Below are 230,686 nucleotides of genomic sequence, written 5' to 3'. Positions count from 1 at the left end.
TATTTCTGAGTTTTATCAAAAGTGTTTCTAAAACAGAAGTTTGTTTAAAAAACAAACAAAATGTTCTGGCTTTCCTGTTACTACCTAATAAAAAATTCCTAAAAACGGTTTGGTGTAATCTTGTGTAATGGATAAATTTACTTTTTTGTTAATAAAGCGGTTTATTTATCAGTTTCTTGTGCTAGCCTTTTTCAGTACAGATCACGAGTCGTTGATGTGAAGCCATATAAATTGTGTGCGTTTTACCAGCTTCGGTATGGTCTTTTTTATAACTCTATTTGAGACTTTGATGTCGTCACCCTCGCGTACAAGGATGGTAAAAAAGTTGCCATATTCAAGCGTTAAAGTGACAGTGAGTAATTACAGCAATGTTGTATATATGCTGCAAGCAAATAGCAAAAGGTGCTGTTGATTAACTTGGCTCGTGGTTTTAGCGGTTAGTTAACCTTTATAGATATACCCTACAAACGTTCTCCTACTTCAGTGGGTCCTGTGTTTGTTGCGGTTAAGTAATTGATTGGTTTTTTACAACGTTACTGATGGTTAACTGTCGCAAGCCAAATTGATACTGCTCGCGCTGTTGCCAAAGGAATCCCAACCAAGTTATGGGGATGGCATGAATACAAATATTGTTACTATACTCGCGGGTTTAGCGCGTACTCGATCTCAAGAGATTGCCTATCAGTATTTTTACGATGAGGCATTACCAAGTAAAACCATTTCCTACCAAGAACTGCATGAGCGTGCAGCCTCTATTGCTGAGACATTGAGTGAATATTTTGAACCGGGTGACAGAGCATTATTACTGTACAACTCTGGATTTGAATTTATTGAAGCCTTTTTTGCGTGTTTATACGCCGGGATAATTGCGGTACCGGTTTATCCTCCTAAAAAGAATCAAAATGTTGATCGTCTGCGCGCCATCATCGAAGACGCAGGTGCCAAAGGTGCACTTACCAGTGAAAAGATCAATGAAATCGCCAAGCCATTGCTTGATTCTGAGCCAAGTCTAGCGCAGTTAGCACTATTTACTACCGATAACATTGCACTTAAATCGACGACTCAACAGTGGCCTCGTGCACAAATCCGTGGTGAGCAACTAGCATTTTTGCAATATACCTCAGGCTCGACGGGCACACCTAAAGGCGTAATGGTAACTCACGACAATATTCTTGATAATCAGGCGCTAATGAAAGAAGCGTTTGGTCACAATAGCAACTCTGCGATTGTAAGTTGGTTGCCTCATTTCCATGATATGGGACTGATTTTTGGCATAATGCACCCAATTTATATCGGTGCGACAGCTGCGCTGATGAATCCGGCTTATTTCCTGCAAAAACCACTACGTTGGCTAAAACTGCTTTCACAAACCAAAGCATTAACGTCAAGTGCGCCAAACTTTGCCTATGATCTGTGTGTGGACACCGTCAAAGATGAAGACCTTAAAGACTTAGATTTGTCCCATTGGCGCTCGGCATTAAATGGCGCAGAACCAGTGCGTGCCAGCACGTTAGAGCGCTTTTATCAAAAGTTTAAAGTGTGTGGCTTACAAAGAGAGAGTATCGCACCTTGTTACGGCATGGCAGAAACCACTTTATTTGCAACTGGTGGACATCTTCTAGAAAAGCCAAAGATATTACGTATTGATGCAGCCAAGCTACAGCAGGGCATAGCCGAACAAGTCGCAGATGAAGATACAGTAGATGCGTTTTATGCATTAGATGTGGCTGATGAACAGCAACCTTATTACGCTGTATCTTCTGGCGTGAGTTGGGGCGAGCATTGCATTGCGATTGTTAACCCAGAGTCTTTTGAAGCATGCAATGATGGTGAAACCGGAGAAATTTGGGTAACTGGTCCAAGTGTAGCAAAGGGATATTGGAATAACCCAGCGGCAACCGAGGCTACATTTCATGCCAGAATTAAAGGTGCTGACGAGCGGGCTTATCTCCGTACTGGTGATTTAGGCTTTATCCAGCGTGGGGAATTGTTCGTTACAGGACGCGCCAAAGATGTGCTTATCTTCCGCGGTAAAAACTACTACCCGCAAGATATAGAGCTTACAGTTACACAAGCAAGCGATAGCTTAGAACAAAATGGCGGCGCAGCGTTTTCGGTCGCCGCTAATGGTGATGAAGAGCGTTTAGTGATAGTACAACAAGTAAAGCGTACTGCACTAAGAAAGTTAAATGCTGAGCAGGTATTACAGCAGATCACCGCTGCGATCGTTGAGCACCACGGCATTACGCCTTATGACATCGTATTGATAAAGCCTGGTCGCATTCATAAAACATCGAGCGGTAAAATTCAGCGCCAAGAGAATAAACGCAGTTATTTAACCAATAATTTTGAAGTAATTGCGCGTGTCCGTGAAGAAGCTACGTCACAACAACTTGAAGCGCCATCATCCTCATCGTCACTACAGCAAATTCAGCGGTTATTACAAGAGTTAGTCGCACAAGAAATAGATAAGCCCGCGCGTAGTTTGGATATCGACGCGCCATTCTTGGCATTAGGTGTGGATTCGATGAAAGCGGTGCGGATCTCAGGGGAGTTAATGGAAGTACACGAGCTAGACCTTGAGCCTACGGTACTTTACGAATATCCCTCCATTCGCGAACTAGCCCAGTATTTAAGTCAGTTTAGTACGCTAACCCAAGCTCTAGGGCAGACAGAGCTTAACGAGTCGAAAGGTACCACTGAGCAAGCGAATAATACGCAAGCCTCTCGCCGAACTGAAGATATTGCGGATACAGATATTGCCGTGATTGGCATGGCCTGTCGTTATCCTTTAGCAAATGGATTAGATGCATTTTGGCAGCTGTTAAGCCAACAGGGCGATGGGATCACCACGCCAGATCCTAAGCGCCAGCAGCTTTGCCCGAATCTTGAAGCCGACCGACTCGGTGGCTATTTAGAGAATGTCGATGAGTTTGATGCTGCATTATTCGGCATCTCGCCACTCGAAGCTAAGCATATCGACCCACAACATAGATTACTGCTCCAAACGACTTATCACGCTATACAGCATGCCGGTTACCAACCCGCCACGCTCGCAGGTAGCAATATTGGCGTGTATGTCGGTATATCGCAAAATGATTACTTTTTATTGTCGCAACAACAGCAAAAAAGTACCGCGTATTTAGGCACGGGCACAGCACTGAGCATTGCAGCAAACCGTATTTCTTATAGCTTTAATTTTACTGGCCCGAGCGTGGCGATTGATACGGCGTGCTCGTCATCGCTGGTGGCACTTCATCATGCAATTCAAGCACTAAGAAATGGAGAAACGAACGCGGCGTTGGTGGCGGGCGTTAATCTTATTCTGAGCGATGATGTGACTAAGGCCTGTGAAAACGCACAAATGTTGGCAGCAGACGGCCATTGCAAAACCTTTTCACAGGCAGCGGATGGCTATGTGCGAAGTGAAGGAGTTGGGGTGGTGATGCTAAAGCCGCTACAACAAGCCATGGCAGACAACGACCCAATTGTTGGTGTACTCAAAGGCAGTGCAATTAATCAAGACGGCCGCAGCAATGGCATTACCGCGCCAAATAGTGCCGCGCAACAGGCTGTGATCAATGCCGCCCTTGATAATGCCAAGATGCAGGCGGGAGATATCCACTATGTGGAAACCCATGGCACGGGTACGGAGCTTGGCGATCCTATCGAGATCACAGCATTAAACCGCACGTATGGAGAACATCATAGTCGTCATGATCCGGTTATTCTCGGTGCGGTAAAAGCGAATATTGGTCACCTTGAATCCGGTGCGGGTATTGCTGGGCTTATCAAAACGCTACTGTGTTTACAGCATGGGCAAATTCCTGCGCAGCGTTACAGTGAGGTGTTAAATCCGCATATCCCATGGCAAAAGCTCCCATTTATGGTGCCGCAAAACATGCAGACATGGTCTGTACAACAAGGGGGGATAAGAGCCGCTGGATTAAGCTCTTTTGGTTTTGGTGGTACTAATGCACATGTGATCTGCGCACAAGCGCCTGTACTTGAACCCAGCACACAAGCTGAAGTAACACCACCTTCGTTTTATCTATTGCCTCTCGCTGCTAAATCGAAAGCTGCATTGCAGCAACTTGCTGGTCACTATAGTGAACGATTGTCGAGTCTGACTCCTCAAGCATTTGATGACTTCTGCGCACAAAATGCCGAGCAAGTGCCGCTTAAAGGTGTGCATAAAACGTTTAGTGGTGTGAGTAGAGAAGCACTTATTTCGCAACTGAATAGTTCCATTATTGCTGAACAGTCCTCGGCAAATACTGCACCAGAAGTTGCGCTTTTGTTCACCGGACAAGGTTCACAATACCCCTTGATGGCCCTCTCTTTATATCAACACCACGCAGTGTTTCGCAGTCACTTAGATGACATTGACAGCCTGATTGGCGAGCGCTTTGGAGCACGCCTGTTGGATGTGTTATTCGATGAAAAGCATAGTGAACTGCTGGCACAAACCCGTTGGACGCAAGTGAGCTTGTTTGCCGTTGAATACAGCTTGGCAAACTTATTGATGCATTATGGGGTGAAGCCATCCCTGCTACTCAGTCATAGCGTTGGTGAGTATGCAGCGGCTTGTATTGCTGGCGTGTTCTCGCTTCGAGATGGTGTTGAGTTGATTGCAGCGCGTGGTCAACTAATGCATGAATTACCGATAAAAGGCAGCATGATCGCCGCAAGATGTGATGAAATAACCGCACGTAATTGCTTGAGTGAGATTCAGGAGCAAGTGGTGATCTCAGCCTTCCATGGTGAGGCTGGGGTAGTATTCTCCGGTGCTGATGAAGCAATCACAGCCCTCAGTGACGTGCTTGCAGCACAGCAAATTAAAGTAAAAGCGCTGCATACGGCAAACGCTTTCCACTCTCCATTGATGGCCCCCATGCTAGAGGCCTTTAGGGAAGTCGCTGAACAGGTTAGATTCCAACAGCCTCGGCTGCCTTTTGTTTCATCCATGACGGGGCAAGTGGAGTCTACACTTATCGCTACGGCCGAGTATTGGGTTGAACAAATTAAGGCACCGGTTCGCTTTGTTGACTGTGTAACTGCGCTTGAGTCACTAGAGCATGGCTTAGCGATTGAGCTTGGTCCCAAACCTATTTTGAGTGGCTTACTACAAGAAAACAGCAATAACAAAGCGCTCAATTATGCTCATGTATTGCACCCCAAAGGCGATGACAGCAAGAGGTTCGCCGAGTGTTTGGGCACATACCTCGACTTAGGCGGGCCGCTCGAATGGCAACAGGTGTATGGCAATCGTCCGAGCGCTAGAGCGAGCTTGCCGCAATATCCATTTGATTGCAGCTCATACTGGATTTTTGGTACTGAACAATCACAGCCCGAAGCTCTGACTGTGGTGGATACAAGTGACCGTGATGCTCAGATCCGCAGCTTTGTGCTCAATACCCTAGCGGGACTCTTATCGATGCCCGCTAATGCTATCCAAACCAACCTCCCTTTGCTAGAAATGGGGGTTGATTCGTTGATGATCATGCAGGCCGTTAGAGTATATGAGCGGGAATTCGGTTTAGAGTTTAGTGTTCGTCAATTTTATCAAGAGCTTAGCGATGTCGATAAGTTAGTGGCCTATATTCAAAGCCATAGTGACTATCTCAAAGTGCCGCAAAGTCCTCAACAAGCTGGCAGTTTGCCATCACCTGTATCGGTAACGACTGATACGCCAAAAGGTAGTGCAGTAGAGGCTGACAACCACACACTCGTCGCTGTCTATCAGGCGCAATTGCAGGCGGCAAGCACAGTGACCAGCGCTGAAGCGAGAGCCGCGTTAGAAGCGGTGGTGGGGCAGCAGTTACGCCATATACAGGGCGTGAAAGTTGAAAGCAGTGCTGTCACCTCGACAACAACCTTGGTATCAAAAACCCAGCCAAGCAGAGCCCAATCTGTATTACCAGGCGCACAGCAAAAGCAAGTGCAGCGTGCCAATAGCAGCCCAGCCATGCGTCAACATCTTGCTGCATTGAGTGACTCTTACATTGCGAAAACGCACAGTTCAAAAGCGCTAGTGAGCAAATATCGCGCACGCCTTGCGGATTGCCGAGCATCGGCGGGTTTTAGACTGTCGAGCAAAGAGCTACTTTATCCGGTGTTTTCTAAGCGCTGTGAGGGCGCATATATCTGGGATATCGATGATAATCGCTATATTGATATCACCATGGACTTTGGTACTAACTTATTTGGTCATAATCCTGATTTTATCAAAGCAGCGCTGGCGCAACAGCTTGAAGCCGGGATGCAACTGGGGCTTGCAAGTCCTGATGCGCCTGAGGTTGCTGCACTTATCTGTGAGCTGACTGGGCTTGAGCGGGCATCGTTTTGTAACTCTGGTACAGAGGCGGTCATGACGGCGCTACGCTTGGCAAGAACGGTGACCAAACGCGATAAAATTGTTCAGTTCTCAGGTGCGTATCATGGTCACTATGATGGTACTTTAGCAACTGAGTCGCCAGAGCAAGGCGTAGAGGCAATGTGTGCTGGAGTGCGTTATGGCGCAATCGCCGATAATCTCGTTTTACCTTATGGTGATGATGAGGCGCTAGAGGTTATTACCCGAGAGGCGCAACATATTGCCGCGGTGATTGTTGAGCCGGTACAAAGCCGTCATCCTGAAAATCAGCCTTGGGCGTTTTTACGTAAACTACGTACGCTTACCGAAGCGTATGGTATTGCCCTCATTTTTGACGAAATGATCACTGGCTTTAGAGCACATCCCGGTGGTGTTCAAGGCTTGATAGGGGTTAAGGCCGATATGGCAACCTATGGCAAAATCGTCGGTGGTGGTATGCCTATCGGTGTAGTCGCGGGGGCCGCTACCTATCTCGATGCCATTGACGGAGGAAATTGGCAATACGGAGATGACTCCTACCCTTTGACCGATACCACCTTCTTTGCCGGGACTTTCTGCAAACATCCAATGACCATGGCGAGCGCCAAAGCGGTGTTGCAAGCTATTAAGTCGCAAGGTCCAACGTTACAACAAGGGATCAACGACAAAACCGCGGCATTTAAAGCACATCTCAATGCGTTTTTTGAAACCCATGACGTACCCATTCGAATAGAAGCGTTTGCCTCATTATTCCGTTTTCGCTTTTCGCAAAATCTTGATGTGTTCTTTTATGAAATGCTAGAGCGCGGTGTGTTTATCTGGGAAGGGCGAAACTGCTTTTTCAGTGCCGCCCATACAGATGAAGACATTGCAGCGGTGATAAACGCAGTTGAAGCCAGTGTACTTAGCTTAAAACGTGCGGGCTACTTTGGTGAAACGAGTCAAAGTGATGACGATGCTGCATTTCCACTTAGCCATAGCCAGCAGCAGCTATTAGCGATGGCGTTGACCTCAAGTGATGGAGCGAGTGCATATCAACTACAAGCGATATTAAAGCTCTCCGGCAAGCTCGATTTACCGCGGCTGCAACAAGCCGTTACCGCGGTCTGCCGCGACTTCCCAATCTTGCGTTTTGGTGTCGATAGTGACCGCTTAATGCAATATTGCCGAGTGGAAAAAGCCGAGTTGCATGTTGAGCCATGGAGTGAGGACGACCAAGTAACATTGCAAACGCGGTTATCCGCGCTGCGTTATCAACCATTTGACTTTGCAAAAGACCCACTTTGTAGAGTGACGCTGTTGAGTGATGGCAAAGCGCAGCACTATCTAAGTGTTGTAGCCCATCATGTGATCTGCGATGGGCTTTCACTACAAATGGTGCTGGCAGCAATCGCTGAGCGCTACAATCAAGATGCAAAACAAAATGAGGTGGCAAGCCGAGCTGTCTCCTTTAGTCACTATGTTGATAGCTTGCAGGCATATTCGCATTCACCAGAAGCTGCAAAAAACCAAGCTTTTTGGCATCAGTGCTTAGCGAGTTCAACACCACTTGCGCTACCAAAATCAACAGCGCTGAGCGTGGCTTCATACCAAGTTAATCAGCTCACATTACCCATTTCATCGAGTGCAATCCGAAACACTGAGACCCTAGCTCAATTTTTGCGTTGTGGGCAATTTGCAACCATGCTTGCACTGTATTGCTTGTGGCTACACAAGTTAAGCGGCCAGACTGTGATAAGTGTAGGAGTGCCGGTATCAGATAGGCAACGACTAGCATCGCAGTTTGAGCCTGAGTTACTCGACCAAGCCTTACTGGGTTATTGCACCAATATCTTACCCATTGTGGTGGATATAGCAGGCCTTAGCACTATCGGTGAGCTGGTACAGCGGGTGCAAAACACCTTACTTGATGCCTTTGATCACCAAACTCATCCGTATGCAAGCCTTGCCGATGAACAGCTAATTCTACCTAGTACTTTGTTTAATCTAGATAAAGTTACTACTTTGCCGAGCTTTAACAGGTTAGAAGTTGAGGTACAGCCAAGTGTCGCTAAATTTGGCCAATTTGAACTGACGACAAATATGACCTGTGTTGCGGGACAGTGGTCACTGTTAGTGGAATATCACACGGCGAAATTTGATACTGAATTAATGACCCAGTACGTGGCTAAGTTTGTCCATTTGCTGTCGCAGGTTCAAGGCAACACACCGATAGGGGCTCAAAATGAGCTGATACAAAGTAGTGATGATGTGTATCGATTGGTTGAGTTACCGCTACAGCAAGAGAAATCGGTTAAGGTCGCGACGAGTTTCGTTGAAACTTGGCAGCACAATGTGTCGCGTTGCAGCGCACGTACGGCACTGGTAACGGATGATGTGAGTCTCAGTTATGAGGCACTAGATTCGCGTGTTAACCAACTCGCTCACTACTTGATGAAGCAGCAGGTAACGCCCAATAGTATCGTGGCGGTGGCATTACCACGCCGGGCGGAGCTGTTGGTAGCACTCATGGCGGTGATGAAAGCTGGAGCGGCATTTTTACCGCTTGATTTAACGTTCCCCGATGAGCGCATCGCGCATATCTTAGAGGATGCCAAAGTGAGTGTTGTGCTGTGTGATGCCAGCAGTGCAGAGTCTGCGTTATTCAATCTCGGTCGTTTCAAACGAGTCTGTATGGATAGCGATGCAGAAGAAATTGCCAAAAGTTCGACTCGCAGCCCAAGCTTGCTAATTCAAGCTCAGCAGCGTGCTTACGTGATTTATACCTCTGGTTCCACGGGGTTACCCAAGGGCGTTGAAGTTAGTCACGGGGCATTTGCTAATTTGCTTGCATCTATGTGTCGTGAACCAGGGCTAGTGGTAGATGACCGCTTATTGGCCATCACCACGGTGGCATTTGATATTGCCTTGCTAGAGTTGTTTGGGCCATTACTGGTTGGTGCGTCGGTGGTGCTGGCAAGTGATGAAAGTATTAGCGATCCTGCTGTGCTTGGCGCGCTTATTGAACAGCAGCAGATCACGGTGATGCAGGCAACGCCAACGCTATGGCAATTAGTGTTAAATGCGGCGCCAGCATGCACTTCTGGCATAAAAGTATGGAGTGGCGGTGAGCCTTTACCTCAGGCACTGGCCGCGCAGTTACTTAGTCACAGTAAAGCGGTTTATAACTTATACGGGCCAACCGAAACCACGATTTGGTCGGCGGTGGCACATATCGACAATGCCGCAGAGATAACCATTGGTAAAGCGATACAAAATACTAGCTTATTTGTGCTCCCAACAGAGTGCCATGGTGAAGGGCTGCCTTTACCCGACGGCGTATGGGGCGAGTTATACATTGGTGGCAGTGGTGTTGCTATGGGTTATTTACATCAAGCGGAGCTGACCGAGCAGCGTTTTATCAATCATCAATTTACAACCTCCATTAGCCGCAGCTTATACAAGACGGGAGACAAAGCGAGGCGTTTAGCTGATGGCCATTTTGAAGTAAAAGGACGCTTAGATAATCAAATTAAACTCCATGGTCATCGTATAGAGCTTGGCGATATTAGCCATCACCTGGGACGGATACTCAATACTAGTGAAGTCGATGTTTGCGTACAAACGCTAGAAACTGGCCCATGTCTGTGTGGTTATATGATTGATGATGGTGAGTTATCAACCGAGTGGTCTTCGCCTCGGCTGCGTCAAGCGCTTGGTGAGTGGTTACCAAGTTACATGGTGCCTGAGCATTTTGTTTGGTTAAGTCAATGGCCGATGACACCAAATGGTAAGCGCGACCGAAAAGCACTACCAATGCCTGCTGTTGAGCAAGTATCAGAAATATGCACGTTGGCTCCTCGCACTGAAACAGAAAAACAGCTGCATCAACATTATATAGCGCTTCTCCCTGTTGAGCAGTTGGGCGTCACAGCACGTTTTGTGGATAGCGGCGGCAATTCGGTGATTGGTATGCAGTTGGTATCGAGACTCAACCGAGCTTTCAATATTAAATTGACCATTGGCGACATCTTTGAGCACGCCTGTATTGCAGAGCTTGCTGAGTGTATCGAAGCGCTAAAACAAGCTCATGATGCTATTTCGGTGGAGACGCAGACTCCAAACGTAGAGAAAGTCAGTGATATTGTAAGCGACCGAGATTTGAGTGCAGCGCTAAGTGATAAATCTATGACGGAGATGGACTTGTAATGATGGAAAACTTTGCAATAAAACAGTGGTTAGATGAGCTGGACCGTCAACAGATTTATGTTTATTTACAGCAAGATAAATTAAAACTTAGAACACCGCTTGGGCAGGTGCCTGAGGGTATTCTGGATAAGATAAAGGCGCACAAAACTGCGCTTATCACCTACCTTCAGGGGCAACAAAAGCAATCTGCTGCGCTCTCGGCAGCACAGCAAAGAATGTGGTTTATTGATAAATATGAAGGGGGCACTGCGGCATACAACATGGCTGGGCTAGTTAAATTATCGCAGTCATTTTCAGTCACGGACATTGAACAAGCGTTGAGCCGCTTGATAGCTAAGTACGATATTTTGAGAGCACGATTTATCACGGTTGAAGGGAAGGTGGTGCAGCAAATTGAACCTGCTGAGGCGATGAAAATTGCTGTGATGACCGTGGATGAAGAAGCGCTACCCAATCAGCTACCAGAGTCGATTAAAGAGGCTGTGGGGTATCAGTTTGATCTTGCCAACGAGTCGCTGCTGCAAGTGACGGCTTTAGTGAGTAACTCTCACACTGCTTGCCGCTGGTTACTCGTTAACATGCATCATATTATTAGTGATGGCTGGAGCGTGACTATATTTATCAACGCACTGCTGTATGAGCTATCGGAGGCGTGTGTTGAGCTTCCCGATTTACAGTATGTTGACTATGTGCACTGGGAGCAGCAATTAAGACAATCCCCAGACTATCAACAACAATTGGCTTATTGGACTGAGCAGTTAGAGGCATTTACACCGTTTGAATTGTCCACCAGCTATCCAAGAAAAAAAGAAAAGCAGTACCAAGGTGACACGGTTCGTTGTTCGTTTAACGCAGAACAAATACAACGATTAGATAAAGCTTGCCACAGCGATGGCGTAACACATTTTACCGCCTTGCTGGGCGTGTTTTACATCTTGCTTTATCGCTACAGTGAGCAAGCCGATATTACCTTAGGGGTGCCGGTTGCAAATCGTCAGCAAAGCGAGTTTGAAGCTATGCTTGGCTGCTTTATTAATACCTTGCCACTGCGTATGCAGATAAACGGACATCACTCCATGAGTGAGGCGATTAAGGCGCTGCAATACAAAGTATTGCAAGGGCTTAGTAATCAAAACGCTGCCGTGGAAGACATCATTGAAGCGCTAGAGCTACCCAAATCCGCCGCGCATTCCGCCTTGTTTCAAGTGTTATTTAACTACAATGGTGTAGCAAGTAGTAAGGTATCGGTAAATAACCAATTAGAAGCCGAGTTAATTGCCCTAGATAATGGCACTGCGAAATTTGACTTAACCCTATCTGTTGATGATACAGATGATACCCTTGTGTGTGACTTTGTTTATGCAACAGGGCTTTATGACCATGCGCTTATTCAGCAATTTGCCGATGATTATTTGGCACTCGTCCAGTGCTATTGTGCTAAAGAGGCGCTGCCGATTGACGACTTGGTGCTCAAATCAACGAACTTACCGACAAAGGCGGCAAATATCAATCACAACATCAGCCAGCCGATGCTTGTGCCGCAAGCAATCAGAAGTATAGCGCAAACTCAAGGTGAGGCGATTGCAGTGGTTGTGCCAAGCACCAATGGCGAAGCATCGCGGGCCCTAACGTATCAGCAGCTACAATCTCAAAGCCTACAAATTGCCAACAACTTAGATGTTCCAGCGTCAATCATTGCGCTGATAACAACGGGCGATATGAGTGACATTGTCACTATGCTTGGCGTAATGCAAAGTGGCCGTGCGTATTTACCTATTGATGGCAATATGCCCACTGCCAGAGCGCTACAAATGCTAGCGCAAGCTGAGTGTAATACGGTGGTGGTAAGTGTCGAAACGCCACTTTGCCAAGCGCTACGAGAAGCTGACATCAGAGTGCTTACATATAGTGAGCTGAGCCAAAACAAAGGAGCGCCGCAGCAAACTTATTCACCAAGTTTTGATGATAGCGCGTATGTGTTGTTTACTTCTGGTTCTACTGGTGTGCCCAAAGGGGTTGAGATCAGCCATGGCGCGCTGAGTCACTATTGCAGCAGCATCGCGGCGAGATTGAGTTACAACCAAGATACGCGAGCGGGTGTGGTCACAGGACTTGCCACGGACTTATGCTTAACGGCTGTCTATCCGGTGCTTACTCATGGCGGCACTGTGGTACTCACCCTTGCAAACCAAGCGCCAGAACCTGCCGAAATCGCAGCCAAGTTAGTGGCTGAGCAAGTTAACTTGATAAAATTAACCCCTTCTTTTGCCGCGGTGCTTTTGCCTCAGTTTGCTGAGCAAAAGCCCGCTATTTCGCAGTGGGTGTTAGGTGGAGAAGCATTAGGTGAGCAGCTTGTTGATAGCATTCGCGCGCTGACGCCAGCAGCGCGTATTTTCAACCATTATGGTCCGACGGAGGCTTGTGTTGGAGTAGTTTGTCATGAAGTGACAGACAGCAGGCTAACCGGCCACAGTTATCCGATCGGTGCGCCTTTGGCACATGTCACCACCTGCGTACTCAACAAACAGGGGAAGCCAACACCCGCAGGCATGCCTGGAGAGCTCTATATTGGCGGGCCGAGCCTCGCCAAAGGATATATAAATGCGCCTTCAGAGACCGCAGCTCAGTTTACAAGTAGCTTGCAACATAGTGCCCAATGCGCCCGTTTTTACCGCAGTGGTGATAGCGTTAGGCTGAATGCGAGCGGCGAGCTTGAATTTCTCGGTCGAATTGACAAACAAGCGAAAATTCGCGGTTACCGCGTTGATCTCAATGAAATAGAAGCTGCTCTGTTAGCGCTTGATGAGGTATCGCAGGCAGCAGTCGTGGTGCGCAAGCTCGGCAAGCAAGATGCTTTGGTTGCTTTTGTGGTAAGTGGTGGTGGCAGCCATTGCGCCGCAACCAATCTGCGCGAGGTGATCCGCCAAGGCTTGAAGCGTCGCTTGCCCGAGCCGATGATCCCAAGCTGGATAGAGCTTTGCCAGCACTTACCCACCCTGAGTAATGGCAAGATAGACCGCCAACAATTACAGTCTTTGGCATTAACTTCTCAAAGCCAAAGTAGTGAGGTGACAAGTGCGTTGCAGCGACAGTTAATCACACTCTATCAAACCTTAACTGGCGCACCAGAAGTGGGGCTGCACGATAGCTTTTTCAGCATCGGTGGTCACTCTTTATTGGCAATGCAATTACTCAATGAACTAAGAGCCCAGCTCTCGGTGGAGGTGAGCTTAAAGCAACTGTTTGCCAATCCTAGCGTATTTGAACTAAGCGAGATACTGGCTAACTCTCAGTCTCAATCTTCATTACCAAGTCTACAACCTGCGCCACCACAGCCCAATTATCCTTTGTCATTTGCACAGCGGCGCTTGTGGTTTGTAGACCAACTGCAAGGGCACAGCAACCAGTATAACCTACAGGGCATATTTCAATTGCAAGGCAAACTGAATACCAAGGCCTTAGAGCACGCCTTTATTGCTGTGATTAAGCAACATCCAGTCTTGGCGTTTAATTATCATCAAAATGAGCAAGGAGAACCGCACCAAAGCATTAACCTTGATGCTCGATTTACCTTGATTAAGCACGACTGGACAGATAAATCCGCTGAGCAACAAGCACATGCGTTAGAGCAAGCTATCGCAGAAGATTACGCAACCAGCTTCGATTTAAGCCGTGATTTAATGCTGCGCGCCAGTCTTTATCAACAAGAGGCGATGCAGACTACCCTTGTGATCACCTTACATCATATCGCTGCCGATGGTTGGTCTATTGCGTGTTTGAGCGAAGCGTTAGAGCAGGCTTACAAATCCGTGCTCAGCGGCGAAACCTTATCGCTACAAGAGGTGCATTACGTTGATTATGTAATGTGGCAACAGCAGCTGGAACAGGGGGAGTTATGGCAACAGGAGCTCGACTATTGGCGTATGCAATTACAAGGTCTGCCCAAGGTTCATGAATTACCGCTAGATTGTAGCAGAGAAGCAAAAACCTCTTTGCGTGGCGCCTTAGTGATTGAGCCTATACCTGCGGCGCTGGTCAGTGCACTTCGAGCGTATCAAACTCGTTCAGGGCAAACCTTATTTGTGTTACTGCAAACGCTATTTTCATTGTGGTTAAGCCGCTTTTCTCAACAGCGCGATGTGGTTGTTGGTACGCCGGTATCAGGACGTCACCTTAAAGCATTTGAAAATATGATTGGTAACTTTATCAATACTTTAGTGCTTAGGAGCGAATGGAGTGAAGACACCAGTTTTACCCAAGCGTTACAGCAAACCCAAGGCTTACTCAACGACGCATTGCAACATCAACATATTCCCTTCGATGTGTTAGTGGATGAGCTAGACGTTGAACGCTCAAGCGCCCAGCATCCGCTGCATCAAATCGTGTTTCGGGTAAATAACCAGGTAAATGAAAACCTTAGGCTAGCACAATTGGAAGTGACGCCCTGCCAAAGTAAAGTACGCGGTGCCAAATTAGATTTGGAAGTCGCAGTGATAGACGAGGGGGATGTACTCACCGTTGAATGGCTTTATGACAGCAATTTGTGGCACGAAGCGAGTGTAGTTAGTTTCCATCAGCAGTTTTGTTATGTGTTATCGCAGTGTCTTGCAGAGCCAAATACTCCGTTGTCAGCATTGTCATTGTGGCCCGCTGAGCAGCAGTTAGCGCTATTAAAACAGCTGCAAAGTGTTGCGGTAGAAGTGACAGAGCAACAGCCATGGGTGACTCAGTTTAGTCAGGCGGCTCTTCAGACTCCACTACAGACTGCGGTGCGCATGGGGGAGTTTACTTGTAGTTATCTCACCTTAGAAAAATGCGCGAATCAACTCGCTAATAGCTTATTAGAAATGGCATTTGCCGAGCAAAGTCGCATTGCTATTTTACTGCCGTCTTCGAGTTACATGGTGGCTGCGGTACTGGCAATATTAAAAGCGCGCCATACCTATGTGCCCATTCATCATGACACGCCAACCGATACCTTAGCCTATATCATGAATGATGCAGACATCGTATTGACGCTGGCGCTAAGTGAAGATGCCGAGCGCTTGATTGAAGCCGGTAGTGACTTTTTGTTGCTTGATGATCTGTTCGAAGCCGAGGGGAACTTTGCGTTTTACGATACCTGTTTGCTGGTAGATGAAGACGCATCTGCATTTAACCAAGCCGAGCTTGCCTATGTTATTTATACCTCAGGTTCAACCGGGCAGCCAAAAGGGGTGCCCATTAGTCATGGCAACCTCAATAATTATCTGCGCTTTGCGTGTCAGCGCTATCTGCCACAATCCGGTGATATAACCAAGGCAGTACTCAGTACACCGCTGGCGTTTGATGCGACGGTGACCGCCTTAGTGCCTATCTTAATGCGAGGTGGTGAGCTTGAGTTGCTTCCCATGGGCGTCGAATTGTTGCCCGCCTTACAAACGCAGATTTTTGCAGCTAACGAAGCCAAGTTATTCAAGTTAACACCGGCGCACCTACGCGCGGTATTCGCATTAAGTGACGCACAAACTCATAGTAATGTTGCCCATCGATTTGTGGTTGGGGGTGAAGGGCTGAGCGCAGCTTTGGTTAATAAGCTGATGGATAAGCTCCCTAATGCGCAGTGGATAAACGAATATGGCCCAACTGAGGCAACAGTCGGCTGTAGTATCTATGCTGTAAGCCATGAGTCGCGCCACTTGTTCGCGGGCCACGAAGAAGTGCCTATTGGCCATGCTATCGATAATATGACCCTTGCGGTAGTCGACGAGTTTGGCGAACTGGCTTTACCCAATATGCCCGGAGAGCTTTGGCTAGCGGGAGGTGGGGTGTGTGAAGGCTATATTAATCTCGCGAGTGTGACGCAAACACGCTTTGTTGAGCAAGCAGTGCCTGCGTCTGGTACTTCAAGCTTGCGTTGGTATCGCAGTGGCGACAAGGCAAAGTGGCAGGCGAATGCGCGCGGTGAGGCAGACTATCTTTGTTATTTAGGGCGGTTAGACGAGCAAGTAAAATTGCGAGGCTACCGTATTTCTCTTGTGGCAATCGCCCATCAAATCGACGCGTTGGTGCAAGTAAAAAGCTGCGCTGTGAGTGTTGATGAAGCACAAGAAAGCCTAGTGGCTCATGTGGTTTTAAATGGTGAGGCTAAGCTCACACTCGTGCAGTTGCGCCAAGCTTTATCGCAGTCGTTGCCCAGTTACATGTTACCTGCCGCGCTGGATATCGTTGCTGATCTTCCACTGACTGCAAACGGAAAAGTAGACAAGCAAGCATTACAGCTTGCCTATCAGGCACAGGCGAAAAGCCAAGAGGTCGCCGAGGTAATTGATGGATCTAAGCTCACAGACATACAGCGTTATTTACTTGAGTTATATCGTGAGCTATTACCGAGCCCTGTACAGAGTATTAACGATAGTTTTTTTGACTTAGGTGGGCATTCGCTGCTCGCCATAAAAGTGATCAGCCGAGTGCGCAGTGAGCAGCGGCGAGATATCACCTTGCCACAACTTTTTGATGCGCCAAGTATTGCAGCGTTTGCTGAAGTGATAACCGCAAGTTCGATGATTGCGCACAGCAATACCATTGAGCCGGTATCAAGAGCCCAAGCGTTACCTCTGTCTTTTGCTCAGCAGCGTTTGTGGTTAATCGATCAGTTACATGAGCAAAGTCTGCAATACCATATGCCAGCGAGCTATTGGTGTGAAGGAGCCTTAGATATTGACGCTTTAACACAAGCGTTAAGCGCGATTGTTGCGCGTCATGAAGTGCTCCGTACGGTCATCGTTCCTGCAAGTGGTGATCACGGTGCTGTGCAGCAAGTTCGTGCCCAAGTAGCTTGTCCTGTGGAATTAGTAGATTTGTCTGGGCTGAATACCGCCGAGCAACAGCAGCGTTGGCAAACATTACAGCAGCAATCGCTCAGCAAGCCTTTTGATTTATGCCAAGACACTATGCTGCGCGTTATCTGTGTACAGTTTAGTCACAACCGATTTGGACTCTTGTTTAACATGCATCACATAGCCAGCGATGGTTGGTCGATGGCGCTGCTTGCCAAAGAATTTGTGGCGTTTTATCGGCACTTTAGTGAAGCGCCAGCGTATTCGTTGCCAGAGCAATACGCTAAACCGCTAGCGGTGCAGTATGCAGACTTTGCCTACTGGCAGCAGCAACAGCAAGATAGCTATCAGGTAGATCTTGCCTATTGGCAAACTCAGTTGCAGCGGTGTCCTGTTGTTCATGAATTACCGCTGGACTTTGAGCGACCACAAGTTCAGTCCTTTGATGGTGAATGCATTCGTCATACTCTTACAACGTCGCAAGTTGAGGCGATAAAAGCGCATTGCCAAGCACAAGGGGTGACTTTGTATATGTGGTTGCAAAGTGCCTTTTCGCTGTTGATGCTTCGTCTTAGTCAAACGCAGGATATTGTCATTGGCTCGCCCATTGCAGGACGTGAGGTGAAAGAGTTAGAGGGGTTACTGGGGTGCTTTGTGAATACCTTGGCTATTCGCGCTCGCAAAGTGGGGTCGCCTTCATTTAACGACTGGCTAAGTGAACAAAAACAGGTGATCTTGTCGGCTTTTTCCCATCAGAATCTACCCTTTGAGCAGCTTGTTGATGCCATTAATCCACCGCGCAGCTTAGCGCATTCGCCCGTATTACAAATACTCTTTGCACTACAAAATAACGAACAAAGTAACTTCAAGCTACCTCACCTAAAAATCGAGCAACAGCTTGAGCTTAAGCCTGCAATGAAGTTCGACTTAGAAGTCAATGCACAAGAATCGGGCAGTGAGATCACGGTGCAGTGGAATTATGCCAAAGCCTTGTTTAAACACACTAGCGTACAGGCGATGGTTGATGCTTTTGTGACGTTAATTGACGCGGCGCTGACAAGCCCTGAGCAAAGTGTGAATACCTTACCATTAGTTGATAGCAAAGTACTCAGCGAGTTAGGGTTTGCCACGCAAGCGCAGCCGCAATCTCCTTGGTTTATCAGCGATAAAATACGGGACTTTGCTCAGCATAGTGCACAGCAAAATGCTGTACGAGATATGACTGGCAAGCGGTTAAGTTTTGGCGAATTGGAGTCACAAAGTAATCAACTTGCGCGTTACTTGATTGAACAAGGCGTAACGGCAAGGTCGCAGGTCGCAATAAGCTTAGCGCCAAGCTGTGAGCAAGTTGTGGCACTTTTGGCAACCTTAAAAGTCGGGGCCGTGTATGTGCCGCTTGACCCAAATGCACCGAGTCAGCGTCAGCACTATATATTGCGTGACAGCAAAGCGACTTGCCTTATCACTACCTCAGCGCTACTTCCGAACAGCGCAGAACTTAGCTGCCGTTTGGTGCTAATGGACACCGCACCGCATTGGCAGAACATGCCTGTAGAGGCGCTAGCGCCATTAAGTGATATTGATGCGCCTGCTTATATGATTTATACCTCTGGCACTACAGGGCGACCCAAAGGTGTGGTGATCAGCCATCGTAATCTACACCTTTACCTTGAGCATGTTAGCCACAGTTATCTCCAAGGCGATATACAAGAGAGCGTTGTCAGCACGCCTTTAGCGTTTGATGCGACAGTAACCAGCTTATGGGGAGCGCTGGTTAATGGCCTTGGAGTTGTATTATTGAATGATGGCGAGCAGTTAATCACAGAGCTTAGTGCGTGTTTAGCGCGCGAAGAGTCATTGCTGTTCAAGTTGACTCCAGCCCACTTGCAAGGCGTGCTGGCACGATTACAACCGAGCAATGCTGCGCACCACATTGTGGTGGGGGGAGAAGCCCTATCTAGCAGCGTGGTTGCTCAAGTCGGGGCACTGATGCCACAGGCTCATTTTTATAACGAATATGGCCCAACAGAAGCAACGGTCGGTTGTTGTGTGTATCGCTGTAATGGCCAAGATGCGGTTTCGCTTGCGCAGCAATCGCAGCGCTTTGTGCCAATCGGTAGCGCCATTCAAGGCACTCATTTGGTGGTGCTGGATCAGCATCAACAGCCGGTGCCGATGGGCATGCCTGGAGAGTTATACATCGCGGGCGATAATGTGGCTCAGGCGTATTTTGGGTTGCCTGAGCTCAGCGCCAGTAAATTTGTGTCATTGTCTTTGAACAATGACTCGCAGCGTTATTATCAGACGGGCGACCAAGTGCGTTGGCTGCTAGATGAACAGGGCAACCCTAGTGTGCTGCAGTTTATTGGTCGTCGAGACAACCAAGTTAAACTGCGTGGCTATCGCATCGAACTTGAAGAAATTGCGGCTCAGCTTGAGCACCTAGATGCAGTGCAACAAGCACATGTGTTACTTAACGAAAGTAAAGATAACTTACTGGGCTGTGTGGTACTAACTACACCATCGCACAGTGATGCCATTTATGAGCTTGAACAGACGCTACACACTCAGATATTAGCCTCGTTAGCAGAGGTCCTACCAAGTTACATGTTGCCTTACAAGCTGTATGCACTGGCTGCTATGCCACTTACCAATAATGGCAAAGTAGACGCGGGAGCACTTGCACAACTGGTGCAATCGCAACTGGCGCAAGTGCTTACAGCACCTTTAGCTCCTATGACTGAACTACAAACGCTGCTGGCAGAAATTTTTGCTCAAGTGCTCAATACTCAAGTTCGAGATATTAACAGTAACTTCTTTGAGTTAGGAGGGCACTCTTTATCAGCAAGCCAAGCGGTTGCCTTAATTGAGCAGGCGCTTGAGATGCCCATTACCTTAAAAATATTGTTCGAGCGGCCAAGCGTAAGCGCACTTGCAACTTGGTGTGAGATCCATCGTGCAGCCAAAGCGGCGGACGAAAACGGTCAGTCTGAGGAGATGTTTTTGTGATGAATGAACAGCAAAGACAGATAGAGGCATTGATCGCAGAAGCATTAGCAGCTGGCGTGACCTTGTATGAAAAAAACGGTGGCTTGGCATTTAAGCAAACCGCTGGGTTTCCTCCACAGTTAAAACAGCAGGTGGTTGAATATAAATCAGAGATCATTGCCTATTTTCAGCAACAAAGCCATGATGTGGCGAGCTCATCGCCGAAAATAGTCGCGCAGCCAAGCGCGGGGAAAATCTTACCGCTGAGCTTTGCGCAGGAAGGACTGTGGTTTATTGAGCAACTGCAAGGTAGCAAGCAGTATTATATGCCCGCTGAGTTTTTGTTACGCGGCAAGCTTAATATTCAAGCAATGCGCAGCGCTGTACAAGATGTGCTGCAGCGCCACGAAATACTGCGCGCTAGGTTTGTAAAAAATGAACAAGATGGCCAACCCCAGCTGCAAATAACGGATGACGTGATTGCGCCGTTCGAGTGGCTTGATATCAGTGTAGCAGCTGAGGAAACACGGCAAGCCTATATTACTTCACACCTTGAGGCCCATCAGAACAAGCCTTTTGACTTGGCTCATGATTGTTTGCTTCGCGTGCTGGTGGTAAGTAATGGCGATGAGCATCACCTTGCTTTTAATATGCACCATATTGTCTCTGACGGGGCGTCAATGGCGCTACTTGCACAAGAGATAGAGGCTGGCTATTGCAAACACATAGGCGCATCTTATACACCGCTTGCAACTATGCAGGTGCAATATAGTGATTTTAGTCAGTGGCAGCGAGCACAGCTAACGCCAGATCGCATCGAGGCACCACTGGCGCAACTAAAACAGCAATTTGGCGAATTAGCGCCGTTGCAGTCATTGCCTTGTGATTTTGTCCGTCCTGCGGTGCAGTCGTTAACGGGGAAGGTATATCGCCAAGCGCTTGATGCGTCGTTATTTGCGGCGATCTCGACACAGGCGAAGTCGCTCCAGCTCACACCCTTTATGTGGCTGCTCAATACCTTTATGTTGTTTATCGCAAGGCTTACGCAATCGCAGCAGGTGGTTGTAGGCACGCCAGAGCTTGGCCGTCATCATCCTGAATTAACGCCGTTAATTGGCTTGTTCGTTAATACCTTAGTGATGCAAGCAAAGCTTGAAAGTGATATGCCATTTAGCCAATGGTTGCAGCAACAAAAAGACCTCAACTTAGCGGCATTTGAATACCGCGATATTCCTTTTGATAAAGTGGTGGAAGCGGTTGGTGCTCCAAGAGATTTAAGTCACCATCCGCTAGTGCAAATATTATTTACACTGGAAACCCCTGATAAGCGTGCTTTTAAGCTTCCGGGATTATCGGTTCAAGAAGTGCAAAAACAACAGGCGGATAGCATAGCGGTAAAATGCGACTTAGAACTCAATGCCGTAGTTGATGAGCAGGCACTTTATTTACATTGGAAGTTTGATAGCCATCTTTACACAGAAGAAACCATCAAACATTGGGCGGATTGTTTCCATACGCTGCTTCAAGCTTGTGTTACAGCCCCTCATACCGCCGTTGGTGAACTTGCGTTACTGAACCAGAAGCAGCAACAAGCATTAATAACGGGCGCTCAATGCCAAGCGGCAACTTGGCCTAAGCAAGACACCATCACCAGTTTATTCACGCGCTACGCCGAGCACTTTGCCACACGTACTGCCGTGCAAGATAGCACGACTATGCTGAATTATCGTGAGCTTAACGATCGAGTCAATGCGCTGGCGGTAATGCTGTTACAACAAGGGGTCACGCCACGAACCATGCTGGTGGTGAGTGTATCACGCAGCATAGAGATGATAGTGACCTTGCTAGCAGTGCTTAGAGTGGGTGCTGCCTATGTGCCGGTAGATCCCGACTACCCGCAAGAGCGCATTGAGTATATTTTGGGAGACGTGCAAAGCCCATGGCTGCTTTGTGACAACGCTACGCAGGCACAGTTTAGTCAGCTTTCATACCAGCTAATTAATGTGTCACAGGCAGAGCATCAGGCCAGCCGCGAAGCCCTCAAGCAGCTTGATGCTATTCAGATTGAGCCGCAAGACTTGGCGTATATGATCTATACCTCTGGCACCACAGGGAGACCAAAAGGCGTACAAATTGAGCATCGTCATGTGGTGCGCTTACTTCATGTAGAGCCCAACTTATTCGATTTTAATGAGCAAGATATTTGGACCTTGTTTCATTCCTTCTGCTTTGATTTCTCTGTGTGGGAGATGTATGGCGCGTTACTCTTTGGTGGTCATCTTGTGGTTGTGGATAAAGCGACTGCGCAAGACACTCAAGCTTTTGCTCAGTTGTTGGTTGATGCTCGTGTTACGGTCTTAAATCAAACGCCAAGTGCGTTTTACGCGCTACAAGCCACGCTACTCAATGACAGTCAGCTGGCGAGCCAATGTGCAGTGCGGTACGTGATTTTCGGTGGTGAAGCGTTGCAGCCAAGTAAGCTACAACCTTGGGCACAGCACTTACCAAATTGTCAGTTAATCAATATGTATGGCATTACCGAAACCACGGTACATGTTACGTTTAAGGCGCTGGAGCCTGCGGATCTGACGCTCGGCACCAGTAATATAGGTCGTGCTATTCCGACCACCAGCTGCTATGTGCTTGATGACAAGCAAAGGCTCTTGCCGCAAGGTGCCGTGGGCGAGTTGTACGTAGGGGGCGAGGGGGTTTGTCGGGGTTATTGGCAACGTGACGAGTTAAACGCCACTCGCTTTATTCAAAACCCATTTAGTGAAGCGTCTGAGCAGCGATTATATCGCTCAGGTGATCTCGTGCGCTTAATGGCCAGCGGTGAGCTGAGCTATGTTGGTCGAATTGACGACCAAGTAAAGGTTCGGGGTTATCGCATTGAATTAGGCGAAATTGAAAACCAGTTGCGCCACCATCCCGAAGTGGCTGAGGTCACAGTGCTGTTAAATCGGCAAAACCCAGAAAATGTCTGGATCTGCGCCTTTGTGGTGTTACACAAACAGGTCGAGTTCGACGACATCACTTTAGTCATGCAGCAGTTTTTAAAACAAAATTTACCCGACCATATGTTGCCGGCCAAAGTGCAAGCGGTTTCAGCTATGCCACTGACCAGCAATGGCAAAGTAGATAAAAAAGCACTACTGCAGCAACTTGATACAAGCTTTAACGAAAACACTTATGAAGCACCGGTTGGCGAGCTTGAAACCCAACTAGCAAGCTATTTTGCTGAGACTTTGCAGCGCGAATCAGTTGGTCGTTATGACGACTTTTTTAGACTCGGCGGGCACTCGCTACTTGCTGCAAAACTGGCAAATCATATTCGCAAGACGCTGCAAATTGAGTTACCGCTGCAAGCGATTTTTACGCACTCTACAGTACAAGGTTTAGCGGCTGTACTTGAAAAGCAAGACGCGCAGCTAAGTGCTATTGCTGTGGTGGATAAAACCAATGGCGTAGTGTTGTCTTTTGCTCAGCAGCGTTTATGGACACTAGATCAAATGCAGCAGGGCAGCCAGCAATATCAAATTCAAGCGTTATTGGTGTTTTCAGGGGAGCTTGATCTGAGCGCGTTCGAGCAAAGTTGGCAAAAGGTGCTGTCACGGCATCAGGTGTTGCACTCGGCTATCACCAACACTAATGATGGGCCTAAACAGCACCTTGTGGCTTTGCCTGAGCATTTTGTTACGCTTATTGACGTCTCCACACAATCACCGCTTTGGCAAACTGTGGTTTGGCAGCGCGCGGTACGGGACGACCAAGCGCAGGGTTTTGATCTTAGTAAAGATCTAATGATCCGTGCAACTCTGGTTCGATTCTCATCAGGCTATCATCGTCTTATCGTCAATATGCACCATATTGCTAGTGATGCTCAGTCTATTGAAGTATTAATGCGAGAGCTCACACAGTTTTATGCCCATTACACCCAAGTCAGTGAACTTGCCCATGACTTGATTGCGCCACCTGAGGTGCAATACGCGGATTATGCCCATTGGCATCGAGCACAGTGCCAAGGCGCGCAGCAAAGTGCAGACATGGCATTTTGGTCTGCGTACCTTGACGATGCGCCGCCACTACATCAATTACCGCTCGATACGCCTCGTGGGCAGGCCGTGAACAATAGCGCGCAAGCATTTACTGAGCAGCTAAGCGCTGAAACATGGCAACGGCTACAACAGTTTTGTCAGCGTTTGGGAATAACCCCGTTTATTTGGTTGCATAGCGCGTATGCGGTGGTGCTTGCTAAGTTTAGCCAAGTGGATGATCTTGTGATTGGTGCGCCATTTTCAGGGCGGCATCACCCACAAGTGGAGCAGTTGATTGGCTTTTTCGTCAATGCCTTGCCAATTCGCGTGAAGGTCGATTGGCAGCAGAATTTCAGTCAGCTACTCGATATACAAAGAGAGCAGATTGAGCAAGTACATCAACATCAATCACTTCCCTTTGAGCAGCTCATTGACCATCTTGGTGTTAGCCGAGAGCTAAGTCACCAAAGTGTTTTCCAGTTGAGTTTTGCGTTTAATCCCGAGCCACAGCACACACCAGAGTTTGTGGGGCTCAGCACGGAAGTTTTAGCGTCGGAAAACGCGCGTGCCAAGTTTGACCTAGAGCTCAGCGCAACAGTAAATGGGCAAGGGTTGAGATTGCACTGGCTATACAACAGTGGATTATTTGAAAGAGAAACCGTAGCTAGCATTGCAGAGTGTTTTAATGTTGTGATCGCGCAGTTACTAACGCAGCCTGATTGCGCACTTGCGGATATAAAACTTTGCAAGGAGCAGAAGCTAGAGAGTCATGCGATTTCAGGCAAATCAGCGCCGGAACACTTTGAGCAGTCAGTGCTTGAGCAAATTGAGCGACATATGGCAGAGCCTGCACAAGCTGAGCGGCTCGCAGTAATTGACACAAACTCAAATCAAACCTTGAGTTATGGTGAGCTTAATGAAAGAGCCAAGGCATTGGCGGCGCTGTTATTAAGTGAAGGGCTGCAACCAGAGCAGCCTGTGCTTGTTGCGATGACGGGCAGCGCAGATCTCATTGTGGCGATGTTGGCTGTGTTAAAAGCGGGTGGATGTTATGTGCCTGTTGACCCTCATTACCCTCAAGCGCGAGTCAATTACATCGCTAAAGACAGCGGCGCAGCGCTGGTTTTAACCAAGTGTGAGTTTGCCGCTCGCTTTGAGGTAGCAGAGTTAGATGATAACGACATTGAGGCTGAATATCGCTCCTCACATGTCATTTGTGTTGATGACGCCAACGTGCAGGCGCGCCTTGCGACAATATCACTACCTCAGCAGTTTCCAAAAGTTAAAGCGGAGCAGCTGGCCTATGTTATTTATACCTCAGGCACAACAGGTAATCCTAAAGGCGTGATGATAGCCCATCAAGGGTTGGCGAATTTATGTGGTTGGCACCGACGAGCTTTTGCGGTGGATAATCATAGCGTTGCGAGTCAAACCGCCAACCCCGCCTTTGACGCGGCAACATGGGAAATTTGGCCTTATTTATGTGCTGGCGCGAGCCTCGTGTGTGTGACAAAAGCGGTGCTACAGTCACCGGCCGAATTAACAGCCTGTTTCAATACACACCAAGTCACGCATAGTTTTATTGCAACGCCAATCGCTCAAGCGCTGCTCACTGAGTCTTTGTTTAACCCGCAAAGCTTGCGCTATTTATTGGTTGGCGGCGATAAACTCGGTGCGCTTCAAGCAAAAGAATACGGATTTACCTTAGTCAATAACTATGGACCCACCGAAGCCTCGGTGGTCGCGACTTCAGGTGTGGTTGAGTTTGACGGAAAGGTGCCAGATATCGGCTTGCCCGTCGACAATAGCCAGCTATTTATTTTAGACCCACAACTGCGTGCTGTGCCTCAGGGGATGATTGGGGAGTTATACGTAACAGGGGCAGGACTTGCCAGAGGATATTTACATCAACCACAGCTTAGTGCTGAGCGTTTTGTTGAGCTACAAGTCTCTCCCTCGCACATGGTGCGAGCCTATAAAACGGGAGATTTGGTTCGCCTGCTTAGCAGCGGCCGTATCGCCTATATGGGTCGTAACGATGGACAAGTAAAACTGCGAGGGTATCGTATTGAACTGGCCGAAATTGAACAGCAAATTGGGCTGCTATCGAGCGTACAAGAATGTGCAGTTCAGATAACCACAAGCGCATCAGGGCAGCCACAGTTGCAGGCATTTGTGGTAACAACAACTGAGCCTCAAGTGCTTCAAGCCCAGCTAAAGGAAAGACTACCAAGTTATATGGTGCCAGAGCATTTTGTCATGCTCGCAAGGCTACCTTTGACACCGCATGGCAAGGTTGACCATCGTGCCTTGGCAACACTTGGTAAAACTCAACAGACTATCACAGTAACCGAGCCGAGCGTGGTCACACCACAGGCTAACAGCATGGTAGCCCAGTTACTGGCGATTTATCGGCAGGTATTAAATACACCATCGATGACCGCTGAAGATGACTATTTTGCGTTGGGCGGCGACTCTATTTTGAGTATTCAAATCGCAAGTAAAGCCAAAGCACTCAAGTTACCTGTTAGTGCTACCGACGTGTTTACCTACCCCAGTGTTTCGGCACTTGCAGCAAGACTTGCCCAGCAAGATATTCACCTGACTATGGGTAAAGAAAGGCAGCCATTGGTTGGTCAACTCGATAAATTACCAATTCAGCATTGGTTTTTCGCCCAACAATTTGCCAAACCCAGTCATTGGGATCAAAGCGTGTTGGTGAGTGTAGATAAATCCGTCACACCAGCGCAGCTCAAGCAAGTGATAGGGTACTTGATAGCTCAGCACGATGCGCTACGTTTGGTGGTTGCGGATGAAAATACCCTATTTGTACGTGATGGCATTGATATTAAAAAGGTATTTACGGCGCATACGCTTGAGCGTGACGCATGGCAAGCTGAGCTGAGCGAGTTCAGTGAGCAAGTGCTGCAAGGTTTTGCGTTTACTGGCACGCCACTGTTTAAAGCAGTGTTATTTGTTACACCTGACGGCGAAGCCAACAATCGCTTGCTGTTTAGCGCACATCACTTGCTAGTGGATGGCGTCTCTTGGCGTGTGTTACTTGAAGATGTAAGTCAGCTATTACAGCAGCAAACAAACAATGTGCCGCTGGAGCTTCCTGCCGCAAGCGCGAATTTGGCTGAACTTACCGATTTTTATCGTGAACTTGCAACCGATGAGCGTGGTTTGCGCAAATGGCAGAAGGTGGCTGCACTGGCTGAAACTTCGCACTTATTGAGTCTTAAAGATACAAGCGCGATCCCAACCATAGCCAAAGTTCGCCACACATTGTCAGCAGCGCACACCCGTGCGCTACTGGGATCCGCCAACACCAGTTACGGTACGACGGCGCAAGCATTGCTGCTTAGTGCGCTTGCCTGGTGTGCGCAAAAGTGTGGTGCAGGCAGTGAAGTGATCATGCTAGAAGGGCATGGTCGCGAGTTACTGACGGAGGCACTGGATAGCAGCCGAACCATTGGCTGGTTAACGGCGCTCTATCCAATGCAGTTATTTAGTAATGGTAGCCGCTTGCATGATGTGATTTGCAGTATCAAGGCAGAGCTTGAAAGGAGCGCTAAAGTCGCCAGTAGTTATGGTGCAGCGCGGTATTTACACCCAGAACCAAACGTTCGCTCGTCGCTTGAGATTGATACCCGAGGCTTACTGTTTTTCAACTATTTAGGCCAGCTAGATACAGTCATTGAGCAACAAGGTTTGCTGGGCGAGGCCCGTGAGTCGACTGGCACTTTGGTTGCAGAGTCAAACCTCAGTTACTTTGGAGCGCAGCTAACAGCGGCAGTTGTCGATGGTCAATTGGCGTTAACGTTAGAGTTTGACAGCCTGCGCTTAGCATCTGAAGCAGCAGAGCGATTAAGTAAAGAGATACTCGAAAGTCTAATTCAGGTCATCGAGCATTGCCAATCCCAGCCTCAACGTCATTACACAGTCAGTGACTTTGCACTTCTCAGCGGCATTTCTGAACGGCAGTTACAGCGCATACTTGGGCAGGTTGAAGGGGAAGTTGAGGATATTTACCCTCTAACTGGTTTGCAGCAAGGCATGTGGTTTCACAGTCAAACGGCACGAGAGGCGCACACTCAAAGCACGCTACCTTACGTCGAGCAAACCAGCTTATTGCTACAAGGTTGTGTGGATATTGAGGCGTTGAGTTATGCTTGGCAGCAATTGATTAAGCAGCACAGCATATTACGCTCGGCATTTATAGACGTTGCTGGCGAGCCGCTGCAAGTGGTCTGTAAACATGCCGATGTGCCACTCAAACTGCTGCACAGCAGTGTCATTGCAGAAGAGCAATCGCAAATAGTGAAATCACGGGCCGCGGTGGAGCTTGCCGAGCCGCTTAGGCTTTCACAAGCGCCTTGTATGCGATTGAAGTTAATTGCTTTTGAGGATGGCAATGTTGGGGTGGTTTGGACTTATCATCATCTCATCATGGATGGTTGGTCGCTGCCGGTATTATTTGCTGAATTATTGGCATTTTATCAAGCCCGTTGCCAAGGTGAGTTACGGCCCATTGTGGTAGATAATTTCCGCGATCATATCGAATATTTGCATACGCATGTTGACCGCGACGAAGCGTTTTGGCGGGAGTATCTGGGTGGAGTTAGCGCGCCCACATTACTCAGCGAAAAGGTACTTCACACTGAAAATCACACTGAAAATAAAGCGGCTGGTGTTAAAGAACTTAGTGTGACTTTACCGCAATCGCTGCAAGATGCCGTGACTCGCTTTACAGGCGAACAAGGACTTACCGTCAATCAGTTTATCCAAGGGCTCTGGGCGTATTGGGTGGCAAATTGCTGCAACGAACCGTATGCCTTATTTGGTCAAACCATTGCGGGCAGACCTACAGCGCTTAGTAGAATGGCGCAGCGCGTTGGCTTGTATATCAATACGCAAGCGGTCCATATCGCGATAGATCAAGCTGCGCGTGTGAAAGATTACCTGCAAGCGGTGAAGTCGCAGCTTACGGCATTGGCGCAGCACCCGCATACACCACTGACACAAGTTCATCAGTGGTCGGGTATTGAGAACGACAGTCCATTGTTTGATTGCTTGTATGTTTTTGAAAATTATCCGCAAGATCCGTTGCAAAATAGCGCTGCGCTGCCATTTATTGCAACAACCTTAAGCGAAGTTGACGAAACACACTACCCATTGACCTTTGTGGTCGGCGTAGGGGCGAGTTTATCGCTCACGCTGAGCTATCAGCAGCAATGCTTTGATGAAGTGTTTATCGAGCAAAGCCTTGCGGCGATGCAGCAGCTGATGTTAGCTGCGACACAACAGCCCGAACAAACACTTGGGAAATTGTCTTGGCAGTCTCAACACGCGCAGTACAGCAAGGCATTGCCTCTACCTACTTTTTCACTGACGCAAGCGGTGCAATATCAAACGCCAAATTTACCAATTCAGCAATTATTTGCTCAAGTTGCTGCTGAATTTCCTGAGCATATTGCTATTCGTGAATATAGTACCGCCTCTGGGGAGGCTCGCTGTTATCGCTATTCACAGCTGGATAAAGACGCCAATCAGCTCGCCCATTACCTTGCTTCACGACTAGAGCCGAGTACAGCCCCCGTTATTATTGGCCTGTGTCTAGAGGCGAATTACCAGCTTATTGTGGCTATGCTTGCGGTGCTCAAATTGGGCGCAGCTTATCTACCAATTGCACCAACACTACCCGAGTCTCGACGTCGTTTGCTGCTGCAAAATGCCAATGCAGCCATGCTGGTTTCTAAAACAGAATATTGGCAGGGTAGCTCGGAGCAGGTGGTGCCTCAAGTCGATTTAGATAGTATTCAGGGCGCTTTGGCTGAGCAGCCTAGTCGTTGCTTTACTGCGCCATGCCAGATTGACGACCTCTGTTATGTAATTTATACCTCGGGCACCACGGGCATGCCAAAAGGGGTGATGGTGGAGCATGCCAGTGTCGTTAATTATGTGCAGGCATTAGCCGCGCAATATGCGATTACGCCAAGCGACAATTACCTGCAATTTGCTAGCATGAGTTTTGATGTGTTTGCCGAAGAAGTCTTTTGTACTTTACTTCGTGGCGCAACCTTGGTGATGGCACCGACAGACGACATGTTGGACCCCAATAAGTTGGCGCAATTAAGCCAAGATGCCGAGTTAACGCTGATGAGTTTACCGACGGCGTATTGGCATCAACTTGCAGCGACTTCAGTCACCTTGCCAACCTCGCTGAGGATCATCACCATAGGTGGCGAGCAAATGCTGATTGCCGCGCTCACCGATTGGCAGCAGCGCTATGGCGACCATATTCGAATTATTAATGCCTATGGCCCGACCGAAGCAACCATTTCTGCAACCCTTAATGATGTCACACACTTCAGCGGTGCACGCGTGCCGATCGGTCAACCCGTCGAGGGTTTATCTTTATATTTACTTGATGAACAGCTTCGAGCGGTGGCTACCGGTGTGGAAGGGGATTTATACATTGCAGGTATTGGCCTTGCCAGAGGCTACCTCAATGACGAAGAAAAGACGCAGCAGGCCTTTATCATTGAGCCAAATAGCGGCCAGCGACTTTATAAAACCGGCGATCGTGCTTGCTGCTTAGCCTCAAATGAATTGCTGTATCTAGGCCGTGGTGATGACCAAGTTAAAGTGCGCGGTTACCGCATCGAACTGGGTGAGATTGAGCGGCAACTTCAGCTGCTAGACGAAGTTGCTGCGTGTGCTGTGGTGGTGCGTGAAGATAGCAGTAACAACGCGCAATTAGTGGCATTTGTGCAGCCAACGCAACATACGGAAGTGAATGATGCAGCTCTGCGAGCGCAATTACGCGCAGTACTACCCACTTACATGGTCCCTGAGTTGTTTCAATCAGTTAGCCAACTTCCGCTGACAACGAACGGCAAAGTAGATCGCAAACAGCTCATTGCGCTGGCCGGATCATACACTCCGCCTCAACCCTTGCGGCAAGAGGCTAAGCTGGAAAGGCTTACACCACTACAAACTCAATTAGTGCAGCAGTTTGCTAGTCGTTTGCTGGTGGATGGAGTGTACCTTGACGATAACTTCTTTAATTTAGGTGGTCATTCGCTATTAGCGATGCGTTTAGTGGGTGATATTAATCAGCACCTACAGCTCAATTTGCCACTGTCGGCACTTTTTGAGCATCCGACTGTGCGTGGGCTCAGCCAGTATATTCAAGCATTGAGGGATAGTTTCGGCGAATGTCATGGTAAACCTCAATCGCTTGAAACCTTAGTGTGTTTGCAAGAGGGCGAGCTTGGTTTTACACCAGTGGTGTTGATTGCGGGAGCGGGGGGTTGGTTAATGGCATTTCATGCGTTAGTGAATGGGCTTGATAGCCGTATACCCGTTTATGGCTTGCAGCCAGAGGCGCTAGCCGAGGAACCCGAGACGCTAACCTCGATTAGACACACCGCAGCGTATTACTTGAGTGTATTAGCAGGCGCTGAACTTGGTGAGCAAGTGCATTTGGTCGGACATTCTTTTGGCAGCTTTATCGCCTATCAACTTGCCACTTTACTTGAGCAGCAAGGTCGAATTGGCTGTTCGGTAACTGTGATTGATACGCCTGTACCGAGCAACCCAGCGCTTAACTTAGATGAAGCGCAAATCGCACAAATGATGCTGGATAATCTGATAGCGTTTTTTCGTCTCAGTGTCTCTGATGCGGAAATCAGTGCCTATAAGCAAGGTGAAGCTTCAACACGCATTGCCTATCTCAATCGCTGGATACATCAAGCTGGATTTAACTTTAGTGATGCGCATTTACGCCACTTTCAACAAGTTTTTAGTGCCCAACTGCGAGCAAATATTGAGATGCCGTCTATGCTTAGCGACACCCTAATCTGCGTTGTAAAAACGCAGCAAACGCAAGAATTTGAAGGCCATCCTGTGAATAAAGACATGGGATGGAAACCATTTAGTCACTCTCTCTCTTGTTATGAAGTCAAAGGAGATCATTTGTCCTGCCTGCAAGCCGAGCAAGTAGGGCAGTTGGTTAACATAATTGAGCGCAACTATGTGTTGCACTAGCAAAAGTACATACTTTTAAGGATGGGAAAACAATGGATCACGCACTTTCTTTGGAATTGGATCCGACAACGATTGCAGCAGACTCTCGGATACATGACTTATCTGAGGTTAAACAAAGCGGCTTGGCATGGGTGAAAAACAACGTTCAAGAGGTGAATAACTGGGTTGAGCGAGATGGTTTTGCATTGCTTCGTGGCTTAAATATTGTGAGCACGAATCAGTTTAGCGCCATACTTGAGACCTTGTTTGGTGAGCGTTTAAGCCAGTATGTTTATCGCTCTTCGCCACGAACGGCACTGAACAACAATATTTACACCACCACGGAATATCATGCCGATCAAGTGATCCTGCAGCATAACGAAAATGCTTACTCCAATGTATGGCCGATGCGAATGGGCTTTTTTTGTGTGATCCCAGCAACCACGGGTGGGTGCACACCACTTGCCGACAGCCGTGAAGTATATCGTTGTATTCCCAGTGAATTAAGAGACAAGTTTGAGCGTTTAGGTGTGCAGTACGTGCGTAACTACGGTGATATCGACCTACCTTGGCAAGAGGTTTTTCAGACTGAGAGTAAAGCCGAAGTTGAGCAATATTGCCGACAAAATGAAATCGAATTTACTTGGCTTGATGATAAAAGGCTACAAACCAAGCAATGGCGTCCGGCGGTCATGCGCCATCCAAAAAGTGGTGAAAAGGTATGGTTTAATCAAGCTCACTTGTTCCACTGCTCGAGCCTAGATAATCAACTCAGTGCACAAATGCGTGACAGTATCGGCAGCGAATTTTTACCTCGTAACGCCTTTTTTGGTGATGGTAGCGAAATAAGTGACCAAGACATCAAGCTCATCAATCAGGTTTATCAAGACCTCACTTTTGCTTACCCGTGGCAAAGAAACGATATTTTGCTGCTGGATAATATGCTGTTTACTCATGGCAGAGAGGCCTATACAGGCACTCGTAAAGTACTAGTTGGCATGGCAAATATCGCGTCAGCATAACTAGTTGGTACTCATTCCGATGAAAATCGGGCAACAACATTTGTTAGTGGTTACGTGGTTGGCAATGTAAGGAATGAAAAAATGAAATGGCTAATACAACTACGGCTAAGAATGATGATGCTATTTTGCATCACCTTAGCACTGGCTTCTTGTTTGCAGAAAAAGAGCATCGCAGATAATCACACGATTATGCCTAATCAATTAGAAATGATAGCGGCGGTGGTGAAGGAATATTGCGATGCCAACCTATTCTTTGGCACGGTTTATATCACCTCGGTTGATAAGGTGGTGTACCAGTCCAACTGCGGACCACAGAACATGCAATATGATGTTGATAACAGCGTTAAGTCCAAGTATCGCATCGGTTCCAATACCAAAGCGTTTTCGGCTGCTATTTTAATGAAGATGTTAGATGGTAAGGACTTACGGCAGGAAACCATTGGCGATCACTTGCCTTGGTACCCAGATAACCAATGTGCGGATGTTTCGCTACATCATTTGCTTACCATGTCGTCTGGGATCAATAACTACAGCGACAACGAAGCCGTATACGATAACTACGGTTGGCGGCCTTATTTATATAACTCGAGTCTAGATCTTAACGGTCCGGAAGATTTTAGTAATCGCTTTTGCACCTGTGGTGCCGAAGCGGGGCAAAGTGGCACACCGTCATTTACGCCCGGCAGCAAGTATGAATACAGCAACTGTAACTATTATCTCATCGGTAATATCATTGAGCAGCTAGCGGCTGGCAAACAAGGCAATATTAGTCGTGAGTATTGGTTTGCTAATATCGTTCAAGAGCAAATTCTAAACCCGCTTAGCATGACGGACAGCGGCTCTTACAGTGCGATTGGTGTCTATTCAAATATGACCACAGGCTATATCTATAATCAAAACCAATACTTACCCCTTGCCAATGGTCGTCCACCAGCTACAGGTGGACCTGCACCTTACGAAGACATTTTAGTGAATCCATATAGCAACCCTTTGGTACTGTATTCCGCTGGAGATTTGTATTCCACAGTGGAAGACATGCATAAGTGGGATCAAGGCTTGTATGGCACTCAAATCTTAAACGATACCCAGAAACTAGCGGCCTTTGCTCCCTACTCTAACACTGGTAGCAGCGACGAGTGTGAATACTATGGCTATGGTTGGTTTGTGACTTATGTCGACCCAAACCAGTACGGCAAAGTGGCAAATTGCCCCGAAAACCCAGCCGATGCAAATCTCAGAATGTATGAAAAATTTTTACAGTACTCTGGTAGTTACCCCTATTCATGGGTGACCAGTTTCACCCGTTTACTGGAACGAGATCAAAGCATCATGGTGTTTAGCAACTATGTGAAAGAGGGGATTGAGTCAGATTGTATCGCCAAGGAGATCCGCAACATTATCTTCTATAGTGATAAACACCGTACCGAGCAATGCCAGCAAGATTTGAATCAGGCATAACGCGGTAGGGAAAAATACCGAGCTTTCGTGCTCGGTTAAACAAATTAATAGAACGCCTGCAGTAGGTGGCAACGTTTCGCTCAGTTGTATTTGTGACACTGTGCAAATCCTTGGTTGTTCTTAGGTTTACTTCTTCATCATGGATGAAGGCGGTAAAGCTCAGAGTTGAATAAGTGCAACTTGTTTGATTTTGGGTACTAGGGCAAGTGCCAACATGGTGCTTGATGAGTTCGACAACTGTTTAAATAAATCATAGAGGATGAATTATGGCAGTGACAAAAACAGCGAAGGATGACAAGGCGAGCGACGCTCCAGAACAACAGGAATCACAACTTGTTGCTGATGAAGACAGAGCAGCCGTTGCTCAGCTGATTGTCGACAAATACACAAAATGGTCGTTTGGCTCTGGGTTTATTCCCGTTCCTGCGGTTGATTTAGTGGCGTTGACAGGGATCCAAATGAAGATGATAGGCGAAGTAGCAAAAGTCTATGGTCAATCATATGGTGACAACAAGCTGCGTGGCACAGTAAGCGCATTGATCGGCGGCTCTTTTCCACAAACCTTAGGGGGCGCGGGACTAAGCAGCTTTTTGAAGGCGGTTCCTGTCCTTGGCACGTTAAGCGCAATCGCATTTATGCCTGTTGTGTCTGCGGCATCAACACACGCAGTAGGCGCAACTTTTGTTCGACACTTTGAAAATGGCGGCACGCTGATAGACCTGAATCTAGCAAGTATGAAAGGGGATATCGCAGACATCGCAGCTAAGTATCGTGCAAATAAAGGGAATGCGGACGCAACAGCTACAGCGGAAAAAGCCACAGTATAACCGATATTGGCTGACATAAACCGGCAGGCAACTGCTGGTTTATTCTTCGCACCGAATTTATCAACAACTTGGAGAAAATTATGCTTATCGCTTTATATTTAGTGTTATGCATTTTAACTGGTTATTGGGGACGAAACACCTTTGCCGGACCTGTGGGCTTCTTTTTAATTTCGTTGATGTTTACGCCTATTGTTGGCTTGATCATTTTACTAGTTGGGCAAAAGCGCAAGCCCACAGAGGTGAATGACGAGGAATGAGATCTTACATTGCCGGTAAAACTGGGCGATTTATAAATATAACTTAATGTTTTAATGCAATATTTATTTAAATCCAACAGGCAGTTTTGATTTTTAGGGACTATGCTAAGTAGCATGCGCGGGCGGTAGCCCAATAACAATAAAAGATAATAACAATGGTATTGTACGAATTAATTCGCCGACATATTCAGATAAAGAAAAGGACCTTTATTGCACTGGGGTGTATTTCTGGTTTGGCCAACGCGTTGGTGCTTGCGCTTATCAACAACGTAGCTGCCAATATCTCTGATATTAATAAAGAAAATCATATTCTTTACTACTTGGTGCTATTTACACTGACGATTGCAATATATGGTTTCACTCAGCAAAGATTGATGACTAAAGCCGCGCAAATGGTGGAGCGTGCTATAGATAAATTGAGAGTCGATCTGTTTGAAAGCATTCGTCATACCGAGCTGTCAACGCTAGAGAAAATTGGTAAAGAGCGGATCTTTAATACCATCAGCAAAGAGTTACAGACCATATCTCAGTCGGCGCAGCTGTTTGTGATCATTGGTCAATCCATCAGTTTGGTGTTTTTCACATCTCTTTATATTGCCTGGCACTCTTTTGTGGCTTTTATGGTTATCTCGACACTGATTTTGGTCGGAGCCAGTATTCACCGTTTACGCGCCAATGAAATCCAGCGCAACATGCGCATTTCTTTTGAAAGCGAAAACCAGCTTATTCAACGCTTATCTGACTTGCTCGATGGCTTTAAAGAAGTAAAGCTCAGTGAGCCAAGAGCGGAAGATTTAGAACATGAGTACCGCCGTGATTCGAATCGTGCAAGGCGTGCAAAAACCAAAACCCAAACCTTGTTTGCGACCGACTTTATTCTGTCGCAAATCACCTTTTTCGCAGCCACAGGCGCTATGGTGTTTATCGTCCCTATGCTCTCTGACGTGTATACTGATGTTGTCATTAAAGTCACCACCGCATCGCTATTTTTAATCGGCCCTATTACCAGTATTGTTGGTGGGATCCCTGTGTTCACCACCGCAACAGAGGCGGCGCAAAACGTCTTAGCATTGGAACGCGATTTAAAAAATGTCCAAGATGAGCAAGAGGTTAAACGACCTGAACCGAGTGAAAGCCTAACCACATTCAATGCCATCACCTTAGCGGGGGCGTTTTATCAACATCAGAAAAAATCGAGCGATCGTCCGTTTGCTGTGGGGCCGGTGGATATCACCTTTGAACAAGGGAAAACCACTTTTATTACCGGTGGTAATGGTAGCGGTAAAACAACGTTTATACGGATGTTGACTGGCCTTTATGAATTACAGAGCGGACAAATCCTTTTGAATGGCAAAGCGGTTACGGAAGATAATCGCCTTGCTTATCGAAGCCTATTCACAGCCGTTTTTGCGGATTTTCATTTGTTCCAGCAGCTCTATGGTATTCGTGATTTGAGTACTGAAGAAATCGACGAATGGTTGGACTTTTTAGAGATGCGCGCCAAAGTGGGTATTCAAAATGGGGCGTTTAGCACCATAGATTTATCATCAGGTCAGCGCAAGCGCTTAGCGCTTTTGAGTACCATTTTAGAAAATCGTCCCATTTACATCTTTGATGAGTGGGCGGCAGATCAAGATCCTATCTTTAGACGAAAATTCTACGAACAAGTGTTACCTCGTTTAAAAGCGCGTGGTAACACCATTATTGCCATCACCCATGACGACGCCTATTTCCATTTGGCCGATGTGCACTTAAAAATGGAGGAAGGTCAGTTGTTAGCACACCTCGACAGTGAAAGTAATGGAGTACCATCATGAACATTAATATTTCAGGGGATTTTGCCTTACTCGTCGCCGGCGGCTTAATACTGGCACTGATCCTATCTAATTTGCTCATGCGGGTGTTAAAGCGTTACAAGCCCAAGTGGCATAAGCGTATTTTGTCTTGGCGTTTTCGCGCAGGTGTGACGTTACTTATTCTACTGTTTATTGCCGTTGCATTGGTCAAAGTTATTTTTATTAAAGTCGACTCAGGTCAAGTTGGGGTGCTGTGGAAGCGCCTTGGCGGTGGTACGTTTGTAGAACATCCATTTTATGAGGGTACGGTGCTGGTTTATCCCTGGGATACGTTGACGATTTATTCGAGTCGATTTCAAACTGCGACCACAGAGATCCACGCCATTACCTCCGAGGGGCTCAGGATCAAAATGGAAATAACAGTGCGATACCGTCCTGTTGTGGAACATATTCCTTACCTACACAAGTTAGTCGGGACAGACTATCTTGATGAAATTGTGATCCCTGAAGTTGCATCAGCGGTTCGTATGATTGTTTCTGATTATACCGCTGAAGAGGTCTATGCTAATCAGCGATTAAAGATCCAAGATCAACTGTTAAGCACTGTGTTGAGAGAAGTTCAGCTACAAGAGAAGTCGATACTCAAACAAGAAAAAAGCGAAATGCAAGGGCACAATTTGGTTAATTTAGACGATATGCTTATTCGTCAGGTTGATATTCCTGAAGGCGTGCATAGTGCGATTGTTGCGAAGGTAAATCAAATGCACTTATACCAAGAATATAAAATGCGTTTAGATGTTGCTGAAAAAGAGGCTGAGCGAAAGAAAGTGGAGGCTCAGGGGATAGCCGACTTCCAAGAAACAGTGAGTGGCGGGATATCTGAAACCTACCTAAGGTGGCGTGGCATAGAAGCAACCATAGAATTGGCGAAATCTAATAACGCAAAAGTGGTGGTAATAGGCAGTGGTAAAGATGGCCTACCATTGATCTTAAATACGGAGGGCAGCACATCCGCTTTGCCTGCCTCGGTTAACCCAAATGCTACGGATCCACAAAGCCAAGAGCCACAAACGCCTAATGCGACTAAATCAAAGTAAGGAATAGTTACATTTTCAGTGTCACGGACTACACTGTGGCGATAAAGGAAAAGAGAAGGACAACGAAAAATGCAAATTGATTTACATCATGGCATGACATGGGTGGTCGCACGCGCGGCGGGATTCACTGACCAAGAGGCTGAAATTATTGCTCACGCGGCACAATACGTAGATGATGCAACAAACTATGGTCACATCAAGTTTGATAACGGTGCTGCTTACGAGCGCATCGCAACCGCCCATAAGATGCTCGATTATAAAAACCTAGACAGCTTAAAGAACATGAAAGTGTGGGTACCTTTTCATTTCCTACCGGGTAATGGGGGGTTACCTGCTGGGCAAAATCCGTCGGGCACCTTTATTCAAAAGCTAGTGTGTAAGCCACATTCCCATGTAGCAAAAGATATGGTCGCTGAGTGTATTGCAGATAAGCATAGGCCTTATGGACTGCACCGCCTTGGTATCACCTCTCATGTCTTTATTGATACTTGGGGCCACCAGGGATTTGCTGGCATACAGCATGAAGTCAATGAAGTGACTGAAATAATGGACTTGAATGGTGAAGCAGAAGAGACTTGGCGCGAGCGAATAAGCGAATACTTTTCTGATGTTTTTCAAGATGATATTCCAAGTTTAGGACATGGGCAGGCGCTTTCCCACCCTGATCAGCCTCATCAGCAGTGGAGTTACATCAACGGGTTGGGCGAGAAAGTGGTGCGAGATAATCCAAGCGATTTTCTGGTCGCAGCCGATGAGCTCTGTAAAGTCTATCAAGACTATCTAGGCGAGGCTACAAGGGGCTTGAGTGAGTCATTAAAGCAAAAAATAGCGCAGTGCTTTGCTGAATTTGATATGGATGATGGTGAAGAACGTCATCAACTATGGCTTGATGCCATTGAAGCTAACCGATTTGGGCTTGGAAGTTATACCCTAACTTACATTGCAAAAGGTGAAGGGTCGTGGAAACACCAAGCGCTAGGTACAACCCGTGCTAAAGGTGACGACGATAGCTATTCATTTCGCAGTGAATTCTTAACTTCTAACTGGAAGTATTTTCACGATGCAGCTAAAAAGCATCGCCTCTGTGTTATTGATGATATTTTGCCCAAATACGGAATTTGTGTGAGCTAAGTCTCATTAAAGTAAGTGCAGCTAGGCTGCACTATTTTTGTGTTTAAAATAGCTCGGAAGAAAGCTCGCGGGATTGTGAATTTTGGTTAATATGCCAAGTTTCGACAAGGCGAGTCGTACCACCCGAGTTTTTACAAATTAATTCTGTCACCAGCACTTTATAAAAACCACTGTATTTAGCCTCACCCACAACATTCAAGACATCACTATAAAATCCACCTTGATGTCTTTCATTGAAAAATACTGGGTTACCACTGACATAATTGGCTTTGCGGCACTGGCCTTGGTGCGAGTTGTTATTAATATTAATCAAGCCGGTATATTGAACATCCGCAAAATACCCTGGGCCATTGCTCGGCGTTTGCCAATCAGCCACTGTAATTTCACTGTGCCATACAACGGCGGGAGCCTTGGGTATCTTGTGATAAACAATCGCCTCTTCACCTGAGGGTAACGTGCAGCTGAGTTTAAGCGACTTTTCTGTCAGCTTATGCTCCGCAGGCAGTGGGCCAGAAATAAAGGGCGCGTTGAATGTGAGAGGAGCAATCAAATCGCCGGTTTGTGTATTAACCACTTCAAATTGATGGCACTCATCCGCCGCTAAGCCGCCCGTGAGCGCATTAAAGTACTCAGTTGTGCCTGCACGAGCTGAGATAAAATCAACAGGTGCGCCCTGATACTGCGAATGATCTCCAGCACCATCCTGATCATAAAATACCTGAGTAGCCAAAACAGAAGTGGAACTACAAGCCAATGCCATCGCAAGCAGTCGAGTGTTGAATGTAACCATAGTCTTTCCTTTACAGTTGTGTTTGTTTTTTATTCAGTCTCAATATAAGGTAAATGTAACTTCATGCAACTTTTTGATTTTTATGGTTTTGGCAATTATCTAATTACTGCAACTGCTATTTGGAGTGGTGCGTGATGTGGATATAAATGCTAAGAGTTTAGCCAGCGTTAGATGAATGGAGTTCAAGTGGGTAGAGGTTCAACTCATCTGACGCTTTGGGACAATAAAGGTAGTCTAAATGCAATAAAGTCAATTTTGGCCGAGTTGTTGAAGGAGGAGAAGTTGTGGCGAATAGCTTTATTTTATAAAAGGATGGCAGCTGGAGGCGAATAGGCTAGCTTAAAGTTGTTTGAACCAAGAGTTGGCTTTCCTTGGTTCAAAATACCCTAAAATACAGTTTGGATTGATTATGCATAGCTGTATGTGATTTCTTTCTCGAAAACCTGCGCCATCATATAAGTGGGAGCCTTCAGGAAACATACCTCGAACAGAATCAATGAAATTAGGATGTTTTTGGATTTTTCTTTTATTTTCAGGAGCCGAATGATTCGTTAATTTAAGGTCTTCAGCGATAAGGTCATTATTTAATTGCTGTAAGCGTAGCATTACTTTGCAATCAAGTTCGCGGACGTAGGTGATATCTTCATAGATAACTCGATTTTTTGGTAGCGGCTTACCAACTTTGTCGAGTTCATTTTTTAGTATTTGATAGGTAGTTGCGACTTTATTGATATCTTGGCTATCCAGAAGATCGACACAATGTCCTAGCTTGATAAATGCTCCAATAACAGTAGGGTTGTCAATGCTGTCTTTATTTTTAGCCCAATCTAGAGCTCTCTCGTAATCATTTTCCCAAAAGTATATACCATGACCTAACCAGTCATAGTCATTTTCACTTTTGGCGATCGAGGCACCGTTCTTGATTACTTCATCAAAGATTTTTTGGTCACATCCGTGAAAACCAACAACTACACCAGGAGATATATACATCTAGGCCGAAATTTTATCTAGCAGTTCACCCTGTGCGTCTAAAATACCAGCTCTTTGTAAGGAGTCTGTAATAGCATCTACAGAAATGTTAGTAGCCACAGTTGAAGCCTGAGGGTGGCTGACAGTGCGACGTACTCTGTGTCCCCGACGAGTTCTTGGGTTTAATTCTTTAGCTCGTGACTCTAGTTCCGCCTGTAAATCAAACATTGCTTACCTTCAAAAAAATATTTACTACTTTTCATTCTACCCTAATTGACGATATCGTCAATTTACCACAATACATTGAAAGTTTATGGTACTTGTTATGTCACCTTTGCTTATAGCTTTTTCAATGAGCAAGCTTATGTATGCTCAGCATATTACATGCTTTAAGAGAGATAGTACCGAGTGGATTCGGTTAGTAGTTAATAACGTGGAAGAGTAGGAAAAATGGTGGCCCCACCTGGACTCGAACCAGGGACCTAACGATTATGAGTCGTGCGCTCTAACCAACTGAGCTATAGGGCCATTTTGTGTTTTTGCGCGTTATATTCGTCCATGAAGCTTGGTTCCGGTCTCGGATTCAACGCTCAGGGTCGCTGCGCTAATATCCCTTCGCTTCCTCGACGTAAACTTTCTTTGAAAGTTTACCCAACTGAGCTATAGGGCCATTTTGTGTTTTTGCGCGTTATATTCGTCCATGAAGCTTGGTTCCGGTCTCGGATTCAACACTCAGGGTCGCTGCGCTAATATCCCTTCGCTTCCTTGACGTAAACTTTCTTTGAAAGTTTACCCAACTGAGCTATAGGTCTATTTGCTGTAGTGATTTAAAGGTAAATCACTGAAAGCGCAGGCAGTATAAAAATTTTTAACAGGCTTGTCACTATTAAAACGTGAAAAAGTCGGGGCGAATGGATTGATTGCTCAATAATAAGCCAATGTTGTAGCGGTTAGGGTGTTGCGTTGTGCGGATCATTAAAATGGTGAGGTAAGTACTGGTCTGGTTTTGCAGTGTAAAAAAATAGAGTTACTTAGAATTCGGGTTGGATTTTTGCTGTAAACACAAGATGAGCAAGCAGTAACGTTCGCTGGAAGTAGGGCAGAGATAAAAGAAGCCGGCAATTGGCCGGCCTCTTTTAGGAGAACGAATTAGGTTATTGGTGCATGCCTAGTTTTTTCTCTAGGTAGTGGATATTCGTGCCACCGTTTTGGAAGTTCTCGTCTGACAAGATCTTCTTGTGAAGCGGGGTATTGGTTTTAATCCCGTCAATTACTAGCTCATTTAGTGCGTTTTTAGCACGAGCGATCGCAACATCACGGTTCTCACCATAAGTGATTAACTTACCGATCATCGAGTCGTAATGTGGCGGTACTGTGTAATCAGCGTAAATATGGCTGTCCCAACGGATCCCAAGGCCACCTGCTGGGTGGAAGCGTGTAATTTTACCCGGTGAAGGGATAAAGCTCTCTGGGTCTTCTGCGTTAATACGGCACTCGATTGCGTGACCACGGATCACCACGTCTTCTTGTGTGATAGAAAGCGGTTGACCAGCAGCAATCTTAAGTTGCTCTTTGATTAAGTCTACGCCAGTGACCATTTCTGTTACTGGGTGCTCAACCTGAATACGGGTGTTCATTTCAATGAAGTAGAACTCGCCGTTTTCGTATAAGAATTCAAACGTACCTGCGCCGCGATAACCAATCTCGATACATGCACGAGTACAGCGATCACCAATGTATTTACGCATTTCTGCTGTGATCCCTGGTGCAGGTGCTTCTTCCACTACTTTTTGGTGACGACGCTGCATTGAACAGTCGCGCTCACCTAGGTGGATTGCATTGCCTTGACCGTCAGCGAGTACTTGAACTTCGATATGGCGTGGGTTTTCTAGGAATTTTTCCATGTAAACCATACCGTTACCGAAGAACTGCTTCGCTTCTTGTTGTGTTAAGGCGATAGAGTTTGCAAGTTCTTTTTCGTTGCGAACGACACGCATACCACGACCACCGCCGCCGCCAGCCGCTTTGATGATAACTGGGTAGCCGATACGCTTAGCGATCTGCGTATTGCGGTCGTTGTCATCTGTCAATGGACCATCAGAACCTGGCACGCAAGGTACGCCTGCTTTTCTCATCGCTTCAATTGCTGATACTTTATCGCCCATTAGGCGAATAGTGTCGCCCTTTGGACCGATAAAGATAAAGCCACTTTGCTCAACTTGGTCTGCAAAGTCGGCATTTTCAGAAAGGAAACCGTAACCTGGGTGAATAGCAACCGCGTCAGTGACTTCTGCCGCTGCGATAATACGAGGAATATCAAGGTAGCTTTCGCTTGCCGCAGGTTTTCCGATACAAATGGTTTCATCTGCAAGAAGAACGTGTTTTAGGTCGCGGTCAGCTGTTGAGTGCACAGCAACCGTCTTAATACCTAGCTCCTTGCAGGCACGCAATACGCGAAGTGCAATTTCACCTCGGTTTGCAATGACTACTTTATCTAACATAACGTTGACCTTCTGCGTAATTATTCGATGATGAATAGCGGTTGGTCGAATTCTACTGGCTCACCGTTTTCAACTAGGATTGCTTTCACTACACCAGCTTTGTCTGATTCGATCTGGTTCATCATCTTCATGGCTTCAACGATGCAAAGTGTGTCGCCAACATTTACTTTTGAACCTACTTCAACGTATGCCGCTGCTGTTGGAGAAGAAGCGGTGTAGAAAGTACCAACCATAGGAGACTTAACTTGGTGACCTGCTGGTGCGCTGCTTTCTGCTGGTGCTGCTTCTACTGCTGCAGGAGCCGCCGCTGGTGCCGCTGGTGCAGGTGCCGCTGGAGCTGCCATGTATTGTTGAGGTTGTGCATAAACTGGTGCACTGCTGTGGCGATTGATACGTACTGACTCTTCACCTTCAGTGATTTCTAGCTCTGCAATACCTGATTCTTCTACTAGCTCGATAAGTTTTTTGATCTTGCGAATATCCATACAATGACCCGCCTGTTAGTTAATTTGAGTTATTTTGTTTTCGCAATTGCGCTAACGCTGCATCAAATGCAGCACGATAGCCCAACGCGCCTAATCCACATACCACGCCTTCCGCCACATCAGAAAAATAAGACTTATGACGAAATGGCTCTCTGGCGTACACATTGGTGATGTGTACTTCATAAAAAGGGATGTCCACACTGAGTAAAGCGTCTCGAAGGGCAATGCTCGTATGGGTAAATGCGGCAGGATTAATGATAATCGCATCGCATTGTTCATATTGAGCGTGAATAGCCTCAATTAGCTGCGCTTCACTATTACTTTGAATGTGTGACAAGCTGACTTGCTGTGCTTCTGCATATTCAGTTAATGCGTCAACAATTTCGTTGAGAGTCTGCGTGCCGTATTTGTGCGGCTCACGGCGACCTAGCATATTTAAATTAGGGCCGTTTACTAATAAAATCTTTAATTTTGCAGACATATTACGCGAACTTCCTTTAACTAAAGCATTAGCCAAAAATTTAGACTGTATGGCTTGTTAACTTAAGCCGAATTCCAGCAAATAGCAAATATTTCTCCATTTCGTGGAGTATTATAGAGAGTTCGAGGTAAATAGCAGCAAAATACTGGTCTAATCAGAAGGGAGAGGGGCAAACAAGCTTGCCCCTAAAATGGTTACTTTGCGTCCTGCTTGGCCTTTTCTAGGTGGGCAGCAAAGTCTTTTGCATCTAAGAAGCCTGTGATGCGGTGTGCTGGCATCTCATTACCTTGGCTATCAAAGATTAAAATAGTCGGTAAACCAAACACCGTGAATGCTTCCATGATCTCTTGGGTGTTGTCATTGGCTTTGGTCAAGTCGAGCTTTAATAGCTCATAATCTTTGAACTGTGCTTGTACTTCAGGTTTCGGGAAAGTGTATTTTTCAAACTCTTTACACGCAACACACCACTCTGCGTATAAATCAACGATAGGCACTTTGCCTTTAGCATTGGCCTCAGCAACGGCGACTTTAAGCGCGGCTAAGTCAGGTAGTAGCTTAAACTTCTGCTCTCCGGTAACGGCCTCTGCTTGAGTCGATGCAGTGCTTACAACAGCTGTAGGTGCAGGAAACAAGCTTGTTTTTAATGCGTATAAGCCAACAATGAACAGGGTGATCGCAAAGCCCCACAATGTGGTTTTACCTTTTCCTGCCTGTAATTGGCTTTGCCAATAATGCAAGTAGAGTGCTGTTGCTACGGCGAGGCCACCGGCAAGTGAGACAATCACTGTCGCATCGAGTATGCGCTCTAAAAGGATAAGCGGTACGAAGAGCATCACAAAACCAAATAGCGTTTTGACCTGATCCATCCAGCCACCTGCTTTTGGTAGTAATTTTCCACCTGAGGTACCTAGTAGTAATAGCGGTAGGCCCATGCCCAAGCTAAGTGCATATAGTGTTACCGCGCCCACCACATAATCACCACTTTGCGCGACAAATAATAGCGCGCCGGAAAGTGGAGCCGTGGTGCAGGGCGATGCAATAAGTCCAGATAGTACACCCATAATGAATACGCCCCAGTAATTGCCGCCTTTTTGCTTGTTACTGAGCTGAGTGAGTTTATCCATCATGCCGCTAGGTAAACGAATTTCGTAAACCCCAAACATAGATAGCGCGAGTGCGACGAACAATATACTAAAGCTGATAAGTACCGCGGGATGCTGCAAGTAGCCTTGAATTTGGCCACCAAAATACGCAACGACTAACCCAAGCGCCGCGTAAGTGACCGCCATACCTTGCACATAAACAAAAGACAAACTGAAGGCTTTTTTAGTCGAAAGGCCTTGTTGACCGGCGATGAGGCTCGACAAAATAGGGAACATCGGGAATACACAAGGGGTAAACGCAAGGCCAATACCAAGGCCAAAGAACGTCAAAATATTCGCAACTAAGCTGCGCTGCATTAACTGCTCAGTGAAAGACAAATTATCGTTATCCACAGGCGCGCTTTCGCTTTGAACTTCTGCTTTTGTTTCAGGAGCTTTGGTGGACGTGGCCTTTGGCTTTTCTCCCGCAATCGTGCTTAACGGCACTTCTACAATTTCTGGCGGATAGCAAAGTCCAGCTTCGGCGCAGCCTTGATAGCGTATTTTTACGATTGCACCTTGCTCGATATTACTGAGCTTAGAGATAACAGATAAGTTATTGAAGTAGACTTCAGTGCGACCAAAAAACTCATCTTCAATCATCTTTCCTGGTTCAAGCTCCGGCACTTGGATGTCGGCTTGTTTAGCGATAATTTGAAGATTCTTCTTATATAAGTAATAGCCGTCGGCGATGTCCCAACCTACAAACAAGGTGTTGCCTTGCTGGTCAAAATCGAACTTGAATGCTTCTGTTACTGGTAAAAAAGTCTGTTGTTTAGGAGCCAGTAAGCTGTCTAACACCGCATTGTTTGCTTGTGCGGGAAACCACATCAGCAATGAGAAAAGAACTACTAAGAGTCGCATTACAATAATACCTCGTCCATCCATTTGAAATAAGCTAAGTTGCCACTGGTGACGTCCACAACTTGAATTTCTGGGACATCATAACTGTGTAGTTCACGAATAGTGGTCATCACTTGCTCTAGTTTTTCGGATTTTGTCTTGATTAACAGCTTGGTCTCTTGTGCATGTTCAACCTGACCTTCCCAAACATAAATAGATTCCACTGCTGGGATTAGGTTCACACAAGCTGCAAGTTTTTGCGTTACAAGTTGCGTTGCAATTTTACGCGCTTCTGCAACCGAATCGCATGTAGATAAGACGAGTTTATATCTTACGCCCATTGCCATTTCCATTTTAGGGTTAGTAATGGCATCTTAGCGGATAGCTCCTCTTTTCTAAAGCGTCTTACTTGTATCGCTTGAATTAAGACCTTTGCACCCATATTTATCTTTCGTAGATTTGGAGAAAGTATGTTTAGATTCTTATTTATTTTGTTTATCGCTATTCCGATTATTGAAATTGCTTTGCTGATCCAAGTCAGCGAGGTGATAGGCGGTTTTGCTACCATTGCGCTTGTAATTGGTACCGCCATTTTAGGGGCAAGACTGGTTAAACAGCAGGGTCTTGGCGCTTATGTCAACGTACAGCAACAGATGTCTCGTGGGCAATTGCCTGCACAAGATTTATTTACCGGTTTGTGTGTGATCATTGCCGGTGTGCTATTGATGACGCCTGGGATCATGACCGATGTATTAGGTTTTTTACTGTTAACCCCAGCCGTTAGAAAAAAGCTGGCGCAGTCGCTTTTAGCCCATGCCACCGTAAGAGTGCAAACAGGCATGCACTCAGGTCAGTCACCGTTTGCTAATCAATCACGCGACGAGCGTGCGGATCAGCAGGAAGAAATTAGAGATCCATTTAAAAATCAATCGGGTAGAAATTCTTCAACAACGATTGAAGGTGAATACGAAAGAAAAGACTAAATTTTTTTGGTTTTTTCTCTTGGGTTTTAATTTGCCCATCCCCATAAATGAAAGCAATTAAAATTGCGTGTGTTAACCACAGCCTGTGGATGTAACAGCGCCTTAAAAAAGCATTATTTCTGTCATTGTTCAGAAACTGTTAGGAGAACTATATAAATGAACATTCGTCCTTTACATGATCGCGTCATTGTTAAGCGTCTTGAAGAAGAAACAAAGTCAGCTGGCGGCATTGTGTTAACTGGTTCTGCAGCTGAAAAGTCTTCACGTGGTGAAGTAGTTGCAGTAGGCAACGGCCGCGTGTTGGACAATGGTGAAACTAAAGCACTACAAGTAAAAGCAGGCGACACAGTGTTGTTCGGCTCTTACATCGAAAAAACTGAAAAGATCGAAGGTCAAGAGTACCTGATCATGCGTGAAGATAACATCTTAGGCATCGTAGAATAATTAATACTTTTTAGTTTAATCGACAACAGAATTTAAGAGGAATTTATAACATGGCAGCTAAAGAAGTTCGTTTTGCAGGTGACGCTCGTACAAAAATGCTAAAAGGCGTAAACGTACTAGCAGACGCAGTAAAAGTAACACTAGGTCCTAAAGGCCGTAACGTTGTTTTAGAAAAGTCATTCGGCGCACCAACTATCACTAAAGACGGTGTATCTGTTGCGAAAGAGATCGAGCTTGAAGATAAGTTCGAGAACATGGGCGCACAAATGGTTAAAGAAGTTGCGTCTAAAGCTAATGACGCAGCGGGTGACGGTACTACCACTGCAACTGTTCTTGCGCAAGCTATCGTGAATGAAGGCCTTAAGTCAGTTGCTGCGGGCATGAACCCAATGGACCTTAAGCGTGGTATCGACAAAGCAGTTATCGCTGCTGTTGAAGAGTTAAAAACGCTTTCAGTACCTTGTTCAGACGCAAAGGCGATTGCACAGGTTGGTACGATTTCAGCTAACTCTGACAAAGAGATTGGTGACATCATTGCAGAAGCAATGGAAAAAGTAGGTCGCGAGTCTGGTGTTATCACTGTAGAAGAAGGCCAATCACTACAGAACGAACTAGATGTAGTTGAAGGTATGCAGTTTGACCGTGGTTACCTATCACCTTACTTCATCAACAACGCTGAAAAAGGCCAAGTTGAGCTAGATAACCCACATATTCTTCTAGTAGACAAGAAGATCTCTAACATTCGTGAACTTCTTCCTACACTAGAAGCTGTTGCTAAAACAAGCAAGCCGCTACTAATCATTGCTGAAGACCTTGAAGGTGAAGCGCTGGCAACTCTAGTTGTAAACAACATGCGTGGTATCGTGAAAGTTGCAGCGGTTAAAGCACCTGGCTTTGGTGACCGTCGTAAAGCAATGCTACAAGATATCGCGACACTAACTGGTGGTACAGTTATCTCTGAAGAAATTGGCCTTGAGCTTGAGAAAGCTACGGTTGAAGACCTAGGTACAGCTAAGCGCGTGGTTATCACTAAAGATGACACAACTATCATCGACGGTGCTGGCGAGCAAGAAGCAATCGATGGTCGCGTATCTCAGATCAAAGCACAAATCGAAGAAGCAACTTCTGACTACGACAAAGAGAAACTACAAGAGCGCATGGCAAAACTTGCAGGCGGTGTTGCAGTAATCAAAGTTGGCGCAGCAACTGAAGTTGAAATGAAAGAGAAAAAAGACCGCGTAGAAGATGCACTACACGCAACTCGCGCAGCGGTTGAAGAAGGTGTAGTACCTGGTGGTGGTGTTGCGCTAGTTCGCGTAGCGAGCAAGCTTGAATCGTTAACTGGTGACAACGAAGACCAAAACCACGGTATTAAAGTGGCACTTCGTGCGATGGAAGCACCACTTCGTCAAATCGTTTCAAACGCAGGTGACGAAGCATCAGTTGTGGTTAACGCAGTTAAAGCTGGCGAAGGTAACTACGGTTACAACGCTGCAACTGGCGAATACAGCGACATGATCGAAATGGGTATCCTAGACCCAACTAAAGTAACGCGTTCTGCACTACAATTTGCAGCATCAGTTGCTGGTCTAATGATCACTACAGAAGCGATGGTTGCTGAGATTCCGAAAGAAGAAGCTGCTGCTCCAGATATGGGCGGCATGGGCGGAATGGGTGGTATGGGCGGCATGATGTAATGAGCCCACTATGATTTCATAGAAACTCATAATGTTTCAAAAACCCCGTAAAATATTGTTTTACGGGGTTTTTCTTTGTATGTAGCTGTTCAGCTTGTTTCACAATAGTTCACGAAGTTTCAATTTTTTTGGGGTATAAAGTGGGGGATCGCCATTTGCGTAATGTTATTTTTTAGTATTAAATGAGGTGAATACCCCACATTTGATACCCCTAAAAGGATTGCATTATGAGTTTAACAGCTCTCGAAGTGAAAACTATTTCGTGTCCTGCTGATAAAAAACAAATCAAGAAGTTTGATGGTAATGGTTTGTTTTTATTGGTAAAAAACAATGGTTCTAAATTATGGAGAATGCGCTTTAAGTTATCAGGAACATATAAAGAACTGGCTTTAGGTCAATACCCCACGATACCCCTCGTTGAAGCAAGAAAACTGGCAGAGGAAGCAAGGGTTTCTCTGATTCAAGGGATCAACCCAATCGAAGAAAGAAGAGAAAGAAAACGAAGCCACTCCGCAATTGACAGGCAGTTTCAAAACGTAGCATTGAAATGGTGGGAACAACAAAAAGACTCTTGGTCTGCCGACTATCAAGCTCGTGTAAAACGCTTTATAACCAAAGACTGTAAGTCATTAAGTAAGTTCCCCATCGAACAAATAGATGCTGGACACATTACCGAGGTTATGTTGTCTATAGAGGCGTCAGGAACTCCAAAAAAAGCCCCCTTGATACTGACAATCATTAATCGGATCTTTGGGTATGCTTTGGCTCATAGGTTGACCAGATATAATCCTGCTCAAGGTTTACCGCTCAAAGACATTATTAAACCACTGCCAAAGGTACGCTCACATTCAGCCATTATTAAAGCGAGTGAACTTGGAAAACTCATTTATGATATTGATACAACTCCCACTGGAAGCTTCTGCACAGTAGAAGCGTTGAAGCTTATCCCAAGAGTCTTTCTCAGGCCCAATGAAATACGTAACCTGAAATGGGAGTATGTTGATTTTGAGGAAAAACTGATACGTATTCCAGCCACAGAAATGAAAAAGGATCGTGATCATCTAGTACCACTTTCGAAGCAAGTTATTAAACAATTAAAATATATACAGGATTATACCAGTTACTCTATGTATGTTTTTCCAAGTCAAAGAGATAGCCATAGGCCAATGAGTAAGAATGTAATGACCAACCGCTTGAGATATTTAGGATATGCCGCTGATGTAATGTCTGCTCATGGGTTTAGAAGTACTGCTTCAACGATACTACACGAACAAGGCTGGAATCATGACGCGATAGAAGCACAACTCGCTCATTTGACTGGCACAAATACGTCAAGGGCATACAACAGGTCTATTTATTTGCCTGAGCGTAAAAAGATGATGCAACAATGGAGCAATTATTTAGAACAACTTTCCAGTAAAAAAATTTAGAAAACTTGTTCTCAAGTGTTTATTTTTCAATTATTTATTGTTTTTTAGATGAATTTATTTTGTTTGAAATCCCACTGTTTTGCTAACTCTTTACAAAATTAAAAAAAGTTGCATAAATTAATGTTGAGTTAATAGGTACTGAGTATAATTGATAGGCCTTAGACGTCGGGCATTTATATATTTACTAACTTTTTTTGATGAAAAAAGAAACATTTCTTACGTCTATTTCAATCGACGTGTATCAACCGAATAACAGTGAAGCAGCTTGAGAACGTTCGAAAGTATTTTATGACTTATTGAATTTAAATATGCAGCAGATCCAAAGAATCATTAAGATGGTTCGCCTGTGTGCCAAAGATGGCGGATCTTTACGTATGATATAGTAAAGTTGAAAACATATTTCCTCCCTAACACTCATTGCATTGATGAAACAAATGTACATAAGCGGCAGAGTTAAAGCGCATTTAGATTTTAATAACAACGATATGATTCGATTTGTTTGAATGCTGAATAATTGGTTTTTTCAACGTACATTGCGCAAGAAGATAAGCGCTTCTCACAGGCAAAGGCATATCTATATTTCTTGAAAAACATGAAGCGGGAAGAGTGAACTCATAAAGCAGCTCATCTACTCTGAAATATGTTCGGCCACGGCAAAAAATGCAATCGTTCTGCTTGATCCACATTGAGATATATCAAAAGAAATCGCGAGATTTAAGGAGTTTTCAAACGAGAAAACAGCGCGTAGGTTAGTGTATATTGACCCGTCACTCAGCACGAATGAGTACCCATCAATTAATCCATTTACGTTTGTCGATGCGCATGAAGATAGCATTAACCTAATGGCGCAAGAGATCATAAAAATACTCAATGTACTGCTCAAATGAACCACCACAACCAGCCAAATGAACGCAATTTTGTATCCGTGCGTGGCGACACTACTCAGGCGAAAAGATAGCTCGCTGATAGACTTAAAACGATTTATGAATGATGAGGAAAACTCAGATCTGATTGAAGAATGAATGAAGCTAGAAAATCAGTTACACCGCCGATTTTTTGCGAAAAAGTTTAAAAGTAAATCTCTGTGAATAAGCAAACATGCTATAGAAATGAGGCTCCAAGTTTTACTCAATGATCCAATACTACAACGACTCCTTACTTGAGCGTATTCTATAGACCTTGAAAGCTTAATACAGCAGAGGAAAATCATCATTTTTAGGCTCCCTCTAGGAGAGCTGGGAAGTGATAGTGTGGAAGCCTACTGACGCTTTATTGTCGCTCTACTGCGTGTGATCGCACTGAAAAGGGCAAACCGAATTCAATCAAAAAGAATCCCAACCTATTTGTTTATAGATGAATTTCACAACTTTGTTTCGCCTGATCTCGAAAAGGCTTTAACTCAATTGCGTAAATATAAGCTGTATTTGGTTTTGGCCAGTCAATATATCTGACAATGCTGAGACAAATATCTGCAAAAAGCATTGTTGTCGGTATGAGTTATTATTGCCTGACAAAACGAGCGTAAAAGCCGAAAGGCAATCGAGGATGAAACTGCGATTGCCTCAAGCGAACTAGAAAACTTGAAACATTGAGAATTTTGGGTACAGTCATCAATGGTACGACCATTTAAAATTAGGGTGCCACGCTTTCTTTTAAATAACGCTCACTCAATGCCTTATGCGCTATGGAAACAAATACGTAAGATCCAACTCTCTAAATATTACTTTAAAACTGCATTAACTTTTGAGCCGAACAGGCTTACAAAGCATATTGATCTTTCTGGTTTATCTCCTAAATATTAGCGCCTTGAAATTAACTATCCCGCAGAACTACGTTTTAGAAGCATTAGCCATATTTCAATACCTTACATCGCAGCAAATCAGTACTATTTTACCCAATGTAAGCATTTCAACGGTGAACCGTTATCTGCGAGCATTAAGGAAAGCTGATAAGCCGTTAGTGAGAGTGTTACAGTTTGGCTTTGTACCGTGAAAATGACCACTGGCTCCCGTGTACTGCCTGACAGAGAGGTGAGCTAAATGACTCGCAGCTCAATGAACATATTCACTAGAAAGTATTAAACGTCCACTCGGGCGAAGCTGTTTTTTCGCGGCAGATTACTATCATCGTTTAGCGACCATTGATTTCAAAATATCGTTGATAAAATGGATAAGTAGACAGTGATATACACTGAATTTCTTTCATTGTTACTTCGAGCGAGAATGAAGCAATAATACACTCAGTGGAGCCACTTCTCAGTCTAAAGCTTTGCTCAAGGTGTGAGATCTCCAAATAATCCCTGACGCAATAGTGGGTTACCAAACACCACAGTGAAGCAAACTTATCCTTTTTGAGCAGCATATGTGAAATGATGCCAAACGAGCGCTCAAGCAAATACAATGGCACTGTTTCTTCTTGTCCTTATGAGTCGTAAACAAGAAGTATGGCTCACAAAGAAATAGCTGTATCTACTATGTGTTTGAAAATAAGTCGTGTATGGATGCGGTCATTCGTAGGCTGGAACAGGTAAGCGGATTTGCAAAGTTTCGACCGCACTTTCGTTTTAAAACAATAGCGCAGAGTTTAAGTGTCTTGGTTGGCTCGTAGCTCCTGATCTACCAAATCGACTAACTCAGCAGGTGTGCATTCTAACACCTTTGCTAGTTCAAATACTGTGGCAAGCGTTGGCTGAAACACACCTTGTTCGAGTTTCGAAATATGGGCGCGGTCAATATCAGCTTCGAGGGCTAAATGCTCTTGAGACATCTTCTTTTTGCCATTCTTTCGAACATTTCTCAGCACTCGGCCAAAAGCAATTTTTATATCCAATGCACATTCCAAAGAGTCTTATCAAAGTATTGGAATGTTCAAATTTTGTGGTATAAATTACCACGGGGTATACCCCTCAAAATCAAAAAGGAAGGATTATGAAAAAACTTGCTTACGTACTATCTATTCTCTTTGTATGCTTCGTTTCAAGTATTGCACTCTCAGCTGAGCAAAAGTCAGCCTATGACATTGATTACTATGAAATCACCTATGAGCAGATCATCACTGATTTTATGTATGGTATAGAGCCGAAGTTGATTGAGTACTACGACACATTGAAACTCTCTGAGAAACAAAAGATACATTCACTCAAAGGTATTGCAGGAAGTTTAACTTTGAATCATATGTTTAAAACATTGATAGAAGATATTGCAGCAACGGATCCTGAGGCTACGTTCGTTTTTACGAAGTTGCCCAAGGATGACTATTCCAACTTACATTTGCTCGCAGAGTATTTTAGGCAGAAGAAAGAATACAAAGATAAAACAGGAGTTGAGCTGACGGAAGAAGAAGCGAAAAGTACTCGAAAGCTGTATAAAGCTTTGTTTGGTAAAGACTATAAACATTAACTATCAATCACATGGAAAAAATGGAGGAACAGCTTTCACTAGCTGACATGCAACAACAAGAACTTATGAAATCACTTTCGTGAAAGCTTGATGAGCAATTGTGAACAAGCGACGTAAGAGAACTCGGTGAAAAATATTTGCAGTCATTTGACGCGAATATTCAAGCCTGAAACGAGCTATCAAAAGAGCTAGCACAATATCAGCTCCGTATTGAATGACTGAAAAATCTTGCAATACACAGCGCGGGTGACTGATATGAGGCTTTTATTGAGCTGCTAAAAGATCAAGAAATATCGGCCGTTGACTCTTTGCTGCTAACAATGAGTAATAGTAGAGAATCAATACAGTACATAGAACAGAACTGATTCCCTGCTGATAAAGCTGCTATAAAACACTTCAATGATGAATTTTGAACTGAATTAGCAGTATTGATTGAAACAGATAAACAAGTGCTCAACTCGTATGAAGCATGTTCAGAAAGGCTTATAGGTCTTTATAATCAGCTTGATCATAGTGGGCTTGCTGGCACTAAAATATTAGCGTTGTTAGGTAAGCTAAAAGAGGGTGATACTCAGACGTACACCGAGATTAAAGAGCTATTACTTAATGAGCCTAACGAACTTCAAAAGCTCTTACTATCAGCCAAAAAAGCGGATTCAATCAATCCTCAATCACACTTATACAGAGAAATTACGCTCACGTTAATTGATATTGATCCCAGCTTTGGAGATAAAATCAGAGCATTTGAGGACAAGTACTCATCAAATAAATCATTAGAAACCAGTTACCTTTTATCGCTTTCGGGTAGCAATATCGAGAGAGTGTGAGATTCACTGATATCGCGTGGTGACGAAAACGAAATCATAGCGATTGATATGTGAGTGAATCCACCATTTAGAGAAATTTCACTTGATGGTGAGTACGCTATTGAGTCTAACTTTCCACTTGCTGATTTACTCAAGCCTGAGCAGGAATATCAAAAGGCCTATAAAGACACTATGCCGAAAATAAGAGCCGCAGGGTTTCTCAAAACTCAGGCAGTCCAAGAGCACATTGAGGATCTCATGTTGTATAGCTCAGACCTAGCACAGATAAAGTCGGCATTGAAAAGGTGCTATCAAATTGATGTTTCGTTTGTTGAGAGTATGGATGACCTTAAGCCAAATAATCTTGATAACTTCATGATGAAATTTCAAAGCACACTCGATGCAGCGATGGAGAAATACAAAACGTGACTCGATGTTGCTATCCAAGCAAATCGCGAGAAAGTAAAAGAGCAGGACAAGCGAAAAAGGGAAATACTCCAGTTTGTTCATTGAATTGGTTTTGATCTCATAGATCAGTATTTTACTGACTCACTTATCCAAGAAATCAAAAGCAACTCGTTTGACGTTCATGGCTTGCACCTAGATCCGAATCGTCTTGATATCGCCAATGGTATGTTTGGTGAAAGCCCGAGTGAAGCCGGTGGTACAAGATGGAAGAAAAACCTCATCGCGTTCTATAACAAAATGATAACTTGAAGCCCTGAAGAGCCTCTATCTGTTACCACGCACATTTCAATGTGATGAAAAGTAGAGGACAGAACTCAGATGCAGCATTTGCTCAAGAGCTACGGATTACTCACTGAAAGTGGGAGTTTTAATAAGGAAAAAGCGAGGGGGAATTTGGGTAAAAATATAGCTTAGCACCACATAATAAACGGTTTTAAGAAAGGAAGTTTTATTGTTATATAATCATAAAGTCTAGTAATTATATCGGTTGACCCTGCGAGTCAATAACCGATTTTCCTACGTGCCTTGTAAAATAACGGTTCTTTGACACCTGGCGTCATACCGATGTTTCATAATCACTTTATTAATTAATTTCTTGAATTATGAGAAATACGGTGAGTGAACTACAAGGTTACTTTTGTCCATTTGGATCTTTAGATATTCGTGCGATTTGTAAAATTGGTGACGATCTTGATATGCATGAGGGTGAGCTGTTCGAAATCATAGATGATTTTCGTGAAAGCATTGGCTCTGAAAGTTGGGATAATATTGATCCGGTGTACTGCGTGCTTGACTATGTGTTGCAAGAAGCCAGAAACAGAGTGTCAGAAATAACTGGCTATGACTTTATCAATGATTTTTCAGGAGCATGAACAGAAATATATGTGCATGGTAACTTCATGTGCAGTAGCTTTGATTACTCTGAGGCTGCAATTGAAGAGCTTGTTAGCAATACTTCATGACATACTTCTGAGTTAATGGACGATAAATTTTGCAAATATCTTTTCGATGAACTGGATATTTCAGGGGCGTAGCCCCTGATCTTTTATGATTTATTTTACACCCTTTTTAAGTAACCCATCATATGCAAATAACAGAGTTGTTCAATTGATTTAAAAAGTACTTCCTCGTTGCGAGATGAAATAAGGCTAAAAGCTATATGAGCGTGTTGAGCACCATCAATCTACTTGTTTCATACAAAGGGGCGGAATCTCTCTGATACTATACCAGAGATGTATTGGAAGACTTCCTGACAGAGACAAGTAAGTTGAGATGCTGGACTTCCAAAACATACAGAAATCATTGGCAAAATCTAAAGTCTTTTTTTGTTCGGTGTGAAATCGTGGGCTACGTTAAAACAAACCCCGTACTCAGTGTGCCAAAGCCTAAACTCGATAAACCTTTGCCTAGGTTTGTTTCAGAAGCAGACATCAAAACGATCATATATGAAACCGAGTATTACCCATGGAGATATTCACTCGAAAGGTCACGCAACAGCGCGATAATTTTCACTCTATTACTTTCGTGAATGAGACTCCAGGAAATGTTGAACCTTACCACATGAGACGTCGACTTTTGAGAAAAGGAAATCCTGATCAGGAAAGGGAAATGAAATAAGGACCGAATCGTTCCTATCAACCAAAAGTTGCTTCCTCGACTGAAACAGTACCATGAGCACAGGAGTAGAAAGCTAAAGCCCTCTCAATGGTTCTTTACAAGCGTGAGATCTGGCAAACAACTCACTCAGAAGAACATAGCGACCATTTGTCAAAAAATCAGGTGTGCGGCATGAGTGTATTTTTCTCCGCACATGCTGAGACACACATTCGCTCGTATGGCAATTGATGCAAAGGTGAATTTGTTTGCAATTAAAGAGGTCATGTGACACGCAGACATTAGCACCACTCAGAGGTATTTATCGATTTCAAAAGAGACATTGAAAAGACAAATTTCTGATGTGAACTTTTTTATTTGACATTAAAAGAATTATCAATAAGATGCTTTGGCCTTATGGTTGTTGGATGAAAATTCAATAATTACAAATTTTACCGAAATTTGCGTAAATTAAGTTGTGAGGTGAAGAGTAAGCCGTCGTTTATTATTCCCTTATTAAAGCCAAAGAACATCTAAGCTATAAGAGCTTAAATGCTCTTATAGTTCTGTCGCGGAGTGGAGAAGTGGTATCTCGTCGGGCTCATAATTAAAACCCTGCCGAAACCATTTTTATAAGCAGCGATAGAATTAGCTATTTCTAGCTTAAAATTACGTGAAAAATAATTGAAATTTGTATCCGATGACAAAGAGGTAACACCTGAAAGTCATCGTTTTTTTATGTTTTAATTTATTTTTTATGTTTCAAATAGAAGAATTACATAATAAGTTTTGCAGGTACTGAGAAATATTTAATTGATACTCACCGAGAACGGTTCAAGCGTTCAAACACAATTTTGTACTGGTTAGAAATTACAAATCAATTGAAAAAATTCATGAGCTGGACAAAGCATATATCGAATCATTTATCATTCACGCAAAGATTGATAGGGAGTGGTCTCCTAAAACCATTAAAAATAGCCTCTGTTATCTCAGCTTGTTTTTGAAACGGTGTGTGAATGAAGGCTATATTGATGAAAATCCAACTCAGAAGATCGCTCGCCCGAAAGCTCCCAGGAAAGAGCTAAGGGGCTTATCGGCAGAAGAGGCTACCAGCCTCATTGAATACGCTAAAAATTTGCCTACATCATATTCTTATTACAGAGACAGGTGAGTCGCAATTATCGCAGTCTTTCTCTATACCTGAATTCGTTTCAGTGAGCTGATAAACATCAAAGTCTCAGATATGGATATTGAACATAGAGTGCTGCACATCAAAAACTGAAAGTGAAGTAAAGATAGGCTCATTCCTATGCCATGAGCTCTAGTTGATATCCTGAAAGGCTACATAGCTCAGCGAAATAGACTGAAGAAAAAGTGCATCTACTTTTTTACTTCGAGCAAATATGATACTCCATTGAGCTATGACGTGCTCAGACGTTACATTTCCACACTCAGAGAATATAGCGGCATATATTTTTATGCCCACAAGCTTCGCCGTACCTTTGCTACATTGATGCTTGAAGGGGGCTGTGACTTGTACGCATTGGCTAAAATGATGTGACACAGTGATATAAGTACGACAGAAAGATATTTAAGCGCAACCGTCTATCACTTACAAAGACAGGTGAATAAGCATCCGCTGAATTTTTAGGGGATATCGTGCCATGCGACTTACATTGCTATTAAAAAACCTCTTTTAGAGAATCTGATTGAGGCTATAGGTTATAAAAGGTATTGATCAGATGGTTATAGTGCTTGTTGATCCAACAACAAGGAAAATACTAAACCATGCTTACTTTTGTTAAGATTAATTGCTCGGATAATATCCGGGCTTTTTTTGTTTCTTCTACTGTCCCATTGTGAAATATGTGGGAATGAAGAGTGGGGCTTTGTGACAACAAAAAACCAGAACAAAGTCTGGTTTTTTTGTTGGGATAGTACTCTATGGATGGAAGGAGTGCTTTAAGAAAGACGCGGCTCCTGGTCCTCTGAACCATTTGATTTTGCAGAGCAGATCATCATGGTTAACACTGCACCACAACATACGGCCCATGCTATATAAATAAGCCCTTCGAAATTGTCGTAAATCAATGTCCAAGACTTCCACTCAAAATATGACCAAGCAATATTTTCGATAAGTCCTAGTAGATTAACGACTGACATATACATGAAAATCCAATGAAAAATACCATCAAAATATGTCAACTCGATCTTTGGTGATTTCGATATTAACCGAGAGACTTGTACCCTAAATATTAGAAGGGTTGTGATTAATAAACAGAATAATATTTGCATTCCATAGATCAACGTGCCTTGAAGTAGTTTATTATCAGATGGATTGACATAGTTGACGATACCTGCTTCAAAAATAGCATATTCAATGCCTGTAAAAACGAGGATAATCCCTGCTATATGAGTGATGTTTATATCTTTTTTATATGTTCCGTAGACTACACATACACCTAGCACCGTTAAATAAAGAGGTGTAACGAGGCGATCATCCCAAAGCTGCATATAAAATACCGCCATAGAGAAAATAGTTAGCAAAATTAAGTTTGAAAGTTTCATTACTTATCCTTGTGAGCTCACTTCAGGAGCTGGCTCTATTGGGGATATTTTGGCCGCTTGTGATCTGCGTGGTTTTTTCGCTGTTGCTCCTCCTGACACTAAAGAGCATGAAGTGGGACTACACACTATGAGCGCATGTCGATAACGTCTTATTCCCCGCTGTTTTCTGTCAAGAAGGTCTTTTTTTAATAATGGCTTAGAGAATAAAAAGCGCTGAACTAAGTCAAATAACTTCATCTTTTTCATCATCCTGTAATCTTTTCTTAGTAGAGCTGTTCATAGTGCTACTAACTTGTTTAATCTGATTTAGTAAAGACTTAGTATCTATTTTACAGAGCATAAGCCACAGAAACAGTTGTTTAGACTTAATGTCATTCACACCCTGTTCGTAGTTACTAATTGTTTTTCGATCACATTCTAACTTTTTGGCCATAAGTTATTGAGAAATATTGGCTTTCTTTCTCATCGCTTTTAAATCATCACCATCAATCACGTCCTTTTTTCCTTATTTTTTGTGATGTGGAGACTTTTCCACATCAGAATGAACATAATCTTAACAAAGGTGTCGCAATGTTTAAACAAAAATGAACGTGTCAAACTTACTACAGTTAGAAGATATCGTCGTCACAGCCGTGCAGGGCTATGGATTACACGATATTTATAAATACTCGAAAGGTTAATAGAGTGTTTACATTAAGCATGTTTTTATGCCGAAGCTTCAGGAGATTGTAAAACCAGAGATAACAGTTGAAGAGATCGATTTCTTGCGGTCATTGGATTCTATGTATCAGTACTGTTATGTCCTGGTCTATGTCAAATGCAAGCAAACAGGCCGCTTTGATACTGCCTTTTTTATGGATGATGGTGAGGCTATCAAGGGTACGAGTAAAAGCGATGTTAGCCAGCGCCTTGCTAATTTTCAGGAGATCGCAAAGATCATACGTAATGTGTTGCTATAAGGAGGTTTTCTTTTCAGTAGCGTATAGTGCGAAAAACTCCAATTGATTGGAAGTTTTTGTATAATTTAGGAAACAACGCCTTCAAAAGGTCATAAGTGGTGAAATTATAAAAGGCCCTATTCTGGTGGATGGAAACGTTTGGTGTAGAGAAGACCTGGCAAGTGGTTCAGTGGTACTAGAGCAAGCTTTCCATTACCACGACGGTGAATTTCTTACTTTAGTTTGGTGGCAAGACGAAGATCCTATTTGGAAGCTGTGTGAAGCTATTGGATCGCTGTGAGATTGATAATGGATTAAATACACAGATTATGTTTTGTGGTCAAACATGCTACCAAGTTTGCCTAAAACGGCAAGCCAGCACCTTTTTTAGTTTCCATTAGTGTCATAATTTTAATTCCTACAAAGTCATTTTTGTAAATGGTGAGCGAGCTTGGTCTCATTGGTTTTTACCCGATGATAGGTAGTATACGCCAAGGTGGATCTAATTACAGGTCTTATTTGATAAAGATACTGAATCGCAATTATCTTTCATCTTCAAGAACAGGTTAATAAACACCCGTTAATTCGTGAAGTGAGAGTTGTATGAATGAATAACTCAATAAATTCCTCGGTTGTGACTTATAGTCCGTAGACTCATTGTCAACATTTTGTATCATCAAAGAAAAGTTAACATTTAAGTAGATGACTACAGACATACTAAAGAGCTTTGGAAAGTCTTTGAGGGCATACCGAGTGAATCGAGGCCTTTCTCAAGAAGAACTAGCTGAACTAGCTCATTTAGATAGGACTTACATAAGCGGCGTTGAAAGGGGAACTAGAAATATATCTTTAAAAGCTATTTACTCTCTGGCTACAGCGCTTGAAATGTCGGTGTCTCAACTACTTGCTGAAATCTAAATGGAATAATAATGACAAGGCGTTCTTCATACACCAAAGTTGAGAAGTATAATAGATTAGAAGGCTTAGGAAATCGTAAAGGTGATTTTCAATATAAAGCTATGAATTGTCCAAATACTAATTGTGATAATTTCCTATACTTCCCAGCAGGTCTAGAATATCAAAAGGGTTTTCAAATTGATTGCTGTAAGTGTGGCTATAGGCTTGAAGATGGAAAGTTCTACCACATTTATGACTATGATTTAAAGCATATTGAAAATAATGAAATTATTGAATCTGGTGAGTTTTTGATATCACACAGAGAGCTAGTACAAAGAGCAAGGTTTTATAAGTATTGTATAATTTGTCACTCCCTTAAACCGAATGAAGATTTTGATAATCATGGAAGTAGGAAAACAGGAAGGCAAGGTGAGTGTAATCATTGTAAGCAAATTTATAATGGTATAAAAAATCAAACTAGGATTACTGAGCAACACCGCGAGGCTTCAAGAAACCGTGAGTTTTTTAAGATTCTTTCAGAGGAAGGAACTCACAAGTTAGATCAAGAAGCGTTAATGAAACGATATAACTATTGCTGTTTGGGTTGCGATGAGCCTTTCTTTGATCGGGATAATAGACAGAGACTAGAAATACATTGGGATCATTTACTACCTTCTAAATACTTATGGCCATTAGTTGACTTTAATACGACACCTTTGTGTAAGGCTTGTAATTTAGAAAAGTCTGCTAAGTGGCCTGATCAGTTTTATACCCAACAAAAACTCCGAACTATATCAGCTATTTCTGGTATAAAGTTCGATATTTTAAATAGCAGCGTCCCAGTATATTACCCCGAAGCTTTAAATAGCTTACAGAACCCTAACACGGTATTTAAACTTTTAGAGAGTTACGGGCCTAGATATAGAAGGGAAATTATAAGATTAGATAAGCGCATCCAATCTGATACTGGGTTTAGTTTTTTGAGAATAGCCGTAGATGAAGGGATGATTTCTTCAAGTTGGTTAGAGTAGAGCTACATAGCTCTACTTCTTAATTAAAACTAGATACTGGTGTCCCTTAACAGAGCCTTTATCTTTAATTCCATGAGACTCGCAATGCTCTACCGACTCAGTAAACGTATCAATATGATTGAAGTATTTATTACTATACGGCAATAGTTCTTCAGCCATATTGCATTTTGCACTATGTCCTAAATGAAAAACAGCGATACCATTATCAACTAATCTATTACTGCATTGCTCAAAGATCCTGTCATATATTTCAAATGTAGATTTTTGAAGTGTTTCAACAAAAGATTTTGGGTTCTCTTGAAAGTCGGCTTTCCCCCAACCACAAAACCAATACCTCATCCAATTGGCCATATAGAATTTCGTACTATCAAAGAATGGAGGTGAAGTAATAATCGCATTTACATTTTTAATTTCTTGAGGCCACTCAGAGAGAATATCTGCTTGATAGCAGTGACCCTGACTGAACAGCTCCCCACGTTGTACATTTAACGATCTGTTAACTTTGTCTGTAAGCTTTTCAATGACTGATTTATATATAAATTCGCCAGTAGGGGCATAGGGTGTAATTGGGTGGCTTGTTCTGCTCAATGCATATGGTCGGTTACCATGTAGTATATGTAGCATGCATGAAAATACTAGAGACCAACTCCCGCTTTCTGGATGTTTAATACTAAAAAAATCTCTAGCAAGTTGAATTTCTTTTAAAGTTTGAGGGTGAAAATAATCAGGAATCGTTTTATTGAAGCCAATTTCTCTTGTATCTTCCTGTGATTTTGAGGATGGCTCATTATTTGAAATGAAGTTTTCTAATTGCGAAATTATCTTCCTAATCTCACCCTCGTTATGCTCCATCAATTTAGCGTTGCTTAGAGATGTAGCTAGCTCTCCAATATCTAGACCTAAACCGATACGTCCGTTTAGAGATGCTTCAAAAGGAATGGTGCCTGAGCCTGAAAAAGGATCTAGGACAATATCACCCTCTCTAGTGAAAGTCTTAATTAAATGATAAGCAAGCGCTGGCTTCATTTTGCCCTGATAAGAACAAACGGAATGTAACGGACTCCCCCAGTTGCGCTTTGAAAACGGCGCTAAGGTGTGAGGAAAGCTGCCTTTGAATGATTCCCAATTATTTAATATAATTTTAATGTTTTCTCTTGTCATTTATTTGTCGTTGTTAAAAATTAATAATGTTTGACTTAGCGATGCCCCATTTTTTGACTTTCTTTTTCTGAGAGTTATCTCTTCTAATAAACTCAGGGAATGTTCTTTCGCTATTTCTGCAAGAATTGTATGAGTTGGGACGTAAATTCCCGAGTAAAAACTATCCCCAATATCAATGCAGATTTTAGCATCTTTCTTAGTGTTCTTAGCTAGTCCAGCTAATACTAGGGACATTTCTTCAAAATATCCTGCAACCATTCTTGATATACGAGAATCATATGCTTCCTCTTTTAGTCTATCGAACAACTCTTTGATCGAAGGGTGTATTACATTCCCTTTGAGCTTAGTCACATCATTTATACCAGAAGTAATTACTTTATCTCTAAAATATCTTAAACATTCTGATGAGGTAATAAATCTTGTAAACCATAATTCTAATTTGGTGTTTCTAAAATAGTTTGTTCCATTCAGGTAAGGAGGGCTAGTTATAACACCGTCAGCAAGTAAAGCTTTATTAGTCAGATCTTTTGCATTCGTAGATATTAATTGTGCTTTACCAGAGCTGGTTGGACATCTTAAACAGTCTAATGCCATTATTTTTAGTTGGTTAGAAATACTATTAAAGTAATCTGGAAGCCCTTTTTCCAACTCTCTTTTAGTTTTAAATCTTACATCACCAGCGCGTTTTAATAACGAACATTTCACAAGTGATGACATAACTGCTATTTCTAACGAATCAGCCAACAAGCTATCTTTTTTATATAGTTTATCAATATAACTTCTCGTCTTTAATATACTGAAAAATACATCTTGTGTGAAAAAAACACTATCTTTAAATGCTGAAAAGTAACTACTCTTTAAAAGTTCGTCTTCATTTTGGTCTAATATGTGCTCTGAAATATTTGAAGATAACAGGTTGAGCTTTTCTGATAGTTCAGATTTCTCAATAGAGTTAAGTTTAGCGATTGTTAGTTTTGCAGATATAACTTTCCGCATTGCGGGGTTGACTTCAGTATATGAGCAGTCTATTCCTCTTAAAGCTAGAGTTAATGGTGTTGTCCCGACACCTGCGAATGGTTCTATTATGTGTCCAGCTCCTGCTAAGTACTTGTCCAGGACGGCGTTAACAAATTCTGAAGAATATCCCTCTAAATATGCATACCAATCATGTAAATATTCACCTTTTCCGCCAGTGTGAGTCGTGTGCGCTGGTGCAATGTTAAATGGAGAAGTCATTTAGTGTAGAACTACCAAGTATCGTTTAGTGGTATAGGATACGCTATACTGCTAGATATGTAGTCTATAGTCAACATTGATTTTGACTTCTATCAGGATAAAGTAGATCTTGTCACTCTCGTTTAGCTAACCGAATTATCACTACTGTTTTAGAAGCTTTCCTGATATTTAGGCAAGCAAATTTTTGTCATTTTTTGGATTGATAGCACATTAAGCTGTGGCTCAATGTGCTTTATGTTGAGTTGGCGATTTATTAAGTTAATTCCTTATTAGTAGTTTGTATCGATAGTTGCTGTCTTATTTTTGAGCGTCCGAAGTAATGAACCAGCTTTTTCCTATAAAGTTACCAAAGTGGCCCGATAAGGTAGCCGTGCTTTTTAAGTGATAGCCATCCTCTCATATTAGTGTTTCGTATTGGTTTGCATGACAGAACTTTGTATGGCAAGCATCTTCAACTTTGATGATGTTGATTCTCCTGAGTTATGTTGATAGTAAGTTAAGTCTCTGTATGAAAGTGTGAAGATGAAGGGCCAAAATTCAGCAAACAAAATCATAATGACAGGTTTTAAAATTGCTGCAATCGTTCAATAAATCATCTATGCTGAGTGGAGTAGCAAGATTGCAAGTTGGTAACCAACATTTGCTCTCTTGCTTAGGGGAGCCCCCTAAGAACCCCAGGGTTTCAACAGCTGGAATGCGAGCATATGGACGAAAAACGGCGCGAATATTTCAAGAACTATGTTGAGCAAAGGAAGCGTATTAGCATTAGCCTCAGCTTGGCGGACTATCAAAAAATAGAATATTTAGCGGGAAAAATGCAGATGAAACCAACTTCATTTGTAGGCCATGTTGTTCAACAAAAGCTGGGGAAAAATCCACACCTATCACCAGAAATACTAAAAGAGCTTACTGAACTTACCTACCTTATTCGTAATATTGCCAACAATGTGAATCAAATAGCTCATCGCTCTAATACGCTCAAAGTGATGGTTGATGAAAATGCCTTACTCATGGAGCTAAAACGACTTGAAGATACCGTTAAAAATTACGTATCACAAAAGGTAGACATATGATTATCAAGTCGATGAGCCGCAAAAGCAGAAGCTTTTCACAACTCTACCATTACATGAAAAAGGGCTCGTCACTTAATAGTGAATATGATTTTTTCACACAAAATATTTATGCACGAAGTGACAGAGATATCGTTGCGGAGTTCTCAGCCAATGCTCAAAAAGTAAAAGCCCGTAAAAATGGCAACTATCTGTACCATGAAATCATATCGATTACTAAATCATCACAGCTCACTCTTGAGCAAGAAAAGCAGCGGCTTTTTGATATTGTTCAGCGATATGTTCAACAACGTTGCAGATATAATCTGGTCACCGGTTATTTGCATGATGAAAAAAGTAACAACGTGCATTTTCATTTGATGATCAGCAGTAATGAAATTGACTCACCAAAAAATCAGCGGCTAACAAAGTATGAGTTTGATCGAGTTAAAAAAGAAACCGAACGATATGTGATAGAAACATACCCTGAGCTTGAACAAGACATTCTTATAAGCGCGACCCGCGAGCAAAGAAAACAAAAACAATCAAATAAAGCTGGTGAAGTAAAGCGCAAAGGAGGGCGACTTGAAAAGAAAGAAAAAATCACTCAAACACTCAGAGATATTTTTGCGCAAAGTCGTACCATGAATGAGTTGTTTACTCATCTCTCAACGCATGGCATTGAGATGTACAACCGTGGAAATACTATAGGTTTTATCACACTCGCTGATAGCAAAAAGTACCGATTAAAAACATTGGGATTAGAAGAAGAGTTTCAGCAAGTAGAAGCACTATCGTGTCAATCGGCACACAAGCAAAGTGAGAAGCCAAAACCAACCGCTTCATCAAAGCAAAGGGATGGTACAGCGCCTACGCAAAATGATGAAGCAGAACGCAGAAAAGCTGAAATAAGCAGGCTGCGCGGTAACAAAAATGGCAATAAGCAAAACGATAACGATTTCGAACGTTAGTTCTTAGAGGTGAGCATATGGATATTTTAGGTTTTTTTGATGGGTTGTTTAGCTTCTTTTCAGCCTCGCGTGCTGCGCAAGAGATCAGTGATGATACTCCGCGAGTTGGCCCAGCGTCATCACAAAAAGGAGATGAAAAAGCCAAAGCACTGGCTCAGCAAAATGAACAATCAAAACAACGAAGGCAGTCTCGCTTAAAAAAGGCACAAGAACAAAAGCGTGAGCTTGCTCAACAAGCCGAACAAAGACAACAGCAAATTAGCCAGCAAAAGCAAGAAATCGCCACACAAAGAAAAAATAGAGCTCGTGCGAATGCTAAGACTAAAGATTACTCCCGAAGCAGGGAGCGTTGATCATGTCAAAAATTATTAAAGATACGTTTTCAAGCCTGTTTAGCATGGGAAGTTTTGTTGCTAAAAAGAAGCTTCTGGTTCAAGAACAAGGAGCACGTTTTGCCAATAAAGCCGAGCTTACTTCGATGTTTTCAAAAAGTAATAAAGGGCTACTCATTAACGGGAATGATAAACGCTTATCACTCCAAGACTCCTTTGAGCATTTAGCCGTGATCGCGAAGCCTGGTTCAGGGAAAACAACAGCCTTTATTATCCCATCAATATTAGAACTCAGCTCTTCTTATTGCTCCATGATAGTGAATGATCCTAGTGGTGAAGTGTATCAGCTCACCAGTGGTCATTTAGCTTCAGAGGGTTATCGTATTGTTAGGTTATGCCCTGAAGACTTGCCATCATCTTCACGTTTTAATCCTTTTGCTGGTTTAGACGCGCGCCGCACGATAGAAATTGAACAAATCTGTGCATCTATCATTTTGTCCAAGTATGGCGCAGATAAAGAGCCTGTGTGGAACGAGGGGGCTATTTCGATACTGGAAGTCTTATCAAAATGTCTCGCGTATTCTCAGCCTCATAACCTTAATTTGGTTGAGCTTAATTCTTTAGTTTTGCGGTTTGGAAGTGATGGGACTGGCCTTGATGATTGGGTAGCTGAAAATTCTATTAACCCCTTTGATCCAAGTGACCGCTCCTTGTGGGAATCATGGTTGGGACTTACCACCAGTAACGAAAAAATGCTCAGTAGCTATGTCACTATATGTAAAACAGCACTCAAACAACTCAATAACCAAAATATTCGAGAGTTAATGCGTTCAGATACAATTGATCTGAAAAATATCCGCAATGAAAAAACCATTATCTATTTAAATTTCTCAGAATCAAAGCAAGCTTACTATCAGTTTATTATTGATCTATTTTACGTACGGTTTCTATCCATTGTTATGGATCATAAACCCGCAGCAAACGAGCTAGATATTTTTGGCTTTTTGGATGAAATGGGAAACAGCTACATAAATGATTTCAACATAAGCATCAACAACGTGCGCAAGTACCGTGTTTCACTCTCTCTAGTCTTTCAGGGCATTTCTCAACTAGATGATAAGTATGGCCCACAAAAAGCCAAGGCAATTAAAGCTGGTATTGGCAGTTATCTCATATTCAGAGGGGGCGACTTAGATACTAATACAGAATTCTCAAATGTCATCGGAGATCGCGCCATAACGCAGCGCGAGAACTTTACTGATATTCGACGTACACACGAACGTATGCCTTTATTAGCCCCTGATAGGCTCAGAACTTTGGGGAGCAATCAAGCTTTGTTTATATCGACCTACAGGCAACCAACCATTGTTGATTGTATGAAGTACTTTGAACATGGAGATTACTCACGCTTAACCAAAAAACCACCCGCACAGACCAGTAAAGCGTCCGTAACCTTAGATTTTGATACGACATTGAGGCTATAACAATGAATTCGGATTTATTGTTTTTCCTCGGGATCTTTTGGTTTATTGGTCTGACTATTGGTTGGTTTTTTAGAAACGGCATTTCGTTTATTGGCCTTATTGTTTTGCTCTGCCTATTACCTGTATTTACAGTCGTTTCTATGATTGATTGGTGGCCGTTTACCACGGCCTTTGTCGTTGGTTTGCTCATTCATACATGGAAACCACTTTACAAAAAGGTACAACAACTATGACATCACTCCTTTTTGGCGCAGCTGCTTATATGCTAACGGGGTATTTAATTGGCAAATTGTTTGTGCGTTTTAACCCTGCTTTGATGTTGATCGGTTTATTTCCACTCTATGGTATGTGGATAGGTATTTCCGAGTTAGACAATAAGTACTTCGCCACCGTGTTTTTTGTCATTGGGATGATCCTGAATTTCAATCGGCCATTAACTTATGCACGTTCACGTATCAGTGATGTAGTAGGGACAATACGGTTACGCAAATTAAGCAATGACTACGCTTCAAACATTGAAGCACAAAAACAACAGGCTGAGCGTGACCTATACGAACAAAAGAGGCAAGTAGAAGAAGAACTCAAACGCCAGAAGAAAGAAGCAGAGCAAGATCTCCAAAGGCAACGCCGAGAAGCGGAAGAGGCCATTAAGCGCGAAGCTGAAAATCTGCGTAAAGAGCGAGAGCGCTACGAGCGGGAACAAAGCAACAATCAAAACCAAGCTAACTCAAATCAGTCCTCAAGTTCGCAGTCGAGTAACAACGAGCGACACCTAAACCCATTAGTGTTTGTTGACGCGTGTGAGATCTTAGGCTTGGGCCAAGGCAAGACCTTAAAAGAATACAAAGCAGCTTATTTAAAGCTCATGAAGCTGTATCACTCAGACAAACTAGCAGGGTTGAGTGATGAATTACGTAAGCAAGAAGAAGAGAAAGCCAAGGCTTTGAATCTGGCTTGGGGTACGGTGAAGAAGAAACTTAAGTAGATGAATGAGCTTATGGAGATTTTAGAAATCTAAGCTTGCTTTTTCTAAATATAGAATAAAATTACATGGAGTAAACTTTTCAGTAACAACTGTGTATGCTACGTTGATAAATGGAAAGTTATTCATTGATTAATTTAGAAAGGATAGGGACGAACTATGAAATTTAAAAAATCAAGATATAGAGTTAATGGTATTGCTGGGGACTTTTATTACGACTCATCGCGTACTTCTTTTGACGGACTATTCTTGTCTCTGATTGGCTTACCATCATTTCCAGGCCCAAATAAGATGATTGAAGAAGTTGTTAAGTATGGTTACATTGTTATACAACCTCATTACCCTGGAACATATGATTCTGATGGAGAGCTAAGCCCGAGCGCTTTTTACGAAGTTTTTGAACATCTGAATCTATTGCTCCATACAGGAATACCAAAGGGTGGATCTGTAATAGATATACCGAAGACTAATATTGTATTGACAGGGCATAGTTTCGGGTGTGCTGCTCTTTTGAGAGGTGTCTGCAAATTTGAGTATGAAGCTAATGCAATTTTTTTCGGCCCTGCGGCACATTATAGTCGAGAATCTCCTGACTATGGTTTGATAGAAGATGGTCCAGAGCATTTTTCTAAGCTACGACTTAGTCATCCTCATACGTATAGGTTAGCTGAGCTTTCTGAATGGGCCACCATTATTAATGGTAAAGATCTCCCTCCAAATCATCCACAGACGAATAAAATAAAGGGGGCAGCTATTGTTGTTGGTGAAAACGATGCATATTGTGATAAAAATGCTTGTAAAGAGAATCTACCTACATTAATTCAGGCCTACTTTGGAAGTTCTTGCAAAGTGAAATGGTATGAAGTTGAACAGGCTGGCCATCCATTAACGGACCTCGTTTCATCTGGCAATTTTCATATCTGTAATTTACTCGAGGAGTTTAAAGTTGGCAGAGTGTAAAGGTTGTCCAATGCCAAGGTGTACAATGCTTGCTATTTGTAGAGTCCAGCTAAGAAGCAGTGGACTTGAGTTACTACTTTGCCAAGAACATTCTGAACTTTATCACAATGGTATAATTTCAGAAGAAATGCTTTTTGCTTTAGCGGAGTTGCAAACAGAAGAAGTGCAGTCTTCTAGTAGTGTTTTCCTAGATAGTCGAGAACGATATTTGGGAGAAATTACTCGAAGATTGAACGACTTTACAGGAACTCTTTATATTACTTACGTAGGCCCCTTGCCACTCCACCCCTTGTGGTATCAAGATATTAGAGATTTATCGACTACCCTCCCTAATATGGACAGATTGGTTAAGAAGATTATCACGGAACAATCTAATGGTGCTGATTACGATATTAAAATTATATTCAGAAATTCAGCTAGGTACATTGAAAAAGTAAGAGAAATGACACCTCCTATTTTAATGAAAAAATTACGTTTTGATTTATTGGAGTCAATAGATAATATCTTCGGTCCTGGTAAAAAACAACCTCTATTCTGCTGTTCTGATTTTGGGAATGTTCGTATACCTACGATTTTCATGGATGCTGCAATCACCGCAATACGAGAAGTTCCGTCAAGCCCTATAGATTCAGGAATTCTGATAACAGAATCAAAGATTTTAGAGTGGGAAAAAAACTCATTTGAGCGGATCTTTTTAGGCGCACATCGGGGAGTTCACACAGAGCTTAACGAATTGAAGAACTTCATTTCATCTGTCCTAGTATAATAATGTACATCAATGAAAAAAAAGAAACCAAAAACTTTAGTAGTTGCAACATCATCATTTCACCCAATAGATCTTACAGCTGCAATTTTTAACCTTCTTCAGGATAATTCTGCGCAACTTAAGATTTTAGTCGAAAGTGGTTCAGGGATGACCTCTTTAATTCCGCGAGCCAGATGTGGAGCTGCTTACCATAGCTTGCCTCTCCCTCTTGCAATTACAGAAAATGGAGGTGTTGTTAGGCAGCTTCATATTCCTTTAGACTTAGAAAAAAAAGGTATAGGCTTCAGCCTTTACATCAATGCGCTAAAAAAGCTGCCAGGTTCTTCAGTGATCAACTTTAATAAGCTTGAGATTTTTTCGGATATAAATGGAAAACCAGAAAGTAGTATGGCTGAAGCGTTAAGCTTAGTGTTAAAAGAGCTACTAAGTGGACAAAATATCATTGTCGATGAAATTAAATCTTATGCACAGAGGAAAGAAGGAGTTTACGAAACGTTACAAGCGTTGGAGGCATTAGAAAATCAACTAATTAATAGTGATGGGGAAGTTTTTGATTTTCTAAAAGGTGGGTATTTAGAGCTTAAGACATTTAAAGAAACTAAAAAATTTCGTGGTGCGAAAGTTATCTTTGATGCTGTTTATTTAATTGATGAAAAAGGTTTTGAGAAATCAACTTCTTATATTAAATCTCTGATAGAGAGGGGGAGGGCTATTTTATTTTTTAAAGGTCCAATGGAACTTCATTGGTTAGAAAGCGTTGGTAGTTTGGCGCATTTACCTTGGTATTGTGAATTAATTCCATGCTCCAAAATGAGTAAACATGGAATATCTGTAGATGAGTATATTTCCCCATTCTCCGTAGCTTCGAAGATTCGCTCGCCAGCTTTTGGAAGCAATAAATATAGGTTAGAGCCTAGCGGATATACATTGCTAGATTATCTGGAGGTAGATCAAGTAAGAAAGTTTGTTAGTTTAACTATTTCTAGAGATGGTATAGCAGAAGGGTTAGAAAAAACTTTGTGGAAAAAAGTTACTGATCTATACCCTGCAGTAAAACAGAAAGCACTCAAGAGTCAGTCATCTTCTTCTTATATAAGGCAGGAATTATTAAAAAATAGTTTGAGAGAGTTGAAGTCAGGTAATGAACTCGGTTTACAGGTCTTTATGCAAGAGGGGGATGTTTTTATATCTGATAAATTAACTCAATTGGCTTCTCTAGTTAAATTGTTGAGGGAAAAAAAGCAAAGGCCTAACGGTAATTTCGAGTTTTCTAATTTACAATTTGAAACCCTTTCAAAAGCGAAGTTGTTGGAAGGAAATGTTGTCAGTAATATTAGATTAATGGAGCTATGTAAAAGTGTTTTAAGTGAGGCGCTTATTTGGTGCAGTTGGATGGCTCCCTCAAGCAAAGCCTTCGAGCCTAAATCTCTTAGTTCAGATGATCTAAATCATGCTGTAAATCAGATTGTCGGGTATAGGAGTCAATTTGAATATGATAATAATAATCACATTGACTGTTGTAATAAAGAGAAGTTGGAATCGCAAGTTAAAATTATTGAAAATGTTTTGGAGCGAGTTATTGAAATTATGATTGCGTATTTGGCTGGTCCTCTTAAAGCTCATATTTTTAATTTATGGTTGCTTGATGAAAGTAATTTGAGAAAGTCTTGGCAATGTTTATCTTCAAAGAGGCGTTTTAATTCATTGAGTTTAAAGGTAGTTTTATGGAGAGTGAAATAGAAGAAGTTTTGAGGGAATTAAAGTTATCCTCACAAGATTTAAGAATTGAACTTATGGAAAATGGAATAGCATCTAAAAACTACCATATAAGGAGTAATGATGAGGAATTCTTGATAAAATTAGACTCTCGGGGAGTAAGGGAGCATCAATTAGATCTGTCAGCTAGAAATTGTGCTCAGAAAGCAGGTGTTTCAGTTCCTAAAACGCTTTCAATTACTAGTTGCTCTAGTAGTATATTGGAATTTATAAATGGGGATGATTTTAATTATTTAGGTGAAAATGTTAGCCTTTTAGCTAAAACTCAGGCTTCTTTACATAATGTTACTCCGCCCCCATTTGTTAGAAAGTCAGTCTATTCAGATATAACAATAGATAGAGATTTGACTTTAGCTATAGATAATAAATATCCACTTAAAGTTGTTAATATTTATGATGTGCTTTATAAAGCTCCAGAAAATATAATTTCTCCTCTATTTCAATGTGGAAATTTAACGCATTGTGATCTTAAACCTGATAATATATTAAAATATAAAGGTTCCGTTACTTTGCTTGATTGGGAAAAATCATGTTCATGTAGTAGAGAAATGGATCTAATTCTCGCTCTTATGTTTCTAATTGCAGATAACCAAAATATTGATGAGCGTTTGAAAATATTCTGTAATGCCTATTTGAATGAAATTGATGGTTTTTTAAATAGTGAATTGATCTTAGATGCATTGAAATATGTTCCTCTTGTTTTCTTATTTCGAGATGCAGGCTTAGCTATATCAAAAAGTGAGCAGAGAAGGGTTGAATATGTAGACTTTTTTGTATATCCAATGTTGGTTAGTTGGTACGAAAATGGTTGTGAAGAAAAGATTCGGAACTATTTGTTATGAAAGTATTGTATTTAGTTATTGCTTCCCTTTTTATTGGTAGTGTGGCTCTTGCTTTTGCTTTGACTTTAAGCAGCAAAGAACAACTATCTTTACAAGTTTTTCTAGCAGAGTTCTTTTCATCATTGGGTGGAGAAGTGATAGGAGCCGTTGCAGTATTTTTGTTAATGGAATGGAAGCTCAAAAAAATTGATGCTGAATCAACAAAGAAAAGTCAAAAAATAGATTTGTGCAAAAAAATAGTATCGTTACTAAAGACAAATAGCAGAGATTTGCAAATCGAGGCGATATCCTTAGCCCGTTCTACAGGAATACTATTCGATGGAAGTTTTGAAGGAGTTAATTTGCAGGGAGTTTCTTTAAGAGAGCATCAGTTAGATGGTAGTAATTTTCGAGGATGCTGCTTGGCAGGTGTTGATTTTTTTGGTTCTTCTCTAAATGCTGCTAACTTACAAGGCGCAGATCTTACCAACGCTAATCTACAAAACGTATCTCTTTCGTGGGCAAACCTTTATCAAGCTAAAGTTTCACACTCTCAGTTGGAAAAATCAAGTGTCCTTTGGAAAGCAATCCTACCTTCAGGTCAAGAGTTCGAAAGGGGTTAATTACTAATTAAGTAAAGTGGAATTACAAATCTCCATAAAAGTTGTTTTAAGGATTAAAATGAAAATCAGTATTATATCAGATGAAATTAGCCAAGATTTTGAAAAAGCACTTATATTTTGTAAAAGTATTGATGTTGAATATGTCGCAATTCGTTCTGTTTGGGGTAAAAATGTATTAAATCTTAGTGATGAAGAAATTAACAAAGTTGATTTTCTTTTAAGGTGCTATGGTTTGAAGGTTTCTTCTATATTGTCTCCTATGTTTAAATGTTACCTAGATGTTGAATCTTCTTCAAGCTTTGCTTTAAATTCTTCTTTTGGTTTCTCTGTAAGTTTAAAAGAACATTTAAATATGATAAGTAGACTCTTTGAAATTTGCGACAGACTTAAAGTTAATTTAATAAGAGTGTTTTCGTTTCTTAAAGATAATGGGAGAGAGGGGGAGGTTTCTGAGGATAGGATTATTGATTATATTGGTTTGTTGTCTAGAGAGGCTGAATTATCAGGTAATATATTGTTGATAGAAAATGAACATAGTTGTTGGGTTAGTACTGTTAATCAACTTTGCTCCATTATTAATAAATATTTTGACAAGAGTAAAAATGTAATGGCCGCTTTAGACCCATGCAACCATTTTGCAATTGATAAAAGTAGCGGCTTTTATACTGAATTTAGCAAGTTGATACCTAGGGTAATGGATTTGCATGTGAAGGATAGAGGTTTTGATGATGATATATTGGTTGTGGGTGATGGAATTATAGATTGGGGATTAATAATTAATGAATTTAAAAATTTTGGTTATGATGGTTTTGTTACTATGGAGCCGCATTTATATCAAGATCTTGATAAAATAAATGAATCAATAGGAAGGGTAAGGAAGTGGATATATTAAATTGGGGAGTTATTGGTAGTTCAAATGTTGCAAAAAAGCATGTTGATTCGTTACTAAAGTTAGATGGTGTGGCTTTAAAGTCTATTTCTGACCCATTTTTTGATAAAACCATGAATTTGAAAGGTAATATGGATTTTTATCATAACTATAAAGAAATGATAATTGGGGGGGGGCTTGATATTGTTAGTGTCTGTAGCCCTACTCATATGCACTTTGATATGGCAAAAACGCTATTATCCTGTGGTATTCATGTATTATTAGAGAAACCACCGTGTCTTCACCTTGATGAACTAGCGGAATTGGAAGATATATCCTTGACCACTAAAGCAAAGGTGTTCAATGTTTTGCAGTATAGATTTAACCCTGTTATAAATTGCCTGAAATTGTTGCTAGATGATAACTTGTTAGGTAAGCCTCTCACGGTGAATATTTTAGTAAGTTGGAAAAGAAAACCAGAATATTATCTTGAAAGTGATTGGAGAGGTAAAAAGAGTTTGGAAGGTGGAATGTTGTTTAATCAACTCTTTCATCATTTAGATTTATTAACATTTTTGTTTGGGGAGATATTGCCCAAAAAAAAATTGGCAGATAGATTAAGTTATAATTTTTTGGAAACAGAAGATACTGTTAGCCTTCTCTTGAGAGCGAAGGAAGGTCCATTAATAAACTTAACCGCGACAGTTGCTGGTTTTGGAACAAATACAGAGAATCTTGATATTATTACTGAAAAAGCACGAATTCGGCTATCAGGAAAGAGGCTCAGCAATATTGAGTTGCTAGAATCGAGCTCGGATATATACGCGTTTCTATCAGATAATGATTATCTTTCTGCCAAGTCAGAGAGAGATATTGATGCATATCTTTACACTGCCTTAATTGAACATGTCTTACGAGATTTGAAAGGCTTGCATTCCCTTGCGCCGAGGTTATCAGATGTTTTACCTTCTGTTTCAATTGCCTCATCTTTGAATAGTGAGCTCTATAAATAGGGTGAAAAGACCAGAGGGACTTCTTGAATTGTAACTCAATAGCCTTAAGAAAGTGGGTTTGTTAGTTTTGCGCAAAGTTGAGATTCTAAAGTTCTATTTGATCTAATTAAACTTTTTAGAGCAATCATTATTTTTTGAGAGTGCTTGCGAATTTTGTTTACGGATACTATCCACTTCTTCCATACGAGCCCTAACAATCTTTTCTTTCTTATTCTCGATCTGATTTGGGGTTTTGTTACGAGAATGTAGATACTTTGATTCTCGGTCTGAGAGATAGCCCTTATCAATAGCTAACTGTATTTCTGAATTGTTCAACTTTGACACTGCCATCTCAAGCGTATTTGTGGTGATCTCCATCGCTTTTTGAAGATCTTCTTTAGAGCCTAATCGGTCTTCCCAACCTTGTTGGTCATGAAAGTGAAAGCTTGCCTCGATATTCAGCCACGCTCTATAAGCCTCTTTGTAAGCTTTCGCTTTTTCTTCAAGAGAATCATCGATAGGATGGTAAAAATGAGCTTTCAAAACGACACACCAATTAACGGACATATGAGTAATTCTGTGCTTGATCGCTTCAAAAAGCAATACTAGTAATATTCTTTTGATTTCCCAGCAAAAACACATTACTTTAATCAGCTATGGAACAAGCATTTTCACCGCAATTGTGCGAAATATCTGACAGCATGGGGCTGGGGCTATATCAGCGTTTAAGCACGCAAGAAGCCTCATTGTTTTTGCGTTGTCCATTGAAAACAATCGAGCAACTAATTGCTCAGAACAAGATTGGTTATATATCTCTTCCAAATGCAGACATAGAGTTCTTTGGTTACATGCTTCTGGAGTACATGTTGGAGCACGTTAACGAGCCAGTGAAGCAAGCCAAGCAGTCTCAAAACACACACCAGGAAAGAATCTTAAGGCTAGAAGAAGTCACCCAAATGGTTGGCCTTAGTCGCACTACATTGTGGCGTATGGAGCGAAAAGGGGAGTTTCCCTCGCGAATACCGCTCAGTAGCAGAAGCGTAGGCTGGCGTTCTGTTGATATAGAGAACTGGATGAAAAATAAATAAATTTAGCCTTTATTTCATCCGAGGGGTATAAAGTGGGGTATCGGTTTAACGCCCATGCGTCTCTATAAAAAGAAGTTCAAATTAAGTAGCTAGTGTCAAATAGGCGCGGCTTTCTACCGTGCTCTTATTCCTACATATGGACTTCCCAGACTTTGCTAGACACCCAAGGAGTATACAATCATATAAAAGAAAACTTGGCTGACTGGCTAGAAGAGGCCATAGAAATAAGAAATCAATACTAGAGAGTATTTTGGGGCGACTGTGCTATTGGAAAAGTCGCCCCAAGTAAAGCTTGGATTGAAAAGTGTCACTACGAAAAAAGAAAACTGAAATAGAAAGACTTATTGCTACTTTTGAGAAAGAAGCGAACGAATTCCACGACATTAGTTTTAGCGTTTTTTATATTGATCTTGAACAACCTGTTCCCGCAGCTACATTGATGCCTTTTTAAATTTACTATGCGAGGTAATAGTTAGTGCCTTTGTACTAAATAATCCAAAGTATTTGTTTGCAACAATTTGAGAGCTTCTATAAAAGGTGAATGCACATCGACACTTTCAGGTTTCTTGTCCCCGTAAAAGTTACCAATGTCTTCATAAACATTAATCAAATGCTGATGAAAATCAGAAAATGACTTCGGCGCCTCAGAAAAAAACCACTTATAGCAGTAATACTCTACATGCTCATAATAAAGGTCATTTGAGTCAGCTTTGCCTTGGTAATGTCGTCCTCTATCTGCAAACTCGATATACTTAAAATGCTCCAACCTATTGTTCAACCTTACGGCATGCACCTCTCTAATGGTGTAGATATATGGAAGTAAGTATATGACCACAGAGCAAATGTCAGCACCAATTCTCTCTTTTACCAGAGCCTCATCATATAGCTCCAATTTAATCCCCTGGCATAAGCCTTCGGCTTCATTCAAGCCAACTCTGATACAGTTTCTTTCTAAACCATATTGCTCAAAAATAGACTGCCAATCAGATCTATGTTTCTCTATAAACGGGTATTTTTCATTCGCCAAGGCAAGTTGCGCACCTAACACACTTAAATGGAACCACTTTTCACGCTTTGAAAGCCCGTCATCCAACTCAATCTTCTTTTGTAACAATCTCAGCTTATTTAGAGCATCGTGAAAAGATGTATCCGGATTAATCTGCATCTTTGCCTTCTGTCTAGAGACCACTCGGCCTTCTGGCGACTTCCATAACTTGTCAAGTGCATTTATTGTGTTGGTTTTTGAGGAAATTTTCCTGTTATTACGAATAGTTATCGTCACACCTATATATGCACCAATCGCGGAAACTGAAATAATTAAAGAAGATAAAAGCTGTTTGTCCGAAAAAGGATGAGGATGCTGTGAGAGCAAAACTGTAATGATCACTATCATTACAACTAATGGAACATAAATACGAAAGTTAGTGAACGACAGATGTGAGTAGTTGATTGCTGAGGGGCCATCAAGCCCTTGAGGATCATGGATGTTAGGTAAGTGCTTCTCATTAAAAGAATGAAAACTGTATGCTTTCAGTAATAAAGCCCTTTTCGCGCAATCCTTACCTACCATCAATTTTGGCCTATATTTCTAGTTCGTCTGTACCTTGCTTCTTCATAAAACTTACTCATTACTACCACTATAAATAATACGCACAATTATAGCTAAAGACCCCAGGTAAAGCAAAATTGATTGTTATTAATACAGCTGAATGAATTAACGTCAGATAAAACATCTTGTGTCTCTAATACACGATAGTGATGTAATTTGCACCTAAAGGTATCCATTACACATAACCAATGTATTTGACAGTATATACCAGGTTGGTATCAATAGAAGTTCTGTTGATATATATAACAACATGAAAAATAAATAAATTTATCCTTTATTTCACTCTAGGGGTATAAAGTGGGGTGTCACCACTTTTTCCCATATTAATAGTTTAATAAAAACAAAAGCTTAAGCTCTACATGGGCGGCATGATGTAGTGCGACGAGAGTCGTCCTGCGCTAGTGTAATCTATTGATTAGTAAAATGATCTTTTAGATTACACTCCCTTGGCTGAGCGTTGGCGAAACGTTCAGCACCTTTACCCAGAGTTATCTGGGACCCTTAGAACACTAAAGGTCAACATTTTAAATGGGTGTTCGAGTTGAATGATTACAGGATGTAATTGAACCAACTGACCTAGCTTCAAAATCAAGCCAACTTCTTTAAGAGGTTGGCTCATTTCAAAACTTAAGTTTCACAGCATTTTATGGCTTGTGTAACTACTTCAATAATAGCGCAGCGATGTAAGCTGCTTTGATGATTGTCTGACGTATTTCGTCTGCGATCAGACCTGTTATTCAGCTAACGGTAGCCTAGGGATAGTGCGATGAGGGTAACTTCATGGTGCGAAGCTTCCTGACAATGTACTTCTGCTCACAGCATCTGTTTCCGTGAGGAACTGATGGTTTTGGTTAATGGCAAACCGAAACAAGGCTAGGCTAGTTGGTATGGTTAACGTATGTGAACCACTTATAAACACCGTCAACCGCAAAAAGCGTAATGTCATTGCTACGCTTTAACCAAAAGGTATATGGCTGGTTATTCCTTTTACATCTGGGAATACGCTGACTTAATGCCATCGGTGGATTTGTGGTACCTAACCCAACTTTGTCATCAAAGTGGAACTCGGTAAGCCCAATTATTCGCTTAGTTTATTGTTATTTGAATAAGTTAAGCAGGGGAGCCGTAAGGCGAACTGTTGAATAAGTGGGTAAAGGAGGTTGGAAAAAGCGAATGTCAAACTGTAATGGTTTGGATAGAGGTTCAAACTTTGCCTCAACGGGAAACTGTGCAGACTTCCAACTGGTCTTTAATCGTGTGATAGACGTGTAAAGCTGTCATCAATTTGATCCTAACGGGATAAGAACAATTCTTCCCGTTAGGGGATAGTTGCGTCTTGTTCTTGTTAGATCATGACTAATAGGAGAAAAGCAAGATGAGTACAGCGTTTGTTGTACCTGCGTTCTCCCACCAGGCGCAAAGCTGGCATACCATTAATTGGTATTCGGTCGAGTTAACGGTGCGAGAGCTACAAGTACGGATCGCGAAGGCGACTAAGCAACAACAATGGCGCAGGGTGAAAGCTCTGCAACGTATGTTGGTGCGCTCGTTTGCTGCTAAATGTCTAGCGGTAAAACGGGTGACTGAAAATCGAGGCAAAAGGACTGCCGGTGTCGATGGGGAGTTATGGAGTACACCTGAGAGTAAATGGCTTGCGCTGTTTCGGTTAACGCGTAAGGGCTATAAGCCCAAGCCGTTAAGGCGAGTGTATATTCCTAAAGCGAACGGTAAACGCCGCCCGCTGGGAATACCGACCATGCTCGACAGAGCTATGCAGGCGTTATACCTGCTGGCGTTAGAGCCTGTGTCGGAAACAACCGCCGATAGAAATAGCTATGGCTTTCGCCCGATGCGCTCAACGGCAGATGCGATTGAGCAATGTTTTGTGAACCTCAGTCGCAAGCATTCTGCCAAATGGGTGTTAGAGGGGGACATCAAAGGGTGCTTCGATAACATCAGTCATGACTGGTTACTCGCCAACATTCCATTGGATAAACGAGTACTCGGACAATGGCTGAAAGTCGGTTATATGGAATCCGGTAAATTGAATCCGACTGACGCAGGGACACCGCAAGGGGGAATTATTTCTCCCGTGTTGGCCAATATGGCGCTTGATGGTCTGGAAACGGTGCTCGAATCTCATTTTGGGAAGAAGAACACTAAAGCCAGCTATAAGACCAAGGTCAATTACGTGCGATATGCAGATGACTTCATTATTACTGGTATCTCACAAGAGTTGCTAGAAGATGAAGTAAAACCTCTCGTTGAAGCCTTTATGGCTGAGAGAGGGCTGACGCTATCGCCGGAAAAAACGGTGATAACCCATATTGACGAAGGGTTTGACTTTTTGGGGCAAAACTTACGTAAGTACAAAGGCAAGCTTTTAATTAAGCCTAGCCGGAAGAACCTGCGGACGTTTCTCCATAAGGTTAGAGACTTAATTAACGGAAACAAGACGGTGACGGCTGGTTTGTTGATATACATGCTCAACCCTGTACTTAGAGGTTGGGCTAACTATCACAGACATATTGTTGCCAAGGAAACCTTTAATTATGTTGATTATCGGGTTTGGAAAATGCTTTGGAAGTGGTGCCGACGGCGACATAAAAATCGTCGCTTTCACTGGGTTAAGTCTAAGTACTTTAAAACAGTGGGCAAACGCAACTGGGTATTTTCCGGTGAATGGGAGGAGTCGAAAATACTTCGCCTATTCTCATGTAACGATGTGGTGATAAAGCGACATACCAAGATAAAAGCAGAGGCTAACCCTTATGACTTGGCATTTGAGGAATACTTCGAGCAGCGCTTAGAGCGAGCTTGGCGTGACTCAATGCAAGGTAAAAGGAAGGTGCTGATGCTCTGGCTCAGACAGCAACAATGCTGCGTTATGTGCCGCCATAAAATTACCAAAGAAACGGGGTGGAATGTTCACCATATCGTAGAAAGGGTAAAAGGAGGTTCAGACGAGTTGGATAACTTGGTGTTGTTGCACCCTAATTGTCATAGGCAGTTGCATAGTAACTACTCAGTTTGATTTGAAAGTAATAGCTTTTAGTCGCATAATGAAAAGGTGAAGCTTCTCACTTCACATTGTCGTTTAGAGGGAACGGCTCAAGGGTTGAAAGATGTGGTTTTAATCATTGACGCAAAGCGCGATGAACTTACTTATATGGCAAAGCCTATTCGTACGTAGGACAACTTCTGAATATCTGAGGATTATGAGTAACACGTGTATCTCATAATCGGCCGCTTAGGCTAAAGCGGGATATAAAAACCAGGTTTGTTATTTATCTGGGGCCCAGATCAATTTAATAGGCTTATGCCATATGAAACTTGATCTAAAAATCACTGTTACTTGTGATTTTGCTAAAATTATTCTTGCGGTAAGTGCACTTATAATTGCAGCCAATGAAGCAGGTATTCTGTGAGGGAGTCCGAGTGTAACCACTCGGCACCTTTTCTATAGTCGCTGGTCTGTACTTAGGTACTGACTTATAAAGGCTTGAGCCGTATGCGGGGAAACTCGCACGTACGGTTCTTAGGGGAGGGGTAGTCAGCAATGGCTGCTCCTTACCCGACAACATCATCTCCTAAGCACTACACGCTTTAGAAAAAATCTAGCAGTTTGAACTGACCCCCAATAGTTGGACACCAACATTGGGGGTTATTTTATGTCTACATACATCAGAGAATTAAAGCTGTGCATCGCACAGCTTTGTCTTGATGGTGAATCATCGACTCAAGAGTTTTCTATCAGTTTTAGACTGATTAGGTATTGGACTTCTGTTTATATAATCCATGGTTCATCTTCATTTTACCTCTGATTATGAAAATTCCGCAGACTTTAAATGCTCGGTATGGTTGTTGGCGTATTCATTATGTTTTGCGTAAAGAAGGTATCTACTTAATCATAAAGCGGTTCAGTGTTTAATGGCAAAACTAGGGTTAAAATCGACTGTAAGGCCGAAGAAATATCGTTCATATAAAGGGTTGGTTGGACGTATTGCACCAAATATCATGAATCGAAACTTCACATGGACTAAACCAAATGAAAAGTGGATGACCGATGTGACAGAATGTAAAGTGGCAGGTGAAAAAATGTATTTATCTCCTATTATCGATTTATTTAATCAAGAAATCGTTAGCCATACTGTCGCGACCACACCTAAATTGCATCTCGTGACTGAGATGCTAGATAAAGCGATGAGTGAATTAAGTCAAGTATGATCCTTGGTTCTACATAGCGAACAAGGGTGGCAATTCCAGCACCATGGTTATCATAATATTTTGAAAAATAAAAAATTAATCGGAGTGTATTGAGAAAAGGAAATTGTTTTGATAATACAGTGGCTGCAAATTTCTTCACGCTTTTAAAATCAGAAATGTACCATGGTCACTACTTTGACAGTGCCGAGCAACTTATGGCATGCATTGATGAATATATTGATTATTACAATAACGATCGGATTAAGGTCAAATTAAAAGGCCTGATTCCGGTAGAATACCGGAATCAGGCGTTGGAAGTCGCATAATAGAAATGTCCAACTTTAATGGGCCACTTCAGCTAAGGTGGCTTTTCTTGTTCGTTCGGAAAGTTTAACTAAAGCAGCAATCTTTGATTAGCGATTTAATAATCGCTTGAGATGGTTTTATTTTTTCCATATTGAGATATTCATTTGGCTGATGTGCTTGATTAATTGAACCTGGGCCCATGACGATAGTTTCGCAGCCTAGCTGTTGTAGAAATGGCGCTTCGGTACAATAGTTTACAGCAATTGCTTGTTGTCCTGACAGGCGTTCAGCCATTTTCACCAAAGCAGAATCCGTCGAGCCGGTAAAAGCCGGAATAGGTTCGTGCATATCTATAACCGAGACACTATTCGGATAATGTGTATTGATTGGTGCTACAGCTGCCGTGAGCATGGCTTGTAGTTCTTTGATGCTCAGACCAGGCAAAGGGCGCATATCAATATGTAGTTCACAACAGCCACAAATACGGTTGGCATTGTCGCCGCCATGAATGTGTCCAAGGTTTAAAGTTGGGTAAGGAATAGCAAAGTGTGGAGTTGAATATTTATTCTTTAATTCTTCTCTTAACTTTAATAAATTTGCAATCACCTGATGCATGATTTCAATGGCATTTAAGCCACGCTCTGGATCTGAGCTATGGCCTGAACGACCAACGATGCGGATGGCGGTCGTCATATGGCCTTTGTGGGTAAATACCGGCACCATATCGGTGGGTTCACCAATAATGCAGCGCGCCGGCTTCAAGTTTGGATGTTTAGCAATTTCCTGAGCGCCAGCCATAGTAGTTTCTTCATCGGCGGTGGCTAAAATTATGATAGGAGCACTTTGCTGTAATTCATCAAGCTCTGAGATTGCATTCAATACGAAAGCAAAAAAACCTTTCATATCAATACTTCCAAGACCATATAATTTATTATCTTGCTCGCTTAATTTAAAAGGATCAAATTGCCAGCGGCTATCGTCGAATGGCACGGTATCCGTGTGGCCGGCCAACATTAATCCACCATCGCCATTACCTCGTCTTGCAATTAGATTATATTTTCCTTTTGCATGTTCAAGCTCTGTTACTTCGACAGTAAATCCTAACGTTTCGCACCACTGTGCGAGTAGCTGGATCACATTCTGATTACTCATGTTAAGACTTTCTTCTAATGCACTGATAGATGGCGCGGCGATCAGTTGCTGATACATTTCCATAAAAGCGGGCAATTTCATAAAAATTCCTAAAATACTTATTCAAAGTTCTTGCATAAAAATATAAAGATGTTTAGAGTGAATATCAATTCACTTTTTTAGCATAAATATATTTTTGGAACAGCAATGCGACGATTTGACTTCAACAATTAGCAGAACCAACCCTAATCAAACTTTTTTAATCTTGAGAACACTATGTTGAAAGTATCTATAATCGGAGCGAGCGGCTACAGTGGCGCTGAGCTTGCTAAGCTGGTTGCCAAGCATCCTGCCTTCACACTTGCACATTGCTTTGTATCTGAGCAAAGCTTAGACAAACACAAATTCATCAGCGATTTATATCCAGAATATTCGGGCTTGCTAGATATTGAGCTGCAACCCTTAAATGAGCAAGCTTTTTCGTTGATAGAGCAATCATCGGATTATGTGTGTTTATGCACGGATCACAAGGTTAGCGTAGAGCTTGCACCGGTATTTTTACAGATGGGGAAACGGGTTTTTGACCTATCTGGAGGTTACCGTTTATCTAGCAATGAAGACTACGAAAATTACTACGGCTTTTCTCACCCGCATCAAGACTGGTTAGCGCAAGCGCAATACGGACTAGCTGAATGGTACGGCGATGCTATTAAAACGGCGAAGTTGGTGGCGGTCGCGGGCTGTTATCCGACTGCGGCACTCAATGCACTTAAGCCATTACAACAAGCTGATCTGATAACAGAGCAGCCAGTTATCATCAATGCTGTTTCAGGTGTTACTGGCGCAGGTAGAAAAGCGAATGTCGCCACACACTTTTGCGAAGTATCTCTTGCACCGTACGGTTTGTTTACGCACAGACATAGTCCAGAAATAGAAAAGTACCTTGAGCACCCAGTGTTGTTTACGCCGCATTTAGGGAATTTTAAGCGTGGTATCTTGGAAACGATCTACGTCACTCTGAAAGAAAATGTCACACCAAATCAAGTCGATGCCGCTTACCAAGTGCTTGCCGATGAGCCGCTGATCAGATTAAAGGGGAGTCAACTTCCATCAATCAAAGCCGTTGAAAATCAGCCTTTTGTTGATATTGGTTGGCAGCAAAAGGGCAATCAACTGATCGTGGTTGTCGCGATTGATAACTTGCTTAAAGGGGCTGCAGGCCAAGCATTACAATGTATGAACTTGGCGGCGGGACTTGAGCATTATCAAGGTTTAGGAGTATCAGCATGAGCAAACAAACTTGGGTGATAAAACTAGGTGGTGCGGTGTTGAATCAAGAGGGTGCAGCGCAAGCATTGTTTTCAGCTATCAAGCAAATTCAACAGGACGCACCACACAAGCAGTTTGTGATTGTTCATGGTGGCGGGGCGCTGGTTGATAAATGGCTGACCGATGCTGGTTTTGCTACTGCAAAACATCAAGGACTGCGGATCAGTCCGCAAGAGCAAATGCCCTATATTGTTGGTGCACTTGCAGGCTGTGCTAACAAGCAACTGATGGCGGATGCCATTACCGCCACGCTCAAGCCCGTTGGGCTGTGCTTATATGATGCAGGATTTACCACAACTCAAAAGCTTAAAGCGCTTGGCCGTGTGGGTAGCTGTGAAGCGAGTGAAGGGGGCATGCTTGAAGCGGTGTTGGAGTTTGACAGGTTACCTGTTGTTAGTTCAGTTGGTATTGGCGCTGACGGCCATTTATACAACGTGAATGCGGATGAAGCAGCAGCAGCTATCGCCAGTAAGCTTGGTGCAGAACTTATTTTTATGACTGACGTTGAGGCGGTACTTGATGGCGATAAACAGCCATTAAATCAACTTAACGCGGAACAGATCTCAACGTTAATCGCGCAAAAGGTCATTGTGGGCGGGATGGAGGTCAAAGTTAAGACCAGTCTTCACGCTGCCCAACACTTACGACGAGGGGTGTACATCTCTAGCTGGCAAAAGCCAGAAAATTTAATTGCGTTGCTCAATGGTGAGCACGTAGGTACACAAATTCTGCCGTAGGAAAACACCATGACTAAGCATTTTTTAACTGGTTTGGAATTAGACCAAACTAACGTTTTGAACTTATTAAAGCTTGCAAAAAATATTAAAAATCAACCGCAAGAATATAACCAAGCCTTAGCAGGCAAATCGATTGTCACGTTATTCGAAAAGCCGAGCTTAAGAACGCGGCTGTCGTTCGATATAGGTATCCATAAACTGGGCGGCCATGCTGTGTATTTAGATCAGCAAAACGGTGCAATGGGGGCGCGTGAATCCGTAAAAGATTTTGCGCTTAATATTTCTACTTGGGCCGATGGCCTTGTGGCCCGCGTAAATCACCATAGCACGCTTGAGACGCTCGCTGAATTTTCGTCTGTGCCTGTTGTGAATAGCCTATGTGATTTATATCACCCTTGCCAAGCGTTGGCTGATTTTCTCACCTTATTTGAAACTTACGACGATGTCAGTCAGATCAAAATCGCTTATCTCGGTGAAGGTAACAACGTAACACATTCATTAATGTTGCTTGCGGCAACGTTAGGTACTGATTTTGTGGCAGTTTGTCCTAAAGGTCATTCTCCAGATGCACAGATTGTAAAGCAAGCTGAACAAATTGCGGCGGTAAATGGCGCCTCAGTTCTGGTCAGTGATCGGGTAGAAGCGGCGGCTGGTGCCAATGTGCTCTACGCTGATACTTGGGTTTCGATGGGGAATAAAACGCCAATTGAACAGGTGAAAGACACCTTTATGCCATATCAAATCAACCAACAATTGATTGAAGCGTGTGGCGCACAAACCATTTTGCATTGCCAGCCAGCACATCGTGAGTTTGAAATTACTTCCGAAGTGATGGACGGGCCAAAGTCAAAAATTATTCAACAAGCTGAAAACCGCATGCATGCTCAAAACGCATTGCTGGTATCGCTGTTAAACAAAGATTACGTTTGAGGTTAAAGAACATGAGCAAGATTAAAAAAGTGGTACTGGCTTACTCTGGTGGATTAGACACATCAGCGATTGTGCCATGGTTAAAAGAGAACTACGGTTGTGAAGTTGTCGCCTTTGTTGCCGATGTAGGTCAGGGTGAAGAAGAACTGGTTGGGGTTGAAGAAAAGGCAATCGCATCGGGTGCCTCTGAGTGCCATATCGTCGACTTAAAAGAAGAAATGGTTAGCGACTATATTTATCCAACTCTTAAAACTGGTGCTATCTATGAAGGGACATATTTACTGGGTACTTCGATGGCGCGTCCTATTATCGCCAAAGCACAAGTTGAAATCGCTCGTAAAGTTGGCGCGGATGCACTTTCGCATGGTTGTACAGGCAAGGGGAATGATCAGGTGCGTTTTGAATCTTGCTTCTCAGCGCTTGCGCCTGATCTTAAAGTGATTGCACCATGGCGTGAATGGTCACTATCAAGTCGTGAATCTTTGCTTGACTATTTGGCCGAGCGTAATATCCCTTGTGCAGCCTCTGCCACCAAAATTTACAGTCGTGATGCCAATGCTTGGCATATTTCTCACGAAGGTGGTGAATTGGAAGATCCATGGAATGAGCCAAGCGATCAGGTTTGGACCATGACTAGTTCTCCAGAAGCTGCACCGGATCAGCCTGAATATGTGTCTGTATTAATCGAAAAGGGTGAAATCACCGGTGTTAACGGTGAGCGTTATAGTCCTTATCAGTGTCTAGTTAAGTTAAACGAGATTGCAGCACCGCATGGTGTTGGTCGTGTGGATATCGTTGAAAACCGCTTAGTCGGCATGAAATCTCGTGGCTGTTATGAAACACCGGGAGGCACTGTGATGATGGCGGCGTTACAAGCGATTGATGAGCTGATCTTAGACAAATCTTGTCGTAAATGGAAAACCGCGCTTAGCGAAGAGTTTGCACACTTAGTTTATGACGGTCGCTGGTTTACCCCACTGAAAGATTCAATTCTAGCTGCAGCAGAGTCTTTCGCACAGCAGGCAACTGGCGAGGTGGTGCTTAAGCTTTATAAAGGCCATGTACATGCAGTGCAAAAGCAATCAATCAATAGCTTATACAGCGAAGATTTTGCCACATTTGGTGAAGATGACGTATATGACCAATCTCATGCGGAGGGATTCATTCGTCTATTCTCACTATCTAGCCGGATAGCGGCGTTAAACAAGCAAAAGCAGTCTTAAGGTAGGAGAGCGAGATGGCATTATGGGGCGGCCGTTTTTCATCAGGTCCTGATGAGGCATTTAAGCAATTTAATGATTCTCTGCCATTTGATTATCAATTGGCAGAGCAAGATATTGTTGGCTCTATCGCTTGGGCGGGTGCGCTAAAGCAAGTAGATGTATTAACTGAAAGCGAACATCAGCAGATCATCTCAGCGCTGAAACAGCTTTTGGATGAAGTGATTGCTGAACCGCGCAGTGTAGCAACCGCGGGACATGAGGATATTCATTCTTATGTTGAAGCTAAACTTATCGACAAAGTGGGTGATTTAGGTAAAAAGCTGCACACAGGTCGAAGCCGTAACGACCAAGTAGCCACAGACTTTAGATTGTGGAGCCGGAAAACGGCGCAGCAATTGCTTGTGGCACTGAGTTCACTCAAGCAAGCTCTTGTGGTACTCGCAGAGCAGGAGCTTGGTACTATATTGCCAGGCTACACCCATTTACAGCGTGCTCAGCCCGTGCTCTTTAGTCATTGGTGTATGGCCTACGTTGAGATGATTGAGCGTGATGAGTCGCGCTTAAATGATGCGCTTGAAAGGTTAAATGTGTGCCCACTTGGCTCAGGTGCACTAGCGGGGACTGCTTATCCTATCGATCGTGAAATGTTAGCTGTAAACCTTGGCTTTAGAGAAGCCTCTCGTAATAGTTTAGATGCGGTCTCTGATCGTGACTTTGTGGTTGAGCTACTCAGTTGTGCGTCTATTTCGATGATGCATTTATCTCGTTTTGCAGAGGATTTGATCTTTTACAATTCTGGTGAATCTGGATTTATTGATTTGGCCGACAGCGTGACGTCCGGCTCATCCTTGATGCCACAGAAAAAGAATCCTGATGCCTTAGAGTTGATCCGTGGCAAAACAGGTCGAGTTTTTGGCGCCTTTAGCGGCATGATGATGACGCTTAAAGCTTTGCCCTTGGCCTACAACAAAGATATGCAGGAAGATAAAGAAGGCCTATTTGATGCCATGCCAACTTGGCTTGCGTGTATTCATATGGCTGAAGCATGCGTTAAAGGCATTAAGGTTAATGGTGATAAGACGTTAGCGGCTGCAAAAGGTGGTCACGCCAATGCGACAGAGCTTGCTGATTATCTCGTTGCTAAGGGAATACCGTTTAGGGAAGGCCATCACATCGTCGGTGAATTAGTGCAGTTAGCAATTAGTAAGGGGCAAAACCTCGAGGATCTGAGCTTAGAAGAATTCCAGCAAGTCAGCGCAGTAATTGCAGAGGATGTCTACCCAGTACTAGAAATTGACGCTTGTATTGCCGCTCGTAAAGCATTAGGCGGCACCTCATTGCCACAAGTGACCAATGCCATTAAAACGGCAAAAAAAAAGCAAAAAATCCTAGTGCGTGATGCCAATTTAGATGATGTTGAAGCCATTGCCGGACTGATCCAATATTGGGCTAAAGTAGGTGAGAACCTACCGCGAGCGAAAAGTGATATGATCCATAGTATCAATGAGTTTGCGGTAACAGAGGTCGGTGGCAGGGTGACAGGATGTGCATCTTTGTATATTTACGACACTGGGCTTGCTGAAATTCGCTCTTTGGGTGTAAATCCCGAGAGCGAAATAAAGGGACAAGGGCAACTTTTAGTCGAGCATTTACTGGTGAAAGCCAAAAAATTGGCACTCAACCGTATTATTGTGCTAACTAGAGTGCCTGGCTTCTTTATGAAACAAGGTTTTAACAATTGTACCAAAGATAGCTTGCCTGAAAAAGTGATGAAAGACTGCGAGTTGTGTTTGCGCAAAGATAACTGTGATGAAATTGCGATGGATTTCATTATAAAACAAACATCTAGCTTAAGTATTCCATGTAAATTTGTGGCTTAACACTAAGCTTTTACAGAATCAGAAAGAGCGCTAGTAAGCGCTCTTTTTGTATGTAAATTAACCGATTGAAATTGATTTAATAAATGTTGGCGTGTTTCGTGCTAAGTAAATCTCGATAATTTTTAGATGACTCACTTTTAGAGTTAAGACTAATTTGTAAATATTGAGGGAAATTTCATGATAAAAACAATCCTAGCGAGAAAAAATCAAGCTAAAACAACTGGTCAAGCAAAGCCACTTTCTGATAAGGTGATTCAATCTGTAAGTAAACTTGAGATGGTATCTGGCGCACGTGGAAGTGCAATAATTCCGCCTGGGTCTAAAGAACCGTACTAATGATTAATGTTAATTTATGACTTTTTTGGTATGAGTATAGGAGCCCTTGTAATATGGGGCTTCTTGATGGCCTCACTGCTACATCTATTTTTTTATATACTAAAAGTCCAGAAAAATTTACAGCTACTCTTTGCTTCTATCCTGTTATTTACCTCCTACTTTGTAAGTGATTTTATCATTGCTTCTGATAGCTACAATACGGCTATTCACGGAATATTTGCTTTGTTTGATCTCTTTACCTTATTGATTCTTTTTCTAGTCGCGTATACTTTTTTTAAAGATGAAAAGCTCGAAGTTGGCGTTTTATATATTACGGTAGGTTTGGTTATTAATACTTTAATGTTCTTCTTTATGTTTATAGATACATATATTTATGAAAATGTAACACGCTGGTTCTTATGGTATTTATACTCATACATAGTGATTTCTGTGGACTTTATTATGGTTGCTTCTTTATTAGTCAATAAAGATTGGTTAGGTATTAAATGGGCTATAAGTAATGTGAGAGCTAGGGTAGCTTGAAAATTTAGTCGATTTAAACTATGTTTTTTACTTACTTATCAGTGTGTTGTGTTCGTTTTGCTGTTTTTGTGCTTACTGGTTATACACTATCGGAATGTATATAACCGATTAGCTTTTAATTGTCGTTTTGCTTATTCCTAAAGATCTTCTTGGATTATACGCCATGATCATAGAGCGGCGATGGCCGCTCGTTAAAACTGATATTCCACGCTCAACTTAAGTGCTGCGTGGCTTTCGTCTTCTTCCTGAGACTTATCTTGCCATGCTTTTACGCCTATTTTTGCAAGCGCGCCAAACACGCCTTGTTGGTAACCGAGCTCAAGCTGGTTTCGTTCAACGTCAAATGTGTCAAATTCAACTCGTTTCAGTTTGGCATAGGCGCCAATGCCATCCGTGCTGAAGTAATCTAACGCGAATGTGAGGTTTTTAGCATCCAATCCCGAGCTTGCTCCAAGCCAGAGGTCGCGCTCGCTGTAGTTCGCTGAATCCACGGTATTGTCTCTTGGGCAAAGCGCGAGCTTTAGCTCGTCTTTACAATCAATGCTTGTATCTGAATATTCAATAAAGCTCTTGAGACGATAGTCTTTACCACCCCAGTAGCTTTCAATACCTAGGGTGTACATTGGATTGCTTGGTAATGCACCACTGTCATTATTGCCTGCAAACTCACCGTATAAAGCGAGCGGTTGATTAGCTATCCGAGTGGAATATTTGAAGTCAACGCTGGTGAGGCGTTGCGTTTGCTTTTCGCTTTCAAGGTTTTGTTGTTGATAAACAAAGTCGCTGGATGTTGTACTAAAGCCAAGTTCTAACCCTTGAATTGGAAAAGCAGCCGCTCTAAACCCCCAAAAGTCGCCATCCTTTTTACTGGCTATATTTGGGCGTTGTTTTGCCATAATGGCCGTTACTTGCCAAGGACCAACGAAAGAGAAAAAGCTCGGTCCAATATAGTTGTTATTGGCACGACTTAAACGAACCGCCTTCATGGGGGCTGCGTTGTTTGAAAGCATCAGCGCATTTTCGTTGCTCGGGCCCCACCAGTAACTCAGTCGCTCAGCGCTGAGAGACCAATTACCAAACAACACTGCAAGGTGACTGCCGTGGTGATTAACGTATTTTCCATCTTGGCTTTCATCTGCGTAGTTAACCGCAACTTTAGCGCTAACAGCACCACCTGTAATAACGCCATAAGTACGCAAGCCTGAACGTTCATTTTGACGTTCACCAAAGCCTGTTGAGCGCTCTTCAGCACCGTTAAAATGTGCTTTTACACTACTATATCTTTCTCTTTTTGCTTGTTTTAGCGCATGGCGTAAATGTGCCAATGCAAAGCTTGCGGTTTCAGAGAGATTGCTGTCATCAATAGCGGCAAGGTCATTAACAATGCCGCTCCACAACAGAGGATATTGATTAACTGGGCGATTTATCACGCCTTCTGCAACCAGTAAATCTATGCTGTGTTTAAGCTCACTTTGTGACACCTCTATCCAAGGTGAAGCATGCGCATAAGTACCAACCAATACGGCTAGGGATAATAGGCACTTTTTCATCCGTGTAGTTTTTCCTCTAAAGCTTTGGCAACCAGCGGGTGAACAAATTCACTGACATTGCCTTTATGAAGTGCAACTTCTTTTACTAAAGTTGACGAGATAAATGAATTCTTTTCAGATGGCGTTAAAAATACGCTTTCCAAATCGGGATGTAAACGGCGATTCATATTGGCCAGCTGGAACTCATAGTCAAAGTCAGACACCGCGCGAATACCGCGGATCAGCACGTTAGCTTTTTGCTCTTTCGCTAAATCAACGAGTAATCCTGAAAACCCAATCACCTTTACATTTTTATGTGACTTTAAAATTTCTTCAGCCAAAGCAACACGTTGCTCTAGTGAGAAACAAGGCTGTTTATTTGGGTTATGGGCAATTGCCAAGATCACGGTATCAAACATTTTTGCTGCACGTTTGATTAAGTCTTCATGTCCATTAGTGAGGGGATCAAATGTGCCAGGGTAGAGGGCGATGACTTTCATAAGCGTAATTATGTTGAATTTTTTTGTATGGTAACAAGGTTTTTTTGAAAAAACACTGGTCAGCTTTGTCGGATCTAAGCTTATCTAGAGGTAAAATTAGTGCTATTTTTTCACATGGAGCGCGCAATAGCCTATTAACACTAGCAATAGCGCGACCACGTTATCAACAAAGATAGAGAATCGTAATGAATACCAAGGAAAAAATAATACGTACCAGCATCGCGTTATTTAATTTGCATGGAGAGCGCGCGATTACGACAAACCATATAGCGTCCAGTTTGGGGATTAGTCCTGGCAATTTGTACTATCATTTTAAAAATAAAGAAGACATCATTCGGCAAATATTCGCGCTTTATAGCGAGCATTTAAATACGCACTTTAAGCCACTGGAGCAGCACAGTGAGCCGCTTGAGCAGCTAACTCAATATTTAGACTCCTTGTTCGACCTGATGTGGCGTTATCACTTTTTCTACGACAATCTGACAGACATCTTGGCTCGTGATGATGAATTGAAAAAAAACTACATTGCTTTTCAGTCACGCTTACTTGAGCAAGTAAAAGCTGTGGTAATTGGTCTAAGAGATACAGGCGTGATCACCATAGATGATGACGATGCTAAAGAGCTCGCGCATATGTTGAAAATGACCGTTAGTTTCTGGACTCCCTATGTTAAAGCCAGAAGAATGACAGGCGTCCTTGAGCAACAAGATATATACAATGGTATTGTTAAAGTTCTGATGATTTTTAAACCTTACGCGACGCCCATGAGCGCACCGAAAGTGGCACAACTTCAGCAGCATTATCAAGCACTAGCAGAGGCGAGCTTACCGAGTATTGCTTAGCCTTAAATAATTAAGCGGGCCTTTTGCCTTGGTGAGCACGGCAAAAGGCTTTGTAGAGCACAAAGGGAAAAGGTTTGTTTATTTCCTAATCGGCTCTGAGTTTGATATACTCGCGCGCCCGAACTGTCCTCGGTCAGTGTGCGCCACGATAAAGTCCGCTTAGGTCAAATCAGTGCGTCATCGCAACCGATAATCGATCTGTAGTAGAGTGACTTTTATGCTTAAATTTATCGTCAAATTACATCCCGAAATTGCTATTAAGAGCAAATCCGTCCGTAAGCGTTTTACCAAAGTATTAGAGAAAAACATCAAAATGCTGTTGGTTCGCGTTGACGAAAACGTAAAAGTTAAAAATAACTGGGACAATATCTCAGTGACGAGCGAGCTAAGTGACGAGAAAACCCGTCTTGGTCTAATTGACCACCTTAAACGCACGCCAGGTATTGTGCAGTTTATTGAGGTGCAAGAAACACAGTTCGACACGCTTGATGATATCTACCAACAAACGATTGCTTTGGTTGAGCCATTGATCAAGGGCAAAACGTTTTGCGTGCGTGTAAAGCGCCAAGGTAAGCATGAGTTTACTTCAAGCGACGTGGAGCGTTATGTTGGTGGCGGTTTAAACCAAAATGTAGAGGGTGCCAGTGTAAGACTGAAAAAACCTGATGTGACGGTTAAAATCGAAGTCAAAGACAATAAAGCCTACATCGTTCGTCACCAGCACTTTGGTCTAGGTGGCTTCCCACTACCAACGCAAGAAGACGTGCTGTCTTTGGTTTCTGGCGGATTCGACTCGGGTGTTGCGACTTATCAAATGATGCGAAAAGGCGCGCGAACGCACTTTTTGTTCTTTAACTTAGGTGGTGCAGCCCACGAAATTGGCGTTAAGCAAGTGAGCCACTATTTGTGGAAACAATTTAGCTCTACCCACAAAGTTAAATTTATTACGATTGACTTTGAGCCGGTTGTTGCAGAAATTCTTGAAAATATCGAAAGCGGACAAATGGGCGTGGTACTAAAGCGCATGATGATGCGTGCAGGTGCTGTGGTTGCAGAGCGTTTAGGGATCCCTGCGCTGGTAACTGGTGAAAGTATTGGTCAGGTATCGAGCCAAACCTTGGCTAACCTTAACGTGATTGACCGTGTCACAGAGATGCTGATATTACGACCGCTTATTCAACACGATAAAGAAGAGATCATTCGTATTGCCAGAGCGATTGGCACCAATGAAATGGCAGAAGCAATGCCTGAATATTGTGGTGTGATCTCTCAAAAACCAACGGTAAAAGCACAGCTTCACAAGATATTAGCTGAAGAAGAAAAGTTTGACTTTGATGTATTGAATACGGTTGTAGCTAACGCGACGGTAAAAGATATTCGCGACATTGAAGCTGAAGCAAAAGAAGAGGTGAAAGAAGCGGAATCGGTAAGTGAATTACCGGACAACGCGGTGGTACTGGATATTCGTTCTCCAGAAGAGGAAGATGCAAACCCTCTAGAGCTAGATGGTGCACAAGTGATCCACTTACCTTTCTTTAGATTAGCCACTAAGTTTGGCGACTTACCACAGGACAAAGCATACTACTTGTACTGTTCGAAAGGCGTAATGAGCCAGTTACAAGCACTTATTCTGCATGAAAATGGCTATGCAAACGTCAAGGTGTACCGTCCTTAAAAAGCGTGTTAACAAGCGTTGGGTGAGACTTTAGGATTTACCCAACGTACGTCTTGTGGGGAGGCAAGAGGGCGCTTGTTATTGCTTATTTATACGACTAATATAGTCGATATAAAGACCAGTTAAGAGACTGATTTTATGACCACTAGAATATTAGCAGATGTTGCTGCGAGCATTACTGAACTAAAAGCAAACCCTATGAAAGTTGCAACAAGTGCTGACGGAGAACCTGTCGCTGTGCTTAATCGAAATGAACCTGCTTTTTATTGTGTGCCTGCAGAAGCATACGAGATAATGATGGACAGGCTCGAGGATCTTGAGCTACTCGCTATTGCTAAAGAGCGTGAATCTGAAGAAAGTATCTCAATAAATATTAATGATTTATAAACTCGGTTTTAAAAAGAGTGCACTCAAAGAATGGAGTAAACTAGGCTCTACCCTGCAATCGCAGTTCAAGAAAAAGTTAATTGAACGCCTCAAGAATCCCCATGTGCCAGCGTCGAAGCTATCTGGTGCTGACAACATGTACAAAATAAAACTACGCCAATCAGGTTACCGCCTAGTCTACAAAGTTGAAGGCGACATTATCGTTGTAACTGTGCTAGCAGTGGGAAAGCGTGAACGTAGTGATGTTTATCATAAGGCTATGAAGCGAATAAAAGATGATTGAGTTTCTAAAGGAATCGCTGTGTAATACCAATTGAATTAATTCTTCAATCAATTTGAAGGGTGAAATATCATATTAGCTTCGTTAAAAATTTCTCATTTAGAACAACTAAATAGCAAAATTTTTGCCTTGCTACTAAAGCTATTTCCCCGCTTCAAAATAGCTCATTTACTTAATGCAATTGGTATAAATAGTTTTGTGGGAGGCGGTTTACCCGCCGAGAAGTTAAGTCTATTGTCGCGCTAGCTGCCAGCGCTTATTCACTTCCTCAAGTAACTGTTGATTAAACGGCACATCGATATTTTGTTTTGCTGCTAGCTCGCAAATATAGCCGCACATAGCGTCAATTTCTGTGCGCCTGTTATTCGCGAGATCTTGATTCATTGAAGAGCGATTGTTTGCGGTTTGCGCCATTACAGTGTAAGCAAGCGTGACTAGCTCGCTAAGCGCTAAGGTTACGCCTGTACTTGCGGCCACAAGCTGTACTTCATTCATTAAATTAAGGATTTGGGCTGCGTATTTGGGCTGTCTTAACTGACCATTTGCGACTTGTTCCAATGCACTTAACGGGTTAATGGCAATATTAACCGCCAGCTTTTTCCAAAGCGTTGGCATGATATCAAACGTGGTTTGGGCATTTTCAAATGTGCTAAACAGTTGCGAGAATACGCGCTGGTAGTGGCATTCTGCTGGTGAATTTAATGGCCCAAACCAAGTTGCACCTTGTCCTGTATGGTGCACAGTGTCTGCGACTTTATAGCCCGCAATGGATGTGCTTAAGAAGTAGGCGGATTGTGTTTTTTCAAGCGCTGCTAACTCACCAGACCAATCTACCATACCATTATGACTAAGGATTAGTGCGCCATTTTTTGAAAGTGCGGGTCGAAGCGCTCGGAGTGCTTCGATTACTTGATATGCTTTAACGGGAATGATTAGCGTATCTATACTGCTGGCAGGGAGTTCTGCAAGTGTTTTGGTGCTGCATGGGATGGTTTGTTGAATACTTGCTGTTTGATAGCGATAAGTTGCCGCGCGTTTATTTCGAGTGATCAGCGTAATTTGATGAGATTGACTAAGGTGCTGGGCGAGCAGTAATCCTATCGCCCCTTCACCTAAAATATGTATGTTAGCCATGTTTTCTGCTGCGCCAACTTGTCCAAATATAAAATAGAACAAAATAACTGACCGCACCGGCTAAATCAGCTAAAAAATCAGCGGTAGATGCTTGGCGATACGGTAATGAATGCTGCATCCACTCAATTCCTGCACCGTACAAGGACAGTAGCACTATGTGTGTCCATACCTTTACTTTAAAAGCATGGTGAGAGATAAACGCAAGCACAAAAAATACACCAAAATGTGCCACTTTATCGATATTTGGGAACAGCTTTGGAGACAAGCTAATTTCCTTTGCGAATAGCACCGTACATATAATTAAAGAGATAATCAAAAGAGCTTTATAAACGCGCCGTGTCACAATACATCCTACTTCTGTATGACTAAGCGAGCAGTATACCATCGAAAACTGTCCATTGGGTGAACATCCTAATACGCTGTTTAAAAACTTAAAGTAACTCAAATTAAGCATAAACTGCTATAATCGAGCCAAAATGACTTTAGGAGAGAAGCATGCCTTCATTTGATATTGTATCTGAAATTGATATGACAGAAGCAAAAAATACCGTAGACAACGCGGTTCGCGAGCTTGATACGCGGTTTGATTTTCGTGGCGTAGATGCATCAATCGAGCTTAACGGTGAAATGATCAACCTTAAAGCGGAAGCAGAACAGCAAGTTATGCAGTTGTTTGATATGTTAGTGGGTAAAGCGGCAAAGCGTGGCCTTGATGTGGCAAGCTTCGAGCTAAAAGACATTGAACGCTCAGGCAAATACGTATCGCGCAAGGTGGCGTTAAAACAAGGCATCGACAAAGAGATGGCGAAAAAACTGGTTAAGCTTATTAAAGACTCAAAAGTTAAAGTTCAAGCATCAATTCAAGGCGATACGGTGCGTGTAACGGGTAAAAAGCGTGACGATTTGCAAGAAACGATGCAATTGGTTCGTACCGGTGAGCTTGGCCAACCATTTCAATTCAAAAACTTCCGCGACTAATTACGCTTTACTTCATTCCAAAAGTGCATAGATTGCACTTTTGGATTTCTAGACGTCCATTGACAATCATTCCGAAACCCAAGACAATAGCCTCGCATTTTCAAGGTGCTGTACACAACCTAGTGTGGTTGCTAAGTGTATAGATAATCGGGAAACTGGTGCGAACACAAGGGAACATCTAATTGCGTGAATCAATAATAAATTGAGTAAGACAGTTTATTACACGTGATTAGCTTGGATCGGTTCTATGCCAGCGCTGCCCCCGCAACGGTAGAGTGAACTGCTAATCTGCAGATTTACTGAGCCCGGAGACCGGCCTTGAAACAGTCACTTTGTGTTCTTGTACGGTGGGTACAAGTTAGGGGAAACCATGTTAAATAAAACTGCTCTAAGCGCGGCGATAGCGACGGCGCTCTCTTTTTCAGCATTTGCGGATCAAAATGTTGAACATATCACTGTTACTGCCAATAAATTTGAACAATCTCTAGAAAGCGCATTGTCTGCCATTACGGTTATAGGTCGCGCTGAAATTGAAAAAAGCAATGTTCAAGATGTCGTATCGCTACTCGATAATGTCGCTGGTATTCAAGCTGTTAGAAACGGTGGCTTTGGCCAAAGCGTGAGTTTATTCCTACGCGGTAATGACGCTAAGCATACGCTAGTGTTAATCGATGGGGTTCGAGTGACGGATGCAAACTCCGGTGACAATTCGCTCACTAATTTACCACTTAATAGCATCGAAAGAATTGAGATCATTCGTGGTGCCAAAGCTGCGATTTATGGTTCAGATGCCATTGCTGGCGTGATTAACATTATTAGTCGCGAAGGGAATAACAATACTATCGCGTTTACGACTGGGAGTAACAATTACTCCAAGACCGAAGCGACGGTAAATTACAAAAAAGACAAGTTTAGTATTGCAGCTAATGCGGGTTACACTCATACCGATGGCTATGATGTGATTGAGAAAGACCCTGAAGCTGCAATCACAAAAAACCATGACCGTGATGGATATTATAACGGTAATGCCGGTTTAAATGTGCAGTATGGTGATGAAGAAAGTGGCATTTTTAGCTTACGTTCACAGTACAGTGAAGGTGAGGGGGAGTATGACTCTTTTGGTAGTGATGCTTACCGTTTCCATAACTACACCAATAAGTTGGCGTGGAAAAGACGTACTGATAAGTTTAGCCAAAGTGCGTCATACAGCTTAGGTAAGGAACAAAATGTTCAAATCGGTAATAGTGCTGACGATAACGCTTATGTCACCAAACGCAGCCAATTTGAATATCAGTCGCAATATAGTTTAACTGAAGCTTTGATCTTCACGGGTAACTTTACCTTTCTAAATGAAGATGTTGGTGATTCTACCGCCTCTTTTTCAGAGCCTGAGCGTGATAATTTATCTTTAGCACTCGGTGGGTTTTACAACGATGAAAATTGGCTGGCAGAGGTTGTACTGAGAACGGATGATTATGATTTTCATGGTCGTGCAAACACCTACACGGTTGCTGTAGGCAAGCAACTCATGGATGGCCTAAGTGTTAAGTTGAATCATGGTACTGCCTTTAGAGCACCTTCTTTATCACAGGCGTTTGTGATTGATAGTCCTTACTATTTACCTAACCCAAATATTAAGCCAGAAGAAGCTACTAATAACGAAATTATTGTTACATGGAGCGGCGAGAACTTCCGTGTGGAAGCTGCGGTATACGATAACCGTATTACCGATAAAATCGTTTATCAGCAAAATGATAAATGGAAATACATCCCTTACAATGTTCAGCGCGCTGACTTTGAAGGTGCTGATCTTTCTGTTGAAATTGAAGACAACTTTGGTATCGAGCATACGGTAAATGTGAGCTATGTGAGTGCTAAAGACGCAGATACCGATAAGCAATTACAGCGCAGAGCGAGACGCACCTTAACTTATTCAGTCAGTAAAGAGTGGGAAAATGTCGATGCAACACTGACCTTAGTCCATAGAGGTAATCGCGACGATAAAGTATGGGGAGCTGAAGGTGCATATACAGTGACTTTACCGTCATATACGCTGTTTAACTTAGCTGCTAACTATACGTTTTTCGACGGATTCAAGTTAAATGGCCGTATTGAAAACTTAACCGATAAGCGTTATTTCAATGCCACAGCGGGCGAAGCAAAAGATGGCTCTTTACTGGGCTATAAGCCACTAGGTAGACAAGCCTACGTTGGTGTGAGCTACAGCTTCTAATACGTTAAAAGCTTTTCAATACCCAGAGTGATCCATCGTGAGTAATGGATCACTTTTCTTATTTATCATTTAGTTGCATTACATTTGTAACTGGTGTTCTGCCTTATGTGTGGTTGATAATAGATTTGATTTGTATTATTACTACCTTAAGGAAAAGAACATGAAGTCACTATTATTTGGGTTACTCACGCTTGGGATTGTCACATCAGCGCAAGCTTCGCTACCTGAAAACCAGCTTGAACCTCAATTTTCAACACAATCAATGGCGGGCGATTTCGCTTGGTTTAACGCGCCATCGCAAACCTGTAGTCGGATCCGCAGCATGATGTACTATCGTCACCCCGGCAACGATCACCTAACGCCTATATCTGTGCCTGTGATTTATACCGGTGGCGAGTGTTGGTCTACTGGCAGGACAACATCTAGCCAAGGTCCAAAGGAAATGTATACGCAGGTTTCAGATATTATTCATCAGCAATTTTCGAATGTGGAACATAACTACAAAGAGTTGACGACCGATATCGTCAACAATATTGCCGCACAATCTAGTTCAAATAAAGTGAGCCACACGACTAGCCTCTACGGCACTATGCATATGAAAATCGCAGGTAGAGTTGATGCGCAAAATAAAGTACCTGTGTTGATCGATGGTTTCGATTTGAAGTCTTACGCTAAGTTCCGTAAGAAGCAGCTTGGGATGAATATTTATATCCATGTCTATATTAACAACGAAAATGTCACCATCAAAGGTAAGTATGATGTACGTACCCAGCAGCTTGAGTTAGATCCTTTAATTTCTAGCTTTAAGCCTGTGGTGACGACAAAAGTAGATCTGCCGTGGATCCTCGATTTGATAGATACCTTGACTCCGGGGATTTTTGACAAGCTTTATACAGAATTTAGCCGTATTGTGATTGATGTGTTTGAATTCTTAGGTGTGGATATGAGCGAAGATATTCCGCAGGTCATTAAACACAATGCCCAGTTAATCAATTCAGGTGTTGTTCCGCTTAAAAGCTTAGATACCTTAAGACCTGGTGATACTGCGAATTTAGAAATGGAAGTAACGCGTGGGCATTTGCGGATTAAAGATGGCCGCACTAGTTTTTATGTATTTGCTATACCTATGTTGCCGTAAGGCGTAAGCCGAACGCAATCTATTGCGTTCGGCACACAAGTTTAGTGCTTTAAATTCGCCGCAAAATGGCTTTCAAACTTTGCAATTTTAGGGGCAATCATCACACTGCAATAGCCTTGGTTTGGGTTTTCAGTGTAATAATCTTGGTGATAGTGCTCAGCAGGATAAAATTCAGGCGCTGGGCTAACTTCAGTCACTATTTTTTCACTTAACTGGCTTTGAAGCTGCGCAATACAATCTTGAGTTTGCTGCTGTTGCTGCTGGTCATGATAAAACACCACACTACGGTACTGAGTACCAATGTCGTTGCCTTGGCGGTTCAACTGCGTTGGATCATGCAGAGTAAAAAACATATTAAGCAAAGTATCAAAGCTGACAATATCGGCATCAAATTGCAGTTGGACTACCTCAGCATGGCCACTGTCTCCCCGACATATCATTTGATAGGTGGGATTATCTGTGTGGCCACCTGCGTAACCTGATTGCACTGACTCAACGCCATTGACGCGGCGAAATGCCGCATCAATACACCAAAAACAACCACCACCAAAAGTTGCGGTTTGTAAATTTGCCATTATACCTCCTGCTCAGGATGTTGTTGCGACTGCTCCTCAAGACGTTTTGTCGTCTCTTCTGGAGATTGCGTCTTCTTAGCTAGTAAAGTATAGGCGGTTGGGATAACAAACAAGGTTAAAATGGTGGCAACACTGACACCGGCAAAAATCACGACACCGATCACCATGCGGCTTTCGAACCCAGGGCCTGTTGCAAACACAAGCGGGATAGAGCTCATCACGGTTGTTAGCGAGGTCATAATAATAGGTCTTAATCGCTGCGCAGCAGCATCAACAATGGCTTGTTCGAAGGCAATGCCTTTGTCACGCAATTGGTTAGCAAATTCCACGATTAAGATCCCGTTTTTGGCGCTAAGGCCAATCAACATGACAATACCAATTTGGCTATAAATGTTGAGCGTGCTGTCGGTGATAAATAATCCATACATCGCACCGACTAAGCCCAGTGGTACGGTGAGCATGATAACCAGTGGATGGACAAAGCTTTCAAACTGTGCGGCTAATACTAAGAACGTAACGGTGAGCGCCAGAATAAACACATAGGTCATTGCTGATGCACCTTCATAAAACAGCTGTGATTCGCCTTTGTAGTCGATGGCGCCGTCGATATCATTCTCTTCGGCGGCAACTTTATTTAAAAAGTCGAGTGCTTGCTCCAGTGTATAGTCGCCAGCGAGGTTTGCCGTGATAGTGATTGCGCGCATACGGTTGTAGCGGTTTAATCGAGAAGCTGTGGCTTCTTCTTTTATGGTGATCAAACTGTCTAATGGCACGAGCTCATCGCTACGAGATTTCACATAAATATCAGAAATATTATCTGGGGCAGAGAAGTCGGCTTTGGTGCCTTTTAAGATCACATCGTATTCTTCACCGCGGTCAATAAAGGTGGTAACACGACGTTGTCCCAGCATGGTTTCTAGCGTTTGGCCTATGGCACTTACCGACACGCCTAAATCTGCGGCTTTGGTTTTATCAATGCTTATCAAAAACTGTGGGAAGGTTTCTTTGTAATCGTGATCGAGACGAACCAGTCCTTTATTTTCTCGTGCGCGTTCTAGAATGCGATCGCGCCATGCGGCCAATTCGTCATAGTCGTTGCCTTGTAGTACAAACTCTATGGGGCGTGAGTTACCGCCGCCGCCAATACCACGGCGCATAATAGCAAAGGCGCGAATATCTGTAACATCTTGCATTTTACCGCTGATCTCATCCATGACTTCCCAAGTAGAGCGTTTTCGCTCATCCCAGTCTGGCATGCCGATGATAGCAACACCGCCTTGACCACCCCAACCAGGTACCCGAATAAGCACGCGGCTAAGTTCCTCTGAGTCTACATAAGGAAGTAGGCGCTCTTCAATTTTTGCCATATTTTGCGAGTTGTTTTCGTAGCTCGCCCCTTCAGGACCATTCATCATAACGAAGAAAGTACCGCGGTCTTCTTTTGGTGTCAGTTCAGACGGGATCTGTTTAAACAGGCTGTAGCTGGTAAAACCCGCTAGTGCCAACATCACGATCAGGCTGTATTTGCGCGATAAGTTGTCTTGTAAAACACGGCGATACCCTTGTTCTAGTCGAGTAAATTGACGGTCCATCCACTGACTAAAGCGGTTTTCTTTATTACTAGGTTTTAATACTTTGGAGCAAAGGGCTGGAGACAAGGTCAACGCGGTAATACTGGAGAACAGCACCGCAGCACTTACTGCAAAGGCAAATTCGGTAAATAGGGCACCAATACGACCATCCATAAAGACCAAAGGAATAAATACGGCAACCAAAACCAGCGTTGTGGCAATGATGGCAAAGCCTACTTCACGTGCGCCACGGTATGCCGCCAGTAACTTGGGTTCGCCAAGCTCGATACGGCGATAGATATTTTCCAGCATCACAATGGCGTCATCGACCACAAGGCCGATGGCAAGCACAAGTGCAAGCAGCGTCAGCAAGTTGATAGAATACCCCATGGCCAGCAAGAACATAAAGGTTGCAACTAAGGCTACCGGCACGGTAACAGCAGGGATCAGCGTAGCGCGGATATTGCCAAGGAAGATGTAGATAACGAGTACCACCAACGCCATGGCAATCGCAAGTGTGCTGTATACTTCAGCAATGGACTCACGAATAAAAATAGAAGAATCGTAGCTGTCTTCTATGGTGGTGCCTTGAGGCAGATTGCGTTTTATTTTTTCAAGCTCTTTGCGGGCGTTGTCGACCACTTCTAGCGTATTGGCTTTGGCTTGCTTGACAACGCCAAGGCCAATCATATTTTTACCATTACCACGGAAGGTACTTTCGTCGTCAGCGGCTTCAAGTACCACCTGCGCGACTTCACCAAGTCGCACCAAATAACCTTGTTCACCACGCTTAATTACTAGGTTGTCAAAGTCTTCTTGAGTCTTATAGCTTCTGGCAATACGAACAGAAAAATCACGGTCAACGGATTCTATTTCGCCAGCGGGTAATTCTACGTTTTCTCTGCGTAGCACTTGTTCAATATCACTGCTTGTGACTCCACGAGCGGCCATCGCCTTTCGGTCTAGCCAAATCTTCATGGCGTATTGACGTTCACCGCCAATACGTACATTCGATACGCCATCAACAACCGCCAGACGGTCAACGATAAAGCGCTGGGCGTAGTCTGAAAGCTGCAAGGTATCCATGGTTTCGCTGTTGAGTACAAACCAAGCGATAGGGCTTTCGTCGCTGTTTGATTTCGATACTTCAGGCGGCCTAACTTGCTCTGGCAACCTATCCAGCGCTCGAGAAACGCGCTCACGCACATCATTTGCAGCAGCGTCGATGTCGCGATCGATATTAAATTCGATAGTGATATTGGAACTACCATTGCGGCTACTGGAATTTATGCTTTTGATCCCTTCGATCCCCGAAATCCGGTTTTCTAATACTTGGGTGATCTTGGTTTCTACTACTTCCGCTGATGCGCCTGTGTAGTTAGTGCTTACACTGACTATTGGGGTTTCAATATCAGGATATTCGCGCAGCGGTAGCATAGTAAATGCCACTAAGCCAAAGGTCAGCAGCAGTAAGTTAATAACGATCGCGAAGATCGGGCGCTTTACCGCCGTATCAGTGATTCTCACGTCGCCTTACCCCTTTATTTCAACTTTTGAGCCTGAGCGGATCTTCAGGGTGCCTTCCGTGATCACCTGTTGTCCCTCTGTAAGCCCCTCATCGATAGCTACCCAGCCGCTAAAGCGAGTTTGCAGGTGCACTTCACGTTGTTGCGCTTTACCTTGGTCGTCAATGACAAATACAAAATGCTTATCTTGTCTTGGTATGATGCTTTTTTCTGGCACCACAAGGGCTTGTAATCGAGCCAGTTCCAATCCCATGTGTAGTAGCATACCTGGGCGGAGTTTATGGTCTAGATTGGTGAAACTTGCTGTCACTCGTACCGAGCGCGTTTGTTCATTAATACGCGGGTCAATATGGGAGACCTTACCGGTAAATAGTTGCTCTGGGTAAGCTTCACTTTGTGCATTCACTTGCATACCAAGCTGTAGTTGCGCTAGGTATTTTTCTGGTACCTGAAAATCCACTTTGATGATGCTAATGTCATCGAGTGTGGTGATCACAGTATTGTTGTTTACGAAGCTACCGATAGAGATATTTCGAGTACCCAATAATCCATCGAATGGCGCATAAATGGTCATCTCGGCGAGTTTTGTTTTGGTGGCTTCCAATTGTGCCGTTAAGGTGTCAACCTTTGCTGATTGTGCTTCTAATTGAGAGCGAGCCGCCGATTGGGTTTTTGCGAGGTCTTTAAGGCGGTTTAGTTGTCTAATTTCTTCCTTTAGCGTCACTTTCAGCGCTTTGATATCGAGCTTCTCTTCGGCATCACGCAACTGGACTAGCTTGTCACCTTTTTTTACTACGTCTCCGTCATCGAAAAAGAGGGCTGCCACATAGTCGCTTTGGGCGCTACTCACGTTGATTGCTTGATTTGCTCTGGCGGAACCAATAGAGTGAACAGCAATAATACGCTCCTCTTTAGTTACGGTATGAGCTTGAACGGAGGTTACGGGTGCTGAGTTGCCACTCATTTTGCCTTCCGAGGCTGGTAAATATAAATAGCCGCTGATGACGACTAGCACTACAATGATAAAAGGAAACAGTGCTTTTCCTGATTGATGACGCATAAAAGTGACCCAGATTATAATTTGTCTCTAGTTTACAAAATTAAAGGCTAACAAAGTCGACGGCATATCCTGTAAATTTGTGCATTAAACGAAAATGTAATTCAATTTAAGTGTTTGTACCTAAATTAAATATTATGAAACGCAGCCATTCATGTAAACGATGCATCACAATACGTAAATTAGTCGCATGGGCGATCATCATGTATATCTTTTATGCCTGGTATACCCATGCTTGAAGCAAAACTACGTGCAACCGCTGATCGCAATGGCGTTGAATTTATGCTGGTTGGCGCAATTGGTTTGATTGTTATCATGCTTTTTGTCAATTTGCGTGGTACTGCTATTACTATTGTAGAAATATTTCTTGCCAGCGCCATGTTAGTGGCTATTTTTGTTGGCTTTCTCAAAAGTCAGCAACCATATTTTAGTTTATACTTTACAGAACAAGAGTTTAGGTATGTGCATAAATATGGAGCTTGGCCGCTATCCATTGTAAACTTCCACTCCAGCGGCATTCCCAAAGTTCAACAAGGTGTTGAAACACTTGAGTTAAATGCAGTTGGTATTAAACTTAATGATATTGATGCGTTTTTATTAAATTTAACACCTCGACTTGCGGGTAAATTATTGATCGAGCAGCGGCATATTTTTTTACAAGCTGTTAAAATGCATTGCGAAAATGGCAACTGCCCATCTGAATGGTTGATAGAAGAAACCGTTTTTCGCTCCAAGGCGGGAAAAGAATATACTGGTTTAATGGCAATGTTTGCAAACCGGATGGATAATTTAAAGACAGTGACGGGATATGATTTATTGATCCCCGCGACTGCCTTAGACAGGGATATTTGGCAATTTTCAGTCATGTTAAACCGCTGGAAACTTAACCCTAAAGAGGTGGTAAAAGCATTGTTAGAAGAACAAACCACCTACTGAAGATGTAACAGGATACACCAATATGAGCTTAGAAACGGCCTATATTAAAAGTGGGCGTAATACCATTATTCACAAAGAGAAGAAGTTAGATCTTGTGATTGTAAATGGTGAAGCACACCCAAAAATCAAGGTGACTGCAAACGGCTTGGTGCCTTTTAAGGAAGAGCTGCCGAGAAATCGAAGAGAGGCTAAAGAGCGTTATTTAGAAGTCGTCCACGTTTCGAGTATTGATGTGTTTGGTGAAGTGAAACGGTTGTTGTTTATTCAGGCTTTAGATGGTCGAGAATACAAAGTAGATTATAGTAAAGTTGGCACTAAGTTGTTTGTGCGGATACATCAAGAAAGTTATCTATAGTTCATAAGGAAGAATATGAATGCATTCAAGGGAAGTTGGGTTGTACTTGCGCTAATATTAACAGGTTGTGGTGGAGGCTCTGGGAGTGATGAATCGAGTCAAGTCAGTGCGTCGGTTAATGCGGGTGCTGATATCCAAGTGACCGAAAAAACAGAAGTCACCTTGAATGCTCAAGCATCACCTGCTGGCGGCACCTTTAACTGGCAGGTTATCTCTGGTGCAAACGTCAGTGAATTTCCAATTACGGAGCAACAAGCCGCTTTTGTTGCACCGGATATCAAAGCCGATGTCAATTTACTTATTCAGGTTGACTATGTTGCGCCTGATGGCAGTCTTGCAAGCGACCAAGTGACGGTTGCTATCAAATCTAACAACCAATTACCTATACCAAGTATCAGCCAAACTGCACCGGAAACACTACCAGCCAAATATAAAGATACTATTGTCCTCAGTGGCGCAGGCTCCTCCGATCCAGACGAAAATGGCCAAGTGGTTGCTTATCAATGGCAACAAGTGAGTGGTCCCACAACAATACAGCCAATTGGTTTGAATACAGCTACTTTATCTTTTGTCCACCCATTATTGGCTACCTCTCAGGCGTCAATCTGGCAGTTGACGGTTACCGATGATGAAGGCGGACAAGCCAGTACCCAGTTTACCCTCGGGCTACTTGAGAATTCGGATGTAGTAGTGGCGGATGCTGGGAGCGACCAGCAAGTGCAAGAGTTTGATGAGGTCACGCTTGATGGTTCAAACAGTGATACGGTATCTGGTCAGAAACAGTGTGTATGGCGGCAAGTGACGTCTGGCACTCAGGTAGCATTAAGTTCTGTTACCGGGTGTTCAACAACTTTTAACGCACCAGATCAAAATATTTTGTCGCAAGTGGAATTTGAGCTGACCGTTACTGACTCACAAAACCGTTCAGCTACCGACACCGTGCGCATTGATATCGAGAAAAAGCCACTAGGTAAACTAAACGACAGTGGCCAAACCGCGTGTTTTAACAATACGGATGTGATCACCTGTAGTATGACGCAGTTTACGGCTCAAGATGCACAGCGTGGGCGTGATAATTTTGCCACTCAGGTGGCGAAAGAAGGCAGTGGTCGAGCAGGTTTTGACTTTACCAAACTAAATCGCTTTGCGGATGAACTGCCTGATGACGCTACCGACTTTGCTTGCGTTCGTGATAACGTCACGGGACTTATTTGGGAAGTAAAAGAAGCGAGTTCGGGTACATTACCAAACACTTCTTCTCGCAACGCACAAAATAGTTATACCTGGTATGTTGAGGTAGATGGAGCGATTGCCGAGGGGAGTGTGCAGGCCGCAGCAAATACAACCTGCCCGCAGGATAGTCACTGTGGTATTCAAGCTTTGATTGATGAAGTAAATAACCCTGCCGTTGGAGAGCAAAGTTACTGTGGTGGTAACAATTGGCGCTTACCAACTTATATGGAACTACTTGGACTACTAGATTACGGCAGTGCAGGTACTGCGGTGATAGATGAAGCGCTTTTCCCTAACTTACCTAGCACAATAACACTTGGTCATCGCTATTACTGGACCTTGCAGTCGAGTTTAGATGGTACCGGTGGCACGCTGAGAAGGGCTTATGTTATCGACATGGATACGGGCAATGATTTTGCAGTAGAAAAGTCTAGCAGCGCATTTGTTAGGTTGGTTAGGAATCCTTAGGGAGCGTGGTATGAAAATTATTACAACTATACTATTTACTCTGTCATTCACGGCTGTTTGCCAAGCGCAAACTTGCGTTGGTACTGGCTCCAATACCAGCCGTTATACGATAAATAGCAACGGTACAGTGCTGGATAGCCAAACGGGATTAATGTGGCAGCGCTGCAACTTTGGGCAAAGTTACAACGCGACTTCTCAAAGCTGTGAAGACAATGCTCAGCAACTTACTTGGCAGCAGGCATTGGTGGTTGCCAACGAAGACCAATTTGCAGGGTTTACAGACTGGCAAGTACCTAACGTTAAAGAGCTTGCCAGTATTGTGTATCACGAGTGTGTGACTCCAGCGATAAACATAACGGTATTTCCAACGACCAAAAGTAATAATTACTGGTCTGCGACGACCCAGACTAGTCAACCTCAGTTTGCTTGGGTGTATCAGTTTGCTGATGGTAAAAATAATCCAACCATTAAAACTGCGGATGCCTTTGTCAGGTTAGTGAGATACTATCAATAGCCCTTAGTTAGTGGTATTGCTACTGCCTTTAATGCTGACGGGTATGGATCTCTAATATTGCCAGTAAGACATAGCTTGTTACTTTCATCCGTCTAAAATGGCTTTGGGATTGTTTGATCTTTTGGTACTCTCCTGAAGCACCCCTTTCCCGTCTTACGTTCTGCACACAGGAGGCCATATGAATCGATTACTCAGCGCGATAGCCTTGTCTTGTGCCGTATTGGCGTCTTCCGTACATGCAAAAAATAAGTGCGATGTTGAACTTGGGCATGGTCTTATCATCACCGACAACGAAATTCGTATCGTTGATGATGGTCAGACTCGAATCCAAATCAACAATGATAGTCAGCTCTTTATTCTAGGTCGCTGGATTGAGTTAGATCCGGAAGGGGAGAGAGTTGTGCGCGAGTACTCTTTAGGAATACGGGATACCGTTCCTGAGCTGGTAAATCTGGCAACCGATGGCGTCAACCTCGGATTGAGTGCGATTGAGCAGGTGGTTGAGGGGATGTCCGACAAAGAGCCCGAAGTGCTCAAAACGCAGTTGCAATACGTTGAACGTGCGCTGATGGATAAGTTTAAGCGTGGAGATGATTTCTTTTTTATCGCACCACAGTCACTTTCTAAAATTGATGATTTTTTTACTAAAGAGATCAGCCAAAAAATTCACTCTGCTGTTCATGGTTCGTTGGGCTCTATTTTAGTCTCTTTGGGGGATGCATTTAAATCTCGCGAAGGGAATATCGAAGATCGCATTAACGATATGGGACAACGCATGGAGATTATTTCGAAAGAGATAGATAAATCGCTGCAGAAAAAGGCCCATCAATTAGAAGAAAAAGCGGCAGAATATTGCGAGTGCTTAAACACCTTAGATCAAACGGAAGAAAAACTACAGCGCATAGTACCTGAGCTAGTTGCTTACGATCTCGTCCAGATCCGCTCATAGTCCATAGCAACTTTTGGCATTGTCTCGGCTGAGTTTATGCCAAGTTGACGATATGCCTATCACGTCTAAATAATCCTGCCATATTTGCCAATAGCTTTTTTGCATAAGAGAAACCGGATAATTCGAACCTAGCATTAGGCTCTCTTCTCCTGCATGTGTGATTAAGTGAGTAAGCCACTCAGAGAGTGTGAGTGGGTTTGCTAACATTTCGTGGCCAGAGCACTTGATCATGACATTATTAAGCGCTCCAATGCGCCTTAATATATCTGTACAAGGACTGTTAGCGTCAATAAACCCTGCATGGTTAAATACGATTTTAAGGTCAGCTTTTTGTTCTGCAAGTTGTAATAAAAGGTCGACTTTTTCGCTTTGTTTAAATTCTAATTGCGCCTCAAAATGTAGTCCATGCTCGGCAAGACAGGTGAGATTTTCGAGCACGAAAGGCGCGGATAAACGTTGGCTGTCACAGCCTTCGGTGATGTCTCTTATCGCCACGAGGTGAGGATGTGCTAACTGTGCTATGGCTGCGCTAAATTGCTCAGGCGTTGCGTTAATAGGGGCGTAACCGACGGCTTTAAAAGGAAAGCTGCATAGTTCCTGATTTAACCAATGTAATTCGTTGATGGGATTGTGATTATCAAAACCGGCTTCCACATGCACCAAGGCTTCGAGTGTAAACTGTGCATGTTGGGGAAGACTAGTAAGGGTATGATTCTGCCTTATTTTTTCCAGATTAGGCCAAGCGGGCGGGTTGTGTTTGAGCCAAGAATATTGTCCTAACGCTAAATCGAAAAAGTGTAGGTGGCTATCAATAACTCTCAGACTCATCACGCATTCCTTTTTTACTGTGCAGTATAACCGCCATCAATGCTTTGTAGGCTACCTGTGATAAAGCTCGCATCCTCACTTAGCAAGAAAGCAACCAGCGCTGCAACCTCTTGCGGTTGCCCTAATCGACCCAATGGCTGCAACTGGGCTTCTTCTGCAACGATTTCTGCTTTATCAGCGCCGCTGCGCGCACAGTAACTATCAATGGCATGATGGAATAACGGAGTTTCAATTGTGCCAGGGCAGACTGCATTCGCGCGAATGTTAAATTTGGCGTAATCCAGTGCTGTGGTTTTCGCCATCGAAGCAAGTGCACATTTAGACAGGTTATAAGCGAAGGAGTTAGGTTTACCAATAACCGCCTGATCCGAAGACATCAATACGATGCTACCGCTACCTTGTGACTTCATGCTTGGTAATACGGCTTGAATGGCAGCGTAAGCGCCTTTCACATTCAATGCAAAAAGGGCGTCAAATGTGGCTTCATCGGTATCTTCGATTGTAGCACTCAGATGTTTCCCCGCGTTTGAAACAAGCGCATCTATTTTCCCTGTTTCTGCGACTATATCTGCAATTGTTGCTTTTACATCGGCGACTTTACTGACGTCACAATGGCGAAAAATCCCTTGTTCACTGGGCTGAATATCGAGGTTATAAACGGTGTATTGTTGCGATAGCAGCTTGTTGACAATGGCGGCGCCAATGCCAAAGCTGCCACCGGTAACGATGGCAACTTGGTTCATCATTAGTGTCCGCAGCCGCCAGCAGCGTGTACGTGACCGTGTGAAATTTCTTCTGCAGTTGCTTCGCGTACAGAAAGGATCTCAACATCAAACGTTAGCGTTTTGCCTGCGAATGGGTGGTTTAAGTCGCAATCCGCATTAAAGCGTCCTACTTTTACTACCTTAACCTGATGACGACCTTGGTTTGAATCGACAATAGCAGTCATGCCTGGCTTCCAAACTTTGCTGTCACCAAGACCTTGAAGGTGCTTAATAGGAATGCGCTGCACTAGACCTTCTTGATATTCGCCATAAGCTTGCTCTGGCGTTAAGGTTACCGTAAAGCTATCACCACCGGTTTTACCTTCAAGTTCACTTTCAAGACCTGGTAGCATGCCTTCAGTACCGTGCAGGTAGTTTAGTGGCTCGCCTTCTTTGCTTGATTCGATTTGGCTGTCACCTTCGTGAAGTGTGTAGTGAAACTCTACCACTGTGTTCTTTGCAATTTGCATAAGTAAACCTTAAATAAATAGTGTTCGGTGACGCCATTTAGCATCCACCTGTAAAGCGTGTAGTTTACGTGAGTGCGCTTCTTGGACGCAAGTCTATCCCTTTAATTTGGGCTCTCACTTTGCTTTGGCTTGCCATGGCGCAGTATTGATTGGAGCGCTTCAATGCTAGAGATTGAGGAGCTAGCTGGTTGAGTCTTATTGCTTTTTGGTGCAGCAGGAGCTGGTAAAAACACCATTAACACTTTGCCAGGTTTTAATAGACTCTGCGCCGTGAGTGAATTCCAATTTAATAAATCTTTTACCGCGACCTTGTAGTGACGGCTGATAGTCCACAATGACTCGCCTTGTTTTATGGTGTGGTGATGTTCCACTTGAGGTATGGGCTTGGCTTTTATTTCTTTAATATAAGGGCTTACGTCATAGTCGATGAGTAAGTCTAACTGCTCATTACTCTCGGAAACTAATAGCTTTTCGCCAACTCGGATCAAATCAGAGCGCTTATTGTTCAGCGCTTTTAGTGCACTAACACTCATCCCCGCATTTAATGCGATGCGGTAGAGTGTGTCGTTAGCTTTGACAGTGTAGCCTTGGCTGAAGTTTTCCCTGAAAAATGCACTTTCCAATAATGCTTGCTCGGATAATGGCAATAACACTTTGTGTGGACCGTTTGGAGAGCTTCTATGTTTTAAGATCCCTTGATTGAGTGCGTATAGTTGACGCTTTTTGATACCACTGAGTTTAGCCAGTTGATTGACGTCAAATTGCTGTCCAATATCAAGTATCGACGTAGTGGCCTTGTTGGGCAAACTTGGTATCTTAAAACCCTTGGGTGAGGTTTTTAGTAAGTGGCTGAGCGCTAAGAGTTTGGGCACGTAGTCTGCGGTTTCTTTTGGTAATGTTAAGTGCCAAAAGTGGGTCGACTTTCCTGCTTTTTTATTCTTTGCGATGGCTTTTTTGACACGCCCTTCACCTGTGTTGTAGGCCGCAAGCGCGTGTAGCCAGTCGCCATCAAAGCGTTCATGCAAATACAGCAAATAATCAAGCGCGGCGTCAGTCGATGCTAACACATCCTGTCGACCGTCATACCATTCGTCTTTCTTGATGCCGAAATGGTAGGCAGTGGCATCCACTAACTGCCAAACTCCAACAGCATTTTGTTGCGATTTGGCCTTTGGTCTAAAGTCACTTTCGACAAAAGGAAGTAATGCGATTTCAACAGGAAGACCTTTGCGTTCTACCTTTTTTACTACGTGATAAAAATAGGGAGCGGCGCGCTTATTTACCACATTGAGATAATTAGGCTGTGATAAATACCATTTTATGCGCTTATCAAGCCTTGGGTGAGATGCAGTATTAAAACTGAGCTTTTGGCGTATGTGTTGCCATAAATCATCGTCTCTGAGGGGGGCTTTAACGGTAGTGGCTTTGAGTGGTTTTACCTCAGCTATAGCTGGAGGCATGACTGGCTTTTCTACGGGCACTTGTGTGAGAGCTGACAAAATGGCTTGCCTACTCACCTGTGGACTGCTACTGCTTTTACATCCAGAGAGCATGGTTAATAATATTAACCCGCTTAGCTGTATTAATACTCTGTTCATCCTTTAACTATACCGAGAGGTTAAGTTTTATTCAAAATTTCTTTGCTGCTGAAAGTGTTGCCACTGTAATAACGCGCGTTGCTGCATGTGTTTATTTGGATATAGAATGCTTATCTTTTCAACCACTTGTTGACTATCTTGTAACGCTAATAAAGCCAAAAATTGTGCTGGAGTGCTCAGCATTTCAGGACGATAGGGTTTTCCTGTTGCAGGTAATATCCAATCAAGTGCATAGCGATTAAAGCGAGTAATAGTTTGCTGCCACTGTGTAGTATGCGGTAAATGCGCAAGTGGGATCTGATCCACGCTATAACCTGCTATCAAGCCTTGATATTTTGGCAGATAAACACTGATGTCATGACCGCTAAAGCCCGTGACTTGAGTAAGCTCAACCACTACACCTCCTAGCTCCACGGTTTTAGGCGCGTTATCAATGGCTTTACTTGATGGCGCTTGTGTGGCGAGCTTGGACCACGTTGCAATCCTACTTTTTGCCAGTGCAAGTTTGGTTTGCCACTTCGTTCGTTCACTTGGTTCTAGAGACGCGATACGATTTTCACTAAGCATGACGCTTTGGTTAAAAAGCTCAAGCTGTGCGTGAAAGGCAGTCGTCAATGCGTTGGCTGATGTTGCCGTTGGGCTTAGCCATTGTAAATTTGGATAAGCATGCTTGAGTAGCACTATGCTGGTGTCTTGTTTGATATCGGCATGCAAAGAGATTACGTAACAAAGCGGAACGGTGAGGCGCTTTTCTAATTCGTGGATCAAGGCCTCTGTGGTGACAAGATCGCCATGTATGGATGCCAACAGTGCACACTGTTTGCCGATAACTAAAGCTTGATTGGGCTGTAAAGCGCTATCTTTTCCTTTGATAAAATAAACCGCGTCATTGATTTTATGGAACTGATTAGCATTGGCGGCAGTACTTTGAAAACTCGCCGCCAATAGAATGAGACCCCAAACTAGAGAGATGCTACATAAGATAGGGTTGCTCCAGTATGTCGGCATTATTCGCCTGCAGGCAGCACTAACTTGTCGATGAGCGTGGAAACGAACTCTGCGTCTTGCTGTTGCTTTGCTTCCAATGCTTGTAAATCATGACAAAGGTGTAAGGCTGCGAGTAGTAACGCATTGTGATCATTGCGAACGGTTGAGCGTTTACGCATTTCTTCTACACGTCGGTCTAAAAGCGCTACGGCGTTATGCAGCGCTTCTTCTTGATCTGGCGCACATGCAAATTGATGTGACTTGCCAAGTAACGTTACTGTTACTTGGTTATTCTGCTCAGACATTAGCTAGCCTGTTGAGTTTGCAACTTATCAAGTAGGCCAGATAAAGATGAACTAAATTCTTTTTGCTTTTCTTCGCTTTCTAGCATTTCAAGCTGTAGGGTTTCATTTTCATCGATGAGTTTTTGATTTTGTTCTTTCAGTGCCGAAACTTCCGATTTTAACTGGTTATTTTGGCTCAAAAGTTGGTCAATCAACTGGTCGAGTTTTTGGAGATCTTGGTTATTCATAAATGCGCTCATATGACTGTGATTTGTCATGCAAATGTAAAACAAAGCGGCTAAGGATGCTAGTGTTTACGCGACTTTCTGCTGATTTTTCTCAACTTTTAAGAGATAATGCCGATATTGGAATATTTTGTTCAGAAGTGATTCAGTCTAAAGTTAAAAATTGATGAATCATTGCTCAAATTTAGCTCAGGTTTATTTCACCTGTGTTGTTATTATTTTTATCAAGGCGGGGTTATGCTCAGTTACCGACATTCTTTTCATGCAGGAAACCCTGCCGATGTGATCAAACATTTAGTATTGGCAGAAGCTTTGTCATACATGGCTAAAAAAGATAAGCCGTACGATTACGTGGATACGCACTCTGGCGCTGGTTTTTTTGAGCTAGCGAGTAGTGATGCACAAAAAACTCAGGAGTATCTGCAAGGCATCGCTAAGCTGTGGGATTATTCTGGATCCGTGTCGGCAATTAGCGATTATGTTGCATTAATCAAATCATTTAACGAAGGCGATAAATTAAGCCATTATCCCGGTTCTCCTAAGGTAGCGGAGCACTTCTTACGTCGTCAGGATAACGGTTGGTTTTTTGAGCTACATCCAAAAGATCTTGAGCTGTTAAAGCAAAATACGGCACATAAAAAGTCACTGCGCGTCACTGGGAGTGACGGTTTTAAAGGGCTATTAGGATTGGTGCCTCCAGCTTCACGCAGAGCCTGCGTGCTAATGGATCCTCCTTATGAGATCAAATCCGATTATGATGTTGCGGTCAAAAGCATTATAAAAGCGCACAAAAAGTTTGATTCCGGCGTCTATATGATCTGGTATCCCGTTGTTGACCGTGAACGCATTGATGCAATGGAGTCGAGTCTGATTGAATCTGGAGTGCGTAATATTCAAGTGTTTGAACTTGCCACCCGCGCAGATACCCAAGAACGAGGCATGACGGCTTCTGGTATGATGGTGATCAATCCGCCTTGGACCTTAAAGAAAATCATGGATAAAGTGTTGCCTGAGCTGGTTTCGTTATTGGCTGAGGATGATGGTGCGTTTTACCGCAGCATTCAATTAGTAGAAGAATAGTAAAAATAAACTGCTAAGCTATCTAACCTGAGGTTTGGATAAGGAATGTTCCAACTCATTGTTTCTAAAGAACAGCTTAGTTTTTTCCTTTTCTAGCCAGAGAGTTTTAGGGAAAACACCGCTTCCGCGTCCTGCTCTCGCTAAGGTACCTACATCCTGTAGGCAAGGCGAATTTACGCACCAATAGCTGGCTATTGGAAGTGAATTCAACGCAGTTAGCGCTAAAACTGGCTGCTAGAAAGGCATTAATTATCCGCAGCTCAGGTTATCTAGGGCCTGTTTACCTTTCAAGTTTGTTTTTGCAGCAGTTTGATTGGTATTTGTACAAGGCAGAGCCTGCGTAGCATAGTTATTCTATGTGAGTCAGGCGAGAACACAGTAGAAATGCTAATCAAGCGCTGCCCTCTGGGTTCACCTGAGTGCGCTTTGTTCATTGTTGCTCAACTTTTGCCTAGATTACTAGGCGGCAAGTCGAGCGTCGCGACCAAAACACACTCAGGAGAACAAAAATCAAACAGCAAAGATCAACAGGCCCTAGTCGATAAAGTATTGAAGAGACTTAGCAGTTTATCTTAGGGCCTAGTTATTTCTTAACAAACTTCGTTAAAATAACGATGTTTTGACCTTCTACACGACCTTCAATATGCTCTGGGTTTGAAGGCGAGAGGCGAATGTTACGTACCGCAGTGCCGCGTTTTGCAACTAGGCTACTACCTTTAACATCCAAGTCTTTAATTAAAGTCACTGTGTCACCAGCACTCAGTTTCACCCCGTTACTGTCTAGGTGAACAAGGTCGTCATCCTCTGCAAGTGCTTGATCTGCCCATGCTCGAGTCTCATCTTCTAGATACAGCATGTCTAATGCATCTTGAGCCCAACCATTATCTGGCGCGAGGCGTTTAAGCATACGGTAGGCAACAACCTGAACGGCAGGAACTTGGCTCCACATACTATCGTTTAAACAGTGCCAATGGTTGGCTTCTAAATCCTGCTGACCTTCAACCTGTGGTTTGCACTGGCTACAAAGATAAACACATTTGTCAGAATGCGCCTCGGCGACTGGTGGTACTTCGTATACTTCGAGACCACCCGTTGAGGTGCATAGCTCACATTGATTGTTACTGCGCTCAGCAAGCGCGGCAGCGATAGTCATAATGATTTCCCAAGCTGTAAAAGCGCTATTATACCAAATGCGTCAATTGATGCTCAATTTATGGGAAGAATTTATGCGTATAACTTGATCTATATCCAGAGCAGTGGTTATCTGCCACCTTTTGCGTGCATAGGCAGTTGTGAAATATACTGCTGTTCTATTTTTTCAATTTCACCAGAGTGTTTAAGTTGTGTGATAGCTTGATTTATCCGCTTAAGTAATCCTTGATGCTTAGCTAACAGGCGTAGCTGCAACATCCCTTCTGAATGTAGCTGGTTGAAGCTAAAAGTAATACCAAGTTGTTCTGACCAATATAATGCGGGTAAATCACCAATGATAATATACTCAATCCGCCGTAAGTTTAAGGCCTGAAGTAGTTCCTTTTCGGATGCGAAATCAACTCGCTCGAATAATTGGTCATCATGGTAGTAGTAGCCTCTCACTGTGCCAACTTCGACACCCGCTAGGGTTAGTACTGGAGGTTGAGACTGACGGGTAACAACGTACTCTTTAATAGGTAGAATGGGGTCTGAATAGATAAATCTATCATCTTGCTTTTGCTGTTCGTTCAACCAATCTGGGCTGATAATATCAAAATCAATTTGCTGCTTTTCTAAATAAAAGTTAGTACGTTTAGCTGGGAGAAGTAAGTTTTCGCCTTTGATATTTGCCTTTACCAAAATGGCTTCCACCATTTCGGGTAGGATCCCGGGCGCATCTTCGCTGTGAGTAAAATAAGGGTAAAAGCTTCCCGAGCCACTTAAACTGTATTTTAAGTAGGGGACTTGTTCTGCCTTAGTCAAACCGGCAAAGGCGAATAACCAGACGATCAAAACTTGCTTCATGCACTCATCTTAGCTTAACTTTTCTTAGACAGGCAAGCCGCTGGCGTTCTGTGAATTAAAAGCCTACTCTTTATAAGGACTTAGTTTAATAAGTTGGTAACTTTTGGTTATAAGTGTTGTAAAATAGCGAAACTTTTTTATTGCTCGGGGCGTTACCATATTATACGCTCCATGATACGTGGTTTCCTTTTACCTAATAAAGGATACGAATGTTAATGAGTGGTCCGGTGACTGAAGTACGTAAATCAGCAGTGCAGTATATTGCACGACAGGCCATTTTGCGGCCAGATCAAGAAGTCTTTGCCTATGAGTTGCTTTACAGAGACTCAGATAACAATGCTTTCCCTGTAGGGGTGAGCGATGGGCAAGCGACTGGGCGAATGTTTTTTAACTCCTTAATGTTTATCGGCGTAGACCGTTTGGCCGCGGGACAGCTTGCCTTTATAAACCTATCCGACGAATCCTTGCTGCAGGAATTACCTAGCTTATTAGCGCCACAGAAAATTGTGGTGGAAATCGTTGAGCGCTCTAAAAATATTCCTTCACTGGTGAATACGGTGACTAAGTTAACAGAGAAAGGCTACCGCTTTGCGCTAGATGACTACGATGGCACGTCAAAGTGGGATCCGTTGTTACCACTCATGGAATTCGTCAAAATAGAGGTTGAGCAGCCAATTATAAAAACCAATATGACGGTAAAAAAGCTCAAGCGTCAGTATCCAGATATTAAGGTGATTGTTGAGCGTATCGAATCAAAAGAAGAGTTCGAGATCATCAAGTCATCTGGAGCTGACTTTTTCCAAGGTTTCTTTTTCGCCAAGCCTGAAATGCTCAACCATGGCAACGTGGAACCGTCGAAAATGGTGGTGTTTCAGCTGCTACAAGCAACAGCAAGAAAGTCTTTATGCTTCAAAGAAATACAAACTAGAGTAAGTAAAGATCTGAGTTTAACCGCACGACTGCTAAAACTGGCGAACGCGAAAGCCGGTGAAGACAGGTTAGAAATTAAGTCTATCTCTCAGGCCGTAGTGTATTTAGGTGAAGACGCAATTAGGCAGTTTGTTAAAGTACTCGCGTTGAGCGAATTGGGTTCAGATAAACCCAGTGAGCTGACAAGAATGGGGTTAACTCGTGCCAAGTTTGTGGAAACATTTTTGATGCCAGGGGGCGAAGAAATGGCTGAAACCGGCTATTTGCTTGGTCTTATGTCCATCCTTGACGTGATACTTGATGTTGATCTTGCAGTGATAGCAGCAGAATTTTCTCTCGATGATTCGCTTTCCAGCGCGTTACTGAGTTATCAAGGGTTGCTTGGTGGAGCGCTACGTTTAGCATTCGAAATTGAGCGCAATGACTGGCGAGAAGCAGAGCTTATTTTACAAGCCATTCGACCTGCTACACCGACCAATTATCTCTATGATATGGCGCTTTCTAGTCGAGCTTACGCAGATGAAATCCTCTCTATTGTGGCAGGTGATGAACAGTAGTTCTCACCTGTCAATGTGAGAAGGTAAGTAACCTGAGCTGTGGATAATTAGCGCCTTTCTAGCAACCTGTTTCAGTTCTAACGACGTCGAATTCCCTTCCAATAGCCAGCATACTTATCCAAAGCTCAGGTTAAATTGAATACCTATTGTTTTTAAGTAGTTTTGTTCTTGCTCTAAATCTGCTTGAAACAGTGAATGTGATTCGAGCCACTCAGTTGCTATGTGAAGTATCAAGGCGTTATCAACAGCCGTGATGCTGAGCTCTGGAAGTTGGTCTTGTTGACGTTTTTGGTTCACTAAAACGCTGAGACGAAACACAGCCAAAATACGGTTGAAGTGGATTAGCTCTTCTTCGATTAACTCTGTTAACTCTGGCATTTTTATCTTTTTTCGATAAAAGCGTACAAGTGCACTTAGCCTTAATTGCTGGGCTTGAGTAAAGCCTGGAAGTTGACTGTGCCTGACAATATAAGCACCGTGTTTATGCATGCCAGAAGAGTTAATGGCAAGCCCAACTTCGTGGAGTTTTGCTGCCCAACATAACATTTCGACATCATAAGAGGATAGTTGCCATTGCTCTTTTAGTTGAGTGGTAAAAAGTTTGATGGTTTCACAAATATTTTCGGCGTGTTGTTTATCAATATTATAGTGATCGCTGAACGTGTTAATTGTGCGAGTTCGAATATCAAACTCGTCGGTTTGATGCATTTCAAACAATAAACCTTCTCGCAATGCATATTCACTAAGGCGCATGCGCTCGAGTCCTAACTGTCTAAACAGTGCTATCAATACAGCAAGGCCGCCAGCAATACTGGTTTTTCGCTCCTCTGGTAGTGCTTTTAAGGAGACGTTGTCTATGTGTCCTGCATCAATAAATAACTGCTTAATTTGCTCCAAAATAGGGAGGGTAATTTCATCGGCTTGAGTGAGCTCGTGAACCATGGCTGCAATCGCTTTAATGGTACCAGAAGTACCGATAACGGTATTCCAGCCGAGTCTTAAGTAGCTCGCGGTAATACTTTCAATTTGTTGTTCTGCTTTTATTTCTGCCTTTTTGAATCGTTTTGCAGATAATTTACCATCAGCAAAGTAGGCTTTTTGCATGGTTACGCAGCCCACATTGCGACTACTTAACAGTTTGTGTGTAAGGTGCTGACCAATGACCAACTCTGTGCTGCCTCCACCGATGTCGATAACCAAACGGTTATGACTATCATGTTCATGGTTGGCGACCCCTTGGTAAATAAGACGAGCTTCTTCTTGACCTGAAATCACATTGATTGGATATGGAAAAACTTGTTTTGCCTTCGCGAGAAAATAATTAAGGTTTTTGCAATTTCGCAGCGTATAGGTTGCTACTACTTGCACGGACTCTTTCGGAAAATCATGTAGTGTCGTCGCAAATTGCGAGAGTGTATCTAATGCTCGGGCGATCGCGTCGTCACTTAAATTAAAATCATCATCAAGGCCCGCGGCCAAGTACACACGCTGCTTTTCTTTATGGAGGAGTTGAAGGCGACCATCTACTTCTCTTGCTACAACAAGGTGAAAACTATTTGAACCTATGTCCACTGCGGCAATAGAAGGGTAGTCGCGCATATATTCTTCCTCAACGGTTATTCTTTCGCTTCATTTAATTGGTGTAACTCCCATTTTTTTAAATGGTCATAAATCGCGATCTGAGAGCGAATTTTTTTACGGTTACCTCGGCGAACGTACAGATTCTTCTGTTCGGCGTCAATAATTCTGGCTTTGGTGCGATCTTTAAACTGCAGTTCAATAATATCGATAATTAGTTTCTTCAAATGCTCGGCATAAATAGGCGTGCCTACTTCAACTCGGTGGTCGAGGTTACGGGTCATCCAGTCTGCTGACGAAATATACACCTTGGGGTCGCCGTTATTATCGAAAATCATCACTCGCGGGTGTTCTAAGAAACGATCGACGATACTAATGATCTTTATATTATCGCTAAACTGTGCAAGGCCTGGTACAAGGGCACACATACCTCGCACAATGAGGCGGATCTTGACGCCTTTACGTGATGCTTCGTAAAGTTTATCAACGAGCTGCTTGTCAACTAAATTATTGATTTTAATTGTTACTTTTCCTGTTCTCCCTTGCTCTGCATGAGTTATCTCTTCATCGATCAACTCTACAATTCTACTGCGTGCATTGATGGGGGAAATCATCAGGTGTTCGAATTTAAACGGTAGATAACTACTCTCAATAAAGCGAAACACGCTATCGCATTCTTCCGTAATATCGGGGTGTTTGGTAAACAGACTGAAATCAGTATAAATCCGAGCCGTTTTTTCGTGGAAGTTACCCGTTCCTATGTGTGCATATTTGACGATTTTGCCTTTTTCTCTACGGTGAACCACACAAAGCTTACTATGGACCTTAAGCGCTGGTATGCCAATCATGACCTTAATACCGTATTCACTCATGAGTTTTGCCCACTCAATATTATTTTGCTCATCGAAGCGGGCTTTCAATTCAACCATCACGGTGACTTTTTTGCCATTTTTTGCTGCATTGATCAATGAAGCGATCAATCGAGATTGCTTTGCCACACGATAAATGTTGACCTTGATTTGCGTCACTCTGGGGTCAAACGCCGCTTGGCGGATATATTCCAGCATGTGATTAAAGGTATGGTAGGGGTAGTACAGTAAGATATCTTGAACTGAAATTGCGCGAAAGACGCTGCTATATTTTGAAAAGGCTGCACTTTTAAGCGGCGGCAGGGGCTTGTTTTCTAGATAGCCGCGACCAACATTTGGAAAAGAAATAAAATCTCGAAAATTGCGATATCTACCGCCTGGGATCATGGCATCTTGACCTGTCACTCCCAAGCGCTTTTTCATCAGCTTGATCATTTCTTCCGGCATAGATTCTTCATATACCAAGCGCACTGGTTCGGCATATAAGCGCTGTTTGAGACCTTTAGACATGGTATCTAACACGCCTTCTTCAAGCTCATCATCTAAGTTGTATTCAGCGTCACGAGTGAGTTTCATCGAATAGGCGTCAATGCGTTCAAATTTGAAGAAGCTCTTAAACACATCGGCTATAAAAAATCGAATAACGTCATCGAGCAACACAATCGTTTTATGCCGACGAGTTTTTTCTGGCGGCAGTTGGACAAAACGATTCAGGCGATCAGTAGGGACTTCCAAAAAAGCGTGATGCTGCTTTTCACCATTTAGCTCCACAAAAAGGTGGGTCATGGTGTCATTGATATTGTCTGAATAGTCCTTACTTTCGTTAATCATCATTGGCAATAGGTGAGGTAGTACTTGGTCTTTAAAATAGTTGGCTAGCCAATTCTTATGGAAATCCGATAGCGCATCCGGTTGCTTAATATGAATGTGATGCTCATTTAAGTCGATGAGGATCTGGTCATAAATAGCATTAAACTTTTTACCTAGTTCCAACACTTTCTTCTGAATGTCGGCGAGCAGTGCTTCGTCTTCGTCGAAATTCGTTTCAGGAAGGTTATTTAATAAGATACGGCGTTTTACATCTGCAACTCGTACTTGGAAAAACTCGTCTAAGTTGTTGGAAAATATACCAAGAAACCGGATCCGTTCAATGATCGGGTTGGTTGGGTCCTTGGCTTCTTGTAAAACACGTTCGTTAAAAGAGAGCCAGCTTAATTCTTTGGCAAAGTACGTGATAGTTTTATGCTCTGGAGATACGGCCTGCATGGTTCTTTCCATAGGTACAGCTTATTTTTACAGCTTAAGCAGGGTGTGTGACATAATTATGACAAACACAACGCGCCTGTCGTGTTTGTCATGTAACTATCATGAGTATAGTGAAGGTTTTAGCTTTCTTCTATGTCCACGATCAAATCACTGGTGATTGACTCGAGTGCTTCAATTACGTTTTCCTTGACCGTACCTGCGGGTAAAGTCACGGTTGCGAAAGCGCTGAAAATAGGCAGTCCCCAGTTTGGAGCACTACGTTGTTTTGAGGTTAGGTGCGTGATGTTTGCGCCTTTGTGACGAATAACCGTAGCAAGCTCTTGCACAATTCCCGGTCTATCGTTGCCTGTAATGATTAAATTTAATGTGTCTGGCTCATCCTGCACTTGCAAGCTTTCGCCTGATTCAACGCTAACGTCTAAACCAGGCAACTTATGCAATGCATCTTGTATTTCTTGCAAATGTTCTTCTGCAACTTCAACCTGTACGATGCCCGCGAATTGTCCGGCAAGATGGCTTAAGTTACTGGTTAACCAGTTGCCATGGTTAGAAAGAATAGTGGAAGAGATTTCCTCAACGAGACCCGGTCGGTCCTTACCTATAAGTGTTAATATTAACTGCTTCATATCATGTCTCTTTTTTTGTGGCGCCCGTGGGCGAAAAAACGAATTCGGCGCATGATTTAGACTAGTCTAAAAACTTACTTTGTCCAGTGTCTAAAAACACTTAATGTAAAGAAATGCAACGGAATTTTTGTATTTACTCTAGGCTAACAATCAGAGCACTTTTTGAGCCGATTAGTTCCATTATTTTTATAATGAATTTGAAGGCCAAGACCGATTGAAGAAAGTGCAATTGTGTCTCGGGTGTAACACAACTGTCATCTTGATGAAATATAATGCCCCCAATTTTTAAACCAAAGGGTATATTGATGACTTCAAATCCGCAAAAGCCATCCTTTAAAACGGATAGAAGCCGTCTCTTTAAAGACAGGTTTGCACAATTTGGCATTACTTCTGGTGGAGTAATGGTATTAGTCGCACTTTTACTTATCTTCTTCTACTTACTATATGTTGTTCAACCAATCTTTGAATCGGCAAAGGTTGAGAAGCGTATGGATATTCAGCTTACACAAGACAAAACATATTTAGGTGTAGGGGTAGAAGAACAAACGGAAATTGCGTACTTACTCGGCAGCAGAGGTTCGGTAGATTATTACCAGATCAAAGGTGAAAGCGCCGGTAAATTACTAGATACATTGGATGTTGAACTTGACGGTAATATTACAGCATTTGCAGAAAGTGCGCCTTTCTTAGGGCAATATGCATTTGGTCTGGATAACGGTCAGGTACAACTGGTGAAGCCGATGTTCACGGTAAGCTTTCCGGGAAATCAACGTGTCTTAACTCCTCGCTTAAGTTATCCACTTAATGCGAAGCAACTGATTGTTGATGAACAAGGGCAAGCAATTCGTAAATTCGCCTTTAGTCACTTCGAAGACAAAACCGCTGTTGTTGCACAGACTGCGGATAAACGTGTGATTTTTGCCTCCTTTGTTGCAGAAGAAAACATGTTTACTGGAGAGGTTGAATGGGCGGTTGAGCGTACCGAGCTAGATATTGATGGTCGCGTTGATGAGTTACTTATTTCTCCAGACACATCGCGCACATTTGTTCGCTCAGCAAATCAAGTTTACGTCTTTGATTCTCGCTATGCTTCTGAAGTTGAGTTATTCCAGTTGCTTGCTGCAAATGAAGAAAATGCCAACTTGGTCGATATGAACCTACTAGCGGGCGCCAACTCATTAATGCTTGCTAACGACAACGGTGAGGTTTCACAGTGGTTTGAAGTCAATACCGATGATGGACGCCAGTTTGCTAAAATCCGCTCTTTTGAGACGCCAAAGAGCAAACAGGTCAAACTATTTAGTGAATATTATCGTCGTACTTTCTTCACGACTAATGAAAATGGTCAATTAGGTCTATATTACACCACCAGTGAAGCGCACTTATGGCAAGGTAAAATCACAGATAAAGCTGTACAAAAGTTTGCGGTAGCACCACGTGCTAATGCGGCTTTGTTACTCGCCGATGATACGTTAACGGTGGTAGAACTACACAATGAACACCCGGAAGTAACTTGGTCTGCTTTGTGGCAAGAAGTGTGGTACGAAGGGTATCCTGAGCCTGCTTACACTTGGCAATCAACCTCTGCGAGTGATGACTTTGAGTCGAAATTCTCATTAGTGCCTATTTCATTTGGTACCATTAAAGCGGCGCTTTATGCCATGTTGTTTGCTGTTCCTATTGCATTAGCGTCAGCAATCTACACCGCCTATTTCATGTCGAGTGAATTACGCCGTGTGGTGAAACCAACAGTCGAGATAATGGAAGCACTACCAACGGTTATCTTGGGCTTCTTGGCGGGCCTTTGGCTTGCTCCTTTAATTGAAACGCATCTACCTGCCGTGGTTGCTTTATTGGTGCTATTGCCAATCGCGATGATAGCAACGGCATTTGGTTGGACTAAGCTACCTGCAAAAGTGAGACACGTTGTGCCTGAAGGCTGGCATTCAATCTTACTGATCCCCGTGGTGCTTATCGTAGGCTGGATTTCATTTGCCATGAGCGCTGGTATTGAGTCTTGGTTGTTTGGCGGTAATGTGCGTCAGTATCTAACCAATGAGTTAGGTCTAACATTTGACCAGCGTAACTCGCTAGTCGTGGGTATCGCGATGGGTTTTGCGGTTATTCCTACAATCTTTTCTATTGCAGAAGACGCGGTATTTAGCGTACCTAAGCACCTTTCTAATGGCTCATTAGCACTCGGTGCCACGCAGTGGCAGACTTTGGTTCGTGTTGTATTACTAACAGCAAGTCCTGGTATCTTCTCTGCGGTAATGATGGGTCTTGGCCGCGCCGTAGGGGAAACCATGATTGTATTGATGGCAACCGGTAACACGCCAATCATGGACTGGAGTATCTTCCAAGGTATGCGTACGCTTGCTGCAAACATTGCGGTGGAAATGCCGGAGTCTGAAGTTGGCAGCTCTCACTATCGCATCCTGTTCCTAGCTGCCTTTGTATTGTTTATTTTTACTTTCGTATTTAACACCGTTGCTGAGTTTGTTCGCCAGCAGCTGCGTGAAAAGTACAGCTCAATGTAATTGGAGTGACATGACATGGTAAAACAGTGGTTTAAGTCAGGTTCTCCGTGGATCTGGATGACAGGTGGCGCGGTCAGTATTAGTTTGATTTCAGTAATTGGACTACTTGCGATGATAGCGTGGAAAGGACTGAGCTTCTTTTGGCCATCAGAAGTTGTAGAAATGCATCTCGACGGTTCTGTTGCTAAGCAGACTGTTATTGGTGAAATATACGATCGTGAGATGGTACCAAAGTCTCGCCTTGAAGCGGCTGGATTCGACCTTTCAGGCTACAACAGCGAGCAAATCGAGCGTTTACTCATTAAAACGGGTAACCGTGAATACGTAGAACTTGATTTCCGTTGGGTGTTATCAACAGACATCAAAAGCCAGTCTACGCCAGCGGAATTAGCGGTATTTGAGCGTAGTAAAAATGGTAATTTCTATGGTTATGTTGCTCGCGTTTTAGAAGACGGTAAAGTAGTAACTGACCAGCCAATAGAAAGGTTACATGAGCTTGTTGAGCGTGCCGTTGACCTTAATGACGAGGCGCTTGATCTACAAAATAGCGAAATCGGGCACATTAACTATGAGCTTGAACGTCTACGTTTAAAAGAAAAGTCGTATCAACTCGATAATGACCTGACAGAGGAAAAGTTAGCAGAGTTAAATGCACGCCGTGCTGAGCTACGTGAAGATTACAAAGTCTTCGAAAAACGTTTATTTGAGCTAAGGAAGCAAGCAAAGCGTGACCAAGTTGTAGTGCGTGATATGCGTGGTGAAGAAGTGACTTTGCCGCTGTACCAAGTGTTGGACGTTTGGTTTCCAAATGACATGGGCTTTTTTGCCAAAGTGGGTCACTACTTAGTACAAATCAGCAAGTTTGTGAGCGATGATCCGCGTGAAGCAAATACCGAAGGTGGGGTATTCCCTGCAATCTTTGGTACGGTATTTATGGTTATGCTGATGGCGGTGATCGTGACCCCATTCGGTGTTATTGCCGCAATTTATCTTCATGAATATGCAGCAAAGAACGCTGTGACTAAGATGATCCGCATCGCGGTGATCAACCTTGCAGGTGTTCCATCCATTGTATATGGGGTGTTTGGCTTAGGATTCTTCGTTTATATGCTAGGTGGGTCAATTGACGAACTTTTCTACCCTGAGGCTGCGCCAAGTCCTGTATTTGGTACACCGGGTGTGATTTGGTCTGCACTTACACTTGCTATCCTTACTTTGCCAGTGGTTATTGTATCCACGGAAGAAGGTCTGTCTCGGATCCCAAGCTCAGTGCGTCATGGTTCACTTGCGCTTGGTGCGACTCAAGCTGAAACCCTATGGCGGATCATTGTACCAATGGCAAGTCCGGCAATTATGACTGGTCTTATTCTTGCTGTTGCGCGTGCAGCGGGTGAGGTAGCTCCTCTGATGTTGGTTGGTGTAGTAAAGATGGCACCTACACTACCACTAGACGGAAACTTCCCCTATATTCACTTGGATCGTAAGTTTATGCACTTAGGGTTCCATATTTATGATGTTGGCTTCCAAAGCCCGAATGTTGAAGCTGCTAGACCTTTGGTTTATGCAACCGCGTTCCTACTGGTTACGGTGATTATTGCACTGAATATCACAGCGATTGGTATTCGTAACCACTTACGCGAAAAATTCAGATCGTTAGAGCATTAATAGTAAAGATTTTTAATAGGTAAAAACATGATTACAGTAGCGCCAGAAGTCAATCAAGCAAACGGCAATAACAAGCTTGATTTAGCAAACTTAAGTCCAGAACTCACCGCACTAGAGATCAAAAACCTAGATCTTTACTATGGTGATAAACAAGCCCTTAGCAACGTTAATATGTTGATCCCAAAAGGGCAGGTAACCGCGTTTATCGGTCCATCAGGTTGTGGTAAGTCAACGTTACTGCGTTGTATTAACCGTATGAACGACCTTGTTGATAGCTGTCGTATTGAAGGAGAAATCAACCTTCAAGGACAGAACATTTATGACAAGAGCGTAGATGTTGCGGCACTGCGCCGTAACGTAGGTATGGTATTCCAAAGACCAAACCCTTTTCCTAAGTCTATTTATGAGAATGTGGTTTATGGTCTGCGTCTGCAAGGTATCAAAGATAAGCGTAAGTTAGACGAAGTGGTTGAAAAGTCACTCCGTGGCGCCGCACTTTGGGATGAAGTAAAAGACCGACTTCACGACAGCGCATTTGGTTTATCTGGTGGTCAGCAGCAGCGTTTGGTGATTGCTCGCTCTATCGCGATTGAACCAGAAGTATTGTTACTTGATGAACCAACATCAGCACTCGATCCGATTTCAACATTGGTTATCGAAGAACTCATTAACGACCTGAAAAACAAGTATACTGTAGTTATCGTTACACATAACATGCAACAAGCTGCGCGTGTATCTGATCAAACTGCGTTTATGTACATGGGTGAGTTAATTGAGTATGCAGATACCAATACCTTATTCACCACGCCGTCTAAGAAGAAAACAGAAGACTATATTACAGGTCGTTACGGTTAAGGCGAGCTTGCGAGGAGAATATAATGGAACACAATATTAATAAGCACATTTCTGGCCGCTTTAATGAAGAGCTAGAAAACGTGAGAAACCACGTACTCAGTATGGGTGGATTAGTAGAGCAGCAATTAAACACTGCGCTTGATGCGGTTAATCACAATGATGCTGAAAAAGCGAAAAAAGTCAGTCAGAACGACTACAAAGTCAATGCGATGGAAGTGAATATTGACGAAGAATGTACACGTATCATCGCGAAAAGGCAGCCTGCAGCCAGTGACTTGCGTTTGGTTGTTGCCATCGCAAAAACGATTGCAGATCTTGAACGTATCGGAGACGAAGCGGAGCGTATTGCTAAAGTTGCATTGGATTCGTTTACCAAAGATCAGCAAGATCTATTGGTGAATATTGACAATATGGGTCGCCAAGTGTCACAAATGCTGCATGATGTGCTCGATGCGTTTGCCCGGATGGACGCGCAAAAGGCATTTGAAGTGCATAAAGCCGATGCTAAAGTGGATCGTGAATATGAAGCAGTAACACGTCAAATTATGACCTATATGATGGAAGATCCACGCTCTATTCCAAAAATTATGGATTTAATTTGGTCTGTGCGCTCACTAGAGCGGATTGGCGATCGTTGTCAGAATATTGCGGAATATGTGATTTATTTCGTAAATGGCAAAGATATTCGTCATACATCTCAAGAAGATATCGCAAAAACCTTGTGATGCTTATCAATTAGTTGCGCGCTTTCGGCGCGCAATTTCATAGTAAGTTCATCTAAACTTGCAATAAAACCGTTCACAACAGCGCTCAATGCTGTAAAATTACACTTTGCACATGCATACAAATATGATTTAAGGGTCAGTTATGCCTAGTAACGCGTTTTTAGGGGTATTTGCTAAATCTCCTATTAAGCCAATTGAAGAGCATATAAAAATAGTCCATCAAGCCAGTGCGGCTTTGATCCCATTTTTTAACCATGTCTTCAAAGGGGAGTGGACAGAAGCGGATGCAATTCGCATTGAAATCCGCAACCTAGAGCGTGAAGCAGATGAACTAAAACGTGAAGTACGTTTACATTTGCCTCGTGGTTTATTCATGCCAGTAGAACGGACTGACTTACTGGAACTTATCACCCACCAAGATAAGATAGCCAACAAAGCGAAAGATATCGCAGGTCGCGTTATCGGTCGTGAAATGGTCATCCCTGAATCCATTCAAAAAGATTTTCTTGCTTACGTCACTCGTTGTGTGGACGCAACTAAACAAGCATCAGAAGCGATTAATGAGTTTGATGAACTGCTTGAGACAGGCTTTAGAGGCCGTGAAGTCACTTTAGTTGAAAAAATGCTAGTTGAGCTCGATGCCATCGAGCAAGATACCGACGATATGCAAATTAAAATTCGTCGAGAGTTACGCGCTGTTGAAAGCGAGCTTAACCCAATTGATGCGATGTTTTTATACAAGATCATCGAATGGGTCGGTGGGCTTGCAGATATCGCAGAGCGCGTTGGTTCACGTCTTGAGCTGATGTTAGCTCGTTAATAAAAATCGATCTTTTAAAATAAAGTAAGGTTTCTTATGGATATCATTGCATCCTACGGCACAGTATTGGTTTTAATTGCCGCAGCAGTTGGTTTCTTTATGGCTTATGGTATTGGCGCAAACGATGTTGCGAATGCTATGGGTACTTCGGTAGGTTCAAAAGCACTTACCATCAAACAAGCAATTATCATTGCTATGATCTTTGAATTCGCTGGTGCTTATCTTGCAGGTGGTGAGGTAACATCAACGATCCGAAAAGGGATTATAGATTCAACCCCTTTCATTGATATTCCTGAACTGATGATATTAGGAATGATCTCCGCGCTTTTTGCTGCAGGCGCATGGTTATTAATGGCTTCAATGCTAGGTTGGCCGGTATCTACGACGCACTCAATCATAGGTGCAATCATTGGTTTTGCGCTAGTAGCTGTGGGCAGCGAAGCAATCCAATGGGGCAAAGTTGCTGGCATTGTTGGGAGCTGGATTGTCACCCCTGCCATCTCTGGCTTTATTGCTTACCTCATCTTTATGAGTGCCCAAAAGCTCATTTTTGATACCAATAAGCCACTAGAAAACGCCAAACGCTTTGTGCCTATTTACATGGGTCTAGCGGGCTTTGTTATGTCTTTGGTTACAATCAAAAAAGGTCTTAAGCATATTGGTATCAAGCTTGGCACATTCGAAGGTTTTGCGCTTGCTATCGGTATCGCTATTATCATTGCTATTATCGGTAAGATTGCGATTTCTAAGCTGAAAATGGATCCTAATGCAGACAAGCAAATGCAGTTCAACAATGTTGAAAAAGTATTCGCTATCCTTATGGTACTAACAGCATGTTGTATGGCATTCGCGCATGGTTCGAATGACGTTGCTAACGCAATTGGTCCATTAGCTGCAGTGGTAAACATTGTTGAAAACGACGGTGAAATTGCTAAGAAAGCGGCACTCGCTTGGTGGATCTTACCGCTAGGTGGTTTAGGTATTGTTGCGGGTCTTGCGATCCTTGGTAAGAAAGTTATCAAGACTATCGGTGAAGGCATCACGCATCTTACTCCTAGCCGTGGCTTCGCAGCAGAGCTTGCAGCTGCTTCAACAGTCGTAATCGCATCAGGCACAGGCCTACCAATCTCTACAACTCAAACCTTAGTTGGTGCGGTATTGGGTGTGGGTATGGCACGTGGTATTGCGGCATTAAACATGGGTGTTATTCGTAACATCGTAGTTTCTTGGGTAATTACATTGCCAGTTGGTGCTGCCCTTGCTATTGTTATATTCTATATTTTGAGATTAGTGTTCGGCGTATAAAAATAAACCGCACTTTTCAAAAAGACAGACTTTTAGCTTGAAAAGATCTCAACACCTTTGGTGTTGGGGTCTTTTTATTTGTGCTGTTGAAAATTAAGAGTAAAGCTTGTGACGAATTTACCTAGTATCAAACAACTACAATACCTGCTTGCGGTGCATCAGCACCAACATTTTGGTCGTGCAGCGGAAGCATGCTTTATCGGCCAATCGACGCTAAGTAGCGCGATACAAAACCTTGAAGAGACATTGGGATGTCAGCTAATTGAACGCGAAAATCGCAGCCTAATGTTTACCGATATTGGTGAGGAAGTGGTTGAACGAGCGCGGAAAATTATCGACGACACCATGAGCGTTAAAGAGCTGACTAAAAGCTATAAAAATCCATTATCTGGTAAGTTGACGTTAGGGATCATTCCCACCATTGCGAGTTTTATTGCTGCGCCACTTTATCAGGCGTGTAAAAAGGAGTTTGCAGCACTTAATTTGGTACTGGTTGAAGATACCAGTGATAACTTACTGGACAAATTAGAACATGGCCATATTGATATGGCCATGTTAGCGCTGCCATATAGAACCGATAAGTTTCATACTCAAGTGCTCGCAAAAGATCACTTTAGCTTGGTTCGCCATACCGAGTACAGCGTACCAGAGCCGATTGAGGACTTTAACCTGTTACCTGAGCAAAGTGTATTTTTACTTGAAAAAGAGCACTGTATGACGGGACATGCTCTTAGCGCTTGCCACTTAAACCGTAGCGCGTGCATTAATCCATTTGAGGCGGCAAACCTACATACTTTATTAAGTATGGTGGAATATAAAAATGGCGTAACGTTTTTACCTCAAATGGCGATCAATGCAGGGATTTTGGAAGGGAAACCTTTAGTGGCTATGCCACCACAAGATCATGCATATCGTGAGATTGGCTTAATTTGGCGTCGTACTACGGGGCGGATCAGAGATTTTAGACTGTTTAGCGACTTTGTTGGTGGCTACATCAGCGGCCAATGTCAGCCATAGTAATAGTAATGATAAGAAGCACCCCCTCGGTGCTTTTTTTTTTCAAAAAACTTTCCCGTCTGAACAACTTTTTTTGCAGCCGCTACGATTAATAGTTAGTGAGAAGATTGGATGAGTGAACTGCGTGTTTTTTAATAGCGAAAAACAATTAATAAAAAGAGCACTGCAAGGTAATCAAAGAGCATGGTCAAAGCTTTGCGCCCAGCATCATAGCCGTGTGTATAACCAATGCTTGAGGCTGGTTGGTAACCCGCAAGACGCGCTAGATATAGCTCAAGATGTATTTTTAAGTATGTATCGAAATCTGCATACCTTTAATGGTGATGCTAAGTTCTCGACTTGGGTATTTAAAATCACCCATGCAAGGATAGTGGATCACATGCGAAAACATAAGTTTGAATCGATTGAAGGTAAAGAACCTGAGGCGCCGCAACACGGACCTGACAGCAAAATAGTGCAACAACAAAGTAACGAAGAGATATATATTGCGCTGAAACAACTACCATTTGAGCAGCGCATTGTCGTGGAGCTAAAGTTTTTCCAGCACTACACCTTTGATGAAATTGCACAGCAGCTTGAGTTATCAAGTAATACGGTGAAGGCTAGGCTATACAGTGCGTTAGGTAAGATGAAAGGGCAACTAGAGGTGCAGAATCATGGCTAAATTAGCACACTTATTTGAGCTGTGGCTAGATGGCAAAGTGCTGTCTGAGGCAGAGTTGGCCGAACTTCAGGCAGATAGTGAATATCGAGAAATGATGAGTGCTGCTATTACTTGGCAACAGCGAGCTGCTAGCTTCGAAGAGCAAGCGCCACCCCCACAGCTCACTTTGCAGCATCAAACTCGCGCTTGGCCAGTGGCTGCCGTCGCAGCTTGGCTGGTCGTTGGGCTTGGTGTGTCTGGACTTTGGCTACAGAACTTAGGCTTACATCAACAGTTGAGTGCTCAACAAACACAACTGGCACAGCAGCAAAGCGCTATGCAGGCCATGCTTGCAAAACTTGATGAGACTAAGCCTATAGATCAAGCTACGCTTGCCAAATTAGCAACGCAAGTGGTTGAACAAAATCGTAAAGAGCGCAGTTTGGCAATGAATAATCTCGTTGATCTGATCCAAGCACAAAGAGCGCAAGATCAAGCCCTACTTAGGCTGCAATTGAATGAATTGGCAGAGCAAGTAGAGCAAACACCGACACAAAATTTAGCACAGTATCGAGGTAAACCATGAAGTTAATTCCACTTTGTTTTGGCGCTGTCGCAGCCATTGCTACAAGCTTTGCTCAGGCCCAAGTTGTTGATGAAGCGCTAAAGCGTGAGGTTGCTATTTTTGAGCGGGTATTAATGAGTGCACTACAGCATGATACACAAGATCAAGTTCGTAGTGTTTCTGGCTATTATTTAAAAGATCAGGGAGTTGTGTTTGAACTGGCATTAAAACGCCGGCACCGTTTAGAGTGGATTTCTCATATCGATAATCTGGATGATGTGGCTGCAATAGGGGAGTTTGAACTGCCGGAATTTGATATGGACATCGCGGAGATTGAGATTTCACAGCCGATAGCTGAAGCTTTTTCTCAAGCTTATTCGGATGCAGCTGAGAAAGTGAGAGCAGGAGCCGAGAAGGTCCGCGAAGCCGTAGAGCAAGAAAGAGAGAATAGAATTCAATTGAGGGAACTTGAACGCCAAAAAGCGGAGCTGGAGTTTGCGAAAAGGCACGAAAGTGAGGATCAAGTAAAAGAATTTACGGAGTCATTGAGAGAAGTTGAGAAACGCATAGAAAAGCTTTCACTTAAGGATTCGGAATTAAAAGAGCTTAAGGATAAGCTGAAAGCAAGTCTTGAAGCTTCTCGGGTCAAACGAGCGAAAGAGAAAGCAGAAAAGCAGCAGGCGCTTGAAAAAATGCTAGTAACCAGCTTAGCCCGAAGTTTATGTGACTATGGTGCAGGTTTAAGAAGTTTACCTAGAGATGAGCATATAAGCTTTATTTACAATGAACTCAGCAACCCAAACAATAAACAGGTGTTTGTTTATCCAAAATCCTTGGTGCAGCAATGTGTAAAAGGTGAGAAAACGGCTAAGCAGCTTGCCGAGATAGTAACTAGCTATCGCTTTTAGTTAGCCTAATTTTGGGATAAAAAGCGCCTTCTTCGAACTTGGGGGCAAGAAAATGACAACACAAAAAACAGCATGGCTGCATGCTGTTTTGTTTTAAAAAGGAGCTATTAAGCCTGCTCGATGTTTTTTGCAGTAGTTAAATTTGGTAAAAAGAGTAAGTAAACCCAAACCACTAGATTAAAGTAGGGTAGCAAACCGAGCCCTGTGAACAATTTTACCGGATATCCTTTTGTGTTGGCATAGCGGTAACATTGATAAGCAATGAGCAAGTTTGCAAGTAGTAAAAACAGTGATAATGACAGCATAATTTACCCCTTGAAGTCCATAGCAAGATGTAACTCAATCCTTTGAATGTCTATAAAATTAAGGTGTTACCTTAAAATTTGGTGACATTTTAAACTGGTATCTTTAATTATAGTGGACTTTGCAAGAAGTAAAAGTAACCTTTAGTATAAAAATGTTACTACGCTGTTTTTAGAGATAAAATAGTTTTTGCACTGCTCGCTAGTTGTTCAATAGGGAGCGGTCTAGAGATAAAGTAACCCTGTCCATAGTCCACACCTATTTCCTTAAGTTGTTGAAATATTTCTTTGTTTTCGACATATTCGGCAACTGAACACTTATCTAACGAGTGACTAATATCGTTTACAGCTTTGACCAGCGCCAGGTCAATTGGGTCGTTGAGCATGTCTCGAACAAAGGAGCCATCTATTTTAACATGCTGTGCGGGTAGCTGTTTTAGGTAGCTAAAAGTGCTGAAGCCTGTCCCGAAATCATCAATAGCGAAATGACAACCAAGATCGTTCAGATTTTTAATCATTGTCTGGGTTGCGTTAAGGTTATTGATACTGGCAGATTCTGTGATTTCAAAAATAACGCGATTAGCTGAAACTTGATGCTCTTTTAAACAGGCCTGAATGTGGGGTTGCAGTCGTTCATCTAAAAATGAATGAGCAGATAAATTAATCGCCACTTGGCTCAAAATCTCATGTTCAGCCAGTGCTTTAATGGCAGTTCTGATCACACATTGATCCATCAAAAATGTATCATTAAGTAGCTCTAATGCAGGAATAAACTGATTTGGGTAAACTGTCTCACCGTTAATCTTTAATCTAAGCAGTGCTTCGTAATAGGCTATTTGTTGTTTTTTGAAATCCCAGATCGGTTGATAGTGGAGTTCTATGCTGTCGTTCTGAAGCGCTTGCCTAACACTATGGCCCCATTCTAAACCGGTTTGCAGTGTTTGGTTTTGTTCATCTTCTTTATTATAACAATGAACCAAGTTGCGGCCGAGATTCTTGGCGATATAAAGGGCTATGTCAGCTTGTTTCAAACACTCGCTGGGATCCGCATTTTCATTGGTAATTTGCGTTAACCCGATAGAACAACTGAGAGAGTATGCATTATTTTCAAAGTGAAATTTATGTTCTTCGATAGCCATGCAAATGCTTTCAGCGCACATATGAGCATCAAGTAAATTGGTGTGCTTAAGCAGTACAGCAAATTCGTCTCCACCAATACGGAAAGTGAGATGCTCTTCACCTATTTTGTCACCAAACAACTCAGATACTTCTTTGAGTACAATATCTCCTTGCTGATGGCCTTTACTGTCATTGATGATCTTAAAGTGATCTAAGTCGATGTAAATTAGTGCATGTTCTATCTCTTGTGCAGACTTTACTTCATTGCACAGCTGATTCAGTTGTTGGTCGAAGTAGTAGCGGTTGTGTAAGCCGGTAAGCGTATCATGCAATGCTAAGTGTCTGAGTTGCAGCTCAGCTTGCTTGCGTTCGTGAATATTATCGAGTGTTGCAGTTATTGCGACCGAACTTGAGGTATTCTTGATAAGTTGTAGGCGACACTCGACCCACACTAGATGTCCTGCTTTGTGGCAGAGTTGCAGCTCTAATTGCGCATGTTGCCTGACTCCATTTTGAATTTCTTGAATGACTTTGTTGAAGGTCGGCAATTCATCTTTGGCAATATAATCGCGGAGCTGGGTATTGAGGCTTGACTTAATACCAAAGCCTGAGAGGTATTCCCATGCTGGGTTTATAAAGCGGATCGCGCCTTCCAATTCCAATTCAACGACAACTGTTCTCAGGTGGAGTAAAATCCGTTGGTGTGCAGAAAACAAATCTTTATAGCGACTTTCACTGCGACTGAGTTGCTCGACTTTATTAGCAAACTCGGCATAGCTCACCATAAAATCTTCTCGCCGCGCTGCATGGTCGCATACTTTGCTTAAAAAGGGCATATCGTATGGTGCTCGAACAAAGTCGGTAACACCTAACAATAATAGTTGTTCGGCATGGTCGGCATCGCGTTTGTCAATAATGGTTACAATGGCTTGGCTTGGACGATGTTTGAGAATACTTTCGACTAAGCTTTCTGCGGAACCTGATAAATCAGACGTAGTGTCCATTAAAACAATGGCGTAATGATCTTGTAGAAATAGTGATAAAGCGCTGGCCGCCGAGCTTACATGTGTGCAAACGAAATTGTGCGATAGGTGCTCACATATTTTTTGCGCACGTTGTTGGTTGGGCTCTAACAACAGCAAGTTGAGGCGGCTGCTTTTATCTAAATGCGTTGACAACACATTGGCCAAAATTTGCGGCAACATGTCTTGACGTTCAAATGGCAGCACGGCATCAATACTGTAGCTACGAGCGGTGGTTTCGGCTATTCGTTCACAATAAGTCGGTGGAATAAGTACGATGGGTGTATTTTTGGGCGTTGCCAGCAGACCTGAGCGGATCATGCGCGAGAATCGCCATCCGTCAATTTTGCCAACATCCAAGCCGGTGATCACTAGATCTACAGCTTGCGTCTTTAGTAAGCTTAGGGCATCTTGAGAGTCGGATTTGGCAATGATAGTAAAGACATCTAATGCACTAAGAGTTTTAGTCAAGGTTTGACGCTCGTGAGCACTGGCGTTAACAATGAGCAACGTTAGTTGTCTAGACACAATAAAAAAACCTCACCAGATACTGCGACACAATCATTGGGCTTGTCTTAAAGTTAGCAAATCGTACTTAACCGCTGCTTGATAATAATCAAACAGTGACACGAACTTTGCTCGGTAATCATAGCCGATAGCGATAAGTTATTGTTTAAACGTAAAGAATAAAGAACGTACTAAACAAAGGTGCACACCGTACAAAATTTTACATGGTGATTACCGTTTTAGACTCGCTAGGTTAAAGGTATTTACGCAAGGTTACAAGCACTTGATTTCGCCAAAACACCGCACTAGACTTGGCGCACTTTTAGAAATGAGGCCTTTCCATGCGCGTAGCAGACTTTAGTTTTGATCTTCCTGATGAGTTGATTGCCAGACACCCAATGAAGGAACGCTCTAGCAGTCGTCTTCTTACCTTAAATGGCAATAGTGGTGAAATAGAACACAAAGTATTTAGAGATATTTTGGCACTCATTAATCCAGAAGACTTAATTATCTTTAATAACACTAAAGTTATTCCTGCTCGTATGTTTGGTCAAAAAGCCAGTGGTGGAAAACTAGAAGTACTGGTTGAGCGCGTTGTAGATGAGCGGACTGTGCTTGCTCATGTAAGAGCGAGCAAGTCGCCAAAACCTGGTACTAAAATTGAGCTTGAAGGCCAAGCAACCGCAGAAATGGTTCAGCGCCACGGTGAATTATTTGAGTTGAGATTCGAGGGCGAAGAAAATGTATTGGCTATTTTAGATAAAATTGGCCATATGCCTTTACCTCCTTATATCGACAGACCGGATGATGAAGAAGATAAAGAGCGTTATCAGACTGTGTATGGTGAGAAACCAGGCGCAGTCGCTGCACCTACCGCCGGACTGCACTTTGATGATGAATTGATGGCTAAGCTAAAAGACAAAGGTGTTGAGATGGCCTTTGTTACTTTACACGTGGGCGCAGGTACGTTCCAGCCGGTGCGAGTCGATTCGGTGGAAGAGCATGTTATGCACTCAGAATATATCGAGGTCTCAGCAGAAGTCGTGGAGGCAATCAAAGCGGCAAAAGCCAGAGGAGGACGCGTCATCGCGGTAGGTACTACGTCGGTGCGCTCACTTGAGTCTGCGGCTAAAGCAAACGGCGGTGAAATTGCTCCACTTTACGGCGATACCGATATTTTTATTTATCCGGGCTACCGTTTTAACGTGGTAGATGCAATGGTGACTAACTTTCACTTACCAGAATCAACGCTAATCATGTTAGTGAGTGCGTTTGCAGGGCAACAGCATATTATGAAGGCTTACCAAACCGCCATTGAACAGAAATACCGCTTCTTTAGTTACGGTGATGCGATGTTCTTGCAAAAGCAAGATAAGTAACTCACGCCATACAACTATTAAAATGCCCAGTGTTGCTGGGCATTTTGCGTTTTATGGCTGTAAAGTTGCAAGCTCGATATGGACTTTGTGTTTTTTATCCCAATATTAGAATTGCGCTAGTAATCTTGGTAGAATCGAAAGATCACTGCCCTAAGCATTGGCTTAGCACGTTTTTTAGTCAAGGTTGGACTGTTTTTCCGACAACGAGGTAACAATGAAATTTGAATTAGATAGCAAACAGGGTAAGGCTCGCCGAGGTCGCTTGATTTTTGACCGTGGTGTGGTAGAAACGCCTGCATTTATGCCTGTTGGTACTTACGGCACAGTAAAAGGCATGACCCCTGATGAGCTCAAAGAAACGGGCGCACATATCTGTTTAGGAAATACCTTCCATTTGATGCTAAGACCTGGCACTGAGATCATCAAGCAGCACGGCGATCTGCATGATTTTATGAACTGGGATAAACCGATTCTGACCGATTCAGGCGGCTTCCAAGTATTTAGTCTTGGTGCAATGCGTAAAATTTCGGAAGAAGGTGTGTTGTTCAAGTCACCAGTTAATGGTGAGAAAATCATGTTGTCTCCAGAAAAAGCGATGGAAGTACAGCGCGACTTAGGGTCAGATATCGTCATGATTTTTGACGAATGTACGCCGTATCCAGCGACAGAAAAAGAAGCAAAAGACTCGATGGAGCTAAGCTTACGTTGGGCTAAGCGCTCCAAAGATGCACATGCTGATAATCCTTCAGCGCTATTCGGCATTATTCAGGGCGGTATGTACCCAGAGCTTCGTGCCGAGTCGCAAAAGGGCTTAGAAGAAATCGGTTTTGATGGTTATGCACTTGGTGGTTTATCAGTTGGTGAGCCAAAAGAAGACATGATCAATATTCTTGACCAATGTGCCTATAAAATGCCAGAAAACAAGCCACGTTACTTAATGGGCGTTGGTAAACCAGAAGATTTGGTTGAAGCGGTACGTCGCGGTATCGACATGTTTGACTGTGTAATGCCAACGCGTAACGCTCGTAATGGTCACTTATTTGTGACAGGTGGCGTGGTAAAAATCCGCAATGCAGCACACAAAACAGATACTAGCCCACTAGATGCGGAGTGTGATTGCCACACTTGTAAGAATTACTCTCGAGCGTACTTACATCACCTAGATAAGTGTAATGAAATTCTAGGCGCTCGACTCAATACCATCCATAACTTACGTTATTATCAACGTCTGATGGAAGGAATGAGAAACGCCTTATCTGAAGGTACATTTGATGAATTTGTCGAAGACTTTTATGCGCGCCGTGGCATTGCGGTGCCAGAGTTGGCTGACGTTGGTTTGACAGAAAATAATTAATTTATAAACGAGGAAGTGAAATGAGCTTTTTTATCTCAAACGCGCATGCTAGCACCGCAGCAGCTGCACCTGCTGGTGGTGGCATGGAAATGCTAATCATGTTAGGTATTTTTGGTCTGGTATTTTATTTTTTAATTTACCGTCCACAAGCTAAGCGTGTTAAAGAACACAAAGACCTAATGGGTGCATTAGGCAAAGGTGATGAAGTACTAACTCAAGGTGGACTAGTGGGTAAAATCACAAAAGTTGCTGATGACAAAGACTTTGTTGTAATCGCACTAAACGATCAAACTGAAGTGACAGTGCAAAAATCAGCGGTTTCAGCTGTGTTACCTAAAGGTACAATGAAATCTCTATAAGAATAACAATAAAGGGATAGTCCAGTGTTAAACAAGTATCCAATGTGGAAGTACTTACTTGTTCTCGCTGTGTTAGCTATCGGTATTCTTTATGCCACACCAAACTTGTATGGTCGCGATCCGGCCATACAAGTGTCTGGCACAAAAGGTGCTGATGCGACGCTCAGTGTATTAGATCAAGTTAACGAAACCCTACAAAAGAACAACCTTGCCGTAAAATCTTCTGTGTTAGAAGACGGTCAAATCCTTGTTCGCTTCAAAAATGTTGAAGATCAGCTTAAAGCACAAGATATTTTGCGTAATAGCTTAAGCGATGATTACATTTCAGCAATCAATATGTCTCCGGCACAACCTGAGTGGTTAAAAGACTTAGGTGCAAATCCAATGAAGCTTGGTCTAGATTTAAGCGGTGGTGTTCACTTCACTATGGAAGTGGATATGGTCACGGCGATGGACAATGCACTTGAGCAAATGGAGCAAGATTTCAAGAGTGATTTACGTGAAGAAAAATTGCGTTATCGCTCGGTGCGTCGGGTTTCTAATAGTGAACGTGTACAAGTAACGATGCGTTCGGAAGAGGACAAAGACGCGGCAATGAGCTTCTTGAGAAAGCGTTACCCGGGTAACGACTTTATCAATGATAGCAGCGACAGCCTTGCTTTCTTCTCAAGCCTTAGCGACCTTAAATATAAAGAGCTGCGTGAATACGCTATCAAGCAAAACGAAACCATTATTCGTAATCGTATTAACCAACTAGGTGTTGCTGAACCAAATGTTCAACGTCAAGGTGGTGAGCGCATAATTGTTCAACTTCCAGGTGTTCAGGACACGGCTCGCGCGAAAGAAATTCTCGGTGCCACGGCGACGCTTGAGTTCCGTGAAGTAGACGAAAATGCCGACGTGCGTGCAGCAGCACAAGGTCGCATTCCTCCAGGCACAGAAGTGATCCCACATAAAGATGGCTATCCTGTTGTGCTTAAAAAGCGCGTTATTCTTGAAGGTACGCATATCACAGGTGCGCAATCTGGTATGGATGAATATCAGCGCCCTCAGGTGAATATCAAACTTGATAGCAAAGGTGGGGCAAAAATGAATGCCTTTACTAAACGGGCCATCGGCAAACGTATGGCGACGGTTTTCATCGAATACAAACCATCTGGCAAGAAAGATGAAAATGGCAAAGCGTTACCACCAATCAAAGTGGAAGAAGTGATTAACGTTGCCACGATTCAAGCGCGTTTAAACAGCTCTTTCCGTATTACCGGTATTGATAGCCCAGCAGAAGCGCATAACTTAAGCTTGCTACTACGTGCAGGTGCACTGGTTGCGCCAATTCAAATCGTTGAAGAACGTACTGTAGGTCCAAGCCTTGGTCAGGAAAATATCGAAGCGGGTATGACTGCGGTTGTGCTTGGTTTTGCTTTTGTTCTTGCCTTTATGTTGCTGTACTACAAAGGCTTTGGTCTGGTAGCAAACTTGGCGCTTGCGGCTAACCTCATCATGATTGTGGGTGTGATGTCGATGATCCCAGGTGCGACGCTGACGCTGCCAGGTATTGCCGGTATCGTATTAACCGTCGGTATGGCCGTTGACGCTAACGTACTTATCTTTGAGCGTATTCGTGAAGAAATTGCGGAAGGTCGCAGTCCACAGCAAGCCGTTCACCATGGTTACGATAGTGCATTTAGTACGATTTTTGATGCCAACATCACCACTTTAATTGCAGCTGTGATCCTATTCTCTGTCGGTACAGGCCCAATTGCAGGCTTCGCGGTAACCCTAGCTATCGGTATCATTACCTCGATGTTTACAGCGATTGTTGGTACGCGTGCAGTTATTAATGCCATCATCGGTGGCAGACGTATCACAAAGCTATCAATCTAGGAGACGGACATGCAATTATTAAACTTAAAAGGCACTATCCGTTTTATGTCGGCAAGAAAGCTTTCAATGGCTTTCTCTGCATTGTTGATCTTGGCTTCAATCGGCTCATTTATGGTGAAAGGACTAAACTTTGGTTTGGATTTTACCGGTGGTACGGCAGTTGAAGTTGGATTTTCACAGCCAGCAGACTTAGCAAAGGTACGTAGTGTATTAGCCGAGAGCGGTTTTGCCGATGCCTCTGTGCAACTTTTTGGTTCAAGCCAAGAGGTATTAGTACGACTCGCCCCTCGTGGGGACGACGTGAAAGCTGAAGTATTAGGTAACCAACTCATCTCCGCGCTGAAACAAGCGGATGAAAGTGTGGTGATGCGCCGCATTGAATTCGTAGGTCCAAGTGTTGGTGAAGATCTCAAAGAGCAGGGTGGCTTGGCGATGCTAACCGCGCTTATCTGTATCTTGATTTACGTTGCTTTTCGTTTTGAATGGCGCTTTGCAGTAGGTGCTGTATTTGCACTTTTCCACGATGTTGTACTGACAATGGGTCTGTTCTCAATCTTAGGTCTGGAATTTGATTTAACGATTTTGGCGGCAATATTGGCGGTAATAGGTTACTCACTCAACGATACTATTGTTGTGTCTGACCGTATTCGTGAAAACTTTCGTAAAGTACGTATTGATGACACCTTAGAGATCATCAACATTTCACTGACACAAACGCTTAATCGTACATTAGTGACCTCAATCACGACTATTCTCGTTTTGATTGCGCTATTCGTATGGGGTGGTCAAACCATTCATGGTTTTGCTACGGCCTTGCTGTTTGGTGTGTTTATCGGTACATATTCTTCTGTTTATGTAGCGAGCTCAGTTGCAGTAGCAATGGGCGTTAGCAAAGAAGATTTGATCCCGGTAGAAGTTGAAAAAGAAGGTGCAGACCTAGATGCTATGCCTTAATCATGGAATTTGATGTAATAATCGAAAGCGGCTTTTTGGCCGCTTTTTTGTTGCCTGTAAAACGTCATTTTATTGTTTCTAAAATATTACATTACTATATAATGATAATCGTTATCAATAAAGGAGATACTTATGTACAAATTTGCGATGGCGGTTGGTGCACTGACATTAATGACCGCATGTTCTAAGCAACCTGAGCTTGAGCAACAAACCGGATCTGTAACTACAGAAGCAACCTCATCTTTAGCACAATACAAAGTTCAAGCAGAGGCCTTACTTGCAGATATTCGTATCGAGAAAGATGCTGCAGCACTTGAAACACAATCCGCCGATCTTGTGGCTCTCTCTAGAACTTTGCTAAATGAGTTTGTGGCTAAGTACCCTCAGTGCCAGACTTATCTAGATGCCTTGGATAAGGCTGCGGATATCATTCCTACTTTACCACTTGAAGAGATCGAAACGGGCTATCACGCAGATGGTAAATTACCCAAGTTTGATGACCCTGTTTGCTACCATGCAAAAGATTTATTAGTGCATCCAGCAACGGTTCAAGCAATTGCGATGAAAGGGTTTAGTGGCGCTGAAGACTATAAGAGCGCAGAGATGGAAATTGTGGAAGTGATTGCACACTTTGATCAGGTAGAGCGGGCGCTAAAGTAAGCGGTTGAAAATCATTCAATTGCAAATTGGGTACATTTCACCCGATTGACATATATCTGTCATACTCTGTTGCTACCGTGCGCGATTATACTTTTACAGTGAGTTTAATGCTGTGGATCCTTCGCGCACGTTAGTACTTAATACAATAATAAAAGAAAAAGCTGTATTTACTCTGTTTCAGCCAATCTACGATCTTGCGAAACGGCAAATCTTAGGGTTTGAAGCATTAAGTCGTGGCATGTCCGGCTCATTGTTGGAATCTCCAGACAAGCTTTTTGCGGTCGCGAGTAAGCAGGAGCGTTTGTCAGAGCTGGAGATTATCTGTCGTGAAGCTGCTATTAAGCAGTTCGTTTCACTCAACCTTCCTGGTAAGTTATTTTTAAACGTTAGTCCAAAAGCGTTACTTGATCCGAGCCACCCAAAGGGCGAAACCAGACATCTTACAGAAGTGTATGGGCTCGATCCCAAGCGTGTCGTCATTGAAGTGACTGAGCAAGACAAAGTAGATGACGCGAATCTGCTACTAACTACAATTACCCATTATCGTGAACTTGGGTTTCAAATTGCGATTGATGATTTGGGAGCTGGTTATTCTGGTCTCAGAAAGTGGTCGGAGTTATGCCCTGACTACGTCAAAGTCGACAGATATTTTATCGACCATTGTGACCAAAGTGTGGTGAAACGCGAGTTTTTAAAGTCTATTATCGAGCTTGCTAAAGCCATTAGCACTCAAGTAATTGCCGAGGGAATTGAGCGGATGGAGGAGCTAAAGCTGATAGAGCAGCTCGGTATTGTAAACGCTCAAGGCTTTCTGCTCGCGAAGCCAACTCGAAAGCCACCGACAGAGCTGGCGTTGTTAAAATCCCTTCATTCGGAAGCTCGTTCCAGTGTCAATCAATTTGAGCAGTCGATGGCAATCGGTTGGCTTGCCAAAGAGGCCAATGCTATCCATGAATGTACGCAATGTATCGATGCTCATAGGCTGTTTGAACAAGATCGCAAGCTAACCAGCCTTGCAGTGGTTAATGATGCTAGAGAGCCTGTTGGGCTGCTACACCGAGATCAACTGACTGAGGTCTTTGCGGCACCATATGGCCATGCACTCTTCGATAAGAAATCAGTGATTAAGTTGATGGATAAACAGCCGTTAGTGGTGGATGAGCAGCAAGAGCTTGATACGGTGAGTAAGCAAATAACCGACCATGAATTTGATATTCGACGTCATATCATTATTACTAGAGATGGTCGTTATCTTGGCTTAGCGCCCTTGAGAGACATACTCAAGCACATCACAGAAGAAAAAATTCGTCATGCTCAACATGCCAATCCATTAACCATGTTGCCGGGCAATGTCGCGATAAATGAGGCAATAGAGCAAAGGTTACGTTCACATCATGACTTTTCTCTTGCATATATCGACCTTAATCATTTTAAACAGTTTAATGATTTATATGGATATGCCAGTGGCGATAGCGTGATTAAGCTACTTGCCGAGGTGACAGTTGATGTATGTGTACAGAGCTCAAGTTTTGTTGGGCATATCGGGGGTGACGACTTTATGGTGGTGTTCGATAATAATGATGCAGAAGTGTTGTGTCATGAGATCATCACTCAGTTTGAGCTTAAATCAAAAGCCTTTTTTACTCCCGAGCATGTTAGTGCTGGCGGTTACTGGGCAACAAATCGTGAAGGGCAAAAGCAATTTGTACCTTTACTCACTTTATCGATTGGTTTAGTGAGACCAGATTTACAACACTGTATCAATTCGCACCAAGTTGCAGCTTTAGCAACGGATGCTAAGAAAGAAGCAAAGCGCTATCGTAATAGCTATTTATTTGTATGTAACCGTCGCAAGCCGACAGTATCGACTGTACGATTGGAAAATGCAGGTTGACTATATTTTTAATTACGCAATAGTAATAGCAATCCGTAAGAATACTCTTGATTGTAGTATTGTTTCCCCTAAAAGAGGGTTGTGCGATGAAGTTAAAGTTGAGTGTAATTATCTCTGCTCTGGTGTTTCAAAGTGCTTGTATTGCAGCGCAATCCCCCGAGTTAATCTATGTCGCGAAAGAAGCGCGAACCTTGTACGATCGCGATCTTTATCTTTATGAATTACTAGAAAAGGCACTGGCTGCTGCTAAGTACTCAGCTCAAATCGAACACATCAAGATCCATCCTCATCAACAGCGTACGTTAATGGCACTAAGCCGAGGTAAGGTTGATTTACACTGGTCTATGACCAGCCCCGCACGCGAGCAAATCGCTATTCCCATTAAAGTCCCACTGTATGATGGACTTATTGGTAAACGCGTGCTGATTGTTCATAAAGATGTTTATCCAGCCATAAAAACGGTTCGTTCGCTTGATGAATTAAAGCGCTTTACCGCTGTACAAGGACACGATTGGCCCGATACTAAAATTCTTAGTTATAACGGTCTGAAGGTCAGGCCTATTTCCGATTATCAAACCATGTTTAATTTAATCGCGGATAAAAAAGCGGATTATTTTCCACGCTCGGTGATTGAGGCAAATTCAGAATTGATCGCACAAAATAACGAAAACCTCATGATCGTACCTGATTTTCACCTTGAGTATTCAACCGCTTTTTACTTCTTTGTGAATAAAGACAAGCCAAAACTTGCTTATGCACTCGAGGAGGGGCTTGCTAAGCTTAAAGAGTCTGGTGAATTAAAACGATTAAAAAAAAAATATCGTTTAGTGTTACCGCCTGAAGGTGAAGGCATCAAATTGAATAACCCTTACTTTGCAAAAAACTACTAGCGTTTCTTGCGCAAGCTTGGGAGTGCGTAATCGTACTCTTCTTTGTATGTTAGGGCTGTTAAAGCTATCATAATTCCACATTTTGCTGAGTACAGAATATATCCTGCAATATCGGAAGAGTAGAAAAAGAAAGTCACATCATAGCCTTTACCATTTCTTAGGTAATTTTCGACAATAGTAGCGAATGTGAACAAAGCTCCTAAGATAGCCAACCATGGAAATATATTATCCGCAAAGGTGTATTTAATTTTATCTTGGGAAAAGTTTTTTGGTTAATTCTGTCCGGTAAGTGAGTGGGGCGAGCACTATTAACTCGATAATTAGGTGAATGCCGAAAATCAAACTATTCTGAAATAATCTATTCTCAGGGGAAGATGATAGGCTAATTAATCCGGTTGAAAACACGAGTGTTTCAAGAACAAAGGGAGTCAGGCATAAGATGGACAGAATACATATGTTCACATCCTTCAGTCGTAATCCCACACCAAAACAGAGAGATATAAGTGCCGTGTACGTCAGAAAAAAGTGAAAATTAACATCGTGTATAATGAAGACTCCTACTACAACTAAGACATATGGTAGTAGTAAGTCTCCGAGTGCGAATTTTCTTTCCATAACTAACAATAATCTTTAATTGGCTTTGCTAGATTTGGTATTTGCATTAGCTTCAGCACTGTTAGCTGCTGGTTCATCTGGCATCCAAATACCACCACCAGAAACTTTTTTACATTCTTTCAAATTTAGTTTTTGCATTATCATAGTCCTTATTAAGTTTGCTTGATCTCTACGCAATCAAGCATTCAAACTTTAGGTTGCATATATTATTGCAATTATAACAAACAAAGAAGTCTCTTGAGACTACTAAAACTGAAACTCTCTGTGGGTACAAACTTAACACCAAATAAACACAAGGTGAATGAAAAATTAAAGAAATTTTTCAATTAACAGTTTATATAAATTTACACTTGGCTAATTGTATGAAAAATAAGAATAAAGTTGACTTATTACACTTTGAATTTGGCCATCTCAATCTCTAGATTTCCAGATAAAGATTTAATTGTATCAGTCGCTTTATGTGCTTTTTCAGACACACTTGCCGTCTGTGAGGCCGTGTCAGAGATAACAACGACACGTTTGGCTGTATCTTCTCCTGCATCCAACTGTTCTTTGGCTGCTTGAGCTATTTGATGACTCATCTGCGATATAGATTTTAAAGAATCGGCGACTTGTACAAGCGCTTGAGATGCCTTAGATGACATACTCACCGTTTTTTCGCTTGTTGCAATGCTCAAGCTTACAGAAGCCTTCGCATCTTGAGTTGCACTTTGCAGTTTAGTGATCATGGTACGGATCTCTTCTGTACTGGTTTGAGTGCGCTGAGCAAGCTGTCTGACCTCGTCCGCTACGACAGCAAAGCCTCGTCCTTGCTCTCCAGCTCGAGCAGCTTCTATTGCAGCATTGAGGGCTAATAAATTGGTTTGCTCGGCGATAGATTGGATAACGGTAAGTACATTAGCGATATTAGATACTTCTTCATCTAGTACTTGAATATTATTACCAGCGCTGTCAATTTGTTGCTCTAATAATGCAATTTCAGTTGCTGCTTGAGCTGTCAGTTTGTCGGCAGCATTACCTTGCTTTTCAGCCTCTTGAACTGAATCCGCAGCTTGCTCCGCATGTTCGACAACGGTTTGTGCTGATGCTGTGAGTTCGGTAATTGCTGAAGCCACCATTTGAGTTTCTGCATTTAAACTACGAGTTAGATTCTCAAGTTCTACTGAGCGTACCTCACTGTCTGATGTTTGGTTTTGTAGCGCCTTAGTTGCTTCTTTAAGCCCTTCAACTACTCCTTTTAATCCGCCTTGCATATAGTCCATGGCTGCGAGAATACTATAATCTTGGCAGTCAGCAGTATTGATAGGTGTAGTTAGGTTTCCTCTTGAAACATGTTTTACGATTTCGAGCACATCATTGATTTCAGCACCAAGTTTGTTATTCAAAGACAGTCCAAACCGCGCAAGTGCGGTGGTCAATGCAACGGCAACCGCTAAAGAAAGTGCGACTAACCAGATTGCGGTGTCCCAATAACGATCGTTTACTTCTTTGTAGCTAATACCTGTGCCGACATACCAGCCAAACCCTGGTGTTTTTTGTACCACTGAAGTCAGGTCGACAACTTCTCCATCTCGCAGTGAAGTCCAATTGTAGGTAATGATCCGATCAAATTGGTTACCGACTAAGCGCTTCACCATGCTGCCTATGCTTTTGCCGTCAGCATCTTCAAAGTCATTAAAGCTGGTGTTATGCAGCTGGGGGTCATGCGGTGTTGCTACGAAGTCCATTTTGTCATTAACAACATACACATACTCAGAGTCATGGTATTTATTTTCTCTTAAAACCTGAATTGCCATCTCTTTTGCTTGTTGCTCAGTCAGTTTCCCTTGCTCTGCAAAGCGCTCAAACTGTTTAACAATATTAACGGTGCTTTTCATTAATTGGTTGATACGCGCAATATTATCGCTTTCACTGGCATGGCGCAGAGCTTGAAGACCTACAAAGGCAACGGCAAGTAATGAAACAAATATTGCGGCGGCAAAGGTAATTATTTTTGCTTTTAATGTGAAACTAGAAAACACAGGATCGCCCCCTAAAAATACTCTCACTACATGATTTAGCATGTTTAGGGGGAAGTTGTAAGTAGGTTAATGCCCTAAGGAGGCGATTTTGAGATGATATTTACTCATACTACCTAAAGACGATGACTAACTTGCATTAATTATGCTTATTTCTTCATCAGTTAATGGGCGGTATTCGCCCTCAGCAAGGGTTGGATCAAGTTCGATCCCTGCAATATTTTCTCTATGAAGTTCAACTACTTGGTTGCCAACTGCGGCAAGCATGCGTTTTACTTGATGATACTTTCCTTCGCAAATAGATAAGCGTAGTGCAAATTTATCAATAAGCTCCGCTTTTGCTGGCAGGGTTGCTTGTTTCTCACCATGTAGTTCAACGCCTTGTTCAAGCTGTGTTAGCGCTTCTTCAGTGAGTTCGTCGCGACTTTCTAGTACATAGGTTTTAAACTTTTGTTTCTTCGGCGAGGTGATTTGATGAGACCAATCACCATCGTTAGTGAGCAGTACTAAACCCGTGGTATCGATGTCCAGTCGACCTGCAACATGAAAATCTTTTAAGTTAGGTTCTTCAATTAAATCGAATACTGTTGGGTGTAATTCATCACTATTTGCACATACATAACCTTGTGGTTTGTTTAGCATATAGTAGCGTAAACCCAAATACTCTAGGCGTTCGCCATCAAAAGTAATGTGGTCTGCTGGGGTGACTTGGATGTCGCCTTTTTTGACGATATTGCCATTGACGGTAACGAGACCTTTTTTAATATTAATTTTGACCTTGCTGCGTGGCATCTCTGCAACGTGGCTCAAAAATTTCTCCAATCTACATGGAAATTTCATAGTTAAATAACTCGAATAATAAATTAGTTTTTGCGATAAATATCGGATAATAAATCATAGCAATGGACACTGAGCGCAAAATGCTCCCCGACCTTTGCGAGCAAAAGCTTCAGAGCACCTTCCGTGAGCATTTGTTTTTGCTCTAATGTTCTACCAGCCATCATATGGATCTGCAGGTGAATAAACCCTTGTTTGCCATCGCCTAACTGAAAATGCTCAAAAGCAACAGCACGGGTTTTGACGGAAGTTGGATCAAACAAGCCACATGCACAGGCAAATTGCTGCACCTGTGATACTAACGCCTCGGTTTCAATTGGCAAATTAGCTGAGTGTTCAAGAATAAAGTGTGGCATGTGAAACTCCATGTTTTTGCATTAGGCTCAGAGTTTATGCTATTTATCAGGGGTTATTCCAGAAAAGAGTGAATTATTAGCATGCTGTCCTTATTTAAAGTCTCACCTTTGCTTAGCGATGAAGAAACCCAATGGTTAATTGATACCTTTGTCTGGGCATTTGAGCATTTTGATGGCGAGTACTTTTTAAATGAAACGCAGATTATTACTCCGACTCCTAGTTGTTTTCCAGAGCCGGTATCCAGTATTGAAGAGATGGCGGCGGTGGTTTTCTCCCGCGTAAAGTCCTACGCGGGGTTACAACAGTGGCCAATCACTTTGGTTGCGCCTGAACGCATGCTCGCGTCGACCAGCATGACTAAGCTAAACATTGCAGGGCGTTGGCGCGGTGAGCAAGCGGTTATCGCTGAATCGGCTGCGCCTATTTTGATTTCTTATAATCCTAACCAAATAAATCAGCCTCAAGATCTGATTGCCAGTTATGCAGGTGTCATGGCAAAAGTTTTAATTTTACAGCGTGGCGTGTTACCTCCGGGTGGGGAAGCGCAATTAGACGCTGCTTGTGATGTGCTGGCGAGCTTTTTTGGCTTTGGGGTCATGGTGTCTAATACCGTATATCACTTTAGGGGAGGATGTGGTTCTTGCTACAACCAATATGCCAACCGAAAAGCTGCACTGACGGAGCAGCAGAGTGTTTTTGTGCATGCCCTCGTATGTCATTTTAAAGGGGTGAGAGATGGTCATAAGCATCTTAAGTCACACCTTGTGAGCCAGTATAAAAAGGCGAAAAAGCAAATTAATACCTTAATGGATAACTCAGAGCGGGGTGATTTACTGGCCTTACAGGAGCATGCACATGCTCGTTTATCTTGATGAGTTTATTTTAATTGCGCTGGCACATTTTTTTGCTGTCGCAAGTCCAGGTCCCGATTTTGCGATAGTGCTTAAACAAAGTGTACAGCAGGGCAGAGCAAACGCCCTTTGGACAAGTTTTGGGGTTGGTCTTGGTATTTTAGTACATGTCAGTTATTGCTTATTGGGAGTTGCGTTACTGCTATCTCAATCTGAAACCTTGTTCACAGCAGTAAAATATATAGCCGCGCTTTACCTTGCTTACCTTGGTGTGCAAGCGTTGCGATATGCAAAACCCAATTCAGAGCAAGAAAATATCACTGCACATGCTGTTACTGAGTCTAATTGGACTGCGTTAAAACGGGGTTTTTTGGTCAATGCCTTAAATCCTAAAGCAACGCTGTTTTTCTTATCGCTTTTTACCCTAGTGATTGAGCCAACCACACCAAGCAGTGTGCAGTTGTTTTACGGTGTTTATATGGCATTGGCTACGTGGGCTTGGTTTTCGTTTTTATCTTTAGTTTTATCAAAAACAACGGTAAGACAATTTTTTCGTCGTGCAGGACATTGGTTTGATCGCGGGATCGGTGTGATCATGTTACTGCTTGCAGTAAGATTGGTGATCTAATGTGTGACAAAAACATTATTAACTTTAGCTTTGGTTCAAATATGTCGACTGCACGTTTGCTTGCTCGCTTACCACAAGCGAAGTTACTTGGAGTGGGGAAATTGCATGGCTATCGGCTGACTTTTGATATGTTGAGCACCGATGGTTCAGCCAAGTGTAGTATTACGCCGAGTACTGAAGCAAATAGCCATGTTTATGGCGTTTTGTATGCCTTGGATGAGCGAGAAAAAGCGCGTTTGGACGACATTGAAGGGGAGCGATACAACTGTCATTGTTTGCCTGTTGAAAGGCAAGGTGGCGGTATGGTGGAGGCCTGGTGCTATATTGCTAACACCTTTGTGGAACATCAATTACCTTTCGATTGGTACGTACATCATGTGTTGGCCGGGGCAAAGGAGCATCAGTTTCCGACCAGCTATTTACAGGCTATTTCGGCACAATCACACGTTACAGATAATAATAGTGACAGACAACAACAAGAATTAGCCATCTATCAATGTGATATTACGAAGTTAAATCGCAAAGCTTGACTGGTAACATCATGATTGGTTGTGGCAAAAAACCAAGGAAAAATAATGAAAATAAAACAATGGCTATTAACCTCAGGCCTAGTTGCTGCGAGTTTTCTTAGTGCACAGGCAAGCGCGGCAGTAAACCAACAGGATGTTGAAACTGCGGTAAAAAGCGCAATGACAAAGTTTAATATTCCAGGTTTGGCAATTGGTATTGTAGAAGATGGTAAGGTTGTGATGACCAAGGGCTTCGGGGTGACGCATTTAAATAAGCCAACTAAGGTCAATGCGGATACCTTGTTTGGTATTGCATCCAACACCAAAGCTTTCACGGCAGCAGCGCTGGCGATGTTAATTGATCAAGGCAAACTGAGTTGGGATGACAAAGTCATTAAACATATTCCAGAATTTAAGCTTTACGATAGTTATGTTACTCAAGAGATGACTATCCGAGATTTATTAAGTCATCGAAGTGGATTGGGCCTTGGGGCGGGTGACCTTATGATCTGGCCTGATACTGATAAAACCATGCCAGAATTGCTGGCAGGTATTTCACATCTCAAACCTGATTCAAGTTTCCGCAGTCATTACGCCTATAACAATTTGATGTTTGTTGTTGCAGGAGAAGTCGTAAGCCGAGTTAGTGGTAAAGATTGGCGCAATTTTGTTGAGCAGGAAATGTTTACCAAGCTAGATATGGATGACTCAAAGGCTGGATTCTCTCGGATCCCGGCTAACAATAGTAATTGGGCGACTGGCCATATTCCGATGGATGGCAAACTTACGCCGTTCTTTGTTAACTACCTAGAAGATTTCCGTGGTGCTGGCGCCATTGCGTCTAACGTGGATGACATGACCAAGTGGTTACAAACTCAGCTTGAAGGTGGTCGCTTACCTTCTGGCGAGCAGCTATTTAGCCAAGAGCAACAAGTGCAAATGTGGCATCCACACATTACGCGTATTCCCGCAGCAAAAGCCGCAGAAGTATACCACCAACAGTTTAGAGGGTACGGCCTTGGCTGGGCGGTAGAAGACTACTTTGGTTATAAAAAGGTAGGTCACGGCGGTGGGATTTTAGGTATGGTGTCGCAAGTTGCGATGATCCCAGAGAAAAAATTGGGTGTGGTGGTCTTATCAAACCAACAAAAATACCCCGCACTTTCCGCGATTATCAATGAAGTGTTTGAAGATGCGCTTGGCCTAGAAGATAAAGACTGGGTGCAGATCATCGCCGATGATTACTTTAAGGCGCAACAAGATAAATACGCTAAAGCTGGGATAATCGAAGTTGCAAAACCACAGCCTGCTTTACCATTAAACAACTACACGGGAACACTAACTAGCGCTTGGTATGGCGATGTGGTGGTGGAAAAGCTTGGTAAGGAACTGCGCATTGATTTTACGCACACAAAGCGCCTAAAGGGGAAACTTGAGCACCTAACCGGTAACGCCTTTGTGGTACGGTGGGATGAGCCATTACTTGAAGCAGATGCTTACATCAATTTTGTGATGGATAAATCTCAACGGGTTGAGTCTGCTGCAATGGAATTTGTTAATCCGGAAATAACCGACTTTAGTTTCGATTTCCATAACTTGGATTTAAAGGCGAAAGAAATCCAGCATTAGGATATACCAAAGTATCAAAGCCACAATTATGTGGCTTTGATATAGTGAAAGGATAGCTACTTAAATCAACCACGTCGCAAACTAACATAGGATGTATATTCGTTATGCGTACTGCAATTATTACTCATCCATATTGCCGCAAGCATAAAATGACCGAGGAACATCCTGAGTGTCCTGCGAGGTTAGATGCGATATCAGACAGGTTGCTAGCGTCTGGACTTGATATCGCCATTGAGCACAAAACGGCGCTGAAAGCCGATACCTCACACTATGCATTGGTTCATGATCAAGCCATGATCAAAGAAGTAATGGATAAAATCCCTAATGAAGGGTTAACCGAGTTAGACGGCGACACTTGGCTTTGTCCTGATTCTATGAAAGCGATTGAACGCGCTGTCGGCGCAGGAATACTTGCGGTGGACGAAGTGGTTGCAGGTAAACTTGATGCTGCATTTTGTTCTGTTAGACCTCCTGGACACCACGCCAATCAAAGTACTTCATCGGGATTTTGTGTCTTTAATAATGTTGCCATTGCCGCCGCTTATGCCAAGACAAAGGGCGTAGAGCGGGTAGCTATATTGGACATCGATGTACATCATGGTAATGGCACACAAGATATTTTCAAAGACGATCATAGCGTGTTACTTTGCTCTTTGTTTCAACACCCTTTTTATCCAAATACCGCGATTGAGAATCATCAAACGCTAATCAATTCCCCGTTGAGTGCAGGAGCGGATGGCACAGACTTAAAAGCCTTGGTGGAGCAACAATGGTTGCCTAAGCTGCAATCATTTAAACCTCAGCTCATTTTTATCAGTGCGGGGTTTGACGGTCATTTAGAAGATGATATGGGCGGACTCAAGTTTGTTGAACAAGATTATCAATGGTTTACTGAGCAAGTAGTCGAGTTTGCAAACTCATCGGACTGTTTGGGGATTATTTCCTACTTAGAAGGGGGCTATGATCTTTCTTCTTTAGGCCGCAGCGCCGTGACACATATCAAAGCGCTGGTTGAAGCCGGTTAGCTTAGACTTAGTAAATCAAAAGCCTGCTGAGTATTGCTCAGTTGGATTTTGCTGACGCAACACTGGCCTTCGTCAACGAGATATTGTTGCACTAATTCGGTTAAATATTTCAAATCAATACACTGCACGGGCGCACCGTGTACGTTGCTGCAGCAATCGTTTGGGTATACTAGAATTAACCGTTTGAGTGACGCATCATCGAGCAGATGCGTTGCATCCCTAAGTGCTTTTTCATCTTCGATAAACTCTATACTTTGGTCTAATACCAGCAATAAAGGATAGGTTTTTATCGCCATAATTTGTTCTTGGTCAAGTTATCAAAAGTGTCGCCCAGTATACTTCAAATTGGAATAATATTGCGAGAGTGTGCTTATGGTTGGTGATTCACGTCAGTTACAGATCAAAGAAGTATTTACCAATAGCTTGTTATGTTGCGATGAGCAAACCAGTCTATATGATGCGGTTGCGCAAATGCGAGCGAGCAGAGTGAGCTCGATCTTTATTACCCGTGCCGATGACATTATTGGTATCTGGACTGAGTCGGATTGCGTTAAGCTCAACTTTAACGACCCTGACTTTGCCCAGATGCCGATCCGAGAAGTGATGACTACACCTGTGCAAAAAATTCAAATTGATAAAACCTTGAGTGAGGCGACGGTCAAGTTCCACCAATTAGGGATCCGTCATTTACTCGTGGTGGACTTGGATAATCTACCTTGTGGTGTGGTCTCTTTATCCGATATTGTGCGCAGCCAAGGGCTTGACCATTATTTGCATTTTAGACCAATTGAGCAGCACTTTGACTCGAGCATTGTGATTTTAGACAGTGAAGACTGCGTCTCTGATGTTATCAATAATATGCGTGAGCTTAAGCTGACCGCTGTGCTGGTGTATAACCGTGAATTAAATGAGTATGGCATTATTACTCAGCGCGATATTGCGTATATTATTCTCAACCCTGATTGGCGTCAGCCTTGCTGGCAATTAGCTAGCTATCCGATGCTCTCCATGACGCCAAAAGACAGTCTATTCGATGCTTACCGGCTGATGACGGTAAACTCCATTCGCCATTTGGTGGTGACTTCCCCAGACTCGCAACAAGTGATAGGGCTATTAGCGCTTAAAAATGTTTTGACTGAAATTGAAACTGCGTATTGTAGCGAGCTGGAAAAAGTCCTAGTACAACGTGATATTGCACTGCAAAAATCGGAGAAGAATCTTTATCTAGCTAACCGCATCATTGATGCTTCTCTCGATGGCATTATGATCACCAAAAGTTCAGGTGAAATAATCCAGATCAACCCAGCGTTTAGTGCGCTTACCGGCTACAAAGATTACGAAGTACTAGGGAAAAACCCAAGCATATTGAGCTCTGGGCTACATGATGAATGCTATTATCAGAGCATGTGGCAAACGCTCAGAGAAACAGGTGTGTGGCAGGGCGAGATCTGCAATCGTAAAAAGAGCGGTGAGATTTATGTTGAATGGCTCACGATTATTGAGATCAGAGAGCCGTACAGTGACGACATGCTCTACGCAGCCATTTTTAGTGACATTACGGAGCGTAAAAATGCTGAAGAAAAAATTGCTCGCTTAGCCTATTTTGATGAATTGACTGGGCTGCCTAATCGCCGCTTATTTTACGACAGACTCTCTATGGCATTGGCATCAGCGCACCGCTACAAGCAAAAACTCAGTGTGATGTTTATAGATTTAGACCGCTTTAAGGAAGTGAATGACTCTCTTGGCCACAGCGCCGGAGATGAATTATTGGTTCAGGTTAGCGAGCGGATAAAGTCTATTCTAAACGAAGGTGACACGTTAGCGCGACTTGGGGGCGACGAATTTGTTGTGCTACTGAGCGAAGTGAATGGCATGTCGGAGGTTATTGAGTTTGCCGACCAAATGTTGATGGCATTGTCGAGTCCATTTCAACTTGGTGATATGCAGGTGGCTGCGACGGCCTCGATGGGGGCTGCTATTTATCCCGAAGATGGTCATGACACGGAAACATTGCTTAAACACGCCGATGTTGCTATGTATCGCTCCAAAGAAGTAGGGCGCAACTCCTTTCAGTTATTCGAAGCTTCGATGAATGCACGTTCATTTGAACGTTTATCCATGCTAAGCCGTTTTCAGAATGCCTTAGAAAATGATGAGTTTGAACTGCATTTTCAACCCTTGCAGTGCTTAACCAGCAGTCGCATTTCCAGTGTTGAGTGTTTGCTGCGATGGCGCGACCCAAATCTTGGGATGATCTCACCGGCTCAATTTATTCCACTTGCAGAGGAACTGGGACTTATTATTCGCTTAGATCAGTGGGTAATAGATAAAGCCTGTCAGCACTTGGCTAAATGGCAACGCGCAGGTGTTGAGATTAGGCGCATGGCGATTAACATCTCGGCGTCTCATGTCACTCAAGGCGACCTTTATCAGTGTGTCGCGCAGGCATTAAAAAAGCATAACGTCGACGGTAAGTATCTTGAGCTTGAGCTTACCGAAAATAGCTTTATCGGTAATCTGCTTGAGGCTAAGTACACCTTGAAAAAGCTCAAGGAGCTGGGTGTGAAACTGGCGATTGATGACTTTGGTACTGGGTATTCTGCGCTCAGTTACTTGGCTAAACTGCCCATCGATATCCTAAAAATAGATGCTAGTTTTATTGCTAAGGTGCCCGATGAATATGGCAACAGCGAAATTGTTTCGGCAATTGTGGCGATGGCTAAGGCGCTCAACCTACAAGTTGTAGCTGAGGGCGTAGAAAAGCCTGTACAGAAACGTTACCTGCGCAAGCTTGGTTGTCATACAATCCAAGGTTACGTCTTCTGTAAGCCACTTACAGAAGACGATTGGCATGCATTTTATTCGTCAGAGAAGGTAATTTCGTAAGAAGTAAACTTACGAATATTGATCACGCCATTATCAAAAATAAGATATTGGCCTTTGATCCCTTCAAGCACGCCTGATACTACAGGGTCTTTATCAAAGTTAAACGAGCTGATTTTACTCGGGTGCTGCTCTACAGGGAAAGTGAGATCAACCACTTCTTCGTCCAGCACTTCAATGGCGGTTGCACCAAAGAGTTCAGCAAGTTCATCGAGCTTTGCTTGGATCTCGGGAATAAGCTTAGCAGCTTCTGCTTTGAGGTCTATTTCAGGATTGATGCCTTTGAGCATATTGCGCCAGTTAGTCTTATCGGCAATAAACTGAGCCAGTGCCACTTCCACTAATCCTGACTGGTGACGGGTCTGCACCTTAAAAATCGGCAGTGCTTGCGTTGCGCCTTGATCTATCCAACGTGTTGGGATCTGCGTATGACGAGTGATCCCAACTTTAAGACCTGAGGTATTGGCCAAATACACATAGTGCGGGATCATACAGTTCTCTTCGCCCCATTGGGGTTCACGACAGGTGCCTTGATCATAGTGGCAGGTCTCTGGCTTCATAATGCACATGTCGCAGCTAGCGAGTTTTCTCATGCACACGAAACAGTGGCCTTGCGAATAGCTCTTTTTGGTTTTTTTACCACAGCTACTGCAAAATATATTGCCAGTGAAGGTAAGGGTAACTGGTTTACCAAAGTATTCGTTGAGCGATACTAAGTTATCACCCACGGGTAATTGATATTGAATAGGTTCAACAAGCGCTGACTTTAACTTGCTGAGTGTACCTTGTACTTGCATCTTTGCCCCTAAAAATGCTCATAAAAGGGTAGGATACCATTACAAACTTAGAAACGCAGTGTGTAAAAATGAAAAAGGCCAGCGTCGGGCTGGCCTTGCAAAGCTTAATGTGAATTAGCTTTCGCGTGCGATTGCACGATATGCGATATCTGTGCGGTACTCTACACCATCCCAGTGAATGTCTTTAACTAGAGAGTAGGCGCGTTTTTGCGCTTCGGTTACCGTGTGGCCAAGGGCCGTTGCACATAATACTCGACCACCTGCGGTGACTACATGCTCGCCATCTTGTTTAGTACCAGCATGGAACACTTTTTCACCTTCAGGATAGTTCACTTGAAGACCTGAAATAGCGTCACCCTTAGGGTAGTTCCCTGGGTAGCCACTAGCTGCAAGCACAACACCAACGGCAGCTCGCGGATCGAATTCGATCGATGTTTGATCAAGCTCTTCTCGGTTTGCCGCTTCAATCAGCTCAACTAAATCAGACTGAAGGCGCAACATGATAGGTTGTGTTTCTGGATCGCCAAAGCGGCAGTTATACTCGATAACTTTTGGTGTGCCGTCTGCTGTGATCATCAAACCAGCGTATAGAAAACCTGTATAAGGGTGACCTTCTTTCGCCATACCTTCAACCGTTGGATTGATCACTTCAGCCATGATGCGTTCATGAATATCTGGCGTGACTACAGGAGCTGGAGAGTATGCACCCATACCACCTGTGTTTGGGCCTTTATCACCATCGTATGCACGTTTGTGATCTTGGCTGGTGGCAAAAGGAAGTACATTTTTGCCGTCAACCATGACGATGAAAGAGGCTTCTTCACCTTCTAAAAACTCTTCAATAACCACACGACTGCCCGCTTCGCCAAAAGCGTTACCCGCAAGCATATCGCGGATTGCTTCTTCCGCTTCCGCTTCGGTCATTGCCACAATGACCCCTTTACCAGCAGCAAGCCCATCAGCCTTAACGACGATAGGTGCCCCTTGTGCTTTCAAGTAGGCAAGCGCAGGCTCAATCTCTTCAAACGTTTGATAAGCCGCTGTTGGAATATCATGACGTGCTAAAAAGTCTTTAGTAAACGACTTCGAACCTTCCAACTGCGCTGCCGCTTGAGTAGGTCCAAAAATAGCTAAGCCTTCTTCACGGAAACGGTCAACTACACCGATAACCAGTGGCGCTTCAGGGCCAACAATGGTTAATTGCACATTGTTTTCTTTAGCAAAGACGACCAAGGCATCGATATCTTCAACGCCGATAGCTACGTTTTCGAGTTTAGGCTCAAGCGCAGTACCTGCGTTACCAGGTGCTACAAAAACCGTTTTTACAGATGGGTTTTGTGCGGCTTTGAACGCAAGCGCATGCTCACGTCCACCGCTGCCAATGACTAGTACATTCATGGCGAAATTTTCCTATTAAAGCTTTTTGAATTTTAAGGTCATGCGGTCGCTTTCCCCAATCGCTTTATATTGCGCTGCTTTTTCATCACCTAGCGCTAAGCGAGGTGGCAGAGTCCAGACGCCTTTTGGGTGATTGGCGCTGTCTAGTGGGTTGGCGTTAATGTCGCTGCTTGCAACTAATTCAAACCCAGCTTGCTTGGCGATATCAACAACATAACTTTGCTTCATATAACCTGACGACTTTTGATCATCAAGTTGACGGTGCTCAGGTAGGCGGTGTTCAACCACACCTAAAATGCCACCAGGTTTCAGTGCCTTATTAAACGCGTTGAACGCGCTAAGTACACCTTCATCCCCTTTACCCATGTACCAGTTATGTACGTTACGGAAGGTAAGTACCACGTCTGCACTGCCTTGTGGCGCAATATTACTGTGCGTCACTGGTGCAAATTCCGTGATCTTTACTTCACTATAGTCTGGGTTGGTTGCTACTTTTTCTTTGTAGCCTTTTAATGAGCGTTGATAGTAGCCAACATCTGAATCAGCAGGGAAGTGCGCTGCATAATAGGTGCCTTGACCTTTAACCAGCGGCGCTAAAATCTCACTATACCAACCACCACCAGGTGCAATTTCTACCACGGTCATTGATGGCTCAATGCCAAAAAAAGCAAGCGTTTCACTTGGGTGGCGATATTGGTCTCGGGCTCTATTGCTCTCAGCTCGATTGTCGCTAGCAACGGCTTTTGCAATCGCGCTTGGTACTGCTTGGCTGGAGTTAGATTCTGTCGCGTTACAGCCCACTAAAGTGGTAAATACTGCAGCAGCGATAAGAGATTTCATACCTAGATTCATCGTTAGCTTCCTTCATTCTGTTATGATTATGCTGTAGCCAGAATACTGGAAATTAGCTGAAACAAAAAGCGCGAAACTCATAAGTTTCGCGCTTTATTGATTAATGGCGGAAGTGGCGCATGCCGGTAAACACCATTGCCATTCCCGCTTCATCAGCGGCGGCAATCACCTCTTCATCACGCATTGAACCACCCGGCTGAATTACCGCAGTGATACCCGCAGCCGCAGCGGCGTCAATGCCATCACGGAATGGGAAGAACGCATCAGAAGCCATCACAGAACCCGGAACTTCTAGGTTTTCGTCTGCGGCTTTGATCCCTGCGATTTTTGCAGAGTATACGCGGCTCATTTGGCCTGCGCCCACACCAATAGTCATGCCATCACGGGCGTAAACAATCGCGTTGGACTTAACAAATTTAGCGACTTTCCAGCAGAACAGTAGATCTTTTAGTTCTTGCTCTGTAGGTTGACGTTTTGAAACCACCTTAAGGTCGTCCAAACCAACCATACCTTGGTCACGATCTTGTACTAAGATACCGCCATTAACACGCTTAATATCAGTACCTGTGGTTTTGTTTGACCACTGACCACATTCTAGTAAACGTACATTTTGCTTCGCAGCAACGATTTGTGCGGCTTCTTCTGATACGCTAGGTGCGATGATAACTTCAACAAACTGACGCGCTACGATGGCTTCCGCCGTGTCGCCGTCTAGCTCTCGGTTAAAGGCGATGATACCACCGAAGGCAGAAGTAGGGTCGGTCTTAAATGCGCGGTCATAGGCGGCAAGAATGTTTTCATCTACCGCAACACCACAAGGGTTTGCGTGTTTTACGATAACACAAGCCGGCTTATCAAACTCTTTAACACACTCAAGTGCGGCATCGGTATCAGCGATATTGTTATAAGACAGCGCTTTACCTTGAAGTTGTTTAGCCGTTGCGACGGATGCTTCTTCAATGTTGTTTTCAACATAGAAAGCAGCGTCTTGATGCGAGTTTTCACCGTAGCGCATATCTTGCTTCTTGGTGAATTGCATATTGATAGTGCGAGGGAATTTGGTTTCCTCTGCTGCTTCTTCCGTATAATCCGCAACCATTTTACCGAAGTAGTTGGCAATCATGCCGTCATACTGTGCGGTATGCTCATAGGCCGCAATTGCAAGGTCGAAACGTGTCTTGTATGTTGTAGAGCCAGAGTTCGCCTTCATCTCTTCAATGACGCGGCTGTAGTCACTCGCATTCACAACAATGGTCACGTCTTTGTGGTTCTTAGCCGCAGCACGAACCATAGTTGGACCACCAATATCGATATTTTCGATTGCATCTTCTAGGCTACAGTCAGCTTTCGCAACAGTTTGTGCGAAGGGGTATAAGTTGACTACTACCATATCGATTGCTGAAATATTGTTTTCAGTCATGACGTCTTCGTCTTGACCGCGACGTCCTAAGATACCGCCGTGCACTTTTGGGTGAAGCGTTTTAACGCGACCATCCATGATTTCTGGGTGGCCAGTGTAATCAGATACTTCTGTTACTTTAATGCCGTTGTCTGCAAGTAGTTTGCAAGTACCGCCAGTTGATAAAATTTCTACGCCTTGAGCTGCAAGTGCTGTGGCGAATTCAACGATACCGGTTTTATCTGACACGCTTAGTAGGGCGCGACGAATTGGACGATGTATATCCATGATGGTTCAGGTTTCCTCAATGATTAGTTAAGGGCTAGCTTAGAGAGCCGGTATTTTAGCGCATTATTGTTAAGATGACGATGTTAAAAGGCGAGATAAACATGAGAAAAGTGCGATATGAAAAGGATAAATGTCCGCTAGCTGCTGAATTTTAAACAATAAAAAAGCACCCGAAGGTGCTTTTTTATCAACTAAATTTTACCAGCAGTGCTTAGTTCATGCCGTATTTTTTTAGCTTCTTGCGAAGTGTGCCACGGTTGATGCCTAAAAGGATCGCTGCACGAGTCTGGTTACCACGAGTATAAGTCATAACCTCTTCAAGTAGAGGCGCTTCAAGCTCAGAAAGAACTAACTCATAAACGTCTTGTACGTCTTGACCATTAAGCTGCTTTAGGTAGTGATGTACAGCTTTTTTAACTGCATCGCGCAAAGGTTGCGGTTTCTCTTGTGACTGAACATGAGCGTTAGTAATAAATGGAGAAGTCACATTTTGTTCGAACATCGTTATGTCTCTTTCTTAGTTAGCCTGAAGGATGAATAAATTCATTCACCCTAATGTTTCAAAATAGTCTTCTAATGCCTCGATTTGCGCTTCTGGCGTCTCCAAGGCATTGAATACTCGCCTAAATTGACCTTCTTGGTCATGGGCCTGCAAATACCAAGATACATGCTTGCGTGCGATGCGCGCTCCCATTGGCTCACCATAGAATTGATGAAGATTTACTAAGTGCTCCATCAATATTGCTCGAACCTCTGCTATTTCAGGTTCTGGCAAATGTTCACCGGTTTGCAAATAGTGGTCTATTTCTCGGAAAATCCAAGGACGACCTTGGGCGGCTCGACCAATCATAATGGCATCTGCGCCCGTGTATTCCAGCACCTGTTTCGCTTTTTCAGGAGACGTAATGTCACCATTTGCTACTACAGGAATAGATACTGAACGTTTAATTTCTCTGATCGTGGCGTATTCAGCTTCGCCCTTATACATACATGCTCTTGTACGGCCATGCACGGCTAGCGAAGCAATGCCTCGACGTTCAGCTATGCGAGCAATCTCAACACCGTTACGATTGTCTGTGTCCCATCCTGTACGGATTTTTAACGACACAGGTACGTCAACGGCAGCAACCACAGCGGTTACGATTTCGTCAACCAACTCTGGATATTGCAACAATGCTGAGCCTGCAAGCTTCTTGTTCACTTTCTTAGCGGGGCAGCCCATATTGATATCTATGATCTGCGCACCGTTTGCGACATTAAATTGCGCTGCTTGCGCCATCAACTCAGGATCTGCTCCTGCGATTTGTACCGAGCGAATGCCCGATTCACCGCTGTGATCCATGCGATTTTGCGACTTATCGGTTTTCCACACTTTTGGATTTGAAGACAACATTTCTGATACCGCAAGCCCAGCACCTAGACGTCGACACAGTTGTCGAAACGGTCTGTCGGTGATCCCAGCCATTGGTGCTACGATAAGATTGTTTTCAAGTTGGTATGGACCAATACGCACTACAGTTTAATCCGCCTTACCTCAAGGGGCGCTAAGTTTACGGTTTTTTTCGCAAAAATCAAAGGTTATAAATTGAACATAATTGCTTTTTTTTTGAACTTTATGGGTTGACATTTGATAACAACCTGAGAGCCCAGATAATTTGCACGAAATTTATGCAAAAACAATTTTAAAGGTACAATTTGAGCCGAAAATTTAAGCTGTGAAAAATGCGTAAAGCCTGTTAATTACAGGCTTTACCAGTTAAAACTTACTAACTTTCATTGACTCGCTGATACTTTTGTCAGCGTTACGTTAGCAGCCTTATTTTTTCACACCGCTGACGCGCGTCCATTCACCCTGTTGAGCAATGTTGTCTAGCTTTAAAAATGGTGCATAAACATCCGCAACAGATTGCGCTTGCTCTTCTAAAATACCAGACATGGCGATGGCACCTTTGTCGCCCAAGAAGCCGAGAATGATTTCGTGTAGCTCTCTCAGCGGCTGTGCAAGAATATTAGCAACAACGATATCAGCACTGAATTGCGGCTGATTTTCAGGTAAATACACTTCTAGTTTATCTGCAACGCCATTGCGCTCGGCATTATCGCGGCTTGCGATAAGCGCTTGTGGATCGATATCAATACCAATTACACGCTCAGCGCCCAATTTGATTGCTGCAATGCCTAAAATCCCAGAGCCACAGCCAAAATCAACGACCGTTTTACCGCTGAGGTCTTGTTGTTCTAACCATTGCAGGCAAAGTGCGGTTGTAGCATGGGTACCAGTACCAAATGCAAGACCAGGATCCAGTAGCACATTGACGGCATTGGGATCTGGCACATCACGCCAGCTTGGGCAAATCCATAATCTCTCGCCAAACTTAATTGGGTGGAAATTATCCATCCACTCGCGTTCCCAGTCTTTGTCTTCTAGCTGTTCAAGCTTGTAGTTTAACGGCTTGTCATATTGTGACTGGACAAAGTGAACGACTGCTTGCATATCATGGTTCGCTTCAAATAAACCGATCACCGTTGTCTCTGGCCATAAGATGACTTCGCCAGGTTTTGGTTCGTAAACGGGATTGTTTTTACTATCCATGAATGTGACAGACGGACAACCGACATCCATAAGCATATCGCTTAACGCATCGGCATCGGCTTTATCTGAATAAATTCGGATTTGGATCCAAGCCATGTGTGTATACCTATTTAATCCAATTACTATAAAAAAGGCCGCTGAATAGCGGCCTTAATCTTATTTGCTACTTTTTAGCCCTTAACGTCTAAAAAGCTCTTTAATAGATCTGAGCGAGAAGGATGGCGCAGCTTACGTAGTGCTTTAGCTTCAATCTGACGAATACGCTCACGTGTAACATCAAACTGTTTACCCACTTCTTCTAACGTGTGGTCTGTATTCATATCGATACCAAAACGCATACGTAGTACTTTAGCTTCACGAGCTGTAAGACCTGCCAGTACTTCGTTGGTCGCGCCACGAAGACTTTCCATCGTTGCTGAATCAATCGGCGACTCGATAGTAGTGTCTTCGATAAAGTCACCAAGATGTGAATCTTCATCATCACCAATTGGCGTCTCCATTGAGATTGGCTCTTTGGCGATCTTTAACACTTTGCGGATCTTGTCTTCAGGCATCATCATACGTTCTGCCAATTCTTCAGGACTTGGCTCTCGGCCCATTTCCTGTAGCATTTGACGAGAGATACGATTCAGTTTGTTGATTGTTTCAATCATATGCACTGGAATACGGATAGTTCTTGCCTGGTCCGCAATTGAGCGAGTAATCGCCTGACGGATCCACCACGTTGCGTATGTTGAAAACTTGTAACCACGACGGTATTCAAATTTATCAACCGCTTTCATCAGACCGATGTTACCTTCTTGGATTAGATCTAAGAACTGCAGACCACGGTTGGTATACTTTTTAGCGATTGAAATTACAAGACGTAAGTTCGCTTCAACCATTTCTTTCTTCGCACGGCGAGCTTTTGCTTCACCAATACTCATGCGACGGTTGATGTCTTTAATACGCTCAATGCTAAGACCAGTGCTATCTTCAAACGCTTTAAGCTTGTTAACACAACGCTCGATTTCAGGTTTTACTTCAGCAAGTTTTGCTGAGTGTTTTTCACCTGATGCAATTTCAGCATCGATCCATGCGGTATCGGTTTCGTTATTAGCAAAGTGCTTAACGAAAACCTTTTTTGGTACCTTGGCAATTTGAACTGCTTGTTTCATGATGATGCGTTCTTGAACACGCACTTTATCCATCATGTCGCGCATGTTATTTACCATGCGGTCAAATTGCTTAGGAACTAACTTGAAAGTACGGAAGTGATCGCCGATTTCCTGAATTGCAGCTTTCGCATCTGGGTGCGAGCGACCTTTACTTTCAAAAATTTCTCGCGCGGCATTGTACAGCGTACGAAGATGTTCAAAATGCTCGCGAGCTTCTTCAGGATCTGGGCCAGAATCGCCTTCTTCTGAGTCGTCATCGTCATCATCTTCATCATCATCTTCGTCATCCAAGTCTTCATCACTTAGCTCAGAACCGATGTGTGTTGCTGAAATTGGCGCTTCGTTTTCCTCGACAGCATTAGGATCAAAGAAACCAGAAACAATGTCGCTTAGGCGCATTTCTTCCGCTTCGTACTTGTCCCATTGTTCTAGAAGATAAGTAATGGCTTCAGGGTATTCTGCAACAGAAATCTGTACTTGGTTGATCCCTTCTTCGATACGCTTAGCGATTTGGATTTCGCCTTCACGAGTTAGAAGTTCAACCGTACCCATTTCACGCATGTACATACGAACAGGGTCAGTTGTGCGGCCAATTTCTTTTTCTACTGTTGCTAAAGCCGCAGCTGCTGCTTCCGCAGCATCCTCATCTGTTGTTGTTTCTTGCATCATCAACTCGTCAGCATCAGGCGCATTTTCAGAGACCTGAATACCCATATCGTTGATCATGCTGATGATATCTTCTACCTGATCTGAGTCTATGATGTCTTGTGGAAGATGATCGTTAACTTCTGCAAAAGTTAAATAACCTTGCTCTTTACCTTTCTGAATCAGAAGTTTGAGTTGTGACTGAGGAGATTGATCCATAGAGAAATTTGCTTCCACTCTGAAAAGTTGATACAACAGGCGCCAGCTATTTAACAGCTAAATTTTGATGACGCAGTGAATAGAACATTATAGCACCGAAAATTGCTATTGACTAGAACTTCTACTGTTTAAGCGCTTGGGTAAGGAGTGCGCATTCTAGCCGCTCATCATTTGTTAGGCCTTCGGTTTTCTCCTTTATTAATAGGGTCTCTAGGCGATAATTTAAACACTGATCTTCAATAAATTGAAAAGTATTTTTAAATTCGTCTTCTAGCCTATCTTCAGCAACGCCATGTTGCCACACCGCAAGCTTTTTCAAGGCATCGAATTCAGCTTGGTCGCGATAATGTTCAAGTAACTGCGCTGTGTTTATTTGCGGGTTATCGTGACATAACATTTGTAAGCTCAGTAGCAGCTGAATACCTGGGATCGCCATTTCACCGAGTTCAGGCATATACTCAACCGTTTGCGCAAGCTGTGGATGTTGGAGCAGTAAGCCAATCGCTCGACGCATCGGCGTGACTTTAAATTGGCGCTCAATTTTATTCTGCTGCTTGTTACTTGCTAATTTAGCGCTAAGTTGCTCACGAGTACGACCAATTAACCTAGCTAAGGTAGTTAACAAACTCTCTTGGTAGTAGTCACTGGGTATTTTGCTGATCAGTGGAATGGCATCGGTAAGCAGCTTGGATTTGCCTGCATCATTTGTAAGGTCGCATTGCTCGCGTAATTTGGTAAACAATACTTGCGTATAATCGGTTGCCGTGTCCAGCCGCGCTTCAAAGGCGTCTTTGCCTTCTTGCTGTACTAATGAGTCTGGATCTTCACCATCAGGTAAAAAGACAAACTGTAGAGACTTACCGTCTTTTAAGTTAGGTAAAGCATGGTCAAGTGCACGCCAAGCCGCATCGCGGCCAGCTCTGTCACCGTCATAGCAGCATATCACTCTGTCGGTATTTCGAAACAAAGTTTGCATATGTTCAGCTGTGGTTGCAGTGCCTAACGCGGCAACGGCGTAATCAATGCCTTTTTCTGCAAGGGCAACGACGTCCATATAGCCTTCCACAATCAACACTTTATCTAATTGCTTATGTGCTTGTTTAGCTTCATAAAAACCATAAAGTTCGAAACTTTTATGGAAAATGCGTGTTTCAGGCGAGTTTAGATATTTAGGGCCTTGATCTGCACCCATTATCCTTCCGCCAAATGCGATGACACGACCACGTTTATCACGAATAGGGAACATCAAGCGATCGCGGAAGAAATCAAATTGGCGGCCAGCTGACTTTTCTGATGCTAATTTCAAATCAAGTAGCTGTTGTTTGTGCTCAGGCTTGCGGGCTATTTGATTACACAATGACTCCCACTCAGGTGGTGCATAACCAATCATAAACTTTTGTACAGTTTCGCCACTCAGGCCGCGGCCTTTTACGTAGTCAATTACTTGAGTGGCATTGCTATGGTGTTTTAACTGATGCTGGTAAAACTTAGCGGCTTGGAGCATTAAGTCATAGTCAGACTTTTTTTCTTCCATTGAACGCTGCGGCCCTTGCGGGGCGTTTTCGCGTGGTACTTCTAAGTTTAATAGGGCGGCTAATTCTTCAATAGCATCGACAAACTCAAGCTTGTCGTATTCCATTAAAAAGGAAATTGCGTTGCCATTAGCACCACAGCCGAAGCAATGATAAAACTGTTTATCACGTGACACGGTAAATGAAGGCGTTTTTTCATTGTGAAATGGACAGCAGGCTTGATAGTCTTTTCCTGCTTTTTTTAATCCCACACGACCGTCTATGAGCTCGACAATGTCCGCTCTTGCGAGCAAGTCATCAATAAACTGTCTAGGGATTTTGCCTTTCATTTAAGTTCCGAAGTTGTATTAGTGAGTGAGCGCATTATATCAAGGAGCAACGAGAAAAAATCAACTTAATTCAAGTGAGATATTTTATCAGCGCTGCATTGATGCGAATGACGCCTAAAACGAAGAAACCGAGCACTAGGCTCGGTTCACTTATCAATCATACAATTGTATGCGGGCTTAAGCGGTAAGTCTTTGCTTAATTAAACCAGAGACTTTACCCATATCAGCACGACCTTCAGCTTCTGCTTTAATCGCACCCATTACTTTGCCCATGTCTTGCATGCCTGACGCACCAGTTTGTGCAATCACGGCATCAATTAGCTCGACAATTTCATCTTCGCTAAGTGGCTTAGGAAGGAATGTCTCAAGTACGCTAATTTCGTTAGCTTCGATATCAGCTAAGTCTTCACGCCCTGCATCTTTATACTGGGTATAAGAATCGCGACGCTGCTTAACCAACTTAACTAAAACCGCAGTAATGCCTGCGTCGTCTAGTGTAGTTTGGTTGTCGATTTCTCGCTGTTTAATTTCAGCAAGTACCGCACGAATCGCGCCAAGACGAAGTTTCTCTTTGGCTTTCATCGCTTCTTTTTGCGCGTCTTTTAGCGTAACTAATAAGCTCATTGATACAAGACCAATACTGATTAGTATAATTTAACGCGACGTGCGTTTTCGCGAGAAAGCTTCTTCATGTGACGCTTAACCGCTGCAGCTTTTTTGCGCTTACGCTCAGCAGTTGGCTTCTCGTAGTGCTCGCGACGACGAACTTCAGAAAGGATACCTGCTTTTTCACATGAACGTTTGAAACGACGTAGTGCAACGTCAAACGGCTCGTTTTCTCTTACTTTAATTACTGGCATTAAAAATTCACCTACCTAATTAATGAGCTTAGCTCTATCTGGCTAAAAACTAGCCAATTGGTTCAAAAATGGTGCGGTATTGTAATCTGAAGCAAGACCGCATGTAAAGCCTAAATTATAGCTAAAAACACCAGCCCTGTCATGTCATACGCTAGCGGCTGTTTTTTCATTCTTTATGAGGGAATTTCAGCGCTGATACAGGCGGCAGATCACTTGTCCTGCATGCTTTTCTTTAATCACTTGCCAATTTTCTGGTGTTTCAGGCTGTGCCTCTTGTTCAAATTCAACATAGATGAGTGCTTCTTCGCTGAGCCAAGATTGTGACTCAAGTAAGGCACAACAAGGAGTCACAAGCTCTTTGCGAAAGGGTGGGTCAATAAAAACCAAGTCATATTGCTGTTGCTTAAGGTTATTTGCCAGCATGGTTAACGCGTCGGTATTAATGATTTCAACGTTATCCAGTTTGAGTAAAGTTGCATTATTGCTAAGCTGCGTCGCCGCGGTTTTATCCAGTTCGATAAAAGTTCCGCTTGCTGCGAAGCGTGAAATAGCCTCAAATCCTAGACTGCCAGCACCAGCAAAGCAATCGAGTACTTTTGCGTCTCTTACGTCCTGCATGAGCCAATTAAAAACGGTTTCTTTCATTCTATCTGTTGTTGGTCTTAATCCCGCAACATCATGAACTGGTAATTTGCGACCTTTATGCTTACCACTGATCAGGCGGATGAAACCAGACTGTTTGGTATTTGACTTAGGCTTAGATTTTCTCATAGCGACGTAATTTGCTTCTTTATTAAAGGTTCTTGGTGTCAGGATTTTTCATCCTTACGGAACATGGTACACTTGCACGCAATTTTGTCTAAGCACTAAGGTTGCCATCCTCGGCTTGCCTTTCGAGCCCAAAATTAAGTGTGATATCAATCCAAGTAAAAGCAATAAGCTGATGCGGATTGGCATTTTCGAGTATGGTAGCAAGATCATCAACATTTTGCTTTGGGTTTATGCAATTTATCTAACACGGTCATAAGTGAATATGGGAAAGAAAAACAAATTTTTATCTTGGTTGGGCTTTGGTAAATCCGATAAAGAGCAACAAGAAGCTGAACGCCAAGAACAGTTAGCAAAAGAACAAGCTGAGCGTGAGGAAGCAGCACGCCAAGAACAGTTAGCGAAAGAACAAGCCGAGCGTGAAGAAGTAGAACGCCAAGAACAGTTAGCAAAGGAACAAGCTGAGCGTGAAGAAGCGGAACGTCAGGCACAATTAGCAAAAGAACAAGCCGAGCGTGAAGAATCAGAACGTCAGGCACAACTAGCGAAAGAACAAGCCGAGCGTGAAGAGGCAGAACGTCAGACACAATTAGCAAAAGAACAAGCTGAGCGTGAGGAAGCAGAACTTCAGGCACAACTTGCGAAAGAACAAGCTGAGCGTGAGGAAGCAGCACGCCAAGAACAGTTAGCGAAAGAACAAGCCGAGCGTGAAGAAGCGGAACGCCAGGCACAATTGGCGAAAGAACAAGCCGAGCGTGAAGAAGCAGAGCGTCAGGCACAATTAGCAAAAGAACAAGCTGAGCGTGAAGAGGCTGAGCATCAGGCACAATTAGCGAAAGAACAAGCCGAGCGTGAAGAAGCCGAACGTCAGGCACAATTAGCAAAAGAACAAGCTGAGCGTGAAGAGGCTGAGCATCAGGCACAATTAGCAAAAGAACAAACTGAACGTGAAGAGGCCGAACGTCAGGCGCAATTAGCAAAAGAACAAGCTGAGCGTGAGGAAGCAGAGCGTCAGGCACAATTAGCGAAAGAACAAGCCGAGCGTGAAGAGGCTGAGCATCAGGCACAATTAGCAAAAGAACAAACTGAACGTGAAGAGGCCGAACGTCAGGCGCAATTAGCGAAAGAACAAGCTGAGCGTGAAGAAGCAGAGCATCAGGCACAATTAGCAAAAGAACAAGCTGATCGTGAAGAGGCCGAACGTCAGGCGCAATTAGCAAAAGAACAAGCTGAGCGTGAGGAAGCAGCACGCCAAGAACAGTTAGCTAAAGAACAAGCTGAGCGTGAAGAGGCAGAACGCCAGGCGCAACTAGCGAAAGAACAAGCCGAGCGTGAAGAGGCAGAACATCAGGCACAGCTAGTTAAAGAACAAGCCGAGCGTGAAGAGGCAGAGCGTCAAGCACAATTAGCTCAAGAACAAGAAAAGCCGAAAAAAGAAGGTTTCTTCTCCCGCCTTAAAAAAGGCTTGTTGAAAACCAAGGCCAATATCGGCTCAGGCTTTGCTTCGGTATTCAAAGGCAAGAAAATCGATGATGAGCTGTTCGAAGATCTAGAAACGCAATTGCTAACGGCTGATATTGGTGTTGAAACCACGATGAAGCTAATAGATAACCTGACTGATGCCGCTGATAGAAAGCAGTTAAAAGACGGTGAAGCTTTATATGATCTAATGAAAAAAGAAATGTCAGAGATCTTAAAGACGGCTGAGCAACCGCTTGAGATCCCTGCCGATAAGAAACCTTTTGTTATTTTAATGGTCGGCGTAAATGGCGTTGGTAAAACGACAACAATCGGTAAGCTTGCCAAACAGTTTCAAAGCGAAGGTAAATCCGTCATGTTGGCGGCTGGCGATACTTTCCGCGCGGCTGCGGTAGAGCAGTTGCAGGTATGGGGTGAAAGAAACAGTATCCCTGTTGTTGCCCAGCACACAGGTGCTGATTCTGCGTCGGTGGTATTTGATGCCTTCCAAGCCGCTAAAGCGAGAAATATCGATGTATTAATAGCGGATACAGCGGGTCGATTACAAAATAAAGATAACCTAATGCAAGAGCTTGAGAAGATAGCTCGAGTAATGAAAAAGTTAGACCCAGACGCGCCACATGAAGTGATGTTGACGATTGATGCCGGAACTGGTCAGAATGCGATTAGCCAGGTAAAACTGTTTAATCAAGCGGTTGGCTTAACTGGTATCACGTTAACTAAGCTTGATGGTACAGCCAAAGGTGGGGTTATCTTTGCTGTGGCGGATCAGTTTAAGGTGCCAATTCGATATATTGGTGTAGGTGAAGGCATTGATGACTTACGCACCTTTAAGAGTGATGATTTTATCGAGGCATTGTTCAGTCAAGAATAAATAGAGACATCAGTTGCAATAAAGCGGGCAAATTTGCCCGCTTTATTCGATTGCCGAATTGCTACAATGCCACGGACTGAGTGTCATGGTTAAAATAAGTATAAGAGGCCAACATGATTAAATTTGAGCAAGTGAGCAAAACTTATCCTGGTGGGCACAAAGCACTGGAAAAAGTGAGCTTTGAACTTGCAAATGGAGAACTCGCATTTTTAACCGGCCACAGTGGCGCTGGTAAAAGTACATTATTAAAGTTGGTTAGCGTGATGGAAAGGCCATCAGCAGGCCGTGTCTACATTAATGGTGTCGATCTCAATACGGTATCTAACCGGCAAGTTCCTTTTGTTCGCCGAGATATTGGGATTATTTTTCAAAACCACCGCCTACTCGAACGTTACAGCGTATTTGATAACGTCGCACTACCTTTAGTTATTGAAGGTACTCACCATAAACAGATCACCAAAAGAGTACATGCCGCTCTGGACAAGGTGGGTTTGCTTGATAAAGCAAAGTGCCATCCGAGTGTGTTATCTGGAGGTGAACAGCAACGTGTTGGCATAGCAAGAGCGATTGTTAACTCGCCGCCTTTGCTGCTTGCAGACGAACCTACGGGGAACTTAGACCCAGAACTATCGATGGAAATTCTGAACTTATTTGAAGAATTTAATCGCCGTGGTACATCCGTTCTTATCGCTACTCATGATTTGGGGTTAATAGCACGTATGAAATACCGTAGCTTCACGCTTAATCAAGGACGCATGCTACAAGATCCGCTGGCGGAGGACACGCTATGAGTTTGCTGTTTAAAGGACGAGGAAATCAGGCTGAACAGAGTAAAAAGTCGATATTTCATCATTTTTACTTTTTTTGTTTGATGATTATTCGTCAAGGTGTACAGAGCCTTGGGGAAATGTGGCGTACGCCAATGGCCTCTTTAATGACTATTCTAGTTTTGGGGCTCAGCCTGACATTACCTGCGACGCTTTATGTGGTAGTGAAAAATGTACAGCAGGTAAGTAGCGGGTTTAAAGAGGCATCTGAAATATCATTGTTCGTTAAAGATGAAATGACTGAGGCACAGACACAAACTCTGGTGAAGCGACTTGCACTCTATCCAGAAATAGAAAAAGTAGTACTGATAAGTAAAAGCCAAGCTTTGGATGAATTTAAGTCAATGTCAGGCTTTGGTCAGGCGCTTAACTATTTAGAAGAAAACCCGCTGCCTAATGTCGTGCTGGTAACGCCTGTTAGTCGTTTTAGAAAACCACAAGCCGCAACAGAGCTTCTCACTAAGCTTGAAAAAGAGCGCGAGGTTGAATTTGGTAAGCTGGATATTGAATGGCTAGAGCGCCTAAATGCACTACTGGGGTTACTAAAAGAAAGTGTGATCACCGTGGGGTTTCTATTGCTTAGCGCCGTTATCTTGATTATTGGAAATACCATACGCTTATCCATCATGGACAAGAAAGAAGAAATTCAAGTGCTAAAACTGGTGGGAGCGACCAATACCTTTATTCAGGCTCCGTTTCTTTGGACTGGTGTATGGTATGGGATAGTTGGTGGTTTGGTTGCCTTTATCTGTGTTGGCCTTATGTTGTGGTGGCTGGAGTCAGCTGTATCTACAGTTGTTGGGGTATATCAAAGCAACTTTGTGCTTCAGGGAATGGCAGGGAATGAACTGTTAGTGCTACTTGGCACTGCGATTACTTTAGGGTTTGTAGGCTCTTTTCTTTCTGTACACCGTTATATCAAAGAGATTGAACCTGAAAAAGTATGATTTAACGCTACAAACACCAACCGACTGCTAAAGTGTAGCAGTCGGTTGCCAATTACTATCAGGTTTTAGCACTCAAACAATCAGAACTATTTAAATTTAGCACTGTCATAAAAAAATAATATCGTAAAAAGAAGCCTAGTTAATTCAATATTTTTAATATTATTCAGTAGGTTATATTTTACTTTTGAAGTTCTTCTAAAAAGGTTGATTTTAAAAATCAGATAAAGTAGATTGCATTTAGCACTCTAGATGTTAGAGTGCTAAATATACACGAAACGGTTTATCACTGAGGTGAAACATGACTAAAGATTTATACGCATTAGCACTAACTGGGCAGCAAAGCGCAAGCGTTGAAGGTTACCTTCAATCTGTAAGCACAATACCTATGCTTGGCGCTGAGGAAGAGAAAAAACTTGCGACACGTCTTCAGGAAGAAGGGGATCTTAACGCGGCTAAGCAACTCATTATGTCTCATTTGAGATTTGTTGCTCACATCGCAAAAAGTTATTCGGGCTATGGCCTACCTCAGGCTGATTTAATCCAAGAAGGAAATATTGGGTTGATGAAAGCAGTAAAGCGTTTTGACCCAAGCGTGGGTGTGCGCCTTGTTTCTTTTGCGGTACATTGGATTAAAGCAGAAATCCATGAATATGTATTAAAGAACTGGCGTATTGTTAAAGTTGCGACGACAAAAGCGCAGCGTAAATTATTCTTCAATCTACGCAAAAATAAAAAGCGTTTAGGTTGGTTTAACCAAGACGAAGTGACAACGGTTGCAAACGAGCTTGGTGTAAGTGAGAAAGAAGTTCGCGAGATGGAGTCTCGTATGGCAGGCCAAGATATGGGCTTTGACCTATCTGCTGACGATGATGAAAGCCAAGCGGGTAACTTCTCTCCAGTACAGTATTTAACAGACACAAGTAGCGACCTTGCCGAAGAAGTTGAGCAAGAACAGTGGCAAGAGCAGTCACATAATCGCCTATTTGCAGCACTGAAAACGCTTGATGAGCGCTCTCAAGATATCGTAAGTGCACGTTGGCTTGCTGACGAAAAAGCAACATTACAAGATCTTGCTGAGAAATATAGCGTGTCGGCAGAGCGTGTACGCCAGCTAGAAAAGTCAGCAATGAAAAAGCTGCAAAACGCAATGAGCTAAATTTTGCAAAAATGATAAATCGTGTGTCAAATGCCGCTACTCAGCGGCATTTTTATTTTCTGTAAATAGATCAGTATCTTAACTATCATACTCTGAGATTCCTCTGGCAGCCTCTAAACTATCATCATTTTGAGCTTACAAGTGTTCGCTTATTTTATTATAATGCGCAAGATTTTAATTCTGGAGTGGTTAAATTGATTGCCATTATACGAATTCTCTTATTAACAGTGTTTATCATTGTTAGTGGTATTTGCGGATTGTTATTGTGCATTGTGCGCCCTTTTCATGCTAACAATGTGCACACGATAGCCAAATGGTATGGCTATATGTCAAAGTTGATAGGCGTTGAGTTGGTGATAACGCAGCATGAAAATGCCAAGCATGTTGTCCCCGCGATGTATGTTGCAAATCACCAAAATAATTATGATCTCTTTACGCTGCCGGCCGTGGTGCCAAAAAACACCGTCAGCATGGGGAAAAAAAGTTTAAAGTGGATCCCGTTTTTTGGACAAATGTATTGGCTATCTGGCAACATTTTGATTGATAGAGCCAATCGTTCTAAAGCCTTAGGAACACTGACCAAATCAGCAAAAAAAATCACCGAGTCAAAACTATCGGTTTGGATGTTCCCTGAAGGGACCAGAAGCTATGGTCGCGGTTTGTTGCCATTTAAAACCGGGGCATTTCACACCGCAATGAGCGCCAATGTGCCTATTATCCCAGTATGTATGAGTTCAACGCATGAGCAGATAAAGCTCAATCGTTGGAATAATGGTAAGGTCTATATCGACATGCTAGAACCGGAATATTTAGACCCTGAAGTGCCAGCAAGGGATCACGCTGCTCAGATCCATGCTAAAATGGCTCAAAGAATAGCTGAATTAGATGCAAAAGCGAGATTAAAATAATGGAAAACTGGCGTGAGATAAGTGAAGATATCGTTTCTTCATTGCTAGAAGACGGTTCAAACCCTGAAACGCTTTATGAAGTAGAACATCACTTTGTAAGTGAGGATTTTGACAAGCTGGAAGCAGCAGCATTAGCGGCATTTAAATTGGGCTATGATGTTGAAGAACCAGCAGAGCTTGAGCTCGAAGACGGCGGTAAAATTTGGGGCTTTGATGTTGTAGTAGAAGCCGAACTGGATACCGACGTTATCATGGAAGACGTAGACAAGTTAGAAAAGGTTGCACTAGACGCTGGCGTTGAATACGACGGCTGGGGAACTTATTTCCAAGAATAGCAACTGTATAAAACCCAGCATGTATATGGTGTTGGGTTTCCCCTTCTGCAACACTTCATAAATACCTCAAATTAAATCACTTAATTAAGTAAACTGGTATAACAAGCGTTTCTGAGTGGTTGTAATTTCACCATACCTTTGTGTGAATTTAATCTGAATAGATGGTGTTTCACCTCATTCAATGGTATTAATATTCATTGGCTAACTACGTAGTGTAAGCGATTCATGCAGATTGTCCTCCCAATTGAAGATCTTAGACCTGGCATGTTTGTGGATAATGTTCACAAGCATAAGTCTGACGCGGGTATTAAGATCAAATCTCGGGGAATGGTCAGAGATGAAGCCATCATTCAAAAGCTGATTGACAAAGGAGTACTGGAGCTCACTATAGACTTTACGCAGAGCGATATTCCTGTACCACAGAAATACCAGCAGCCAGCAGAACCGGTCACTGAAGCGCCACAAACCCCTGAAGAACCTGCCGCCAAAAATGGCATGGATGGCAGTCTTTCCACCGCTCGCAGCAAGCCAAAATCCAAAGCTAAAACGGTGAGTAAAGAACAAACTTTGCAGCAAGAATTTGCGGTTGCGATGCAAAAGTTTGAAAAGAATAACCGTCAGATCCAAAGCCTCTATGGAGATGTAACATCGGGTTTGAAGGTCGATATGAGCCTCATCAATGAGGTAAGTAAAGACATCGTCGATTCGGTACTGCGTAATTCAAATGCGATGGCGATTTTAACTCGGATCAAAGACAAAGATGCCTACAATTGGCGTCATATGACCAATTGCGCAATTCTGATCACCGTATTTGCCAAGCACCTCGGTTTGCAACATCACATTATTGAACAGTTAGCCATGGGGGCGATGTTGCATGACATTGGTCACGCTAAGTTACCGCAGGGGCTTATCAATAAGCCGGGCAATTTTACCGATCTTGAGTATCGTGCGGTCAAAAAACATGTGGCACAGTCTTTAGGGTTGAGCAAAGGAGAGTCTGGGATCACGCCAATCATGCTGGACATGATCATCAACCATCATGAACGCTTAGATGGTACAGGTTATCCGAGAGGGATTAAAGACGACGCACTCAGCACCGCGGCAAGAATGATGGCGATTGTGGATGTATACGACGCCATAACCTCAGATCAGCACCACAAAGAGGCTGATGAGCCTATTAATGCATTACGCTTTTTGCTGTCGAGTAAAAAGCAATTTGATCCTATTCTAGTGCAGCGTTTTATTAAGTGTATGGGGGTTCACCCCGTAGGGACTATTGTTAAACTGACCAACGAGCGATTAGGATTGGTACTCGAAGGCAATAAACATGCGCCCACGGCGCCTCTTGTACGAGTGTTTTACAATACCAAACATCTCCACCATGTTACGGCAAAAGATTTGGATTTAAGCGAGTCAGACATCAAAGTGATCGCAAGTGTCAGGCCGCTTGATTATCAAATTAACCTCTCACGATTGCTAAGAGATCAATTATTGATTTAAGGTTTGGATTGCGCGACCGGAAAGAAAGCGTTTTTACAGCGTCTTTTGAGATTTTGCCATCTAGCAGAGAGCATTGCGCCAGTCATACAGCTTGCCATCATTAATATCCACAGTAATGTTCCCTTTTCCGAATGTAACGCCGCACAGCTTAGCAGCAGTGATAGCAGCGCTGCGACAATTGCACCTAGCCAGTATTGACTGACCGGATTATCACACTCTCCTGCGTGGCGACAGGCACAGTAGTTTGCTTTGCACAGGCAATATACGCTGAGACCGCAAAATACCAATGCGCAAACGATTAATGCTATCGACATGTTGTTCTCCTTGGCACGATTAGCACACAGAATGACTCATACTCAGATTGAAGAGTGTATATAAGGGATGAAGGTACGTCAATGATATTGGTAATTATTATCATTTGATAATTTATCTCATCCGATGAGTTTATAAAGTGCGTAATTTGTTCGTTATATGTTCACTTAATCAACGAAAAGTCGCAAAAAAGGAGATTTCTACTCCACTTTTAGGTAGGGTGTCATGAATTTATTATTCTGCCAATTTGGTGGGTGTGTGGCATAGCTGGATATTGGCTAGGTGAGCAAGGTCAAAGTGAGGCTACGCAGTGTTACTCGAATTGGTTTTTTTAACCATTACTCAGGAAATGGTTAGTTCACAGGGGATTAGAGTATGAACAAAGTATTATTAGGTCTTATCGCATCAGGTGCGATTTTATCGTCATCACAAGCACTAGCTGCCGCCTTTCAACTTGCGGAACAAAACGTATCTGGCCTTGGTCGTGCTTATGCGGGTGAAGCATCTGCAGCCGACGATGCGTCAGTGGTTGCACGTAACCCAGCATTGATGGGTAAGCTATCAGGCACGCAATTATCAGTAGCAGCTATGTATGTTCAACCGGACGTAAGCCTGACGGGAACAGGTACTAGCAATGGTATCCCTGCAGCAGCGTTAAATGACAACAGCATCGCACCAAGTGCTATTATTCCTGCTATATATGCAACACACAAATATAATGACCAATGGTCGATTGGTGCAGGTATCTATTCACAGTTTGGCCTATCTACAGAATTCGATAAGGATTATGTTGCTGGCCAAATCGCGGGTGAAACTGAAATTAAGACCGTTAACTTAGGCATTTCAGCTGCTTACCAAATTGATGAGCAATGGAGCGTAGCGTTTGGTATTAATGAAGTTTATGCCGATGCTAAAATCGTCCGTAACCTTGGCGCGACAACGACAGGTTTGCCAGCAAGTACTCAAGCAGTACATTTAGAAGGTGACGATTATGGCTTTGGTTGGAACCTAGGCGTTGCTTATCAAATTGATGAAAACAACCTAATCGGCTTCCATTACCGTAGTGAAACAGATATCACATTTGATGGCCACTTTAGCAACGACTTACCAGCAGCGATTGGCGGCTTGAATGGCGCGTCACTACCGGGTTCAGTAGATGTAACGTTACCTGCGATTGCTGAGATCTCAGGTTCTCATAAACTAAACCAAGAAACCTCACTACACTACAGCGTACTTTGGACTGGCTGGAATAGTTTTGATGAACTTGAAGCTGTAGTTGGTAACGCAGGTTCAGTATTCACTAAAGAAGAGAATTTTTCTAATTCATTACGTTTTGCAGTTGGTGCTGACTATCAGCTTAGTAATGCGGTGAAACTACGTGCAGGTATGGCGTATGATGAATCACCAGCGGATGAAAACCATCTGTCTATCTCAATTCCTGATACAGACCGTACGTGGTACTCATTTGGTGCGGAGTATACACTTGCTAACCAAGCAACTGTAGATTTCGGGATCAGTGTTTTAAGAGGTAAAACACAAACTTTCACTGAAGCTGACAGATTCAGTGAGTGGGGCTATCGCTCTAAAGGCCATGCGATGATCTTTGGTCTTCAATATAATCACAAGTTCTAATTGTGAGAGAACATTAAAAAAGCGGCTTTTAGCCGCTTTTTTACTTTCTATAGCATAGATTTAAGTTGATATAGCAAAGCATGAGCTTGCTTTGGTGTCATATCATCGGGATCCATATCTGCAAGTAGCGCTTCAACCTCAGAAGGCTCATTAGCAAGCATTAAGCTCTGCTGTACAGGCGCTGTAACATGAACAGGCTTATCGCCAACGACGCTCTGATGTTGCTCTAACAAAGCGAGTTTCTGTTTCGCCAACTTAATCACCGCTTTTGGCACGCCGGCAAGACTAGCTACCTGTAAACCAAAACTCTTACTTGCAGCTCCTTCCATTACTGTGTGTTTGAAGGCAATGGTATCGTTATGTTCAACGGCATCCAAATGCACATTAACAAGGCCGGCTTGCTGCTCAGCCAATTCGGTTAACTCAAAATAATGAGTTGCAAACAGTGTTTTTGCTGCAATTTTGCTGGCGAGATAATCCGCTGTCGCATAAGCGAGTGATAAACCGTCATAGGTGCTTGTCCCGCGACCAATTTCGTCCATTAGCACCAATGATTGGGCGGTTGCATTGTTTAAAATGGTTGCAGTTTCGGTCATTTCAACCATAAAGGTTGAGCGCCCAGAGGCAAGGTCATCACTGGCACCAATGCGAGTAAAAATACGATCGACAATACCGATGGTAGCCGCGCTTGCCGGTACATAGCTGCCAATATGCGCCATCAACACAATTAACGCGGTTTGACGCATATAGGTCGATTTACCACCCATATTTGGTCCAGTAATAATGAGCATTTTACGTTCATCATTGAGTTTTACTGGATTGGCAATGAACGGCTCTTTACTTACTTGTTCTACGACTGGGTGGCGACCATCCACTAAATCAATTTCAGTGCCCTCGGTAAGCGTGGGCTTGCAATAGTCTAGTGTCTGAGCACGTTCAGCTAAGGTGTTTAGTACGTCCAAATCGGCAAGCGCCGCTGCCATGACTTGCAATTGTTCAATATAAGGAGCGATGAGTTCAAAGAGCTCTTCATATAGGCGCTTTTCAAGTGCTAGTGCTTTCGATTGGCTACCAAGCACTTTGTCTTCATGTTCTTTTAGCTCAGGAATAATGTAGCGTTCGTTATTTTTCAGTGTTTGTCTGCGAATGTATTCCGCAGGCACTAAGTGCGAATTGGCCCGGCTGATCTCAATATAAAATCCGTGAACGCGGTTATACCCAATTTTTAATGTCGAGATCCCTGTGCGTTCGCGCTCTCTTTCTTCAAGTTTTTCTAAAACATCCGTGGCACCTGCGCTTAATGCGCGTAGCTCGTCAAGCTCTGCATTGTAGCCCTGTGCTATTACTCCACCATCACGAATGAGAACAGGGGGATTGTCGATAACCGCTCGTTCTAACAAATCTTGTAACTTAGGTAATGCAGGTGAATGGCTAATAATAGACTGAAGTCTCGTATCCGTCGCATCTTGTAAAATATCATGCAGTGGCGGTAACGCTTGTAATGCACTTCTTAAGCGCGTTAGATCACGCGGACGAGCGGTAAATAACGCTAACCGGGCTACGACTCGTTCAATATCGCCAATGTGTTTTAGTGCATCGTAAACTTCCATACATAGTTGTTGTTCGATAAGGCTCGCAATCGCATTGAGTCGAGCATTGAGCTCTTTGCGTTCGCGCACGGGCGTATGAATGCGGCGTTTTAGTAAGCGCGAACCCATGGCTGTTGAAGACTTATCTAAAATCTGCGCTAAGGTGTTTTCAACACCGCCAGAGAGGTTTAGAGTTAGCTCTAAGTTTTTGCGCGTCGCGGCATCTAAGATCACCGCGTGCTCATTCTTTTCGAGCGTGATCGCACGAATATGAGGTAATGCAGTGCGTTGCGTGTCTTTCACGTATTGCATGACACAACCCGCGGCGATTAAACCCATATTGGCATTGTCGACACCAAAACCGACTAAGTCGCAGGTTGCAAACTGCTGACAAAGTAAATGCTTTGCTGTGTCTAAATCAAACTCCCAATCTGGACGGCGACGACTGCCTTTAATGCTTTCTAGCACTAAAAGGTTCTGAAATGATTCTGGATATAACAATTCTGCGGGCTGCAAGCGCTGTAGCGTGGAATTAAGTGCTTCGTCAGTCTGTAGCTCTACGATATTAAATCGGCCCGAGTTAATATCAAGATAGGCAACGCCATAACCTAAGTTTTTTGGATGTTGGTAGACCGCCGCAAGTAAATTATCTTGGCGTTCTTGCAATAGTGCTTCGTCGGTGACGGTACCTGGAGTAACAATACGCACAACTTTACGTTCTACAGGACCTTTACTGGTCGCTGGGTCGCCAACTTGCTCACAAATAGCAACAGATTCACCCAGTTGTACCAAGCGAGCTAAGTAGTTTTCAACTGCATGATAGGGAACACCTGCCATTGGAATTGGATTGCCACCGGCTTTACCGCGATAGGTTTGAGATATATCGAGAAGCTGCGCCGCTCTGATAGCATCGTCAAAGAAGAGTTCATAAAAGTCGCCCATGCGATAGAACAGCAAGATTTCTTGATGCTGAGCTTTAATTCGCAGGTATTGCTGCATCATTGGGGTTTGTTGGTTTATAGTGTGTTCTGAATATAGATCTGACGACATTGTTGATACCTAAAAGGTTTTCCTATGGAGCACTACAAAGAGATAGCCGAATATGCGGCACAATTGGGCGCTATTCTAACGAATAACGGCGTAACAATCACTACCGCAGAGTCATGTACAGGTGGTGGGGTGAGTTATGCGTTAACAGATACGCCGGGGAGCTCTGCTTATATCGAACGTTGTTTTGTGACATACAGTAATCAAGCTAAGCACGAATTATTGGGAGTATCACAACAAACCCTAACGCAATTTGGTGCCGTGAGTGAGCAAACGGTTTTGGAGATGGTCAAAGGTGCTCAGCAGGCAGCTCATGCTGAAGTTGCCATTGCTGTGTCTGGTATCGCTGGACCAACTGGAGGCAGCGTTGATAAGCCCGTAGGTACTGTATGGTTTGCTATTGCGAATAGTGATAGAGTTCAGGCATTTCACCAAGTATTTACTGGGAATAGGGCCGAAATAAGACTTCAAGCCATTGAATTTGCATTAAAAAATACTGTAGCGATGGTAAAATCATAAAATTCTACTTGATACTGTAATTTCATACAGTATACTAGGTGTCATTACGCTGAATTGGAGAAGCAAATGAACGATAACAAGCAAAAGGCATTAGACGCAGCACTATCACAAATTGAGCGTCAGTTTGGTAAAGGCTCAATCATGAAACTGGGTGAGAACAAGGCGCTAGATATTGAAGCCATCTCAACGGGTTCATTAGGTCTGGATATTGCACTTGGTATCGGCGGCTTACCAACTGGTCGTATTGTTGAAATCTATGGTCCAGAATCATCAGGTAAAACAACGCTAACATTACAAGCGATTGCAGAAGCGCAAAAAATGGGAAAAACATGTGCGTTCGTTGATGCTGAACACGCACTCGATCCAATCTATGCCGAAAAGTTAGGCGTTAATGTTGATGAGTTATTAGTATCACAGCCTGACACCGGTGAACAAGCGCTTGAAATTTGTGACATGCTAGTTCGTTCTGGTGCGGTTGATTTGGTTGTTATTGACTCGGTAGCAGCACTTACCCCTAAAGCTGAAATTGAAGGCGATATGGGTGACTCACACGTTGGTTTGCAAGCTCGACTCATGTCACAAGCATTGCGTAAGCTTACAGCTAATATCAAACGCTCGAACACATTATGTATTTTCATCAACCAAATTCGTATGAAGATTGGTGTGATGTTTGGCAACCCTGAAACCACAACTGGTGGTAACGCACTTAAATTCTATGCATCTGTACGTCTTGATATTCGTCGTATCGGTTCAGTGAAAGAAGGTGATGAGGTTGTTGGTAACGAAACTCGTGTTAAGGTTGTGAAAAACAAAGTAGCACCACCATTTAAACAAGCTGAGTTCATCATCATGTACGGTGAAGGTACGTCGAAACAAGGTGAGTTGATAGACTTAGGTGTGAAACACAAACTGGTTGATAAAGCGGGTGCTTGGTTTAGCTATAACGGCAGTAAAATTGGCCAAGGTAAAGCAAACTCAATTAAGTTCTTAAAAGAAAATGTTGAGATTGCCAATGAAATTGAAGGCAAGTTAAGAGAAATGCTCCTAGCGCAAGCGGTTATTATGCCTGAAGAGGGTGAAGATAAAGGCCTTGCTGAAGTTGAAGATGATTTAGAGCTATAGGCTAACCACTCAAGCTTAACGGCTCGCCAGCAAGCTTGAGCTATATTTTAAAAAGCCCAAAGGTTAACCTTTGGGCTTTTTACATTTTATAAAAGTTTACTTTTGATAACAAAGAGATAGTTATCGATTAATCCGAACAATACAGCTATTTTGATATAAAAATAAAATACGTTGTTTGATTTTCAGCTATTAACCCACCTTTTCAACAAGTTATGTAACTTGCCTTGATGCTTTACATCATCAATCTTATTGAAAGCAGAAAAATTAGGCAAATTGGGGTGATTTCGACTATGGTTTTCTGGTAAAATCTGCGCCTAATTTTTTCTAAGTGAATTTGCAATGGGTAAAAACGTCGTTGTATTAGGCACCCAATGGGGTGACGAAGGTAAAGGTAAAGTAGTTGACCTACTTACAGATAAGGCTTCTTTAGTTGTTCGCTACCAAGGCGGACACAATGCTGGCCATACACTAGTAATTAACGGTGAGAAAACGGTACTACACTTGATCCCATCAGGTGTACTACGCGAAGACGTTAAATGTGTAATTGGTAATGGTGTAGTACTTGCACCAGATGCGCTAATGAAAGAAATCCACATGCTTGAAGCGCGTGGCGTTCCTGTACGTGAGCGTCTATTGATCAGCGAAGCATGTCCTTTGATCTTGCCTTACCACGTTGCACTAGACCAAGCGCGTGAACTAGCGCGTGGTGAAAAAGCCATTGGTACAACTGGCCGTGGTATTGGTCCTGCGTACGAAGATAAGGTTGCACGTCGTGGTTTACGTGTTGGCGATCTTTTCAACCCAGAGCAATTTGCTGCGAAGCTTAAAGAAGTACTAGAGTTCCACAACTTCGCCTTGGTTAACTACTACAAAGTAGATCCAGTAGACTTCCAGAAGACATACGATGATGCAATGGAAGTAGCAAAAGTACTTAAGTCAATGATTGTTGACGTTACTGAACTACTTGATCAAGCGCGTAATGCTGGCGACCATATTCTATTTGAAGGTGCGCAAGGTACATTACTTGATATTGACCACGGTACTTACCCGTACGTAACCTCATCAAACACGACGGCTGGTGGTGTTGCGACTGGTGCAGGTTTTGGTCCGCTACACTTAGATTACGTTTTAGGTATTGTTAAAGCTTACACAACTCGTGTTGGTTCAGGTCCTTTCCCTACAGAGCTTTACGATGGTCAAGACAAGCAAGACCCAGTTGGCAGACACTTAGGCGAGAAAGGTAACGAGTTTGGCGCAACAACTGGTCGTTTACGTCGTACCGGTTGGTTTGATGCAGTTGCAATGCGCCGCGCAGTTCAAATCAACAGTATCAGTGGTTTCTGCTTAACTAAACTAGACGTACTTGATGGTCTAGAAAAAGTGAAAATCTGTACTGGTTACCAATTAGAAGACGGCACTGTGACTAATGTGACTCCTCTTGCTGCTGAAGGCTATGAGAAAGTGACTCCAGTATATGAAGAAATGCCTGGTTGGAGCGAAAACACCTTTGGTGCAACTTCTGTTGAGCAGCTTCCAGAAGCCGCTATCAACTATATCAAGCGCCTAGAAGAAATCACTGGCGTGCCAATTGATATCATCTCAACAGGCCCAGACCGCGTTGAGACAATGATTGTTCGCAACCCTTTTGCTGAATAATCCTGCTGTCGATTGATAAAGAAAAAAGCTGCTACGGCAGCTTTTTTTGTGTCTATTACCCTACAAGTTTTTGTCTTCCTGCCGATAAGTAAGCGAATGTTTGCTCATATGATAAAATTAGACTTCGCTTTGGCGTAAATAATGCTTAATCAAATTTGAGTGTCGATGTTGCTGCAGAGCAAGTAATTTGCCTTTGCAGCCTGCTATAGTTAAACAATCAGCTTTACTTTGATGGGTCTTCGATGAATTACTTACTTCGTTATTTTGCAGCTTCAGCATTGAGTGTTTCCTTAAGTCTCAGTATACAGAGCAAAGTATCTGCCGAAGAGGCTATCGAAGCTGTGCCTTTGTATACGCAGCAAGAGCTACTAGCGCTGATTGAAAAAAATCAACATCTTGCTCGGGTTAAAGCGGATGAGTGCCAGCTGGTTAAAGATATTGAAGCGCGTGCTGAGATCATGGCGCTGCCTTCGTATCAATTTCTTTATGGTGACATGTTAGCTTATGCCGTGTGTGTAGACAGAGATGTTGAGCTCGGCCTTTATTATATGAAAAGGGCAGCAGAGCAGGGCCTTGCCGCGGCGCTTGAACAATTAGGTCGTTACTATGATGTTGGCCAGTTGGTGCAAGAAGATAAAGCGATGGCGGTAACCTATCTGAGAGAAGCAGCAGCACTTGGCAACTTAAATGCTCAATTAAGACTCGTAGATGTGTTTAATCAAGGCCACGGTAGCCCTAGAGATTATGAAGACGCCTATCGATGGTTGTTCCATTCCGCAGTTGCAGATAAAAAGCTACATAAGCGGATTCAGGTAGCACTAGGTCAACTGGCAAACAAAATGCCTGATAGTGTGGTCAAGCGTGCGAGATTGCCTATATAACCTGAACTCGGGATAACAACTTGTTCTCTAGCAGCTGCTATCCCTTACTACTGCGTTAAATTTGCTTGCAATAGGCCAGCTATTGGCGCACAAATTTGCCTTGTATTAAGAAATAACTTCTGGCTAGAGTGACACTACGCTTTTGAACTTAGTGATTTTAGTGGATTAACTTACTTCTTATCCCGAGTTCAGGTTGTATAACCTGAGGCTCAGGTTAACTCCGTTGGATCAATAGATATTACTTCAGCAGGTTTTGAGTGCAAAGTAAAAGCGGCGTAAGTGACGCCGCTTTGCTTGTTTCTAAATAAAGCTCGTAAAGTTAGCTTATTTCTTATCCAAATCTCAGGTTAAGTAATTTGCTGGCTGCTAAGCTTTGCACCAATTTGGCTTTCTTTATTCACATTTGGATCTTTAAGAACCGTTAACTTAGGCGGTTGTAACGCCAATACGCGGTCGCCTTCCTCTGGAAGCTTTTTCATGTCAGAGGTAAACGGGCGGATCAAGATGGGTTCCTCATCTTTGTTCTGCTCTGTGAGTACAAACAGCGGGATTGCTTCACTGTTAACCTCTTTATACTGTTCCCATTTAAACTCTTCTGAGATCCGCGTTACGCTCACTTTGCCGCCCTTAGCCATCATGCTACTTAGCTTGGCGTAATTACCTTCGTCACCAAACAAAATTTGGCGAGAAAGGAAAGTGGCGCTATCTTTGTTCGCCTTGGCGTGGTTAGTGGATGATTTGAGCGAATAAACACATTGATCGCCAAGTAAATGAGAAAAGTACTGTACACCTAAAGCGTTGTGATGACGGTTAGGTGAAAGCGCTAGCACTGACTTTAAGCTGGTCAATGGGAGGTAACGCTCTGCATGTTCCGACTGTGGGTTACCATAGTAACAAGGCAGTCCGTCCATTCTCGCCATCTTGCAGTTTTCCCAAGCGGGATCGGAGAGGTAAACATCAATATTTTGGTCTTTTAAGCCTTTAGCCACCGCTCTAGCTACATGGTTTGCACCAATGATAAGTAAGGTATTGGGCTTTGGTTGACGCACTCCTAAAAGACGTGCGAAAGGCGTTGCCGTTAGGCTTTGTAGTACCACGGTGACAATGATGACGGTGAAGATAAGCGGCACCATTTTATCCGCATCTGCTATCTGTGATTTGGTCATACTCAACGCAAAAACTGAGCCTACCGCTGCAGCAACAATACCTCGAGGAGCTATCCAACTTAACAGAATACGAGACTTTATCGGTAAGTCTGTATTGAACGTCGATAAGAATATCGACAGTGGTCGAGCAATAAATAATACTACAGCTAGAAAGATAAAGACGTCAGTGTCTAACAGCATTAAATCTTCTAACTTGAGTCGTGCCGCGAGTAAGATAAATAAGCTCGAAATCAGGATCATTGAGAGATCTTCTTTAAATTCTAACACTGAGTCTATTTCCAAGTCATCTTGGTTAGCGAGCCAAATACCAAAGATAGTCACGGCTAGTAAACCCGACTCATGGCTCAGATGATTCGATAGCGTAAAGCTAAACAACACTAGCGCTAAAATGGCGAACTTGTGAAGCTCGAAAGGAAGCCACTCTTTTCTTATTAGGTAAGTGGTAAGGTAACCTGATGCGACGCCAATACTTATCCCCACACCAAGTGTTGATACGAGCGCCCACAGGGTATGACTGAAGATACCTTCGCCACCAACTAAAGAGACGGCTTCAAATACGAGTACCGCAAAGAGTGCACCAATTGGGTCTATGACTATACCTTCCCAACGTAAAATACGGTCTATGTCTTTGTCTGGGCGCATGGCGTTCAGCATCGGGGCAATAACTGTTGGACCAGTCACGACAAGTACTGCGCCCAAAACGGCGGCAACTTGCCAGTTAAGCTCCAGCACAAAAATTGCGGTCGTTGCTATCACCGCAAAGGTTGCTAACATCCCGATAGAACAAAGATTCCGTACAACCTTACCGATTCCTTTGAGTTCTTTAAAATGCAGGGTTAGTGAACCTTCAAAGAGGATTACAGCAACGGAAAGTGAGACGACGGGAAAGAGTAAATCCCCGAGTAAGGCATCTGGGTCCAGCGTGCCACTAAATGGCCCCAAAGCAAGACCTATAAGAAGTAAAAACAAAATTGCTGGAACCTTAAAGGCCCAAGCAAGCCATTGTGCTATTACAGAACATACTGCAATACCTGCAATGTAGATTGCTGACATAGATTCTCCCCGGTTGGATTATCCCAACATTTTTATCAGTATAGCTAGCATCCAGTTATAACACAGCGCGAATGAGGGTAAAGTGAATAAATTACTGAAAATAAGGTATTATAAAATTGATTTATGGTGGTCATAAATAATTAACATGGGATAGGGTTGCAATCTTACCCTTGCTTACGTTAAGGTAATAAACGTTCAAGGCGTGGAGTAAATCGCGCCGTCATTCACAATCTACTCATTACGCAATTATTCATTGCGGTACAGCCTTTCCGGCCGCACCAAACCATGGTGGCCCTGTTGGAAACGGCTCGACATCAAAGGTTAAGTACTTGATGTCACAATCAATCTTCTATTAGTGAAATGTCAGCCAGTTAACGATTGTTACTGCGTCTGGGTTTAGCATGTGTGGCGACATGATGGGACTAAGGTCTTCGCCGCCGCACGTCTGTTTGTTTTATCTATTTGCCGACTTTTTGGTCGATGCATTGCGCTTTCTGTTGTCTTCTAATAGGAGATATTTGGAGTACCAACTCGTGAGTGGGTGGTTAATTTAATGCAGGAATTTATGTCGATGAAACAGTCAAAACGTATAGTAATCAAGATCGGGAGTGCGTTGATCGCGCCAGAGCAAGATGGGTGTCGATCCCGCTATTTACTCAGCATCGCGCAATTCATCGTGCGTTGTCGAGCCCGAGGTATCGAAGTGATCCTCGTCTCTTCAGGTTCAGTCGCAGCAGGGTCGCACTTATTTCCAAACTCAGAGCAGCCGAGCATTGCGGTAAAAAAAGCGATGGCGGCAGCTGGCCAAACCGAGATGATGGCTACGTGGGACCGCTTCTTCGACTTTCCGTCGGCGCAGATATTGCTGACTCATGGCGACCTGCGTGACAGGGAGCGATATACCAGTATTCGTGAAACAATATTCACTTTACTCGATCATGGAATACTGCCTATTATCAATGAAAATGACACCGTGACCACAGACGATTTGAAGGTGGGAGATAACGATAATTTGTCTGCCATGGTAGCGGGGGCTGCAGATGCCGATGGGCTAATTATTTGCTCCGATGTCAGTGGTTTATATAACAAAAATCCTAATTTACACGCAGATGCAGAGCTGATCTCAGAAGTGACAGAGATCACTGAAGAAATCTACGATATGGCAGGTTGTCCAACGAGCAAGGTTGGCACCGGTGGTATGAAGACCAAAATTGAAGCTGCTGAAAAGGCGACGTCTCACGGTATAGATACTTATATTGTTAACGGCTTCGAAGAAACAACCTTTGAATTATTGTTAGCGGGAAAAAATCCAGGCACGGTATTTACAGCCTATGATAAACCGATGCAAGAAGCAGTGCATTGGATGACTCACACAGCATCAGAGCAAGGTGAGCTGGTCGTAGATAGCGATTATGGCTCAGGTGAAAATCAAGTGGTGGGTCAGTTAAGTGGCGATGAAATCACTGAAGTAAAAGGTGAGTTTTCTGTTGGAGATACCGTACTCGTGAGAAGCAAAGATGGTAAGCGCTTAGCCAAAGCAACCACCAATTACAGTAGCTGCCTATTAAACTTTTTAACTGAACATGAAGAGAATCCGATCAGCGAAAGAATTCAAGATAGTATCGGACCCGTTATTTCAGAACAAGATATTGCATTATTGGAGAAGTCATAAGACATGAGTTTAATCACAGATATTTCATCACAGGCTGCAAAAGCAGCGAAACAGTTAGCACTATTATCTACAGAGCAAAAAAATGCAGTGTTAGCAGATATGGCAAAAGGGATCCGTGATAACAGCGATGCCATTATTAAAGCCAATGAAGCTGACTTAGCTGCTGCTCGTGATAACCAGCTTAGCGACGCCATGATAGATAGATTAACGCTTAACCAAGCGCGGATTGAAAGCATGGCTGAGGGCATTGAGACTATCATTCAACTGGACGATCCAGTGGGTGCACGTAGAGACATGGGTGTAAGACCAAATGGCATTAAAATCAGTAAAATGCGAGTGCCACTTGGTGTTGTCTGCATGATTTATGAGGCGCGCCCCAATGTCACCGCTGACGCCGGTGCACTATGTTTTAAATCAGGTAATGGTGTTATTTTGCGTGGTGGTAAAGAAGCGTTATCAAGTTCTTTAGAGATCGCAAAAGCGATGCATCAGGCGCTCGAAAAACATAATCTACCTGCCGCGTTGGTTTCTGTTATTCCGGATCCAGACCGCGCGTTGTTAATGGAGCTGATGCAGCAAAAAGAATATATCGACCTTATCATCCCACGTGGCGGTGAGGGTCTAATCAATTTCGTTACTGAGAATAGTACGGTGCCAGTGATCCAGCATTTTAAGGGCGTGTGTCACTTGTATATAGATAAAGCGGCCGATCTCGATAAAGCAATGGCGCTTCTGTTAAACGGTAAAACGCAGCGTACTGGTGTATGTAATGCGCTTGAAGGGTTAATCGTTCATCAAGATATCGCTCCGACTTTTTTACCGAAAGTTGCTGCAGCACTAGCAGAAAGGGGTGTGAAAATTAATGCGTGTAAGCAAACCGTAGCTTATTTTGATAATGCAGTTGAGTTAAGCGATGACGAATTTGGCGAAGAATACTTGAGTCTTGAAATAGCGGTTCGTCAGGTTGCTGATTTTAATGCAGCGCTTGCACATATTGATCGCTTTGGTAGTCACCATACCGAAGTTATCTGTACGGAAGACAAAGCAGCTGCTGATTTGTTCCAACGCGGTGTAGATGCTTCCGTCGTGATGGTTAACGCCTCTTCACGCTTTAGTGATGGTTCAGCGTTAGGTTTAGGTGCCGAGATTGGTATTGCTACCACCAAATTGCACGCTTACGGACCTATGGGCTTGGAGTCGCTAACAACCGAAAAGTTTTTAGTGAATGGTGAAGGCCAAATCAGAGAATAATGAACTGATGCTGCTTGAGTAGATGGAAGAATTATACTCAGTGGTATACACAGAATGACATAAGTAACTGCAAAGCTCGGGTCGAAAGACTTGGGCTTTTTTCTTTTCGATTTAGAGGGTCAATTTTGTAAGAAGTGCGGAAAGTGGTGGAGCTAAGCAGGATCGAACTGCTGACCTCCTGCGTGCAAGGCAGGCGCTCTCCCAGCTGAGCTATAGCCCCACATTCCGTCAGTGGACGAAGCGAAATTTAATCATTTTTTATATTCCCGTCAACCCCAGACAAAAAATTTCGCTATTTTTTTATAGTCTTTGTTACACTGAACTGAAAATAAAACGAATTAAGCGAATTATGGTTCTGCGTCATATCTTTTCTATTCTCATTATTGGGCTGCTAGCGAGTTGTGCATCACAGCCTGATGAGCCTGAACTTATTATCGAAAAACAATCTCTTCATAAGCGTCTTTCGCCAACTGGTGATAAAGAATTTGCTTTCATTGTAACGGTACAAGCAACACCTCGAATGGAGCTGGATGCAAGTAAGCCAATATCAAGAAGAGAGTTAAAACGCTTTGCCGAGTTTGAGCGTATTGAAGATTCCCCCTCTCTAAAACTCAAGCTAGAAGAGCAAGCTGTCGCCTTATTAAAACCGGCTTTGATTGAGGCGGACTACTGTAATTCAGGTCATAAAATTACCGATGTATACTGGCGACAGCGTAGCGTTCAGTTACGAGGTAAGTGTTTGTGATCAGAAACAATCCAAGTGCACTTGCCGAGCGGCTCGCTCAGTTAGATATCAACTATCTCAATTATGAGCATCCACCGTTACATACTTGTCTAGATGCTGACAACTTGAAGTTAGAGAGAAAAGGGACGCGACTGAAAAATCTCTTCCTCCGAGATAACTATGGAAAGCGACACTTTCTTTTTATTATTCCTGCAGATAAGCAAGTCGACCTAAAAGCGCTGTCTAAATCTCAAGGGGTGTCGCGTTTAGGTTTTGCATCGACGGACAGATTAGCGAAGTATTTAGGGGTGGAACAAGGCTGTGTGTCAGTACTCACACTGCATAACGACAACGAGCAACGAGTCGAATTATGGCTTGATAGTGAACTGCAATCTGCGCACTTATGGCAGTGCCATCCCCTAGTGAATACTAAAACTTGGGTGTTAACGCTCGAAGATTTAAAGCGCTTTTGGCAAGTCACAGGACATTCACCTCACTGGGTTGACTGTGTTTCTCAAACTCAGAGCTAAGCCGACTGTACAAACGATAAAAAGTGACGCACAAAACCAAGCGATACCAGCTTGCTCATAAATCAAACCCGGAAGGTAAGATCCCAGCACGCCTCCGGAATAATAAAATGAAACATAAGCGCCATTGGTGACGGTTGCAGGTGCCTGACTAATACTGTTGGCTAATGGTGCAGCGGTAGAATGGATCACAAACATACAGCCGCAGAACAGCGTAAATAAGACTACAAAAAAGAACACAGACGCCACGGGTAATAGCGCAATGGTTGCAGCGTAGACTAAAAACATCACAGCTAAAAATCGCCAGGTAGAATGAAATTTACTTTGTAGCCAAGGTGTAACAATAGACCCTAAAGCACCAACCAAATAGCCTGTATAGACCCAGCCCACTTTACTGGGATCGGTTAAATTAAAGTCGTACTTGAGTATAAACGGTAAAAAGTTGAGTAGCCCCGCGAAGCAGAAAAACATACAAAATACAGAGCTGTATAATCTCACTAGGCGCGATTGCTTGAGTGGTGCCAGGTAGTCTCTGATCCTTGTCGCGTGAATTATTGGTGGTTTGTTCTTGCTGGCTCGAATGCTAAATGCCAGCACAATCAATAACAATGCGTTTAGGTAATAGAAACTTTGCCACTCAAACCAGACAGTAAAGTTGGCCGCAAGTGTACGGCCAAAATAACCTCCGGCTATGGTACTTCCGATGTACAAGCTCATGTTTCTTTTCAACTGTGAGCCACTAAACTGTTGGCCGATATAACCCGTCATCGCAGTGAGTGCAGCAGGTAATAATAACCCTTGAATTAACCGAGTAAACAAGAGCCCTGAAAACGAAGTCATTGAAGCAAATGCTAAACTGCTGAGTGCCAAGAGCAGCATGGTCCATTTTAAAATGCGCAGCGGATTGGACTTTGCCAGCAATAATCCGTAGCAGATTGGCGCGATAGCCAGAGGTAGCATAGTTGCTGACATCAGCATGCCCGCATCTGACGCTGACACATTAAATTGCTCCGCAAACTCAGCCAGCAGCGGCTGCGGTGCATAGAGCACAAAAAAAATGGTAACGGAGCAAAGCAGTAGATGAATGACAGGCATTAAGCTATAAGGCTTTTTATTTCGATGAGTTAGCTTAAATTAAAGCAAACTAGATGACAATTTTTTGCGCTAAATCACGGTGTGCAACAATAATTTTGGTAGTTTTACATTAGATTGACCGATTCCTCTCTGGTCAATCGAAATTGCTGAGTTAAAATAGTGAAAAGTCTATTTTACGGAGTTGCATGATGGGTTCACTGCAAGATCAGTTGCTAAAAGCAGGCCTAACAACTGAGCACAAGGCGAAAGTTGCAAAAACACAAAAGCGTAAACAGCAGAAGAAAAAGAAAAAGGGCGCAACGAGCGACCAAACAGACCTTCAAAAACATATTGAGCAGACAAAGCTTGAGCAGCAAAAGCGTGCCGAAGAGCTAAATAAAGCGAAGCAAGAAACGCTAAAAGATAAAGAGCAAATTGCTCGCGTGAAGCAGATCTTAGAACACCATAACCAAGATGAGATCCGCGGTAATGTGACTTTTAACTTCACATATCAAAATAAGGTGAAGGAGTTAGAAGTTAATTCCGAAACACAAAAAGCGCTATCAAAGGGGCGTTTAGCGATTTGTGTTTTAGAAGGGCAATTCTATGTGCTACAAGATGAACCTGCTAGAAAGATTGCAGAGGTAGACGAGAAGTATATCGTTTTCCATGTTGAGGACAACCAGCAAGGTGATGAGGATGATCCTTACGCTGACTTTGAAGTCCCAGATGATTTGATGTGGTAGTGATTAGGCTTTAGGTCAAACTTTAGTCTACACTGACTTACAACGTTAACCGTCAATAAAAAGAGTAATGATATGAGCAAGATGAAAAAACTACTAGTAGGGACTACGGTGGCAATTTGCGCACTAGGTTCAGCAAGTTCAATGGCTGCAGATGGTAAAGCATTGTATACAGCAAAGATGTGCCAAACCTGTCATGGTGCAGAAGGTAAAGCACCGATCATGCCTCTGTATCCAAAGGTAAATGGTCAAAGCAAAGAGTATTTAGCGGCGCAAATGAAAGATATCAAATCAGGTAAACGTAATAACGGTATGACAGCAGCAATGAAGGCGATGATTGCTAATGTCACTGACGCTGAAATCGATGCGATTGCAGAGTATCTATCTAAAGTTGAATAACATCAAAGTTAGATATCAAAGATGATAAAAAACCACCGTTCGCGGTGGTTTTTAGTTGAAGATATAATTAAGCTAATTTAGACTTCTATACATCCAAATGTGGAGTCAATAAGGGATCCCCATGTTCGAATTACCTCAGTTAAATTTAAAAGACAAAGTAAGCGCAGAAGAATGGCAGCTGCGTGTTGACCTTGCCGCTTGCTATCGACTGGTTGAGCACTTTCGTTGGGGAGATCTAATTTATACGCATATGTCGGCGCGTTTGCCGGGTACGGATCATTATTTAGTAAACGCCTTTGGCCTGACCTTTGATGAAGTCACCGCTTCTAATTTGGTGAAGGTCGATCTTGAAGGGAATATTCTTGATGATACACCATTTAAGATTAATCCAGCGGGCTTTACCATTCACAGTGCAATCCATGAGGTGCGAGAAGATGCGCATTGCGTTATCCACCTCCATACCAAAGAGACGATCGCAGTCGCAAGTGTAGAATGTGGTTTATTGCCTTTGAGTCAGCATAGTATGTTCTCCTTACCATCACTGTCGTATCACGGCTATGAAGGCTTAGCAGTGAATATGGATGAAAAAAAGCGCTTGCAAGATGACTTAGGTACAACCAATCATATGCTGCTGGTGAACCATGGTGGTTTAACTGTTGGACCAACGGTAGGCGATGCCTTTATGCGTTTTTATGATTTACAGCGTGCATGCGAGATTCAAGTTGCGATTCAAGCAACGGGACAACAAGCCGTACCTGTACCACAACCGATTATTGATAACATATATAACCAAGCGAATGTCGTGCATAGCGGTAGCACCGGTGGTCAATTAGCATGGCCCGCAATGCTTCGTAAAGCTTACCGCCTAGACCCAAGCTTTGCTCAATAGGAGTCAACATGAAAGTTAATCGCGTCGAAGTCTTCGATATTCATTGTCCAGATAGACCTGCTTGGACACCCGTTTTTGTTCGTATTCACACCGATGAAGGCATTTCAGGGGTTGGTGAAGCTGGGCTTGCATACGACCTCGGCCACAGCGCTGCGGCCAGTATGATCAAAGAAATGGCTGAAGCCTTTTTGATTGGTCACGACCCGTTTCAAACCGAGCTGCTTTGGTCGCGTATGCTCAGAGAAAGTTTTTGGGGTTTAGGTGGTGGACCTGTGGTGTATGCGGCGATGTCAGCAATAGATACCGCGCTTTGGGATATTAAAGGTAAAGCCTTAAACCTACCTGTTTATCAATTGCTTGGTGGTAAAGTGAACCCTGAGCTTCGCACCTATGCCTCGCAATTACAGTTTGACTGGGATAGCGAGTTTAAAGCACTAGTTCAACCACACGAATATGCTGAAGCGGCTCACAAAGCCATTGCTGAAGGGTACGATGCGGTTAAAGTTGACCCAATTCAGTACGATAAAGATGGTAACACCTATTACGATAGAACTAAGCTTATCTCGCGCGCGGAAATGAAATTATACCGTGCAAGAATGAAAGCAATACGTGAAGCGGTAGGTGATGAAGTGGACATTATTTTTGAGTGCCACAGCTTACCAGGCGCGACATCAGCCATTCAAATTGCAGACATCGCTGAAGAATTTGATTGTATGTATTATGAAGAGCCAGTGAATTATCTTAACCACTCTTTACATGCAAAGGTAGCCAACAAGACCTCTGTGCCAATCGCTGGTGGGGAACGTTTATATAATCGCTGGGGTGTTCGCCCTTATTTTGAAGATCAAAGTATTGATGTACTGCAGCCAGATATTGGCCTATGTGGTGGCTTTACGGAAACTAAGAAGGTATGTGATTACGCTGATATCTTTGATATCCGTATTCAGGCGCACGTCTGTGGCGGCCCGGTAGCAACCGCAGCTTCATTACACTTGGAAACCGCGATCCCAAACTTCCTGATCCATGAGCACCATACTTACGCAATCAAAAAGTGGAACAGAGAGCTATGCTTGCAAGACCCACAGCCTAAGAATGGTATCTTTACAGTGTCAGAAGAACCGGGGCTTGGTATTGAGCTAAACGATGAAATCGTGATGCGCTCAGCCCGTGTTGAAATTAAGTAGGTATCTGACGCTCAACGTAAATACCTGAGTTTGGAATAACAGTTAGCTCTTACTATGGTTATTCTTAGACTCAATCAGATACAAAAAAACCCAAGCAGAGCTTGGGTTTTTTCATCTAAGCCAGAGTTATTATTTTAACAATGACTCAGTTAATACTGGGCGAATTTCTTTTACAATCGCTTGGCAAAGCTTAGGTGCGCCACAGATGATGTTGCCGCTACGGTTAAAGTTAGCACCGCCTGCAAAATCAGTGACCATACCGCCTGCTTCTTTTACTAACAGCTCACCGGCTGCTGTATCCCAAGGCTTAAGGCCAATTTCAAAGAAGCCATCCATACGACCTGCAGCAACATATGCCATGTCTAAAGCTGCAGAGCCCGCACGGCGGATATCAGCTGTATGAATGAATAATGCTTTGAACGCTTCTAGGTAGGCATCCATGTGGTGCTTTTGCTTGAAAGGGAAACCTGTTGCAAGCACAGTACCTTGTAATTCAATAGACTTAGATACACGAATACGTTTGTTGTTTAGCTGTGCGCCTTGGCCACGAGAAGCAGTAAATAATTCGTCGCGGATTGGATCGTATACAACAGCTTGCTCTACGCGACCTTTAACTCTTAGCGCGATAGAAACAGCATAATGAGGGATACCTTTAACGAAGTTAGTTGTACCGTCTAGAGGATCGATAACCCAAAGGTAGTCTGCATCTTTGCCTTCGTGATGACCAAATTCTTCACCAACAATAGCGTGATCAGGGTAAGATTTTAAAATTGTGTCACGAACGATTGATTCCGCATCTTTATCGATGTTAGTTACTAAATCATTTGTGCCTTTTTGAGTAGCTTCAACGCGCGATAAATCTTCACTTGCACGTAGGATAATCTTACCTGCGTTACGCGCAGCGCGTACCGCAATGTTCAACATTGGATGCATAGCATTACCTTTAGGTTGTAAAAGAACAGGATCATTTTGAGCCGGCGTATTCTAGCGGTTTTTTCTCTAAAGTAAATAACCAATTGTGAATTTCTCTGGTTGTTTTTTGTACTTCGTTGCTACATAAAGATTTTTAATTTCTGGTTGTGGAGCTTGGAAAAACGCAAATTAGATATGCTACACTGCGCCATTATTTTTGTTTGAGACTCGTGTAAATGGCTTTAGAAGATATTCGAATTGTATTAGTGAACACCTCACACTCTGGCAATATTGGCTCTGTTGCGAGAGCGATGAAGACGATGGGGTTATCTAAGCTTTACTTAGTTGACCCTGCATGTGAAGTGGACAGCCATGCAAGTGCATTGGCGGCTGGCGCAACCGACGTGTTGGGTGCAGCGACTAAAGTCGATACACTTCAAGAGGCGATTGCTGATTGCGCTTTAACTATTGGCACGAGTGCGCGCTCACGCACTTTGTCGTGGCCAATGGTAGACCCGCGTGAGTGTGCACAAAAATTGGTTGCTGAATCGGTGAATGGCCCAGTTGCATTGGTATTTGGTCGAGAAAACAGTGGCTTGTCGAACGAAGAGCTGCAGTTATGCAACTATCACGTATGTATTCCGGCTAATCCTGAGTATAGCTCGCTTAATCTTGCGATGGCAGTGCAAACGTTGGCCTACGAAACGCGTATGACATACTTAGACACGCAACAAAAGCAGCCAGAAGAAGTGGATGAAACGATTTACCCATCATCAAAGCAGATGGAGTTATTCTACGAGCATCTTGAAAATACCCTGAATGACACTGGCTTTATCATCAAACAGCATCCGGGCATGGTAATGACCAAGCTAAAGCGTTTGTTCAACCGTGCTAGACCGGAAGATCAAGAACTTAATATTCTACGTGGGATCCTAAGTTCGATAGATAAATCTACTAACAAGTAAACCAGACAAGATGCAGTATTGGCCAACTCAGCGCGCCAATACTGTTATATTTCTATTGTCTAAATATTAACCATTCCTTTTGTGAAATCTTGCATAAATCTTCATCACTAATACTTGACTAAAATACTCAGGTAATTACAATATCCATAATACCTGATTAAATTACTCAGGTATTTCGGGTAGGCATACGAGGGTTACAGATTTAAAGCCGTTATTATGCTTGGTTAATACTTGACTATCTTAGTCAAGTAATTAAAATTTGCAGCTTGGTAAATTAGCGGGGGCTATGCATGAAACTGACATCAAAAGGCAGATACGCCGTGACAGCAATGTTAGATGTTGCGTTACACGCAAGTATTGGCCCTGTTCCACTAGCCGATATCTCTGAACGACAAGAGATTTCGCTATCTTACCTTGAACAATTATTTGCCCGTCTACGTAAACATGGCTTAGTTAGCTCTGTACGTGGTCCAGGCGGCGGCTACTTATTGGGCCGTGATGCACACACAATTTCCGTTGGTGATGTGATTAATGCTGTTGACGAGTCCGTTGACGCAACACGTTGTCACGGCGAAGGCGGCGGTTGCCAAAGCGGTATGCGCTGTCTAACTCATTCATTGTGGTCTGATTTAAGTGTGCGAATTGAAGAATTTTTAAACAGTATTTCCCTAGCCGAGTTAGTCGCCGACGCGGATGTTCAATCCGTAGCAACGCGGCAAGATAAGCACGTTAAACGTGTTATCGAGCAATTAGACAATATTCAAGTGAGCTGTCAACTCTAGGTTGACGTCAAGCGGAGAGATAAATGAAATTACCGATATATCTAGATTATGCAGCAACCGCTCCGGTTGATCAGCGTGTTGCAGACGAGATGATGCAGTGCCTGACAATGGATGGTAACTTTGGTAATCCAGCTTCTCGTTCACACCGTTTCGGTTGGCAAGCAGAAGAACTGGTTGATCAGGCGCGTAATGATATCGCTGATTTAATCAACGCTGATCCGCGTGAAATCGTTTTCACATCTGGTGCAACTGAGTCAAACAACCTTGCAATCAAAGGTGCTGCACAGTTCTATAAAAAGAAAGGTAAGCACATCATCACCGTTCGTACTGAACATAAAGCAGTACTAGACACCTGCCGTGAGCTTGAGCGTCAAGGCTTTGAAGTGACGTATATGGATGTTGAAGACAACGGCTTACTTGACTTGAAAAAGCTTGAAGCAACCATGCGCGAAGACACTGTTTTAGTGAGCGTAATGCACGTTAATAACGAGCTAGGTGTTATTCAAGATATCGCGACTATCGGTGAGATGTGTCGTGAGCGCAAGATCATGTTCCATGTTGATGCGGCACAAAGCGCTGGCAAGGTACTAATCGACCTACAAACATTGAAAGTAGACTTTATGTCATTTTCTGGCCACAAAGTTTATGGCCCTAAAGGTATCGGTGCGTTGTACGTACGCCGTAAACCACGTGCGCGTTTAGAAGCACAAATGCACGGTGGTGGTCATGAGCGCGGTATGCGTTCAGGTACTCTTGCTACTCACCAAATCGTGGGTATGGGCACAGCATTTAGAATTGCTAAGCAAGACTTTGAAAAAGACCATGCACACATCAGTGCGCTTCGTCAGCGCCTATTGGACGGCCTAATGGATATGGACGAAGTTTATTTTAATGGTGCTATCGACCAATCAGTACCTGGCATTGTAAACATTAGCTTCAACTTTGTTGAAGGTGAAAGTCTACTAATGGCAGTTAAAGACATTGCGGTTTCTTCAGGTTCTGCATGTACATCGGCGAGCTTAGAGCCATCTTATGTACTGCGTGCTCTAGGTCGTAATGACGAATTAGCACACAGCTCTATCCGCTTCAGTATTGGTCGTTTTACGACAGAAGAAGAGATCGATTACACCGTCAATCTTCTTAAGAATTCTATTGGTCGCTTACGTGAGATGTCACCGCTTTGGGAAATGCACCAAGATGGCATCGACTTAGATAGCGTTGAATGGGCACACCATTAAGCAAGTTTTAGCCGCTGGCTGGATACTATCCAGCCGCAAGCAGGTAGTGAGGAAATAGTTATGGCTTACAGTGATAAAGTTATCGACCACGTTGAGAATCCACGTAACGTAGGTTCTTTAGACAAGAACGATCCAAGCGTAGCAACGGGCATGGTGGGGGCACCTGCATGTGGCGACGTAATGAAACTACAAATTAAAGTGTCAAAAGAAGGCATCATCGAAGATGCGAAATTCAAGACATATGGTTGTGGCAGCGCGATTGCATCATCATCCCTTGTGACTGAGTGGGTGAAAGGTAAATCGTTAGAAGAAGCTTCTACTATCAAAAACACTGATATCAGTGCTGAGCTTGAGTTGCCACCAGTGAAAATCCACTGCTCAATTTTGGCAGAAGATGCGATTCAAGCTGCGATTGCAGATTATAAGAGTAAACAAGCGAAGTAAGAGACTATTATGGCAGTGACGTTAACAGATGCAGCCGCTAATCGCGTATTAGCCTTTTTGAGTAACCGTGGAAAAGGCATAGGGCTGCGCGTTGGTATTAAAACCACGGGCTGTTCAGGTCTTGCTTATGTTCTCGAATTTGTCGACGATTTAGATGAAGGCGATGAAGTATTTGAAGACAAAGATGTCAAAATCATCGTTGATGCAAAAAGCTTAGTTTATATCGACGGCACAGAGCTTGATTACACAAAAGAAGGTCTGAATGAAGGGTTTAAATTCAATAACCCAAATCAGAAAGACGAATGTGGCTGTGGCGAAAGCTTCACCGTATAGTTTGCAACAGTGAATAGCTTAAAGCCCTGCCTTGGTGGGGCTTTGCTGTATTAGGTGCGTATGCGTTATTTTGAATTATTTGATTTACCTGTTGATTATCACGTTGATTTAAACAAACTAAATCAAGGTTATTTAGAGCTACAGCGTGCAGTTCACCCAGATAGATTTGCTGGTAAAAGTGAGCGTGAGAAGTTGCTCGCGGTACAGAAAACCGCAGAGATCAATGACGCGCTAGCGGTGCTCAAACACCCAGTTAAACGCGCCGAGTATATGCTAAGCGAAAAGGGTGTAGACATACGTGCAGAGCAACAAACGTTGCAAGATCCGATGTTTTTAATGCAACAGATGGAGCTGCGCGAAGCATTAGAAGAATTACCTGATGCGGCGGATCCTGACAGCGCGATTACAGAGTTCGAAACACAGATTAAAGCGTTAGATACAAAGTTTAGCGCTTCCCTTGCCGAGCAGCTTCAAAGCGATGACATGAGCACATTAGAAGCCGCAGCAGACAATATTCGTAAGCTAAAGTTTGTCTACAAGTTACGCGACGAATTAGCACGTATCGAAGATGAATTATTCGATTGATGATGTGTAGCATCAACAAACGTTAAAGTGAAAAGAGCATTATGGCATTATTGCAAATTGCTGAGCCGGGGCAGAGCGCGGCACCTCATGAGCATAAATTAGCGATTGGTATTGACTTAGGTACCACGAACTCTCTTGTGGCAACAGTACAAAGTGGCGAAACGAAGACTCTTAGCGATTTAATGGGTAAACCTATGCTGCCGTCGGTAGTAAGGTACACCGACTCAGAGGTTATTGTTGGTGAACAAGCCCAAGCTGCTTCTGCTGAAGACCCGACTAATACGCTTATTTCTGTAAAACGTTTTTTAGGTAAAACGCAATCTGAAATAGAACAAAGCTATGGTCAGTTGCCTTATAATTTTGTCGATAATAACGGTTCGCTTGCTATTGAAACCGTAGCTGGCGCTGTAAGCCCAGTGCAAGCCTCCGCTGAAATTTTAAAAACATTACACCAACGTGCTATTGATAGCTTTGCTGGTGAGGATGTAATGGGCGCGGTGATCACTGTACCTGCATATTTTGATGATGCACAAAGGCAAAGTACAAAAGACGCAGCCGAGCTTGCTGGTCTAAAAGTATTAAGACTTCTCAATGAGCCGACTGCAGCTGCAGTAGCTTACGGCCTAGACTCTGGTCAAGAAGGCGTGATCGCGGTTTATGACCTTGGTGGTGGTACGTTTGATATTTCTATCTTACGCTTAAACCAAGGAGTGTTTGAGGTATTATCAACCGGTGGTGATTCAAGCCTCGGTGGTGATGACTTTGATTCATTGTTGGTCGATTTCTTTAAACAGCAAACGCAGCTATTTGATTTAAACCCAAAAGAGCTACGCTTGTTTATCAATAAGGCAAGAGCCTGTAAAGAAGCGCTTTCAAGCTATGAAACGGTAAACGTAGAGCTACCAGTTCGCGAGCAAAAGTTGGTTGTTACGATCACGCGTCAAGCATTTGCTGAAATGGCAATGCCTTTAGTTAAAAAGACTTTACGCTCTTGTCGCCGCGCGTTAAAAGACGCCGGTGTCACAGCAGAAGAAGTCTTGCAGGTTGTGATGGTCGGTGGTTCGACTCGTATGCCAGTGGTGCGTGAAGAAGTCGGGAGTTTCTTTGCCAAAGAGCCGCTAACATCAATCGATCCAGACCGTGTGGTGGCATTAGGTGCTGCTATCCAAGCTGATATTTTAGTGGGTAACAAGCCTGACTCTGATATGTTACTGCTTGATGTATTGCCATTGTCTTTAGGCCTAGAAACTATGGGTGGATTGGTTGAAAAAATCATTCCGCGCAATACCACTATTCCTGTTGCACGTGCACAAGAGTTTACCACTTTTAAAGATGGTCAAACCGCTATGTCATTGCATGTATTGCAAGGTGAGCGTGAACTCGTTGATGATTGTCGTAGCTTAGCTAAATTTAGTCTAAAAGGCATTCCACCAATGGCGGCAGGCGCTGCGCATATTCGAGTCACTTTTAGAGTTGACGCTGATGGTCTATTGAGTGTTTCGGCTGAAGAAAAGTCGACAGGCGTGCAGGCTGAGATCCAGGTAAAACCGTCGTTTGGTTTGAGCGATGACCAAGTAGCACAAATGCTAAAAGATTCGATGAGCAATGCCAAAGAAGACATGAGCGCTCGTATGCTTAAAGAGCAGCAGGTTGAAGCACTGCGTGTATTAGAAGCGTTAGAGGCATCGCTTGCAACGGATGGTCATTTGTTGGCAGAAGATGAGCTCAATACACTGCGCGGTGCAATGACTGAACTTGCACAAATTCGCGAAAGTGCAGACAATCCAGAGCAGATTAAAAAGGCGATCGAAGAAGTCGATCAGGCGAGTAGTGATTTTGCTTCACGCCGTATGGATGAATCAATTAAAAAGGCACTGCAAGGGCAGTCGGTAGACGAGGTGTAATATGCCACAAATTATCTTTTTACCCCATGAAGAGTTATGTCCGGAAGGTGCTGCAATCGAAGCGAAAACGGGTGAAACTGTACTCGATGTGGCTTTGAAAAACGGAATTAGTATTCCACATGCCTGTGAAAAATCATGTGCATGTACTACGTGCCATATCGTTGTTCGTGAAGGTTTTGACTCGCTGGAAGAAAGCGATGAGTTAGAAGATGACATGCTAGATAAAGCATGGGGTCTCGAAGCTGAGTCTCGTTTGGGTTGCCAAGCGATAATTAGTGATGAAGACTTAGTGGTTGAAATTCCAAAGTACAATCTCAATATCGTTAATGAAGACCATTAAGTGCTGCTAACAACCTAGGTTGTTACTGACAAATTTAATAAAGCCGTAGTCTTATACTACGGCTTTTTGCTTTTCTAGGAGGAACGCTATGTCACTCATCAGTAACCCCGAATTTTCACTTATCTATGGCCAAGCACATCATAGTAAAACGCATGTCGATGTGGTTAATCCTGCAACTGGAGAGCACCTTGCTCAGGTTTCGGAGGCGGATAATCAGGCTGCCGATAAAGCGCTGCAAGCAGCGGCTGAAACCTTCGAAAAACTCGCTAGCACGACAGCACATGCCCGTAGTCAAGTACTTAGAAAATGGTACGAATTGGTAATAGAGCATCGCCAGGCCTTGGCTGAAATCGTCACTAAGGAACAAGGCAAACCGCTTAAGGAGGCACTTGCCGAGGCGGATTATGCTGCAGGATTTATTGAATGGTATAGCGAAGAAGCCAAGCGCGCCTATGGTCAGGTTATTCCCAGTCATTCTCAATCACATGAGCTAACTACAATCAGGCAAGGGGTTGGTGTTGTACTTGGGATCACACCGTGGAATTTTCCACTGGCGATGATCACCAGAAAAGTAGCACCAGCTTATGCAGCAGGCTGTAGTTTTATTTTAAAGCCCTCTGAGAAAACTCCTCTTGCGGCCATCGCCCTTGCAAAGCTGGCTATTCAGGCTGGAATGGAAGTTGGCGCTTTTCAGGTGTTAGTGACTAACGACTCTAAAGGGTTAGTAGCACACCTTACTGAGTCACCACAAGTGCGAAAACTCACGTTTACGGGATCAACACAAGTGGGGAGTGCGTTGTTAAAGCAATGTGCCGACACAGTGAAAAGAACGTCAATGGAGCTTGGTGGTAATGCACCATTTATTGTTTTCGACAGCGCTGATGTTGAGCAAGCGGTAAGTGGTTTGATGGCAGCGAAGTTCAGAAATGCAGGACAAACTTGTGTGGCCGCAAATCGTGTGTTTGTCGCGAAAGGTATCTCGGCAGAGCTACTCAATACACTCACTCAGCAGGTTAGCACGCTCACCTTGGGAAATGGTCTAGAGCAGGGTATTGATATTGGTCCACTCATTTCACTTGAAGCCAAACAAAAAGCACAGCAGTTGTTAGAAGATGCGTTAGCTAAAGGTGCGAGCATCGCTTATCAAGGTGATAAACAAAGCGGCCAATTTATGGCACCGGTAGTTATCACGGGTGTAAATAGCACCATGCGGATCTTCCATGAAGAAATTTTTGCACCGATTGTCAGCATTATTGATTTTGAGAGTGAAGATGAAGTGGTAAGAATGGCAAACTCTGTGCCAGAAGGGCTTGCTGCTTATTTTTATTCGAATGATGGCAATCAAATAAGGCGAGTAAGTCATGCGCTTGAGTATGGCATGGTTGGGATTAATGAAGGGATCATATCCAATCCAGTAGCGCCTTTTGGTGGTGTGAAGTTTTCAGGTCTTGGTCGAGAAGGGGCACAGGAAGGATTGCTTGAATACCAAGAAATAAAGTACTTATGTCAAAAGTTTAGCTAGTTCACACTGGTGTAAGACTAATTGCGAGGACGTCTTTCCTCGCAATTGCTTTTATTCTGCGCAAAAGCTCAGTACACTTACCCGCTTATTTGAGTTTTGATATTTTTTCAATGATAGGAATCGAACAACCCCCTAAGCTGATCATTTTGGCAGGTGGATTAGGAAGCCGCTTTGGTGGTAATAAGCAGGTTGCTGAGCTGCCAAGTATCGATAAAAGCATTATGGAATTGAGCATAATTGACGCGCATCATGCTGGTGTGCAAGATGTTATTTTGATCATCAATGACAAAGTGCGAAGCCTAATCGAAAATGTGATATTGCCACGATTGCCGAAGGCGCTGAACATTACTTTAGTGCAGCAGCGGCTTAGCGATATTCCGAATGAATTTATCGACTGTTTGGCAGGGCGAGAAAAACCATGGGGCACAGGACATGCGCTGCTGTGTGCAAAACCATACGTTGATAAGCCTGCGATAGTTATTACGGCGGATGATTATTACGGGCCAGATGCATTTGAGCAGCTTGTTGAACATTTTCAGCATCATAGCAATATGGCGATGGTCGCATACCCAATTATAAATACCTTATCAGATCAAGGTGGAGTAAACCGTGGCGTTTGTCAGGTACAAGCGCAACAACTACACTCGGTTGAAGAGGCATTGGATATTCGCTTTGAAAACGGTGAGTTGTCAGGTGATATTGCAGGTAAGCGGTGTAAGATAGCAAGCTCTGCACTTGCTTCGATGACCTGCTGGGGTGTGACGCCGTCACTTTTTGATTCATTAGAAGCCGGGTTTAATGCGTTTTTAAGGAATTATGACAACGGTGTCAAAAAAGAGTATTATCTGCCAGATTGTATCCAACACAGTATCAATAAGGGCCGACAAACCGTGTCGGTCTACCAAGCTAAATCACATTGGTACGGTATAACTTATAAGAGCGAACTAGACATTGTCGCGAGAAAGATTTATGAAGCACGTCAAGGAAGATAATCATCTCCACACAACTACATCCGACTTAACTCCTTTTGAGGTGAATATGGAGTATCAAGCCGTTGCGCAACAACTTGCTGATGAATACGGTCTCATTAGTGAAGAAGCTAAAATGAAGCCGATCGGTAGTGGCCATATCAACACGACTATGCTGTTGCAGGACAACCACAAAACCATGGTGGTACAAAAGCTAAATACCACGGTATTTCCAAACCCTTTGCATCTTGTTGAAAATGCGCGAGCGATTGAACAGCACTTAACAGCAAAAGCCTTAAATGGTGAATATAGTCTCGCTATCATAAAGCATCTAGCGACGAGTTCAGGCCAATATTTAGTCGATATTAATGATGAAGTTTGGCGTGCGCTTGCATTTATTGGCCGCAGTTATAGCGAAGACGTAGTGGCAAACGAACAACAAGCATTAACGGCTGCAAACGCCTTTGGGCAGTTTGCACATGCGCTAAATGATTTTGATGCGGCGCAGTTACATCATGTCATTCCAAATTTTCATAACTTGGCGATGCGTATTGATGCATTTAACCAAGTGCTAGCGAAAGACGAGCATGGTCGAGCGGACAAGTGCAGTGATGTTATCGCTGCTTTTCAGCAGCAATTTGCGCTTGCAGAAGAGCTGCAGCAGGCACAAAAACAAGTGCCACTTAGAGCTTGCCACAACGATACCAAAATCAACAACATGCTGTTTTCAACACAGAGTGATGCAGCGCGAGCCGTTATTGACTTAGATACTTGTATGCCAGGTAACTGGTTATTTGATTTTGGCGATATGGTGCGTACCTTCTGTTCGCCAGAAGCTGAAGACTCAACGAACTTGAGTAATGTGCAGGTAAGAGAAAATATCTTTGCTGCGCTGGCGCAAGGGTATATTGAACCGTTACAAGACAGTGTGACTGAAGCAGAAAAAGACAGCTTTATTCTTGGCGCCAAAGTGATGCCATTCATGATAGGTCTGAGATTTTTAACAGATCACTTAGATGGAGATAATTATTTTGCAACCCACAGAGCCAATCATAATCTCGACCGTGCGAAGAACCAGTTTGCGTTGTATTCCAGTGTGCTAGAAAAAGAGGATTGTCTGAATAATATTATCAGGGCAATTTAACAGTTTAATATATTTTAAGAAAAAGCGCTTCAAGCGCTTTTTTTGCGGCTTTATCGCAATGTTTTGAACCTAAGATTGGGATAGGTTAGCTTGATAGCGAGCAGTATTAGTGCTGTTAAGAAGTATCGTTTAGGAGTAAGAATGAAAAATATAAACCGCCGCGACTTTTTAAAAGCCGCAGGAGCGGCAGCGGCTGCGAGTGTAGTAGCTGGGTGCGCAAGTTCTAATCAAAATAACAGCGTTGTACCTAAGCAACAAGGCCGCTCTGTCATTGGGCTCGTAGCACCAAAAATGGACGTGGTTCGGGTAGGTTTTATTGGGGTTGGCCAACGTGGCTATGGTCATGTAAAGCGCATGAGTCACATCGATGGTGCACGTATTGTCGCGATTTGTGATACCCATGATGAAGTGCTTGAAAAATCGGCTGACTATCTTGTGCGCGAGCGAGGTTTGCCGAAACCTGCGCTGTATCGTGGTGGTGACTTAGCTTATCAAGAAATGCTTAACCGGGATGATATTGACATCGTTATAATTTCAACACCCTGGAAATGGCACGCGCCGATGGCAATTGATACCATGAATAGCGGTAAGCACGCGTTTGTTGAAGTGCCTTTAGCGTTGACCGTTGAAGAAATGTGGCAGATAGTCGACACCGCAGAGCGCACGCAAAAGAACTGTATGATGATGGAAAATGTCAATTACGGTCGCGATGAGTTGATGGTACTGAATATGGTTCGCCAAGGTGTATTCGGTGAGTTATTGCATGGTGAAGCTGCATATATTCATGAGCTACGTTGGCAGATGAAGGAAATTGAGCACAAGACCGGCTCATGGCGTACACACTGGCATACTAAGCGAGATGGTAACCTATATCCAACTCATGGTTTAGGTCCAGTATCTCAGTACATGAATATTAACCGCGGTGATCGTTTTGATTACTTAACTTCTATGAGTTCTCCGGCCCTAGGTCGTGCAGCCTATGCAAAACGCGAATTTCCGGCAGATCATGAACGCAATCAACTACATTATATTGCGGGTGATATGAATACCACGATGATTAAGACCATCAAAGGACGCAGTATCATGGTACAACATGATACGACCACGCCTAGGCCTTATTCTCGTCACAATCTAATTCAAGGAACTAATGGGGTCTTTGCTGGTTTCCCTAATCGTATCGCGTTAGAGCAAGGTGGTACTAAGAGCTTCCATGAATGGGATTACGAAATGGATCCTTGGTATGAACAATACGATCATCCGCTTTGGACTAAAATGGGTGAAGAAGCGCAGCGCAATGGTGGTCATGGTGGTATGGACTTTTTAATGTTCTGGCGCATGATCTATTGCCTGCGTAATGGTGAGGCGCTAGATCAAGACGTATACGACGGTGCCGCTTGGTCGGTAATTTCTCCATTATCGGCTCAATCAGTCGCTAATCGCAGTGAATCATTGAGTATTCCAGACTTTACCCGTGGAGCGTGGAAAACCGCTAAGCCATTGGGTATAGTGACAGTATAAAAATACACATTTTATCATCGTCGAATTAAGCGCTACAGGCGCTTTTTTTATACTCGATTAATACGGCTTTTGGAGTGGCTATGATGCGCTATCGGTTCTTGCTATTCTTTATATTAATACTGAGTGGTTGTAGTAACTCGATTAATATCAGTAAGAAAAATACATTCATCAGCCATGCCGATGCTTACTTTAATACCTATGCTCAGCGGCAGAACTTTACCCAGTTTATCGAGTTCTATGCAGAAGATGCCGTGCTGGAAGATATGGTTTTTGGCCATAAGGCACAAGGTAAAGATCAAATTACGGCTTTTTTAAATTGGTCTGCTGGGAATTTTGCTGTGCTGGATGAGCAACCCGTCTTAGTGGTAGAAGATAAGATAGTCGATACCACGGCTAGAACTGTGGTTGCTAGAGGCGTTTTTAATCGCTTTAATTATGCGTCACGCGAGTTAGGGCCTTGGCGATTTCTGATAGTGCTAAAGTTTGACGAAAAAGGTAAAATTATCTATCAGCAAGACTGGATTAACTATACCCCAAAATCGGATTTTACCGGTGGGGAAAATCTAAACCAGCAATATTAATAATCGGCTGCCATTTGTAAGGAGCGCCCATGCAAGTTTCTGTTGAAATAAGCAAGTACCCACTGCACCAAGACTATATCCCTTTTATTAAAGATTTTATTGATAGGCTGAATGAGCATGAAGGGATCAAGGTGATCACAAACACGATGTCAACTCAGGTCTTTGGTGAATTTGATTTAGTGACTTCAGTATTGAATCAAGAAATGAAACACTCATTTGAAGCTTACGGAAAATGTATTTTTGTTTGTAAGTTTATCTCAGGCGATTTATCTCCAGCTGATAGTGCCTGCGATTAATGGACTGGTTTACTGAAACCTTTGCAGGGTTCACAGCGATGTCGAGTTGGGAGTATATCGCTGTGGTGCTGGCTGTAGCTTATTTACTGCTGGCAATTCGAGAGAATATTTGGTGTTGGCCAGTGGCCTTTATTAATACCTTCATCTATACCGTGCTGTACTGGAACGGAGCACTAGTGATGGAATCACTGCTGCACTTTTACTATATGGTCATGGCCGTTGTTGGCTGGTGGATGTGGCGTCAGGGTGACAAAAACAAGCCCAGTGATATTGTTTCTTGGTCGTTATCAAAACATCTTTCAATCATTGTTATCACTTCAGTGGTTTCCGTTGTGCTCGGGTATTTCACCAAGCATTATATGGCAGCAGATCTCGCCTATTTAGATAGCTTTACCACGTGCTTTGCGGTGGTGACGACCTATTTAGTGGCTAAGAAAATTCTTGAAAACTGGTTATATTGGGTCGTGATTGATGCAGCCTCCATCTACCTTTATTACCTTAAAGGTTTCTATCCTACGCTGGTACTATTTATTTTCTACACCTTGATGGCGTGTTGGGGCTACAAGCGTTGGTACGAAGAATATGAAGCTAAGCAAGGAAAGACGCTTGCAGCACTCTGAGCTTGAAAAATTAAAAGTAAAGGTGGATACCGTATTCAAGGTTTCAGCTGAGCGATTAGAAAAGCTAACTAAGGGTGTGAGTAACAATAATTACCTGATGGTGAGTAAGGGCGAAAGCTACCTATTAAAATGCTATAGCCATGGTATTCCTACTGAGGCATTAAAGGCACAGAATGAGTTAGCACAGCAAGGCATTACTTCTAAAGTACTGCAGTACGACCTACGCACTCGTATGGCACTGTTCACCTTTATGCCAGAAGTGTGTGCTGAGCCAAAGTTAAATACTGCGTTGTTAGCACAAGTTATTCAGGTGCATAGCTTAGAGCTTGAAGTATACGAGGTGCTGGACTTAGTCGGTTATGTTCAGGCTATTGATGAGAAACTGCGTCACTTAGTTGACATCGAATGGCTTATCGAAAGCTTAGCTTCTTTACCCGTGGATCAAGCGTTTTGCCATAATGACTTAGTCATGAGCAATATTATTCAAAGCCCAGAGGGGATTCGGTTAATCGACTTTGAGTATGCTTGTCATAGTGACATATTTTTTGATTTAGCAGCGCTGGTGTGTAGTTTTAGCTGTGGTGTTGAAGCAGCACTTACGGTGGTTGAGTCTTATTTTTCTCTAAAGCGGCAAGCCATGCCTTCATACGCTCAAGCTAAACTGACGGTATTTTGCCAAATTTATTTGATTGTTAGTATTCAATGGTACGAGCAGCGCGGCGTAATGATAGAAGCCGAAAAGCTTAGGCAGTTACTGAAGCAGTGGATATTGTAGCTACAAGCTGAGCCAGTAGTATGTGATATTCCTTGATCACATTACTGGCCATCACTATTGGGTAGTTTAAATCCCACCCAGTCGCTGTGCTAGCTCTTTGTATTTTTCAACATCGGCTTTGTCAAAGATAGGTTCGCCATTGGCATCTGTGTCTTTGGCGACTAGCAAGTTTTCTCGTGCGAGGCGTCTTACGCGCTCAACCTTTACGTCAAGAAACTCTGCAACTTGCTCTGTTGTCATCGGTGTCATATTTGGGATCCTCAATGATGTATCGCGATATTTCTGAACGGGCAGCAATATCAGTCTATTTTATTATTTTCAAAGCATAGTTGAATAACTGGTTTTTTGCCCAAAGTACAGCTTTTTTTAAAAAATAGGTTACTAATTAGTCATATAGCAAACATTGTCTGGCAATTGTCTGCACTTAGCATTATTATGTTGGCGACGCTCTCGTGGTGAAATGGATATCACGTAGCCCTCCGGAGGCTGAGTTCTAGGTTCGATCCCTAGCGAGAGCGCCAATGATTACTCCTACTTACAACCAGCCTTTGCGTTTAAAGTACACGCCAATACCGCCAGTTAGTACCACCAACATAATAACAAAAAAGGCAAATGCGCCACCCCATTCAGTGCCAGGAATACCGCCAATATTCACCCCTAACAAGCCTGTTAAAAATCCAAGTGGTAAGAATAACGCTGCAACGACGGACATCACGTACATTCTTTGGTTTAACTGTTCATTTTGATGGTTGGTGATCGCATTTTGGATCACTTGTGCACGTTCAATCGCAGCCTCTAATTCTTCGATATATCGACTTAAGGCATTGCTCGCCTCTTCAATCATGTGTCGATGATCTTCATCTAGCCAAGCAATCTTTGCCAATAGCAGTTCGCTAATAGCAAGCTTTTGTGGCTTAAGATAGCGTTTTAAACCAATGGTTTGCCTTCTTAATGTTGAAAGTTGCTGATAGTTTGGCAGCTGCTCACTGCTTTCCATCGCGTCTTCAAATTCATCAAGCTGTTCTTCTATTTGCCAGATGATGTCTTGCATTCGCACAGAAAGTCGCATCACCAATGTAGACAGTAACTCACCGATACTTTTTGCGCCTTGACCCTTTTTAAGCGATGCCAACATATCTTGGGCAGACATAATATGGCGCTTACGACAGGTGATAAGTAGTTTATCGTTTGCAAAACAGCGAATAGAAACCATGTCTTCAGGGCTTTGCTTGGGATTAAGGTTCACGCCACGCAAGAACACTAGCAAACCTTCATCGCCATTAGCCGTTCTCGGACGAGTTTCATCTGCGGTTAGCGCTTCTCTTTCCCAGTCATCCAAAAACGTTTGTTGCTTCAGCCATTCGGTCGTTTCGTCGAAGCTGTAGTCAAAATGGAGCCAAAGTGGCTCCTTGTGAATTACGGATTTTACTTCACTCAGATCGCAAAGTAGCCTACCGCCACCTTGACCGTCGAGCACAAACGCATGGAGTAATCCAGTCATAGCTAATTCCTATTAAAAAGTTCGTCCCAAGACTGACATAGATAATTTAATTTTCAAATTCATTTAAAAATCTTGGCGATGAAATAAATTGTTTGAATACTCTATTTTACTTTAGCTCAGTATAGGGCTTTACCTTGAAAAATGTGTAAGTGGTGTTACTGTAAGTTAAGGTGCTTGGCTTAACAGAGCGTTTTTATCTTTAGGATAAATTTATTTTGTTTTTCAAGTGACTTGAATCAGCGTATAAGTCCGAACTCATTTTGTACGAGAGCATAATATGATCACAGTTGGTTGGAGAGAGTGGCTTTCCTTACCCGATTTAGGTATCGAAAAAATCAAAGCGAAAGTAGATACTGGAGCAAGAACATCATGTCTGCACGCCTTTAAGGTTGAGCCTTTCAAAACAGAACAAGATGAACTTTGGGTAAGGTTTTGGATCCATCCCAAACAAGACAATACCGACTATGAAGTCTGTAGTGAAGCAAAAGTAGTAGATGAGCGCGTTGTTACCGATTCGGGCGGTCATAAAGAACTACGTTATGTAATAGAAACAAATTTAACTATCGGCAATCAGGCTTGGCCAATTGAAATCACGCTAAGCGATAGAGAAACAATGAAATTTAGAATGTTACTGGGTCGTACGGCGATGCGAGGCCGCATCCTTGTTGATCCAGAACAGTCATATTTAAGTAATAAAACGGATAAATCATGAAAATTGGCATTCTTTCAAGGAATCAATCTTTATATTCAACACGTCGTTTAATTGAGGCGGCAGAGCAGCGTGGGCATGAAGTTGAGGTTATTGACGCGCTACGTTGTTATATGAATATCAATAGTAGTGAGCCTGAAATTCACTTTAAGGGTCAGCAGTTGAGCGGCTTTGATGCGATTGTCCCGCGAATTGGTGCCTCTGTGACGTTTTATGGTTGTGCGGTACTCAGACAGTTTGAAATGATGGGGGTGTACCCATTGAATGAGTCTGTTGCAATCACTCGCTCAAGAGATAAGTTGCGTTCATTACAGCTACTGTCAAGAAAAGGCGTAGGCATGCCAATCACAGGCTTTGCCAGTAAGCCTGATGACGTTAAAGACTTACTGGAAATGGTTGGCGGCACACCGGTTGTGATCAAGTTACTAGAAGGCACACAAGGTATTGGTGTGGTGTTAGCTGAGACTCGTAAAGCGGCGGAAAGCGTTATCGAAGCATTTATGGGCTTAAAAGCCAATATTATGGTGCAAGAGTATATTAAAGAAGCTGGTGGTGCGGACATTCGCTGTTTCGTTATCGGCGACCGTGTCATTGCCGCGATGAAGCGTCAAGCGCAAGAGGGCGAATTCCGTTCAAATCTGCATCGTGGTGGTTCTGCGACATTGGTAAAAATCACTCCGGAAGAGCGCCGCACTGCAATTGCTGCAGCAAAAGCCATGGGCCTAAATGTTGCCGGTGTAGATTTATTGCGTTCAGAGCGAGGTCCTTTGGTGATGGAAGTGAACTCATCTCCGGGCCTTGAGGGCATTGAAAAGGCAACAGGTAAAGACATTGCTAGCTTGATCATCTCCTTTATCGAGAAGAATGCAGCGGCGAAAAGGACTGCTACACGTGGCAAAGGTTAAAATCAACCAACCCTTTACGTTATTAGATACACGAGTGGGTGTTGCTGAAAGGCAGACTGTCCAGTTGGAAGTGGCCAAGCTCTACACTCACACACCAATGACCATTCCGATTGAAGTCGTTAATGGCGCAGAGGCCGGGCCGGTACTTTTGGTCTGTGCCGCAATTCATGGAGATGAATTAAATGGCGTTGAGGTCGTGCGCCAGCTATTAAGTAAAGTCGATGCGGCAACGCTACGTGGCACCTTGATAGCGGTGCCTATCGTAAATATCTTTGGCTTTATTCATAAGTCTCGCTATTTACCTGATAGACGAGATCTAAACCGCTGTTTTCCAGGTTCTGAGCAAGGCTCGTTAGGGGCTCGAATGGCATCTATGTTTTTCGATTTGGTGGTAAAAAAGTGCACCCATATTATCGATTTACATACTGGCGCGATTCATCGCTCTAATTTACCGCAGATCCGTGGTGACTTGTCCTGCGAAATGACCAAAGAAATGGCCATGGCGTTTGGTACGCCGGTTGCGATAGATGCGCGACTGCGTAATGGTTCGCTACGAAGTGAAGCTGCGGGATTGGACATTCCTGTTATCACTTATGAAGCGGGAGAAGCGTTGCGGTTTGACTCATTGGCCATTGCAGCTGGATTGCAAGGGGTTGAAAATGTCATGCGCAAACTCAGAATGTTGCGTGGACGTCGCAGGAAGCAACGTCATGACGCAGTTATCGCGGCTGCAACAAGTTGGGTGCGTGCAGACGTTGATGGTATTGTTCGAGCACAAGTTAACTTGGGGGAACGCGTATCAAAAGGTCAAATCTTGGCTTATATAGACAGTCCATTAGGTCAAAGCGAAGAAGCGATTATCGCACCTCGTAGTGGGATAGTGATTGGCCAACAAATGCTACCTTTGGTGAATGAAGGAGACGCAGTTTTTCATTTGGCTTACTTTGCACATGCAAATAGCATTGTTGAACAACAGCTAGAAACTTTTATTGACGATATAGGCCCTATTTCTTAGGGCCTAATGTTCTTCTTGGTGTTGGAACCTGTTTAGGTTTAGTCGGTTCTTGACTAAGCACCATAACGGGTCGAGTAACAAACAAGTTATTAGGATATACGACCTTATGGCCGTCAACATGGCGCAGCACTACACTCATCAACCCCATCTCTACAATACAGCCTTCAACAAAGTTTGCACCGTCAACAATTCTTACCCAATTCCCAACGCGATAATCGTTTTGAATAAACATAAGTAAAAATGAAGTCAGATTGGAAAGTAATGACCAACCGGCAAACATGGCAACACCAAGCATCGCAAATAACGATGAACCAAGCACCAGTAAACCACGAAGTTCTATGCCCCAGAATACAAGCATAAAGCAGACGAATACAAAGGCAACAAGTACACGAACGAGTAAGTCGGCACGTTGTTTACGATGAGAGTCTATTTTTCCGCGTGTTACTTTTTCTAAGAGTTTGCAACATGCCTTCATTAATAGTGGGAAGGATAATAGCGCCACCAAAGTTACAATTAGCTTGTATTGACTGAGTGCGAAATCTAACAAATGCAAAATCGTATCCTAAGAAATTTTTTCTGCTTTATATCATGTTTATTGTTGTGCGACACCGTTAAAAGCGATTTTTTACCGTTAATAGCCACTGTACGCTATCGACGTTATCCGGGCCATTAATTGGTGCGGCTAAATCAATATGAACCATGATATCTGAATTGGCTCGGCTAGGTGCTAAACGCAAGCCAATACCGACATTTTTTAGGACTGATTCATCTGCTTCAATCGGCAGGTGAGAGTGGTACGCGCGCCCTACATCAAAAAAAGCTGCACCACCAATTTTGAATAAGCGCAGTAAGTCATATTCCCAGTAATAGCGTTTTTCGATATTGAGTAGCATACTGCGACTACCTTGCTGATATTTTATTGGGTATCCGCGAAGCCCGGTTTCGCCCCCTAACGTAATTTGATTATCAAAGGTCAGGTTATTCCCATAGGTATAGCTTGCGTTGATAAACCAAGACTCATACAAGCTGGTATTTAAATAGTATTGAAAGGTCGTTTTCGCTATTAGGTTTTCGGTTTTATCTGTGTCTTTGTTCCAGTTGCCACTGACATCAAAATAAAAACGCCACAAGCTGTGATCTGAGGTGTAGTGTGCCGTATTGGCAGAAAATGAATAGACAAGACGTTCAGTATCGTCACTCCAAGATTCGGCTGAATAGCCAAATAGAGCATTAATATTCCAACCTAAATTAAGATCCTCTGTACGATAAATCGAGTCGAAGTTGCGTACTTTTACATAGGAATCTTCAAACCACTGAGCTTGAACATAAGGGTAGGTGAGCGTTCTATCTTGTGCAATGGGTAAAGTGGTATCTGCTATCTCACGGAAGGTATGTTGCTCATGTCTAACGCCTGCGATGAGACGGCGAGTCCAACTGCCCGATAGCGCTTTTGAGTGTCCGAAGTAGACTTGCGTGACATCCGTGGATTGACTGAACTCTGAGATTGTTTCACCTTCAGAATATATGGGTTCTTCGCGTTTGTCGGAATAACTCGTAAAACCATAACTATATGGAGTATCGGTTGCAAAAAATGGATAGCTCACATCGATATAGTGGCGCTCACCATCGTCATTATCTGAATATTCTACGCGACCACGATATCTTGAGTTTAAAATATTAGGGTCATCATAGACAAACTGATAACCAGAGCGGTCGACCTCTTGTATGTGGGTAAAAGAAAGGCGCTTTCCCCAGCCAAATAAATTACTTTCTCTAAACCCAATTCGAGAAGTGTTTTCCCCACCACTACGACTAAAACTTAAATCGGGCAATAGTGTCCAAAGATCCCGCGTTACAACCGTAACTAAAATATCACCATCACAGTTTTCTACGGCATAGATACGTGCATCATATAGGTATGACTGATTGCGAAGGAGTCGTTCGGATTCACTGAGTTTTCTTGGGTTGTAAGCATCCCCTTCCTGAAATAGGAGCACGCTTTTTAATACTTCGGGCTTGGTTTGAATATGATAACGGTTGGCAAATCGGAATAGGGCATTGTCTTCTTCAGGTTTATCGGTATCGAAAACATTAAGTTGTTTTAGAGTGATAGCGACGACCTTTTTACCCTCTGCGGGCTCAGGATAGGCTTGTTTGCTGTCTAGCTGGCGTGAAAGGTTTTGGTCGCTTTGTGCTTCAACTCGGTTATTACCACAGCTATTAGCAAAATCAACAGCAGGCACTTTTTCAGCTTGCGCAGCTGCATTTAGGCTACACATTAGCACAATACTATTACACGAAATCCTCTTTACATTCATCACAGAGCCTTTAAGTCTAATATTCCTTTAGTATGGATTATATTGTTGCAGCTTGCTTTAGTTCTGCAACAAAAGTAATAATATTTATAGACTTAAAGAGCTTTATGTGGACTTAACAAGAAAGTTGTTGGCGTAGGAAAGGTAGGAGTTCTAAGGCATCAACGCCATCAGGAGCTATCCACACACTCTCACTGTAATGTTCAAAATTTAAATTAAAATTACAGCTTTTATATGAAAAACGCCACTGATGTCTATCCGCTCCAGCAGAGAATTCAATTAATTGAATCTCATCTTGATGTAAGAATATTTGCCCCCAAAGTTCAAATTCATCGTCTTGAGGTGTAATTTCACAGCTGACGATAATCACCTCGTGTGAATTATCCAAAGTGAGTGTAGTCATTATTCTCTTTCCAAATAATTGCGAATGAGCTGCATGAAAGGGGCACCGTACTTGCTGAGCTTAGTAAAACCGACACCAGATACTTGCAAAAACTCACTATCAGTTGTTGGCGTTCTTTGTGCCATTTCAGCCAACGTTCGGTCGTTAAATACAACATACGGTGGTACATCATCTTCATCTGCGAGCTGCTTTCTGAGTGCACGAAGCTTAGCAAATAGTTTCTTATCGTAATTAAACTGAGCCAGTTTATCTTGATAGACATGCTTTGCTACAAGTCTTGGTTCTGCGAGTTGTAGCACATATTCGCCGCGAAGTACGGCGCGGGCGGCTTCTGTTAATCTAAGCGTTGCGCCTTGAGTAATATCTTGACTCAATAAACCATGATGGATCAATTGACGTAAGATACTCAGCCAAAATTCATTGCTGTGCTCTTTCCCGATCCCATAGGTTGAGAGGGTATGGTGATTTTGTTCTCTGATCCTTGCGGTATTTGCCCCACGCAAAATATCCACAATGTAACTAATGCCAAAGCGTTGTTCTGCGCGGTATACGCACGATAACGCTTGTTGGGCAACTAATGTACCATCAAATTGTTTCGGTGGGTTAAGGCAAATATCACAGTTTCCGCATGCTTCACGTTGATATTCGCTGAAGTAATTGAGCAAAATTTGACGACGACAGGTTTGCGCTTCAGCAAAACTCGACATCGCCTGAAAGCGCTGCTCTTCGACCTTACGACGTTGCTCGTCTGGAATATCTTCAAAAAAGCGCCTAACGCGGGGAATATCCGCAGGATCAAAGTACATAACGGCTTCAGCTGCTAAGCTATCTCGCCCTGCACGGCCGGTTTCTTGATAATACGCTTCTACACTTTTAGGAATATCATAGTGAACCACAAATCGCACGTTGGGTTTATTGATCCCCATCCCAAAAGCAACGGTTGCAACTACGATTTGAATGTCATCTCGGGCGAAGCGGTTTTGTACAAACTGGCGCTGATCATTATCTAGACCTGCGTGATAACCTGCAGCATTGAACCCAGCATCAATCAGCTTTTCGGCAATATCATCAACACGTTTACGGCTACCACAGTAGATTATGCCACTTTGCCCCTTTTGCTCTTTTAAATAGCGGATCAACTGCGACAGGGGTTTGAACTTTTCTTCGATGGTGTAACGAATATTGGGTCTGTCAAAGCTACCGGTATAGATAAATGGTGCTTGCATACCTAATTGCTGGACAATATCTTTTCGTGTCGCTAAATCGGCCGTTGCGGTTAATGCCATCATCGGAACGGACGGAAAATGTTGGCGTAATTCTTTTAAACGAAAATAGTGCGGTCTAAAGTCATGTCCCCAATGAGATACACAATGGGCTTCATCAATGGCAAACAAACTGATGTTACAGTTGGATATGCGTTCAATAAAGTCTCGTTGTAAGGCCTTTTCTGGTGCAACGTACAGCAGCTTTAAACGGCCTTGGAAAAGCGCGTCATAGGTATCTCTTTGCTGCTCCCAAGCGACGCTGTTGTTGATATATTCAGCGGCTATGCCTTGTGCTTTTAACTGCGCGACCTGATCTTGCATTAATGAGATAAGTGGCGATATAACAATTGTCACGCCTGCAAATAATACTGCTGGGACTTGGTAACAGAGTGATTTACCGCCGCCGGTAGGCAGTAGTACAAGCGTATCCTGACCAGCTAAGCTAGACTGAATAATATCAAGCTGACCATCTCTAAACGTACTGTAGCCAAACACATCTTTCAGTACTGAATGAGGGTCGTTAATTGGGGTGCTTACGAGGGTATCCATCGGTGTCATTTTAGAGCTTTTTTTGAACCTTGTCTTTGCTTTTTATCTAATCTTAAGAGACTTGAATAAGTTTTGAGCACTTGTAGGCTTTAAACTTTGTGATTGTGAATTCATCGAACTTTCATCGCCGTGATTAGTAAAAATGAGTATAATGATTGACCTCTTAGTTGATCCCTCCAAAGGTTAAACGCCCGTGATTGAAGAACAAAAGAAAGGCCACTTACTCGCTGTACTCGCCTTTTTTATGTGGGGACTTGCACCCATCTATTTTAAGCAACTCGTCCATGTTGACGCGATTGAGATACTCATTCATCGCGTTGTGTGGTCTGTCTTTTTTATTGCACTAATTGTGCTGGCAAAGCAGCAATGGCCCAAAATTAAGGCCATATTGGCTAATCCTAAATTGCTGGCGATGTTGACACTCACTGCGTTGCTGTTGGGTTTTAACTGGGGTTTATTTATTTGGTCTGTTAATAACGGCTTTATGCTAGATGCGAGTTTGGGTTATTACATCAATCCATTACTTAACGTGCTATTGGGAATGTTATTCTTATCGGAAAGGTTGAGAACAGCGCAAAAGTTTGCTGTGTTATTAGCGATAGTGGGTGTGGTATTACAGTTAATCAGTTTTGGCTCATTCCCAGTCATTGCGTTTTCACTGGCAGGATCGTTTGCAATATATGGATTGTTGCGTAAGACCTTAGCGGTTGAGTCACTTCCTGGATTGCTGGTGGAAGCCCTTATTCTCACCCCAATTGCACTGGCTTATTGGTGGTGGGTTGAGCCCAGTGCCACAAGCAACCTTTGGAATAATGATTGGTACACCAACACGCTTTTGATAAGTGCGGGTGTGGTGACAACTTTGCCTTTGTTATGCTTTACCGCAGCAGCAAAACGGATACCCTACACGACACTTGGCTTTTTTCAATATATCGGGCCGAGCTTAATGTTCATATTGGCGGTACTCTTTTATGGGGAAGCCTTTGATGCAGAACGAGCAATAACGTTTGCCTTTATTTGGGGAGCGCTGGTGATGTTTAGCTTTGATTCTTATCGAGATAAAAGAAAGCGCTTAGTGAACTAAGCGGTTTCTTCCCGAAGCTTTCGCCTGATATAAACGCTCATCGGCTTGTTTTATCAGGCTTTCTATGTCCGTAGTCACCTGAGCGGCAAGTCCCATTGAAACAGTAAACGAGATCTGCTGTTCAGTCAGTTCGTTACTACTTTGCTCTAAATATTCCCTGAAGCACTCCAGTCTTTCTTTGCAATGTTCAGCCACCGTATCTTTAAAATATATCGCAAACTCTTCGCCGCCTAATCGAGCGACTAAATCATTGGGAAAGTATTGAGCAAACGCTTGGCCAATTGATTCAAGCACTGCATCGCCGCCTTCATGACCATATTTGTCATTTACTTGCTTAAAATGATCTATATCTATCATAGCGATCAGCCCGTAGAGCTCCTTTTTATGTCTTGCTTTTAGGCTTTTCTTTACGGTATCGAAAAAGTAGCGTCGATTTGGCAAGCTGGTTAGATAGTCTGTATTTGCTTGTCGGCGTATCGTTTGAATATGTTCTAGCATATCGACGTTCTGGCTAAGACGGCAGTAAAACTCTTCAGCGTTAAAGGGCTTTCTGAGGTAGTCATTAGCACCATTTTTCAAAAATCGTGTAGATAAATTTTCGGTTTCAACTCCAGATATACCAATTATCGCTTTATCATCATCAGTGTAGAGTCGCCTAATTTCGATACATAGCTCTTCGCCTCGCATATTTGGCATTTCATTGTCGGTAATGATCACTGAAATATCCGGGTTGTCTTTTAATACCGCGAGCGCTTCTATGCCATCACAGGCTTCTAGTACCTGATATTTATGGCGAGTGAGGAGTGCTGAGACATAGTGTCTCGACGAAATAGAGTCGTCCACAACCAGTACTCTGACATTTTCATTTCTTGGCAGGCGTTCTAATTGGCGACGTAAATAATGATAGGCTTGTTTATTTTCCTTGGTGATATAGTCGATGATGGGGTATTGCTCAACGATTGAGCGAGTCTGACTTTCAAGGTTACCAGTCATAACTATGGTAGGAATATCAGCTTTAACCGTGCAGGGAATAGCTTCTCCAAGCGGCGCATCTGGTAACACAAAGTCTACCACGGCACAAAAATAATCGTGCTGTGATAACAATGCTTTGGCTTCGGCCAAAGACTCTGCAATATCTACATGGTATCCCACAGTGGTCGCAATATGCTTTTGCACCTTCGCAATTGTGGGGGTGTCTTCAATGATTAAGATTTTCCGTAACACAACCTTCGCCAACCATTTCCTGTTTTACTAATTCTTAACCTAACTGCGCTTAATTGCAATGCTTGTGCTAATAAACAAGTAATGACTAAGAACAAAATACGAGACAGATAGAGGCTGATGAGGTAATCGAGATTGAAATGGGATTGATAATAGAAGTGCTTAGACGCCAACGACAGAAATAAAGCCACTCTGTTGGCGTCTAAGCTTGATAGGATTTAGACGATTTTGCTTATAGCTCGTCGTCAATATCTACCGGGATCACCACGCTACCGTCGTTTTGAACTTTAGAGCGTCCAAATAGCGTGTGAAACTTTGTCTTACACGTAGTATGCTTCAAATATTTGGTCCAAGCTTTTTCTACAGCGTTAGTTGGGGGGATTAACCCTTCCATCACCTGAACAAACTGAGATTGGAAACTGTTTTGAGGTTCTTCTGCTTTGCTGTATAAGCTTCTTAATGTGGCACCACAACGTTCAAGAATTTCGGCTTCTTGTAGCGTGAAGTGACCACTGCGTCCGAATCCTCTAGGGAAGTTGGCGTCATCATAAAAGGCTCTGGGGCTTGCAAATGCATTTTTCAAAGTCGCTAAATTATGATCCATAACTGAGTCCTCTAAGATTATCTGGCTGGAGTATGGACCAAGTTTTATAATTTTTTAAACGAGTAATTTTTATCGTCAGGAAGAAAAATGGACATAGATCTATTAAAAACTTTTGTCGAAGTTGTCAAAACCCGTCACTTCGGTCGAGCGGCAGAAAATTTATACATCACTCAGTCAGCTGTAAGTTTTAGGATCCGCCAGCTTGAGCAAAGTTTAGGGGTGAATCTTTTTATTCGCCAGCGTAACAATATTCAGCTAACTGCGCCAGGTGAAAGATTATTACCACATGCCAAAATGATCTTAACTGGGATGCAGCGCGCCAAAGTCGATGTTGCATTGGCAAACAATATGCACAAGCAATTGTCATTGAGCGGCACGGCTAATATTTGGGACGCATTTTTACAATTCGGAATTAACCATATTGTATCCGCTATGCCTGGTGTATCGCTTGTTGCTGAAGTGAAAGCACAGCAAGAAAGCACACGACTATTATTAGAGCGAACACTGGACCTTGCTGTATTATTCGATCCGCCAAAAGTGGATGAACTGGTTGTTAAGCCAATTAGCGATCTTGCTATTATTCCTGTAAGCACTTTTGATAACGCAACAAAGGAAGACTTTTTTGACAACCAGTATGTTTATGTTGATTGGGGAACCGCTTTTTCTCTATGGCATGCAAAACAGTTTACTGGCGCAACCCCTCCTTATTTTAGAACCAGCACAGGCAGAATAGCACTCGATCTTATTCTTCAGTGTGGTGGTTCCGCATTTGTGCCAGAAGCGCTAGCGTTAGAGTCTATTGAGGCTGGAAGGTTGACTCAGGTTGATGAAGTAGAAAGTAACTCAAGAGAGATATTTGTGGCATACCACAAAGACAACGACCAACTAGAACAGATAGAAACCATCGTAAATTTACTGGGGGCGGTGAAGTAATTCTTACAATGAAACTTTTGTGACGTATTTCTTAAGGTTGGGTGTCATTTTATTTTCAGAAATATTTTATGTGTAATATTTTTGTCATTTACCAGTGTCAAACTGCGCGTGTTTTGAAAATACGTGTTGCGATATTGAGGAAATACACATGAAACTAACTAAGACTGCTTTAGCGCTATCATTACTAAGTGCATTCACTTTTCAAGCAAACGCTGAAGTTGATGTTTATGGTAAAGCGAATGTATCGGTACAATCTTCTGACGATGGTGCTGGCTCGGTTACTGAAATTAAAAGTAACGCCTCTCGCTTTGGTTTCAAAGGTTCTGAGAAATTAGACTCTGGTTTAGAAGTTATTTATAAGCTTGAGTTCCAAGTAGATGTCTCTGACGCTGATTCAAAAGGTGATAAAGACAATATTACTGCACGTAATCAGTACGTGGGTTTAAAAGGTAACTTCGGTGAAATCGTTATCGGCCGTAATGACACCGCATTAAAACAGTCTCAAGGTAAGTTAGACCAGTTCAACGACCTTGAGGGTGACATTAAGGTACTCTTTAAAGGCGAAAATCGCTTAGGTGATTCAATTTCCTACAAGTCACCAAGCTTTAATGGCTTTAGAGTACTAGGAAGCTTTATTGCTGAAGACAGCGAAGAAGGTGAAAACGGTTTCTCTACTGCGCTAACATATGGCGATGCAGGATTGAAAGAGTCAACTATCTATGCAGCGATTGCAGCAGATAGCGAAGTAAATGGCTATGACACGGTTCGTTTCACTGTTCAAGGTAAGGTAGCTGACTTCAAACTTGGTGCAATGTACCAGACACAGGAAAAGGTGGATGGAAGTGCAGAGGCCGATGGGTACTTACTAAATGCAGCGTACAAATTGGGCAATGCAACCTTGAAAGCACAGTATCAAGTTATTGACTTCGATGCCGGTGACAAAGTAGATGGTGTTTCTGTCGGTGTTGATTACAAGCTTGCTAAAAACGCGAAGGTTTATGGTTTCTACTCAACATTCGATGCAGACAACCAAGTAGAAAAGGATTATCTAGGCTTAGGTATCGAGTATAAGTTTTAATTTATAGACTTTATCCGAGCTTAAATATAGTAAAACACCCGCCTAATGCGGGTGTTTTTGTTTGTTTTATATTCGGATTGTTTTCTTTTTGCTCGAACAAACGTTTTTTCGCAATTTTCTTTAAAAAAGGGTTGCACTAAAATCGGATCGCCCTATAATGCGACCCCACTGACACGGGGCGCTACGCTGAAAAGCAAAGCAGCAACGAGTTAGCGTCAAATAAAACTTAAGTTCGAAACTTCTTCTCAAGAAATTCAAAATTAAGTGTTGACAAAAAGTTGGGAATGCTTAGAATGCACATCCCTCGAAACAACGAAATGTTTCGAAACGTTCTTTAAAAATATGAAGCAATCATCTGTGTGGGCACTCGTACAGATTGAGTTCTAACAGCAGATTCTAGTTCGC

192 protein-coding genes, 3 tRNA genes and 1 riboswitch are annotated in these 230,686 nt (G+C 43.3%); of the genes, 127 read left to right on the top strand and 68 right to left on the bottom strand.

Annotated features, from left to right (window positions below; genetic code table 11):
• Positions 1–616 precede the first annotated feature (616 nt).
• The 10 genes from ABMY45_RS14770 to ABMY45_RS14725 all read left to right on the top strand — a co-directional run bounded on the left by ABMY45_RS14770 (position 617) and on the right by ABMY45_RS14725 (position 40,005).
• On the top strand, positions 617–10,543 hold the full coding sequence (locus tag ABMY45_RS14770) for an amino acid adenylation domain-containing protein (RefSeq protein WP_349289072.1): 9,927 nt from the start codon (positions 617–619) through the stop codon (positions 10,541–10,543).
• Complete coding sequence (locus ABMY45_RS14765; protein WP_349289071.1) at positions 10,543–20,370, top strand: amino acid adenylation domain-containing protein; 9,828 nt, start codon at positions 10,543–10,545, stop codon at positions 20,368–20,370. The genes ABMY45_RS14770 and ABMY45_RS14765 overlap by 1 nt, the downstream gene beginning before the upstream one ends.
• Positions 20,370–32,438: an amino acid adenylation domain-containing protein gene (locus ABMY45_RS14760; RefSeq protein WP_349289070.1), complete on the top strand. Its 12,069-nt coding sequence runs from the start codon at positions 20,370–20,372 to the stop codon at positions 32,436–32,438. The genes ABMY45_RS14765 and ABMY45_RS14760 overlap by 1 nt, the downstream gene beginning before the upstream one ends.
• Before the next feature lie 32 nt (positions 32,439–32,470).
• Positions 32,471–33,439 (top strand): TauD/TfdA family dioxygenase, encoded by a 969-nt coding sequence (locus ABMY45_RS14755; RefSeq protein ID WP_349289069.1) that lies wholly within the window; start codon positions 32,471–32,473, stop codon positions 33,437–33,439.
• Positions 33,440–33,520: 81 nt separating this feature from the next.
• Positions 33,521–34,897: a serine hydrolase domain-containing protein gene (locus ABMY45_RS14750; RefSeq protein ID WP_239421239.1), complete on the top strand. Its 1,377-nt coding sequence runs from the start codon at positions 33,521–33,523 to the stop codon at positions 34,895–34,897.
• 266 nt (positions 34,898–35,163) lie between these two features.
• Positions 35,164–35,724, top strand: coding sequence for a DUF697 domain-containing protein (locus ABMY45_RS14745; RefSeq protein ID WP_010607109.1), 561 nt, complete (start codon positions 35,164–35,166; stop codon positions 35,722–35,724).
• An 80-nt stretch (positions 35,725–35,804) separates the two neighbouring features.
• Positions 35,805–35,981 (top strand): hypothetical protein, encoded by a 177-nt coding sequence (locus ABMY45_RS14740; RefSeq protein ID WP_017217212.1) that lies wholly within the window; start codon positions 35,805–35,807, stop codon positions 35,979–35,981.
• A 155-nt stretch (positions 35,982–36,136) separates the two neighbouring features.
• Entirely contained in the window at positions 36,137–37,798 is a 1,662-nt protein-coding gene (locus ABMY45_RS14735) for a cyclic peptide export ABC transporter (RefSeq protein WP_349289068.1), read from the top strand.
• Complete coding sequence (locus ABMY45_RS14730) at positions 37,795–38,874, top strand: prohibitin family protein (RefSeq protein WP_010607111.1); 1,080 nt, start codon at positions 37,795–37,797, stop codon at positions 38,872–38,874. Before ABMY45_RS14735 ends, ABMY45_RS14730 begins: the two co-directional genes overlap by 4 nt.
• 69 nt (positions 38,875–38,943) lie before the next feature.
• A complete protein-coding gene (locus tag ABMY45_RS14725) occupies positions 38,944–40,005 on the top strand; it encodes a DUF6765 family protein (protein ID WP_010368772.1) in 1,062 nt (353 codons plus the stop codon).
• Between the two features lie 43 nt (positions 40,006–40,048).
• On the opposite strand, the gene ABMY45_RS14720 is transcribed toward ABMY45_RS14725, so the two are convergent.
• From ABMY45_RS14720 to cutA, 9 genes are all read right to left on the bottom strand, one after another.
• Entirely contained in the window at positions 40,049–40,795 is a 747-nt protein-coding gene (locus tag ABMY45_RS14720) for a hypothetical protein (protein ID WP_206473036.1), read from the bottom strand.
• A gap of 339 nt (positions 40,796–41,134) precedes the next feature.
• Positions 41,135–41,785 carry a hypothetical protein gene (locus ABMY45_RS14715; RefSeq protein WP_174170561.1) on the bottom strand — a complete coding sequence of 217 codons (651 nt, stop codon included), beginning with the start codon at positions 41,783–41,785 and terminating at the stop codon, positions 41,135–41,137.
• Complete coding sequence (locus ABMY45_RS14710; RefSeq protein WP_069021385.1) at positions 41,786–41,992, bottom strand: hypothetical protein; 207 nt, start codon at positions 41,990–41,992, stop codon at positions 41,786–41,788.
• A gap of 223 nt (positions 41,993–42,215) precedes the next feature.
• A tRNA-Ile gene (locus ABMY45_RS14705) sits at positions 42,216–42,292 on the bottom strand.
• A 626-nt stretch (positions 42,293–42,918) separates the two neighbouring features.
• A complete protein-coding gene (gene accC / locus ABMY45_RS14700) occupies positions 42,919–44,265 on the bottom strand; it encodes an acetyl-CoA carboxylase biotin carboxylase subunit (RefSeq protein ID WP_045987969.1) in 1,347 nt (448 codons plus the stop codon).
• Between the two features lie 20 nt (positions 44,266–44,285).
• A complete protein-coding gene (gene accB / locus ABMY45_RS14695) occupies positions 44,286–44,750 on the bottom strand; it encodes an acetyl-CoA carboxylase biotin carboxyl carrier protein (protein WP_017217207.1) in 465 nt (154 codons plus the stop codon).
• Positions 44,751–44,769: 19 nt separating this feature from the next.
• Complete coding sequence (gene aroQ, locus ABMY45_RS14690) at positions 44,770–45,231, bottom strand: type II 3-dehydroquinate dehydratase (RefSeq protein WP_174170577.1); 462 nt, start codon at positions 45,229–45,231, stop codon at positions 44,770–44,772.
• 194 nt (positions 45,232–45,425) lie between these two features.
• Positions 45,426–47,237, bottom strand: coding sequence for a protein-disulfide reductase DsbD (locus ABMY45_RS14685; RefSeq protein WP_349289067.1), 1,812 nt, complete (start codon positions 47,235–47,237; stop codon positions 45,426–45,428).
• A complete protein-coding gene (gene cutA / locus ABMY45_RS14680) occupies positions 47,237–47,557 on the bottom strand; it encodes a divalent-cation tolerance protein CutA (protein ID WP_349289066.1) in 321 nt (106 codons plus the stop codon). The genes ABMY45_RS14685 and cutA overlap by 1 nt, the downstream gene beginning before the upstream one ends.
• A gap of 129 nt (positions 47,558–47,686) precedes the next feature.
• On the opposite strand from cutA, the gene ABMY45_RS14675 reads away from it, so the two are divergent.
• The 4 genes from ABMY45_RS14675 to ABMY45_RS14660 all read left to right on the top strand — a co-directional run bounded on the left by ABMY45_RS14675 (position 47,687) and on the right by ABMY45_RS14660 (position 51,770).
• Positions 47,687–48,199: an FxsA family protein gene (locus ABMY45_RS14675; RefSeq protein ID WP_017217203.1), complete on the top strand. Its 513-nt coding sequence runs from the start codon at positions 47,687–47,689 to the stop codon at positions 48,197–48,199.
• 156 nt (positions 48,200–48,355) lie between these two features.
• Positions 48,356–48,643 carry a co-chaperone GroES gene (locus tag ABMY45_RS14670; protein ID WP_010368755.1) on the top strand — a complete coding sequence of 96 codons (288 nt, stop codon included), beginning with the start codon at positions 48,356–48,358 and terminating at the stop codon, positions 48,641–48,643.
• 50 nt (positions 48,644–48,693) lie between these two features.
• Positions 48,694–50,340, top strand: a complete 1,647-nt coding sequence (gene groL, locus ABMY45_RS14665; protein ID WP_010607119.1) for a chaperonin GroEL — start codon at positions 48,694–48,696, stop codon at positions 50,338–50,340.
• Between the two features lie 227 nt (positions 50,341–50,567).
• Positions 50,568–51,770, top strand: coding sequence for a tyrosine-type recombinase/integrase (locus tag ABMY45_RS14660; RefSeq protein WP_349289065.1), 1,203 nt, complete (start codon positions 50,568–50,570; stop codon positions 51,768–51,770).
• Positions 51,771–54,353: 2,583 nt separating this feature from the next.
• Here ABMY45_RS14660 and ABMY45_RS14655 read toward each other — a convergent pair.
• Positions 54,354–54,599 carry a helix-turn-helix transcriptional regulator gene (locus tag ABMY45_RS14655; protein WP_045962838.1) on the bottom strand — a complete coding sequence of 82 codons (246 nt, stop codon included), beginning with the start codon at positions 54,597–54,599 and terminating at the stop codon, positions 54,354–54,356.
• 98 nt (positions 54,600–54,697) lie between these two features.
• Between ABMY45_RS14655 and ABMY45_RS14650 the strand changes: the two genes are divergently transcribed.
• The 4 genes from ABMY45_RS14650 to ABMY45_RS14635 all read left to right on the top strand — a co-directional run bounded on the left by ABMY45_RS14650 (position 54,698) and on the right by ABMY45_RS14635 (position 57,314).
• Entirely contained in the window at positions 54,698–55,168 is a 471-nt protein-coding gene (locus ABMY45_RS14650) for a hypothetical protein (protein WP_349289064.1), read from the top strand.
• Between the two features lie 449 nt (positions 55,169–55,617).
• Positions 55,618–55,995, top strand: a complete 378-nt coding sequence (locus tag ABMY45_RS14645) for a hypothetical protein (protein WP_349289063.1) — start codon at positions 55,618–55,620, stop codon at positions 55,993–55,995.
• Between the two features lie 54 nt (positions 55,996–56,049).
• Entirely contained in the window at positions 56,050–56,403 is a 354-nt protein-coding gene (locus ABMY45_RS14640) for a hypothetical protein (protein WP_349289062.1), read from the top strand.
• 653 nt (positions 56,404–57,056) lie between these two features.
• Complete coding sequence (locus ABMY45_RS14635; protein WP_239425981.1) at positions 57,057–57,314, top strand: hypothetical protein; 258 nt, start codon at positions 57,057–57,059, stop codon at positions 57,312–57,314.
• Positions 57,315–59,997: 2,683 nt separating this feature from the next.
• On the opposite strand, the gene ABMY45_RS14630 is transcribed toward ABMY45_RS14635, so the two are convergent.
• Positions 59,998–60,603 (bottom strand): hypothetical protein, encoded by a 606-nt coding sequence (locus ABMY45_RS14630; protein WP_349289061.1) that lies wholly within the window; start codon positions 60,601–60,603, stop codon positions 59,998–60,000.
• Between the two features lie 707 nt (positions 60,604–61,310).
• Between ABMY45_RS14630 and ABMY45_RS14625 the strand changes: the two genes are divergently transcribed.
• The 3 genes from ABMY45_RS14625 (at position 61,311) to ABMY45_RS14615 (ending at position 63,469) form a co-directional block, all read left to right on the top strand.
• Entirely contained in the window at positions 61,311–61,562 is a 252-nt protein-coding gene (locus ABMY45_RS14625) for a hypothetical protein (protein WP_349289060.1), read from the top strand.
• Positions 61,563–62,243: 681 nt separating this feature from the next.
• Positions 62,244–62,459 carry a helix-turn-helix transcriptional regulator gene (locus tag ABMY45_RS14620; RefSeq protein WP_349289059.1) on the top strand — a complete coding sequence of 72 codons (216 nt, stop codon included), beginning with the start codon at positions 62,244–62,246 and terminating at the stop codon, positions 62,457–62,459.
• A gap of 11 nt (positions 62,460–62,470) precedes the next feature.
• Positions 62,471–63,469: a hypothetical protein gene (locus ABMY45_RS14615; protein ID WP_349289058.1), complete on the top strand. Its 999-nt coding sequence runs from the start codon at positions 62,471–62,473 to the stop codon at positions 63,467–63,469.
• 12 nt (positions 63,470–63,481) lie between these two features.
• On the opposite strand, the gene ABMY45_RS14610 is transcribed toward ABMY45_RS14615, so the two are convergent.
• Entirely contained in the window at positions 63,482–64,630 is a 1,149-nt protein-coding gene (locus ABMY45_RS14610; protein WP_349289057.1) for a DNA methyltransferase, read from the bottom strand.
• Positions 64,631–65,866, bottom strand: a complete 1,236-nt coding sequence (locus ABMY45_RS14605) for a hypothetical protein (protein ID WP_349289056.1) — start codon at positions 65,864–65,866, stop codon at positions 64,631–64,633. It lies immediately after the preceding gene.
• A 704-nt stretch (positions 65,867–66,570) separates the two neighbouring features.
• Between ABMY45_RS14605 and mobC the strand changes: the two genes are divergently transcribed.
• The 13 genes from mobC (at position 66,571) to ABMY45_RS14540 (ending at position 77,511) form a co-directional block, all read left to right on the top strand.
• The gene (gene mobC / locus ABMY45_RS14600) at positions 66,571–66,939 is read left to right on the top strand and encodes a plasmid mobilization relaxosome protein MobC (protein WP_349289055.1); all 369 of its coding nucleotides are present in this window, start codon (positions 66,571–66,573) and stop codon (positions 66,937–66,939) included.
• Positions 66,936–67,886 carry a relaxase/mobilization nuclease domain-containing protein gene (locus ABMY45_RS14595; RefSeq protein ID WP_349289054.1) on the top strand — a complete coding sequence of 317 codons (951 nt, stop codon included), beginning with the start codon at positions 66,936–66,938 and terminating at the stop codon, positions 67,884–67,886. The genes mobC and ABMY45_RS14595 overlap by 4 nt, the downstream gene beginning before the upstream one ends.
• A 17-nt stretch (positions 67,887–67,903) precedes the next feature.
• Complete coding sequence (locus ABMY45_RS14590) at positions 67,904–68,239, top strand: hypothetical protein (protein WP_349289053.1); 336 nt, start codon at positions 67,904–67,906, stop codon at positions 68,237–68,239.
• Between the two features lie 2 nt (positions 68,240–68,241).
• Entirely contained in the window at positions 68,242–69,702 is a 1,461-nt protein-coding gene (locus ABMY45_RS14585; protein ID WP_349289052.1) for a type IV secretory system conjugative DNA transfer family protein, read from the top strand.
• 2 nt (positions 69,703–69,704) lie between these two features.
• Positions 69,705–69,935, top strand: a complete 231-nt coding sequence (locus tag ABMY45_RS14580; RefSeq protein ID WP_045962865.1) for a hypothetical protein — start codon at positions 69,705–69,707, stop codon at positions 69,933–69,935.
• Positions 69,932–70,687, top strand: a complete 756-nt coding sequence (locus tag ABMY45_RS14575) for a hypothetical protein (protein WP_349289051.1) — start codon at positions 69,932–69,934, stop codon at positions 70,685–70,687. Before ABMY45_RS14580 ends, ABMY45_RS14575 begins: the two co-directional genes overlap by 4 nt.
• 156 nt (positions 70,688–70,843) lie before the next feature.
• A complete protein-coding gene (locus ABMY45_RS14570) occupies positions 70,844–71,644 on the top strand; it encodes a hypothetical protein (protein ID WP_349289050.1) in 801 nt (266 codons plus the stop codon).
• Positions 71,645–71,669: 25 nt separating this feature from the next.
• Positions 71,670–72,410 (top strand): hypothetical protein, encoded by a 741-nt coding sequence (locus ABMY45_RS14565; protein WP_349289049.1) that lies wholly within the window; start codon positions 71,670–71,672, stop codon positions 72,408–72,410.
• Positions 72,411–72,422: 12 nt separating this feature from the next.
• Positions 72,423–74,150: a hypothetical protein gene (locus ABMY45_RS14560; protein WP_349289048.1), complete on the top strand. Its 1,728-nt coding sequence runs from the start codon at positions 72,423–72,425 to the stop codon at positions 74,148–74,150.
• Complete coding sequence (locus tag ABMY45_RS14555; RefSeq protein WP_349289047.1) at positions 74,135–75,028, top strand: phosphotransferase; 894 nt, start codon at positions 74,135–74,137, stop codon at positions 75,026–75,028. The genes ABMY45_RS14560 and ABMY45_RS14555 overlap by 16 nt, the downstream gene beginning before the upstream one ends.
• Positions 75,025–75,630, top strand: coding sequence for a pentapeptide repeat-containing protein (locus ABMY45_RS14550; RefSeq protein ID WP_349289046.1), 606 nt, complete (start codon positions 75,025–75,027; stop codon positions 75,628–75,630). The genes ABMY45_RS14555 and ABMY45_RS14550 overlap by 4 nt, the downstream gene beginning before the upstream one ends.
• Positions 75,631–75,688: 58 nt before the next feature.
• On the top strand, positions 75,689–76,522 hold the full coding sequence (locus ABMY45_RS14545) for a sugar phosphate isomerase/epimerase (RefSeq protein ID WP_349289045.1): 834 nt from the start codon (positions 75,689–75,691) through the stop codon (positions 76,520–76,522).
• Positions 76,510–77,511, top strand: a complete 1,002-nt coding sequence (locus ABMY45_RS14540; RefSeq protein ID WP_349289044.1) for a Gfo/Idh/MocA family oxidoreductase — start codon at positions 76,510–76,512, stop codon at positions 77,509–77,511. Before ABMY45_RS14545 ends, ABMY45_RS14540 begins: the two co-directional genes overlap by 13 nt.
• 102 nt (positions 77,512–77,613) lie before the next feature.
• Here ABMY45_RS14540 and ABMY45_RS14535 read toward each other — a convergent pair whose 3' ends face one another.
• Entirely contained in the window at positions 77,614–78,033 is a 420-nt protein-coding gene (locus ABMY45_RS14535) for a hypothetical protein (RefSeq protein ID WP_349289043.1), read from the bottom strand.
• A gap of 113 nt (positions 78,034–78,146) precedes the next feature.
• Here ABMY45_RS14535 and ABMY45_RS14530 point away from each other — a divergent pair, with 113 nt between their 5' ends.
• Positions 78,147–78,578 carry an AlpA family transcriptional regulator gene (locus ABMY45_RS14530; protein ID WP_349289042.1) on the top strand — a complete coding sequence of 144 codons (432 nt, stop codon included), beginning with the start codon at positions 78,147–78,149 and terminating at the stop codon, positions 78,576–78,578.
• A 472-nt stretch (positions 78,579–79,050) separates the two neighbouring features.
• Here the strand turns inward: ABMY45_RS14530 and ABMY45_RS14525 are convergent, their stop codons facing one another.
• Positions 79,051–80,148 (bottom strand): hypothetical protein, encoded by a 1,098-nt coding sequence (locus ABMY45_RS14525; RefSeq protein WP_349289041.1) that lies wholly within the window; start codon positions 80,146–80,148, stop codon positions 79,051–79,053.
• A gap of 1,414 nt (positions 80,149–81,562) precedes the next feature.
• Between ABMY45_RS14525 and ltrA the strand changes: the two genes are divergently transcribed.
• The 3 genes from ltrA (at position 81,563) to ABMY45_RS14510 (ending at position 84,719) form a co-directional block, all read left to right on the top strand.
• Entirely contained in the window at positions 81,563–83,221 is a 1,659-nt protein-coding gene (gene ltrA / locus ABMY45_RS14520; protein ID WP_349289040.1) for a group II intron reverse transcriptase/maturase, read from the top strand.
• Positions 83,222–84,117: 896 nt separating this feature from the next.
• Complete coding sequence (locus tag ABMY45_RS14515; RefSeq protein ID WP_174170580.1) at positions 84,118–84,414, top strand: DDE-type integrase/transposase/recombinase; 297 nt, start codon at positions 84,118–84,120, stop codon at positions 84,412–84,414.
• A 74-nt stretch (positions 84,415–84,488) separates the two neighbouring features.
• The gene (locus ABMY45_RS14510) at positions 84,489–84,719 is read left to right on the top strand and encodes an IS3 family transposase (RefSeq protein WP_328265963.1); all 231 of its coding nucleotides are present in this window, start codon (positions 84,489–84,491) and stop codon (positions 84,717–84,719) included.
• 64 nt (positions 84,720–84,783) lie between these two features.
• Here ABMY45_RS14510 and argE read toward each other — a convergent pair whose 3' ends face one another.
• Entirely contained in the window at positions 84,784–85,932 is a 1,149-nt protein-coding gene (gene argE / locus ABMY45_RS14505) for an acetylornithine deacetylase (protein ID WP_349289039.1), read from the bottom strand.
• 177 nt (positions 85,933–86,109) lie between these two features.
• Here argE and argC point away from each other — a divergent pair, with 177 nt between their 5' ends.
• The 7 genes from argC (at position 86,110) to ABMY45_RS14470 (ending at position 92,787) form a co-directional block, all read left to right on the top strand.
• A complete protein-coding gene (gene argC, locus ABMY45_RS14500) occupies positions 86,110–87,120 on the top strand; it encodes an N-acetyl-gamma-glutamyl-phosphate reductase (protein WP_029215897.1) in 1,011 nt (336 codons plus the stop codon).
• The gene (argB, locus tag ABMY45_RS14495; RefSeq protein ID WP_010607124.1) at positions 87,117–87,896 is read left to right on the top strand and encodes an acetylglutamate kinase; all 780 of its coding nucleotides are present in this window, start codon (positions 87,117–87,119) and stop codon (positions 87,894–87,896) included. The genes argC and argB overlap by 4 nt, the downstream gene beginning before the upstream one ends.
• Before the next feature lie 9 nt (positions 87,897–87,905).
• Complete coding sequence (locus ABMY45_RS14490) at positions 87,906–88,826, top strand: ornithine carbamoyltransferase (RefSeq protein WP_227386820.1); 921 nt, start codon at positions 87,906–87,908, stop codon at positions 88,824–88,826.
• Positions 88,827–88,837: 11 nt separating this feature from the next.
• The gene (locus ABMY45_RS14485; RefSeq protein WP_227386821.1) at positions 88,838–90,049 is read left to right on the top strand and encodes an argininosuccinate synthase; all 1,212 of its coding nucleotides are present in this window, start codon (positions 88,838–88,840) and stop codon (positions 90,047–90,049) included.
• Between the two features lie 14 nt (positions 90,050–90,063).
• Positions 90,064–91,929 (top strand): argininosuccinate lyase, encoded by a 1,866-nt coding sequence (argH, locus tag ABMY45_RS14480; RefSeq protein WP_227386822.1) that lies wholly within the window; start codon positions 90,064–90,066, stop codon positions 91,927–91,929.
• A 177-nt stretch (positions 91,930–92,106) separates the two neighbouring features.
• On the top strand, positions 92,107–92,265 hold the full coding sequence (locus ABMY45_RS14475; protein ID WP_167310205.1) for a hypothetical protein: 159 nt from the start codon (positions 92,107–92,109) through the stop codon (positions 92,263–92,265).
• 66 nt (positions 92,266–92,331) lie between these two features.
• Positions 92,332–92,787, top strand: coding sequence for a hypothetical protein (locus ABMY45_RS14470; protein ID WP_227386823.1), 456 nt, complete (start codon positions 92,332–92,334; stop codon positions 92,785–92,787).
• Positions 92,788–92,978: 191 nt separating this feature from the next.
• Here ABMY45_RS14470 and ABMY45_RS14465 read toward each other — a convergent pair whose 3' ends face one another.
• Positions 92,979–94,337 (bottom strand): capsule assembly Wzi family protein, encoded by a 1,359-nt coding sequence (locus ABMY45_RS14465; RefSeq protein ID WP_227386824.1) that lies wholly within the window; start codon positions 94,335–94,337, stop codon positions 92,979–92,981.
• On the bottom strand, positions 94,334–94,816 hold the full coding sequence (gene coaD / locus ABMY45_RS14460; protein WP_010374242.1) for a pantetheine-phosphate adenylyltransferase: 483 nt from the start codon (positions 94,814–94,816) through the stop codon (positions 94,334–94,336). The genes ABMY45_RS14465 and coaD overlap by 4 nt, the downstream gene beginning before the upstream one ends.
• A 185-nt stretch (positions 94,817–95,001) precedes the next feature.
• On the opposite strand from coaD, the gene ABMY45_RS14455 reads away from it, so the two are divergent.
• From ABMY45_RS14455 to ABMY45_RS14440, 4 genes are all read left to right on the top strand, one after another.
• Positions 95,002–95,658: a TetR/AcrR family transcriptional regulator gene (locus ABMY45_RS14455; protein WP_227386825.1), complete on the top strand. Its 657-nt coding sequence runs from the start codon at positions 95,002–95,004 to the stop codon at positions 95,656–95,658.
• Between the two features lie 217 nt (positions 95,659–95,875).
• Positions 95,876–97,333, top strand: a complete 1,458-nt coding sequence (gene thiI / locus ABMY45_RS14450; RefSeq protein WP_010607129.1) for a tRNA uracil 4-sulfurtransferase ThiI — start codon at positions 95,876–95,878, stop codon at positions 97,331–97,333.
• Positions 97,334–97,471: 138 nt separating this feature from the next.
• The gene (locus tag ABMY45_RS14445; protein WP_010607130.1) at positions 97,472–97,720 is read left to right on the top strand and encodes a type II toxin-antitoxin system Phd/YefM family antitoxin; all 249 of its coding nucleotides are present in this window, start codon (positions 97,472–97,474) and stop codon (positions 97,718–97,720) included.
• On the top strand, positions 97,710–98,003 hold the full coding sequence (locus ABMY45_RS14440; RefSeq protein ID WP_010607131.1) for a type II toxin-antitoxin system RelE/ParE family toxin: 294 nt from the start codon (positions 97,710–97,712) through the stop codon (positions 98,001–98,003). The genes ABMY45_RS14445 and ABMY45_RS14440 overlap by 11 nt, the downstream gene beginning before the upstream one ends.
• A 228-nt stretch (positions 98,004–98,231) precedes the next feature.
• On the opposite strand, the gene ABMY45_RS14435 is transcribed toward ABMY45_RS14440, so the two are convergent.
• Positions 98,232–99,134: a 2-dehydropantoate 2-reductase gene (locus tag ABMY45_RS14435; protein ID WP_349289038.1), complete on the bottom strand. Its 903-nt coding sequence runs from the start codon at positions 99,132–99,134 to the stop codon at positions 98,232–98,234.
• A complete protein-coding gene (locus ABMY45_RS14430) occupies positions 99,127–99,477 on the bottom strand; it encodes a VanZ family protein (RefSeq protein ID WP_029215898.1) in 351 nt (116 codons plus the stop codon). The genes ABMY45_RS14435 and ABMY45_RS14430 overlap by 8 nt, the downstream gene beginning before the upstream one ends.
• Positions 99,478–99,629: 152 nt before the next feature.
• Between ABMY45_RS14430 and ABMY45_RS14425 the strand changes: the two genes are divergently transcribed.
• From ABMY45_RS14425 to ABMY45_RS14415, 3 genes are all read left to right on the top strand, one after another.
• Positions 99,630–100,112, top strand: a complete 483-nt coding sequence (locus ABMY45_RS14425; protein WP_102057584.1) for a YajQ family cyclic di-GMP-binding protein — start codon at positions 99,630–99,632, stop codon at positions 100,110–100,112.
• 89 nt (positions 100,113–100,201) lie between these two features.
• Positions 100,202–100,448, top strand: a riboswitch (cobalamin riboswitch).
• 34 nt (positions 100,449–100,482) lie between these two features.
• A complete protein-coding gene (locus ABMY45_RS14420; protein ID WP_102057583.1) occupies positions 100,483–102,345 on the top strand; it encodes a TonB-dependent receptor in 1,863 nt (620 codons plus the stop codon).
• A gap of 160 nt (positions 102,346–102,505) precedes the next feature.
• Positions 102,506–103,483 carry a hypothetical protein gene (locus ABMY45_RS14415; protein ID WP_349289037.1) on the top strand — a complete coding sequence of 326 codons (978 nt, stop codon included), beginning with the start codon at positions 102,506–102,508 and terminating at the stop codon, positions 103,481–103,483.
• Positions 103,484–103,524: 41 nt separating this feature from the next.
• On the opposite strand, the gene msrA is transcribed toward ABMY45_RS14415, so the two are convergent.
• Genes msrA through ABMY45_RS14400 form a run of 3 tightly spaced genes read right to left on the bottom strand, consistent with a single transcriptional unit; the run spans position 103,525 to position 108,215 of the window.
• Entirely contained in the window at positions 103,525–104,061 is a 537-nt protein-coding gene (msrA, locus tag ABMY45_RS14410; RefSeq protein ID WP_193521908.1) for a peptide-methionine (S)-S-oxide reductase MsrA, read from the bottom strand.
• Positions 104,058–107,156, bottom strand: a complete 3,099-nt coding sequence (locus ABMY45_RS14405) for an efflux RND transporter permease subunit (protein ID WP_349289036.1) — start codon at positions 107,154–107,156, stop codon at positions 104,058–104,060. Before ABMY45_RS14405 ends, msrA begins: the two co-directional genes overlap by 4 nt.
• 6 nt (positions 107,157–107,162) lie before the next feature.
• On the bottom strand, positions 107,163–108,215 hold the full coding sequence (locus tag ABMY45_RS14400) for an efflux RND transporter periplasmic adaptor subunit (RefSeq protein ID WP_349289035.1): 1,053 nt from the start codon (positions 108,213–108,215) through the stop codon (positions 107,163–107,165).
• Positions 108,216–108,443: 228 nt separating this feature from the next.
• On the opposite strand from ABMY45_RS14400, the gene ABMY45_RS14395 reads away from it, so the two are divergent.
• From ABMY45_RS14395 to ABMY45_RS14375, 5 genes are all read left to right on the top strand, one after another.
• Complete coding sequence (locus ABMY45_RS14395) at positions 108,444–109,148, top strand: DUF2982 domain-containing protein (protein WP_081489981.1); 705 nt, start codon at positions 108,444–108,446, stop codon at positions 109,146–109,148.
• A 22-nt stretch (positions 109,149–109,170) separates the two neighbouring features.
• A complete protein-coding gene (locus ABMY45_RS14390) occupies positions 109,171–109,503 on the top strand; it encodes a hypothetical protein (protein WP_102057579.1) in 333 nt (110 codons plus the stop codon).
• Between the two features lie 15 nt (positions 109,504–109,518).
• Positions 109,519–111,204 (top strand): DUF1566 domain-containing protein, encoded by a 1,686-nt coding sequence (locus tag ABMY45_RS14385; protein ID WP_349289034.1) that lies wholly within the window; start codon positions 109,519–109,521, stop codon positions 111,202–111,204.
• 10 nt (positions 111,205–111,214) lie between these two features.
• Positions 111,215–111,718 (top strand): DUF1566 domain-containing protein, encoded by a 504-nt coding sequence (locus ABMY45_RS14380; protein ID WP_010607142.1) that lies wholly within the window; start codon positions 111,215–111,217, stop codon positions 111,716–111,718.
• 178 nt (positions 111,719–111,896) lie between these two features.
• Positions 111,897–112,667, top strand: a complete 771-nt coding sequence (locus tag ABMY45_RS14375; protein ID WP_102057577.1) for a YggN family protein — start codon at positions 111,897–111,899, stop codon at positions 112,665–112,667.
• Here ABMY45_RS14375 and ABMY45_RS14370 read toward each other — a convergent pair.
• The 7 genes from ABMY45_RS14370 to ABMY45_RS14340 form a co-directional block, all read right to left on the bottom strand.
• Complete coding sequence (locus ABMY45_RS14370) at positions 112,662–113,495, bottom strand: amidohydrolase family protein (RefSeq protein ID WP_102057576.1); 834 nt, start codon at positions 113,493–113,495, stop codon at positions 112,662–112,664. The two genes, ABMY45_RS14375 and ABMY45_RS14370, sit on opposite strands and share 6 nt — an antisense overlap.
• Before the next feature lie 14 nt (positions 113,496–113,509).
• Entirely contained in the window at positions 113,510–114,238 is a 729-nt protein-coding gene (locus ABMY45_RS14365; RefSeq protein WP_010374223.1) for an SDR family NAD(P)-dependent oxidoreductase, read from the bottom strand.
• A 2-nt stretch (positions 114,239–114,240) separates the two neighbouring features.
• Complete coding sequence (locus ABMY45_RS14360) at positions 114,241–114,729, bottom strand: peptidylprolyl isomerase (RefSeq protein ID WP_010607145.1); 489 nt, start codon at positions 114,727–114,729, stop codon at positions 114,241–114,243.
• Positions 114,730–114,830: 101 nt separating this feature from the next.
• Positions 114,831–116,189 carry a LysM peptidoglycan-binding domain-containing protein gene (locus tag ABMY45_RS14355; protein WP_349289079.1) on the bottom strand — a complete coding sequence of 453 codons (1,359 nt, stop codon included), beginning with the start codon at positions 116,187–116,189 and terminating at the stop codon, positions 114,831–114,833.
• A 165-nt stretch (positions 116,190–116,354) separates the two neighbouring features.
• On the bottom strand, positions 116,355–117,335 hold the full coding sequence (locus tag ABMY45_RS14350) for a hypothetical protein (RefSeq protein WP_349289033.1): 981 nt from the start codon (positions 117,333–117,335) through the stop codon (positions 116,355–116,357).
• Positions 117,335–117,619, bottom strand: coding sequence for a cell division protein ZapA (locus tag ABMY45_RS14345; RefSeq protein ID WP_010607148.1), 285 nt, complete (start codon positions 117,617–117,619; stop codon positions 117,335–117,337). The genes ABMY45_RS14350 and ABMY45_RS14345 overlap by 1 nt, the downstream gene beginning before the upstream one ends.
• Positions 117,619–117,846, bottom strand: coding sequence for a hypothetical protein (locus tag ABMY45_RS14340; protein ID WP_010374211.1), 228 nt, complete (start codon positions 117,844–117,846; stop codon positions 117,619–117,621). Before ABMY45_RS14340 ends, ABMY45_RS14345 begins: the two co-directional genes overlap by 1 nt.
• Positions 117,847–118,080: 234 nt before the next feature.
• On the opposite strand from ABMY45_RS14340, the gene rlmJ reads away from it, so the two are divergent.
• Positions 118,081–118,923, top strand: coding sequence for a 23S rRNA (adenine(2030)-N(6))-methyltransferase RlmJ (rlmJ, locus tag ABMY45_RS14335; protein ID WP_102057574.1), 843 nt, complete (start codon positions 118,081–118,083; stop codon positions 118,921–118,923).
• 384 nt (positions 118,924–119,307) lie between these two features.
• On the top strand, positions 119,308–119,499 hold the full coding sequence (locus ABMY45_RS14330) for a hypothetical protein (protein ID WP_095728048.1): 192 nt from the start codon (positions 119,308–119,310) through the stop codon (positions 119,497–119,499).
• A gap of 7 nt (positions 119,500–119,506) precedes the next feature.
• On the opposite strand, the gene ABMY45_RS14325 is transcribed toward ABMY45_RS14330, so the two are convergent.
• Entirely contained in the window at positions 119,507–120,076 is a 570-nt protein-coding gene (locus ABMY45_RS14325; RefSeq protein ID WP_235367956.1) for an alkylphosphonate utilization protein, read from the bottom strand.
• A gap of 107 nt (positions 120,077–120,183) precedes the next feature.
• Complete coding sequence (locus ABMY45_RS14320; RefSeq protein ID WP_235367955.1) at positions 120,184–120,921, bottom strand: transporter substrate-binding domain-containing protein; 738 nt, start codon at positions 120,919–120,921, stop codon at positions 120,184–120,186.
• A gap of 209 nt (positions 120,922–121,130) precedes the next feature.
• Here ABMY45_RS14320 and ABMY45_RS14315 point away from each other — a divergent pair, with 209 nt between their 5' ends.
• Entirely contained in the window at positions 121,131–122,408 is a 1,278-nt protein-coding gene (locus ABMY45_RS14315) for an HDOD domain-containing protein (protein ID WP_029215901.1), read from the top strand.
• 114 nt (positions 122,409–122,522) lie between these two features.
• Here the strand turns inward: ABMY45_RS14315 and ABMY45_RS14310 are convergent, their stop codons facing one another.
• The 3 genes from ABMY45_RS14310 to ABMY45_RS14300 form a co-directional block, all read right to left on the bottom strand.
• Positions 122,523–124,007 carry an exopolyphosphatase gene (locus ABMY45_RS14310; RefSeq protein ID WP_237116647.1) on the bottom strand — a complete coding sequence of 495 codons (1,485 nt, stop codon included), beginning with the start codon at positions 124,005–124,007 and terminating at the stop codon, positions 122,523–122,525.
• A gap of 17 nt (positions 124,008–124,024) precedes the next feature.
• Positions 124,025–126,121 (bottom strand): polyphosphate kinase 1, encoded by a 2,097-nt coding sequence (gene ppk1 / locus ABMY45_RS14305; RefSeq protein WP_235368009.1) that lies wholly within the window; start codon positions 126,119–126,121, stop codon positions 124,025–124,027.
• 119 nt (positions 126,122–126,240) lie between these two features.
• Entirely contained in the window at positions 126,241–126,747 is a 507-nt protein-coding gene (locus tag ABMY45_RS14300; RefSeq protein WP_010607154.1) for an ACT domain-containing protein, read from the bottom strand.
• Between the two features lie 305 nt (positions 126,748–127,052).
• On the opposite strand from ABMY45_RS14300, the gene ABMY45_RS14295 reads away from it, so the two are divergent.
• The 10 genes from ABMY45_RS14295 to ABMY45_RS14250 all read left to right on the top strand — a co-directional run bounded on the left by ABMY45_RS14295 (position 127,053) and on the right by ABMY45_RS14250 (position 137,790).
• Entirely contained in the window at positions 127,053–129,287 is a 2,235-nt protein-coding gene (locus tag ABMY45_RS14295) for an ABC transporter permease subunit (RefSeq protein ID WP_102057570.1), read from the top strand.
• Between the two features lie 15 nt (positions 129,288–129,302).
• Positions 129,303–130,952: a phosphate ABC transporter permease PstA gene (gene pstA / locus ABMY45_RS14290; RefSeq protein ID WP_010607156.1), complete on the top strand. Its 1,650-nt coding sequence runs from the start codon at positions 129,303–129,305 to the stop codon at positions 130,950–130,952.
• A 27-nt stretch (positions 130,953–130,979) separates the two neighbouring features.
• Complete coding sequence (gene pstB / locus ABMY45_RS14285) at positions 130,980–131,807, top strand: phosphate ABC transporter ATP-binding protein PstB (protein ID WP_010607157.1); 828 nt, start codon at positions 130,980–130,982, stop codon at positions 131,805–131,807.
• 23 nt (positions 131,808–131,830) lie between these two features.
• The gene (gene phoU, locus ABMY45_RS14280) at positions 131,831–132,532 is read left to right on the top strand and encodes a phosphate signaling complex protein PhoU (RefSeq protein ID WP_010607158.1); all 702 of its coding nucleotides are present in this window, start codon (positions 131,831–131,833) and stop codon (positions 132,530–132,532) included.
• Positions 132,533–132,674: 142 nt separating this feature from the next.
• Positions 132,675–133,352 carry a TIGR00153 family protein gene (locus ABMY45_RS14275; RefSeq protein ID WP_010607159.1) on the top strand — a complete coding sequence of 226 codons (678 nt, stop codon included), beginning with the start codon at positions 132,675–132,677 and terminating at the stop codon, positions 133,350–133,352.
• A gap of 36 nt (positions 133,353–133,388) precedes the next feature.
• Positions 133,389–134,657 carry an inorganic phosphate transporter gene (locus tag ABMY45_RS14270; RefSeq protein WP_010607160.1) on the top strand — a complete coding sequence of 423 codons (1,269 nt, stop codon included), beginning with the start codon at positions 133,389–133,391 and terminating at the stop codon, positions 134,655–134,657.
• Between the two features lie 108 nt (positions 134,658–134,765).
• Positions 134,766–135,674 carry a hydrogen peroxide-inducible genes activator gene (locus ABMY45_RS14265; protein ID WP_010607161.1) on the top strand — a complete coding sequence of 303 codons (909 nt, stop codon included), beginning with the start codon at positions 134,766–134,768 and terminating at the stop codon, positions 135,672–135,674.
• Positions 135,675–135,798: 124 nt separating this feature from the next.
• Positions 135,799–136,338, top strand: coding sequence for an RNA polymerase sigma factor (locus ABMY45_RS14260; RefSeq protein ID WP_349289032.1), 540 nt, complete (start codon positions 135,799–135,801; stop codon positions 136,336–136,338).
• Positions 136,331–136,903: a hypothetical protein gene (locus ABMY45_RS14255; RefSeq protein WP_349289031.1), complete on the top strand. Its 573-nt coding sequence runs from the start codon at positions 136,331–136,333 to the stop codon at positions 136,901–136,903. Before ABMY45_RS14260 ends, ABMY45_RS14255 begins: the two co-directional genes overlap by 8 nt.
• The gene (locus ABMY45_RS14250; protein WP_206473670.1) at positions 136,900–137,790 is read left to right on the top strand and encodes a hypothetical protein; all 891 of its coding nucleotides are present in this window, start codon (positions 136,900–136,902) and stop codon (positions 137,788–137,790) included. The genes ABMY45_RS14255 and ABMY45_RS14250 overlap by 4 nt, the downstream gene beginning before the upstream one ends.
• Positions 137,791–137,897: 107 nt before the next feature.
• Here ABMY45_RS14250 and ABMY45_RS14245 read toward each other — a convergent pair whose 3' ends face one another.
• Together ABMY45_RS14245 and ABMY45_RS14240 are read right to left on the bottom strand one after the other, a co-directional pair.
• Positions 137,898–138,095, bottom strand: a complete 198-nt coding sequence (locus ABMY45_RS14245; protein ID WP_010607165.1) for a hypothetical protein — start codon at positions 138,093–138,095, stop codon at positions 137,898–137,900.
• A gap of 158 nt (positions 138,096–138,253) precedes the next feature.
• Positions 138,254–140,761: an EAL domain-containing protein gene (locus ABMY45_RS14240; RefSeq protein ID WP_174170601.1), complete on the bottom strand. Its 2,508-nt coding sequence runs from the start codon at positions 140,759–140,761 to the stop codon at positions 138,254–138,256.
• Positions 140,762–141,081: 320 nt separating this feature from the next.
• Here ABMY45_RS14240 and queA point away from each other — a divergent pair, with 320 nt between their 5' ends.
• The 8 genes from queA to ABMY45_RS14200 all read left to right on the top strand — a co-directional run bounded on the left by queA (position 141,082) and on the right by ABMY45_RS14200 (position 150,114).
• Positions 141,082–142,119, top strand: coding sequence for a tRNA preQ1(34) S-adenosylmethionine ribosyltransferase-isomerase QueA (gene queA / locus ABMY45_RS14235; protein WP_010607167.1), 1,038 nt, complete (start codon positions 141,082–141,084; stop codon positions 142,117–142,119).
• Between the two features lie 214 nt (positions 142,120–142,333).
• Positions 142,334–143,473 (top strand): tRNA guanosine(34) transglycosylase Tgt, encoded by a 1,140-nt coding sequence (gene tgt, locus ABMY45_RS14230; RefSeq protein WP_010374167.1) that lies wholly within the window; start codon positions 142,334–142,336, stop codon positions 143,471–143,473.
• Between the two features lie 20 nt (positions 143,474–143,493).
• Positions 143,494–143,832, top strand: coding sequence for a preprotein translocase subunit YajC (gene yajC / locus ABMY45_RS14225; protein WP_010374166.1), 339 nt, complete (start codon positions 143,494–143,496; stop codon positions 143,830–143,832).
• A 24-nt stretch (positions 143,833–143,856) separates the two neighbouring features.
• Positions 143,857–145,716, top strand: a complete 1,860-nt coding sequence (gene secD / locus ABMY45_RS14220; RefSeq protein ID WP_039492735.1) for a protein translocase subunit SecD — start codon at positions 143,857–143,859, stop codon at positions 145,714–145,716.
• A 9-nt stretch (positions 145,717–145,725) separates the two neighbouring features.
• Complete coding sequence (secF, locus tag ABMY45_RS14215) at positions 145,726–146,670, top strand: protein translocase subunit SecF (RefSeq protein WP_010607169.1); 945 nt, start codon at positions 145,726–145,728, stop codon at positions 146,668–146,670.
• Between the two features lie 132 nt (positions 146,671–146,802).
• Positions 146,803–147,330: a hypothetical protein gene (locus ABMY45_RS14210; protein ID WP_174170603.1), complete on the top strand. Its 528-nt coding sequence runs from the start codon at positions 146,803–146,805 to the stop codon at positions 147,328–147,330.
• Positions 147,331–147,442: 112 nt separating this feature from the next.
• Entirely contained in the window at positions 147,443–149,224 is a 1,782-nt protein-coding gene (locus ABMY45_RS14205; protein WP_349289030.1) for a bifunctional diguanylate cyclase/phosphodiesterase, read from the top strand.
• 86 nt (positions 149,225–149,310) lie between these two features.
• A complete protein-coding gene (locus tag ABMY45_RS14200) occupies positions 149,311–150,114 on the top strand; it encodes a transporter substrate-binding domain-containing protein (protein WP_349289029.1) in 804 nt (267 codons plus the stop codon).
• A 630-nt stretch (positions 150,115–150,744) separates the two neighbouring features.
• Here ABMY45_RS14200 and ABMY45_RS14195 read toward each other — a convergent pair.
• From ABMY45_RS14195 to ABMY45_RS14180, 4 genes are all read right to left on the bottom strand, one after another.
• On the bottom strand, positions 150,745–150,867 hold the full coding sequence (locus ABMY45_RS14195) for a hypothetical protein (protein WP_264484056.1): 123 nt from the start codon (positions 150,865–150,867) through the stop codon (positions 150,745–150,747).
• Positions 150,868–151,118: 251 nt separating this feature from the next.
• A complete protein-coding gene (locus tag ABMY45_RS14190) occupies positions 151,119–152,750 on the bottom strand; it encodes a methyl-accepting chemotaxis protein (protein WP_174170604.1) in 1,632 nt (543 codons plus the stop codon).
• 126 nt (positions 152,751–152,876) lie between these two features.
• Positions 152,877–153,587, bottom strand: coding sequence for a 16S rRNA pseudouridine(516) synthase RsuA (rsuA, locus tag ABMY45_RS14185; protein ID WP_174170605.1), 711 nt, complete (start codon positions 153,585–153,587; stop codon positions 152,877–152,879).
• 23 nt (positions 153,588–153,610) lie between these two features.
• Entirely contained in the window at positions 153,611–153,940 is a 330-nt protein-coding gene (locus ABMY45_RS14180) for a 5-carboxymethyl-2-hydroxymuconate Delta-isomerase (protein ID WP_102057560.1), read from the bottom strand.
• An 81-nt stretch (positions 153,941–154,021) separates the two neighbouring features.
• Between ABMY45_RS14180 and ABMY45_RS14175 the strand changes: the two genes are divergently transcribed.
• From ABMY45_RS14175 to ABMY45_RS14155, 5 genes are all read left to right on the top strand, one after another.
• On the top strand, positions 154,022–154,813 hold the full coding sequence (locus ABMY45_RS14175) for a hypothetical protein (RefSeq protein ID WP_102057559.1): 792 nt from the start codon (positions 154,022–154,024) through the stop codon (positions 154,811–154,813).
• A complete protein-coding gene (locus tag ABMY45_RS14170; protein WP_010607178.1) occupies positions 154,797–155,420 on the top strand; it encodes a LysE family transporter in 624 nt (207 codons plus the stop codon). The genes ABMY45_RS14175 and ABMY45_RS14170 overlap by 17 nt, the downstream gene beginning before the upstream one ends.
• Complete coding sequence (locus ABMY45_RS14165; protein ID WP_102057558.1) at positions 155,420–155,950, top strand: gamma-glutamylcyclotransferase family protein; 531 nt, start codon at positions 155,420–155,422, stop codon at positions 155,948–155,950. The genes ABMY45_RS14170 and ABMY45_RS14165 overlap by 1 nt, the downstream gene beginning before the upstream one ends.
• Positions 155,951–155,995: 45 nt before the next feature.
• Positions 155,996–157,558, top strand: a complete 1,563-nt coding sequence (locus tag ABMY45_RS14160; protein ID WP_349289028.1) for a serine hydrolase — start codon at positions 155,996–155,998, stop codon at positions 157,556–157,558.
• A 104-nt stretch (positions 157,559–157,662) separates the two neighbouring features.
• On the top strand, positions 157,663–158,583 hold the full coding sequence (locus ABMY45_RS14155) for a histone deacetylase family protein (protein ID WP_010374136.1): 921 nt from the start codon (positions 157,663–157,665) through the stop codon (positions 158,581–158,583).
• On the opposite strand, the gene ABMY45_RS14150 is transcribed toward ABMY45_RS14155, so the two are convergent.
• On the bottom strand, positions 158,580–158,879 hold the full coding sequence (locus ABMY45_RS14150; RefSeq protein ID WP_227386837.1) for a DUF4144 domain-containing protein: 300 nt from the start codon (positions 158,877–158,879) through the stop codon (positions 158,580–158,582). The two genes, ABMY45_RS14155 and ABMY45_RS14150, sit on opposite strands and share 4 nt — an antisense overlap.
• Positions 158,880–158,955: 76 nt before the next feature.
• On the opposite strand from ABMY45_RS14150, the gene ABMY45_RS14145 reads away from it, so the two are divergent.
• A complete protein-coding gene (locus ABMY45_RS14145) occupies positions 158,956–161,472 on the top strand; it encodes an EAL domain-containing protein (protein ID WP_227386838.1) in 2,517 nt (838 codons plus the stop codon).
• On the opposite strand, the gene ABMY45_RS14140 is transcribed toward ABMY45_RS14145, so the two are convergent.
• From ABMY45_RS14140 to rsmD, 12 genes are all read right to left on the bottom strand, one after another.
• Positions 161,445–162,266, bottom strand: coding sequence for a DUF2797 domain-containing protein (locus tag ABMY45_RS14140; RefSeq protein WP_010607184.1), 822 nt, complete (start codon positions 162,264–162,266; stop codon positions 161,445–161,447). The genes ABMY45_RS14145 and ABMY45_RS14140 overlap by 28 nt on opposite strands.
• 114 nt (positions 162,267–162,380) lie before the next feature.
• Positions 162,381–163,664, bottom strand: a complete 1,284-nt coding sequence (gene purD / locus ABMY45_RS14135) for a phosphoribosylamine--glycine ligase (RefSeq protein ID WP_211867064.1) — start codon at positions 163,662–163,664, stop codon at positions 162,381–162,383.
• 15 nt (positions 163,665–163,679) lie between these two features.
• Complete coding sequence (locus tag ABMY45_RS14130; RefSeq protein ID WP_102057551.1) at positions 163,680–164,516, bottom strand: class I SAM-dependent methyltransferase; 837 nt, start codon at positions 164,514–164,516, stop codon at positions 163,680–163,682.
• Positions 164,517–164,616: 100 nt separating this feature from the next.
• The gene (gene purH / locus ABMY45_RS14125) at positions 164,617–166,203 is read right to left on the bottom strand and encodes a bifunctional phosphoribosylaminoimidazolecarboxamide formyltransferase/IMP cyclohydrolase (RefSeq protein WP_010607187.1); all 1,587 of its coding nucleotides are present in this window, start codon (positions 166,201–166,203) and stop codon (positions 164,617–164,619) included.
• 211 nt (positions 166,204–166,414) lie between these two features.
• On the bottom strand, positions 166,415–166,705 hold the full coding sequence (fis, locus tag ABMY45_RS14120; RefSeq protein WP_010374122.1) for a DNA-binding transcriptional regulator Fis: 291 nt from the start codon (positions 166,703–166,705) through the stop codon (positions 166,415–166,417).
• A gap of 45 nt (positions 166,706–166,750) precedes the next feature.
• Complete coding sequence (gene dusB, locus ABMY45_RS14115; protein ID WP_010374120.1) at positions 166,751–167,716, bottom strand: tRNA dihydrouridine synthase DusB; 966 nt, start codon at positions 167,714–167,716, stop codon at positions 166,751–166,753.
• A gap of 303 nt (positions 167,717–168,019) precedes the next feature.
• On the bottom strand, positions 168,020–168,892 hold the full coding sequence (gene prmA, locus ABMY45_RS14110) for a 50S ribosomal protein L11 methyltransferase (RefSeq protein WP_349289027.1): 873 nt from the start codon (positions 168,890–168,892) through the stop codon (positions 168,020–168,022).
• A gap of 74 nt (positions 168,893–168,966) precedes the next feature.
• A complete protein-coding gene (rpoD, locus tag ABMY45_RS14105) occupies positions 168,967–170,817 on the bottom strand; it encodes an RNA polymerase sigma factor RpoD (protein WP_010607190.1) in 1,851 nt (616 codons plus the stop codon).
• 121 nt (positions 170,818–170,938) lie between these two features.
• A complete protein-coding gene (dnaG, locus tag ABMY45_RS14100; protein ID WP_349289026.1) occupies positions 170,939–172,678 on the bottom strand; it encodes a DNA primase in 1,740 nt (579 codons plus the stop codon).
• A 177-nt stretch (positions 172,679–172,855) separates the two neighbouring features.
• Complete coding sequence (locus ABMY45_RS14095; RefSeq protein WP_010374111.1) at positions 172,856–173,302, bottom strand: GatB/YqeY domain-containing protein; 447 nt, start codon at positions 173,300–173,302, stop codon at positions 172,856–172,858.
• 20 nt (positions 173,303–173,322) lie between these two features.
• Complete coding sequence (gene rpsU / locus ABMY45_RS14090; protein ID WP_010362466.1) at positions 173,323–173,538, bottom strand: 30S ribosomal protein S21; 216 nt, start codon at positions 173,536–173,538, stop codon at positions 173,323–173,325.
• Between the two features lie 186 nt (positions 173,539–173,724).
• Positions 173,725–174,309, bottom strand: a complete 585-nt coding sequence (gene rsmD, locus ABMY45_RS14085) for a 16S rRNA (guanine(966)-N(2))-methyltransferase RsmD (protein WP_174170612.1) — start codon at positions 174,307–174,309, stop codon at positions 173,725–173,727.
• A gap of 262 nt (positions 174,310–174,571) precedes the next feature.
• Here rsmD and ftsY point away from each other — a divergent pair, with 262 nt between their 5' ends.
• The 7 genes from ftsY (at position 174,572) to ABMY45_RS14050 (ending at position 182,332) form a co-directional block, all read left to right on the top strand.
• Positions 174,572–176,659, top strand: coding sequence for a signal recognition particle-docking protein FtsY (ftsY, locus tag ABMY45_RS14080; protein ID WP_349289025.1), 2,088 nt, complete (start codon positions 174,572–174,574; stop codon positions 176,657–176,659).
• Between the two features lie 113 nt (positions 176,660–176,772).
• Entirely contained in the window at positions 176,773–177,450 is a 678-nt protein-coding gene (gene ftsE, locus ABMY45_RS14075; protein ID WP_017218471.1) for a cell division ATP-binding protein FtsE, read from the top strand.
• Positions 177,447–178,433 (top strand): permease-like cell division protein FtsX, encoded by a 987-nt coding sequence (ftsX, locus tag ABMY45_RS14070; RefSeq protein WP_010607197.1) that lies wholly within the window; start codon positions 177,447–177,449, stop codon positions 178,431–178,433. Before ftsE ends, ftsX begins: the two co-directional genes overlap by 4 nt.
• A gap of 298 nt (positions 178,434–178,731) precedes the next feature.
• On the top strand, positions 178,732–179,589 hold the full coding sequence (gene rpoH / locus ABMY45_RS14065; protein ID WP_010374102.1) for an RNA polymerase sigma factor RpoH: 858 nt from the start codon (positions 178,732–178,734) through the stop codon (positions 179,587–179,589).
• Positions 179,590–179,783: 194 nt separating this feature from the next.
• Positions 179,784–180,497, top strand: coding sequence for a 1-acylglycerol-3-phosphate O-acyltransferase (locus ABMY45_RS14060; RefSeq protein WP_029215903.1), 714 nt, complete (start codon positions 179,784–179,786; stop codon positions 180,495–180,497).
• Entirely contained in the window at positions 180,497–180,832 is a 336-nt protein-coding gene (rraB, locus tag ABMY45_RS14055; protein ID WP_010374098.1) for a ribonuclease E inhibitor RraB, read from the top strand. The genes ABMY45_RS14060 and rraB overlap by 1 nt, the downstream gene beginning before the upstream one ends.
• A 225-nt stretch (positions 180,833–181,057) precedes the next feature.
• Positions 181,058–182,332, top strand: coding sequence for an HD-GYP domain-containing protein (locus ABMY45_RS14050; protein ID WP_039493015.1), 1,275 nt, complete (start codon positions 181,058–181,060; stop codon positions 182,330–182,332).
• Here the strand turns inward: ABMY45_RS14050 and ABMY45_RS14045 are convergent.
• Complete coding sequence (locus ABMY45_RS14045) at positions 182,329–182,646, bottom strand: hypothetical protein (protein WP_010374094.1); 318 nt, start codon at positions 182,644–182,646, stop codon at positions 182,329–182,331. The two genes, ABMY45_RS14050 and ABMY45_RS14045, sit on opposite strands and share 4 nt — an antisense overlap.
• 373 nt (positions 182,647–183,019) lie before the next feature.
• Between ABMY45_RS14045 and ABMY45_RS14040 the strand changes: the two genes are divergently transcribed.
• A complete protein-coding gene (locus tag ABMY45_RS14040; protein WP_253106043.1) occupies positions 183,020–184,276 on the top strand; it encodes an outer membrane protein transport protein in 1,257 nt (418 codons plus the stop codon).
• A gap of 47 nt (positions 184,277–184,323) precedes the next feature.
• On the opposite strand, the gene mutS is transcribed toward ABMY45_RS14040, so the two are convergent.
• Positions 184,324–186,915 carry a DNA mismatch repair protein MutS gene (gene mutS, locus ABMY45_RS14035; protein WP_349289024.1) on the bottom strand — a complete coding sequence of 864 codons (2,592 nt, stop codon included), beginning with the start codon at positions 186,913–186,915 and terminating at the stop codon, positions 184,324–184,326.
• 24 nt (positions 186,916–186,939) lie between these two features.
• On the opposite strand from mutS, the gene ABMY45_RS14030 reads away from it, so the two are divergent.
• The 4 genes from ABMY45_RS14030 to ABMY45_RS14015 all read left to right on the top strand — a co-directional run bounded on the left by ABMY45_RS14030 (position 186,940) and on the right by ABMY45_RS14015 (position 191,090).
• Complete coding sequence (locus ABMY45_RS14030) at positions 186,940–187,431, top strand: nicotinamide-nucleotide amidohydrolase family protein (RefSeq protein ID WP_174170616.1); 492 nt, start codon at positions 186,940–186,942, stop codon at positions 187,429–187,431.
• Positions 187,432–187,497: 66 nt separating this feature from the next.
• Positions 187,498–188,553: a recombinase RecA gene (recA, locus tag ABMY45_RS14025; RefSeq protein WP_095729681.1), complete on the top strand. Its 1,056-nt coding sequence runs from the start codon at positions 187,498–187,500 to the stop codon at positions 188,551–188,553.
• 339 nt (positions 188,554–188,892) lie between these two features.
• Positions 188,893–190,209, top strand: a complete 1,317-nt coding sequence (locus ABMY45_RS14020) for an adenylosuccinate synthase (RefSeq protein WP_010378944.1) — start codon at positions 188,893–188,895, stop codon at positions 190,207–190,209.
• 242 nt (positions 190,210–190,451) lie between these two features.
• Positions 190,452–191,090 (top strand): SEL1-like repeat protein, encoded by a 639-nt coding sequence (locus tag ABMY45_RS14015; RefSeq protein WP_010378945.1) that lies wholly within the window; start codon positions 190,452–190,454, stop codon positions 191,088–191,090.
• A 347-nt stretch (positions 191,091–191,437) separates the two neighbouring features.
• Here ABMY45_RS14015 and ABMY45_RS14010 read toward each other — a convergent pair whose 3' ends face one another.
• Positions 191,438–193,309: a sodium:proton antiporter gene (locus ABMY45_RS14010; protein ID WP_174170617.1), complete on the bottom strand. Its 1,872-nt coding sequence runs from the start codon at positions 193,307–193,309 to the stop codon at positions 191,438–191,440.
• 571 nt (positions 193,310–193,880) lie between these two features.
• Here ABMY45_RS14010 and proB point away from each other — a divergent pair.
• The gene (proB, locus tag ABMY45_RS14005; RefSeq protein WP_017218481.1) at positions 193,881–194,981 is read left to right on the top strand and encodes a glutamate 5-kinase; all 1,101 of its coding nucleotides are present in this window, start codon (positions 193,881–193,883) and stop codon (positions 194,979–194,981) included.
• A gap of 3 nt (positions 194,982–194,984) precedes the next feature.
• A complete protein-coding gene (locus ABMY45_RS14000; protein WP_174170619.1) occupies positions 194,985–196,232 on the top strand; it encodes a glutamate-5-semialdehyde dehydrogenase in 1,248 nt (415 codons plus the stop codon).
• Between the two features lie 144 nt (positions 196,233–196,376).
• Here the strand turns inward: ABMY45_RS14000 and ABMY45_RS13995 are convergent.
• Positions 196,377–196,452: transfer RNA gene (locus ABMY45_RS13995), tRNA-Ala, on the bottom strand.
• 129 nt (positions 196,453–196,581) lie between these two features.
• Here ABMY45_RS13995 and ABMY45_RS13990 point away from each other — a divergent pair.
• A complete protein-coding gene (locus ABMY45_RS13990; RefSeq protein WP_017218483.1) occupies positions 196,582–196,977 on the top strand; it encodes a hypothetical protein in 396 nt (131 codons plus the stop codon).
• Positions 196,974–197,486 carry a prolyl-tRNA synthetase associated domain-containing protein gene (locus tag ABMY45_RS13985; RefSeq protein ID WP_174170620.1) on the top strand — a complete coding sequence of 171 codons (513 nt, stop codon included), beginning with the start codon at positions 196,974–196,976 and terminating at the stop codon, positions 197,484–197,486. Before ABMY45_RS13990 ends, ABMY45_RS13985 begins: the two co-directional genes overlap by 4 nt.
• Here ABMY45_RS13985 and ABMY45_RS13980 read toward each other — a convergent pair.
• Positions 197,445–198,578 carry an MFS transporter gene (locus tag ABMY45_RS13980; protein ID WP_227386843.1) on the bottom strand — a complete coding sequence of 378 codons (1,134 nt, stop codon included), beginning with the start codon at positions 198,576–198,578 and terminating at the stop codon, positions 197,445–197,447. The genes ABMY45_RS13985 and ABMY45_RS13980 overlap by 42 nt on opposite strands.
• A 188-nt stretch (positions 198,579–198,766) precedes the next feature.
• Between ABMY45_RS13980 and ABMY45_RS13975 the strand changes: the two genes are divergently transcribed.
• From ABMY45_RS13975 to ABMY45_RS13960, 4 genes are all read left to right on the top strand, one after another.
• Positions 198,767–199,303 carry a DUF2058 domain-containing protein gene (locus tag ABMY45_RS13975; RefSeq protein WP_088531806.1) on the top strand — a complete coding sequence of 179 codons (537 nt, stop codon included), beginning with the start codon at positions 198,767–198,769 and terminating at the stop codon, positions 199,301–199,303.
• Positions 199,304–199,375: 72 nt separating this feature from the next.
• Positions 199,376–199,699 (top strand): c-type cytochrome, encoded by a 324-nt coding sequence (locus ABMY45_RS13970; protein WP_174170622.1) that lies wholly within the window; start codon positions 199,376–199,378, stop codon positions 199,697–199,699.
• Between the two features lie 121 nt (positions 199,700–199,820).
• Positions 199,821–200,588, top strand: coding sequence for a class II aldolase/adducin family protein (locus ABMY45_RS13965; RefSeq protein ID WP_010607214.1), 768 nt, complete (start codon positions 199,821–199,823; stop codon positions 200,586–200,588).
• A gap of 8 nt (positions 200,589–200,596) precedes the next feature.
• Positions 200,597–201,772, top strand: coding sequence for a mandelate racemase/muconate lactonizing enzyme family protein (locus ABMY45_RS13960; RefSeq protein WP_088531804.1), 1,176 nt, complete (start codon positions 200,597–200,599; stop codon positions 201,770–201,772).
• A gap of 129 nt (positions 201,773–201,901) precedes the next feature.
• Here the strand turns inward: ABMY45_RS13960 and suhB are convergent, their stop codons facing one another.
• Complete coding sequence (suhB, locus tag ABMY45_RS13955) at positions 201,902–202,705, bottom strand: inositol-1-monophosphatase (protein WP_010607217.1); 804 nt, start codon at positions 202,703–202,705, stop codon at positions 201,902–201,904.
• A gap of 215 nt (positions 202,706–202,920) precedes the next feature.
• Between suhB and trmJ the strand changes: the two genes are divergently transcribed.
• The 16 genes from trmJ (at position 202,921) to ABMY45_RS13875 (ending at position 216,699) form a co-directional block, all read left to right on the top strand.
• Positions 202,921–203,649, top strand: coding sequence for a tRNA (cytosine(32)/uridine(32)-2'-O)-methyltransferase TrmJ (trmJ, locus tag ABMY45_RS13950; RefSeq protein ID WP_010607218.1), 729 nt, complete (start codon positions 202,921–202,923; stop codon positions 203,647–203,649).
• Between the two features lie 290 nt (positions 203,650–203,939).
• The gene (gene iscR / locus ABMY45_RS13945) at positions 203,940–204,431 is read left to right on the top strand and encodes a Fe-S cluster assembly transcriptional regulator IscR (RefSeq protein WP_010378960.1); all 492 of its coding nucleotides are present in this window, start codon (positions 203,940–203,942) and stop codon (positions 204,429–204,431) included.
• A gap of 23 nt (positions 204,432–204,454) precedes the next feature.
• A complete protein-coding gene (locus tag ABMY45_RS13940) occupies positions 204,455–205,669 on the top strand; it encodes an IscS subfamily cysteine desulfurase (RefSeq protein WP_010378962.1) in 1,215 nt (404 codons plus the stop codon).
• 60 nt (positions 205,670–205,729) lie between these two features.
• Positions 205,730–206,113 carry a Fe-S cluster assembly scaffold IscU gene (gene iscU / locus ABMY45_RS13935; RefSeq protein ID WP_010607219.1) on the top strand — a complete coding sequence of 128 codons (384 nt, stop codon included), beginning with the start codon at positions 205,730–205,732 and terminating at the stop codon, positions 206,111–206,113.
• Positions 206,114–206,122: 9 nt separating this feature from the next.
• On the top strand, positions 206,123–206,446 hold the full coding sequence (iscA, locus tag ABMY45_RS13930; protein WP_010378967.1) for an iron-sulfur cluster assembly protein IscA: 324 nt from the start codon (positions 206,123–206,125) through the stop codon (positions 206,444–206,446).
• A 60-nt stretch (positions 206,447–206,506) separates the two neighbouring features.
• Positions 206,507–207,031: a co-chaperone HscB gene (hscB, locus tag ABMY45_RS13925; protein ID WP_010607220.1), complete on the top strand. Its 525-nt coding sequence runs from the start codon at positions 206,507–206,509 to the stop codon at positions 207,029–207,031.
• 41 nt (positions 207,032–207,072) lie between these two features.
• Entirely contained in the window at positions 207,073–208,935 is a 1,863-nt protein-coding gene (hscA, locus tag ABMY45_RS13920) for a Fe-S protein assembly chaperone HscA (RefSeq protein ID WP_010378972.1), read from the top strand.
• A gap of 1 nt (position 208,936) precedes the next feature.
• A complete protein-coding gene (gene fdx, locus ABMY45_RS13915) occupies positions 208,937–209,275 on the top strand; it encodes an ISC system 2Fe-2S type ferredoxin (protein ID WP_010607222.1) in 339 nt (112 codons plus the stop codon).
• Positions 209,276–209,363: 88 nt separating this feature from the next.
• On the top strand, positions 209,364–210,797 hold the full coding sequence (locus tag ABMY45_RS13910) for an NAD-dependent succinate-semialdehyde dehydrogenase (RefSeq protein WP_227386845.1): 1,434 nt from the start codon (positions 209,364–209,366) through the stop codon (positions 210,795–210,797).
• 110 nt (positions 210,798–210,907) lie between these two features.
• Positions 210,908–211,789: an NTP transferase domain-containing protein gene (locus tag ABMY45_RS13905; protein ID WP_174170624.1), complete on the top strand. Its 882-nt coding sequence runs from the start codon at positions 210,908–210,910 to the stop codon at positions 211,787–211,789.
• A gap of 46 nt (positions 211,790–211,835) precedes the next feature.
• Positions 211,836–212,909, top strand: a complete 1,074-nt coding sequence (locus ABMY45_RS13900) for an aminoglycoside phosphotransferase family protein (protein ID WP_010607225.1) — start codon at positions 211,836–211,838, stop codon at positions 212,907–212,909.
• 141 nt (positions 212,910–213,050) lie between these two features.
• On the top strand, positions 213,051–214,427 hold the full coding sequence (locus tag ABMY45_RS13895; protein WP_174170625.1) for a Gfo/Idh/MocA family oxidoreductase: 1,377 nt from the start codon (positions 213,051–213,053) through the stop codon (positions 214,425–214,427).
• Between the two features lie 80 nt (positions 214,428–214,507).
• Positions 214,508–215,008 (top strand): nuclear transport factor 2 family protein, encoded by a 501-nt coding sequence (locus ABMY45_RS13890; protein ID WP_227386846.1) that lies wholly within the window; start codon positions 214,508–214,510, stop codon positions 215,006–215,008.
• Positions 215,009–215,037: 29 nt separating this feature from the next.
• A complete protein-coding gene (locus ABMY45_RS13885; RefSeq protein ID WP_174170626.1) occupies positions 215,038–215,304 on the top strand; it encodes a YkoF family thiamine/hydroxymethylpyrimidine-binding protein in 267 nt (88 codons plus the stop codon).
• Positions 215,304–215,924, top strand: a complete 621-nt coding sequence (pnuC, locus tag ABMY45_RS13880; RefSeq protein ID WP_039493061.1) for a nicotinamide riboside transporter PnuC — start codon at positions 215,304–215,306, stop codon at positions 215,922–215,924. Before ABMY45_RS13885 ends, pnuC begins: the two co-directional genes overlap by 1 nt.
• Positions 215,887–216,699 (top strand): phosphotransferase, encoded by an 813-nt coding sequence (locus ABMY45_RS13875; protein ID WP_227386847.1) that lies wholly within the window; start codon positions 215,887–215,889, stop codon positions 216,697–216,699. Before pnuC ends, ABMY45_RS13875 begins: the two co-directional genes overlap by 38 nt.
• 66 nt (positions 216,700–216,765) lie before the next feature.
• Here the strand turns inward: ABMY45_RS13875 and ABMY45_RS13870 are convergent, their stop codons facing one another.
• Positions 216,766–216,948 carry a helix-turn-helix domain-containing protein gene (locus ABMY45_RS13870; protein WP_010607231.1) on the bottom strand — a complete coding sequence of 61 codons (183 nt, stop codon included), beginning with the start codon at positions 216,946–216,948 and terminating at the stop codon, positions 216,766–216,768.
• Between the two features lie 197 nt (positions 216,949–217,145).
• On the opposite strand from ABMY45_RS13870, the gene ABMY45_RS13865 reads away from it, so the two are divergent.
• Positions 217,146–217,220: transfer RNA gene (locus ABMY45_RS13865), tRNA-Arg, on the top strand.
• Between the two features lie 14 nt (positions 217,221–217,234).
• Here the strand turns inward: ABMY45_RS13865 and ABMY45_RS13860 are convergent.
• Positions 217,235–218,200 carry a zinc transporter ZntB gene (locus ABMY45_RS13860; RefSeq protein ID WP_010607232.1) on the bottom strand — a complete coding sequence of 322 codons (966 nt, stop codon included), beginning with the start codon at positions 218,198–218,200 and terminating at the stop codon, positions 217,235–217,237.
• A 277-nt stretch (positions 218,201–218,477) separates the two neighbouring features.
• On the opposite strand from ABMY45_RS13860, the gene ABMY45_RS13855 reads away from it, so the two are divergent.
• The 3 genes from ABMY45_RS13855 to ABMY45_RS13845 are packed head-to-tail and all read left to right on the top strand — an operon-like array spanning position 218,478 to position 220,829.
• Positions 218,478–218,912 (top strand): ATP-dependent zinc protease, encoded by a 435-nt coding sequence (locus ABMY45_RS13855; RefSeq protein WP_088531788.1) that lies wholly within the window; start codon positions 218,478–218,480, stop codon positions 218,910–218,912.
• The gene (rimK, locus tag ABMY45_RS13850) at positions 218,909–219,814 is read left to right on the top strand and encodes a 30S ribosomal protein S6--L-glutamate ligase (protein WP_010378991.1); all 906 of its coding nucleotides are present in this window, start codon (positions 218,909–218,911) and stop codon (positions 219,812–219,814) included. Before ABMY45_RS13855 ends, rimK begins: the two co-directional genes overlap by 4 nt.
• Entirely contained in the window at positions 219,801–220,829 is a 1,029-nt protein-coding gene (locus ABMY45_RS13845; protein WP_010378992.1) for a succinylglutamate desuccinylase/aspartoacylase family protein, read from the top strand. The genes rimK and ABMY45_RS13845 overlap by 14 nt, the downstream gene beginning before the upstream one ends.
• Here the strand turns inward: ABMY45_RS13845 and ABMY45_RS13840 are convergent.
• The 4 genes from ABMY45_RS13840 to recQ all read right to left on the bottom strand — a co-directional run bounded on the left by ABMY45_RS13840 (position 220,819) and on the right by recQ (position 225,361).
• Entirely contained in the window at positions 220,819–221,382 is a 564-nt protein-coding gene (locus tag ABMY45_RS13840) for a mechanosensitive ion channel domain-containing protein (protein WP_211867038.1), read from the bottom strand. The two genes, ABMY45_RS13845 and ABMY45_RS13840, sit on opposite strands and share 11 nt — an antisense overlap.
• Positions 221,383–221,440: 58 nt before the next feature.
• Complete coding sequence (locus tag ABMY45_RS13835) at positions 221,441–223,108, bottom strand: POTRA domain-containing protein (protein ID WP_130127004.1); 1,668 nt, start codon at positions 223,106–223,108, stop codon at positions 221,441–221,443.
• Positions 223,109–223,259: 151 nt separating this feature from the next.
• On the bottom strand, positions 223,260–223,547 hold the full coding sequence (locus ABMY45_RS13830; RefSeq protein WP_227386848.1) for a DUF3630 family protein: 288 nt from the start codon (positions 223,545–223,547) through the stop codon (positions 223,260–223,262).
• Positions 223,547–225,361: a DNA helicase RecQ gene (gene recQ, locus ABMY45_RS13825; protein WP_029215907.1), complete on the bottom strand. Its 1,815-nt coding sequence runs from the start codon at positions 225,359–225,361 to the stop codon at positions 223,547–223,549. The genes ABMY45_RS13830 and recQ overlap by 1 nt, the downstream gene beginning before the upstream one ends.
• Positions 225,362–225,554: 193 nt before the next feature.
• Between recQ and rarD the strand changes: the two genes are divergently transcribed.
• Positions 225,555–226,445: an EamA family transporter RarD gene (rarD, locus tag ABMY45_RS13820; RefSeq protein ID WP_039493074.1), complete on the top strand. Its 891-nt coding sequence runs from the start codon at positions 225,555–225,557 to the stop codon at positions 226,443–226,445.
• Here the strand turns inward: rarD and ABMY45_RS13815 are convergent.
• Both ABMY45_RS13815 and maoP read right to left on the bottom strand, forming a co-directional pair.
• Complete coding sequence (locus ABMY45_RS13815; protein ID WP_029215908.1) at positions 226,434–227,669, bottom strand: response regulator; 1,236 nt, start codon at positions 227,667–227,669, stop codon at positions 226,434–226,436. The genes rarD and ABMY45_RS13815 overlap by 12 nt on opposite strands.
• 229 nt (positions 227,670–227,898) lie before the next feature.
• Positions 227,899–228,270: a DUF413 domain-containing protein gene (gene maoP / locus ABMY45_RS13810; RefSeq protein WP_010607241.1), complete on the bottom strand. Its 372-nt coding sequence runs from the start codon at positions 228,268–228,270 to the stop codon at positions 227,899–227,901.
• An 87-nt stretch (positions 228,271–228,357) separates the two neighbouring features.
• Between maoP and ABMY45_RS13805 the strand changes: the two genes are divergently transcribed.
• Together ABMY45_RS13805 and ABMY45_RS13800 are read left to right on the top strand one after the other, a co-directional pair.
• Positions 228,358–229,203: a LysR family transcriptional regulator gene (locus ABMY45_RS13805; protein ID WP_010607242.1), complete on the top strand. Its 846-nt coding sequence runs from the start codon at positions 228,358–228,360 to the stop codon at positions 229,201–229,203.
• A gap of 148 nt (positions 229,204–229,351) precedes the next feature.
• Entirely contained in the window at positions 229,352–230,281 is a 930-nt protein-coding gene (locus tag ABMY45_RS13800) for a porin (RefSeq protein WP_349289023.1), read from the top strand.
• The last annotated feature ends 405 nt before the right edge of the window (positions 230,282–230,686 follow it).

Source organism: Pseudoalteromonas sp. XMcav11-Q, assembly GCF_040104525.1.
Taxonomy (GTDB): Bacteria; Pseudomonadota; Gammaproteobacteria; order Enterobacterales; family Alteromonadaceae; genus Pseudoalteromonas.
Note: the sequence above shows the minus strand (reverse complement) of the source record. Positions and strands in the feature narration are given on the sequence as shown.

Coding starts and splice junctions, on each gene's coding strand:
- recQ (WP_029215907.1), bottom strand. CDS start 225,361: ATGGATACCCTCGTAAGCACCCCAATTAACGACCCTCATTCAGTACTG.
- rpoH (WP_010374102.1), top strand. CDS start 178,732: ATGACTAAAGATTTATACGCATTAGCACTAACTGGGCAGCAAAGCGCA.
- ABMY45_RS13970 (WP_174170622.1), top strand. CDS start 199,376: ATGAGCAAGATGAAAAAACTACTAGTAGGGACTACGGTGGCAATTTGC.
- yajC (WP_010374166.1), top strand. CDS start 143,494: ATGAGCTTTTTTATCTCAAACGCGCATGCTAGCACCGCAGCAGCTGCA.
- ABMY45_RS14150 (WP_227386837.1), bottom strand. CDS start 158,879: ATGGCGATAAAAACCTATCCTTTATTGCTGGTATTAGACCAAAGTATA.
- ABMY45_RS14770 (WP_349289072.1), top strand. CDS start 617: ATGAATACAAATATTGTTACTATACTCGCGGGTTTAGCGCGTACTCGA.
- rimK (WP_010378991.1), top strand. CDS start 218,909: ATGAAAATTGGCATTCTTTCAAGGAATCAATCTTTATATTCAACACGT.
- trmJ (WP_010607218.1), top strand. CDS start 202,921: ATGGCTTTAGAAGATATTCGAATTGTATTAGTGAACACCTCACACTCT.
- ABMY45_RS14440 (WP_010607131.1), top strand. CDS start 97,710: ATGATTTATAAACTCGGTTTTAAAAAGAGTGCACTCAAAGAATGGAGT.
- ABMY45_RS14180 (WP_102057560.1), bottom strand. CDS start 153,940: ATGCCACACTTTATTCTTGAACACTCAGCTAATTTGCCAATTGAAACC.
- ABMY45_RS13965 (WP_010607214.1), top strand. CDS start 199,821: ATGTTCGAATTACCTCAGTTAAATTTAAAAGACAAAGTAAGCGCAGAA.
- ABMY45_RS14650 (WP_349289064.1), top strand. CDS start 54,698: ATGAAAAAACTTGCTTACGTACTATCTATTCTCTTTGTATGCTTCGTT.
- fdx (WP_010607222.1), top strand. CDS start 208,937: ATGCCACAAATTATCTTTTTACCCCATGAAGAGTTATGTCCGGAAGGT.
- argE (WP_349289039.1), bottom strand. CDS start 85,932: ATGAAATTGCCCGCTTTTATGGAAATGTATCAGCAACTGATCGCCGCG.
- recA (WP_095729681.1), top strand. CDS start 187,498: ATGAACGATAACAAGCAAAAGGCATTAGACGCAGCACTATCACAAATT.
- rpoD (WP_010607190.1), bottom strand. CDS start 170,817: ATGGATCAATCTCCTCAGTCACAACTCAAACTTCTGATTCAGAAAGGT.
- ABMY45_RS14740 (WP_017217212.1), top strand. CDS start 35,805: ATGCTTATCGCTTTATATTTAGTGTTATGCATTTTAACTGGTTATTGG.
- ABMY45_RS14420 (WP_102057583.1), top strand. CDS start 100,483: ATGTTAAATAAAACTGCTCTAAGCGCGGCGATAGCGACGGCGCTCTCT.
- ABMY45_RS14590 (WP_349289053.1), top strand. CDS start 67,904: ATGGATATTTTAGGTTTTTTTGATGGGTTGTTTAGCTTCTTTTCAGCC.
- ltrA (WP_349289040.1), top strand. CDS start 81,563: ATGAGTACAGCGTTTGTTGTACCTGCGTTCTCCCACCAGGCGCAAAGC.
- ABMY45_RS13855 (WP_088531788.1), top strand. CDS start 218,478: ATGATCACAGTTGGTTGGAGAGAGTGGCTTTCCTTACCCGATTTAGGT.
- ABMY45_RS13975 (WP_088531806.1), top strand. CDS start 198,767: ATGGGTTCACTGCAAGATCAGTTGCTAAAAGCAGGCCTAACAACTGAG.
- ABMY45_RS14370 (WP_102057576.1), bottom strand. CDS start 113,495: ATGAGTCTGAGAGTTATTGATAGCCACCTACACTTTTTCGATTTAGCG.
- ABMY45_RS14570 (WP_349289050.1), top strand. CDS start 70,844: ATGAAATTTAAAAAATCAAGATATAGAGTTAATGGTATTGCTGGGGAC.
- aroQ (WP_174170577.1), bottom strand. CDS start 45,231: ATGTCTGCAAAATTAAAGATTTTATTAGTAAACGGCCCTAATTTAAAT.
- cutA (WP_349289066.1), bottom strand. CDS start 47,557: ATGGGCGTAAGATATAAACTCGTCTTATCTACATGCGATTCGGTTGCA.
- ABMY45_RS14575 (WP_349289051.1), top strand. CDS start 69,932: ATGACATCACTCCTTTTTGGCGCAGCTGCTTATATGCTAACGGGGTAT.
- ABMY45_RS14310 (WP_237116647.1), bottom strand. CDS start 124,007: ATGCGCGACTACCCTTCTATTGCCGCAGTGGACATAGGTTCAAATAGT.
- iscR (WP_010378960.1), top strand. CDS start 203,940: ATGAAACTGACATCAAAAGGCAGATACGCCGTGACAGCAATGTTAGAT.
- ABMY45_RS14530 (WP_349289042.1), top strand. CDS start 78,147: ATGGAACAAGCATTTTCACCGCAATTGTGCGAAATATCTGACAGCATG.
- ABMY45_RS14675 (WP_017217203.1), top strand. CDS start 47,687: ATGTTTAGATTCTTATTTATTTTGTTTATCGCTATTCCGATTATTGAA.
- ABMY45_RS14620 (WP_349289059.1), top strand. CDS start 62,244: ATGACTACAGACATACTAAAGAGCTTTGGAAAGTCTTTGAGGGCATAC.
- ABMY45_RS14320 (WP_235367955.1), bottom strand. CDS start 120,921: ATGAAGCAAGTTTTGATCGTCTGGTTATTCGCCTTTGCCGGTTTGACT.
- ABMY45_RS14545 (WP_349289045.1), top strand. CDS start 75,689: ATGAAAATCAGTATTATATCAGATGAAATTAGCCAAGATTTTGAAAAA.
- pstB (WP_010607157.1), top strand. CDS start 130,980: ATGATTACAGTAGCGCCAGAAGTCAATCAAGCAAACGGCAATAACAAG.
- ABMY45_RS14000 (WP_174170619.1), top strand. CDS start 194,985: ATGAGTTTAATCACAGATATTTCATCACAGGCTGCAAAAGCAGCGAAA.
- thiI (WP_010607129.1), top strand. CDS start 95,876: ATGCTTAAATTTATCGTCAAATTACATCCCGAAATTGCTATTAAGAGC.
- ABMY45_RS14735 (WP_349289068.1), top strand. CDS start 36,137: ATGGTATTGTACGAATTAATTCGCCGACATATTCAGATAAAGAAAAGG.
- ABMY45_RS14475 (WP_167310205.1), top strand. CDS start 92,107: ATGATAAAAACAATCCTAGCGAGAAAAAATCAAGCTAAAACAACTGGT.
- ABMY45_RS13890 (WP_227386846.1), top strand. CDS start 214,508: ATGATGCGCTATCGGTTCTTGCTATTCTTTATATTAATACTGAGTGGT.
- ABMY45_RS14010 (WP_174170617.1), bottom strand. CDS start 193,309: ATGTCAGCAATCTACATTGCAGGTATTGCAGTATGTTCTGTAATAGCA.
- ABMY45_RS14030 (WP_174170616.1), top strand. CDS start 186,940: ATGGAGCACTACAAAGAGATAGCCGAATATGCGGCACAATTGGGCGCT.
- ABMY45_RS14715 (WP_174170561.1), bottom strand. CDS start 41,785: ATGTATATATCTCCTGGTGTAGTTGTTGGTTTTCACGGATGTGACCAA.
- ABMY45_RS14445 (WP_010607130.1), top strand. CDS start 97,472: ATGACCACTAGAATATTAGCAGATGTTGCTGCGAGCATTACTGAACTA.
- ABMY45_RS14040 (WP_253106043.1), top strand. CDS start 183,020: ATGAACAAAGTATTATTAGGTCTTATCGCATCAGGTGCGATTTTATCG.
- ABMY45_RS14355 (WP_349289079.1), bottom strand. CDS start 116,189: ATGCCTCCAGCTATAGCTGAGGTAAAACCACTCAAAGCCACTACCGTT.
- ABMY45_RS14175 (WP_102057559.1), top strand. CDS start 154,022: ATGCTGTCCTTATTTAAAGTCTCACCTTTGCTTAGCGATGAAGAAACC.
- maoP (WP_010607241.1), bottom strand. CDS start 228,270: ATGGATCATAATTTAGCGACTTTGAAAAATGCATTTGCAAGCCCCAGA.
- ABMY45_RS14390 (WP_102057579.1), top strand. CDS start 109,171: ATGAGCTTAGAAACGGCCTATATTAAAAGTGGGCGTAATACCATTATT.
- ABMY45_RS14585 (WP_349289052.1), top strand. CDS start 68,242: ATGTCAAAAATTATTAAAGATACGTTTTCAAGCCTGTTTAGCATGGGA.
- proB (WP_017218481.1), top strand. CDS start 193,881: ATGAAACAGTCAAAACGTATAGTAATCAAGATCGGGAGTGCGTTGATC.
- ABMY45_RS14595 (WP_349289054.1), top strand. CDS start 66,936: ATGATTATCAAGTCGATGAGCCGCAAAAGCAGAAGCTTTTCACAACTC.
- ABMY45_RS14515 (WP_174170580.1), top strand. CDS start 84,118: ATGGCAAAACTAGGGTTAAAATCGACTGTAAGGCCGAAGAAATATCGT.
- ABMY45_RS14580 (WP_045962865.1), top strand. CDS start 69,705: ATGAATTCGGATTTATTGTTTTTCCTCGGGATCTTTTGGTTTATTGGT.
- secF (WP_010607169.1), top strand. CDS start 145,726: ATGCAATTATTAAACTTAAAAGGCACTATCCGTTTTATGTCGGCAAGA.
- coaD (WP_010374242.1), bottom strand. CDS start 94,816: ATGAAAGTCATCGCCCTCTACCCTGGCACATTTGATCCCCTCACTAAT.
- ABMY45_RS14610 (WP_349289057.1), bottom strand. CDS start 64,630: ATGACAAGAGAAAACATTAAAATTATATTAAATAATTGGGAATCATTC.
- ABMY45_RS14400 (WP_349289035.1), bottom strand. CDS start 108,215: ATGCGTCATCAATCAGGAAAAGCACTGTTTCCTTTTATCATTGTAGTG.
- ABMY45_RS14455 (WP_227386825.1), top strand. CDS start 95,002: ATGAATACCAAGGAAAAAATAATACGTACCAGCATCGCGTTATTTAAT.
- ABMY45_RS14050 (WP_039493015.1), top strand. CDS start 181,058: ATGCAGATTGTCCTCCCAATTGAAGATCTTAGACCTGGCATGTTTGTG.
- pstA (WP_010607156.1), top strand. CDS start 129,303: ATGGTAAAACAGTGGTTTAAGTCAGGTTCTCCGTGGATCTGGATGACA.
- suhB (WP_010607217.1), bottom strand. CDS start 202,705: ATGCATCCAATGTTGAACATTGCGGTACGCGCTGCGCGTAACGCAGGT.
- accC (WP_045987969.1), bottom strand. CDS start 44,265: ATGTTAGATAAAGTAGTCATTGCAAACCGAGGTGAAATTGCACTTCGC.
- ABMY45_RS13885 (WP_174170626.1), top strand. CDS start 215,038: ATGCAAGTTTCTGTTGAAATAAGCAAGTACCCACTGCACCAAGACTAT.
- ABMY45_RS14710 (WP_069021385.1), bottom strand. CDS start 41,992: ATGTTTGATTTACAGGCGGAACTAGAGTCACGAGCTAAAGAATTAAAC.
- ppk1 (WP_235368009.1), bottom strand. CDS start 126,121: ATGCAGGCCGTATCTCCAGAGCATAAAACTATCACGTACTTTGCCAAA.
- hscB (WP_010607220.1), top strand. CDS start 206,507: ATGCGTTATTTTGAATTATTTGATTTACCTGTTGATTATCACGTTGAT.
- rpsU (WP_010362466.1), bottom strand. CDS start 173,538: ATGCCAGTAATTAAAGTAAGAGAAAACGAGCCGTTTGACGTTGCACTA.
- ABMY45_RS13870 (WP_010607231.1), bottom strand. CDS start 216,948: ATGACACCGATGACAACAGAGCAAGTTGCAGAGTTTCTTGACGTAAAG.
- ABMY45_RS14670 (WP_010368755.1), top strand. CDS start 48,356: ATGAACATTCGTCCTTTACATGATCGCGTCATTGTTAAGCGTCTTGAA.
- ABMY45_RS14685 (WP_349289067.1), bottom strand. CDS start 47,237: ATGCGACTCTTAGTAGTTCTTTTCTCATTGCTGATGTGGTTTCCCGCA.
- ftsE (WP_017218471.1), top strand. CDS start 176,773: ATGATTAAATTTGAGCAAGTGAGCAAAACTTATCCTGGTGGGCACAAA.
- ABMY45_RS13875 (WP_227386847.1), top strand. CDS start 215,887: ATGAAGCTAAGCAAGGAAAGACGCTTGCAGCACTCTGAGCTTGAAAAA.
- ABMY45_RS13990 (WP_017218483.1), top strand. CDS start 196,582: ATGGTTCTGCGTCATATCTTTTCTATTCTCATTATTGGGCTGCTAGCG.
- ABMY45_RS14365 (WP_010374223.1), bottom strand. CDS start 114,238: ATGAACCAAGTTGCCATCGTTACCGGTGGCAGCTTTGGCATTGGCGCC.
- ftsX (WP_010607197.1), top strand. CDS start 177,447: ATGAGTTTGCTGTTTAAAGGACGAGGAAATCAGGCTGAACAGAGTAAA.
- iscA (WP_010378967.1), top strand. CDS start 206,123: ATGGCAGTGACGTTAACAGATGCAGCCGCTAATCGCGTATTAGCCTTT.
- ABMY45_RS13860 (WP_010607232.1), bottom strand. CDS start 218,200: ATGACTGGATTACTCCATGCGTTTGTGCTCGACGGTCAAGGTGGCGGT.
- ABMY45_RS14145 (WP_227386838.1), top strand. CDS start 158,956: ATGGTTGGTGATTCACGTCAGTTACAGATCAAAGAAGTATTTACCAAT.
- rsmD (WP_174170612.1), bottom strand. CDS start 174,309: ATGAGAAAATCTAAGCCTAAGTCAAATACCAAACAGTCTGGTTTCATC.
- phoU (WP_010607158.1), top strand. CDS start 131,831: ATGGAACACAATATTAATAAGCACATTTCTGGCCGCTTTAATGAAGAG.
- ABMY45_RS14170 (WP_010607178.1), top strand. CDS start 154,797: ATGCTCGTTTATCTTGATGAGTTTATTTTAATTGCGCTGGCACATTTT.
- ABMY45_RS14755 (WP_349289069.1), top strand. CDS start 32,471: ATGGATCACGCACTTTCTTTGGAATTGGATCCGACAACGATTGCAGCA.
- ABMY45_RS14330 (WP_095728048.1), top strand. CDS start 119,308: ATGCTAATCAAGCGCTGCCCTCTGGGTTCACCTGAGTGCGCTTTGTTC.
- rraB (WP_010374098.1), top strand. CDS start 180,497: ATGGAAAACTGGCGTGAGATAAGTGAAGATATCGTTTCTTCATTGCTA.
- mutS (WP_349289024.1), bottom strand. CDS start 186,915: ATGTCGTCAGATCTATATTCAGAACACACTATAAACCAACAAACCCCA.
- ABMY45_RS13805 (WP_010607242.1), top strand. CDS start 228,358: ATGGACATAGATCTATTAAAAACTTTTGTCGAAGTTGTCAAAACCCGT.
- ABMY45_RS14490 (WP_227386820.1), top strand. CDS start 87,906: ATGACTAAGCATTTTTTAACTGGTTTGGAATTAGACCAAACTAACGTT.
- rsuA (WP_174170605.1), bottom strand. CDS start 153,587: ATGAAATTTCCATGTAGATTGGAGAAATTTTTGAGCCACGTTGCAGAG.
- ABMY45_RS14745 (WP_010607109.1), top strand. CDS start 35,164: ATGGCAGTGACAAAAACAGCGAAGGATGACAAGGCGAGCGACGCTCCA.
- ABMY45_RS14210 (WP_174170603.1), top strand. CDS start 146,803: ATGTACAAATTTGCGATGGCGGTTGGTGCACTGACATTAATGACCGCA.
- ABMY45_RS14605 (WP_349289056.1), bottom strand. CDS start 65,866: ATGACTTCTCCATTTAACATTGCACCAGCGCACACGACTCACACTGGC.
- ABMY45_RS14015 (WP_010378945.1), top strand. CDS start 190,452: ATGAATTACTTACTTCGTTATTTTGCAGCTTCAGCATTGAGTGTTTCC.
- ABMY45_RS14250 (WP_206473670.1), top strand. CDS start 136,900: ATGAAGTTAATTCCACTTTGTTTTGGCGCTGTCGCAGCCATTGCTACA.
- dnaG (WP_349289026.1), bottom strand. CDS start 172,678: ATGAAAGGCAAAATCCCTAGACAGTTTATTGATGACTTGCTCGCAAGA.
- ABMY45_RS14720 (WP_206473036.1), bottom strand. CDS start 40,795: ATGGTTACATTCAACACTCGACTGCTTGCGATGGCATTGGCTTGTAGT.
- ABMY45_RS13980 (WP_227386843.1), bottom strand. CDS start 198,578: ATGCCTGTCATTCATCTACTGCTTTGCTCCGTTACCATTTTTTTTGTG.
- ABMY45_RS14760 (WP_349289070.1), top strand. CDS start 20,370: ATGAATGAACAGCAAAGACAGATAGAGGCATTGATCGCAGAAGCATTA.
- ABMY45_RS14385 (WP_349289034.1), top strand. CDS start 109,519: ATGAATGCATTCAAGGGAAGTTGGGTTGTACTTGCGCTAATATTAACA.
- ABMY45_RS13830 (WP_227386848.1), bottom strand. CDS start 223,547: ATGACTACACTCACTTTGGATAATTCACACGAGGTGATTATCGTCAGC.
- ABMY45_RS14525 (WP_349289041.1), bottom strand. CDS start 80,148: ATGGTAGGTAAGGATTGCGCGAAAAGGGCTTTATTACTGAAAGCATAC.
- ftsY (WP_349289025.1), top strand. CDS start 174,572: ATGGGAAAGAAAAACAAATTTTTATCTTGGTTGGGCTTTGGTAAATCC.
- ABMY45_RS13910 (WP_227386845.1), top strand. CDS start 209,364: ATGTCACTCATCAGTAACCCCGAATTTTCACTTATCTATGGCCAAGCA.
- ABMY45_RS14340 (WP_010374211.1), bottom strand. CDS start 117,846: ATGAATAACCAAGATCTCCAAAAACTCGACCAGTTGATTGACCAACTT.
- ABMY45_RS14625 (WP_349289060.1), top strand. CDS start 61,311: ATGCCGAAGCTTCAGGAGATTGTAAAACCAGAGATAACAGTTGAAGAG.
- ABMY45_RS14095 (WP_010374111.1), bottom strand. CDS start 173,302: ATGAGCTTATTAGTTACGCTAAAAGACGCGCAAAAAGAAGCGATGAAA.
- ABMY45_RS13800 (WP_349289023.1), top strand. CDS start 229,352: ATGAAACTAACTAAGACTGCTTTAGCGCTATCATTACTAAGTGCATTC.
- hscA (WP_010378972.1), top strand. CDS start 207,073: ATGGCATTATTGCAAATTGCTGAGCCGGGGCAGAGCGCGGCACCTCAT.
- purH (WP_010607187.1), bottom strand. CDS start 166,203: ATGGATATACATCGTCCAATTCGTCGCGCCCTACTAAGCGTGTCAGAT.
- ABMY45_RS14375 (WP_102057577.1), top strand. CDS start 111,897: ATGAATCGATTACTCAGCGCGATAGCCTTGTCTTGTGCCGTATTGGCG.
- tgt (WP_010374167.1), top strand. CDS start 142,334: ATGAAATTTGAATTAGATAGCAAACAGGGTAAGGCTCGCCGAGGTCGC.
- mobC (WP_349289055.1), top strand. CDS start 66,571: ATGGACGAAAAACGGCGCGAATATTTCAAGAACTATGTTGAGCAAAGG.
- ABMY45_RS14325 (WP_235367956.1), bottom strand. CDS start 120,076: ATGACTATCGCTGCCGCGCTTGCTGAGCGCAGTAACAATCAATGTGAG.
- ABMY45_RS14360 (WP_010607145.1), bottom strand. CDS start 114,729: ATGCAAATTGCAAAGAACACAGTGGTAGAGTTTCACTACACACTTCAC.
- ABMY45_RS14270 (WP_010607160.1), top strand. CDS start 133,389: ATGGATATCATTGCATCCTACGGCACAGTATTGGTTTTAATTGCCGCA.
- ABMY45_RS14550 (WP_349289046.1), top strand. CDS start 75,025: ATGAAAGTATTGTATTTAGTTATTGCTTCCCTTTTTATTGGTAGTGTG.
- ABMY45_RS14345 (WP_010607148.1), bottom strand. CDS start 117,619: ATGTCTGAGCAGAATAACCAAGTAACAGTAACGTTACTTGGCAAGTCA.
- ABMY45_RS14245 (WP_010607165.1), bottom strand. CDS start 138,095: ATGCTGTCATTATCACTGTTTTTACTACTTGCAAACTTGCTCATTGCT.
- ABMY45_RS14485 (WP_227386821.1), top strand. CDS start 88,838: ATGAGCAAGATTAAAAAAGTGGTACTGGCTTACTCTGGTGGATTAGAC.
- ABMY45_RS14315 (WP_029215901.1), top strand. CDS start 121,131: ATGTTAATGAGTGGTCCGGTGACTGAAGTACGTAAATCAGCAGTGCAG.
- accB (WP_017217207.1), bottom strand. CDS start 44,750: ATGGATATTCGCAAGATCAAAAAACTTATCGAGCTAGTAGAAGAATCA.
- ABMY45_RS14275 (WP_010607159.1), top strand. CDS start 132,675: ATGCCTAGTAACGCGTTTTTAGGGGTATTTGCTAAATCTCCTATTAAG.
- ABMY45_RS14555 (WP_349289047.1), top strand. CDS start 74,135: ATGGAGAGTGAAATAGAAGAAGTTTTGAGGGAATTAAAGTTATCCTCA.
- fis (WP_010374122.1), bottom strand. CDS start 166,705: ATGTTCGAACAAAATGTGACTTCTCCATTTATTACTAACGCTCATGTT.
- ABMY45_RS14255 (WP_349289031.1), top strand. CDS start 136,331: ATGGCTAAATTAGCACACTTATTTGAGCTGTGGCTAGATGGCAAAGTG.
- purD (WP_211867064.1), bottom strand. CDS start 163,664: ATGAATGTACTAGTCATTGGCAGCGGTGGACGTGAGCATGCGCTTGCG.
- ABMY45_RS14155 (WP_010374136.1), top strand. CDS start 157,663: ATGCGTACTGCAATTATTACTCATCCATATTGCCGCAAGCATAAAATG.
- ABMY45_RS13940 (WP_010378962.1), top strand. CDS start 204,455: ATGAAATTACCGATATATCTAGATTATGCAGCAACCGCTCCGGTTGAT.
- ABMY45_RS14160 (WP_349289028.1), top strand. CDS start 155,996: ATGAAAATAAAACAATGGCTATTAACCTCAGGCCTAGTTGCTGCGAGT.
- ABMY45_RS13900 (WP_010607225.1), top strand. CDS start 211,836: ATGGAGTATCAAGCCGTTGCGCAACAACTTGCTGATGAATACGGTCTC.
- argB (WP_010607124.1), top strand. CDS start 87,117: ATGAGCAAACAAACTTGGGTGATAAAACTAGGTGGTGCGGTGTTGAAT.
- ABMY45_RS13835 (WP_130127004.1), bottom strand. CDS start 223,108: ATGTGTAGCCTAAATGCAGCTGCGCAAGCTGAAAAAGTGCCTGCTGTT.
- pnuC (WP_039493061.1), top strand. CDS start 215,304: ATGGACTGGTTTACTGAAACCTTTGCAGGGTTCACAGCGATGTCGAGT.
- ABMY45_RS14395 (WP_081489981.1), top strand. CDS start 108,444: ATGCTTGAAGCAAAACTACGTGCAACCGCTGATCGCAATGGCGTTGAA.
- ABMY45_RS14435 (WP_349289038.1), bottom strand. CDS start 99,134: ATGGCTAACATACATATTTTAGGTGAAGGGGCGATAGGATTACTGCTC.
- ABMY45_RS14465 (WP_227386824.1), bottom strand. CDS start 94,337: ATGAAAAAGTGCCTATTATCCCTAGCCGTATTGGTTGGTACTTATGCG.
- groL (WP_010607119.1), top strand. CDS start 48,694: ATGGCAGCTAAAGAAGTTCGTTTTGCAGGTGACGCTCGTACAAAAATG.
- ABMY45_RS14295 (WP_102057570.1), top strand. CDS start 127,053: ATGACTTCAAATCCGCAAAAGCCATCCTTTAAAACGGATAGAAGCCGT.
- ABMY45_RS14730 (WP_010607111.1), top strand. CDS start 37,795: ATGAACATTAATATTTCAGGGGATTTTGCCTTACTCGTCGCCGGCGGC.
- ABMY45_RS14300 (WP_010607154.1), bottom strand. CDS start 126,747: ATGAAGCAGTTAATATTAACACTTATAGGTAAGGACCGACCGGGTCTC.
- ABMY45_RS14470 (WP_227386823.1), top strand. CDS start 92,332: ATGGCCTCACTGCTACATCTATTTTTTTATATACTAAAAGTCCAGAAA.
- ABMY45_RS14660 (WP_349289065.1), top strand. CDS start 50,568: ATGAGTTTAACAGCTCTCGAAGTGAAAACTATTTCGTGTCCTGCTGAT.
- ABMY45_RS13960 (WP_088531804.1), top strand. CDS start 200,597: ATGAAAGTTAATCGCGTCGAAGTCTTCGATATTCATTGTCCAGATAGA.
- prmA (WP_349289027.1), bottom strand. CDS start 168,892: ATGGCTTGGATCCAAATCCGAATTTATTCAGATAAAGCCGATGCCGAT.
- iscU (WP_010607219.1), top strand. CDS start 205,730: ATGGCTTACAGTGATAAAGTTATCGACCACGTTGAGAATCCACGTAAC.
- rlmJ (WP_102057574.1), top strand. CDS start 118,081: ATGCTCAGTTACCGACATTCTTTTCATGCAGGAAACCCTGCCGATGTG.
- ABMY45_RS14565 (WP_349289049.1), top strand. CDS start 71,670: ATGCTTGCTATTTGTAGAGTCCAGCTAAGAAGCAGTGGACTTGAGTTA.
- ABMY45_RS14130 (WP_102057551.1), bottom strand. CDS start 164,516: ATGAATCTAGGTATGAAATCTCTTATCGCTGCTGCAGTATTTACCACT.
- ABMY45_RS14020 (WP_010378944.1), top strand. CDS start 188,893: ATGGGTAAAAACGTCGTTGTATTAGGCACCCAATGGGGTGACGAAGGT.
- ABMY45_RS14415 (WP_349289037.1), top strand. CDS start 102,506: ATGAAGTCACTATTATTTGGGTTACTCACGCTTGGGATTGTCACATCA.
- ABMY45_RS14560 (WP_349289048.1), top strand. CDS start 72,423: ATGAAAAAAAAGAAACCAAAAACTTTAGTAGTTGCAACATCATCATTT.
- ABMY45_RS14765 (WP_349289071.1), top strand. CDS start 10,543: ATGATGGAAAACTTTGCAATAAAACAGTGGTTAGATGAGCTGGACCGT.
- ABMY45_RS14140 (WP_010607184.1), bottom strand. CDS start 162,266: ATGCAAGTACAAGGTACACTCAGCAAGTTAAAGTCAGCGCTTGTTGAA.
- ABMY45_RS14380 (WP_010607142.1), top strand. CDS start 111,215: ATGAAAATTATTACAACTATACTATTTACTCTGTCATTCACGGCTGTT.
- ABMY45_RS14350 (WP_349289033.1), bottom strand. CDS start 117,335: ATGCCGACATACTGGAGCAACCCTATCTTATGTAGCATCTCTCTAGTT.
- ABMY45_RS14165 (WP_102057558.1), top strand. CDS start 155,420: ATGTGTGACAAAAACATTATTAACTTTAGCTTTGGTTCAAATATGTCG.
- queA (WP_010607167.1), top strand. CDS start 141,082: ATGCGCGTAGCAGACTTTAGTTTTGATCTTCCTGATGAGTTGATTGCC.
- ABMY45_RS14200 (WP_349289029.1), top strand. CDS start 149,311: ATGAAGTTAAAGTTGAGTGTAATTATCTCTGCTCTGGTGTTTCAAAGT.
- ABMY45_RS13895 (WP_174170625.1), top strand. CDS start 213,051: ATGAAAAATATAAACCGCCGCGACTTTTTAAAAGCCGCAGGAGCGGCA.
- ABMY45_RS14630 (WP_349289061.1), bottom strand. CDS start 60,603: ATGAAACTTTCAAACTTAATTTTGCTAACTATTTTCTCTATGGCGGTA.
- ABMY45_RS14045 (WP_010374094.1), bottom strand. CDS start 182,646: ATGTCGATAGCATTAATCGTTTGCGCATTGGTATTTTGCGGTCTCAGC.
- ABMY45_RS13905 (WP_174170624.1), top strand. CDS start 210,908: ATGATAGGAATCGAACAACCCCCTAAGCTGATCATTTTGGCAGGTGGA.
- ABMY45_RS14425 (WP_102057584.1), top strand. CDS start 99,630: ATGCCTTCATTTGATATTGTATCTGAAATTGATATGACAGAAGCAAAA.
- argH (WP_227386822.1), top strand. CDS start 90,064: ATGGCATTATGGGGCGGCCGTTTTTCATCAGGTCCTGATGAGGCATTT.
- ABMY45_RS14615 (WP_349289058.1), top strand. CDS start 62,471: ATGACAAGGCGTTCTTCATACACCAAAGTTGAGAAGTATAATAGATTA.
- ABMY45_RS14725 (WP_010368772.1), top strand. CDS start 38,944: ATGCAAATTGATTTACATCATGGCATGACATGGGTGGTCGCACGCGCG.
- ABMY45_RS14195 (WP_264484056.1), bottom strand. CDS start 150,867: ATGCAAAAACTAAATTTGAAAGAATGTAAAAAAGTTTCTGGTGGTGGT.
- ABMY45_RS14750 (WP_239421239.1), top strand. CDS start 33,521: ATGAAATGGCTAATACAACTACGGCTAAGAATGATGATGCTATTTTGC.